Origin of the sequence: Kitasatospora sp. NPDC057692, from assembly GCF_042799475.1 — a bacterium.
In the GTDB taxonomy this organism is placed as follows: domain Bacteria; phylum Actinomycetota; class Actinomycetes; order Streptomycetales; family Streptomycetaceae; genus Kitasatospora.
Map to the genome: position 1 here is coordinate 1 of NZ_JBHVIV010000004.1, position 191,826 is coordinate 191,826.

At 75.2% G+C, this 191,826-nt stretch carries 174 protein-coding genes and 3 pseudogenes; 89 read left to right on the forward strand and 88 right to left on the reverse strand.

All coding sequences use genetic code 11. The features are described from left to right. Positions 1-487 precede the first annotated feature (487 nt). The 4 genes from ACFVFS_RS03160 to ACFVFS_RS03175 all read left to right on the forward strand — a co-directional run bounded on the left by ACFVFS_RS03160 (position 488) and on the right by ACFVFS_RS03175 (position 3,845). The gene (locus ACFVFS_RS03160; RefSeq protein WP_380619457.1) at positions 488-1,315 is read left to right on the forward strand and encodes an alpha/beta fold hydrolase; all 828 of its coding nucleotides are present in this window, start codon (positions 488-490) and stop codon (positions 1,313-1,315) included. A gap of 63 nt (positions 1,316-1,378) precedes the next feature. Then, on the forward strand, positions 1,379-1,753 hold the full coding sequence (locus ACFVFS_RS03165; protein ID WP_380619459.1) for a MerR family transcriptional regulator: 375 nt from the start codon (positions 1,379-1,381) through the stop codon (positions 1,751-1,753). Positions 1,754-1,897: 144 nt separating this feature from the next. Then, a complete protein-coding gene (locus ACFVFS_RS03170; protein WP_380619461.1) occupies positions 1,898-3,541 on the forward strand; it encodes a BCCT family transporter in 1,644 nt (547 codons plus the stop codon). Between the two features lie 118 nt (positions 3,542-3,659). Beyond that, positions 3,660-3,845, forward strand: coding sequence for a hypothetical protein (locus tag ACFVFS_RS03175; protein ID WP_380619463.1), 186 nt, complete (start codon positions 3,660-3,662; stop codon positions 3,843-3,845). 194 nt (positions 3,846-4,039) lie between these two features. Here ACFVFS_RS03175 and ACFVFS_RS03180 read toward each other — a convergent pair whose 3' ends face one another. After that, positions 4,040-5,869 carry a DUF2398 family protein gene (locus tag ACFVFS_RS03180; RefSeq protein WP_380619465.1) on the reverse strand — a complete coding sequence of 610 codons (1,830 nt, stop codon included), beginning with the start codon at positions 5,867-5,869 and terminating at the stop codon, positions 4,040-4,042. A gap of 272 nt (positions 5,870-6,141) precedes the next feature. On the opposite strand from ACFVFS_RS03180, the gene ACFVFS_RS03185 reads away from it, so the two are divergent. Then, a complete protein-coding gene (locus ACFVFS_RS03185; protein ID WP_380619467.1) occupies positions 6,142-6,924 on the forward strand; it encodes a lysoplasmalogenase in 783 nt (260 codons plus the stop codon). Between the two features lie 87 nt (positions 6,925-7,011). Here ACFVFS_RS03185 and ACFVFS_RS03190 read toward each other — a convergent pair whose 3' ends face one another. From ACFVFS_RS03190 to ACFVFS_RS03220, 7 genes are all read right to left on the reverse strand, one after another. Beyond that, positions 7,012-7,626 (reverse strand): hypothetical protein, encoded by a 615-nt coding sequence (locus ACFVFS_RS03190; RefSeq protein WP_380619469.1) that lies wholly within the window; start codon positions 7,624-7,626, stop codon positions 7,012-7,014. A 180-nt stretch (positions 7,627-7,806) separates the two neighbouring features. Next, positions 7,807-8,610, reverse strand: coding sequence for an exodeoxyribonuclease III (locus ACFVFS_RS03195; RefSeq protein ID WP_380619471.1), 804 nt, complete (start codon positions 8,608-8,610; stop codon positions 7,807-7,809). A 101-nt stretch (positions 8,611-8,711) separates the two neighbouring features. Then, positions 8,712-10,499, reverse strand: a complete 1,788-nt coding sequence (ggt, locus tag ACFVFS_RS03200; protein WP_380619473.1) for a gamma-glutamyltransferase — start codon at positions 10,497-10,499, stop codon at positions 8,712-8,714. A 124-nt stretch (positions 10,500-10,623) separates the two neighbouring features. Further along, positions 10,624-11,730 carry an ROK family glucokinase gene (locus ACFVFS_RS03205; protein WP_380619475.1) on the reverse strand — a complete coding sequence of 369 codons (1,107 nt, stop codon included), beginning with the start codon at positions 11,728-11,730 and terminating at the stop codon, positions 10,624-10,626. Continuing rightward, a complete protein-coding gene (locus ACFVFS_RS03210) occupies positions 11,727-12,578 on the reverse strand; it encodes an ATP-binding cassette domain-containing protein (RefSeq protein ID WP_380619477.1) in 852 nt (283 codons plus the stop codon). The genes ACFVFS_RS03205 and ACFVFS_RS03210 overlap by 4 nt, the downstream gene beginning before the upstream one ends. Next, positions 12,575-13,627, reverse strand: coding sequence for an ABC transporter permease (locus tag ACFVFS_RS03215; protein ID WP_380619479.1), 1,053 nt, complete (start codon positions 13,625-13,627; stop codon positions 12,575-12,577). The genes ACFVFS_RS03210 and ACFVFS_RS03215 overlap by 4 nt, the downstream gene beginning before the upstream one ends. Further along, positions 13,624-14,637: a substrate-binding domain-containing protein gene (locus tag ACFVFS_RS03220; RefSeq protein WP_380619791.1), complete on the reverse strand. Its 1,014-nt coding sequence runs from the start codon at positions 14,635-14,637 to the stop codon at positions 13,624-13,626. The genes ACFVFS_RS03215 and ACFVFS_RS03220 overlap by 4 nt, the downstream gene beginning before the upstream one ends. 327 nt (positions 14,638-14,964) lie before the next feature. On the opposite strand from ACFVFS_RS03220, the gene ACFVFS_RS03225 reads away from it, so the two are divergent. Next, complete coding sequence (locus tag ACFVFS_RS03225; RefSeq protein WP_380619481.1) at positions 14,965-16,128, forward strand: alpha/beta hydrolase; 1,164 nt, start codon at positions 14,965-14,967, stop codon at positions 16,126-16,128. A 233-nt stretch (positions 16,129-16,361) separates the two neighbouring features. Here the strand turns inward: ACFVFS_RS03225 and ACFVFS_RS03230 are convergent, their stop codons facing one another. Continuing rightward, complete coding sequence (locus ACFVFS_RS03230; protein ID WP_380619483.1) at positions 16,362-17,954, reverse strand: PucR family transcriptional regulator; 1,593 nt, start codon at positions 17,952-17,954, stop codon at positions 16,362-16,364. Between the two features lie 347 nt (positions 17,955-18,301). Here ACFVFS_RS03230 and ACFVFS_RS03235 point away from each other — a divergent pair, with 347 nt between their 5' ends. From ACFVFS_RS03235 to ACFVFS_RS03250, 4 genes are all read left to right on the forward strand, one after another. After that, positions 18,302-19,189, forward strand: a complete 888-nt coding sequence (locus ACFVFS_RS03235; RefSeq protein ID WP_380619485.1) for an FAD binding domain-containing protein — start codon at positions 18,302-18,304, stop codon at positions 19,187-19,189. After that, positions 19,186-19,686, forward strand: coding sequence for a (2Fe-2S)-binding protein (locus ACFVFS_RS03240; protein WP_380619487.1), 501 nt, complete (start codon positions 19,186-19,188; stop codon positions 19,684-19,686). Before ACFVFS_RS03235 ends, ACFVFS_RS03240 begins: the two co-directional genes overlap by 4 nt. A 56-nt stretch (positions 19,687-19,742) precedes the next feature. Continuing rightward, positions 19,743-22,109, forward strand: coding sequence for a xanthine dehydrogenase subunit D (gene pucD / locus ACFVFS_RS03245; protein ID WP_380619793.1), 2,367 nt, complete (start codon positions 19,743-19,745; stop codon positions 22,107-22,109). A gap of 205 nt (positions 22,110-22,314) precedes the next feature. Next, a complete protein-coding gene (locus tag ACFVFS_RS03250) occupies positions 22,315-23,589 on the forward strand; it encodes an XdhC family protein (RefSeq protein WP_380619489.1) in 1,275 nt (424 codons plus the stop codon). A gap of 10 nt (positions 23,590-23,599) precedes the next feature. Here the strand turns inward: ACFVFS_RS03250 and ACFVFS_RS03255 are convergent, their stop codons facing one another. Next, entirely contained in the window at positions 23,600-23,896 is a 297-nt protein-coding gene (locus tag ACFVFS_RS03255) for a hypothetical protein (RefSeq protein ID WP_380619491.1), read from the reverse strand. A gap of 174 nt (positions 23,897-24,070) precedes the next feature. Between ACFVFS_RS03255 and ACFVFS_RS03260 the strand changes: the two genes are divergently transcribed. Beyond that, positions 24,071-24,364: a hypothetical protein gene (locus ACFVFS_RS03260; protein WP_380619493.1), complete on the forward strand. Its 294-nt coding sequence runs from the start codon at positions 24,071-24,073 to the stop codon at positions 24,362-24,364. A 112-nt stretch (positions 24,365-24,476) separates the two neighbouring features. Here ACFVFS_RS03260 and ACFVFS_RS03265 read toward each other — a convergent pair whose 3' ends face one another. Continuing rightward, a complete protein-coding gene (locus ACFVFS_RS03265; RefSeq protein WP_380619495.1) occupies positions 24,477-25,115 on the reverse strand; it encodes a LysE family translocator in 639 nt (212 codons plus the stop codon). 110 nt (positions 25,116-25,225) lie between these two features. Next, a complete protein-coding gene (locus tag ACFVFS_RS03270) occupies positions 25,226-25,441 on the reverse strand; it encodes a cold-shock protein (protein WP_380619497.1) in 216 nt (71 codons plus the stop codon). 119 nt (positions 25,442-25,560) lie between these two features. On the opposite strand from ACFVFS_RS03270, the gene ACFVFS_RS03275 reads away from it, so the two are divergent. Next, on the forward strand, positions 25,561-26,622 hold the full coding sequence (locus tag ACFVFS_RS03275; RefSeq protein WP_380619499.1) for a helix-turn-helix transcriptional regulator: 1,062 nt from the start codon (positions 25,561-25,563) through the stop codon (positions 26,620-26,622). On the opposite strand, the gene ACFVFS_RS03280 is transcribed toward ACFVFS_RS03275, so the two are convergent. The 11 genes and pseudogenes from ACFVFS_RS03280 to ACFVFS_RS03330 all read right to left on the reverse strand — a co-directional run bounded on the left by ACFVFS_RS03280 (position 26,613) and on the right by ACFVFS_RS03330 (position 39,593). Next, the gene (locus ACFVFS_RS03280; protein WP_380619501.1) at positions 26,613-27,530 is read right to left on the reverse strand and encodes an SDR family oxidoreductase; all 918 of its coding nucleotides are present in this window, start codon (positions 27,528-27,530) and stop codon (positions 26,613-26,615) included. The genes ACFVFS_RS03275 and ACFVFS_RS03280 overlap by 10 nt on opposite strands. Positions 27,531-27,742: 212 nt before the next feature. Continuing rightward, positions 27,743-29,479 (reverse strand): SDR family oxidoreductase, encoded by a 1,737-nt coding sequence (locus ACFVFS_RS03285; RefSeq protein ID WP_380619503.1) that lies wholly within the window; start codon positions 29,477-29,479, stop codon positions 27,743-27,745. Then, positions 29,476-30,396 carry a M24 family metallopeptidase gene (locus ACFVFS_RS03290; RefSeq protein ID WP_380619505.1) on the reverse strand — a complete coding sequence of 307 codons (921 nt, stop codon included), beginning with the start codon at positions 30,394-30,396 and terminating at the stop codon, positions 29,476-29,478. The genes ACFVFS_RS03285 and ACFVFS_RS03290 overlap by 4 nt, the downstream gene beginning before the upstream one ends. A 107-nt stretch (positions 30,397-30,503) precedes the next feature. After that, positions 30,504-31,592 carry a PDR/VanB family oxidoreductase gene (locus ACFVFS_RS03295; RefSeq protein ID WP_380619507.1) on the reverse strand — a complete coding sequence of 363 codons (1,089 nt, stop codon included), beginning with the start codon at positions 31,590-31,592 and terminating at the stop codon, positions 30,504-30,506. 204 nt (positions 31,593-31,796) lie between these two features. Next, positions 31,797-32,711 carry a metal-dependent hydrolase gene (locus ACFVFS_RS03300; RefSeq protein WP_380619509.1) on the reverse strand — a complete coding sequence of 305 codons (915 nt, stop codon included), beginning with the start codon at positions 32,709-32,711 and terminating at the stop codon, positions 31,797-31,799. 220 nt (positions 32,712-32,931) lie between these two features. Beyond that, the gene (locus ACFVFS_RS03305; protein WP_380619511.1) at positions 32,932-33,711 is read right to left on the reverse strand and encodes an IclR family transcriptional regulator; all 780 of its coding nucleotides are present in this window, start codon (positions 33,709-33,711) and stop codon (positions 32,932-32,934) included. Between the two features lie 218 nt (positions 33,712-33,929). Continuing rightward, positions 33,930-34,642: pseudogene (locus tag ACFVFS_RS03310) on the reverse strand (catalase); the annotation flags it as partial. 273 nt (positions 34,643-34,915) lie between these two features. After that, on the reverse strand, positions 34,916-36,289 hold the full coding sequence (gene allB, locus ACFVFS_RS03315) for an allantoinase AllB (protein WP_380619513.1): 1,374 nt from the start codon (positions 36,287-36,289) through the stop codon (positions 34,916-34,918). A gap of 132 nt (positions 36,290-36,421) precedes the next feature. After that, positions 36,422-37,564: a glycerate kinase gene (locus ACFVFS_RS03320; RefSeq protein WP_380619515.1), complete on the reverse strand. Its 1,143-nt coding sequence runs from the start codon at positions 37,562-37,564 to the stop codon at positions 36,422-36,424. A gap of 240 nt (positions 37,565-37,804) precedes the next feature. Beyond that, positions 37,805-38,692: a 2-hydroxy-3-oxopropionate reductase gene (locus tag ACFVFS_RS03325; protein ID WP_380619517.1), complete on the reverse strand. Its 888-nt coding sequence runs from the start codon at positions 38,690-38,692 to the stop codon at positions 37,805-37,807. 43 nt (positions 38,693-38,735) lie between these two features. Continuing rightward, on the reverse strand, positions 38,736-39,593 hold the full coding sequence (locus ACFVFS_RS03330) for a TIM barrel protein (protein WP_380619519.1): 858 nt from the start codon (positions 39,591-39,593) through the stop codon (positions 38,736-38,738). 170 nt (positions 39,594-39,763) lie between these two features. Here ACFVFS_RS03330 and ACFVFS_RS03335 point away from each other — a divergent pair, with 170 nt between their 5' ends. From ACFVFS_RS03335 to ACFVFS_RS03365, 7 genes are all read left to right on the forward strand, one after another. Further along, complete coding sequence (locus ACFVFS_RS03335) at positions 39,764-40,015, forward strand: thiamine-binding protein (RefSeq protein ID WP_380619796.1); 252 nt, start codon at positions 39,764-39,766, stop codon at positions 40,013-40,015. Next, positions 40,012-40,401, forward strand: coding sequence for a helix-turn-helix domain-containing protein (locus ACFVFS_RS03340; protein ID WP_380619521.1), 390 nt, complete (start codon positions 40,012-40,014; stop codon positions 40,399-40,401). The genes ACFVFS_RS03335 and ACFVFS_RS03340 overlap by 4 nt, the downstream gene beginning before the upstream one ends. Before the next feature lie 373 nt (positions 40,402-40,774). Continuing rightward, a complete protein-coding gene (locus tag ACFVFS_RS03345; protein WP_380619523.1) occupies positions 40,775-41,842 on the forward strand; it encodes a hypothetical protein in 1,068 nt (355 codons plus the stop codon). Positions 41,843-42,279: 437 nt separating this feature from the next. After that, positions 42,280-42,783, forward strand: coding sequence for a 2-oxo-4-hydroxy-4-carboxy-5-ureidoimidazoline decarboxylase (gene uraD, locus ACFVFS_RS03350; RefSeq protein ID WP_380619525.1), 504 nt, complete (start codon positions 42,280-42,282; stop codon positions 42,781-42,783). A gap of 78 nt (positions 42,784-42,861) precedes the next feature. Beyond that, positions 42,862-43,197 carry a hydroxyisourate hydrolase gene (gene uraH / locus ACFVFS_RS03355; RefSeq protein WP_380619527.1) on the forward strand — a complete coding sequence of 112 codons (336 nt, stop codon included), beginning with the start codon at positions 42,862-42,864 and terminating at the stop codon, positions 43,195-43,197. A gap of 28 nt (positions 43,198-43,225) precedes the next feature. Continuing rightward, positions 43,226-44,146, forward strand: a complete 921-nt coding sequence (gene pucL, locus ACFVFS_RS03360) for a factor-independent urate hydroxylase (RefSeq protein ID WP_380619529.1) — start codon at positions 43,226-43,228, stop codon at positions 44,144-44,146. 410 nt (positions 44,147-44,556) lie between these two features. Beyond that, the gene (locus tag ACFVFS_RS03365; protein WP_380619531.1) at positions 44,557-45,942 is read left to right on the forward strand and encodes an 8-oxoguanine deaminase; all 1,386 of its coding nucleotides are present in this window, start codon (positions 44,557-44,559) and stop codon (positions 45,940-45,942) included. Between the two features lie 66 nt (positions 45,943-46,008). On the opposite strand, the gene ACFVFS_RS03370 is transcribed toward ACFVFS_RS03365, so the two are convergent. Then, entirely contained in the window at positions 46,009-47,340 is a 1,332-nt protein-coding gene (locus ACFVFS_RS03370; RefSeq protein ID WP_380619533.1) for an MFS transporter, read from the reverse strand. A gap of 55 nt (positions 47,341-47,395) precedes the next feature. Here ACFVFS_RS03370 and ACFVFS_RS03375 point away from each other — a divergent pair, with 55 nt between their 5' ends. Continuing rightward, positions 47,396-48,445 (forward strand): helix-turn-helix domain-containing protein, encoded by a 1,050-nt coding sequence (locus ACFVFS_RS03375; RefSeq protein ID WP_380619534.1) that lies wholly within the window; start codon positions 47,396-47,398, stop codon positions 48,443-48,445. 61 nt (positions 48,446-48,506) lie between these two features. Here ACFVFS_RS03375 and aceB read toward each other — a convergent pair whose 3' ends face one another. Next, on the reverse strand, positions 48,507-50,156 hold the full coding sequence (aceB, locus tag ACFVFS_RS03380; RefSeq protein WP_380619535.1) for a malate synthase A: 1,650 nt from the start codon (positions 50,154-50,156) through the stop codon (positions 48,507-48,509). An 84-nt stretch (positions 50,157-50,240) separates the two neighbouring features. On the opposite strand from aceB, the gene ACFVFS_RS03385 reads away from it, so the two are divergent. The 3 genes from ACFVFS_RS03385 (at position 50,241) to ACFVFS_RS03395 (ending at position 52,550) form a co-directional block, all read left to right on the forward strand. Further along, entirely contained in the window at positions 50,241-51,086 is an 846-nt protein-coding gene (locus ACFVFS_RS03385) for an IclR family transcriptional regulator (protein WP_380619536.1), read from the forward strand. Positions 51,087-51,391: 305 nt separating this feature from the next. Then, complete coding sequence (locus ACFVFS_RS03390; protein ID WP_380619537.1) at positions 51,392-52,012, forward strand: hypothetical protein; 621 nt, start codon at positions 51,392-51,394, stop codon at positions 52,010-52,012. Positions 52,013-52,220: 208 nt separating this feature from the next. Next, the gene (locus ACFVFS_RS03395; RefSeq protein WP_380297982.1) at positions 52,221-52,550 is read left to right on the forward strand and encodes a hypothetical protein; all 330 of its coding nucleotides are present in this window, start codon (positions 52,221-52,223) and stop codon (positions 52,548-52,550) included. A 43-nt stretch (positions 52,551-52,593) separates the two neighbouring features. Here the strand turns inward: ACFVFS_RS03395 and ACFVFS_RS03400 are convergent, their stop codons facing one another. Further along, complete coding sequence (locus tag ACFVFS_RS03400) at positions 52,594-53,742, reverse strand: alpha/beta hydrolase (RefSeq protein WP_380619539.1); 1,149 nt, start codon at positions 53,740-53,742, stop codon at positions 52,594-52,596. Between the two features lie 263 nt (positions 53,743-54,005). Then, positions 54,006-54,626 carry a TetR/AcrR family transcriptional regulator gene (locus tag ACFVFS_RS03405; RefSeq protein WP_380619540.1) on the reverse strand — a complete coding sequence of 207 codons (621 nt, stop codon included), beginning with the start codon at positions 54,624-54,626 and terminating at the stop codon, positions 54,006-54,008. A 108-nt stretch (positions 54,627-54,734) separates the two neighbouring features. On the opposite strand from ACFVFS_RS03405, the gene ACFVFS_RS03410 reads away from it, so the two are divergent. Further along, positions 54,735-55,499 carry an SDR family NAD(P)-dependent oxidoreductase gene (locus tag ACFVFS_RS03410; protein ID WP_380619542.1) on the forward strand — a complete coding sequence of 255 codons (765 nt, stop codon included), beginning with the start codon at positions 54,735-54,737 and terminating at the stop codon, positions 55,497-55,499. A 150-nt stretch (positions 55,500-55,649) separates the two neighbouring features. Here the strand turns inward: ACFVFS_RS03410 and ACFVFS_RS03415 are convergent, their stop codons facing one another. The 4 genes from ACFVFS_RS03415 to ACFVFS_RS03430 are packed head-to-tail and all read right to left on the reverse strand — an operon-like array spanning position 55,650 to position 58,278. Beyond that, a complete protein-coding gene (locus ACFVFS_RS03415) occupies positions 55,650-56,603 on the reverse strand; it encodes a phosphotriesterase (protein ID WP_380619544.1) in 954 nt (317 codons plus the stop codon). Beyond that, a complete protein-coding gene (locus ACFVFS_RS03420; RefSeq protein WP_380619546.1) occupies positions 56,600-57,061 on the reverse strand; it encodes a carboxymuconolactone decarboxylase family protein in 462 nt (153 codons plus the stop codon). The genes ACFVFS_RS03415 and ACFVFS_RS03420 overlap by 4 nt, the downstream gene beginning before the upstream one ends. Before the next feature lie 16 nt (positions 57,062-57,077). Beyond that, positions 57,078-57,656 (reverse strand): DUF4865 family protein, encoded by a 579-nt coding sequence (locus ACFVFS_RS03425; protein WP_380619548.1) that lies wholly within the window; start codon positions 57,654-57,656, stop codon positions 57,078-57,080. A 55-nt stretch (positions 57,657-57,711) separates the two neighbouring features. Further along, positions 57,712-58,278, reverse strand: a complete 567-nt coding sequence (locus ACFVFS_RS03430) for a TetR/AcrR family transcriptional regulator (protein WP_380619550.1) — start codon at positions 58,276-58,278, stop codon at positions 57,712-57,714. Between the two features lie 208 nt (positions 58,279-58,486). On the opposite strand from ACFVFS_RS03430, the gene ACFVFS_RS03435 reads away from it, so the two are divergent. Next, positions 58,487-59,479, forward strand: coding sequence for an aldo/keto reductase (locus tag ACFVFS_RS03435; protein ID WP_380619552.1), 993 nt, complete (start codon positions 58,487-58,489; stop codon positions 59,477-59,479). Between the two features lie 202 nt (positions 59,480-59,681). On the opposite strand, the gene ACFVFS_RS03440 is transcribed toward ACFVFS_RS03435, so the two are convergent. The 6 genes from ACFVFS_RS03440 to ACFVFS_RS03465 form a co-directional block, all read right to left on the reverse strand. After that, positions 59,682-60,758: an LLM class flavin-dependent oxidoreductase gene (locus tag ACFVFS_RS03440; protein ID WP_380619554.1), complete on the reverse strand. Its 1,077-nt coding sequence runs from the start codon at positions 60,756-60,758 to the stop codon at positions 59,682-59,684. Positions 60,759-60,761: 3 nt separating this feature from the next. After that, entirely contained in the window at positions 60,762-61,667 is a 906-nt protein-coding gene (locus ACFVFS_RS03445; protein ID WP_380619556.1) for an ABC transporter substrate-binding protein, read from the reverse strand. Positions 61,668-61,739: 72 nt separating this feature from the next. Then, positions 61,740-62,486: an ABC transporter ATP-binding protein gene (locus tag ACFVFS_RS03450; RefSeq protein ID WP_380619558.1), complete on the reverse strand. Its 747-nt coding sequence runs from the start codon at positions 62,484-62,486 to the stop codon at positions 61,740-61,742. Next, positions 62,483-63,289 carry an ABC transporter permease gene (locus ACFVFS_RS03455; protein ID WP_380619799.1) on the reverse strand — a complete coding sequence of 269 codons (807 nt, stop codon included), beginning with the start codon at positions 63,287-63,289 and terminating at the stop codon, positions 62,483-62,485. Before ACFVFS_RS03455 ends, ACFVFS_RS03450 begins: the two co-directional genes overlap by 4 nt. Positions 63,290-63,405: 116 nt before the next feature. Continuing rightward, entirely contained in the window at positions 63,406-64,425 is a 1,020-nt protein-coding gene (locus ACFVFS_RS03460; protein WP_380619560.1) for an NrtA/SsuA/CpmA family ABC transporter substrate-binding protein, read from the reverse strand. A gap of 148 nt (positions 64,426-64,573) precedes the next feature. Continuing rightward, positions 64,574-65,581 (reverse strand): ABC transporter substrate-binding protein, encoded by a 1,008-nt coding sequence (locus tag ACFVFS_RS03465; RefSeq protein WP_380619803.1) that lies wholly within the window; start codon positions 65,579-65,581, stop codon positions 64,574-64,576. Between the two features lie 499 nt (positions 65,582-66,080). On the opposite strand from ACFVFS_RS03465, the gene ACFVFS_RS03470 reads away from it, so the two are divergent. Continuing rightward, positions 66,081-66,863, forward strand: coding sequence for an IclR family transcriptional regulator (locus ACFVFS_RS03470; protein WP_380619562.1), 783 nt, complete (start codon positions 66,081-66,083; stop codon positions 66,861-66,863). 64 nt (positions 66,864-66,927) lie between these two features. On the opposite strand, the gene ACFVFS_RS03475 is transcribed toward ACFVFS_RS03470, so the two are convergent. From ACFVFS_RS03475 to ACFVFS_RS03500, 6 genes are all read right to left on the reverse strand, one after another. Next, positions 66,928-67,614 carry a winged helix-turn-helix domain-containing protein gene (locus ACFVFS_RS03475; RefSeq protein WP_380619806.1) on the reverse strand — a complete coding sequence of 229 codons (687 nt, stop codon included), beginning with the start codon at positions 67,612-67,614 and terminating at the stop codon, positions 66,928-66,930. Positions 67,615-67,873: 259 nt separating this feature from the next. Then, complete coding sequence (locus tag ACFVFS_RS03480; RefSeq protein ID WP_380619564.1) at positions 67,874-68,143, reverse strand: hypothetical protein; 270 nt, start codon at positions 68,141-68,143, stop codon at positions 67,874-67,876. A 655-nt stretch (positions 68,144-68,798) separates the two neighbouring features. Further along, complete coding sequence (locus tag ACFVFS_RS03485; RefSeq protein ID WP_380619566.1) at positions 68,799-69,476, reverse strand: ATP/GTP-binding protein; 678 nt, start codon at positions 69,474-69,476, stop codon at positions 68,799-68,801. Further along, positions 69,457-69,786, reverse strand: coding sequence for a DUF742 domain-containing protein (locus ACFVFS_RS03490; RefSeq protein WP_380619809.1), 330 nt, complete (start codon positions 69,784-69,786; stop codon positions 69,457-69,459). Before ACFVFS_RS03490 ends, ACFVFS_RS03485 begins: the two co-directional genes overlap by 20 nt. A gap of 206 nt (positions 69,787-69,992) precedes the next feature. After that, a complete protein-coding gene (locus tag ACFVFS_RS03495; RefSeq protein WP_350542745.1) occupies positions 69,993-70,412 on the reverse strand; it encodes a roadblock/LC7 domain-containing protein in 420 nt (139 codons plus the stop codon). 148 nt (positions 70,413-70,560) lie between these two features. After that, the gene (locus ACFVFS_RS03500; protein WP_380619568.1) at positions 70,561-73,515 is read right to left on the reverse strand and encodes a nitrate- and nitrite sensing domain-containing protein; all 2,955 of its coding nucleotides are present in this window, start codon (positions 73,513-73,515) and stop codon (positions 70,561-70,563) included. Between the two features lie 459 nt (positions 73,516-73,974). Here ACFVFS_RS03500 and ACFVFS_RS03505 point away from each other — a divergent pair, with 459 nt between their 5' ends. From ACFVFS_RS03505 to ACFVFS_RS03525, 5 genes and pseudogenes are all read left to right on the forward strand, one after another. Beyond that, complete coding sequence (locus ACFVFS_RS03505) at positions 73,975-75,897, forward strand: AMP-dependent synthetase/ligase (RefSeq protein ID WP_380619570.1); 1,923 nt, start codon at positions 73,975-73,977, stop codon at positions 75,895-75,897. Between the two features lie 238 nt (positions 75,898-76,135). Next, complete coding sequence (locus ACFVFS_RS03510; RefSeq protein WP_380619572.1) at positions 76,136-77,278, forward strand: polysaccharide deacetylase family protein; 1,143 nt, start codon at positions 76,136-76,138, stop codon at positions 77,276-77,278. A 153-nt stretch (positions 77,279-77,431) separates the two neighbouring features. Continuing rightward, positions 77,432-77,713: a hypothetical protein gene (locus ACFVFS_RS03515; RefSeq protein WP_380619574.1), complete on the forward strand. Its 282-nt coding sequence runs from the start codon at positions 77,432-77,434 to the stop codon at positions 77,711-77,713. Then, a complete protein-coding gene (locus ACFVFS_RS03520) occupies positions 77,707-78,549 on the forward strand; it encodes a protein phosphatase 2C domain-containing protein (protein WP_380619576.1) in 843 nt (280 codons plus the stop codon). Before ACFVFS_RS03515 ends, ACFVFS_RS03520 begins: the two co-directional genes overlap by 7 nt. A 323-nt stretch (positions 78,550-78,872) precedes the next feature. Continuing rightward, a pseudogene (locus tag ACFVFS_RS03525) lies at positions 78,873-79,268 on the forward strand (nitroreductase family deazaflavin-dependent oxidoreductase); the annotation flags it as partial. Between the two features lie 136 nt (positions 79,269-79,404). Here ACFVFS_RS03525 and ACFVFS_RS03530 read toward each other — a convergent pair. From ACFVFS_RS03530 to ACFVFS_RS03545, 4 genes are all read right to left on the reverse strand, one after another. After that, the gene (locus ACFVFS_RS03530; protein WP_380619578.1) at positions 79,405-80,205 is read right to left on the reverse strand and encodes an SGNH/GDSL hydrolase family protein; all 801 of its coding nucleotides are present in this window, start codon (positions 80,203-80,205) and stop codon (positions 79,405-79,407) included. A 192-nt stretch (positions 80,206-80,397) separates the two neighbouring features. Next, on the reverse strand, positions 80,398-80,784 hold the full coding sequence (locus tag ACFVFS_RS03535; RefSeq protein ID WP_380619580.1) for a glyoxalase: 387 nt from the start codon (positions 80,782-80,784) through the stop codon (positions 80,398-80,400). Continuing rightward, entirely contained in the window at positions 80,781-81,506 is a 726-nt protein-coding gene (locus ACFVFS_RS03540; protein WP_380619582.1) for a hypothetical protein, read from the reverse strand. Before ACFVFS_RS03540 ends, ACFVFS_RS03535 begins: the two co-directional genes overlap by 4 nt. A 292-nt stretch (positions 81,507-81,798) precedes the next feature. Then, complete coding sequence (locus tag ACFVFS_RS03545; RefSeq protein WP_380619584.1) at positions 81,799-82,698, reverse strand: hypothetical protein; 900 nt, start codon at positions 82,696-82,698, stop codon at positions 81,799-81,801. 376 nt (positions 82,699-83,074) lie between these two features. Here ACFVFS_RS03545 and ACFVFS_RS03550 point away from each other — a divergent pair, with 376 nt between their 5' ends. Together ACFVFS_RS03550 and ACFVFS_RS03555 are read left to right on the forward strand one after the other, a co-directional pair. Continuing rightward, complete coding sequence (locus ACFVFS_RS03550; protein WP_380619586.1) at positions 83,075-84,244, forward strand: exonuclease SbcCD subunit D; 1,170 nt, start codon at positions 83,075-83,077, stop codon at positions 84,242-84,244. Continuing rightward, positions 84,241-87,369: an AAA family ATPase gene (locus tag ACFVFS_RS03555; protein WP_380619588.1), complete on the forward strand. Its 3,129-nt coding sequence runs from the start codon at positions 84,241-84,243 to the stop codon at positions 87,367-87,369. The genes ACFVFS_RS03550 and ACFVFS_RS03555 overlap by 4 nt, the downstream gene beginning before the upstream one ends. 93 nt (positions 87,370-87,462) lie before the next feature. Here the strand turns inward: ACFVFS_RS03555 and ACFVFS_RS03560 are convergent, their stop codons facing one another. Continuing rightward, positions 87,463-87,726 (reverse strand): hypothetical protein, encoded by a 264-nt coding sequence (locus ACFVFS_RS03560; protein ID WP_380619590.1) that lies wholly within the window; start codon positions 87,724-87,726, stop codon positions 87,463-87,465. A gap of 69 nt (positions 87,727-87,795) precedes the next feature. Here ACFVFS_RS03560 and ACFVFS_RS03565 point away from each other — a divergent pair, with 69 nt between their 5' ends. Further along, on the forward strand, positions 87,796-88,509 hold the full coding sequence (locus tag ACFVFS_RS03565; protein ID WP_380619592.1) for a DUF1990 family protein: 714 nt from the start codon (positions 87,796-87,798) through the stop codon (positions 88,507-88,509). Positions 88,510-88,558: 49 nt separating this feature from the next. On the opposite strand, the gene ACFVFS_RS03570 is transcribed toward ACFVFS_RS03565, so the two are convergent. Together ACFVFS_RS03570 and ACFVFS_RS03575 are read right to left on the reverse strand one after the other, a co-directional pair. Beyond that, the gene (locus ACFVFS_RS03570; protein WP_380619594.1) at positions 88,559-89,014 is read right to left on the reverse strand and encodes a YjbQ family protein; all 456 of its coding nucleotides are present in this window, start codon (positions 89,012-89,014) and stop codon (positions 88,559-88,561) included. 288 nt (positions 89,015-89,302) lie between these two features. Next, positions 89,303-89,578, reverse strand: a complete 276-nt coding sequence (locus ACFVFS_RS03575; protein WP_350542760.1) for a hypothetical protein — start codon at positions 89,576-89,578, stop codon at positions 89,303-89,305. Positions 89,579-90,223: 645 nt separating this feature from the next. Here ACFVFS_RS03575 and ACFVFS_RS03580 point away from each other — a divergent pair. Further along, a complete protein-coding gene (locus tag ACFVFS_RS03580; protein WP_380619596.1) occupies positions 90,224-92,434 on the forward strand; it encodes a CDP-glycerol glycerophosphotransferase family protein in 2,211 nt (736 codons plus the stop codon). Between the two features lie 122 nt (positions 92,435-92,556). Here ACFVFS_RS03580 and ACFVFS_RS03585 read toward each other — a convergent pair whose 3' ends face one another. Then, complete coding sequence (locus ACFVFS_RS03585; protein ID WP_380619598.1) at positions 92,557-92,769, reverse strand: EF-hand domain-containing protein; 213 nt, start codon at positions 92,767-92,769, stop codon at positions 92,557-92,559. Between the two features lie 216 nt (positions 92,770-92,985). Between ACFVFS_RS03585 and ACFVFS_RS03590 the strand changes: the two genes are divergently transcribed. Beyond that, complete coding sequence (locus tag ACFVFS_RS03590) at positions 92,986-93,654, forward strand: lysophospholipid acyltransferase family protein (protein ID WP_380619600.1); 669 nt, start codon at positions 92,986-92,988, stop codon at positions 93,652-93,654. 36 nt (positions 93,655-93,690) lie between these two features. Here the strand turns inward: ACFVFS_RS03590 and ACFVFS_RS03595 are convergent, their stop codons facing one another. Beyond that, positions 93,691-95,505: an ABC transporter ATP-binding protein gene (locus tag ACFVFS_RS03595; protein WP_380619602.1), complete on the reverse strand. Its 1,815-nt coding sequence runs from the start codon at positions 95,503-95,505 to the stop codon at positions 93,691-93,693. 229 nt (positions 95,506-95,734) lie between these two features. Beyond that, positions 95,735-96,508 (reverse strand): SDR family NAD(P)-dependent oxidoreductase, encoded by a 774-nt coding sequence (locus tag ACFVFS_RS03600; RefSeq protein ID WP_380619604.1) that lies wholly within the window; start codon positions 96,506-96,508, stop codon positions 95,735-95,737. A 187-nt stretch (positions 96,509-96,695) separates the two neighbouring features. On the opposite strand from ACFVFS_RS03600, the gene ACFVFS_RS03605 reads away from it, so the two are divergent. From ACFVFS_RS03605 to ACFVFS_RS03620, 4 genes are all read left to right on the forward strand, one after another. Next, entirely contained in the window at positions 96,696-96,896 is a 201-nt protein-coding gene (locus tag ACFVFS_RS03605; protein ID WP_380619606.1) for a hypothetical protein, read from the forward strand. 116 nt (positions 96,897-97,012) lie between these two features. Further along, the gene (locus ACFVFS_RS03610) at positions 97,013-97,909 is read left to right on the forward strand and encodes a hypothetical protein (RefSeq protein WP_380619608.1); all 897 of its coding nucleotides are present in this window, start codon (positions 97,013-97,015) and stop codon (positions 97,907-97,909) included. After that, positions 97,906-98,883, forward strand: a complete 978-nt coding sequence (locus ACFVFS_RS03615) for a DUF6895 family protein (RefSeq protein WP_380619610.1) — start codon at positions 97,906-97,908, stop codon at positions 98,881-98,883. Before ACFVFS_RS03610 ends, ACFVFS_RS03615 begins: the two co-directional genes overlap by 4 nt. Next, the gene (locus ACFVFS_RS03620; RefSeq protein ID WP_380619612.1) at positions 98,884-99,978 is read left to right on the forward strand and encodes a serine hydrolase domain-containing protein; all 1,095 of its coding nucleotides are present in this window, start codon (positions 98,884-98,886) and stop codon (positions 99,976-99,978) included. 102 nt (positions 99,979-100,080) lie between these two features. On the opposite strand, the gene ACFVFS_RS03625 is transcribed toward ACFVFS_RS03620, so the two are convergent. Genes ACFVFS_RS03625 through ACFVFS_RS03635 form a run of 3 tightly spaced genes read right to left on the reverse strand, consistent with a single transcriptional unit; the run spans position 100,081 to position 103,645 of the window. Then, positions 100,081-100,974, reverse strand: a complete 894-nt coding sequence (locus tag ACFVFS_RS03625) for an SDR family oxidoreductase (RefSeq protein ID WP_380619614.1) — start codon at positions 100,972-100,974, stop codon at positions 100,081-100,083. Then, positions 100,971-101,999, reverse strand: coding sequence for an alpha/beta fold hydrolase (locus tag ACFVFS_RS03630; protein WP_380619616.1), 1,029 nt, complete (start codon positions 101,997-101,999; stop codon positions 100,971-100,973). Before ACFVFS_RS03630 ends, ACFVFS_RS03625 begins: the two co-directional genes overlap by 4 nt. Further along, positions 101,996-103,645: a flavin-containing monooxygenase gene (locus ACFVFS_RS03635; protein ID WP_380619618.1), complete on the reverse strand. Its 1,650-nt coding sequence runs from the start codon at positions 103,643-103,645 to the stop codon at positions 101,996-101,998. Before ACFVFS_RS03635 ends, ACFVFS_RS03630 begins: the two co-directional genes overlap by 4 nt. Positions 103,646-103,813: 168 nt before the next feature. On the opposite strand from ACFVFS_RS03635, the gene ACFVFS_RS03640 reads away from it, so the two are divergent. From ACFVFS_RS03640 to ACFVFS_RS03650, 3 genes and pseudogenes are all read left to right on the forward strand, one after another. Continuing rightward, on the forward strand, positions 103,814-104,602 hold the full coding sequence (locus ACFVFS_RS03640; protein WP_380619620.1) for a MerR family transcriptional regulator: 789 nt from the start codon (positions 103,814-103,816) through the stop codon (positions 104,600-104,602). 167 nt (positions 104,603-104,769) lie between these two features. Continuing rightward, the gene (locus ACFVFS_RS03645) at positions 104,770-105,759 is read left to right on the forward strand and encodes an ABC transporter substrate-binding protein (protein ID WP_380619622.1); all 990 of its coding nucleotides are present in this window, start codon (positions 104,770-104,772) and stop codon (positions 105,757-105,759) included. Between the two features lie 28 nt (positions 105,760-105,787). Beyond that, positions 105,788-106,279 (forward strand): annotated as a pseudogene (locus ACFVFS_RS03650) (GNAT family N-acetyltransferase); the annotation flags it as partial. Positions 106,280-106,350: 71 nt separating this feature from the next. On the opposite strand, the gene ACFVFS_RS03655 reads toward ACFVFS_RS03650, so the two are convergent. Beyond that, the gene (locus tag ACFVFS_RS03655) at positions 106,351-108,393 is read right to left on the reverse strand and encodes an SMI1/KNR4 family protein (protein ID WP_380619624.1); all 2,043 of its coding nucleotides are present in this window, start codon (positions 108,391-108,393) and stop codon (positions 106,351-106,353) included. A 178-nt stretch (positions 108,394-108,571) separates the two neighbouring features. Here ACFVFS_RS03655 and ACFVFS_RS03660 point away from each other — a divergent pair, with 178 nt between their 5' ends. From ACFVFS_RS03660 to ACFVFS_RS03675, 4 genes are all read left to right on the forward strand, one after another. Beyond that, positions 108,572-108,985, forward strand: coding sequence for a hypothetical protein (locus ACFVFS_RS03660; protein ID WP_380619626.1), 414 nt, complete (start codon positions 108,572-108,574; stop codon positions 108,983-108,985). Continuing rightward, positions 108,982-109,836: a hypothetical protein gene (locus ACFVFS_RS03665; protein ID WP_380619628.1), complete on the forward strand. Its 855-nt coding sequence runs from the start codon at positions 108,982-108,984 to the stop codon at positions 109,834-109,836. The genes ACFVFS_RS03660 and ACFVFS_RS03665 overlap by 4 nt, the downstream gene beginning before the upstream one ends. Before the next feature lie 114 nt (positions 109,837-109,950). Then, positions 109,951-110,421 (forward strand): NUDIX domain-containing protein, encoded by a 471-nt coding sequence (locus ACFVFS_RS03670; protein WP_380619630.1) that lies wholly within the window; start codon positions 109,951-109,953, stop codon positions 110,419-110,421. Beyond that, positions 110,418-110,975: a GNAT family N-acetyltransferase gene (locus tag ACFVFS_RS03675; RefSeq protein ID WP_380619632.1), complete on the forward strand. Its 558-nt coding sequence runs from the start codon at positions 110,418-110,420 to the stop codon at positions 110,973-110,975. The genes ACFVFS_RS03670 and ACFVFS_RS03675 overlap by 4 nt, the downstream gene beginning before the upstream one ends. Here ACFVFS_RS03675 and ACFVFS_RS03680 read toward each other — a convergent pair. Next, positions 110,965-111,894 (reverse strand): LysR family transcriptional regulator, encoded by a 930-nt coding sequence (locus ACFVFS_RS03680; RefSeq protein WP_380619634.1) that lies wholly within the window; start codon positions 111,892-111,894, stop codon positions 110,965-110,967. The genes ACFVFS_RS03675 and ACFVFS_RS03680 overlap by 11 nt on opposite strands. 72 nt (positions 111,895-111,966) lie before the next feature. On the opposite strand from ACFVFS_RS03680, the gene ACFVFS_RS03685 reads away from it, so the two are divergent. Then, on the forward strand, positions 111,967-112,581 hold the full coding sequence (locus tag ACFVFS_RS03685; RefSeq protein ID WP_380619636.1) for a maleylpyruvate isomerase family mycothiol-dependent enzyme: 615 nt from the start codon (positions 111,967-111,969) through the stop codon (positions 112,579-112,581). 46 nt (positions 112,582-112,627) lie between these two features. Beyond that, the gene (locus ACFVFS_RS03690; RefSeq protein WP_380619638.1) at positions 112,628-113,335 is read left to right on the forward strand and encodes a bleomycin resistance protein; all 708 of its coding nucleotides are present in this window, start codon (positions 112,628-112,630) and stop codon (positions 113,333-113,335) included. 216 nt (positions 113,336-113,551) lie between these two features. On the opposite strand, the gene ACFVFS_RS03695 is transcribed toward ACFVFS_RS03690, so the two are convergent. After that, positions 113,552-113,953, reverse strand: a complete 402-nt coding sequence (locus ACFVFS_RS03695; protein ID WP_380619640.1) for a VOC family protein — start codon at positions 113,951-113,953, stop codon at positions 113,552-113,554. A 38-nt stretch (positions 113,954-113,991) separates the two neighbouring features. Continuing rightward, positions 113,992-114,801: a (2Fe-2S)-binding protein gene (locus ACFVFS_RS03700; protein WP_380619642.1), complete on the reverse strand. Its 810-nt coding sequence runs from the start codon at positions 114,799-114,801 to the stop codon at positions 113,992-113,994. A 296-nt stretch (positions 114,802-115,097) separates the two neighbouring features. Between ACFVFS_RS03700 and ACFVFS_RS03705 the strand changes: the two genes are divergently transcribed. The 11 genes from ACFVFS_RS03705 to ACFVFS_RS03755 all read left to right on the forward strand — a co-directional run bounded on the left by ACFVFS_RS03705 (position 115,098) and on the right by ACFVFS_RS03755 (position 128,433). Continuing rightward, a complete protein-coding gene (locus ACFVFS_RS03705) occupies positions 115,098-116,063 on the forward strand; it encodes a FecCD family ABC transporter permease (RefSeq protein ID WP_380619812.1) in 966 nt (321 codons plus the stop codon). After that, on the forward strand, positions 116,060-117,118 hold the full coding sequence (locus ACFVFS_RS03710; protein ID WP_380619644.1) for a FecCD family ABC transporter permease: 1,059 nt from the start codon (positions 116,060-116,062) through the stop codon (positions 117,116-117,118). Before ACFVFS_RS03705 ends, ACFVFS_RS03710 begins: the two co-directional genes overlap by 4 nt. Further along, the gene (locus tag ACFVFS_RS03715) at positions 117,118-118,044 is read left to right on the forward strand and encodes an ABC transporter ATP-binding protein (protein WP_380619646.1); all 927 of its coding nucleotides are present in this window, start codon (positions 117,118-117,120) and stop codon (positions 118,042-118,044) included. Before ACFVFS_RS03710 ends, ACFVFS_RS03715 begins: the two co-directional genes overlap by 1 nt. Before the next feature lie 136 nt (positions 118,045-118,180). Beyond that, positions 118,181-119,182, forward strand: a complete 1,002-nt coding sequence (locus tag ACFVFS_RS03720) for an ABC transporter substrate-binding protein (RefSeq protein WP_380619648.1) — start codon at positions 118,181-118,183, stop codon at positions 119,180-119,182. Between the two features lie 115 nt (positions 119,183-119,297). Continuing rightward, positions 119,298-120,545: an acetyl-CoA carboxylase biotin carboxylase subunit family protein gene (locus ACFVFS_RS03725; protein ID WP_380619650.1), complete on the forward strand. Its 1,248-nt coding sequence runs from the start codon at positions 119,298-119,300 to the stop codon at positions 120,543-120,545. Beyond that, complete coding sequence (locus tag ACFVFS_RS03730) at positions 120,542-122,323, forward strand: IucA/IucC family protein (protein ID WP_380619652.1); 1,782 nt, start codon at positions 120,542-120,544, stop codon at positions 122,321-122,323. The genes ACFVFS_RS03725 and ACFVFS_RS03730 overlap by 4 nt, the downstream gene beginning before the upstream one ends. Continuing rightward, positions 122,320-123,666, forward strand: coding sequence for an MFS transporter (locus tag ACFVFS_RS03735; RefSeq protein WP_380619654.1), 1,347 nt, complete (start codon positions 122,320-122,322; stop codon positions 123,664-123,666). The genes ACFVFS_RS03730 and ACFVFS_RS03735 overlap by 4 nt, the downstream gene beginning before the upstream one ends. Continuing rightward, entirely contained in the window at positions 123,663-125,423 is a 1,761-nt protein-coding gene (locus ACFVFS_RS03740; RefSeq protein WP_380619656.1) for an IucA/IucC family protein, read from the forward strand. The genes ACFVFS_RS03735 and ACFVFS_RS03740 overlap by 4 nt, the downstream gene beginning before the upstream one ends. Next, entirely contained in the window at positions 125,420-126,736 is a 1,317-nt protein-coding gene (locus ACFVFS_RS03745) for a type III PLP-dependent enzyme (RefSeq protein ID WP_380619658.1), read from the forward strand. The genes ACFVFS_RS03740 and ACFVFS_RS03745 overlap by 4 nt, the downstream gene beginning before the upstream one ends. 177 nt (positions 126,737-126,913) lie before the next feature. Next, positions 126,914-127,711 carry an inositol monophosphatase family protein gene (locus tag ACFVFS_RS03750; protein WP_380619815.1) on the forward strand — a complete coding sequence of 266 codons (798 nt, stop codon included), beginning with the start codon at positions 126,914-126,916 and terminating at the stop codon, positions 127,709-127,711. Between the two features lie 47 nt (positions 127,712-127,758). After that, positions 127,759-128,433 (forward strand): signal protein, encoded by a 675-nt coding sequence (locus ACFVFS_RS03755; protein ID WP_380619660.1) that lies wholly within the window; start codon positions 127,759-127,761, stop codon positions 128,431-128,433. A gap of 1 nt (position 128,434) precedes the next feature. Here ACFVFS_RS03755 and ACFVFS_RS03760 read toward each other — a convergent pair whose 3' ends face one another. Both ACFVFS_RS03760 and ACFVFS_RS03765 read right to left on the reverse strand, forming a co-directional pair. After that, positions 128,435-130,003, reverse strand: a complete 1,569-nt coding sequence (locus ACFVFS_RS03760; protein ID WP_380619662.1) for a pyridoxal phosphate-dependent decarboxylase family protein — start codon at positions 130,001-130,003, stop codon at positions 128,435-128,437. Then, the gene (locus ACFVFS_RS03765; protein ID WP_380619818.1) at positions 130,000-131,382 is read right to left on the reverse strand and encodes a diaminobutyrate--2-oxoglutarate transaminase family protein; all 1,383 of its coding nucleotides are present in this window, start codon (positions 131,380-131,382) and stop codon (positions 130,000-130,002) included. Before ACFVFS_RS03765 ends, ACFVFS_RS03760 begins: the two co-directional genes overlap by 4 nt. A gap of 216 nt (positions 131,383-131,598) precedes the next feature. Between ACFVFS_RS03765 and ACFVFS_RS03770 the strand changes: the two genes are divergently transcribed. Both ACFVFS_RS03770 and ACFVFS_RS03775 read left to right on the forward strand, forming a co-directional pair. Next, positions 131,599-132,336, forward strand: a complete 738-nt coding sequence (locus ACFVFS_RS03770; protein ID WP_380619664.1) for a class I SAM-dependent methyltransferase — start codon at positions 131,599-131,601, stop codon at positions 132,334-132,336. 64 nt (positions 132,337-132,400) lie between these two features. Then, entirely contained in the window at positions 132,401-132,766 is a 366-nt protein-coding gene (locus ACFVFS_RS03775; RefSeq protein ID WP_380619666.1) for a PH domain-containing protein, read from the forward strand. Positions 132,767-132,837: 71 nt separating this feature from the next. Here the strand turns inward: ACFVFS_RS03775 and ACFVFS_RS03780 are convergent, their stop codons facing one another. The 4 genes from ACFVFS_RS03780 to ACFVFS_RS03795 all read right to left on the reverse strand — a co-directional run bounded on the left by ACFVFS_RS03780 (position 132,838) and on the right by ACFVFS_RS03795 (position 137,441). Next, positions 132,838-133,743 carry an NADP-dependent oxidoreductase gene (locus ACFVFS_RS03780; RefSeq protein WP_380619668.1) on the reverse strand — a complete coding sequence of 302 codons (906 nt, stop codon included), beginning with the start codon at positions 133,741-133,743 and terminating at the stop codon, positions 132,838-132,840. An 88-nt stretch (positions 133,744-133,831) separates the two neighbouring features. After that, positions 133,832-134,809, reverse strand: coding sequence for a trypsin-like serine peptidase (locus tag ACFVFS_RS03785; protein ID WP_380619670.1), 978 nt, complete (start codon positions 134,807-134,809; stop codon positions 133,832-133,834). 146 nt (positions 134,810-134,955) lie between these two features. Next, positions 134,956-135,714: a response regulator gene (locus ACFVFS_RS03790; RefSeq protein ID WP_380619672.1), complete on the reverse strand. Its 759-nt coding sequence runs from the start codon at positions 135,712-135,714 to the stop codon at positions 134,956-134,958. After that, complete coding sequence (locus ACFVFS_RS03795) at positions 135,711-137,441, reverse strand: ATP-binding protein (RefSeq protein ID WP_380619674.1); 1,731 nt, start codon at positions 137,439-137,441, stop codon at positions 135,711-135,713. The genes ACFVFS_RS03790 and ACFVFS_RS03795 overlap by 4 nt, the downstream gene beginning before the upstream one ends. Before the next feature lie 254 nt (positions 137,442-137,695). Between ACFVFS_RS03795 and ACFVFS_RS03800 the strand changes: the two genes are divergently transcribed. Beyond that, a complete protein-coding gene (locus tag ACFVFS_RS03800; protein WP_380619676.1) occupies positions 137,696-139,168 on the forward strand; it encodes a cation:dicarboxylate symporter family transporter in 1,473 nt (490 codons plus the stop codon). A gap of 144 nt (positions 139,169-139,312) precedes the next feature. Here the strand turns inward: ACFVFS_RS03800 and ACFVFS_RS03805 are convergent, their stop codons facing one another. The 4 genes from ACFVFS_RS03805 to ACFVFS_RS03820 all read right to left on the reverse strand — a co-directional run bounded on the left by ACFVFS_RS03805 (position 139,313) and on the right by ACFVFS_RS03820 (position 144,034). Then, entirely contained in the window at positions 139,313-140,386 is a 1,074-nt protein-coding gene (locus ACFVFS_RS03805; protein WP_380619678.1) for a hypothetical protein, read from the reverse strand. A gap of 44 nt (positions 140,387-140,430) precedes the next feature. After that, positions 140,431-140,973: an RNA polymerase sigma factor gene (locus ACFVFS_RS03810; protein WP_380619680.1), complete on the reverse strand. Its 543-nt coding sequence runs from the start codon at positions 140,971-140,973 to the stop codon at positions 140,431-140,433. 356 nt (positions 140,974-141,329) lie between these two features. Next, entirely contained in the window at positions 141,330-142,844 is a 1,515-nt protein-coding gene (locus tag ACFVFS_RS03815) for a cytochrome P450 (RefSeq protein WP_380619682.1), read from the reverse strand. A gap of 122 nt (positions 142,845-142,966) precedes the next feature. Further along, positions 142,967-144,034, reverse strand: coding sequence for an RNA ligase (ATP) (locus tag ACFVFS_RS03820; protein WP_380619684.1), 1,068 nt, complete (start codon positions 144,032-144,034; stop codon positions 142,967-142,969). A gap of 394 nt (positions 144,035-144,428) precedes the next feature. On the opposite strand from ACFVFS_RS03820, the gene modA reads away from it, so the two are divergent. The 3 genes from modA to ACFVFS_RS03835 all read left to right on the forward strand — a co-directional run bounded on the left by modA (position 144,429) and on the right by ACFVFS_RS03835 (position 147,419). Beyond that, positions 144,429-145,301, forward strand: a complete 873-nt coding sequence (gene modA / locus ACFVFS_RS03825; RefSeq protein ID WP_380619686.1) for a molybdate ABC transporter substrate-binding protein — start codon at positions 144,429-144,431, stop codon at positions 145,299-145,301. Further along, positions 145,301-146,173 (forward strand): ABC transporter permease, encoded by an 873-nt coding sequence (locus ACFVFS_RS03830; protein WP_380619820.1) that lies wholly within the window; start codon positions 145,301-145,303, stop codon positions 146,171-146,173. Before modA ends, ACFVFS_RS03830 begins: the two co-directional genes overlap by 1 nt. Before the next feature lie 133 nt (positions 146,174-146,306). Beyond that, a complete protein-coding gene (locus ACFVFS_RS03835; RefSeq protein WP_380619688.1) occupies positions 146,307-147,419 on the forward strand; it encodes an ABC transporter ATP-binding protein in 1,113 nt (370 codons plus the stop codon). 107 nt (positions 147,420-147,526) lie between these two features. On the opposite strand, the gene ACFVFS_RS03840 is transcribed toward ACFVFS_RS03835, so the two are convergent. Together ACFVFS_RS03840 and ACFVFS_RS03845 are read right to left on the reverse strand one after the other, a co-directional pair. Beyond that, positions 147,527-148,189: a response regulator gene (locus ACFVFS_RS03840; RefSeq protein WP_380619823.1), complete on the reverse strand. Its 663-nt coding sequence runs from the start codon at positions 148,187-148,189 to the stop codon at positions 147,527-147,529. Continuing rightward, complete coding sequence (locus tag ACFVFS_RS03845; RefSeq protein ID WP_380619690.1) at positions 148,189-149,451, reverse strand: sensor histidine kinase; 1,263 nt, start codon at positions 149,449-149,451, stop codon at positions 148,189-148,191. The genes ACFVFS_RS03840 and ACFVFS_RS03845 overlap by 1 nt, the downstream gene beginning before the upstream one ends. A gap of 141 nt (positions 149,452-149,592) precedes the next feature. On the opposite strand from ACFVFS_RS03845, the gene ACFVFS_RS03850 reads away from it, so the two are divergent. From ACFVFS_RS03850 to ACFVFS_RS03860, 3 genes are all read left to right on the forward strand, one after another. Continuing rightward, on the forward strand, positions 149,593-150,501 hold the full coding sequence (locus ACFVFS_RS03850) for an ABC transporter ATP-binding protein (RefSeq protein ID WP_380619692.1): 909 nt from the start codon (positions 149,593-149,595) through the stop codon (positions 150,499-150,501). Continuing rightward, positions 150,498-151,283, forward strand: a complete 786-nt coding sequence (locus tag ACFVFS_RS03855) for a hypothetical protein (RefSeq protein ID WP_380619694.1) — start codon at positions 150,498-150,500, stop codon at positions 151,281-151,283. The genes ACFVFS_RS03850 and ACFVFS_RS03855 overlap by 4 nt, the downstream gene beginning before the upstream one ends. Before the next feature lie 108 nt (positions 151,284-151,391). Further along, the gene (locus ACFVFS_RS03860; RefSeq protein ID WP_380619696.1) at positions 151,392-151,868 is read left to right on the forward strand and encodes an SRPBCC domain-containing protein; all 477 of its coding nucleotides are present in this window, start codon (positions 151,392-151,394) and stop codon (positions 151,866-151,868) included. A 100-nt stretch (positions 151,869-151,968) separates the two neighbouring features. Here ACFVFS_RS03860 and ACFVFS_RS03865 read toward each other — a convergent pair whose 3' ends face one another. Beyond that, complete coding sequence (locus tag ACFVFS_RS03865) at positions 151,969-152,682, reverse strand: aminoacyl-tRNA hydrolase (protein WP_380619698.1); 714 nt, start codon at positions 152,680-152,682, stop codon at positions 151,969-151,971. 67 nt (positions 152,683-152,749) lie between these two features. After that, positions 152,750-153,682 (reverse strand): hypothetical protein, encoded by a 933-nt coding sequence (locus tag ACFVFS_RS03870; protein ID WP_376085687.1) that lies wholly within the window; start codon positions 153,680-153,682, stop codon positions 152,750-152,752. 147 nt (positions 153,683-153,829) lie between these two features. Here ACFVFS_RS03870 and ACFVFS_RS03875 point away from each other — a divergent pair, with 147 nt between their 5' ends. Together ACFVFS_RS03875 and ACFVFS_RS03880 are read left to right on the forward strand one after the other, a co-directional pair. Continuing rightward, on the forward strand, positions 153,830-154,204 hold the full coding sequence (locus ACFVFS_RS03875; RefSeq protein ID WP_045938048.1) for a YbjQ family protein: 375 nt from the start codon (positions 153,830-153,832) through the stop codon (positions 154,202-154,204). A 187-nt stretch (positions 154,205-154,391) separates the two neighbouring features. Continuing rightward, positions 154,392-155,495, forward strand: a complete 1,104-nt coding sequence (locus tag ACFVFS_RS03880) for a flavin-containing monooxygenase (protein ID WP_380619826.1) — start codon at positions 154,392-154,394, stop codon at positions 155,493-155,495. A gap of 24 nt (positions 155,496-155,519) precedes the next feature. Here the strand turns inward: ACFVFS_RS03880 and ACFVFS_RS03885 are convergent, their stop codons facing one another. Beyond that, positions 155,520-155,960: a winged helix-turn-helix transcriptional regulator gene (locus tag ACFVFS_RS03885; RefSeq protein ID WP_380619700.1), complete on the reverse strand. Its 441-nt coding sequence runs from the start codon at positions 155,958-155,960 to the stop codon at positions 155,520-155,522. A 76-nt stretch (positions 155,961-156,036) separates the two neighbouring features. Here ACFVFS_RS03885 and ACFVFS_RS03890 point away from each other — a divergent pair, with 76 nt between their 5' ends. Beyond that, positions 156,037-156,978 carry an NAD(P)H-binding protein gene (locus ACFVFS_RS03890; protein WP_380619702.1) on the forward strand — a complete coding sequence of 314 codons (942 nt, stop codon included), beginning with the start codon at positions 156,037-156,039 and terminating at the stop codon, positions 156,976-156,978. 40 nt (positions 156,979-157,018) lie between these two features. Here the strand turns inward: ACFVFS_RS03890 and paaE are convergent, their stop codons facing one another. The 5 genes from paaE to paaA form a co-directional block, all read right to left on the reverse strand. Beyond that, a complete protein-coding gene (paaE, locus tag ACFVFS_RS03895; protein WP_380619703.1) occupies positions 157,019-158,200 on the reverse strand; it encodes a 1,2-phenylacetyl-CoA epoxidase subunit PaaE in 1,182 nt (393 codons plus the stop codon). Next, complete coding sequence (paaD, locus tag ACFVFS_RS03900) at positions 158,201-158,737, reverse strand: 1,2-phenylacetyl-CoA epoxidase subunit PaaD (protein WP_380619829.1); 537 nt, start codon at positions 158,735-158,737, stop codon at positions 158,201-158,203. Between the two features lie 107 nt (positions 158,738-158,844). After that, the gene (paaC, locus tag ACFVFS_RS03905) at positions 158,845-159,726 is read right to left on the reverse strand and encodes a 1,2-phenylacetyl-CoA epoxidase subunit PaaC (RefSeq protein WP_380619831.1); all 882 of its coding nucleotides are present in this window, start codon (positions 159,724-159,726) and stop codon (positions 158,845-158,847) included. A 47-nt stretch (positions 159,727-159,773) separates the two neighbouring features. Further along, positions 159,774-160,067 (reverse strand): 1,2-phenylacetyl-CoA epoxidase subunit PaaB, encoded by a 294-nt coding sequence (gene paaB / locus ACFVFS_RS03910; RefSeq protein WP_030391930.1) that lies wholly within the window; start codon positions 160,065-160,067, stop codon positions 159,774-159,776. Then, positions 160,064-161,101, reverse strand: a complete 1,038-nt coding sequence (paaA, locus tag ACFVFS_RS03915) for a 1,2-phenylacetyl-CoA epoxidase subunit PaaA (protein ID WP_380619705.1) — start codon at positions 161,099-161,101, stop codon at positions 160,064-160,066. Before paaA ends, paaB begins: the two co-directional genes overlap by 4 nt. Before the next feature lie 271 nt (positions 161,102-161,372). Here paaA and ACFVFS_RS03920 point away from each other — a divergent pair, with 271 nt between their 5' ends. After that, entirely contained in the window at positions 161,373-162,371 is a 999-nt protein-coding gene (locus ACFVFS_RS03920; protein WP_380619706.1) for an aminoglycoside phosphotransferase family protein, read from the forward strand. Here the strand turns inward: ACFVFS_RS03920 and ACFVFS_RS03925 are convergent. The 4 genes from ACFVFS_RS03925 to ACFVFS_RS03940 form a co-directional block, all read right to left on the reverse strand. Next, positions 162,358-164,346 carry a LamG-like jellyroll fold domain-containing protein gene (locus tag ACFVFS_RS03925; protein ID WP_380619707.1) on the reverse strand — a complete coding sequence of 663 codons (1,989 nt, stop codon included), beginning with the start codon at positions 164,344-164,346 and terminating at the stop codon, positions 162,358-162,360. The two genes, ACFVFS_RS03920 and ACFVFS_RS03925, sit on opposite strands and share 14 nt — an antisense overlap. A gap of 353 nt (positions 164,347-164,699) precedes the next feature. Continuing rightward, positions 164,700-166,235 (reverse strand): M20 family metallopeptidase, encoded by a 1,536-nt coding sequence (locus tag ACFVFS_RS03930; RefSeq protein WP_380619708.1) that lies wholly within the window; start codon positions 166,233-166,235, stop codon positions 164,700-164,702. A 755-nt stretch (positions 166,236-166,990) separates the two neighbouring features. Next, on the reverse strand, positions 166,991-167,650 hold the full coding sequence (locus ACFVFS_RS03935) for a response regulator (protein ID WP_380619709.1): 660 nt from the start codon (positions 167,648-167,650) through the stop codon (positions 166,991-166,993). Further along, positions 167,647-169,257, reverse strand: a complete 1,611-nt coding sequence (locus tag ACFVFS_RS03940) for a sensor histidine kinase (protein WP_380619710.1) — start codon at positions 169,255-169,257, stop codon at positions 167,647-167,649. Before ACFVFS_RS03940 ends, ACFVFS_RS03935 begins: the two co-directional genes overlap by 4 nt. A 161-nt stretch (positions 169,258-169,418) precedes the next feature. Between ACFVFS_RS03940 and ACFVFS_RS03945 the strand changes: the two genes are divergently transcribed. The 4 genes from ACFVFS_RS03945 to ACFVFS_RS03960 all read left to right on the forward strand — a co-directional run bounded on the left by ACFVFS_RS03945 (position 169,419) and on the right by ACFVFS_RS03960 (position 172,613). Then, complete coding sequence (locus ACFVFS_RS03945) at positions 169,419-170,339, forward strand: phospholipid methyltransferase (RefSeq protein ID WP_380619712.1); 921 nt, start codon at positions 169,419-169,421, stop codon at positions 170,337-170,339. Positions 170,340-170,390: 51 nt separating this feature from the next. After that, positions 170,391-170,693 (forward strand): GNAT family N-acetyltransferase, encoded by a 303-nt coding sequence (locus tag ACFVFS_RS03950; protein ID WP_376085723.1) that lies wholly within the window; start codon positions 170,391-170,393, stop codon positions 170,691-170,693. A 162-nt stretch (positions 170,694-170,855) separates the two neighbouring features. Then, positions 170,856-171,878 carry an aldo/keto reductase gene (locus ACFVFS_RS03955; RefSeq protein WP_380619714.1) on the forward strand — a complete coding sequence of 341 codons (1,023 nt, stop codon included), beginning with the start codon at positions 170,856-170,858 and terminating at the stop codon, positions 171,876-171,878. A 144-nt stretch (positions 171,879-172,022) separates the two neighbouring features. Next, the gene (locus ACFVFS_RS03960) at positions 172,023-172,613 is read left to right on the forward strand and encodes a TetR family transcriptional regulator (protein ID WP_380619716.1); all 591 of its coding nucleotides are present in this window, start codon (positions 172,023-172,025) and stop codon (positions 172,611-172,613) included. Between the two features lie 76 nt (positions 172,614-172,689). On the opposite strand, the gene ACFVFS_RS03965 is transcribed toward ACFVFS_RS03960, so the two are convergent. Next, entirely contained in the window at positions 172,690-172,956 is a 267-nt protein-coding gene (locus tag ACFVFS_RS03965) for a GlsB/YeaQ/YmgE family stress response membrane protein (RefSeq protein ID WP_380619718.1), read from the reverse strand. Between the two features lie 165 nt (positions 172,957-173,121). Between ACFVFS_RS03965 and ACFVFS_RS03970 the strand changes: the two genes are divergently transcribed. Further along, on the forward strand, positions 173,122-174,363 hold the full coding sequence (locus ACFVFS_RS03970; protein ID WP_380619720.1) for a glycosyltransferase: 1,242 nt from the start codon (positions 173,122-173,124) through the stop codon (positions 174,361-174,363). Between the two features lie 30 nt (positions 174,364-174,393). Next, on the forward strand, positions 174,394-175,314 hold the full coding sequence (bla, locus tag ACFVFS_RS03975; RefSeq protein ID WP_380619722.1) for a class A beta-lactamase: 921 nt from the start codon (positions 174,394-174,396) through the stop codon (positions 175,312-175,314). Between the two features lie 28 nt (positions 175,315-175,342). Here the strand turns inward: bla and ACFVFS_RS03980 are convergent, their stop codons facing one another. The 3 genes from ACFVFS_RS03980 to ACFVFS_RS03990 are packed head-to-tail and all read right to left on the reverse strand — an operon-like array spanning position 175,343 to position 178,739. Next, on the reverse strand, positions 175,343-176,371 hold the full coding sequence (locus tag ACFVFS_RS03980) for a TIGR03842 family LLM class F420-dependent oxidoreductase (protein ID WP_380619725.1): 1,029 nt from the start codon (positions 176,369-176,371) through the stop codon (positions 175,343-175,345). A 44-nt stretch (positions 176,372-176,415) separates the two neighbouring features. Further along, on the reverse strand, positions 176,416-177,882 hold the full coding sequence (gene hydA / locus ACFVFS_RS03985; protein WP_380619728.1) for a dihydropyrimidinase: 1,467 nt from the start codon (positions 177,880-177,882) through the stop codon (positions 176,416-176,418). Between the two features lie 14 nt (positions 177,883-177,896). Further along, the gene (locus ACFVFS_RS03990; protein ID WP_380619731.1) at positions 177,897-178,739 is read right to left on the reverse strand and encodes a nitrilase-related carbon-nitrogen hydrolase; all 843 of its coding nucleotides are present in this window, start codon (positions 178,737-178,739) and stop codon (positions 177,897-177,899) included. Positions 178,740-179,235: 496 nt separating this feature from the next. Between ACFVFS_RS03990 and ACFVFS_RS03995 the strand changes: the two genes are divergently transcribed. The 10 genes from ACFVFS_RS03995 (at position 179,236) to ACFVFS_RS04040 (ending at position 191,559) form a co-directional block, all read left to right on the forward strand. Next, positions 179,236-182,472 carry a hypothetical protein gene (locus ACFVFS_RS03995; protein WP_380619733.1) on the forward strand — a complete coding sequence of 1,079 codons (3,237 nt, stop codon included), beginning with the start codon at positions 179,236-179,238 and terminating at the stop codon, positions 182,470-182,472. Positions 182,473-182,519: 47 nt separating this feature from the next. Further along, on the forward strand, positions 182,520-182,600 hold the full coding sequence (locus ACFVFS_RS04000; RefSeq protein ID WP_344330530.1) for a putative leader peptide: 81 nt from the start codon (positions 182,520-182,522) through the stop codon (positions 182,598-182,600). 178 nt (positions 182,601-182,778) lie between these two features. Then, positions 182,779-183,351 (forward strand): cysteine dioxygenase, encoded by a 573-nt coding sequence (locus ACFVFS_RS04005; RefSeq protein ID WP_380619736.1) that lies wholly within the window; start codon positions 182,779-182,781, stop codon positions 183,349-183,351. Next, positions 183,345-183,731, forward strand: coding sequence for a rhodanese-like domain-containing protein (locus ACFVFS_RS04010; protein WP_380619739.1), 387 nt, complete (start codon positions 183,345-183,347; stop codon positions 183,729-183,731). The genes ACFVFS_RS04005 and ACFVFS_RS04010 overlap by 7 nt, the downstream gene beginning before the upstream one ends. A 240-nt stretch (positions 183,732-183,971) precedes the next feature. Further along, positions 183,972-185,267, forward strand: a complete 1,296-nt coding sequence (locus ACFVFS_RS04015; RefSeq protein WP_380619742.1) for an ABC transporter ATP-binding protein — start codon at positions 183,972-183,974, stop codon at positions 185,265-185,267. Continuing rightward, positions 185,257-185,925 (forward strand): ABC transporter permease, encoded by a 669-nt coding sequence (locus ACFVFS_RS04020; RefSeq protein WP_380619745.1) that lies wholly within the window; start codon positions 185,257-185,259, stop codon positions 185,923-185,925. The genes ACFVFS_RS04015 and ACFVFS_RS04020 overlap by 11 nt, the downstream gene beginning before the upstream one ends. Then, positions 185,922-186,614 carry an ABC transporter permease gene (locus ACFVFS_RS04025; protein WP_380619748.1) on the forward strand — a complete coding sequence of 231 codons (693 nt, stop codon included), beginning with the start codon at positions 185,922-185,924 and terminating at the stop codon, positions 186,612-186,614. The genes ACFVFS_RS04020 and ACFVFS_RS04025 overlap by 4 nt, the downstream gene beginning before the upstream one ends. 89 nt (positions 186,615-186,703) lie before the next feature. After that, positions 186,704-187,687, forward strand: coding sequence for an ABC transporter substrate-binding protein (locus tag ACFVFS_RS04030; protein ID WP_380619750.1), 984 nt, complete (start codon positions 186,704-186,706; stop codon positions 187,685-187,687). Positions 187,688-187,810: 123 nt separating this feature from the next. Continuing rightward, positions 187,811-188,452 carry a hypothetical protein gene (locus ACFVFS_RS04035; RefSeq protein ID WP_380619753.1) on the forward strand — a complete coding sequence of 214 codons (642 nt, stop codon included), beginning with the start codon at positions 187,811-187,813 and terminating at the stop codon, positions 188,450-188,452. Between the two features lie 992 nt (positions 188,453-189,444). Continuing rightward, the gene (locus ACFVFS_RS04040; RefSeq protein ID WP_380619756.1) at positions 189,445-191,559 is read left to right on the forward strand and encodes a glycosyl hydrolase family 18 protein; all 2,115 of its coding nucleotides are present in this window, start codon (positions 189,445-189,447) and stop codon (positions 191,557-191,559) included. Positions 191,560-191,826: the final 267 nt, after the last annotated feature.

A 191,826-nucleotide genomic window follows, 5' to 3' on the forward strand; every position in this document is an offset into this window, starting at 1 on the left:
GCGCACCCGCGACCGGGGTGACGACTCCGGCGGCGGCGAGCAGGCGCAGCAGGTCACGGCGCTCGACGCCGTCGGCACGGGCCTCGCCGACCAGCCACTGACGGCGGCGGAGCCGGTCGTAGGCGGATTCCGAGGGGGTTGGGGCGGACATGGGCACACTCCCGTTCGGTGAGGGATCACGGTCATGGCGGGCGAGCGGCCGCGAGCAGGCGGTACGGGCTCAGCGCGAGTGACGGCAACAGCGACAGCGGCCACGGAGCGGCGGGACACGGCGGGTCCGGGCGGCGCCCGTCACAGCCGCGGGCCGCCCGGCGGGCGTCACGGCGCGGAGTCCCCCGGTCACGTGGGGATCATAGGCCCACCACCGGCGCCGCGTCAGGCGATCGCGGGGCTCCGGGGGCTTGACCTTCTCATCGGTGTCACCTCCTACCGTGCGCAAACGGGCCGACCCGCCCGACCTCCGCAGCGCCCGAACAGGAGCACCGCCATGACCGCGTCCCCCGCCCCCTTCACCCCTCTCCCCCCTCTCGCCCGGACCGTCCGGGGCAGCGGCCCGGGGCTGCTGCTCGCCCACGGCGCGGGCGGCAGCGTCCACGACAACTGGGGCCCCCTGCTCGACGACCTCGCCGCCCACCGCACCGTCGTCGCCCCCGACTACCCGGGCTCCGGCGACAGCCCCGACGAGCCCGGCGCGGCGCACTCGCTCGACGAACTGGCCGACCGCCTGCTCGCCGCCGCCGACGCGGAAGGCCTCGCCGACTTCGACCTCGTCGGCTACTCGCTCGGCGCCGCCGTCGCCGTCCGGATCGCCACCCGCCACCCCGGCCGGGTCCGCTCGCTGCTGCTGCTCGCCGGGGTGGCCGGCGGCTCGCGGCGACTGCGGCTGCTCGCCGACCAGACCATCGCCCTCGCGGCCCACCCCGCGCTGCTGGCCGGCCACTCGCTGGCCGTCGGCTTCGGCCCCAGCTGGGTGGAGGCACTGTCCGAGGAGGAGTTCGCCGGGCTGCGCGCCGCCATGGCCGCCGCACCGGTGCCGGCCGGCCTCCGCTGGCAGTTCGACCTGGCCGGCCGCGCCGACGTCCGCGCCGAGCTGGCCCGCGTCGCCGTGCCGACCCTGGTCGTCTCCGCCACCGAGGACGGCCTGGTGCCGCCGGAGCAGCACCGCGCGCTGGCGCGGGGCATCCCCGGCGCCCGGCTGGCCGAGCTGACGGCCGGCCATCTGCCGGTGGTGGAGCGGCTGCCGGAGCTGCGGGACCTGCTGCTGGGCTTCCTGGCGGACCCCGCCGCCGAACCGGCCACCACCGGCCGGATCTGACGGTCCGCCAGCCGGGCGGCCCCGGGGAGGGAACACCCCGCCGGGCGGGGACGTTGCCCGATCATGCGCATCGGAGAACTATCCCGCCTGACCGGGGTGTCCACCCGCCTGCTGCGGTACTACGAGGAGCAGAGCCTGCTCGAACCCACCCGCTCGGCCGGCGGCTACCGCGAGTACGGCGAGGGCGACACCGTCCGGGTCCGCCAGATCCGCAGCCTGCTCGCGGCGGGCCTGTCCACCCGGGTGATCGCGCAGATCCTCCCCTGCGCGAGCGGGCCGATCCCCGCTCTGATGGCCTGCCCGGACCTGGTCGGCACCCTCCAGGACGAACTGGCCGAGCTCGACGGGCGCATCGCCGAGCTGACCCGCAGCCGGCGGGCCCTGGCCGGGTACCTGGACGCCGCCGTGCCGCCGTCCTGCCCGTACGTGGCCGCCTGACGCCGCCCCAGGTCGCGCCTCCCCGGCGTGCCCTGCCGCCTCTCCCGGCGGGAACTGGACATAGTACGACATGTATCCCTATTCCGATCATGTCGTCGACGCCTGCACGCCGCCGGCCCGCCAGTTCGCCGCGAGAGGTAGCCCATGACCAGTCAGCCGACCGAGCCGCCGGACGAACCCGCGGCCACCCTCCCCGCCGACCGGATCGTGTTCGGGGTCGGCGCCGTCGCGGTGCTCGGGGTCGTCGCCTGGGGCGTCTTCGCCGAGGACTCCCTCGGCCGGACCTCCAGCACCGCCCTCGGCTGGGTCCTGCACAACTTCGGCTGGCTCTTCGTCGTCGCCGCCGACGTCTTCCTCGTCCTCACCGTGCTGCTCGCCTTCAGCCGGTTCGGCCGGATCCGGCTCGGGCGCGACGACGACGAACCGGAGTTCTCCACCACCGCCTGGGTCGCCATGATGTTCAGCGCGGGCATGGGCATCGGCCTGATGTTCTACGGCGTCGGCGAGCCGCTCCAGCTGTTCGCCGCCCCGCAGCCCGGCTCCGGCCTCGAACCCGAGTCCGCGGCCGCCGCCCAGCAGGCCCTGGAGTTCTCGCTCTTCCACTGGACCCTGCACCCCTGGGCGATCTACGCCGTCGGCGGCCTCGCGCTCGCCTACACCACCTTCCGCAAGGGCCGGGGCAACCGGATCTCCGCCGCGTTCGTCCCGCTGATCGGCGAACGCGGCGCCAACGGCTGGAAGGGCCAGGCGATCGACCTGCTCGCCGTGTTCGCGACCGTCTTCGGCTCCGCCACCAGCCTCGGCCTCGGGGCGCTCCAGGTGGCCGACGGCCTCGGCTACGTCACCGACATCAGCAACAGCGAGCGCACCCAGCTGGTGATCATCGGCGCGCTGACCGCCGCCTTCGTGCTCTCCGCCTTCTCCGGCGTGCACCGGGGCGTCAAGTGGCTCTCCACCGCGAACGTCGTCCTGGCCTCGCTGATCATGGTCTTCGTCTTCCTCGTCGGCCCGACCGTGTTCGCGCTGGACACCATCCCCTCGACCGTCGGCGGCTACTTCTCCAACCTGCTCACCATGTCCAGCCAGACCGGCGCCTTCACCGACGAGAACTGGCTCGGCACCTGGACCATCTTCTACTGGGCCTGGTGGCTCTCCTGGGCCCCGTTCGTCGGCACCTTCATCGCCCGGATCTCGCGCGGCCGCACCGTGCGGCAGTTCCTGCTCGGCGTGCTGCTGGTACCCAGCGGGGCCACCGTCATCTGGTTCTGCGTGATGGGCGGCACCGCGATCCGGCTGGACACCACCGGCGACGCCGACCTCGTGGCGACCATCCCGCAGGGCGCCGAGGCCTCGCTCTTCGAGATGCTGCGCGCGCTCCCCGGTGGCGCGGTGACCAGCGTGATCGCGGTGCTGCTGGTGATGACCTTCTTCATCACCAGCGCCGACTCCGCCTCGCTCGTCCTCGGCTCGCTCTCCAGCCGCGGCTCGCTGCACCCGCGCACCTGGCTGGTGGTGGTCTGGGGCGTGCTGATGGGCGGCGTCGCGGCCGCGCTGCTGCTGGCCGGCGGGCTCACCGCGCTGCAGAACGCCACCATCCTGGTCGCGCTGCCGTTCGTCGCGGTGATGCTGCTGCTGTGCGTCGCCCTGGTGAAGGAACTGCGCGCCGACCCGTCCGCCGGGCCGTCCCGCTTCCAGCCCACCCACGGCCTGCGGGACGCCGTCCGGGTCGCCGTCGGCGAGGCCATGGCCGACGTCCGCCGGGGCACCCGGCGTCCCCCGACCGAGTGAACCCCCTGACGGGTCCGACCTGCGGCGTTGCACATATCGCCCAAACCGACGCCCGTCCCCCATCCGGACTTCACCCGCACGTAGCGATCGTTCACACCGGACTGGAACCCTCCGTGCCATGAACGCCAACCTCTCGGCGACCCTCCAGGAACCGCGCTTCCCCATGCCCCAGCGCCACCGCCGTTTCCTCGCCAGCGCCGCCGTCCTCGCCTCCATCGCCCTGGGCACCCTCGGCGTCGCCGCCACCGTGGAGACCGTCCAGCACGGCACCATCGCCACCGCCACGGCCACCGTGCAGAAGTAGCCCCCGGCGCCCGGACGCCGGCGCCGCTCCCCGCCCGGCCGGACCCGCTGCGCCGCCTCAGCCGACGAGGCGCCCGCCGAGCGGCCGGCGGAGGAGCGGAGGAACGGGGTGTCCGGGGCACGACCCGCACGGCCGCGCGACCACGGGCCCACCGCGAAGCAGCAGCCGGGACACGACTCCGGCCGATGGGCGGGTCAGGCGGGCTGGCCGGCTCGGGGGGTGGGGACGGTGATGTCCGGGCTGGGGCGGGAGTGGCGGCCGGTGCCGGGGGTGGGGAGGAGGTCGGGGGCCGGGGCGTAGCGGGCGGCGGGGGCGCGGAGGAGCCAGCCCGAGGGGCGGGTGGTGATCAGGCCCATGCTGCGGAGCAGGTCGAGGGCGTCTCGGCGCAAGGCGGTGCGGTCGGCGAGGTAGTCGCGGTGCCAGCCGGCCGGGAGGCCGTACTCGTCGGCGATGTCGCCGAGCACGCCGTCTATCAGCGCGTCCGGGACGGGCACGTCGGCGCCGGTGGTCTCGCCCGGCAGCGGGCGGACCTCCTCGACCAGGCGCTCGACCAGCAGCAGGGCCGCCTGGGCGGCCGTCCCGGCGCCGGACAGGGCGAGGTCGGTGAGCTCCTCCGCCGGGTCGAGGAGGGCGACGCCCTCGGCCCGCTGCTCCGCCTCCAGGCCGAGGAAGTCGGCGAGCGCGGCGGGGCCGGAATGCCGGTGTTCGCGCAGCCAGGCGCGCTGGTCCTCGGGGAGGTCGGCGGCCAGGACGGCCGGGGTCTCGGCGAGGCGGCGGCGGACGGCGGTGCCGGGCTCGGCCTCGGCGGCGCGGCGGACGAGGTCGGCGGCGTCGTCGGCGAGAGCGGGCGGGCCGACCGGGACGGCGCGGGCGAGTTCCCGGTCGACCGTCAGGACGGCGGACGCCTCGGCGAGGTCGACCGCGGCACCGGCCGGGAGGTCGGCGAGCACCTGCCAGTCGACGAGCACGGCGAGCGCCATGGCGAGGTCGGACGGATCGGCCGGGTCGGACGGTCCGGCGGGCGCGGGCTCGGCGGCGTCCATCGCGGTCAGCAGGCGCCCGAGCGGGAGCTGTTCGGGCGCGTCGACCAGCAGGGCCAGGGCGAGGGCGAGCCGGGCGTAGCCGCCGGGGGTGAACGGGGCGCCGGTGGCGGGGTGTTCGAGGCGGCGGACGGCGCCGGGGCCGGGGCCGGCCTTGTGCAGGCGGGCGTGCCAGGGGCCGACCACCAGGGGGTAGCCGAGCAGGGTGTCGAAGCGCTCCGCGAGCCAGTCGCGGTGACGGCGGATCAGCGGGAAGCCGTCGGCGTGCGGTCCGGAGGCGGTGACCAGCGGGTGGGCCAGGAGCAGCCGGGCGGCGATCCGGCGTTCGGCGGCGGTGGCGGCGGCGGAACGGTCCTGCGGCACCACGGCGGCGGCACCCCGGGCGCGTTCGGGCCTGCGGTGCCGCCCGGGGCGGCCCGGCTTGGCGCCCGAGAGGACGACGGGCAGCGCGGCGGCGTCGCGGCGGGCCCGGCGCAGGCCCGGGGCGGTGCGCGGTTCGCGGGTGCGCAGCGGCGCGGGGGTGTGCGCGGTGGGGCCGTGCCACCAGCTGACCTCGGTGCCGGGCGGCCCGCCGACGGCGGGGTCGGCGGCGGACGGTTCGGCGGGGGCGCCGAAGTGACGGGCCGGGTAGAGGCCGAAGGAGGCGGCGCAGAGGTCGTCGGCGGTCGCGGCGTCGGCCTCGGCGAACCAGCGCGCGAGCCGGAGCAGCCCGGGGTCGGGCGAGAGCTCCTCGGACGGCGCGCCCGCGGCGTCGGCGGGCGGCGAGGCGCCCGGCGAGGCGGGCGGCGGGGCGTCCTGCGAGGCGTCCGACGGGGCGTCCTGCGGGGCGTCAGCTCCGGCCCTGCCGCCGGGTACGGGGCCGCGGGCGGGTTCGCGTACGGCGACGACGGCGACGGTGGCGCTCCGCCCCGCCCCGCCCGTGCGCCCGTCCGCCGTGCCACCGGCCGTCCGTGCGGCGCCGGTCGCGTACTCCTGCTGCTCCATGTCGGGGACCAGACTAGACGCTGGGCGCGGCCCCCGCTGGCAGCCGCCCGGCGCGCGGCGACATCCGGCCGGACGGCGAACCGGCGCGGAACACACCCGACCGAACCGCCGCCGGGGCCGCCCGGTCCGGCGGCACGTCACCCCGGTGGCCCCACCGGGTCTACGCACCGGTAACAATCTCTTCCACGCCCCGCCGCGGTTCCCCTATCGTGCCCGGCACGGGCCGTCCGCCCCGCCAGCCGCTCCCCCACCCACCCGGAGGACACCGCCGTATGAGCATCCGTACGACCACTCGCGCCGTTCTCGGCGGCCGCCTGCGCTCGGCCTCCGGCCTGCTCGCCGGGTTCGCCACCACCTCGGCGGTCCACCTGGGGGCGCTGCTGAGCGACACGCCCGCGCTGCGGCACGCCACCAAGCCGGCGCTGATGCCCCTGCTGGCCGCGCACAGCGTCGCGAGTGCGGCCGCGGCCGGCCGGCGGGCGCCGAAGCTGCTGGCCCCGGCGCTGCTGGCGAGCGCGGGCGGGGACGTCCTGCTCCAGTTCGACCAGGACGCGGCGTTCCTGGCCGGAATGGGCTCGTTCGCGGCGGCGCACGTCTGCTACGTGACGATGTTCGCCGGCCAGGGCGCGCTGACCGACCGGCGCCGGACGCTGGTGGTCGCGGCGGCGTACGCGACGGCCTGGGCGTCGATGATGGCCCTGCTCTGGCCGGATCTCGGGGACCTGCGGGTCCCGGTGGCCGGGTACAGCCTGCTGCTCGCCTCGACGGCGGTGACCTCGGCCGGGCTGGGTGTGCGGGCGGGGCTGGGCGGGGCGCTGTTCCTGCTCTCGGACACCCTGATCGCCACCAGGCTGGCCAAGTGGCGGGAGCTGCCGGGACACGAGTTCTGGATCATGGCCACGTACGTCCTGGCGCAGTACCTGCTGGCGACCGGCGCGCTGCGGGCCGCCGGGGCCGAGGAGGCCCGGGCGGGCGAGGCGGCCCGGGCCGACCGGCCGGACCGGGCGGAAGAGCCGCGGGACGCCTCGACGGTCCCTGCCCACGACACGCCCTGACCGCGCGAAGGTGCCGCCGGACACACCGTCCGGCGGCACCCGCCCGCGGGGCGCGCTCCGCAGGTCGCACCCGCGGGGCGCGTTCGCTCAGGCGGACCCGGCGCCCGCACGCCGCCGCAGCAGCCAGAATCCGCCGACGGCCCCCGTGACCAGCAGCGCGCCGCCCGCCAGCTCCACCGGGTCGGTCGCGATCGAGCCGCCCAGACCGGTGTCCGCCGGGCCGTGCGGGCCGGCCTGCTGGCCGCCCGCGCCGGACTGCCCGAGCGAGCCCGCCCACTCGCCGGCCGCCTGGCTCCACCCGCCGATGCCCGAGGGCGCGGAGCCGCCGGAGCCGGCGGCGACCGAGACCGTGGTCACCGTGACGCTGGTGGTGAACGCCGCGCCGTCCGGGCAGGTCCCGTCGACCTTGTTGTCGCCGCCGTACTTGTCCGCCAGCCGGGCGGAGCCGGTGTGCCTGCCGTCCGAGCCGAGCGTGAGGGTGGCCGGGCCGCCCTCGAAGGCCGGCGAGCTGGCGGTGATCGTCTTGGCGGTGGGCTTGTCGGACTTCTCACAGGCGACCGTGACCGTCACGGTCTGGCCCGGTGCGGCCTGGGACGGGCTGACCGAGGCGGCGCCGTCCTTGGCCAGCGCGAGGGGGGCCGTCAGGCCGGTCAGCAGCGTCGCGCCGATCAGGGCGGCGGCGGCCGTACGCGTGGGGCGCATACCGGAACCTCCGGGATTCTCTCGGGCGCGGCCGGGGACTCCGACGTCCACGTGATCGAACAACCGCACCCGGTCACTCACCGACGGTAGGCACCCGCTCCACGCCCGGCCACCGCTCTGGCCCGTTCGGGCGAGCGGCCGCGACCCTGCGTCACCCGCGAACCGGTCGGAGGTCGGAGGTCAGAGGTCCAGGTCGACCACGACCGGGGCGTGGTCCGAGGTGCCCTTGCCCTTGCGCGCCTCGCGGTCGACGTAGCTGTCGGTGACGGCGTCGACGAAGGGCTTGTTGGCGTAGGTGAGGTCGATCCGCATGCCCCGGTTCTTCGGGAAGGCCAGCTGGCGGTAGTCCCAGTAGGTGTAGGGGCGGTCGTACTTCAGCGGGCGCGGCACCACGTCGTGCAGCCCGGCCGCGTCGAGGGCGGCGAGGGCGGCCCGCTCGGCGGGGGTGACGTGGGTGAGGCCCTCGAAGGCGGCCACGTCGAAGACGTCCTCGTCGCTCGGCGCGATGTTGAAGTCGCCGAGGACGGCGAACGGGCGCTCGCCGGCCGCGTCCTCCAGCGAGGCGCGGCGCAGCGCCTCCAGCCACTCCAGCTTGTAGCGGTAGTGGGCGTGGTCGACCTCGCGGCCGTTGGGCACGTACACCGACCAGACCCGGACCGGGCCGCAGGTGGCGGCGACGGCGCGCGGCTCGACGTCGGGCAGCAGGGCGTCGTCGGCGAGGTAGCCGGGCTGCTCGGGCAGGTCGCGCACGACGTCGTCGAGGCCGATCCGGGAGACGATCGCCACGCCGTTCCAGCGGCCGTTGCCGTGCGCGGCGGTCTCGTAGCCGAGCTCGCGCACCGGCTCGTACGGGAAGGCGTCGGCGGCGCACTTGAGCTCCTGGAGGCAGAGCACGTCGGGCTTGGCGCTCTCCAGCCATTCGAGGAGCTTGGGCAGCCGCGCGGTGACGGAGTTGATGTTCCAGGTGGCGATGCGGACGGTCACGGCGGGCGGCCTTCCCGGTGGCGGTTCGGTTCGGTGGGGCGGGCGCCCGTCAGGACGCCCACCCCGAATCTACCGAACGGCACCGACAGTCCCGCCCGGCCTCACGGCGCGGGCCGGACCACCGCCGCCGAGCCGCCGCCGCGGCGCACCGGTTCGGCGGCCGCGGCCCAGCGCCCGTCCGGCAGCCGCTCGACGCCGGTCGCGGCGCCGATCTCCGGCGTGCTCGCGAACACGTGGCCGAGCGCCTCCAGCCGGGCCCGTTCGGGCAGCGCCAGGAAGGCCGGCTCGGCCTGGGTGGCGGCGGTGTTGCGCTGGCTGGCGCGCGGCGCGGCGATCGCCTGCGCCAGGCTCAGCCCGCGGTCGAGGCGGCCGAGCAGGACCTGCAGGGTGGTGGTGATGATGGTCGCGCCGCCGGGCGAGCCGGCCGCCAGCACGGGCTCGCCGTCGCGCAGCACGATGGTCGGCGAGAGCGAGGAGCGCGGACGCTTGCCGGGGCCGGGCAGGTTGGGGTCGGGCACCCCGGGGAAGAGCGGGGTGAAGTTGAAGTCGGTCAGCTCGTTGTTGAGCAGGAAGCCGCGGCCGGGGACGGTGATGCCGCTGCCGCCGGTCTGCTCCAGGGTCAGGGTGTAGGAGACGACGTTGCCCCAGCGGTCGGCGACCGTGAGGTGGCTGGTGCTCAGGCCCTCGTACGGCTCGGCGGCGGGCGCCGGGGCGGCGTCCGGGCAGCCGGCCGGGTGGCGCGGGTCGCCGGGGGCGACCGGGCTGGTGAGCGCGCGGTCGGGGCTGATCAGGCAGGCCCGGGAGGCCGCGTACCGCGCGGACAGCAGTTCCTTGACCGGCACGTCGTTGAAGGCCGGGTCGCCGACCCAGCGGTTGCGGTCGGCGAAGGAGAGCCGCGAGGCCTCCAGGAAGTGGTGGTAGTACTGCGTGGCGTCGTAGCCGGCGACCTCGCCGTCCTCCAGGATGCCGAGCGCCTCGCCGACGGTGGTGCCGCCGGAGCTGGAGGGGGCGATCGAGTAGAGGTCGTAGTCCCGGTAGGCGACGTGGGTGGGCTGCTGGCGGCGGACCCGGTAGCCGGCCAGGTCGGCGGCGTCCACCTGGCCCGGGCGGGCGGTCCGGCCGGAGGCGGGGTCGACCGGCGGGCGCTGGACGGTGCGGACGATGTCCTCGCCGATCGCGCCGCGGTAGAGCGCCCCGGTGCCCTCCTTGCCGAGCTGGCGGTAGGTGGCGGCGAGATCGGGGTTGCGGAAGGTGGAGCCGACGGCCGGGAGCGCGCCGCCGGGCAGGAAGAGCTTCGCGGTGTCGGGGAAGTCCTTGAACCGGGCCTGGTTGAGCGCGGTCTGGTCCTGGAAGGTCTGGTCGACGGTGAAGCCCTGCTCGGCGATCCGCTGGGCGGGCTTGAGCGCCTCGGCGAAGCCGCGCCGCCCCCAGAGGTCGACGGCGGTCTCCCAGGTGGCCGGGGAGCCGGGCACGCCGACCGACAGGCCGCTGGTGACCGCGTCGGCGAACGGCAGCGGTTTGCCGTCCTCCAGGAAGAGCGAGGTGTCGGCCTTGCGGGAGGCGGTCTCCCGGCCGTCGATGGTGTGCACCCGGCCGGTGGCGTGGTCGTAGTAGACGAAGTAGCCTCCGCCGCCGATGCCCGCCGAGTACGGCTCGGTGACCCCGAGCGCCGCGGCGACCGCGACCGCGGCGTCCACGGCGTTGCCGCCCTTGCGCAGCACCTCGATGCCGGCCGCCGTGGCGTCCGCGTCCACGCTGGCCACCGCCCCGCCCCAGCCGACCGCCTCGGGCACCTTGGCCGGCGGCGCCGCCCCGGCGGGTCCGACGGTGGACCACACCAGGGCGGTGGCGAGCAGGAGCGGCGGCGCGATGCGGGCCAGTGCTCTCATCCGATACTCCTCTGAGTCGACGTCAACTCCGTTGTTTCACAGGAGTCGTGACCCCGACAACAGTGCCGCGTGGCTACCAACGGGTAGTTGACGGCGGGCAACCGTTCGGCCGACGGCCGGGCGGTCACGGCACGGCGCGCTCCACCCGGCGGCGCTTGATGGTGCGGAAGCGCCGGGCGACCTGGCGGGCCAGGTCCGCGGCGCCGACCAGGCCGGCCTCGTTGCCGAGCGCGGCGTGCACGATGGCCGCCTCGGGGCGGAAGCCGCGGCCGGTGAGGGTGCGGCGGAAGGTGTCGCGGGCCGGGCCGAGCAGCAGGTCGCCGGCCTCGGAGACGCCGCCGCCGATGACGAAGCGGCCCGGGTCGAGGGCGGCGGCCAGGTTGGCGATGCCGACCCCGAGCCAGGTGCCGACCTCGTAGAGCAGCTCGGTGGCGGTCGGGTCGCCGTCCCGGGCGGCCTCGGTGACCAGCGGGCCGGTGATGCCCTCGACGGTGCCGCCGGCCCGGGCCAGCAGCGGCTGGACCACCGGGGACTCCTCGGCGACCAGTTCACGGGCGTCGCGCACCAGCGCGTTGCCGGAGGAGTACTGCTCCCAGCAGCCGCGGTTGCCGCACGGGCAGCGGTGGCCGCCGGGCACCACCTGCATGTGCCCGAACTCGCCGGCCAGCCCGTAGGTGCCCCGGTCCACGAAGCCGTCGCGGACCACGGCGCCGCCGATGCCGGTGCCGAGGGTGAGCATCACCATGTGGTCCTCGCCCCGGCCGGCGCCGAAGCGCCACTCGGCCCAGGCGGCGGCGTTGGCGTCGTTCTCGACGATCACCGGGAACCGCAGCCGGGCGCTGAGCGCCTCCCGCAGCGGCTCGCCGCGCCAGTTGAGGTGCGGGGCGAAGAGCACGGTGGAGCGCTCGGCGTCGACCCAGCCGGCCGCGCCGATGCCGACCGCGTGGACGTCGTGCCGGTCGGCCAGCTCCAGCACCAGCTCGACGATGACGTCCTCGACGACCTTGGGGCTCTTGGACTTGTGGGGCGTGTCGGTGCGCAGCTTCTCCAGCACCTTGCCCTCGCCGTCGACCACGCCGGCGACGACCTTGGTGCCGCCGATGTCGACGCCGATGGTCGGCAGCCGCAGCAGGCCGGCGGGCAGCGCCCGGCGGCGGCGCTCGGCGCGCGGCCCGAGGCCGAGCAGGGTGGGCAGGACCGGCGGCCGGTTGCCGGCGTGGGGGCTGGTCACGGCTGCGGACGCTCCTCGGTGGGATCGGCGGTCGGGTCGGCGGGGCTGCCCTGGGGGCCGGGAGGGCCGGTCCTGGACAGCTCGTGGGAGAGCTCGGCGAGGTCGGAGCCGCCGGCCATCTCGGTGGTGAGCTGTTCGAGCCCGATCTCCGCCCGGGGGTGGCTGCCGGCCATCCGGCCCCGCTTGAGCAGGGTGAAGTGGTCCCCGACCAGGTACGCGTGGTGCGGGTTGTGGGTGATCAGCACGACGCCGAGCCCGGCGTCCCGCGCGGCCGTGACGTACTTGAGGACCACCCCGGACTGCTTGACGCCGAGCGCGGCGGTCGGCTCGTCCAGGACCAGCACCTTGGCGCCGAAGTGCACCGCGCGGGCGATCGCCACGCACTGACGCTGGCCGCCGGACAGGGTGCCGATCGGGCGGTCGACGTCGGGCAGGTCGATGCCCATGTCGGCGAGCGCCCGGCGGGTGGTGGCGCGCATGCCGTCGGCGTCGATCCGCAGCCCGCCCCAGCGCTTGTGCCCCTGCTCGGAGCCGAGGAAGAAGTTCCGCCAGACGGGCATCAGCGGCACCACGGCGAGGTCCTGGTAGACGGTGGCGATGCCGCGGTCCAGGGCCTGGCGCGGGGAGTCGAAGCGGACCTCCTCGCCGCCCACCGCGAAGGTGCCCTCGTCGTGCCGGTGCAGCCCGGCGATGATCTTGATCAGGGTGGACTTGCCGGCGCCGTTGTCGCCGAGCACGCAGCTGATCTCGCCGGCCCGCAGGGTCAGCGAGACGTCCTCCAGGGCGCGCACGGTGCCGTAGGTCTTGCCGACGCCGCTCAGCGCGAGCAGTTCGGTGGGCGAGGTCATCGGGGCCCCCGTTCGGCGCGGCGCTTGACCAGGGAGTTCAGCAGCGCGGCCAGCAGCAGCATCGCACCCAGGAAGAACTTGAACCAGTCGGGGTTCCACTGGGCGTAGATGATGCCCTTGCTAACCATGCCGAAGATCAGCGCGCCCAGCGCGGAGCCCACCACCGAGCCGTAGCCGCCGGTGATCAGGCAGCCGCCGATGACGGCGGCGACGATGTAGATCAGCTCGTTGCCGACGCCCTCGCCGGACTGCACGGTGTCGAAGGAGAACAGCAGGTGCTGGCCGAGCACCCAGGCGCCGAAGCCGACGAACAGGTAGAGCACGGTCTTCGTCCGGGCGACCGGGACGCCCACCGCGCGGGCCGCGGCCGCGTCCCCGCCGACCGCGAAGATCCAGTTGCCGAAGCGGGTGCGCAGCAGCACCCAGCTGCCGGCCAGCAGCAGGCCCAGCCACCACCAGACGGTGGCCTTGATCGTCAGCCCCCCGACGGTCACCTCGGAGGCGAACAGCCAGCGGCAGGTGGCGAAGCCCTCCATGTCGGAGATCGGCTTGGTGGAGACGGTGCCGGAGACCGCCTTGGTGACGCCGAGATTGGCGCCGGTCAGCATCAGGAAGGTGCCGAGCGTGACGATGAAGCTCGGCAGCCGGGTGCGGGACAGCATCCAGCCGTTGAACAGGCCGACCGCCAGCGTGACGGCCAGCGAGACCAGCACGCCCACCCAGGTCACCGCGGTGAGCTGGTAGGAGACCATCGAGGAGGTCAGCGCGGCGGTGGTGACCAGGACGCCGGCCGAGAGGTCGAACTCGCCGCCGATCATCAGCAGCGCCACCGGCACAGCCATGATCCCGATGGTGGAGGCCGCGTACAGCACGGTGCCCAGCGAGGAGACCCGCAGGAAGGGCTCGGCGACGGCGGAGAAGACCAGGAAGACCGCGACGGCCGCGATCAGCGCGCCCAGCTCGGGCCGGCCGGCCAGCCGGCGCAGCGCGGACGGGCGCTCCCGGTGGTCGGCGGCCAGGACGTCGGTGGTGCTCAGCGGGGTGCTCACCTGGTCCCCCTCGCGACGTACTCGGCGAGGGCGTCCGCGTTCTCCCTGGTCAGGATCTGCGGGCCGGTGGCCACCGGCTTGCCGCCGCCGAGCATGTTGAGGTTGAAGCGGTAGAGCCAGATCAGGTCGACGCCCTCGTAGCCCTGGAGGTAGGGCTGCTGGTCGACGGCGAAGCCGACGGTGCCCGCCTTGAGGCCGGCCACCACCTGGGTGCCCAGGTCGAAGGTGTCGAGCTCGACCGGTCGGCGGGCGTCCTGGATCGCCTGCAGACCGGTGGCGGCCATCGGGCCGGAGAGGGTGAGCACGGTGTCGATCGCCTGGTCGGCCTGGAGCTTGGCGGAGATCGCCGCCCGGGCGTCGGGCATGTTGACGCCGTCGACGTACAGCACCTGGAAGGCCCCGCCGGCGCCGCCCTGGGCGCCGGAGCAGCGCTGCTCCTGGCCGACGTTGCCCTGCTCGTGGATCACGCACAGGACGTTCTTGCGGCCGCGCTTCGCCAGCTCGGCGCCGGCGGCCTGGCCGGCGGTGGCCTCGTCCTGGCCGATGTGGGTGAGCGCGCCGAACTTCGTGGAGAACTCCTGGCCGGAGTTGATGGTGATGACCGGGATGCCCGCGGCCTTGGCCTTGCCGAGCACGTCGGCCATCGCGTCGCCCTTGGCGAGGGTGACCAGCAGGCCGTCGACCTTCTGGTCGATGGCGGCCTGGACGAGCTGGACCTGGTTCTGGGTCTGCGCGTCGTTGGAGTACAGGAAGGTGATGTTGTCCTTGGCGGCGGCCTGCTCGGCGCCCTTGCGCACGGTGTCCCAGAAGGCGTCGCCGGCGCCCGCGTGGGTCACCATGGCGACCTTCCAGCGCGGGGTGGTGACGGCGCCTCCGGCGGCGGCCGCGGCCTTGGCGCGGGCCTCCTCGGCGCGTCTGCCTCCGGTGCTGCTGCAGCCGGCGACGGCGACCGTGAGGGCCAGGACGGCCAGCGCGGCGGCGGCGGGCCTCAGCCGGCGGACGGGACTCATGCGGGTTGTGCTCATGCCCATAGTCTCACCTCCCGGCGGACGGGCGTTCGCACCGCCTCGCCCGGCGGCGCGATCCGTCCGGACGGTATCGTGCCCCGCGGGCCGATTCCTGGGAGTTCGCTGGGTGCGACGTCCGGACCCAGCCCGCCAGGATGGCAGACTGGGGCGGACCCGAAAAGGGGAGCCTCGCGTGAACGTGATGTTCCTCTCAGGTTCCGCACAGATTTGGACGGCAACCGATCCCCGTTCCCGGCCGTCTGATGCCATTGAGGTGGCGGTCCGGGCGAGTGGGGCCCGGGCGGCTTCGAACCCGGATACGAGAACTTCATGCAACTGACAGGTACGCCATTCTTCATCTGCACGGTCATCCTCGTGCCGGTCTCCATCGCGGTGGCGATGTGGTTCTGGGGCCGGGTGAAGGGCCCCAAGCCGGTGCGCGTCCTGTCGAGGCTCGCCATGCTCGTGTTCTGCCAGGTCACCGCGGTGATCATGGTATTCGTCATGGTCAACAACGCCAATCTGATCTACGGCAACTGGGACGACCTGCTCGGCACCGGCAACCACGTGCGGGCGGTGCCCGTCGTCCCGCCGCAGGACGCGGCCGCGGGCGGCCAGGGCCCGGCGGCGGGAGGCGGGGGCGCCGCGCCGGCGGGCGACGCGGCCCACCCGCCGGCCAACAAGGTCCAGCAGGCCTTCCGCGGCGTGGACGACCCGAAGGTGCCGAACGACGTCCAGAAGACCGACCTCAAGGGCCAGCTGTCCGGCGTCGACGGCGAGGTGCTGGTCTGGCTGCCGCCGCAGTACAACGACCCGGCGTTCAAGGACAAGAAGTTCCCGGTGGTCGAGCTGATCCCCGGCTACCCGGGCTCCTCCTCCACCTGGTACGGCACCCTCAAGGTCTCCGAGCAGCTGAAGCCGCTGATGCAGCAGGGCAAGGTGACGCCGTTCATCCTGGTCTCGCCGCGCACCCTGCTGCTGGGCAACCACACCGACGCCGGCTGCACCGACGTACCGGGCAAGGTCAACGCGGACACCTGGCTGACCCGGGACGTGCCGCAGATGATCCTGGACAACTTCCGGGCCGACCCGTCCGCCGACCGCTGGGCGATCGCGGGCTACTCGGCAGGCGCCCACTGCGCCGCCAAGCTCTCGCTGGCCCACCCGAACCGCTACCGGGCCGGTGTCAGCCTCTCCGGCTACAACGACCCGGCGACCGAGAAGGACTCGCTGGTCGGCAAGGACCCGAAGCTGCGCGAGGCCAACAACCCGGTCGCCATCGTGAAGGGCGCCGCCCAGCCGCCGAAGGTCGCGCTGTACGTCTCCGGCAACAAGGGCGACGGCTACGAGGACGGCCAGGCGATCGCCGGCGCCGCCAAGGCGCCCACCACGGTGCAGGTGGTGGAGACCACCGGCCCGCACTCCAGCGACGTGTGGAAGGACATGGTGCCGGGCGTCTTCGAGTGGCTGACCGGCGTCATCCCGGCACACTGACGGGCGGTCGGCCGGGCCCTGACCGGCCGGGCCCTGACCGGCCGACCCGACCGTACAGCGGCGGGCCCCGCGCCCACCCCCCCCGGGGCGCCCCCCGTGCCCCCGGCCCCCCCCGTCCCCCCCCCCCCCCGCGCACGGGGGGTAGGGGGCCCCGGGGAAGTCGACCCCCGGAGCACTCCGCTCCGGGGCCGCCGCCGTTCCCGCGGCCGCCGCCGTTCCCGCCGCCGCCCGGCTCAGGCGAGTTCGAGGGCCAGGTAGAAGTCGACCCGGTCCTCCAGGCGGGAGAGGTCCCGGCCCGTCAACTCCTCGATGCGGCCGATCCGGTAGCGCAGCGTGTTGACGTGGACGTGCAGCTGCGCGGCGCACCTGGTCCACGAGCCGTCCGACCGCAGGAACGTCTCCAGGGTGCGGACCAGGTCCGCCTGGTGTTCGAGGTCGTAGGCGATCACGGTGTCCAGCAGCCGGCTGCGGAAGGCCCGGCGGACCTCGTCCGGGACGGCCGCCAGCAGCAGCACGTGCGAGGCCAGCTCCTCCGGCCCGGCCACGCGGACCCGGCCGACCCGGGCGGCGGCGATCCGCCGGGCGTGCCGGGCCTCCTCCAGCGCGCCGCGCAGGCCGACCGCCTCGCGGGCGGGGGCGGAGACGCCGAGGGTGATCCGGCCCTCGGAGCCGAGCCCGGCCTCCAGCGGGGCGAGCAGTTCGCGCAGCGCCTCGGCGGACAGCGGACCGTCCGTGGCCGGCGTCACCACCACCGCGCCGGTCCCGTCCCCGGCGACCAGCGCCCGGTCTGCGCCGCCGCCCAGGGCCTCCTCCAGCACCGCCCGCACCACGCCCTCGGCCAGGCCGGCGCCCTCGGCGCTGAGCACCAGCCAGGAGTCGTCCGCCGGCCGGGCCCCGGCTTCGGGGCCCTCGTAGCGGGCGGCCATCGCCGAGGACGCGTACAGGGTGCGGCTGATCTCGGCGGGGTCGGCGTCACGCCGCAGCAGGGCCAGCACCTCGTCGGCCAGGCGGCGGCGCAGCCGGCGGCCCTCGTCGCGGCGGTGGCGCTCGGCGGCGACCAGCCGGGCGAGGTTCTCGGCGAGCTGCTGGCGCTTGGCGGTCCACTCGGTGACGTCGCCGGCCACCGCGAGCACCCAGTCGGCGAGCGGGGAGGGGGCCTGCGGGTCGGCGGGCGCGGGCAGCAGCGAGTAGGCGCCGGCCGCCAGCCGGGCCCGGTGCGGGGGGCGGCGGCGCTGGCGCTGGGCGGCGAGGTGGGCGCGGACCAGCTGGTCGCGGTCCTCGGCGGGCAGCCGGTCGACGGGGCCGGCGATCACCGCGCCGGTCGGGGTGAGCACCCAGCAGTCGAGGTCGAGGTCGCCGCCGAGCAGGTCGAGGACGGCGTCCAGGCCCCCGCCGCCGGCCGCCGAGACCAGCATCCGGTGCCGGTCGACGAGGGCGGCGAGGTCGGCGGCCCGGTCGGCGGAGACCTGGCGGCCGACGAACTCGGTGACGGTGCCGAAGGCGATGTCGTCGGGCACCGCGAGCAGCGGCATCCGGTGCCGGCGGCAGGCCTCGACGAGGTCCTCGGGGACCGGGCCGACCTCGGCCTCGCCGGCCGCCAGGGCGACCGCGCCGCCGGCCGCGAGGGTGCGCACGAAGCGCTCGGAGTCGGCCGGGGAGGAGCGCCAGAGCATGCCGGTGAGGACCAGCTCGCCGCCGTGCAGGTACCGCCCCGGGTCGTGCAGGTCGGTCGTCATCACCCCGCTGACCTGCCGGTCCAGCTCCTCCTCGGCCGCGAGCAGGCGCAGGCGCGGGGCGCCGGGGGCGAGCAGGTCACGGACACGCATCCGCGGGCTCCTTCGGGGGGCTGGGGGGCGGGGGGGTGAGGGCTGGGAGCTGGTGGCTGGGGCCGGGGACCGGGGGTCGGGGCGGTCCGGCGGCCGACCGGATCGCGGGGCCGTGACGCGGGAAGGACGGCCGGACTACGGTCGTAGGTGGGACCGTCGGCCCGGCCGGCCGGCGGCGCCGTCCTCGGCACGCGCCCCTTGGAGGAACGTACAGGATGCCGGGCGGCGGCGCGGCCGGGGCTTCATGCCATCGGTGACTGCCGGCCGCCCCGTCACGGCGCTTCACTGTCCCTACGCGGCCGGCCACGCCCCGTGACCGGAAGCGGCGACGACGTGAGGAGGCCCGCATGGAGTTCCTTCGCCCCGCCACCTGGGACGAGGCGCTCGCCGCGAAGGCCGGGCGCCCGGCCGCGCTGCCCCTCGCCGGCGGGACGGACGTCATGGTCGAGCTGAACTTCGACGTACGCAGGCCGCCCGCGCTGCTCGACCTGAACCGCGTCACCGAGCTGGCCGAGTGGTCGTGGGACGGCGCGGTGGTCCGGCTCGGCGCCGCCGTCCCCTACAGCCGGATCATCGCCGAGCTGGCCGGACCGCTGCCCGGCCTCGCGCTCGCCGCCCGCACCGTCGGCTCCCCGCAGATCCGCAACCGGGGCGGCGTCGGCGGCAACCTCGGCGCCGCCTCGCCCGCCGGCGACGCGCACCCGGCACTGCTGGCCGCCGGACCGGACGTCCTCGTCGAGGCGGCCTCGGTGCGCGGCACCCGGCTGATCCCCATCGACGACTTCTACACCGGGGTGAAGCGCAACAGCCTGGCCGCCGACGAGCTGATCCGCGCCGTGCGGATCCCGGTCGCCGACGGCCCGCAGCAGTTCTCCAAGATCGGCACCCGCAACGCGATGGTGATCGCGGTCTGCGCGTTCGGCTTCGCCCTGCACCCGCGCACCCGCACCGTCGGCACCGGCATCGGCTCGGCCGCCCCCACCCCGCGCCGCGCCGCCGAGGCGGAGGAGTACCTGCGCGAGGTGCTCGCCGAGCGCGGCCTGTGGGAGAGCGGCGAGCTGCTGGACGCCGAGGTCGTCCAGCGGTTCGGCGAGCTGGTCAAGGCCGCCGCCGCCCCGATCGACGACGTCCGGGGCACCGCCGACTACCGGCGGCACGCGCTCGCCGTGATGGCGCGGCGCACGCTCACCTGGACCTGGAACGACTTCCGCCGGCAGATCGGGAGCGCGGCATGAGGATCACGTTCACCGCCAACGGCAGGCCGGTCGAGGCCGACGACGTGTGGGAGGGCGAGAGCCTGCTCCACGTGCTGCGCGAACGCCTCGGCCTGCCCGGCTCCAAGAACGCCTGCGAGCAGGGCGAGTGCGGCTCCTGCACCGTCTACCTGGACGGCGTGCCGGTCTGCGCCTGCCTGGTCGCGGCCGGCCAGGCGCAGGACCGCGAGGTGCGCACCGTCGAGGGCCTGGGCGGGGAGGACGGCGCCCTCGGCCCGGTCCAGCAGGCGTTCGTCGACGCCGGCGCCGTCCAGTGCGGCTTCTGCACGCCGGGCCTGCTGGTGCAGACCGACGCGCTGCTGGCCCGGGACCCGCAGCCCTCCGACGCGGACATCCGCGAGGCCCTGGCGGGCAACCTGTGCCGGTGCACCGGCTACGAGAAGATCATGGACGCGGTGCGGCTGGCCTCCGCCCGCACCGGCGCGGGCCGCCCGGCCGGCGGGGCGGTGACCGGGTGAACGCGCGGGCGCGGACCGGACGGCGGACCGTCCGGGGCGAGAAGAACCTCCAGCAGATCCGGCAGAGCGGCACGGACGGCATCGGCGGCTCGCCGCCCCGCCCGGACGGCGCGCTGAAGGCACGCGGCGAGTTCGCGTACTCCTCCGACCTGTGGCACGAGGACATGCTCTGGGGCACGACGCTGCGCTCACCCCACGCCCGGGCGAACATCCTGTCCGTCGACGTCTCCGAGGCGCTCGCCGTGCCCGGCGTCCACGCGGTGCTCACCCACGAGGACATCCCCGGCAGCACGCACTACGGGCTGGAGATCGCCGACCAGCCGGCCCTGGCGATCGACCGGGTCCGCCACCACGGCGAGGCGATCGCGCTGGTGGCCGCCGACCACCCGGAGACCGCCCGGCGCGCGGCGCGGAGGATCAAGGTCGCGTACGAGGTGCTGACCCCGATCGTCACCGAGGAGCAGTGCCTCGACCCGCAGACCCACGGCTACGTCCACGAGCCGCGGGAGTACCGGGCGCGCGCCCACGGCAACATCTGCCACGAGCAGCGGCTGGTCTCCGGCCTCGGCGTCACCGACGAGGTGCGGGCCATGGCGGACGTCGTGGTCCGCGGCAGCTACGAGGTCGGCATGCAGGACCAGGCCTTCCTCGGCCCGGAGTCCGGGCTGGCGGTGCCCGCCGAGGACGGCGGCGTCGACCTCTACATCGCCACCCAGTGGCTGCACGTGGACCGGCGGCAGATGGCGCCGGTGCTCGGACTGCCGGAGGAGAAGGTCCGGCTCACCCTGGCCGGCGTCGGCGGGGCGTTCGGCGGCCGCGAGGACCTCTCGATGCAGATCCACGCCTGCCTGCTGGCGCTGCGCACCGGCAGACCGGTCAAGATCGTCTACTCCCGGGACGAGTCGTTCTTCGGCCACGTCCACCGCCACCCGGCGCGGATGACCTACGAGCACGGCGCCACCCGGGACGGCAGGCTGGTGTACTCCGACGCCCGGATCGTGCTGGACGGCGGCGCGTACGCCTCCTCCTCACCCGCCGTGGTCGGCAACGCGGCCTCGCTGGGCAACGGCCCCTACGTGATCCCCCACGTGCGGATGCACGCCCTCGCGCTGTACAGCAACAACCCGCCCTGCGGGGCGATGCGCGGCTTCGGCGCGGTGCAGGCCGCGTTCGGCTACGAGAGCCAGATGGACCGGCTGGCCGCCGCGCTGGGCATGGACCCGGTCGCGTTCCGGCAGCTCAACGCCGTGCGGCAGGGCGACCGGATGCCCACCGGCCAGGAGATCGACGCGCCCGCGCCGGTCGCCGAACTGCTGCAGCGGGTCAAGGACATGCCGCTTCCGCCGCCGCTCGACCCGGGCCGGACGGACGGGCCGCGCGACCCGCACACGCCGGGCGGGCCGGACCTGCGGCAGCTGCCCGGGGCGCTGTCCAACACCACGCACGGCGAGGGCGTCGTACGCGGCGTCGGCTACTCGGTCGGCATCAAGAACGTCGGCTACTCCGAGGGCTTCGACGACCACTCCACCGCGCGGGTGCGGCTGGAGGTGATCGGCGGCGAGCCGGTCGCCCTGGTGCACACCGCGATGGCCGAGGTCGGCCAGGGCGGCGTCACCGTGCACGCCCAGATCGCCCGCACCGAGCTGGGCGTCGAACAGGTGACCATCCATCCGGCCACCACCGAGGTCGGCTCGGCCGGTTCGACCTCCGCCTCCCGGCAGACCTACATGACGGGCGGCGCGGTCAAGCTGGCCGCCGAGGCGGTCGCGCGGCAGCTGATCGAGCGGGGCCGGCGCCGCTACGGCTGGACCCTGAACGACCTCACGCTCGCCGGCGGCAGGGTCGTCTCCGCCTCGGCCGGGCCGCTGGTCCCCATCGCCGACCTGCTCGGCGACGAGCCGATCGACCTGACCCGCGAACACCACCACCGCCCCACGGCCCCGTTCGACCCGGAGACCGGGCAGGGCTTCGGCCACGTCCAGTACACCTTCTGCGCCAACCGCGCGGTGGTCGACGTGGACGTCGACCTGGGCCTGGTGAAGGTGGTCGAGCTGTCCGCCGTCCAGGACGTCGGCAGGGCGCTCAACCCGTCGGCGGTGGTCGGCCAGATCCAGGGCGGCTGCACCCAGGCGCTCGGGCTCGCGGTGATGGAGGAGATCGTCGTCCGGGACGGCGAGGTGCGCAACGCGTCCTTCACCGACTACCTGATCCCGACCATCCTGGACACCCCGCCGATCCCGGTGGAGATCCTCGAACTGCCCGACCCGAACGCCCCGTACGGGCTGCGCGGGGTCGGCGAGGCGTCGACCGTCTCGGCCACGCCGTCCATCGTGGCGGCCATCCGCGAGGCCACCGGGCTGGCGCTGAACCGGATCCCGGTCCGGCCGGAGCACCTGACCACCGAGCGGCCCGGGGTGGCGTAGGCCCGGGGCGGGCGCCGCAGGCCCGTGCCGGGGTGGTGCCGGGGTGGTGCCGGGGTGCCGCCGGGGTCGCGTCCGGGCCCACGGAGGCCCGCCCGACCGGGGACCGCCGCCGTGCGGGATCGTTCTCCCGTACGGCGGCGGGTTCCGGCGGGTGCCCCCCGGCGCCCGGCCGGCCTACCCTCGAAAGCACGAAGGAGCTCCCGTCATGCAGGACATCGCCGAGCAGCTGCTGGCCTGGCACGCGTCCGGCCGCCCCTTCGCCGTGGCCACGGTCGTCGGCGTCACCGGCAGCGCCCCGCGCGACCCGGGCGCGGCGCTCGCGGTCGACGCGGACGGCGAGGCCGTCGGCAGCGTCTCCGGCGGCTGCGTCGAGGGGGCCGTCTACGAGCTGTGCCGGGCCGCGATCGCCTCCGGCAGGCCGGTGCTGGAACGGTTCGGCTACAGCGACGAGGAGGCCTTCGCCGTCGGCCTGACCTGCGGCGGCGTCCTGGACGTCCTCGTCCAGCCGGTCGTCCCCGGCGCCGATCCGGCGCTCGACGCGGGCATCGCGCTCGCCGCCGCCGGCACCCCCGTGGCGCTCGCCCGGGTCGTCGCCGGACCGGCCGGGCTGCTCGGCGCCGCCCTCGCCGTCACCGCCGACACCCACCACGGCGCCCTCTCCCCCGCCCCCGCCGTGTCGACCGTGCTGGAGCGGGCCGCCGTCGCCGAGGCGCGCGCCATGCTCGACGCCGGGCGCACCGGCCGGCTCGTCCTCGGCCTCGACGGGCGCCCCTGCGACGAGCACGGCCGGGGCACCGTCACCCTGTTCGTCGAGTCGTACGTGCCGCCGCCCCGGATGCTGGTGTTCGGCGCGATCGACTTCGCCGCGGCGGTCGTGCGGATCGGCGCGTTCCTCGGCTACGACGTCACCGTCTGCGACGCCCGGCCCGTCTTCGCCACCGAACGGCGCTTCCCCGGGGCCGACCGGGTCGTCGTCGACTGGCCGCACCGCTACCTGGACTCCCAGCTGGACCAGCTGGACGGCCGCACGGTGCTCTGCGTGCTCACCCACGACGCCAGGTTCGACGTCCCGCTGCTGGAGCGCGCGCTGCGGCTGCCGCTCGGCTACGTCGGCGCGATGGGCTCGCGCCGCACCCACCGCGAGCGCGAGGCCGAACTGCGCGCGGCAGGTCTGACCGACGCCGAACTCGCCCGGCTGCACTCCCCCATCGGCCTCGACCTCGGCGCCCGCACCCCCGAGGAGACGGCGGTCTCGGTGGCCGCCGAGATCGTCGCCCACCGGCGCGGCGGCGGCTGTCTGCCGCTCAGCGCCGGGGACGGGCCGATCCACCGCGACCTCGCGGACCTGCCGGAGGACCCGCCGGAGGGCCTGCCGGAGGACCCGCCGGAGAACCTGCCGGGGGACCTGCCGACGTCCCGGCCGGCGGGCGGCGCGGGCGAGCGGCGGCCCGGCCCGGCGCGCGAGCCGCACGCCGCCTGAGCGGGCCGGCTCAGCTCACCACGTTGTAGGCCTCGCAGATCATCGGCGGCGCGGTCGCCATGCCCACCTCGCGGAGGATCGGCAGCAGGACCGCCGCGAAGTGCTCGAAGGCCTCCCGGGACTCCCAGACGTCGGTGACGTGCCAGCCCCCGTCGTCCGGCAGCGGACCGGCCGCGTGCAGCAGCAGACCGCGCACCGGCCAGTCCTCGGGCCTGCGCAGCCCCGTGCCGCCGGTCAGCCGGTCCACCGACTCCTCGTACTGCTCCCGGGTGACCCCGGGGAGGTCGAACACCACGATGATCGCCATGGGGCGGCTCCTGTTCCTGCCGACGGTCCGTAGCCGCTCGGTCGCCTCCCAGTGCAGCCCGCATCCGGCCGGGTCGGCCAACCCGGTACCGCCGAACGGGTGAAATTGCGGGCCCCGGGCGGCGGCGGGAGGCTGGAGGCGAGGACTCGCCCGAGCCCGGAGAGGGGCACCGCCATGCGCGCGTTGCTGGAGATCGAACTCGACACCGAGACGGCCAACCGGGCGGTGGCGGACGGCGCCGTCGCGGAGAGGTTCAACAAGATCATGGCCGACCTCAAGCCGGAGGCCGCCTATGCCTTCCCCCGCAACGGCCGGCGCTGCCAGATCATCGTGGTCGACGTCCCCGACGAGGCCGCCGTGGTCGCGATCTGCGAACCCTTCTGGCTGGAGTTCAACGCCCACGTCGACCTGCACATCTGCATGGACCCGGAGCAACTGGGCGAGGGCCTGCAGCGGCTGGGCCGCTGAGCCGGGCAGCTGAGCCGGCCTTGGGCCGGCCGCCGGACCGGGCCGCCGATCCGGCGCGCCGCCCCCGGCCGGGCGGGCCTCACCGCCGGCCGGGGACCACCGTCGGCCGGTGCTAGTCGGAGACCGCCAGCTTCACGCCGAACCCGACCACCACCGCACCGGTCACCCGGTCCATCGCCCGGCGCGCCGCCGGGCGACGCAGCCAGCCGCGCAGTGCCCGGGCGAAGCCCACCAGCACCACCGACCAGAGCAGCCCCTCCACCACGTGCACGCCGGTCAGCGCCACCCCGGTGGCGAAGTGCGGCGCCCCCGCCGGGATGAACTGCGGCAGCACCGCCACGTAGAAGACGCCCACCTTGGGGTTGAGCAGGTTGGTCAGCAGGCCGCGCCGCAACCCGGACGCCAGACCGCCCACCGGCGCGGTGTCCTCGTCCGCCGCGGGCTCCTGCTCCCCGCCGTCCTTGGCGCGGGCGCGGAGCATGCCGATCCCCATCCACACCAGGTAGGCGGCGCCCGCCCAGCGCAGCACCTCGTAGCCGACCCGCGAGGCGGTGAGCAGCGCCGTCACACCGGCCGAGGTGAGCGTCCCCCAGAGCAGCGTGCCGGCCTGGATGCCGAGCACCACGCCCCAGGCCTGCCGCCGATGGCCGAGCGCCGAGGTCCGCAGGATCAGGGCGGTGTCCAGCCCCGGGGTGAGCGTCAGCAGCCCTACGACAAGGGCGAAGGACCAGAGGGCAGTCGTCATCTCCATGGCTCTTCATCGTACAAGGGCACCGATCGTCGGCCGGACCGGTTTTCGACCTGCGATTCCTCCTGGAGGGGTCGAGGTATGGCCTGGTCAGACGGCCAGGTGCGGCCTGGTCAGGCGGCCAGCCGCCGCACCCGCTCGGCGACCCGGCGGCCCTCCTGCTCGGTCGGGTCGTACGCCACCCGCTGCCCCTCGGTCAGCGTCCGGTCACCGCCGCCGGCCGTCAGGATCGAGTCGAAGTACACGTACAGCGGCGGGCCGTCGTCGTCGGGGGCGATCAGGCCGTACCCGTGGTCGGCGTGGTAGGACTGCACGGTGCCGGTGGCCATCGGGTCTCCTCGGGTCCGGTGCTGGGCGCGCGGGCCCCAGCTTTCCCCCCGGCCCTCCATGATCGGTGCTGGACCGGCCGGCCGCGCGTTCCGGCCCCGGACGGAAGGACGGTCGGCCGATGCGCACGGCCCGGGCGATCTCGCTGCTCCTGCTGCTCCAGGCCCGCCGCAGCATGACCGGCGCCGAACTCGCCGCCGAACTGGAGGTCTCCGAGCGCACCGTGCAGCGCGACGTGCTGGCGCTGGCCGAGGCCGGCGTGCCGGTGTACGCCGACCGGGGGCGGGCCGGCGGCTACCGGCTGCTCGACGGCTACCGCACCCGGCTGACCGGCCTCGACCGGGCCGAGGCGGAGGTGCTGCTGCTGGCCGGCCTGCCCGGGCCGCTCGGCGACATGGGCCTCGCCGACCCGGCCCTGGCCGCCCGGCTCAAGGTGGCCGGCGAACTCGGCGAGGCCCCCGCCGCCGGGGCCCGGCGGTTCCACCTGGACGCGCCCGGGTGGTTCCGCGACGCGCCCGCGCCGCCGCTGCTGGCCGAGGTCGCGCGGGCGGTGTGGGGCGGGCGGCTGCTGCGGGTGCGGTACCGGCGGCGCCCCGGCGCGGCCGAAGCGCCGGCTTCGGGGTCCGCCGCGGGGTCCGCCGCGGGGTCCGTTGCGGGGCCCGTCGCGGCCCCGGAGCCGGTGGAGCGGGTGCTGCGGCCGTACGGGCTGGTGCTGAAGGCGGGCGCCTGGTACCTGGTCGCCCGGCCGGACGGTGATGCCGGTGCCGACGCCCACCGGGTGTACCGGGTCGACCGGCTGGCCGCCGCCGAGCCGCTGGCCGACCGGCCGTTCGAGCGCGACGAGGCCTTCGACCTCGCCGCGTTCTGGGACGCCAAGGCCGCCGGGTTCGCCCGCTCACTGCTGCGGGAGCGGGTGACCGTCCGGCTCAGCCCGCACGGCCTCGACCGGCTGCCGCACCTGCTCGACCCGGTCGCCGTCCAGGAGGCGCTGGCCACCGCCGCCCGGCCGGACGAGCACGGCCGGGTGACCGTCCGACTGCCCGTGGAGTCCCTGGACGTCGGCTACGAGGACCTGCTGCGGCTCGGACCGGAGGCCGAGGTGCTCGAACCGCCGGCGCTGCGGCGGCGGCTGGCCGAGGCGGCGGCCCGCGCCGCCGCCCTCTACGCCCCGCCTCAGCGGTAGCCGGCCGGATCGACCGGACCGTCCGCCGCCTCCACGTCCACCAGGTAGCGGAAGGCGTCCGGCCGGCTCCCGTCCAGATCGGTGAAGCCGTACTCCAGGGCCAGCCCGCCGCTGGACAGCGAGGCGCCGTTGAACCGCGCCAGCTCCGGGTCGGCCGCCAGCGCCACCACCGCCCGCCCCACGTACGCCGGGGACTCCGAGATGCCGAACTGCGGCTCGGCCGCCGTCGCCTCGCGCCAGGTCGCCTCGGTGACGCCGAAGTGCTCCAGCATCATCTCCGAACGCATCCACCCCGGCGTCAGCGCCAGCGCCGTCGCCCCGCGCGGGCCCAGCTCGTGTGCCAGCGCGAAGGCCATCCGCAGCACGGCCGCCTTGGCGACGTCGTAGAAGAAGGAGTTCCGGTAGCGGGTGGCGTTGTACTCGGCGGTACCGTCCGTCATCTCCACCACCAGCCCGCCCGGACGGCGCAGCAGCAGGGGCAGCAGGTGGTGGCTGGTGATCGCGTGGGTCTCGACCGCCAGGCGCAGCAGCCGCAGCCCCTTGTCGAGGTCGTGCTCCCAGACCGGGCTGTCCCAGGCGAACAGCTGCTCGCCGCCCCAGATGTCGTTCACCAGGATGTCCAGCCCGCCCTGCTCCGCCTCGACCCGGGCCGCCACCGCCGCCACCTCGGCCGGCACCAGGTGGTCGGCGCGCACCGCGATCCCGTGCCCGCCGGCCGCCGTCACCAGCTCCGCCGTCTCCTCCAGGGTCTCCGGGCGCCCGTACTCGCCCCGGTGCCCCTCGGCGCTGCGCCCCGTCCCGTACACCGTCGCCCCGGCGGCCCCCAGCGCCACCGCGATTCCCCGCCCGGCCCCGCGGGTGGCTCCCGCCACCAGTGCGACCCTGCCCTTCAGCGGCTGCTCCGTCATTCCTCGCCCTTCCTCACGGCCCATGGTGTCTCCATCCGTCACCACCGATGCTCCCCCGGAATCCCGACACCTCCTGTCGGGATTCCGGCCGAACCGGTGACCGGCACCGTCGCGGTGGCGGTGGCGGTGACGGTGGTGGTCCAGGGCGTCGCGGTGGCGGTCGGGGCGTCGCGGTGGCGGCGCTCGGCCGGCGGGCGGTGCGGGCCGTCCGCTCAGGTGACGTCGAGGCGGGCGGCGAGGCGCAGGAGGCCGGGCGCGAGGCGGCTGAGGAGGCGGGCGGCCTTGGCCTCGGGGGTGACGGGGACGACGGGCCTGCCGGTGCGGACGGCGGCGAGGATCGCGGTGGCGACCTTCTCGGGCGGGAAGCCCCGGCGGGCGTAGAGGCGGGCGGCGCGGGCCTGCTTGGCGGCCTGTTCGTCGGCGGTGGTGGCGGAGAAGGTGGAGGTGCGGGTGATGTTGGTGTTGACGATGCCGGGGCAGATGGTGGAGACGCCGATGCCGTGCTCGGCGAGTTCGGCGCGCAGGCAGTCGGAGAGCATGAAGACCGCGGCCTTGCTGGTGGCGTAGGCGGTCAGCGCCTTGGACGGCAGGTAGGCGGCGGCGGAGGAGAGGTTGACGATGTGTCCGCCCCCGCCGCGCTCGGCCATCAGGGCCCCGAAGGCGCGGCAGCCGTGGATGACGCCCCAGAGGTTGACGTCCAGGACCCGCCGCCACTCCTTCTCGGTGGTCTCCAGGAAGGTGCCGGAGTGGCCGATGCCGGCGTTGTTGACGACCACGTCCGGCACGCCGTGCTCGGCGGCCACCTGCTGGGCGAAGGCGTCGACGGCGGCGCCGTCGCTGACGTCGACCCAGTAGGCGTGCGCGGGCGGGCCGATCAGGCCGGCGAGCTCGGCGGTGCGGCGGGCCGCGTCGAGGTCGAGGTCGCAGACCACCACCCGGGCGCCCTCCTCGGCGAAGGCCAGCGCGGTGGCCCGGCCGATGCCGCTGCCGCCGCCGGTGACGACGACCAGTCGGCCGTCGTCGGGCCGGGCCGCGCCGGCGGGCGCCGTCTCCCCGGCCTCGGTGCGGGCGACGTGTGCGCGGACCAGTGCGGCCACGGTGGTTCCCTTCTCCAGCAGCGCGGACCAGTGGGTGGCGCGCAGGGTGCGGCGGGTCAGCCTGGGCACCCAGCGCTCCAGGCCCTCGGAGAGGAAGCCGCCGACGTAGTGGTCCTCGGTGAGGGTGATCAGCTGGACCGGCACCTCGGTGGGCCGTTCGCGCGGGTGGCGCAGGGCGGGGCGCATGTTGGCGCGGTAGAGCTCGATGCCGCGCACCGCGTCGCGCCGCAGGGTCGGCTGCGGGTGGCCGGGGCGCGGGGTGACGCCCTCCAGGTCGCGCAGCACCCGGGGCCAGGCGCGGGCGAGGCCCAGCCGCCAGACGCCGGGAGCGAGGAAGGGCAGGTGGAAGGCGGTGATGTACCAGGAGTGGGCGCCCTGGGCGAGCAGCTGCCTCAGGTGGCGCGGGGTGGGGCGGCGCAGGCGCTCGCGCAGCCAGAAGCCGGTGTGGTCGAGGCAGGGCCCGGACATCGTGGTGTAGGAGGCGAGGCGGAGTTCCGCACCGGGGGCGGTGACGGCCTCCCAGGACTGCAGCGAGCCCCAGTCGTGGGCGACGACGTGCACCGGGCGGTCGGGGCTGACGGCGTCGGCGACGGCGAACAGGTCGGCGGCGAGCTGCTCCAGGCGGTAGCCGGAGCGGTCGGCGGGGACGCCGGAGGCGCCGGCGCCGCGCACGTCGTAGCGGACCACGTGGTGGTCGCGGGCGAGGTCGGCGGCGACGTCGTCCCAGACGGCGTGGGTGTCGGGGTAGCCGTGGACCAGCAGGACGGTGGGCGCGGACGGGTCGCCCTGCTCGAAGACGGCGAGCGGCAGGCCCCCGGAGTGGACCGTGCGGCGGCGGGTGGGGGTGCTCATCGGGCGGCTCCCTCGGGGGCGGTGGCGGCGGGCGGTGTGGTGGCGTCCGGCGTGGCGGGGGGCGGCGTGGCGGCGTCCGCCATGGTGGCGGCAGTATCCCAGCGGCGGACGTGCGGAAGGTCGTCGTCCAGCCAGTAGGCGTCGTCCTCCGTCACCACCAGCAGCTCCTCGAACTTGATGCCGGTCTCGCGGAACCCGATGTGCGGCTCCACCGCCCACAGGCCCGGCGTGGGCGCGTGCCGGGAGGAGCGGCCGTCCGCCCAGAGCGGGGAGCGGCCGTGCAGGCGCTCGCTGATGAGTTCGCGCCCGAGCGTCTGGAGGGTGCGCACGCCGAAGCCGAAGAGGTTCACCCCGGCCGGGCCGCGGGCCGTCGTCCGGGTGACCTGATGGCCGATCACCCGGCCCGGGTAGACCCGGTGGCGGTTGTCGTAGCCGTGCGCCTCGATCTGCGCGTCGACGGCCGCGTACACCTCGGCGAGCGGCTTGCGGGCGCGGACCTCGGCGAGGATCAGCTCGCGGTAGACCCGGAGGTCGGCGGCGAGGCGGTCCCAGACGCGGTTCTCACCGACCTTGCCGCCGTAGCCGATGTCGGCGGTGTAGCCGTCGACGACGGGCGCGCAGTCCAGCACGTAGGGCATGCCCTCCTCCAGGCGGCGGTTTCCGGCGAAGAACTGCAGCGGGGTGTGGAAGTGGCGGAAGGCCGTCCGGTCGCCGAACCAGGCGAAGGGGACGTGGAAGAAGTCCTGCACGCCGGCGGCGACCAGGCGGCGGCGCAGCTCGGCGGTGGCCTGGCGTTCGGTGACCCCGGGTTCGATCCAGGCGGCGACCTGCTCGGCGCAGTCGTAGGCGAGCCGCTGGGTCTCCCGGAAGCGGGCGAGGTCGCGCTCGGTGAACGGGAAGGCGGGGGTGCGCGGCACGGCGAGGCTCCTTCTGGGGGGTGGGGGTCCGGGCGCTGGGGGCTGCGGTCCGGCGTCCGGCGTCCGGCGTCCGGCGTCCTGCGTCCTGCGTCCTGCGACTGTGGGCGCTACAGGTCGAGGACGAGGGTCTCGCCCCCGGCGGCGCGGGAGACGCAGGGCAGCAGGGCTCCGGCGGCGCGCTGGTCGGGGGTGAGGCGGCGGTCGCGGTGGTCGGGGGCGCCGGCCAGCAGGCGGACCTCGCAGGTGCCGCAGAAGCCCTGCTTGCAGGAGTAGGCGAGATCGGGGCGGGCCTCGCGGAGCACGTCCAGGGCGGAGCGGTCGGCGGGGACCGCCAGGTCGGGGCCGTCGGCACCGAGGCGGACGGTGAACGGCTCGCCGTCGGTGACCGGGGCGGCGCCGAAGCGTTCGAAGTGCAGGGCGGAGGCGGGCGAGGCGTCGAGGGCCCGCTGCACGGCGGCGAGCATCGGGGCCGGGCCGCAGCAGTAGACGGCGGCACCGCGCGGGGCGTGGGCGAGCAGTTCGGCGCCGGTGGGCGGGCCGCCGTGCTCGTCGTCGGTGCGCGACCGGACCCGGCGCGGGTCGAGGGCGCTCAGCTCGGCGGCGAAGGGAAGGGTGTCGGCGCTGCGGCCGGTGTGGACCAACTGCCAGTCCAGGCCGAGTCGCTGGGCCTCGCGGGCCATCGGGAGCAGCGGGGTCACCCCGATGCCGCCGGCCAGCAGCAGGACGGCCGGTTCGGCGCAGAAGGCGAAGCCGTTGCGCGGGCGGCGGGCGGTGAGCCGGGTCCCGGGGTGGAGGGTGTCGTGCACCTCGACCGAGCCGCCGCCCCCGTCGGAGAGGCGGCGCACGGCGATCCGGTAGCCGGACCGGTCGGCGGGGTCGCCGCAGAGGGAGTAGTGGCGTTCGCGGCCGGAGGGGAGGGTGAGGCGCAGGTGGGCGCCGGGCTGCCAGCCCGGGAGGAGGCCGCCGGAGGGGTCGGCGAGGGTCAGTTCGACGGCGTCGGCGGCGACGTCGCGGCGCCCGGTGACGACCAGTTGGAGCACCGGGGTGGGGCGGCCGGGCGGACGCCGGGGGTTGCGGCGCAGCAGCGGACCGCCGAGGGCCGGGCTGTAGCGGTCGCCGAACGCGGTGAGGAAGCGGAGGAAGGTGTCGGCGCGCGGTCGGCCGTAGAGGTCGGGGGGCGGGGTGCGCAGGTCCATCCGGCGGGGTCCTTGGGGGCTCGGGTCCTGGTGGGGAGGGCGGCTGACAATTGACAGCTGACAGATTTCAGATGACGGATAACAGATGACAGATAACGTCAGCTGTCATCTGTCAGCCGTTCTCCGCGGGCTGCCGGCCGTCGGGTGTCCGGCTCCGGCGGCTGGCGGTCGACAGTCGGCGGTCAGCGGCCGGCGGCCAGCCGGTCAGCGGCCCGCCGCGGCGCGGGCGGCCGGGGAGGTCGCGAGGTAGCCGAGGGCCTGGCTGGAGGAACCCTCCTGGGTGGGGTGGTAGCCGGGGCGCAGGTAGCGCAGCCCGGAGCGGAGCGACCCGACCGGGTCGGGCAGCAGTCCGCGCCGGGCGATCCGGCCGGCCTCGCGCCAGGTGGGCTTGAGCCGGCCGTCGAGGGTGGGGTCGGCGGCGAGCATGAAGCGGGCACCGCGTACCCAGAGGTGGACCAGCAGGGGTCCGGAGACCAGCATCCCGCGGATCCGGCGCGCGTAGCCGGGGTCGAGGTGCACCATCAGGTCGAAGGCGACGCTGCGGTGCTCCACCTCCTCGGCGCCGTGCCAGCGCAGCAGGTCGAGCATGGTCGGGTCGGCCTTGGCGCGGTCCAGGCCCGGGGAGTTGAGCGCCCAGTTGCCGAGGAAGGCGGTGAAGTGCTCGATCGCCGCGACGAAGGCCACCCGCTCGATGACGTTCTCGCGCCGGCGGGCGGCGGACAGGCCGGGCTTGTCGCCGAGGACGCGCTGGAACAGCCAGGCGATCTGGCGCACGTAGGGGCGCGGGTCGAGGCCCTGGCCGAGCAGGTGGTCGAGGACCTCCTGGTGCGCCTCGGCGTGGATGGCCTCCTGGCCGATGAACCCCATGACCTCCTCGCGGAGTTGCTCGTCACGGACCATCGGCAGGGCCTCCTTGAAGACCTTGACGAACCAGCGCTCGCCCTCGGGCAGGAGCAGGTGCAGGACGTTGATGATGTGGGTGGCCACCGGCTCGTCGGGGATCCAGTGCAGCGGCAGCCCGGCCCAGTCGAAGCGGACGTCGCGGGGTTCCAGGACGAGGCCCTCGTGCACCCGGGCGGCGGGCTCGGCGAGGGCGGGAACGGGGGTGGGGCTGGGCATGGGAGGGCCCTCCTGACCTGCGGGTGGCGGCTCGACCCGGCACAACGTACTCGCGAGTAGGACTTGCCACAAGGGTTTCGACAGCCCTTATCGACATCGAGTCTAATAAGTGATGCGCGGCACGGGGCCCCGTCGGCGGCCCGGGCAGCAAGCCCCGGAACCGCCCCAGGAAACGCGAAGACCCCGCCGGAGCGGGGTCCCTGGGCGTACGCGGTCCGGGTCAGACCGCCATCGCGAGCATCAGCGGCGCGGCCCGGGCTGCGAGCAGTTCGGCCGCCGCCTTCAGCCGGTGCACGTTGTCGACCGGCATCGAGGTGGCCAGGCAGCCGACCGTGCTGCCGGCGGTCACCGGCACGGCCGCGCAGACCGTGCCGAGGGCGTACTCCTGGATGTCCAGCACCGGCACGGTGGCGGGCTGGCGCTCCAGGCGGTGCATCAGCTGGTCGGCGTCGGTGACCGTCCGCGAGGTGAGCCGGGCCACCGGGTGGCGGGACAGGTGGTCCCGGCGGGCGTCGTGGTCGAGCTGGCTGAGCAGGCACTTGCCGATCGCGCTGGCGTGCGCGGTGGCCCGGAAGTCCACCCACTCCTGCACCGCCGGCGCGCCCTCCGACGACGAGACCGCCTCGACCGACAGCTCGCCGTCCTGGTACCGGCTGAAGTACACCGCGGCACCCAACTCGTCGCGCAGCTCAGCGAGTTTGCTGTCCAGCCGGGCGCGGACCAGCTGCTCGCGGTTGTGCTGGCCGAGCAGCGCGAAGGTGCCGCCGAGCACCCAACCGCCGTCCTGACAGGACAGGTAGCCCTCGATCTCCAGGATCTCCGCCAGTCGGCGAACCGTCGGCAGCCCCAGGGAGGTCTCCCTCGCCAGGGTGACCAGGGTGGCACCGCCGGGGTGCCGGTCGACCGCCTCCAGCAGTCTGAGGGCGTGCTGCAGGGAGGTGAACGAACCGGGCACGCCCTGCTCCGGTACGGCGTGACGGCCCGGGGCTGGTGTCGACATGTCGTCCCCTTCCGATGTCCCCCCGCGGCGTGACCGGCGGGTAGGGTCCAGCCTATCGACCGCCGGACGCCGCCATCGCCTCCTCCCGGGATATTCGGGCCGACCCGGTGGAACACTTGACTGGCATATGCCTCACCGCGCCCCCTCGTACCCCCTTGCGACCGGGTGGCCGTTCGGCCGGGTACCGGCTCCCGGCCGCAGCGGGCGGTGACGCCCGGTCAGCGCCCGTCGGCCTCCCGGAGTTCGGCGACGGCGGCCGCCAGGCGGGCACCGCACTCCTCGTCGGCGGCACGGAAGTGGGCGAGGTTCGGCTCGACGACGTCGTCCCGGCCCACCTGGGCCAGTGAAGCCGCCAGGTTGGCGATCAGCCGGTCCCGCTCGGCCCGCGACATCAGCCGGTCGAGCTCGCCGGCCTGGAAGAAGTCGTCGTCCTTGGCGTGCGCCGGGGTGGCGTGGGTCCCCGTCCAGCCGGTCAGTCCGGTCGGGGCGGCGAGCGCCGCGTCCGTCTGGACCGGGCCGTCGTAGGAGTTGGGCTCGTAGTTCCTCGCGCGCCCGGCGGCGTTGCGCGCGCTGTACCCGTCCCGGCCGTAGTTGGCCGCGAGGTGGCGCGCGGGGCGTTGACCGGCAGCTGGGTGTGGTTGACGCCGAGGCGGTAGCGCTGGGCGTCCGCGTAGGCGAACAGGCGGCCCTGGAGCATCTTGTCGGGGGACGGGCCGATGCCGGGCACGAAGTTGTTCGGGGAGAACGCCGCCTGCTCGACCTCGGCGAAGACGTTCTCCGGGTTGCGGTTGAGCACCAGGCGGCCGACCTTGACCAGCGGGTAGTCGGCATGCGGCCACACCTTGGTGAGGCCGAAGGGGTTGAAGCGGTAGTCGGCGGCCTCGGCGACCGGCATCAGCTGCACGTGGAGCGTCCAGGGCGCGTACGGCCCGCCGCTTCCGCCTCGCCGGCCGGGCCCTCGCCGCCCCCGGCCGGGCGATCCGCACCCGGTCGCCGGGCTGGCCGCGCCGGCGCCGGGGCTCGCGGCCCTCGCCCATGTCGGGGGCGCGACCGGGAGCGTCCAGGCGGTTCAAGTGGGGCGAGTGGTGCGAGCGGTATGCGTGGTTCGGGCCGTCCGGGCCGTCCGGGCCCTCCAGGTCATCCGGGCCGTACAGGCCACCGGGGCTATGCGGGCCGCCCGGGTCGCACTGGTCGTGCGGGCGGCTCAGGGAGCGAAGGCGGCCGAACCCGGCCGGACGAGCTGGACGCCGAAGGGCTCGCCGGCGACGTCCACCACCCGGCCGCGCAGCCAGGTGGTGCGCACGACACCGGTGAGCGTGCGGCCCGCGTACGGGGTGACCGGGTTGCGGTGGTTCAACTCGGCTGCCTGGACAGCGAATTCGCTGTCCGGGTCGAAGGCGACCAGGTCGGCGTCCCGGCCGACCGCGATGGCGCCCTTCCGCCCGTCCAGGCCGGCCAGCCAGGCCGGCCCCTCGGACATCCAGCCGACCACGTCGGCGAGGGTGTGGCCGCGCCGCCGGGCCTCGGTCCAGACCGCCGGCAGGCCCAGTTGGAGGGAGGCGATGCCGCCCCAGGCCGCCGCGAAGTCGCCGCTGCCACCGTGCCCGGGCAGCAGTTTGAGATCGGGGGTGGACGGCGAGTGGTCGGAGACCACGGCCGCGAACTCCCCCGCCGCCAGGGCCGCCCAGAGCGCGTCGCGGTTGTCCTCGTCGCGGATCGGCGGGCAGCACTTGAAGGCGGTGTCGCCGTCCGGTATCCGCTCGGCGGCCAGGGTCAGGTAGTGCGGGCAGGTCTCGGCGGTCACCTCGACGCCCTCCTCGCGGGCCCGGCGCAGCAGCGGCAGCACCGTCGCCGAGGAGACGTGCAGGACGTGCGTCCGGGCACCGGTGCGGCGGGCCGCCTCCAGCAGCCGGGCGACGGCGGCGGTCTCCGCAGCGGCGGGGCGGGAGGCGAGGAAGTCCCGGTAGCGGACGCCGGGTTGCTGCGGTGCGGCGGCCAGCACCGCCGGGTCCTCGGCGTGGACGATGGCCAGCGCGCCGAGCCGGGCCTGCTCGGCGAGCGCGGCCTCCAGTCCGTCCGCCTCCAGGTGCGGGAACTCGTCGACGCCGCTCGGCGCGAGGAAGGACTTGAAGCCGAACACGCCGGCGCGGTGCAGGGATTCGAGGTCGGCGAGGTTGTCGGGGACGGCGCCGCCCCAGAAGCCGACGTCCACCCAGGCCTGACCCTCGGCGGCCTTGCGCTTGGCCTCCAGTCCGGCGGGCGTCGTGGTGGGGGGCACCGAGTTGAGCGGCATGTCGACCACGGTGGTGACGCCGCCCGCCGCGGCGGCCCTCGTGGCGGTCGCGAAGCCCTCCCAGGCGGTGCGGCCGGGCTCGTTGACGTGCACGTGGGTGTCGACCAGGCCGGGCAGCAGGGCGGTGGCACCGAGGTCGGTCACCCGGGTGCCGTCGACCGGGAGGGAGCCGTGCGCGGCGATGCGCGTGATCCTCCCGTCCTGGACCAGCACGTCCGCGGGGCGCTCGCCGTCCGGCAGGACCACCCGGCGGGAGCGGATCACCGCGGTCTCGCCGAAGGGCATGGGGGACCTCCGAAGCCTGGTCGAGGGTGGGGTGGGTCGAAGGACGGCCCGGAGCCTAGGCCCGCCTTCAACAAAACGTCAATGGAGCTTCCGGAGAGGGTCCGCCGGGCCGGCCGGCACGGCCCTGGGTCGTCAGCGGCGCAGGAAGGCCGCCGCCAGCCGCTCCCCCGCGACCTCGGCCAGCTCTCCGGCCCTGGTCAGGCCCTCGGCGGGACTCTCGCCCAACTCGCTGAGCGCATAGGCGGCGACGAAGCCGGCCGCCCGCCACTCGCGCTCGGATAGCTCCACCCGTCCCGCGACGGCCGCCACCCGGACCCCCGCCCTGGCGGCCGCTGCGGCAACGCCGGCGGGGGCCTTGCCGTGGAGCGTCTGGGCGTCCAGGCAGCCCTCGCCGGTGACGACGAGGCTCGCCCCGCGCACCGCCTCGTCGAAGCCCAGCAGGTCGAGCAGGAGTTCGATGCCCGGTCGCATGGCGGCCCCCAGCAGGGCCAGCGCGGCGAAGCCGACCCCGCCGGCCGCCCCGGCGCCGGGGGCGTCGCGGACGTCCCGGCCCACGGTGGAGCCGACCAGGTCGGCGAACCGGGCCAGGCCCTCCTCCAGCACCACCAGGTCGTCTCCGCTCGCGCCCTTCTGCGGGCCGTAGACGGCGGCGGCGCCGCGCGGGCCGAGCAGCGGGTTGTCGACATCGCAGGCCACGACCACCTCGACGCCCTCCAGAGTGCGGGCCAGCGGGCCGGGATCGATCCGCGCCAGGCGGCGCAACGCGGCACCTCCGGAGGCCAGTTCGGCGCCGTCTGCGTCGAGCAGGGACACCCCCAGCGCCTGGAGAAGGCCGGCCCCGCCGTCGGTGCCGGCGCTGCCGCCGAGGCCGAGCACGATCCGCCGGGCGCCCTGGCCGACCGCCCGGCCGATCAGCTGGCCGACCCCGTAGGAGCCGGCCGTCAGCGGGGCGACCCGGCCGCCGGGGAGTCGGGCCAGCCCGGCGGCCTGGGCGAGTTCGACCACGGCGGTGCCGCCGCGGACGGCGAACGCCGCGTCCACCGGCAGGCCGGTGGGGCCGGCCACCTTGGCGGGGACCCTGGCGAAGCCGGCCGCGAGGGCGGCGGCCAGGGTGCCCTCACCGCCGTCGGCGACGGGCAGTTCGCGCACCTCGGTGCCCGGCGCGGCACGGCGGATGCCCGCGGCGATCCGGGCGGCAGCCTCGGCGCCCTCCAGGGCGCCCTTGAACTTGTCGGGAGCTACGACCACATGGCCCTGGCGGGGGGTGGCGGGCATGGCGTGGGCCTCACTTCCGGGCTGGGCTGGCGATGGTTCGTCAAGCATGGGGCCCGGCGGTTCCGGCAGCCCCGGCGGTCGGCTCCCGACGGCCGACGAATGACAACTGACAGCTGACAGATTTCAGCTGACAGATAGCAGATGACAGATTTTGTCAGCTGTCATTCCACCCGCCTCCCGGTGGCGCGGGCACGACCGGACAGGTACACGCCACCGGGAGGAGCTCTGGGGCCGGAACGGCTACTTCACCTCGCGGCCGGAGAGCCGCTCGACGCCGCGCAGCAGCGCCGAGTGGTCGAGCGAGCCGTCCCCGTTGGCCCGGGCCGAGGCGACCAGCTGCGCGACGACCGCGCCGACCGGCAGCGCGGCACCGACGGCCCGGGCCGCGTCGGTGACGATGCCCATGTCCTTGTGGTGCAGATCGATCCGGAAGCCGGGGGCGAACGCGCGGTCCAGCATGTTGGCCTTCTTGCGGTTCAGCACCGTCGACCCGGCCAGGCCGCCGCCGAGCACGTCCAGCGCGGCGCCGAGGTCGACGCCGGCGTTCTCCAGGAACACCACGGCCTCGGCGAGCACCTGGATGTTGGTCGCCACGATCAGCTGGTTGGCGGCCTTGACGGTCTGTCCGGCGCCGGTCGGACCGACGTGGACGACCGTGGTGCCGAGCGCGTCGAACAGCGGCCTGGCCTCGGCGAAGTCCGCCACCGAGCCGCCGACCATGATGGACAGTACGGCCTCGACCGCGCCCGCCTCGCCACCGGAGACCGGGGCGTCGAGGGTGCGGACGCCCTTCGCCCGAGCGGCCTCCTCGACCCTGATCGAGGTCTGCGGGGTGATGCTCGACATGTCGATGACGAGCGCGCCGGGCCGGACGTTCTCCAGGACGCCCCCCTCGCCCAGGATCACCTGTTCGACCTGCGGGTCGGCCGGAACCATGGTGATCACGACCTCGGCCTCCCGCACCGCCTCGGCGATGTCCGCGGCACCGTGGCCGCCGACCGCGACCAGGGCGTCGATCGGCGACCGGGTGCGGTTGTACCCGGTGACGTGGTGACCGGCCTTGACCAGGTTGGCGGCCATCGGGCCGCCCATGATGCCGAGGCCGATGAAGGCGATCTTGCGGCTCATCGCGTCGTTCCTTCTGTCCGTGTCCGTGCGTGCGGGGGTGGGATCACCGGGCGGCCGCGCGGTACTCGCGCGGGAGCCACCCGAAGCTGTCGGCACTGACGCCCGTGGACGGCCGGTACTCCAGGCCGATCCGGCCGGTGTAGCCGGCGGCGGCGAGGCGGGCGAAGAGGTCGCCGAAGTCCAGCCCGCCGGTACCCGGCTCGCCCCGCCCGGGGGTGTCGGCGATCTGTACGTGGCCGATCCGGTCGGCGTGGGCGTCGATGACCGCCGCGAGGTCCTCGCCGTTGCGGGCCAGGTGGTAGAGGTCGCACAGGAACCTGGCGTTGCCGAGGCCGGTCGCGGCGTTGACCTTGTCCACCACGTCGACCGCGGCGGCCGCGGAGACCAGCGGGTAGTCCGGGGACTCCGGCCGGTTCAGCGCCTCGATCAGCAGGATCGCGCCGATCCCGTGGGCGGCCCGGGCAGCCAGCGCGAGGTTCTCCAGCGCGAGGGCGTCCTGCTCGGCCGGGTCGACGCCCTCGACCCGGTTGCCGTACAGCGCGTTGAGCGCGGGGGTGCCGAGCGAGGCGGCGAGCGCGGTGGCGACCGGCACATTGGTCCGGAAGCGCTCCCGCTCGGACGGCACCGAGACCGTGCCGCGGGCACCGCGACCCAGGTCGTCGAGGAGGTTGAGGCCGGTGAGGCGCACGCCGGCGTCGGCGAAGGCCCGGCGCAGCGCGTCCAGTTCGGACGCCGGCGGGTCGGGTTCCCCCCCGAAGGGCCACCACAGCTCGGCGGCGGTGAAGCCCGCGGCGGCCGCGGCGGCCGGGCGCTCCAGCAGCGGGAGTTCGCCGAACAGGATCGACAGGTTGACCGTGAAGCTGTGCCGGGCGGCGGCGCTCGGGTCGGCGGCCACGTCCATCACCTCGCATCTCTCTTCCGACTGCAACCAAACTTCCGCGATACGGAAGAATGATTCTGTCTTGTGGAAGCATGTCCGGACCGCCGAGCGACTGTCAAGGCATCTACAACAGATTGTTGAAGCGGAACGCCGCCACAACCGCCGATCGCTAGAGTGAGCGGGTGCGATTGATGGTGGAGTTCACAACAGAACCGTTCGAACTGGACACGTTCCCGCCGCACGCCGCGGCGGCCCGCCGGGCGGTCGACGAGGCCGGACTGGCCGTGGCGGTCGGCCCGTTCGGCACCGGCGCCGAGGGTGAGGCGGAGCAGGTCCTGGCCGCCGTCACCACACTGCTCCGGGAGAGCCTCGACGCCGGCGCGACCCGGATATCGGTCCAGGTCAGCGTCCTCGACGAGACCGAGGATGGCGGTAGCCCGTGACCGAGCAGCCGCAACACCCGCTCGCCGCGGCACTCAAGCCGCTACTGGACGCGATCGGCGCAACGCCCGTCCCGGTGGACGAGGCGAAGCCCGAGGACGTCGTCCTGGAGTGGGAGGGCGAACGCGCACTGGCCGTCCGCCTGCCGCACCTCAGCAGCGCCCTGGACCGCTTGCTGGCCGAGATGACCCGCCAGTTCGACGGCCGCCCCCTGGCCGAGCTGGACCGCTCCGAGAAGCAGCGCGTGGTCGCACTCCTTGAGGAGCGCGGCGCCTTCACCGTCCGCCACGGCGTGGAAACCGTCGCCACAGCACTCGGCGTCAGCCGCTTCACCGTGTACAACTACCTCAACCGCCAGGACGGCTCACCTGGCACAACCTCCAAATAGGCCAGAGCACTTATGAAGGCCGGTGCGTCCGCACGCACCGGCCTTTCCGCATCTTCACACGCGCCCCAGGTCACCAGGAGCCCCGTAAGCACTATGGCCGGCCGGGCCTGTTCCTTGATCATTGAGGCACACGCCCGCCCGCATACAAGCTCGTTATACCCCTCAGCAGCCCAAGTGGAGCGCGAGTCCGAGCAAGTGGGCGAGTCCCGGGGAGCGCCCGCGTCCACGGATCGACCCAGCCTTCCGTAACGATGAGTTCACACCTGACCCTGCGGTGGCTACAGACAGCGACCGCAGGTCTTTCGCGTCGCGCAACGGAGAGTCCTCGGTGAGACGCTGGAAGCGTGGGACGAGTAGCGCCGGGAGGTAGTTCATGTGGACTCCTAAATGGTTGAAAAAGCGCCGATCCGGCAAGCAAGCACAGAAACAGGGCCGGGACGCAACCAGGGAAATCGGACTTGACAGGATAGTCGTCAGGTTTCCGCAGTTAAACTCCCGGAAGCAGTGGTATCTCTTCGGGATCTTCGTTTTTACGGATGCCGTCATCGTCCTGCTGCTCTTCATATGGTGGAGCGCCATCAATCAGAACACAACCAGTGCTTGGCCCACCATTGTGATCGGCCTCGCAACCGGCCTCATAGCCGCAGCCCTCTTCGGCCTTGGCGATGCGATCATTGCCCGACGGGCTCACGACCAATACACGGAGGAGCTCGGGGATGCCACGCTGACAGTTCTCAACGAGCAGGTGCGGAGCGTTCGCGAAACACTTTACGCGTCCATCCAGGACATGGAAAATAAGTTCGAGCGAATGAGGAGCGACCTGGAGGAACTGAAGCTGGAGTCCAACCCTACCGTCGAGGCCCAAGAGATCGGACTCGTGAAGATCCTTCCTCAGAGTTCCGGTTCGACATACCACGACGTACTGAATCGCCTCATCCGGGGAACTCCCGAGCTGATACTAATCCTAAACTTCGACCCCAAGTGGATAATAGAGCACGCCAGTGCCTTCAGGAGCAGGCTTGCGGATCCCGCGAAAACTACAATCGTCTGCATCCCCGACCTGAGGGATTCCTCCGTCCTGCGAATCCTCAACGCGAAGCACGACATTCCCGCGGAGGAGCTCAATCGAAGGCAGATTTCAATCTTTACACGACTGGAGAACCTTAGGCCAGCAAAAGAATCGAACCGCCCCTTCACGATGCTGGGGCACATCCACCTCCACACATGCCAGGTCGCCCTGGGCACGACCCAGGCAATTGTAGAGCCATACTTCACCGTCCCGTCCGACGACCGATCCGCTCCAGCATTCTGGTATCGGGGGTCGACGGCGACAAAATATGTGAGGCGATTGCATGGCGACGCCCTAGACCTTATTGGCGCTTCTCAGAACATGAGCCAATGGTTCGAGCGGCAACTCCCGACGCCAAGTAAAACATCATAGAATTCACCATTCAAAGCTGCCGGTTTGAAGCACATGAGAGCCCTCCCCCTGCTTGAGCTTCGACAGCATCCCAGGCATCGAAATCCTCGCCCTCTACCCACGACTGTCACGATCAACCCCGAGCACCTGCACGGGATGGCAACTGACCGTAGCCGGGCGCCCCGGAGCGAGGGCCGACGCCTCACAGACCGCTCGTGCGCCTCGGCGCTCCAGGCCGTCGGACCGGACGCTTGCAGGACTCTTCTCCCGGAGGTGAACGCCAGGGAGGCGGGTCGGTACGCGGATCGGCGGGGGGCACTTGCGGCCCGGCGCCCGGGAACCGGTCGGCGGGCGGGGTCGAGCGGGAACGTCACCACCGGCAGTTCAACAAAGTGTTGACGACCCGGTCCCGCCGATCTAGCTTGTGCGGGTGGCACCACTCTCCAGGAGGTCCACTCGTGACCAACCGCCCCCACGCCCTTGAGGCCCTGGCGGCCGCCGACGCCGCCGGGCTGAGGGAGATCCTGCTGGACGTCTGCGCCAGCCCCGCCTGGGCCGATGCCGTCGCGGCGAGCCGTCCGTGGCGGGACCGCCGGGCCCTGCTCGACGCCAACGCCGAGGCCGTGGCGGCACTGTCCGCCGCCGACCTGCGCGACGCGATGGCCGGCCACCCCCCGATCGGCGCCCCCAAGGAGGGCGACCCCGCCTCCGAGCGGGAGCAGGCCGGAGTCCGCGGGGCCGACGAGGCCCTGCTCGACGAACTGCACCGGGCGAACGCGGCCTACGAGGCCAGGTTCGGTCATGTGTTCCTGATCTGCGCCACCGGGCGCAGCGCGGCCGGCATGCTCGCCGCGCTGCGCGAACGCCACCCCAACGACCCCGCCACCGAGGCGGAGGTCGTCCGGGGCGAACTGCGGAAGATCAACGACATCCGCATCACCCGTCTGCTCGACGGTGCCTGACTGCCCGTCACATCGGTGCACCGCCGGCTCACGCCAACCATCCGCACCACCTCTGCCATCAGTAAGGTCACCCCACTCATGACCGGCATCTCCACCCACGTGCTCGACACCAGCCTCGGCCGCCCGGCCGAGGGCGTCCCCGTCGAGCTCGCACTGCACACCGAGGGTGGCTGGCAGGTGCTCGGCACCTCCGCCACGGACTCCGACGGCCGCGTCAAGGACCTGCCGGCCGCGGAGGCGGGCTCGGTCGTCCGGCTGGTCTTCGACACCGCCGCGTACTTCGCGCGCACCGCCGAGGACCCGCCGTTCTTCCCCGAGGTCTCGATCGTCTTCACGGTCGCGCCCGAGCAGCACCACTACCACGTGCCGCTGCTGCTGAACCCGTTCGGCTACTCGGTCTACCGTGGAAGCTAGACCGATCGATTGACATGGGAGACACGTCATGGCCCACGTACTCGGTCAGAACCAGTACGGCAAGGCGGAGAACCGCATCGTCCGCGTCCGCCGCGACTCCACCCGCCACGAGATCAAGGACCTGAACGTCTCGGTCTCCCTCTCCGGTGACCTGGAGGACGTCCACCTCACCGGGTCCAACGCCAACTGCCTGCCCACCGACACCACCAAGAACACCGTGTTCGCCTTCGCCAAGGAGCACGGCATCGAGTCCGCCGAGGCCTTCGGCGTCCTGCTGGCCCGGCACTTCGTGGACGACACCGAGCGCGGCGTCATCCACCGGGCCCGGATCCGGATCGAGGAGTACGCCTGGGAGCGGATCCGCACGCCCGACAGCGGCGCCCGCTTCATCGGCTCCGAGGAGGTCGGCCACTCCTTCGTCCGCAGCGGCCAGGAGGTCCGCACCAGCGAGATCGTCTACGACGGCGAGTCCGTCCAGGTGGTGTCCGGCCTCAAGGACCTGGTCGTGCTGAACTCCACCAACTCGGAGTTCTGGGGCTACATCAAGGACAGGTACACCACCCTCCAGGAGGCCTACGACCGGATCCTCGCGACCCAGGTCACCGCCCGCTGGAAGTACGGCTACACCGGCCGCGGCGACGAGGCCCAGCCCCACTGGAACCGCTGCTGGACCCAGGTCAGGCGGCACCTGCTGGAGGCCTTCGCCGAGACCTACTCCTACTCGCTGCAGCAGACCCTGCACGCGATGGGCACCCGCGTCCTCAACCACCGCGCCGAGGTCGACGAGGTCCGCCTCGAACTCCCCAACAAGCACCACTTCCTGGTCGACCTGGAGCCGTTCGGGCTCACGAACGACAACGAGGTCTACTACGCCGCCGACCGGATGTACGGACTCATCGAGGGCACCGTGCACCGCGAGGGCGTCGTCCCGGTCATCCCGGTCGCCTGACCCGGGGACCCCCCGCCCCCGCACCGCCTGCTTCCGCACCTCGCACCACCTGCTTCTCCGCCCCCGCCCATCGGAGACCGTGCCCACCTCGCGGCGGCCGGCCCGGGGAGCCGGAGAACCCGCCCCGAGGGACCCCTGCACCGCCGTCCCGCCCTCGGGGGTCTCCAGCGTCACGGGCACGCCGGGAGCCGGGCACAAGAGGGGCTCGACCGCCGTCCTGCTCAACCTGCTCTTCCACCACCTCGGTGCCGCCCGCCGGACCGCCGCCGAGGCGCCGCCCGAGCCGACGGCGCCGACGGCGACAGCGACGGCGACGGCGACGGCGACAGCGACGGCGACGGCGACCCCGTCCTGACCCACCGGGCGGGCATGCGCCGCGTGCCCGCCCGGCCTCCCCCCTTGGAGTCACCATGGCAGTCCAGCCCCCGCCCGCCGACCGGCGGACCGTCGTCGAGAACGCGGCGATCGCCACCGTGGACGCCCACGACAACGAGTACGCCCGCGGCCATGTGGTCCTGCTCGGCAACCGGATCGAATCGGTCGGCGACGGCCCCGCCCCGACACGGCTGGACAACGTGGTACGCCGGATCGACGCCGAGGGCCACCTCGTCACCCCCGGCCTGGTCAACACCCACCACCACTTCTACCAGTGGATCACCCGCGGCCTCGCCCAGGACGACATCCTCTTCGACTGGCTGGTCGCCCTCTACCCGACCTGGGCGAGGATCGACGACCGGCTCGTGCACGCCGCCGCCCAGGGCTCCGCCGCCGCGCTGCTCAAGTCCGGCTGCACCACCGCCGCCGACCACCACTACGTCTTCCCCCGGCACGGCGGCGACATCCTCGGCGCCGAGATCGAGGCCGTGCGCGAACTCGGCCTGCGGTTCACCGCGCTGCGCGGCTCCATGGACCGCGGCGAGAAGGACGGCGGCCTGCCCCCGGACCACGCCGTCGAGCAGCTCGACGCCATCCTCACCGCCTCCGAGGAGGCCGTCGACCGCCACCACGACGCCTCCCCCGGCTCCATGCTGCAGATCGCCCTCGCGCCCTGCTCCCCGTTCTCCGTCTCCACCCGGCTGATGCGGGAGTCCGCCGAACTCGCCCGCCGCAAGGGCGTTCGGCTGCACACCCACGGCTCCGAGACGGCCGAGGAGGAGGCGTTCTGCCGGGAGCTGTTCGGCATGGGCCCCACCGACTACTTCGACTCGGTCGGCTGGCTCGGCGAGGACGTCTGGATGGCGCACTGCGTCCACATGAACGACTCCGACATCGCCAAGTTCGCCGAGACGGGCACCGGCGTCGCGCACTGCCCGTCCTCCAACGCCCGCCTGGCCGCCGGGATCGCGCGGGTGCCCGCCATGCTGGCGGCCGGCGTCCCGGTCGGCCTCGGCGTCGACGGCAGCGCCTCCAACGAGTCCGGCGAGCTCGGCACCGAACTGCGCACCGCCCTGCTGATCAACCGCCTGCACGGCTCGCCGCGCGCGCTCACCGCCCGCCGGGCACTGCGGCTGGGCACCATGGGCGGCGCCCGGGTGCTCGGACGGCAGGACGAGATCGGGTCGATCGAGGCCGGCAAGCTCGCCGACCTGGCGCTGTGGAAGGTCGACGGCCTGCTGCACTCCTCGATCGCCGACCCGGTCGCCGCGCTCACCTTCGGCGCGCTGCCGCCGCTGACCGTGCTGTTCGTCAACGGCAACGCCGTCGTCGAGGAGGGGCGGCTGACCACCGTGTCCGAGGACCGGATCGCGCTGGCCTGCGCCCGTGCCGCCAAGGACCTCGCCGCGAGGTCGATCTGACGCCCCGCCGCACGATTCGGGCCGGTGGCGGCGCCCACCCCCGTGGGGCGCCGCCACCGGCCCGGCTCACGGGGCCCCCGGCGCGGGCGGGCCCACCGGCCCCCGAACGGCCGGCCCCTGCACGGCCGCCGCCTGCACGACCGGCCCCCGGACGGCCGATCCCCGGACGGCGGGCAGCAGCGCAGGCCCGGCCAGGGCGAACAGGCCCGCCAGCACCACCCAGCCGACCGCCCCGTGGTCCACCGCCGTCAGGGTGACCACCAGCGGACCGATCACATGCGCGCCCGCCTGCCCGCTCAGGAACACCCCCTGGTACTCGCCGTGCGCCCGCGCGTCCGCCAGGTCCAGGCTGAGCGTCCAACCGCCCGCCGAGGTCAGCAGCTCGCCCAGACTGTGCACCAGCGCACCGGCCAGCAACGCCCCGGCCGCCGCCCACGCCGGGCCGAACTGCGCCGCCGCATAGCCCAGGCAGCCCGCCGCCAGCAGCAGCGCCCCGCGCGCACAGGCCCGCGCCGCCGAGGGGACGTCCGTCACGCCCCGGCTCGCCCGCACCTGGAACAGCACCACCAGCAGACAGTTGACGACGTTCACCGCCGCGACCGTGGCGGCCGGCGCCTCGGTGCCGAGCACCACCCAGAGCGGCAACCCCACGGTCAGTACCGCGAGTTGCAGCTCCAGGACGGCGTGCAGCGCGGTCACCAGCAGATAGCGGCGGTCGCGCAGTGCCGTCCGCCGGCCGACCTCGTCGACGGAATCGCGAACCCCCTTACCGGGCAGAGGGGTTGCGGGTTCGCGAAGCCCGGCCAGGAGCGCCGTCACGCCCATGAAGCTCGCCGCGTCCAGCACCAGCATCGTCACGTACCCGGCGTAGGAGTCCGCCTGCAGGGCGAGCGCCGCACCGAGCGAGCCGACCACCAGGCCCGCGTTCGCCACCGAGCGCAGCAGCGCCCGTGACCGCACCTGCCCCTCGGCCGGCAGCGCCCGCGCGATCAGCGCGCTGCGCACCGCCCCCGCCCCGCGCGACAGCACCGTCGCGGCGCAGGCCAGCGCCACGAACGCGGCGAAGGAGTGCGCGAAGGCGTAGCCGAGCAGCGCCACCGCCTCCAGCGGCCCGAGCAGGAGCAGCAGCCGCCTGCTCCCGACCCGGTCGGCGAGCCGCCCCATCGGCACCCCGGCGAACACCCCGCACACCCCGGCCACGGTGAGGCCGAGCGCCACCGAACCGGGCGTCAGACCGAGCGAGCGGGTGAAGAACAGCACGTTGACCGTGACGAAGAGCCCGTCGCCGACGGCATTCACCAGGCTCATCAGCACGAGCCGCCGCAGCAGCGGCTCGGCGGGCAGCAGGCGGCTGCCGGGGGCGCGCGCGGGCGCCCCCGCGGAGGTGGAGGAGGTCATGGCAGAAGCACACCGGGGTTCCCGGCCGGGGGGAATTCTTTTACCGTTACGGTCAATGTTCGAGTTCCGTCTCGGGGTCGACGACCTCGCCGCCACCTGGTTCGCCTACTCCCCGCTGCAGGAGGCGGTGTTGGGCCTGCGCGCCCGCCGCCGGCCGTCGTACTACCCGGAGCAGCAGCCGTGGATCGCCGGCTGGCGGGACCGCTACACCGCCCTGGACACGGCGCTGTTGGACGTGCTGATCGCCCCGAGCGGCTTCGTGCCTGACTTCCTGACGCCCCGCCCGCCGGTGCCCCGGCCGGACTTCGCCGACGAGCTCGCCGAGATGGCGCGCACCCCGCCGGAGGTGGTGCGGGCGGACCTGCTGGCCGCCTATCCGGGCGGCGGCTGCCCGCTGCCCCCGGTGCTGGCGGAGCCGATCGACGACCCGGCGGCGCTGGTCGCGCTGACCGCCCGGACGGCGGAGGCGCTGGAGGCGTACTGGACGCGCTGCCTGGCCCCCGCGTGGTGGCCGCGGGCGCGGTCGGTGCTGGAGGCGGACCTCGCGTACCGGGCCCGGGTGCTGTCCGAGCGCGGCGCGGAGGGGCTGTTCGCGGACCTGGACGGCCGGATCTCCTGGCACGACGGGGTGCTGCGGCTGACCGACGACACGCCGGTGGTCCAGGCGCTGGGCGACTCGGTGGTGGAGGTGGCCGGGCGGGGCCTGGTGCTGATCCCGACGCTGGCCGGGCGCGGCGCGCAGACCGACATCACCCAGGACGATCCGCCGCTGATCACCTATCCGGCGCGCGGCAAGGCCACCATGGCGGAGGGCCTGACGGGGCCCGGCGGGCCGGACGGTCCGTCCGCGGTGCCCGCCGGGCAGGCCGGCCCGGCCGGGCTGGTGGGGCTGATCGGCCCGGCCCGGACGCGGCTGCTGATGCTGCTGGCGACCCCAGCCAGCACGACGGAGCTCGCCCACCGGCTGGGGGTGACGCCGGGCGCGGTCAGCCGGCACCTCGGCGCGCTGGCCGCCGCCGGCCTGCTGGAGCGCACCCGGCACGGCCGCCGGGTGCTCTACCGGCGCAGCGGCCTCGGCGACGCGCTCGCCGGCGGCCGCCCCTGAGGCGGGGCCCCAGGGGTCGGCGGGACGGCGGGACGGCGGGTCGGCAGACGCGACCGGGGGATCAGCCCAGCAGGGGCAGCGCGGGCAGGGTCAGGAAGTCCGGGAACTCCTCGGCCAGGGCGACCTGTTCGAGGAGCCGGGCGGCCTCGTCCCAGCGGCCGGCGCTGTACGCTTCCTCGCCGAGTTCGGCCCGGAGGTGCGCGAGTTCCTCGCTGACGAGGGTGCGGACCAGTTCGGCGGTGGCCTTCTCACCGGTGTCGGCGAGGACGACGTCGTTGTGGATCCACTGCCAGATCTGCGAGCGGGAGATCTCGGCGGTGGCGGCGTCCTCCATCATGTGGAAGATGGCGACCGCGCCCAGGCCGCGCAGCCAGGCCTCGATGTAGCGGATGCCGACCTGGACGGCGTTGTGCAGGCCGGTGCGGGTGCAGGTGCCGCCGGCGGCGGCGATGTCGAGGAGGTCGGCGGCGGTGACGGGCTCGGCCGGTCCGGGGTTGTCCTTCTGGTGCGGGCGCTCACCCAGGACGGCGTCGAAGCAGGCGCGGGCGACCGGGACGAGGTCGGGATGGGCCACCCACGACCCGTCGAAGCCGTTGCCCGCCTCGCGGTCCTTGTCGGCCCTGACCTTCTTCAGCGCGGCCGCGTTGACCTCGGGGTCCTTGCGGCTGGGGATGAACGCGGCCATGCCGCCGATCGCGTGGGCGCCGCGCCGGTGGCACGTGCGCACCAGCAGCCGGGTGTAGGCGGCCATGAACGGCGAGGCCATGGTGACCGTGTTGCGGTCCGGCAGGACGAAGCGCCCGCCGGCGTCGCGGAAGTTCTTCACGATCGAGAACAGGTAGTCCCAGCGCCCGGCGTTGAGACCGGCGGCGTGGTCGCGCAGCTCGTAGAGGATCTCGTCCATCTCGAACGCGGCGGTGATCGTCTCGATCAGCACCGTCGCACGGACCGTGCCGTACGGGATGCCGAGGGCGGCCTGGGCGTGGGTGAACACCTCGTTCCAGAGCCGCGCCTCCAGGTGGCCCTCGGTCTTCGGGAGGTAGAAGTACGGACCGGAGTTCGGGTCCTCGGCGCCGCGGGCGAGCAGCCGGGCCGCGTTGTGGAAGAAGTACAGGCCGAAGTCGACGAACGCCCCGGCCACGGGCTCCCCGTCGACCAGCAGGTGCCGCTCGTCGAGGTGCCAGCCGCGCGGACGGACCACCACGGTGGCGAGCTCCGCGGCCGGCCGCAGGGTGTAGGCCTTGCCGGCGGGCGTGGTGAAGTCGATCCGGCCCGCGAACGCGTCGATCAGGTTGACCTGGCCGCCCACGACGTTCGCCCAGGTCGGGGAGCTGGCGTCCTCGAAGTCGGCGAGCCAGACCTCGGCCCCGGAGTTCAGCGCGTTGACCACCATCTTGCGGTCGGTCGGGCCGGTGATCTCCACCCGGCGGTCCTGAAGGGCGCGCGGCGCCCCGGCCACCGTCCAGTCGGCGGCCCGCACGGCCGCCGTCCCGGGGAGGAAGTCCAGGGTGCCGGTACGGGCGATCTCGGCCCGACGCTCCCGGCGGAGGGCGAGCAGCTCACGCCGACGCCCCTCGAAGGCTCGGTGCAGACCGGCCACGAACGCCAGCGCCTCCGCGGTGAGCACCTCCTCCGCCCGGTCGACGTGCGGACCCGCGACCGTGACGACCGGAGCGGCGGCGGAGGCTCCGGGTCCCTGATCTTCAACCATGAGCAGGACACTCCTAGGTGGAGGGCTTGTTTCTGTAAGGTGGAGACTAGTTTCCGCGATACAGAATTTCAACGGTTTGTTGAGATGATCGCCAGGACTTGTCCCACTCCCCCGACAGTGAAGGGAACGCCGGTGGCAGCGACCTCCGACAGCACCGAGAGAACACCCCCGGAGCGCGCGAGCGGCGGGGTCCAGTCCGTCGAGCGCGCCTTCCAGCTGCTGGAGGCACTCGCCGACTCCGGCGGCGTGGCGACGCTCAGCGAGCTCTCCGCCTCCTCGGGCCTGCCGATGCCGACCATCCACCGCCTGGTTCGTACCCTCGTCCAGCAGGGCTATGTCCGCCAGGACACCACCCGCCGCTACACCCTCGGCCCGCGGCTGATCAGGCTCGGGGAGACCGCCGGCCGGCTGCTCGGCAGCTGGGCCCGGCCCTACCTGGCGGAGCTGATGGAGGCCACCGGCGAGACCGCCAACCTGGCGGTGCTGGAGGGCGGCGAGGTGGTCTACGTCGGCCAGGTGCAGTCGCGGCGCTCGATGCGGATGTTCACCGAGGTCGGCCGCCGGGTGCAGCCGCACTGCACGGGCGTGGGCAAGGCGCTGCTGGCGCAGCTGCCGGAGGAGGAGGCGCGCGCCGTCCTCGGCCCCAATCCGCTGCCCGCGCACACCCCGCACACGGTGACGGACCCGCAGGAGCTGATGCGCCAGCTGGCCGAGGCGCGCGAGCGCGGCTACGTCGTCGACGACCAGGAGCAGGAGATCGGGGTGCGCTGCATCGCACTCGCCGTCCCGGGCGCACCGACCCCGACGGCGCTGTCGGTCTCCGGCCCGGAGGCCCGGATCCGGGCCCTGGAGGAGCCGTCCGGCACGGCGTCCCTGGTGCCGGTGATGCAGGGGATCGCGACCCGGCTCGGGCAGGTCCTGGCTCCCTGACGGCCGGCGGCGCCACGGGGGCGTCACAGCGGCGCCTCGGAGGCAGGTCGGGGGCAGCTCTGGGGCAGGTCGGGGGCAGCTCATATGACGGGCATTCGTATGACAATCATTCGCCCGTTCGAGCCACCCGAGCGCGGGTTGCTCCCGGTTTGTCCCGGTCCGTCCAGACCCGTCGGCGACGCTGGTCCGGACGCGGCCCGCGACGGCGCGGGGCGCCGGACACGGAGGGCAGGGTGAGCGGGATGGCCCGCAGCGGATCCGTTCGAGGTCTCCTCGGCAGGTCCTTGGCAGTGGGGTGCACGGTGGTGGCACTGGCCGCCGGGCAGGCGTGGGCGGACGTGTGCACGCCGGACGACCAGGCGCTCGCGCCGGGGGCGAGCGCACCGGGGGCGAGCGCACCGGCCGCGGAGCCGGCGGCCGATCCGGGTGGGGCGAGCCCGGAGGCCGCGGCCCCCGGCACGGCTGGCTCGGACGCGGCGTCCTCGGGTGCGGCCGCCGACCAGGCGTCGGCGGCCCGGACGTCGGACTCCGACCTCTACGTGGTCCGGATGGACCCCGACGCCGCCCCGCCCGGCGGCACCACCACGGTGCACGCCTTCATCGGCAACCTCGGCCCGGACACGACGGCCTCGCCGTTCACCGTCGTGGTCACCCTCCCCGAGGGGGTCACCGCCGAGGGCCCGTACTTCCCGGACAACTGCTACGCCTTCCAGGAGGGCCACCGGGTGCGCTGCACCTTCCCGGCCGGCCTGCCGCAGTTCGAAACCGCGACGGCGCTCGTCCCGGTCCGGCTGGCGACCACCGTCCCGGCCCCCGGCACGCTGACCGGGGGCTGGGTGGCGGTGCGCAGCGACGACGACTGCAACGAGGAGAACAACCGGCAGCCGTTCGAGATCGCGGTCGTCGAGACGACCGGTCGGGAGTAGGAACGACGGCGGTCCGCGGCGGCCGCGATCGGCGCGGCGCCCCCGGGCGCGGGGCGGTGGCGCCCCGCGCCCGGGAGGGGCCGGGGAGCGGGCGCGGGCCGGTCTGGCGGGTCCGGCGGGGAAAGTGCGCCGCGGAGGCGGAGCGGTCGGATAAGTTGGAGTTCCGTCCGCGCCGTCCGCACCGCCCGACAAGGAGACCCGTCCCACCATGACCGCGCCCCTGCCCGCCTTCGCCGGCCGCACCTACCTGTTCCGGGTCGACAACGGCGCGGCCTTCCGCAACGCCTACTCTGCCGACGGCAAGCGGCTGCGCTGGGAGGGCCTCGGCGAGTCGGCGGGCCAGTGGGAGGACGTCACCCTGCACGTCGCCGAGGTCGGCCCGCAGGTGTACTTCGTGAGCTGGACCGAGGTGAGCGGCATCACCGTCAGCCACGTCATGGACCTGGCCCGGATGACGGTCCGCGCGTTCTGGACGTACGAGGGCGAGGGCGGCCGGGTCGGCGAGCTGCACACCGGCACGCTGGAGCAGGTGGCCTGAGCCCCGGCCCCCGCGCCGGGGCCGCCCGCCGCGTCGGGTCCGGTCAGACCGACTGGCCGGCGGCCGGGACCACCAGGTGCTGGGAGACCCACTCCAACGAGGACGGGAGCAGTCGGCTCCAGGTCTCGAAGTTGTGCCCGCCGGTCTCCATCATGCTGTAGGAGACCTTCATCGGGGCGTGCGCGGCGGCCACGAACGCCTCGGTCTCGCGCCGGTAGTTGCCGTCCCCCTGCCGGGTGCCGGCCAGCAGCACCGCGACCTTGGGCTGCGGCAGGTTCTTGAGCCGCCACATCAGGTCGGCCTCGTTGCGCCGCTGGTCGCTGCCCTTGAAGAGGTCGCCGGTGCTCGGGTCCTCGGCGGCCTGGTAGTAGCCGGAGAGCGAGACGGCGGTCGGGAAGACCTCCGGGTGGCGCATCGCCAGCTTGAGGGCGCAGTAGCCACCGGTCGAGTTGCCCATGAAGGCCCACGCCTGGGGGTCGGCGGAGACCCGGTAGGTCGCCTGGATCGCCGAGGGGACGTCCTTGGTGAAGTAGCTCTCGGACTGCGCGCCGCCCGGGACGTCCTCGCACTCGGTGTCCTGCGGCAGCGCCGGCGAGGGGCGCACCAGCACCATGACGGTCGGCTGCATGCGGCCGTCCTGGAGCAGCTTGAGCGCCGCGCCCGGGTAGTTGAGCCGGGTGACGAGGTTCTTGGCGATCCCCGGGAAGCCGGTGCTGACGATCAGGACCGGGAACTGCTTCTGCGCGTACTCCGGCTGGAAGTACTGCGGCGGCAGGTACACGTACCCCTCGGTGGAGAGGCGGGTGGTGGCGCCGTCGATGCGGACCTCGCGGATCTCGCCGGACTTCCCGGGGTCGCGGCCGAGCGCGCCGCCGCCCTGCACCTCTGCGTGGCCGATGGTCTCGACGCGCAGCCGGCCCGAGGCGTCCACCTTGTTCTGGATGACCACCGGACCGTTGTCGCCGGTTCCCAGCAGGTCGTCCCAACTGCTGTAGAACGCGAAGTAGTTGTTCGCCACCAGGCCGAGCGCGGCGAGCACGGCCAGCTGGGTGCCGAGCAGGGCGCCGATCCGGCCGAGGACGGCCTGCCAGCTCCGCTTGGACAGTCTCGGCCACAGCCAGACCGTTCCGGCCATCGCCGCGACGGCGACCAGCACGGTCAACGCCAGCACCTTGTGGCTCGTCAGACCCATGTCGTGTTTGCTCCCACGCCTCGTACTCCCCCGCCCCGGGGAAGGACACCCGGGAGGGCCGCCCCGGTTCCCCCGACCGCAGCGAGTTCGTCGCCCGGGCGCGACCCCTCAGCCTAGCGTCCGCGCGGACCGCTCCGCCCCCGCCGACCAGCGGTGACGCCCTCGGCCCGGAGGAGGAGCCGTGGTCGGACCGTCGCGGCGCGTGGTGTCTCGTCGCGTCGTTTCGCGGTAGGCCCCTTGAGAGGGGGGTGGCGCGGGCGCCGTCAGGTGACGCGACTCCAGAGGCCGAGGCCGCCGGTGAGTTCGCGTACGCAGCGGGCGCCCAGCTCGCGGGGCGATCCGGGGCCGGCGGCCGGGGCGCCGGAGAGCGCCCACTGCTCCAGGGCGACCCGGATGGCGGCGGTGGCGGCGGCCGCGGCGAGCCGGATCTCCAGGGCGTCGGTCTCGGGCGGGCAGCGGTCGGCGATCGCGGCCCGCAGCCGCTCCTCGGAGTCGGCGTGCACGCGCTGCCAGACCGAGGCGAGGCGGGGGTCGCGCAGCAGTTCGCGGGTCCAGCGCATGGCCTCGCCGGCCTCGGCGTCGGCCGGGCTCAGCGACGCGGCCGCCGAGCGCTCCAGCGCCTCGCGGAGCGGCAGGTCGGCGGCGCTCTCGGTGAACAGCCGCACCCAGCGCTCGCCGCCGGCCGCGAGCAGCGGGGCGACGGCGTCCTCCTTCTCCGAGAAGTAGCGGTAGAAGGTGCGCAGCGAGATGCCCGAGGCCTGGGCGATCTCCTCGGCGGTGACGGCCTCGGCCCCGCGCGCGGCGAACAGCTCGGCTGCGGCCCGGGCGATCTCCAGCCGGGTGCTCTCGCGGCGGCGCTGGGTCAGGGTGGGGCGTCCGGTCACGGGCTCAGCGTACGCGAGCCGGCACGTCGAGCCTTTTTGGCACACCGTGCCATGTAGGCGTACCGTGCCAGTGAGGTCGCGAGACCACGAACCGAACGGAGTACCACCATGGAGCGCTTCACCGGACGGAACGTCCTGATCACCGGCGGCGGCTCGGGCATCGGCCAGGCCACCGTGCACCGGATCCTCGCCGAGGGCGGGCGCGTCGTCGCCGTCGACGTCAACGAGGACGGCCTGAAGGCCACCCTGGACCGCGCCACCGCCGAGGGCACCGCCGACCGCCTCACCACGACGGTGCTGGACGTGTCCGACGAGGCCGCCGTCCGGGCCGGCGTCGCCGAGGCCGTGGCCCTGCTGGGCGGCCTGGACGCGCTGGTCAACGCGGCCGGCATCCTGCGCTCCGCGCACACCCACGAGACCAGCCTGGAGTTCTGGAACAGGATCGTCGCGGTCAACCTGACCGGCACGTTCCTGATGACCCGCGAGGCACTGCCGGCGCTGCTCGCGGGCGGCAAGGGCGTGGTAGTGAACTTCAGCTCCACCTCCGCGACCTTCGCCCACCCCTACATGGCCGCGTACGCGGCGACCAAGGGCGGCATCCAGTCCTTCACCCACGCGATCGCCGCCGAGTACGCCAAGCAGGGCCTGCGCGCGGTCTGCGTCGCGCCCGGCAGCATCGACAGCGGCATGACCCACGACCCGGGCCTGCCGGCGGACGCCGACTTCAGCCTGCTCGCCAAGCTCTCCCCCGCGATCGGGCAGGGCTTCGCCAGGCCGGAGACCGTGGCCGGGGTGATCGCCATGCTCGCCTCGGACGACGGCGCGTTCGTCACCGGCACCGAGCTGCGGATCGACGGCGGCACCCACATGTGAGGCCTGCGGGGGCGGCGGGGCGGCCGGCCCGCGGCGCCCGGGCGGGGGCGGCGGCTCGGGCGGCCGAGGCCGGGCCGGGCGCTGACAATTGACAGCTGACAGATATCAGATAACAGATGACGGATAACAGATTTCAGATTCTGTCAGCTGTCAATTGTCAGCCGCCTCCCCGCCGGGCTCCGCCCGCCACTCGGCCGCGAAGGCCCGGGCGGGGTTTGCGGTGAGGAGGCGGTGCGGGAGGTCGGGGCCGAACTCGCGGGCCAGGCGGGGGCCGAGGGCGGTGAGCAGATGGGTCGGGCCGGGGGCGTGGCGGGCGGTGCGGGTGGTGGTGTCGCCGCCGAGGAGCAGTTGGTCGGCGCGACCGGCCTCGACGAGGGCGGCCACCGTGTCGAACAGGTGGTGGTCCGTCGCGTGGTGCGCGCGGGAGGGGCCGTCCAGGGCCAGGAAGGCTCCGGAGCCGGCGAGTTCGCGCTGCAGCCGCAGATCCGGGTGCCGGTTGAGGTGGCCGAGGATCACCCGGCCGGGCGGGACGCCGTGGCGTTCGCAGAGCAGGTCGAGGACGTCCGGCGCGCCGGTGCCGAGTTCGTGGTGGACGGCGATCGGCGCACCGGTGGCATGGTGCGCCTCGGCGGCGGCCGCCATCACCCGCCGGGTGTGGGCGTCCAGGCCGTGGAAGTCCCCGGCCACCTTGATCAGCCCGGCGCGGACGCCCCCGGGCGCGCCGCGCAGTCCGCTGGTGAGCTCCGCGACGAAGAACCCGGCGAGTCCGGCGTAGCGCCGTTCGAGGTCCGCCGGATCGTAGTGGACGGCCTGATGGAGCCCGGTGGCGGCGATCAGGTGGACACCGGCCGCGCGGGAGAGTTCCGGCAGCAGGTCGGCGCGCCGCCCCATCCCGGCGGGCGTCCACTGGACGAGCGCCCGGCCGCCGGCCGCGGCGAAGGCACGCAGCACCTCCGCGGCGGCGGCCGGGTCGTCGAGTTCCTCGCCGGGCAGCCGGGGGCTGCGCAGGAAGAGGTGGTCATGGGCGTCGCAGACGCCGAGTTCGGCGGGGTCGAGGTCGCCGAGGACGGTCCGGACGGCGCTCGCGGCGGTGCGGGCGCTCATGGCGTCTCCGCGAAGGTCGCGGCGGCGACCCGCAGTCCGGCGAGCGCCTTGGGCACGCCGACGTAGGGCGCGAGGTGGACCAGGACCTCGGTGACCTCCTCCCTGGTCAGCCCGATCCGCAGACTGTTGCGGACGTGGTCGGCGAGCTGCGGCTCCACGCCGCCGAGTGCGGTGAGCGCGGCGAGGTTGGCCACCTGGCGGTCGCGCAGGGCGAGTCCGGGGCGCTGGTAGGTGCCGCCGAAGAGCGTGGTGACGATCCAGTCGGCGAATCCCGGGACGAGGTCGTCGAGCGGGCCCAGGGTGTCGGCCCGGGTCCCGGGGCCGGCGAGTTCGGCGAGCAGGGCGTAGCCGGCGGCCCGGTCGAGCGGGGCGGGGACGAGGCCGGTGGCAACGGGGTCGGCGGCGCCGGGGCCCTTCTCGGTGCGCTCGCCGGTCGCGGGAGGTGCTGCCTCGTTCATCGGGCGGGGGTTCCTTTCACCAGTGCCGGCCGGCGGGCAGCCGGTCGAGTTCGGGGCTGGAGAGGTGGTGCACGCGGTACCGGGTGCCGGACACGCCGTCCGGGGCGGTGGTGCGCCAGAGGGCGAAGCGCAGCAGTTCCCAGCGGTCGGGGTCGACGGCGACGGCGGCGGTGTGCAGGTCGGGGTGGTCGGGCAGTTCGGCGAGGGCGCGTTCGACGGCCTCGGCCGGATCGGCGTCCTCGGCGAGCCGCTCGGCGCGCCGGGTGGCGGCGGCGGGGGCGCCCTCGACGGCCGGGCCCCGGCGCAGGCCCGCGCCGAGCCAGTGCCGGACGGCGGGGCGGCCGAAGTCGGCGGCGAGGCCGCGGAATCCGGAGCCCCAGAGGAAGCTGTTCATGCCCTCGGCGGTGCGCCAGAGGTAGAACGGCGCGTACTGGTTGACGGGCGAGCCGTCGCGGCCGCGTTCGCGCACCAGGTAGGCCTTGAGGCCGAGGCCGGGGTGGTCGTCGAGCAGGTGGCCCCGGGTGGCGATCCGCCGGTGGACGATCCGCATGTCGTAGTCGGCGGGGAGGGTGATCTCGTACTGCATGACGTGCACGGCGGGCTCCGGAAGGGGGTCGGAGGGATCGGCCGGGGGCGGCGGGCCCGGCGGATCAGTCGGTGCGGTGGGCGGCGAGCAGGGCCAGCGCGCCGCGGACGGCCCGCTCGAACGGTTCGGCGCTGTCGGCGGCGCGGGCGAGCACGTAGCCGCCCTGCACGACGGCGACCACGGCGGCGGCGAGGTCGGCGGGGTCGGCGCCCGGCCGCAGTTCGCCGGCCGCCTGGCCCTCGGCGATCACCTCGGCGATCCGGCCGCGCAGCCAGTCGAAGGTCTCCTCGACGGGCGCGCGCAGCCGCGGGTCGGCGACCACCTCCGGATCCTGGGCCATCCGCCCGATCCGGCAGCCGCGCAGGACGTCGCGCTCGCGCCGCAGATAGGCGGCGACCCGGTCGTGGGCGGTGCCGGGGCCGGCGAGGTCGGCCCCGGCGACGGCGCGCATCTGCTCGGCGCTGCGGCGCAGGGCGGCGGCCGCGAGGTCCGGCTTCCCGTCGAAGTGGTGGTACATGCTGCCCTGGCCGACGCCGGCCCGCTGCTGGATGGCCTTGGGGCTGGTGCCGACGTAGCCGCGCTCCCAGAGGAGTTCCTGGGTGCTCTCGATGAGGCGGTCCTGGGTTGCCATGCCGGTCACTGTACCTACAGGTACAGAGATCTGTACATACCAGTAGGTACAGAGAGCTCGCGGGCCCGAAGAACCAGGAGGCCGTGGGCCGCCCCCCGGCGGTCCACGGCCCTGTGTGATCGTCGTCCCCGCGCGCCCCGCCCGGCATTCCTCGACGGACGGTGGCGCAGATCACCTCGCGCGGCCGGGGCCTGGCAGGATGTCCGGCATGACCTACCTCGCCGCGGATGACCGCTACGCCTCGATGACCTACCGCCGGGCCGGCCGCAGCGGCGTGCTGCTCCCCGCCGTCTCGCTGGGCCTGTGGCACAACTTCGGTGACGCCCAGCCGCTCGACGTCCAGCGGGCGGTGCTGCGCCGCGCCTTCGACCGGGGTGTCACCCACTTCGACCTCGCCAACAACTACGGGCCGCCGTACGGCAGCGCGGAGCGCAACTTCGGGTACCTCTTCGCGCAGGACTTCCGCCCGTACCGGGACGAGCTGTTCATCGCCTCCAAGGCCGGCTACGACATGTGGCCCGGCCCCTACGGCGACGGCGGCAGCCGCAAGTACCTGCTGGCCAGCCTGGACCAGTCGCTGGGCCGGATGGGCCTCGACTACGTCGACGTCTTCTACTCGCACCGCTACGACCCGAACACCCCGCTCGAGGAGACCATGGGCGCGCTGGACTCGGCGGTCCGGGCGGGCAAGGCGCTGTACGCGGGCATCTCCAACTACCCGGCGGAGCAGCACCGCGAGGCGGTGGCGATCCTGCGCGAGCTGGGCACGCCGATCCTGATGAACCAGTGCGCGTACTCCGTCCTCAACCGCTACGTCGAGGACGAGGGCGTGCTGGACGCGGTCGCCGACACGCAGACCAGCCTGATCGCCTACTCGCCGCTGGCGCAGGGCCTGTTGACCGACCGCTACCTCTCCGGCAAGGTGCCGGCCGGGTCGCGGATGTCGATCGGCAGGTTCCTCCGCGAGGAGGCGCTCACCGGGGCGAAGCTGGAGCAGCTGCGGGCGCTCGCCAAGGTGGCGGAGCGGCGCGGGCAGACCCTGGCGCAGCTGGCGCTCAGCTGGGTGCTGCGGGACCCGCGGGTGGTGTCGGTGATCATCGGGGCCAGCAGCGTGGCGCAGCTGGACCAGAACCTCGACGCGCTCGCGGGCGCCCCGCTGACCGCCGAGGAGCTGGCCGAGATCGACGTGCTGAGCCGCTGACGCAGCGGTACGCCCGGCCGGTCGATGCTGCGTGACCGGCCGGGCACCGCGCTCGTTGGACCGTTCGTACGGGACCGTCCGTACGCGTCCTTCGAGACCTCGGGAGCCCGCCGTGCGGACGTACCTCCTCCGGGCCGTCGCCCGCTTCGCCCGGCAGCTGGCGCTGACCTCGCCGCTGCCGTTCCCCCTCCTGCCCGGCGCCCTACCGGCGGCGGATCCCCAGCGCTGGTAGCACCGTCTCGGCGACCCGGTGGGCCTCCTCCAGCAGCGGGTTGCCGGAGAGGATGAAGGTGTCCACCCCGAGCGACTCGAACTCCTGGAGCCGCTCGACCACCCGGGCCGTCGAGCCGACCACGGCGGTGCCCGGGCCGGGGCGGAACAGGCTCATCCCGGGCCAGAGGTTGGGGTGGCCCTCCAACTCCCGGGCCCGCGCCGGGACCTTGCCGCCGTGCTGGCGGAACTGCCGCTGCCAGCCGACCCCGTCCTCCCCGCGCACCCCGCCGAGCTGGCGGGCGTAGGTGGCCTCGCTGGTGACGTCGAGCAGCCGGTCGGCGGCGGCCCAGGCCTCGTCCTCGGTGTCGCGGACGATCAGGTGCAGCCGCAGGCCGATCCGCAGGCTGCGGCCGTGCGCGGCGGCCCGCTCGCGGACCAGGTCGAGCTTCTCCTTGAGCTGCTGCGGCGGCTCGCCCCAGGTGAGGTAGACGTCCACGTGCTCGGCGGCCATCTCGATGCCGGCCGGCGAGCTGCCGCCGAACCAGAGCGGGATGCCGCCGGGCTGGACCGGGGTGAGTTCGCGCAGGCCCGCCCCGGCGTTGCGCAGGTCGTAGAACTCGCCCTTGTGGTCGAAGACCTCACCGGCGGTGAGGCGCTTGACGATCGACCAGTACTCGGCGCTGAGCCGGTAGCGGTCGTCGTGCTCGACGTGCAGCCCGTACTCGCGCAGCTGCGCGGTGGAGCCGTTGACCACGTTGAAGCGCAGCCGTCCGCCGTGCAGGTGGTCGAAGCTGAGCGCCATCTTCGCCAGCAGGGTGGGCGCGATCAGCCCGGGGTGGACGGCCAGCAGCGGCTTGAACGCCGGGGTGGTGGCGGCGGCCAGGGCGTTGCCGAGGTCCCACACGTCGTAGAGGTCGGTCGCCAGCAGCGCGCCGGTGTAGCCCAGGCGCTCGACGCTGCCGGCGAGTTGCTGGAGGTAGCGGAGGTCGACCGGTCGGCGGCCGGCCGGCTCCCAGGGGTAGTGGCCCTCGCGCGGGATGATGTACCAGAGGACTTCGGAGGCCATCGGTCAGACCGCCTCGGCGACGGCGGCGGCCACCGGGGCCTCCAGCGCGGGCAGGTGGGCGTCGGCGACCGTCACCGCGCGGCCGATGAAGCCGACCCGGTGGAAGATGTCGGCCGCCTCCTGCTGCTCGGCGACGAACGCGGCGGTCGCCGGCTCCAGCCGCCAGGGCAGCCCGGCCAGCGCCGCCTGCCAGTCCTCGGCGCTGCCGCCGAGGTCCTCGGCGGCGATGGCGGCGGCCTGCGGCAGATGTGCCGCCACCCAGGCGTCCGCGCGGCGCAGGGCGGTGGCGATCGCGGCGACCACCTCGGGGCGGTCGGCCGCGAACCCGCGGCGGGTGAAGAACACCGAACGGTCGGTGATCACGTCACCGGTGCGGATCAGCTCGCGGAACTCGCCGCCGCGCCGGGCGGCGGCCAACTCGGCGCCCTGGGCGATCCAGCCGGCGATCCCGCCCTCGCGCAGCCGCCGCGCCGGGTCCTCGCCGGCGGCCGGGCGGACGGCGGTGATGTCGTCGGCGTAGGAGAGCCCTTCGGCGTGCAGGGCCTTGGCGAGCAGGTGGGTCTGCCAGGACCCGATGGCGAGGACGACGGTGCCGCCCTTGAGGTCGGCGACCGTCCGCACCGGGCCGTCGGCGCGCACCAGCAGCGCGCCGTGGTCGGGGCGGGGAGCGGAGACCGCCGCGTAGACCAGGTCGTGGCCGGCGGCCTGGGCGGTGACCGGCGGGGTGGAGCCGGTGCCGCCGAAGTCGATGGTTCCGTCGGCGAGCAGCTCGCCGGTGCGGGTGCCGTCGGCGTAGTGGTGGAAGGCGCCGCTCTCCCCGAGCGGGGCCAGTTCCTCGTCGAGGTAGTCCAGCCGGGAGAGGTAGTAGAGCGAAGGGTTGCTGGCGTGGACGCCGAGGGTGATGGCCATGGGAATCAACTCCTGTGGTGCGGAGGGGGGTCGGAGGGGTTTCAGGCGGCAGGGGCGGTGGCGGTACGGGGGTCAGTGGACGCCGAGGTCGGCGAGCAGACGGCGGCGCAGGTCGGCGAAGGCCGGATCGGCCGGGTCACGCGGGCGCTCGACGGTGACGCGCTCGTCGCGCACCAGTCCGCCGTCGCGCAGCACGGCGACCCGGTCGGCGAGCCGCACGGCCTCGTCCACGTCATGGGTGACCAGCAGCACCGCGGGGCGGTGACGGCGGACGAGGTCGCCCACGAGGTCCTGCATGCGCAGCCGGGTGAGTGCGTCCAGGGCGGCGAACGGCTCGTCCAGCAGCAGCAGTTGGGGCTCACGGACGAGCGCCCGGGCGAGCGCGGCGCGCTGCGCCTCGCCGCCGGAGAGAGTGGCGGGCCAGGCGTCGGCGTGCCGTTCGAGGCCGACCTCGGCGAGCGCCTTGAGACCCGTCTCCCGGGTGGCGGCGCCGCGCGGCAGGCCGACGGTGACGTTGGCGAGCACCCGCTTCGAGGGGACCAGCCGGGGCTCCTGGAAGACCACCGTGCGCACCGGCGGGACCAGGACGGTGCCGGCGTCGGCCCGGTCTAGGGCGCCGAGGATCCGCAGCAGGGTGGTCTTGCCGGTGCCGCTGGCGCCGAGCAGGGCGACGAACTCGCCGCGGTCGATGGAGAGGTCGACGCCGTCGAGGACGGCCCGGGTGCCGAACACCCGGCGCAGGCCGCGCAGGTGGACGGCGGGGGCCGCGGGGGCAGCGGCGGAGGCGACGGGGGCGGGGGCGGAGGCGGGGGTGCTCATCGGGTGGCTCCCTGGGTGGCCTTGCGCCAGGGCATCAGGACGCGCTCCAGGAGGCGGACGACGCCGTCGGCGGTGAGTCCCAGCAGTCCGTAGATCAGGATGCAGACGGCGAGGATGTCGGTACGGGAGTAGTTCTGCGCCTGGGCCATCAGGTAGCCGATGCCCTCGGTGGAGTTGATCTCCTCGGCGGCGATCAGCGCGATCACGCTGAGCGTCATGGACAGCCGCAGTCCGGAGAGCAGTGCCGGCAGGGCGCCGGGCAGGACGACGGTGCGCACGATCGCCCAGCGGCCGAGGCCGAAGCTGCGCATGGCCTCGATGAGCTTGCGGTCGGTGTTCCGGACGCCGCCGGAGGTCGACACGTACATCGGGAAGGTGGTGGCGACGCCGATCAGCGCGACCTTGGCGGTCTCGGTGATGCCGAACCAGACCATGAACAGCGGGACGAGGGCGAGGAAGGGGACAGTGCGCAGCACCTGCACGGCCGAGTCCAGCAGTTCCTCGCCGAGACGGAAGAAGCCGGTCACGACGCCGAGCACCAGGCCGGCGCTGGCGCCGATCAGCAGGCCGAGGCCGGCCCGGGTGAGCGAGACGGTGAGGGCGTCGGCGAGTTGGCCGTTGCCCCACAGCTCGCCGACCGCCTCGGCGACCTGGGCGGGCGAGGCCAGGACGTCCTGGGTGAGGGCGCCGGTGGCGGAGGCGAGGGCCCAGCCGCCGAGCAGGGCGAGCGGGCCGAGGGTGCGCAGGGTGAAGGCGAGCGCCCGGGGGCGCGGGGCCCGGAGGCGGGTGCGGGGCTCGACCAGGCCGGCCGCGCGGGCGGCGGCGGTGCCGCGGTCGGCGTCCTCCCCGGCCGGGGGCGCGGCGGTGGGCACGGGCGCGGAATCCGCTTCCGGCCTGCTCAACGGATCGGTGGTGATGCTCACTTGGCACCGGTCCCGAGCTTCTCGGCGTCGATCAGGTAGGGCTTGACGTCGACCAGCTGCTTGGTGACCTTCTGGTCGGCGAAGAACGCGGCGACGGTGCCGAACCGGGTGACGTCGGCCTCGCCGATGACGCCGGCGGCGGAGCCCTGTCGGACGACCTCGATGGCAACGCCCTTCTCGGCCGGGGTGACGGCGGTCGGTCCGGAGTCGGTGAAGACGTTGAGGTAGGCGGCCGGGTCGGCCTTCTCCTTGAGGCCGTTCTCGCGCAGGTAGTCGTAGAAGGCCCGGACCACCTCGGGGTGCTTGTCGGCGAAGCCGTTGCGGACGGCCCAGACCGCGTAGTTGTCGGAGCCGACTTCCTTGCCGTTGACCAGGAAGTGGGCGCCGGAGTTGGCGATCGTCGGGGTGGAGAACGTGTTCCAGGTGGCCCAGGCGTCGACCTGGCCGGAGTTGAAGACGCCCGAGGTCTGGTCGGCGCGCAGGTAGACCCGCTCGACCTTGTCGGCCGGGACGCCGTTCTTCTCCAGTGCCTTGAGCAGCAGGTACTCGCTGGTGCCGCCCTGGCTGACGGCGACCTTGCGGCCGACGAGGTCCTGCACGCTCTTGATCGGCGAGTCGTTCTTCACCAGGATTCCCTCGCCGACGCCGTCGGGGGCGGTCTGGGCGAACAGCTTGAAGCCTGGCTTCTGGGCGAGCGCGGCGACGGCGGAGGTGATCGAGCCCTGGGCGACGTCGAGCTGGTCGGCGGAGAGCGCCTGGGCGGCGGGGGCGAACGGGCCGGCGCTGCCGGTCCAGGCGACCTTGGCGTGGACGGCGGCCAGCGCCCGGTCCAGCGAACCGTCCTTCTTCCCGAGGGCGAGGAAGCCGTTGTTGCCGGGGTCCGGCACCCGGAGCACGACCTCGGCCTTGCCGCCGTCGGCGGAGGCCTTGGCCCCGTCGGCAGAGGAGCCGCAGGCGGCCAGGGCGGTGGTGGCGAGCAGTGCGGTGGCGGCGAGGGCGAGGCGGGAGGGGTTCACGGGGTCGACTCCTGAGGAGGGGGTGTGACGGGGGCGCGGGGCGGGCGGACGGAGGGCGGCAGCAGTCGGCGGCTGACAACTGACAACTGACAGATTTCAGATGACAGATAACAGATGACGGATTCTGAAATCTGTCATCCGATCACTGTCAGCCGCCGTGTGTGCGTCCTTCGGCGCGGCGGGCGGCGAGCAGGGCGCGGGCGGCGTGGAGCGGCTCGGGGTCGGTCCAGGCGTGGATGTCGACCGGACCGGCCAGGAATCCGTGCTGCTCAAGGAAACGTTTCTGCTGCTCAAGGAGGGCGAGGCGCTCCTCGGACAGGTCGAGGTGCAGGGTGCGGTGGCCGCCCCGCGCATACGCGCCGGCGACGCCCTCCTCCCCCGCTCCGGTCTCGGCGCTCAGGATGCGCGCGACCTCCGCCGGACGCTCGGCGGCCCAGTCGGCGGCCTCCAGCAGCACGGCGAGGAAGCGGGCCACCAGCTCCGGGTGGCCGTCCAGCAGCTCCTGGTGGACGGTGATCGGCCGGGGCGTGCCGTTGTTCACCCGGGCGCGGCGGTCCGGTGCCGCGTCCAGGTCCACGGCGACCTCCGCACCGATCCGGCGGGCCGCCTCGACGGCGAGCGCGCCCTTGACGTAGACCGCGTCCACGACGCCGTCGCGCAGCGCCGCCAGCTCCGCGGCCCACTGCCCGCCATCCGGCGCGGCCGGCACGTCCACCAGCTCGGCGTCGTCCAGGGTGAGTCCGGCGAGCGAGAGCGCCCCGTGCAGGCCGGCCAGGGCCATCGCCCGCCAGAAGTCGATCGCGATCCCATGTCGTGGGACGGCTAGCCGGCGGCCGCGCAGCTGTCCGGGCCCGGTGATACCGCTGTCGGCCCGGACCAGGACGACCTGGCGCTCCTCGATCCAGGTGAGCCCGATCAGCCTGGTCCGCTCGCCGCGCGAACGGGCCCAGAGCGCCGGCACGTTGCCGCCCTCGCGGAACAGCCCGGTCAGGGCGTGGGTGTAGTGGTGGTCGGCGGCCACCTCCGGCGGCACGTCCTGGAGCGATCGGACGGCGATGCCGTCGGCGGCGAACTCCCGCCCGAGCCAGCCCTGGTCGGCCGCGACTCCGGTCGCGGTGGGGACGGGGCAGCGGGTGAACCAGAGGGTGTCGGGCACCTCGGCGGCGGACGCCGCCGACGCGGTGGCGGTCGGATCGGCGATGGCCGGATCGGCGGCGGTCGGGGCGGCAGCGGTGGGGCTGTCGGGGCTGGGCACGGTGGGCTGGTCCTCTGCGGCAGGGTGCGCGCGGACGCGGCGGTGCGCGGCGCGGCACGGGTCACCAGGTGTGACGGGGCGGGGAGTCCGTAGGGTGGTCGGCGCGGACGGAGGCGGCGCGTCAGCGACAACAGGCGCAGGAGGCGGGGCACCGGTGGTTCGTCACGGCACTGCTCCTTCCTGCGGTCGGGTACGCGGTGGACGGGGCTCGTCCGGTGCGCTGTGACGAGCGTTCCACGGCCTGCGGCCACCGGACAAGGGTTTGCCACATCATGGGATCGGTTGTTCATGAACGGCATCCTTTTGCAACGCCGTTGACACATTCCCGCAGCACGCGCTGCCATAGTCTGGGAGCGACTCCGGTGAACCGGCCGGAGCCAAGGACAGAACGAGAGGTGCCATGGCCGAGGCCGTCACCGCCGTCCAGAGCCCGCCGGCCGGCGCCCAGGCCGTCCAGCGGGCCCTCGGGTTGCTGCACTGCTTCCACGACAACGGCCCCGATCTGAGCGCCTCGGACCTGGCCCGGCGGATGGACCTGTCGGTCTCCACCGCGCACCGCCTGGCCCGCACCCTGGTCAGCGCCGGGTTCCTGGAGCAGGACGAGCAGACGGCCCGCTACCGACTCGGCCCGGCCGTCGCCGAGCTGGGCCAACTCACCTTCCACCAGCGCGGACTGCACCTGGCGGCGCCCGAGCTCGACCTGCTGTCGCGCCGCACCGGCGCCGCCGCCGACCTGGCGATCCGCAGCGGTCCGCACGCGGTGATCCTGGTCGGCGCCTCCGTCCGCCCCGACACCGGGCTGGGGCTGCGCCGCCCGCTGCACTCCACGGCGCTCGGCAAGGTGCTGCTGGCCTGGCCGCGTCCCGGGGACGCGGGGGTCTCGACACTGGGCCCGCTGCCGCCCTTCACCGACCGGACCATCACCGAACCGGAGCGCCTGGACGAGGAGTTGGAGAAGGTCAGGACAGCCGGCTACGCGCTCAACGACGGCGAGTCGGCGGCCGGCGTGCGCACGGTGGCCGTCCCGGTGCTGGACGGCGCCGGACAGGCCCGCTTCGCGCTCGCCGTGCGCTCGACGCCCGCCCACCTCACCGACGGGCGCCTGGACTGGTTCCTCGGCCACGCGCGGTCCTGCGCCGGCGCGCTCGCCGTCCTGCTGCTGCCGCCGGACCAGCGGATATGACGTCTCGTCACATCAATGCCGAGGGCCGGGCGTTCGGAGGAACGCCCGGCCCGGTGAACGGCTGTCAGGCGACCGGGGTGTACTTGTAGCCGACCCGGCGGACCGTCACGATGCTGTCCCGGTAGGCCACGCCCAGCTTGCGGCGCAGCCGGGCCACGTGCACGTCCACCGTGCGGCCGTCGCCGACGTGGCCGTAGCCCCAGACGGCGGAGACCAGGTGGTCGCGGGTGTGCACCCGCTGCGGGTGCTCGGTCAGGTGGGCGAGCAGCTCGAACTCCAGGTAGGTGAGGTCGAGCAGCCGCCCGTCCACGTAGGCGTTGCGGCGCTCCACGTCGACGGTGATGCCCCGGCCGGCGGGCCGCACCGGGCGGACGGGGGCACCGACGGCGGACGGACCGGCAGCGGCCGGACCGGCGACGGGCTGGCCGACGACGGACGGACCGGAGCCGAAGGGCACGGCGGCGGGCGGGCCGGCGGGCGCCGGGGCCGGGGCCGGGGCCTGCGCCGGGGCCGCGATCGAGGCGACCGGGAAGCCGGTCGGCGCGGCGCCGCCCTCGGCCGGGACCAGCACCAGGTAGCCGACCATCGGCTGCCCCGCCGAGGCGCCGAACTGCGCCCCGTACTGGGCGAGCAGCGCCTGCGGCAGCGAGCCCTGGGGCAGCGCCGCGACCACCGCCGCGCCCTCCGGCAGCGCCGCGAGCAGCGCCTGCGGCGGGAGCGACGGGAGGATCGGGCCCTGGCCGGGCGACACCGGGGAGACGGAGGGGACCGCCCCGACGGGCGGGACGGAGCCGGGCTGGCCGACCGCCGGGCGCTGGGGGACGGTCCCGCCGTGCCGGCGTTCGGGGTTCGAGGAGACGGAGCGGACCGCGCGCAGGTGCGGGGTCGCGGAGGGAACGGAGAGGATGGCGGTGGAGGGGGTGGACATGATGCCGCTCATTTCGCGCGTGACGGACGGGGTGGAGTCGTCTGCGCGTCGACCGGGCGTACTGCCGAGGACTGACCCGGAGTCAGCGGAGCAGGTGCCGGGACGCGCTGGGCGATCCCGGACACGTCTGGTCGAACAGGTGCGGCTGCCGGGACGGCCAGAACGGCTCGAGGTCGAGGTGCCGACCCCTGCTTCCGTCCTCGGCGTGGTTCCCGCGCCCATCCGGCCGGGTGGCCCCCGCGCGGCGCCGCATCCCTCCGGCAGCCCCGGCCGTCCCGGCGGCGACGCGGGCGGCGGCGCGGGCGGTGACGGTGGTGGCGGCCGGGTGGAGGGTGGTGCTGACGAGGTTCACTGGTGCTCTCCGCGAAGCGGGCAGGGACGACGGCGGCCCACCGGACGGCTGTCCGGTACTGCCGGGTCGACGGTGTGAGGGGCCGTCGGCTTCCGTCGGGCCCGGTCGGTCGACCGGATCGGGCGACAGGGGCGGGCGGGCCGGCCGGGAGGGCTCCCGGGGCGGCGGACGACGGCGACGGTGACGTGGACGGCGAAGGGTGGCGACGTCAGCGACAGCAGGCGCTGCAGATGAGCGCGTGGTCGATGTACCGCCGGACCGTCAGCGCCGGAGTGACCGGGATGGGGAGAGCCAGGGAGGCGAACACGGCCGCGGCACGTCGCTGTTCGACGTTCACGGTACGGTCCTCCCCCCTCTGGTCTCGATGCGCCGACACGTCCCTGTGCCGCGCTGCGGCGCGCGTGCCGGACGCACTCGGTGCGCGACACGTTCGAGGCACCCGGGCAACCGGCCGGGCGGCCTCTGTCCACAGAGCCTTCCACGCCCGGCCCGTCAAGGCAACCTGCCTGCCTCCGATCGTCCGGCATGTGAACACGGAAATGAGACGCTGACGCGGCACCACCCGCCGCGACCGGGACGGCAGCCCGGTCACGGTCGGTCCCCGGACGGGCCCGGGACGGTCCCCGCGCGGGCCCGGCGCGGGCCCGGCGCGGGCTCAGACCGCGGCCGGCGCGCTCCGCCGACGGGCGGCCGCGTGCTCGACCAGCGCCACCAGCAGTTCCTTGCCGTCCTCGCGCAGGCGGGCGTCGCAGAGCACCACGGGGATGCCCGGGTCGAGGTCGAGCGCGTCCCGGACCTCCTCGGGGGCGAAGACCTCGCTGCCCTCGAAGCAGTTCACGGCCACCAGGAAGGGGATGCCCCGCTGCTCGAAGAAGTCCACCGAGGGGAAGCAGTCCGCAAGGCGCCGGGTGTCGGCCAGCACCACCGCGCCGAGCGCGCCCCGGGCCAGTTCGTCCCAGACGAACCAGAACCGGTCCTGGCCGGGCGTGCCGAACAGGTAGAGGGCGAGCCCCGGCCGCAGGTCGATCCGGCCGAAGTCCATCGCCACCGTGGTGGTGCGCTTGGCCTCCACGCCCGCGGTGTCGTCCACCGGGCGGCCCAGCTCGCTGAGTTCCTCCTCGGTGCGCAGCGGGCGGATCTCGCTGACCGAGCCGACCAGGGTGGTCTTGCCCGCGCCGAAGCCGCCGGCGACCAGGATCTTCACCGCGGCCGCCGGGCCGCCCCGCCAGCGCGGGTCGTTGGCCCGGTCGCCACCCGTGCCGCCGGCCCGGTGGTGGGCGGTCGGCGGCTGGGCGGCGGCGGTCGCGGGCAGGTCAGAGCGCACGGAGTCCATTGATCACGTCTCGCAGCAGGCGCTCGTCCGGCAGCTCGGCGAGCGGAACGGGTCGGGTGACGCTGATCAGCTCGGCGTCGTAGAGATCGCCGAGCAGGACGCGCACGACGCTGACCGGCAGGTCGGTGTAGGAGCCGAGCTCGGCCACGGAGATCGGCTCCCGGCGGCACCAGTCCAGGATGGTCTGGTGCTCCGGGTCGAGCACGTGCGCGGGTACGGCCCCCGTGGCCGGCGCGGGGTCCTTGGCGGTGATCAGCGAGATCAGGTCGAACAGGCCGTCCTCGACCGGCCGGGTCCGGCCGCGGGTCATCGAGTACAGCCGCACCACCGGGCCGGCGTCGTCGTCGAACCAGCGGTCGTCGACCGGGGTCCGCGCCCGGAACAGGTCGACGCCGGGCTCGGCCCCGTCCGGACCCTCCGAGCCCTCCGGCTCCGGGCCGTCCGGGGCCGGGCCCCGGTCGTCCGGCCCCGGGTCCGGAGGCACCGGCGTCGGTTCCTCGTCCGCCATCGGACCGCTCATCTCCCGGGCGGGGCCACGTCGGCGCGCGGTTCGGCGGCCAGGTGCTCGCCGACCCGCTTGACCAGCAGGGCCATCTCATAGGCGATCTGGCCGATGTCCGCCTCGGCCTCGCTCAGCACCGCGAGGCAGCTGCCGTCGCCGGCCGCGGTGATGAACAGGAAGGCCTCGTCCAGCTCGACCATGGTCTGGCGCACGCCGCCGACCTTGAAGTGCCCGCCGGCGCCCTTCGCCAGACTGTGGAACCCGGCCGCGACGGCGGCCAGGTGCTCGGCGTCCTCCCGGTCGAGGTCGCGGGAGGCGCCGGTGGCCAGGCCGTCGCTGGAGAGGATCACCGCATGTCGGAGCGCGGCGACGCGTCCCACCAGGTCGTCCAGGAGCCAGTTGAGGTCTCCGGGCGACTGCGTCGAAGTGGTCATGATTCTGTTCCTTCCGCTGGAGCGGGTGGTGCGGTGATGCGGTGATGCGGGTCGTGCGGTCGTGCGGGTCGTGCGGGTCGTGCGGTGATACGGGCCTTACGGATCGAACGGATCGAACGGGACAAGCGGATCGAGCGGGTCGAACGCGTCATACCGGTGGTGCGGGTGGTGCCGTGCTCTCGGACGGCCCGTCGGACAACGGACCGGCGGGTGCGCCCGGTTCCGCCGCGGCACGCGGAGCCCGGGCGAACCTGGCCGGCGGCGGGACCGGAGCGCGACGGGCCAGCGGTGCCGGTTCGCCTCCGGCGGGGCCGGGCAGCGCCGCCGGGGCGGGCGCCGGGCTGATCGCGCGGCGCCCCGGGTCCGGCGGCTGCCAGCCGGGGACGGGCCCGGGCGCCGGTGCCGGCCGGGGATCGGGCGCGGCACCGGTGGCGCCCCGGCCCCGGGTGAAGCCGCGTTGGAACGAGGCGAAGGTGGCCCGGGCCTCCTCGGGCGAACGCTCGCGCGCCGCCTCCGCTCCGCCGTCCGGCCGCTCGCCGCCCGGGGTGGCGGCCGCGGTCTCCACCGCCCGCTCGCGCAACTGCGGGGCGAGGCTCGCCTGCCGGACGCGGCGCGGCAGGGCACCCGGCGCGGCGCCGTCACGCGGTGCGCCGACCCGCGGTGCGCCGTTGCGCGGCGGGGCGGTGTCCTGGGGGGCGGCCACCACGGCGTCCACCACGGCCTCCGCCGCCGTGTCCGTCACGGTGTCCGCCACGGGCGCGCCCTCGGCCTCGGCGCGCCGGTGCCGACCGGTACCGGGACCGGCCTCGCCGCCGGGCGCCGGGACGAGCACCGGCCCACCGGTGCCCCGCGACCGGCGCGGCAGTCCGCCGGGCGTGCGCGCGGGTTCGGGCGCCGACGGGCGCGGCCCTCCGCTGATCCGGTGCCGCCCGCCCTCGCCGTTCGAGCCGTGCGAGCCGTGCGAGCCGTGCGACCCGTTCGAGCCGTACGATCCATTGGCCCCATTGACCCCGTTGGCCCCGTGCGACCCGTTGGATCCCCCGGCGCCGTTCACCGCACCCGGGCCGCCGAGGGTGCCCGCCGCCTCGTCCGCGCCGAGCGCCGGCACCGCGACGAGGTCGCGCCGACCGGCCACCCGCCGCCCCCCGCCCGCACCGGCACCGGCGCCCGCGCCCGCGCCCGCGGCGGGCGGCTCCGGCCGCCCGTCCGGCGCCTCCGCCAGCAGCTCGCGGGGTATCAGCACCACCGCCGTGGTCCCCCCGTACGGCGAGGGCCGCAGGTGCACTCGGATGCCGTGCCGCCGGGCCAGCCGGCTGACCACGAACAGGCCCAGCCGGTCGGTGTCGGCGAGGTCGAACTCCTGCTCCACGGCGAGGCGTTCGTTGATCCCGGCGAGGGCCTGCTCGCTCAGCCCGAGCCCCCGGTCGTCGATCTCCAGCGCGAAGCCGTGCGCGACCACCTCGCCCTGGACGGTGACCTGGGTGGCGGGCGGGGAGTAGACCGCAGCGTTCTCGACCAGCTCGGCGACCAGGTGGGTGACGTCCGCGACCGCGCTGCCGAGCAGCCCGGTGCCGGGGAACGGCCGGACGATCACCCGGGCGTAGTCCTCGACCTCGCCGACCGCCGCGCGGACCACGTCGACCATCCGCACCGGCTTGCGCCAGGCCCGGCCCGGCGAGCCGCCGGCCAGGATGATCAGGCCCTCGGCGTGCCGGCGCATGCGGGTGGTGAGGTGGTCGACCTTGAAGAGGTCCTCCAGCTCCGCCGGGTCCTCGGTGCGCCGCTCCATGGTGTCCAGCAGGGTCAGCTGGCGGTGCAGCAGCACCTGGCTGCGCCGGGCCAGGTTGACGAAGACCGCGGAGACCCCGCGCCGCAGTTCGGCCTGCTCGACGGCGGCCTCGACGGCGGCCCGCTGGACGGCGTTGATCGCCTGTCCGACCTGGCCGATCTCGGCCGCGCCGAACTCCAGCTCGGGGGCCTCGGCGGCGACGTCGACCGCCTCGCCCTTGCGCAGCCGCAGCATCACCGAGGGCAGCCGGGTGCCGGCCAGCTCGTTCGCGGCGTTGCGCAGGCCGATCAGCTCGCGGACCAGGCCGCGGCCGATCCGGTAGGAGATGAGCACCGAGAGCACCACGGCGACCAGGCCGATCACACCGGCGATGCCGCCGCGCCAGAGCAGTCCGATCGCGTAGGAGTGGTCGCGGTCGTCGATGGTGCCGGCGAGCCGGGAGTTGATCGCGGCGAGGTCGCCGAGCGCGTGGTCGGCGGTCTGCCGCCAGTTGCCGCCGTTGATCGCCTGGACCACCCGCTCGGGGCCGCCCGCGCCGACGAAGTCCGCCTCGGCCCGGGACAGCGCGGCCCAGGCCTCGCCGCCGCGAAGGGCGATGTAGTCGGCCTGGTCGACCGGGTCCAGCTCGGCGATGTAGACGGTGAACAGGGCCTGCTGGTTGTGCAGGGCGTCGAGCGCGACCTGGTACTGCTCGGGCGTCGGCCGGGCGACCGCGGTGCGCAGCCCCTCCATCGCCGCGTCCTCCTGGGAGAGGTACTCGCGGGCGCGCACCAGCTCGGTCAGGATGGTGCCCTGGCGCGGGAGCTGGCCGCTCTGGCGGGCGACGAAGGCCGACCGGAAGGCGAAGGTGGGCTTGACCAGGTCGCTGTACTGCGCGAGCGCGAACTCCCAGTTGAGCGCGGCCCGGCCGACCTGGGCGCGCAGCGGGGCGAGCTGGTCGGCGGCGGCGAGGATCTGCAGCAGGCGGCCGCGCTGGGCCTCGTCGAGCCGGCCGCTGCGGGTGTCCTTCTTCTGCCGCAGCACGGCGAGGTCCCGGTCGGTGACGGCCTGGGCCTGTTCGAGGGCGTCCCGGGCGGCGCGCGAGGCCGGGTCGGCCAGCCGGCTGACGGCGGCCCGGCGCTCGTTCTGCAGATCGTGCGCGTACTGGTCGACCGGGGTGCCGAACTCGCTGTACGTCCGGCTGAGGTCCAGCCGGCTCCAGACGTCCCCGGCGGTGGTGAGCGTCGCGTACGCCCAGAGGGCGGCGAGGGCGACGATGGGCACCAGGAGCAGCGCGATGATCTTCGCGCGGATCGAGCTGCTGCGCAGACGCATGGAGTCCTCGGTCGGGAAGTGCCAGGCGCGGACGGGGTGCGGGCGGTGGGGTCGGCGGGGGCGTGGATCGGCGCGGACGGACGGCGGGTTGGTACGGACCAGGTGCCGGTCCGGGGGTGCTTTTCAGGACAGGCCGGGAGCCCCGGCCGCAGGTCTGCGAGACTCTACTACGCCCTGACCACTCGTTCGAGGGTCGAACCCGGCCTCTCTTCGCCCCGGGCCGGATCGTGTCCGGATCGGCACCAAGATCACCGGTTTCGCACCGCCGCCGCACCTCCCCCGCACGGCTCTCACCCCGTCGTCACGCCGCTGACCGGCGGCGCGAGGACGGCGGACGACCGTTCCGCGGCACTCTCCGCACGACCCGGTGCCGATCTCGTCGCGTCACGGTCACAACCCTGGGCAGTCGGCACGCTATCCGATAGTTTCGCTCCACCTGCAGGACTGATCGGGGGGATCGTGCGCGAGTTCACCACCCCCGCCCCGGCCGGACCGCCGGCCACCGGCGGGCTGGCCGACTCGCTCTACGACACCGCCGAAAGATCCCCGGCCCTGCCCCAGTTGGCCCGCCCCGTCGAGAGCACCCGGCGCCCCGGGAGCCCGCGGTACGCCGACGGGAGCCCGCGGTCCGCCGAGAGCCCGCGCTCCGCCGACGGCGGCCCCCGGCCCGCCGGGGACGGCGGCTGGCAGGACGTCACCGCCGCCGGCTTCCGCGACGAGGTGCTCGCCCTCGCCAAGGGCCTGCTCACCCGCGGCGTGCGCTACGGCGACCGGGTCGCGCTGATGTCCCGCACCCGCTACGAGTGGACGCTGTTCGACTACGCGCTCTGGTCGATCGGCGCGATCCCCGTCCCCGTCTACCCCACCGCCGCCGCCGAGCAGGTCCGCTGGATCCTCGCCGAGACCCAGGCGGTGGCCTGCCTGGTCGAGGACGAGGACCACGCGATGACCGTCGGCGCGGTCTGCGACGCGTTACCCGACCTCACCGGCATCTGGCAGCTGGACCGGGGCTGCGTCGCCTCGATCGTCGAGGACGGTCGCGAGGTCCCCGACTCGCTGGTGCACCGCCAGCGCCTCGGCGTCACCGCCGGCACCGTCGCCACCGTCGTCTACACCTCCGGCACCACCGGCCGCCCCAAGGGCTGTCTGATCACCCACGGCGCCCTGGCCGACGCGGCCGACGCGCTGCTCGCCTGCTGGGACGAGGCACTGCGCGACACCGGCGGCCACCAGCCCTCCACCGTGCTCTTCCTGCCACTGGCGCACGTCTACGGCCGGATGGTGCAGATCGCGGCGTTGCGCGGCGGCTTCCGGCTCGGCCACGTCCCCGAACTGTCCACCGACGCGCTGCTGCCCGCCCTCGCCGCGCTGCGCCCGACCTTCCTGCTCGTCGTGCCGTACGTGCTCGACAAGGTGTTCCAGCAGACCCGGCGCACCGCCGAGGAGGCCGGGCGCGGCGAACTCTTCGAGCAGGCCCGGCAGGTGGCCGTCGACTGGGCCGCCGGCCGCGAGCAGCGCGCCTTCGGCCACGGCCCCGGACCCGGACCCGCGCTGCGGCTGCGCCACCTGGCCTACGAGCGGACCGTCCACCCGCGACTGCGCGCGGTGTTCGGCGGCCGGCTGCGGACCCTGATGTGCGGCGGCTCGACGCTGGAGCGCGAACTCGGCCTGTTCTACGCCGGGATCGGCTTCCAGCTCTACGAGGGCTACGGGCTCACCGAGACCTCCGCCGCGATCACCGGCAACCCGCCCGGGCGCTCGAAGATCGGCACGGTCGGGCGGCCGGTGCCCGGTGCCACCGTGGCGATCGCCGACGACGGCGAGATCTGGGTCCGCGGCCCCGGCGTCTTCGGCGGCTACCTCAACCACCCGGGCTGCACCGCCGAGTCGCTGATCGACGGCTGGTTCGGCACCGGCGACCTCGGCATCCTGGACGAGGACGGCTACCTCACCGTCACCGGCCGCAAGAAGGACCTCATCGTCACCAGCAGCGGCAAGAACCTCGCCCCCGCCGCCCTGGAACTCCGGGTCGAGACCCACCCGCTGGTCTCGCAGTGCCTGGTGGTGGGCGACGACCGCCCCTATGTGACCGCGCTGATCACCCTCGACCCGACGGCGCTGGCGCACTGGCTGAAACGGCGCGGCCGCGGGCAGGCGGACCCGTGGGCGGTGCTCGGTGACGAGGAGCTGCACGCCGAGATCCAGCGCGCCGTCGCGGCGGCCAACACCGCCGTCTCGCGCGCCGAGTCGATCCGCGCGTTCCGTCTGCTGCCCCGGGAGTTCGGCGTGGAGCAGGGACTGATGACCCCCTCGCTGAAGCTGCGGCGGACGGCGATCACCGCGCACTACTCCGCGGACATCGAGGAGCTGTACGCCCCCTGACGGTGCGTCTTGTCCTTTTTGCCGCAGGACCGGTGAGCCGGAGACCGTCCGCCACTCCTTGACGATCGGAGTGGTCCAGTCCATTGTTTTGCTCCGGTCAGAGTGCGGCACGCCGACGGCTCCCGCCCCCTCCGGGAGCACCCCCCATCCCCACCTCCCCCATCCCCATGCCCGCGCGCCCGCCCCAACGGGCGCGCGCCCCCACGCAGGGAGTCCCCACGTGTCCATGTCCTCGCGCATGTCCGCACGCCTGTCGGCGCTGGGCGCCTGCGCCGCGCTGCTGGCGGCCGGCCTCGCCGGACCCGCCGCGGCCGCCGCGCCCGGGTCCACCGCCGCGGCCGACGCCGCCGCGCCCACCGTCAACCTGGCCACCAACCCCGGGTTCGAGATCCCCGCCTCCTCACTCGCCGACTGGGGCAGCGTGCCCGGCTGGCGCTGCTCCGGCGGGCCCGCCGAGGCCTCCGTCACCACCACCGCCCCGCACACCGGCGGCTCCGCCCTGGCCGTCACCCCGGCGGGCGACGAGTCCACCGGCGAATGCGTGCAGACCGTCTCGGTCCGGCCCAACACCACCTACACCGCCTCCGCCTGGGTCCGCGGGACGTTCGTCTTCCTCGGCGCCACCGACGGCACCGACCGCCCGACGCCCCCCGCCTGGACCGACAGCACCAACGGCGGCTGGCAGAAGCTGACCACCCGGTTCACCAGCGGCCCCACCGCCACCACCGTCCGGCTCGCCGTCCACGGCTGGTACCAGCAGGGCCCGTTCGCGGTCGACGACGTCCGGGTCGACGGCCCCGCGCCCGCCCCCGCGACCGCCGCCGCCTCGGTGCCGACCAGCGACAAGGTGGTCTTCTTCACCATCGACGACGGCTGGCAGACCACCCCGGAGGCGGAGAGGTTCATCGCCGACCACCAGCTGCCGATCACAGCCTTCCCTCTGCCGATGGCCGCCGCCGCCAACCCCGGCTACTTCCAGCGGGTCACCGCCGTGCCCGGCTCCTCCGTGCAGAACCACAGCGTCTCCCACCCGGACCTCACCAAGCTCTCCCCGGCCGAGCAGCAGGTGGAGATCTGCGACGCCCGGGACTCGCTGACCCGCCAGTTCGGCACCGCGCCCACCGTGTTCCGCCCGCCGTACTTCGCCTGGAACGCCGACACCCTGCAGGCGGCCGCCAACTGCGGCATGCGCACCGTGCTCACCGCCGACGCGGACTTCAGCTGGGGCGCCTCGAACGTCTGGCACGAGGGCACCCTGTCGCCCGGGGACGTCGTCCTCATGCACTGGACGGACACCCTCGCCGGCGACCTCCAGCGCGCCCTGGCCGCCGCCGAGACCGCCGGCCTCAAGCCCGCCGGGCTGGCCTCCTACCTGCGCTGACGCCGCCTCGGCCCCGGGCGAGGGAGCGGGCCCGCGCCCGACAGCGCCAGGCACCACCTCGCACCGCCGGTCCCCGTACGGGGGCCGGCGGTGCGTCCGTTCCGCGCCCTGCCCGTGGCCGGGACGAGACCCTCCGCCGTCAGACTCGTCCCCATGGGGAGACCAGGGACACAGACCTTCCAGGGGCCGCGCTCCTTCCCGCCGAACCGCCCGCCCACGGACCAGACCTGCGACAGCGGCCGGCTCCCGGTACCCGGCGACGGTCCGCGCCGCTACGGTGTCGACGTGCGCGGCACCGAACCCGCCGCCGCCTCCCGGGTCTCCTTCGACACCGGGGACCGGGACCTCTCCCGCCCCTCCCCCGGCCAGGTCCGGGCGCACGCCCGGATCCGGACTCCGGAGGAGTTCGAACCCCACCCCCGCAGCGCATGCTGACCGCGCTGCACGCCTCGGTCGCGTCGTGGGCCCGCCCCGGCGCGCGCAACGAGGACTTCGCCCTGGCCGCCGCCGACGTGGTGGTCGTCCTGGACGGCGCGGGCCTGCCCGCCGGCCTTGAGACCGGGTGCGCGCACGGCGTGCCGTGGTTCGTGGGAACGCTGGGAGCCGCGCTCCACCGCCGGGCCGCCGACCGGCGCACCGGTCTCGCGGACTGCCTGGCCGGGGCGATCCGGCAGACCGCGCGGGCCCACGCGGCCGACTGCGACCTGGCGAACCCGCTCACCCCATCGGCGGCGGTCGCCGTCGCCCGGACCCGCGCCGACCGGTGGGAGTGGCTGGTCCTCGCCGACTGCACGGTCGCGCTGCGGCTGGACGAGGAGGGCGTGCGCACCGTCTCGGACCACCGCGTCTCGGACGTCACCACCGCGCAGCGCGCGGCCCTGGCCGCCGAGGTGGACCGGCTCGGGCCCGCCGAGCGGGCCGCCGTCCTCGCCCGCGCCCAGCGCCGGGTGATGAACACGCCCCGGGGCTACTGGGCGGCCGCCGCCGACCCGGCCGCGGCGGCGCAGGCGCTGACCGGCTCGGTGCCGCTCGCCCGGCTGCGGGCCGCGGCGCTCCTCACCGACGGAGCGGCCCGCCCGGTCGACGACTTCGCCGTCTGCGACTGGCCCGACCTGCTGGCCGAACTGGAGGACCACGGCCCCCGCCGGATCATCGCCCGCACCCGGGAGCTGGAGCGCTCCGACCCCGACGGCCTCCGCTGGCCGCGCACCAAGTGCCACGACGACGCGACGGCCGTCCTGCTCCTGCCCCGCCGCTCGGCCGACGGCTGACGCCCGTCTCCGGGCGGCCGCTCATTGACAGTGGCCGCTCGTTGACAGTGGCCGAAGGGGGTGCTCTGATGGGGCGCGTGCAGCGTGGCGCCGGCCAAAGAGACTTGGGCCGGCCGGCGACCGGGCCGGCACCTGACACCGAGGGACATCGCGCGATGAGTTCGTACTCCGCTGCCCTTTCCTGACCTTTCCGCACGGCCGCGGCCAAGGTCCGCGGTCGTCCGCTCCCCCTGTTCGGAGATCAGTCCAGACCCATGCCCATGCCCTCTTCTTCTTCCTCTGCTTCCTCTTCCTCTCCTTCTCCTTCCTCCTTCCGATCCGCCCTGTCGTTCAACCAGTCCGTCATCGAGGAGTTCCGCGCCAACGGCGGGCGCGTCGGCGGGCCCTTCGAAGGCGGGGACCTGCTGCTGTTGACCACGGCGGGCACGCGGACCGGGCAGGCGCACACCGTGCCGCTCGGCTTCCTGCGGGCCGAGGGCCTCCTGCTGGTCGTCGCCTCGGCGGCCGGGGCGGCCGAGCACCCGCAGTGGTACCGCAATCTGGTCGCCTGCCCGGCGGTGCGGGTGGAACTCGGCGAGGAGGCGTTCGACGCGGTCGCCGTCCCGGCCGAGGGCGCGCGGCGGGACCGGCTCTTCGCGGACGTGGTCCGGGCCGCGCCCGGGTACGGGGACTACCAACGGCACACCCGGCGGGTGCTGCCGGTGGTCGCCCTGGAGCGCCGCTGAGCGAACGGGCCCGCCGGCCCCTCCCCCTGTGAGGGACCGGCGGGCTCGCGCCCGGTCCGGGCCTGCGCATCCGCGCTCCGATCCGGGCGGACGCTCAGACCCGGGCGGGCGCTCAGACTTGAACGGACACTCAGACCTGGGCGGAGAACACCGGGAGGTAGCCGCCCGACTGGCCGACGGCCTTGGGGTGGTAGCTCTCGTCGACCGGCAGCGTGGTGCTGTTCAGCCAGGTGGTGCTGGAGCCGCAGATCTCGTGCTCGCGGAAGATCGAGCGGACGTCGCCGAAGGCGAAGCCCGCGTTGGCCGCGCGCTTGGCGATGACGTCGTCGAGCGTGTCGGCGGCGCCGTTGATGGCGGCCCGCTTGGTGTCGCCGATGCCGAAGATGCAGCTGCCGCCGACCTTGTACATGTGCGGGTAGCCGAGCACGACGACCCGGGCGTTCGGCGCCTTGGCGCGGATCGTCGAGTAGACCCGGTCGAGCTGGGCGGGCAGCGTGCTGGTGGCGTAGTTCTTCGCGGTGGCGACGGCGTTGAGGCAGGCGCTCTCGGAGTCCAGGACGCACGTCTGCATCGTGTCCGCGAAGCCCGCGTCGTTGCCGCCGATGCTGATGCTGACCAGGGTGGTGGTCGAACTCAGCGAGGCCACCTGGGTGTTGAGCACATCACCGGTTCTGGCTCCGGAACAGGCGACGAACTTGAACGACGTCGGCGCGTGCGCGTTCTTCCACAGGTACGCGTACGCGTTGGTGCTGCGCTTGCAGCTGCCGCTCTCGCTCGTGTAGCTGCCGGCACCGACGCCGGCGGAGTACGAGTCGCCCAGAGCGACGTAGTTGACACCGGCGGCGTGGGCCGTGCCGGCCGCGGCCAGCGTGGTGAGGGACAGGAGGGCCGCGGTGACGGCGGCGGACATGACTCGGGCAGGGCGTGGCATGATCGTCTCCCGGTAGTGACGTGTGTCACGCAATTTGATACCAGGCGGTAGCTTTGATGTGAAGCTGTCATGCCAAGTCAATTGACGAACAGTCTGACAACCGCCGGGTGAACGCGCCCCTTCCTCACTACGGGCGACCGGGCGCGCGCCCTTGGTGACCGGACGGGGCGTCACCCGTCCGAGGGACGACGGCTACGCGGGCCCGCCGGCGTGGAGGACGATCTCCAACTCGAATCCCTGGCGGTCGATCAGGTGGACCGCCTCACCGGTGTCCACCCGGACCGTCCAGCCGGCGGCGAGCGCGGCGGCCACCGCCGGGCGGCCGCCGTGCACGGCGAGGTGGTTGAGGCCGGCCCGCAGCCGCTGGTGGCCGCCCGGCAGCAGCGCGGGCGACTGCTCGATCACCAGATAGGCGTCACCGAGGCGCCAGCTGCGACCGCTCGGCCAGTGCTGGAACGGCTCGCACCCGAGCGCGAGCAGCACCGGACCCCACTGCTCCGCCGCGACCGCCAGGTCGTCCGTCCACAGCTCCACGTGGTGGAACAGGCCCCGGGCACGGGGCGGCCGCGATGTGCTCACCGGCCACCGCGTCGACCCGGCGGGTGATCCGACAGGTGATCCGACGGACGGTCCGTCGGACGGTCCGTCGGGCGGTACGGCATGGCGGGTGCCACGTTGGATGCGGCGGGGGCGGGGGCGATGCCGGGGAACACCTCGCAGCCCTCGGCCGGCAGTTCCTCGATCGTCTCGTTGGCCGCCGCGGGCACGCCGAGCCACCGGACGGCGGTCGTCACCGCCGCACGGGCCTGGCGCAGGCCGGGCGTGCCCCAGCCGAGCAGCTCGACGGCGAGGCCCGGCGCCACCAGCAGCCGCCGGTAGTGCCGCCCCGAGGCCGGGTCCGGCGCGCTCGGACCGACCGCCCGCAGCGCGGCGGTCATCCGGACCCGGGCGCACTCGTTCCCGCCGTTGGCCGAGCCGACCCGGTCGTAGAGGTACCCGAGGTAGTACGCCGTGCCGATCAGCGCCTGCGCCTCCTCGCCCGCCTCCCGGGCCAGCGCGGAGCCGGGATCGCCGGCGTCCTCCGGCTCCAGCGAGCCGCCGGGCAGCGAGACGATGCCGTCCTTGGGGTTGACCAGCGTCAGCACCCGGCCGTCGGGCGCGAACAGCCACCCCCACGACTGCTTGACCGCGAGCCCCGGGGGCACCCGTTCGCCCGGTCGCCACGGCCACCCCGCGGTGGGACGCCGGCGCACCCGGCCGAGCAGCTCGGCGATCTCCTCGCTGTACTCGATCCGGCTCATGCGTCCCCCTTTCGGTGTCGGGCTCGCCGGACCGAGGGGGCGCGGGACGTTCACGGTGCACGGGGACGTTCGCGGTGCCAGGTTCGGGGCCGGTCGGGCGGAAGCGGCGGTATGGGGCACCGGCCGTTCCCACTGTTGATCTTTCCCGAAATCTTCCCCGAACAGGCGGTCGATGAACAGTCCCCAGCGCCGCTTGGTGGACACCGGGGGCCGAACGCCTTGGTCGGCCCGGCCTTCCCTGCTCGGCCCCGATCGCCCCCGATCGGCTCCGGTCAGCCCTGATCGGCTCCGGTCAGCCCAGGGGCCCACCCCCGTCCTCCGCCGCGGGCGGCGCCGGGAGAGGGAAGCCCGGCAGTGGGACGGCCGCAGGCGGGAAGGGCAGGCCGCGGCCGACGTCGTCGGCCAGCTCGTCCAGCACCTCCCGGACCGTCATCGGCCACAGTCTCCCGCCGCGCAGCGCCCAGCCCCGCACCGTCTGCCCGCCGGGCACCGCCGGATCCCCGTGCAGCACCATCGCCCCCGCGCCACCGGCGGCCAGCCCCGCCGCCAGCGTCACGCAGAACGCCTCCCCGTCCCGCCCCGCCGTGGCGAACCGGCCCCGCTCCACCAGGAGGTCGCTCGCCGAGGTCAGCTCCTCGCCGTCCTCGGGGCCGTGGCAGCGCAGGGTCAGCAGGTGGAGGCCGTCACCGGCACCGGCCGCCACCGCCGACCCGACCTCGACCGCGTGCCGCATCACCGCCACCAGCCGCCGCTCCGCCGGCGGCCCCTCGCCGACCGCCGCCAGCAGCGCCGCCGTCGCGATGGTGATCCGCACCCTCGCCCGGTGGTCGTCGGCCAGCTCCGGGAGCAGCACGGCCAGCCGCTGCCCGGCGTGGACGAACGGCTCCCCGGCCAGCTCGGGATCGGCCGCGTACGCGACCCGGGCCGCCGCGTCCCCGGGGTCGAAGCCGAGCGCCTCGCAGTACTCCTCGTAGTCCGCCGGGTCCAGTACCCGCAGGTGGACCTCGAAGCCGTGCCCGCCCAGCGCCCTGAGCTGGAGCGCCAGCCTCCGCAGGTAGGCCCGGAACGACAGCCCGTCGAACAGGCCGTGCCCCGCGAGGTCGGCGAAGTCGGCCGCGCGGACCACCACCGCGAGCGCCACCGGCTGCGGCGGCGGCGCCCCGCGCGGCCTCCCCCACCGCCGTCCCCGCACGCCCGGACCGCCCGGACCGCCGCCCGGAGGCCGCCCGCCGAAGCCCCGCGGCCCCGGACCGCCCGGCCCGGACCCGCGCCGCCCCGCGCACCCGCCCCGGGCCCCGTCCCGCATCCCGTCCCGCACGACCATCTCCCCGTCCTCCCGCCGTCCAGACCTGCCGACCTGTCGACCTGCCGCGCACCTGGCGCGCACCTGGCGCGCCCGTCGCACCGGCCCCGCGAGCCCCTCGGCTCCCGACGACCGCGACCATACACACGGTCACTGACAATCGACCCAGCGCGACCGCCGCCGGAGGGCCGGGAGCACCGACGGGGCGGACGGGGAATTCCGTTCCGTGCCGGGTTGTCGGTGCCGCCCGTTATGGTCGGGGACCATGCGACTGCTGCATACCTCCGACTGGCACCTGGGGCGATCGTTCCACCGGGAGAGCCTGCACGACGCCCAGCGCGCGTTCCTGGACCACCTGGTGGCGGTGGTCCGGGACGAAGGCGTGGACGCCGTGCTGGTCGCCGGTGACGTGTACGACCGCGCGCTGCCGGGGCTGGAGGCGGTGGCGCTCTTCGACGACGTGCTGCACCGGCTGGCAGACCTCGGCGTGCCGACGGTGTTCATCAGCGGCAACCACGACTCCGCCCGCCGCCTCGGCGTGGGCGCGGGCCTCATCGGCCGGGCCGGCGTCCACCTGCGGACCGATCCGGGCGAGTGCGCCGAGCCGGTGCTGCTCGCCGACGAGCACGGGCCGGTCGCCGTCTACGGGCTGCCGTACCTGGAACCGACGCTGGTCCGGGAGCGGTTCGGGCTGGCCCGGGGCGGCCACGCGGCCGTGCTCGGCGCGGCGATGGAGCAGGTCCGGTCCGACCTCGCGGCCCGGCCGCCCGGCACTCGCGCGGTGGTCCTGGCGCACGCCTTCGTCACCGGCGGCGAGCCCAGCGACAGCGAGCGCGACATCGCGGTGGGCGGGGTCGCGGCCGTCCCCGCCTCCGTGTTCGACGGCGTGCACTACGCCGCGCTCGGCCATCTGCACGGCTGCCAGACGCTCGCCCCGCACCTGCGCTACAGCGGCTCCCCACTCGCCTACTCCTTCTCCGAGCACGAGCACCGCAAGAGCATGTGGCTGGTCGACCTGGCGGCGGACGGCGCGGTCACCGCCGAGCGGGTGCCCTGCCCGGTGCCCCGCCCGCTGGCCCGGCTGCGCGGTCGGCTCGACGAGCTGCTCACCGACGAGCGCCACACCGCCGCCGAACAGTCCTGGGTGCAGGCCACCCTCACCGACCCGAGCCGCCCGAGCGAGCCGATGGAGCGGCTGCGCCGCCGCTTCCCGCACACCCTCCAGCTGCTCTTCGAACCGGAGGAGACCACCGCCGCCTCCTCGGCGTCCTACGCGGCCCGGGTCGGTGGGCGGACCGACCTGGAGATCGCCGAGGGCTTCCTGCGGCACGTGCGCCCCGGCGCCGCGCCGGACGCCGAGGAGCTGGACTGGCTGCGCGAGGGCTTCGAGCGCGTCCGGGAGACCACCGACCGGAAGGCGGAGCTGCCCCGATGAGACTCCACCGGCTGACGGTGACCGCGTTCGGCCCCTTCGCGGGCACCGAGGCGGTCGACTTCGACGCGCTGGCCGCCGGCGGGCTGTTCCTGCTGCGCGGCGCGACCGGCGCGGGCAAGAGCAGTGTGCTGGACGCGGTCTGCTACGCCCTCTACGGCGAGGTGCCCGGTGCCCGGCGGGCCAACCGGCTGCGCAGCGACCACGCCGAGCCGGACCGGCTGACCACCGTCCGGCTGGAGCTGACGCTGGGCGGGCGGCGGCTGGAGATCACCCGCGTCCCGGAGCAGCCCCGGCCGAAGAAGGTCGGCCGCGGCATGACGCTCGAACGCGCCCAGACACTGCTGCGCGAGTGGTCCGCCGACGGTGCGGGCACCGGCGACGGCGCACCGGGCTGGCGGGCCGTCAGCAAGTCGCACCAGGAGGCCGGGGAGGAGATCCACCGGCTGATCGGGATGAGCCGGGACCAGTTCTGCCAGGTGGTGCTGCTGCCGCAGGGCGACTTCGCGCGTTTTCTGCGGGCGGACTCGGAGGAGCGCGGCAAGCTGTTGCGCCGGCTGTTCGACACCGAGCGGTTCCAGTCCGTCGAGGCCTGGCTGGCCGAGCAGCGCCGGGGCCACGAGGCCGCCGTCCAGGCGGGTCGCCGACAGCTGCGCGACCTGGCGAGCAAGGCGGAGCAGGCGGCCGGCCCGGGCGCCGAGCCGGCCGCGGGCCCGGTGCCCGGTGCGGAGGAGTCCGGCCCCGCGGGTGCCGCGGCGGACACCGAGCTCACCGCCGGCGTGCTGGGCTGGGCGGCCGTGCTGCGCGGCGGCGCGGCCGAGCAGCTGACCGTCGCCGGGGCCGCGCTGGCGGGCGCCGAGGAGGTGCACCGGGCGGCGCAGCGGGCCCGGGAGACCGCCGAGCAGCTGGCCGACCGGCAGGACCGGCACCGGCAGGCGGCGCGGGAGGCGGCCCGGCTCGCCGAGGACGAGCCCGCCCGGGCGGCGGACCGGCAGCGGCTGGCGGCCGCACAGGCGGCGGTCGGCGTCGAGTCGGTGCTGCACCTGCGCGAGCGGGCGGCCGAGGCGTACCGGCGGGCCCGGGAGGAGGAGCACCGGCACCGCGCGGTGCTGGCCGAGGCGGCCGACGGCCCGGCGGGGCGGGGCGTCCTGGCGGACGGCGACCGGACGGACCGCGGCCCGGCGGGCGGCGGCCCGGCGCTGGCGCACGCCGAGGCCGAGGAGCTGGCCGAGGCCGAGCGGCGGCTGCGCGCGGAGGTCGTGCGGCTGGAGGCGGCCCGGGAGGACGAGCGGCAGTGTGCCGAGCTGTCCGGCGCGCGGGCGGCGCTGGCGGCCGACCTACGGCGCGCCGAGGACCTCGCCGAGGAGGCGGGCGACTGGCTGTCCGACTTCGAGCCCCGGCTGGCCGCCCTCCAGGCGGAGGAGTCCGCCGCCCGGGACGCCGCCGGGCGGGTCGAACGGCTGGACGCCCGGCGCGCGGAGCTCGCCGCCCGGCTGGCCGCCGCCCGTGACCGGGACGGCCTCGACCTGGAGATCGACCACGCCCGGCCGCGCACGCTGGCGCTGCGCGCGGAGGCGCTGGACGCCCGGCAGTACGGGCTGGACCTCCGGGAACGCCGGCTGGCCGGAATGGCCGCCGAGCTGGCCGCGCAGCTGGATGCCGGGGAGCCGTGCCGGGTCTGCGGCTCGACGGAGCACCCCGCCCCCGCCCGCCCGGTCGGCGAGCCGGTCCGGGCCGAGGACGAGGAGCGCGCCCGGCGGGCCCAGACGGCCGCCGAGCAGGCCGCCGAGGCGGCGGAGCGGAAGCTGTCCGGCCTCCAGGTGCGCCGGGCGGCGGCCGCCGGCGCGGCTGGTGAGGAGCCCGCCGACGCCCTCGCCGAGGCGCTCGCCGGGCTGGAGCGCGAGCACCGCGAGGCGCTCGGGGCCGCGGAGGGGCTCGGCCCGGCGGGCCGGGCGATCGAGCGGCTCACCGCCGAGCAGGCGGTCCGGCGCACCGCGCTGGCCGACGCCCGTGAGCGGAGCGCCGAGCTGGCCGCCCAGGCGCGGACCCTGCACGCCGAGCAGGAGAAGCGGGGTGCCCGGGTGGCGGCGGCCCGGGGCGACGCACCGTCGGTGGCGGCCCGCGCGGCCGCCCTCGACCGTCTTGCCTCGGCCGTCGCGGCGCTGGCGGGCGCGGCCCGGGCCGCCGCCGAGGCGGCCGACCGGCTCAAGCGGGCCGACGACGAACTGGCCGGCGCCGCGGTGGCGGCCGGGTTCGCGAGCGCGCAGGACGCCGCCGCCGTCCTGCTGCCCCGGCCGGAGCGCGAGCGGCTGGAGCAGCGGCTGGACCGGCACCGGGCGGAGCTGGCGGCGGCCGAGCGGCGGCTCGCCGAGCCGGAGCTGGCCGGCGCCGCCGCCCTGCCGCCCGCCGACCTGCCGGGCACCCGCGCCGCGCTCGGCGCCGCCACCGACCGGCTGCGGACGGCCCACGCGACCCGGGACGCCGCCCGGGCGCGGTGCGAGGCGCTCGCCGCGATCGGGCGGCAGCTGGCCGAGCTGGCCCGCTCGCTCGCCCCTGAGCTGGACCGGTACGCGCGGATCAGCCGGCTGGCGGCGCTGGCGGCCGGCACCTCGGCCGACAACCGGCTCCGGATGCGCCTGGAGTCGTACGTCCTGGCGGCGCGGCTGGAGCAGGTCGCGGCGGCGGCCAGCGACCGGCTGGTCCGGATGTCCGGCGGCCGCTACACCCTCGTCCACAGCGACGACCGGGGCACGGGCAACAAGCGCTCGGGGCTGGCGCTGCGGGTGGTGGACGCCTGGACCGGCACGGAGCGCGACACCGCGACACTCTCCGGCGGCGAGAGCTTCTTCGCCTCGCTGGCCCTGGCGCTCGGCCTGGCCGACGTGGTCACCGACGAGGCCGGGGGCATGCCGCTGGACACCCTGTTCATCGACGAGGGCTTCGGCAGCCTCGACGAGCACACCCTGGAGGAGGTGATGGACGTGCTCGACGGTCTGCGCGAGCGGGACCGCGCGGTCGGCATCGTCAGCCACGTCGCCGATCTGCGCAGCCGGATCCCGGCCCAGCTGCTGGTCCGCAAGGGGCGGCACGGCTCGACCCTGGCCCTGGCGGGACGGGAGGACGCCTGACCGGCGCCCCCACCGAGACCGGAGCCGGGGCCTGGGCCGACACCGAGACCAGCGCCGGGGCCGAGACCAGCGCCGGGGCCGGACCGGTCGCGGTCAGCCGGAGCAGGCGATCCGCTGGGCCTGCTGCCACGTGCAGACGGGGCAGAGGGTGCTGCCCGGGTGGTCGGCGGGCAGTTCGGTCGGCTCGCCGCACAGCACGCAGTCCGCGCGCGGACCGGTGAGGTCCGGGTCGGGCAGCAGGGCCGCCACGACGTCCCCGGCGGCCGGGGCGAGGACGCAGACCTGGTCGGCCGCCGCGGGACCGTCGGTGCCCGGGGCGCCGGTGAGGACACTGTCGTTCACGGCTGTTTCGCTCATGGGGCCTTCTTTACTCCTCGGCCTGGCCCGGTGCAAGGCGCTCTCCGGGGCGGGCGCTACGGTGGCCGCATGCCCGACTCGCCCGGTACCGCACGACCGTTGTCCGCCCTGCAGCGCCGGCTGCTGGCCGCCCGGGCCGCCTCGCCCAGCTACCGCGAGGTGGGCGCCACCCGGGGCACCCGGCTGCCGGAGGGCTACGCGCACCTGCGGCGGCGGGTCCACCTCGGGCACGGCCCGGAGGTGCTGGCGCACGCCGGGCGCTTCGTCCTCGGCTGGGGCTGCCAGCTGGGCACCGGCTTCGCCGTGTACCCGTACGCGCCCGCCGAGACGGGGGCGACCGTGCTGCTGCGCCTCGCCCTGCCCGGCAGCCGGTGGCCCCGGCTGGTGATCCCGTGCCGGGTGGTGTGGACGGTGGACGAGCCGGACCGGATCGGCTTCGCCTACGGAACGCTGCCCGGGCACCCGGAGTGCGGCGAGGAGGCGTTCACGGTGTCCATGGACGCGGCGGGCGAGGTGTGGTTCGAGGTGAGCGCCTTCGCCCGGCTCGCCTCCTGGTACGCCCGGCTCGGCCGCCCCGTCGCCGTGCTCTGCCAGTACCTGGCGATCGAGCGGTACCTCGCCTCGGTCGTCGAGGCCGCCGGGGCTGTCGGGGCCACCGGGACCGTCGCGCCTGTCACGGCTGTCACGGCTGTCACGGCTGTCGGGACTGCCGAAGCCGCTGCGACCGCCGCGGCCGGAGCCCTCGTCGAGCCCGCCGGGGACGGGCCGACGCCGGGCCGGTAGCCCTGCCGTGCCCGCCCCCGGCCGATCGGTCGGGGCCGCGCGTGCCCGCTCAGCCCAGGAAGGAGAGCCGGACCGTCCGCCGCGGGTTGTCGCCGTTGGTGTCGACGAGGACGACCGACTGCCAGACGCCCAGCGCGAGCCGCCCGCCGATCACCGGCAGGGTGGCGTGCGGGGCGACCAGTCCGGGGACGACGTGGTCGCGGCCGTGGCCCGGGCTGCCGTGCCGGTGCCGCCAGCGGTCGTCGGCGGGCAGCAGCTCGCGCAGGGTGGTCAACAGGTCGTCGTCGCTGCCGGAGCCGGTCTCCAGGACGGCGATCCCGGCCGTCGCGTGCGGGACGAAGACGTTGAGCAGGCCGTCCCGGCCGACGGCGTGCCCGTCCAGGAACGCGGCACAGCGGTCGGTGATGTCGAGCGCGACCTCGCGGCTGCCGGTGGTGATCTCGAAGGTCTCGGTCCGGAAGGACGTGGAGTGGGGGGCGTGGGGGGTGTGGGTGTGGTCCGCCATGGCGCCATCCTCGCCCACGTCCGGGGGCCGTCCGGCCAGCCTCGCCGACTCCCGGCGCCGGTGGGGCGGCTCGGCGTAGGCTGAGAGGTTCAGACCAATCCCGGCAGCATCCCCGTCGCATCCCGGCGGTACCGAGCCTGTATCCCGGCGACACCGGATCGGCGCGGCGCCGTCCCCGGGCCCGGCCCGGTTCCGGGAACGCCGAAGACCCGACGGTCCCCGGGGATCCGTCGGGTCGGTGCAGGTGCGTGCGGAGGGCCGGGCCGCGCCCGGAGGCCGAGCGGCCTCTCAGCCGCGTCCGCGCCCGCCGAAGAGTCCGCGCCGCAGCCGGCGCAGCGGTGCCAGCAGCCTGACCCGCGCGTGGCGGCGCGGCGGCGCGGTCGGGGCACCGACGCCGCGCGGCGTCAGCTCCCTTATCAACCCGAGCGCCTCGGCGGTGTCCACCGCCGGGAGTGCGGGCGCGCCGAGCACAGCCAGGTGCCGGTCGATCCGGCGGCCGGTCGTGCCGACACCGCACTGGATCGCCGGCACACGGGGCCGAGTCCGCACTTGCATGTGTTCCATCTGATTTCCCACCCCTACGAGGCGCCAGGGCCGTGAGGCGAAGACTATCCGCGACAGACGGTCTTCGCGCAACCGTCCCGGTGTTCTGCCACCGTACCGTGCGGCGTCAACTGACACCGCACCAGGGGCCGCCGGGCCGGTCACGACTAGGCATCAATGATGGTGCACGACCCGCCGTCCGTCAGCGGGTTCACCGGGGCACGCACCCGGCGCCCGCCGCGATGGCGTGCGCCCGGCGCACGACGTCACCGGCCCCGCACGTCCCGTGTCCGCCGGGGGGCCGTAGGGAACCGTGGTCGCATCCCCGGATCGATAGGGTAATCCGTTTAGGAAGTGAACACAGCCGAGGGATTGACGCGGGCCCTGGCTCCAAGCAATATCTGTAGCGATCACGCGGGCGCGAGCCGCGCCCATCGTCGTGTTCGACTGATGAAGACTCCGGCTCCCCCGTGCCTACTGCCAGGCCGCCTCGACGCTGCGGCGGCCAGGTTTCGGGCGGTGCCCGGACCGGCGGCCGGCCGTAGAGGGTCGGCCGGGCCGCCACCCGGCTGCCGGTGCCGCCCCGCACGGGGTCCGGCACCGGCGGTTCCGGCCGTGCGGACCTGCGGATTCCGCCCTTGCGCCGCCTCGGTAGACTCGGCCAGCGTGCCAGTCCTCCTCAGCATCGTGCTCCCGGTCCACGGGGTGGAGCGCTTCCTTCCGCGCTGCCTCGACTCCCTCCTGGCGGACACGCCCGCCGGCGAGTCCCGCTTCGAGGTGATCGCGGTCGACGACCGCTCCCCCGACCGCTGCGGCGCGATCCTGGACGGGTACGCGGCCCGCGATCCGCGCCTGCGCGTCCTCCACCTCGCCGAGAACCAGGGCCTCGGCGGCGCCCGCACCGCCGCCCTCCCGGAGACCCGGGGCGCGTACGTCTGGTTCGTCGACAGCGACGACTGGGTGCCCGAGGGCACCGTGACCGCCCTGCTCGACGAGCTGGCCGCCGAGGCCGGGCGCGAGGGCCGCGGCGAGCCGCCGGTCGACGTGCTGCTGACCGACTTCACCCACGTCTACCCCGACGGCGGCACCGAGCCCAACCCCTGGCGGCACGTGCTGGCCGGCTCCCCGCTCGTCGCGGGCTGCACCCTGGCCGAGCACCCCGCGCTGTTCAAGACCGTGATGTCGGTGTGGAACAAGGTGTTCCGGCGGGAGTTCCTGCTCGGGCTCGGCGTCTCCTTCGGCCGCGGCTACTACGAGGACATCTCCGTCACCTACCCCGCGCTGCTCGCCGCCGAGCGGCTGCGCTACCTCGACCGCCCCTGCTACTTCTACCGGCGCGGCCGGGCCGGGGCGATCACCAGCACCGCCTCCGCCAAGCACGCCGACGCCTTCGCCCAGTACGACGCGATCTTCGCCTTCCTGGACCGGCCCGACCGCCCCGGCCGGCCCGTCCCGGAGGCGCTGCGCACCCTGGTCTTCGAGCGGACCGTGCAGCAGGCGCTCACCGTCTACGACACCCCCGGGCTGGTCCCGGTCGGGCTGCGGCCCGGGTTCTTCCGCCGGATCGCCGAGCACTTCGCCCGGCACCGCCCGGCGGGCTACCGCTTCCCCGGGGGCGTGCGCGGCGTGCAGTACCGGCTCGCGGCGCGCGGCGCCCGGCGCGCGTACACGGAGCTGCGCCGCACGGGGCGGCTGCCGCGCGAGCTCAAGCGCGGGGCCAGGGCGGTGGCGCCGGCCCTGAAGAAGGGGGTGCGCGGCAGCGCCCGGTTCACCGCCTACAACGCCTTCCGCCGGATGCCGCTCGACCCCGGGCTGGCGGTGTACGCCGCGTACTGGCACCGCGGTTACGCGTGCAGCCCGGCCGCGATCTACGAGAAGGCGAAGGAGCTGGCGCCCGGGATCCGCGGCGTCTGGGTGGTGGAGAACCGGGCCCAGGCGGCGACACTGCCGGACGGCGTGCCGTACGTGATCGTCAACACCCCGGCCTACCTGAAGACGATGGCCACGGCCAAGTACTTCGTGAACAACGTCAACTTCCCGCGCACCATGGTGAAGCGGCCCGGCACGGTGCACGTCCAGACGCAGCACGGCACGCCGCTCAAGGCGATGGGCATGGACCTCAGGGACCACCCGGTGGCCGCGGACGGGATGGACTTCGACCGGCTCCAGGAGGCGGTCGACCGCTGGGACTTCCTGGTCTCCTCCAATCCGCACACCAGCGAGCACTTCGCCCGCGCCTTCCCCGGCCGCTACGAGATGCTGGACACCGGCTACCCGCGCAACGACCGGTTGGCGAACGCGACGCCGGCCGAGTCGGCGGCGATGCGCGAGCGGTTCGGGCTGGCGCCCGGCAGCACCGCCGTGCTGTACGCGCCCACCCACCGGGAGGCGCGCGGCGGGTACGTGCCGCTGCTGGACGTGCGGGAGCTGGCGCGGCAGCTGGGGCCGGGGTTCACGCTGCTGGTGCGCACCCACTACTTCCACACCGGCGGCCCGGGCGACCTGACGGAGCAGGAGGGCGCCGCGCGGATCGTGGACGTGTCGGCGCACCCGACCGTGGAGGACCTCTACCTGGCGGCGGACGTGCTGGTCACGGACTACTCGTCGATGATGTTCGACTACGCCGTGCTGGACCGGCCGGTCGTGATCTTCGCGCCGGACTGGGAGGAGTACAAGCGGGACCGGGGCGTCTACTTCGACCTGTTCGAGCAGCCGCCGGGCGCGCTGACGACGGATCCGCAGGGGCTGGCGGCGGCGCTGCTGGCCGGGGACCCGGAGCCGGAGGCGCGGGCGGAGTTCCGCGAGCGGTTCTGTCCCTGGGACGACGGCGGGGCGGCGGAGCGGGTGGTCCGCCGGGTGTTCCCGACCACCGGCTGAGCCCGGGGCGCCGGGGCCGCGGCGCCTCCGGCGGCTCCGGCCGGCCGAGGAGGTCGGGCGCCTGGACGCGACGACGGGGCCCCGGGATACCTCCCCGGGGCCCCGTCCGGGCCGCGTCCGCGTCAGCCCTGGCGTGCGGCCAGGAACTCGTCGAAGGTCAGCTCGCCGTCGTGGTTGGTGTCCATCGTCTTGATGACGGCCTCGGCCACGGCGATCGAGGTGGTGAGGTCGCCGAGCTCGCGGGCGACCAGCGCGTACTCGGTGGCGGTGATCCGGCCGTCGCCGTTCACGTCGTACTTGTCGAACGCCGCGCGGATGTCGTTGACGTCTGCCATGGGTCCCTCCCTGGGGTGATCAGCAGCTGATGTGTATTTCCGACGGCCGTACCCTACCCGGCCGTGGTGAGCGCCACGGTCGGCGGGAGTGGACGGCCTCCGGGGTGGGTGTCGTAGTCTGCGGGTCTGATCCCGGCCCGGCCGGGCCCATCGAACGCCGCTCGTCGTAACCCCAGGCCCGGGCACCTCTCGGGCGTGCTCGTCCAGGGAGGGACCATGCTCGATCTCGTCACCAGGCTGGTGCTGAAACCGCTCGCCCGGGGGATCTGGCGGCCCTCCATCGAGGGCCTCGGGAACGTGCCGCGCAAGGGCGGCGTCATCCTGGCCAGCAATCACCTCTCGTTCATCGACAGCGTGGTGATCCCGCTGACCGCGCCGCGCCGGGTGCACTTCCTGGCCAAGGCCGAGTACTTCACCGGCACCGGCCTCAAGGGCGCGCTGTCCCGCGGCTTCTTCCAGGGCATCGGCGCGGTGCCGGTCGAGCGCGGCACCTACCGCTCCGCGCAGGCCTCGCTGGAACGGGCGCTGGAGATCCTGGAGGACGGCAAGGCCTTCGGCATCTACCCGGAGGGCACCCGCTCGCTGGACGGCCGGCTCTACCGCGGCAAGACCGGCGTGGCCTGGCTGGCCCTCACCGCCGGCGTCCCGGTGGTGCCGGTGGCACTGGAGGGGCCGGAGGGGATCCTGCCGGTCGGCAAGCGGGTGCCGCGGCTCAAGAAGGTGACGGTCCGTTTCGGCGAGCCGCTGCACTTCGACGAGCTGCACGGGCAGGCCCGGTCGCTCAAGGCCCGCCGCCAGGTCACCGACGAGGTGATGGCGGCGATCCAGCGGCTCTCCGGCCAGGAGGTCGTGGAGACGTACAACGAGGTCCCCAAGGCCGCCTGAGCGGCCGACCCGAGCGGCCGACCCGAGCGATCGGCGTCAGCGGGCGGCGGCCGCCACCGGCGACTCCCGGCGCAGCAGCGCGGCGTAGCGGCCGTCCGCCGCCAGCAGTTCCTCGTGGGTGCCGAGTTCGGCCACCTCGCCGCGGTCCAGGACGGCGATCTGGTCGGCCGCGCGCACGGTGGAGAGCCGGTGCGCGATGGTGATGGTGGTGCGGCCCGCGGCGAGGGTGTCGATGGCCTCCTGGACGGCGCGTTCGGTGCTGTTGTCCAGCGCGCTGGTGGCCTCGTCGAGGATCAGCACCGGCGGGTTGCGCAGGATGGTGCGGGCGAGCGCCAGGCGCTGCTTCTCCCCTCCCGAGAAGCGGTAGCCGCGCTCGCCGACCAGGGTGTCGTAGCCGTCCGGCAGGGCGGCGACGGTGTCGTGGATCCGTGCGGCCCGGGCGGCGGCGGCGAGTTCCTCGTCGGTGGCGTCCGGCTTGGCGAAGCGCAGGTTGTCGGCGACCGAGGCGTGGAAGAGGTAGGTCTCCTGGGAGACCACGCCCACCGCGCGGGCGAGGGTGTCGAAGGACAGCTCGCGCACGTCGACCCCGTCGAGGGTGACCCGGCCGCCGGTGACGTCGTAGAGCCGGGGCACCAGGTAGCTGAGCGTGGTCTTCCCGGAGCCGGTGGCGCCGACCACCGCGAGCGAGCCGCCGGCCGGGATCCGCAGGTCCACCCCCGCGAGGGTGGGCCGCTCCTGCTGCGGGTCGTAGCGGAAGTCGACGCCCTCGAAGCGGACCTCGCCGCGGACGGTGTCCAGGGCGACGGGCTGCTCGGGCTCGTCGATCTCCACCGTCAGGTCGAGGTACTCGAAGATCCGCTGGAAGAGCGCCAGCGAGGTCTGCACCTGCACGCCGGTGGCCAGCAGGCTGACGGTCGGGCGGAACAGGCCCTGCTGGAGCGAGACGAAGGCGACCAGGGTGCCGACCGAGACGATCGGGGCGCCGCCGGCGGCGGCCATGCCGGCCGCCCAGTAGATCACCGCGGGCATCGCGGCCATCACGATCTGGATGGTGTTCATCCGCCAGCGGCCCGCCATCGAGGCGCGTACCTCCAGTTCGGCCAGCCGGTCGGACTGGCCGGTGAACTCGCGGGCAAGCGAGTCGGCGCGGCCCATGGTGCGGCCGAGCAGGATGCCGCTGACCGAGAGCGACTCCTGCACCGCCGAGCTCATCGCGGCGAGCTGCTTCTGGCGCTCGCCGGTGATCTTCTTGCGCTCGTTGCCGACCCGGCGGCTGATCCAGACGAACACCGGCAGGAGCAGCAGCGAGACGACGGTCAGCCGCCAGTCCAGCGCCACCATGGCGACCACCGAGGCGATCACCGCGGTGAAGTTGGAGACCAGGGAGGTGGCGGTGGAGGTCACCGTGGACTGCATGCCGCCGATGTCGTTGGCGATCCTGGACTGCACCTCGCCGGTGCGGGTGCGGGTGAAGAACGCCAGCGACATCCGCTGGAGGTGGCCGTAGACGGCGGTGCGCAGGTCGTGCATGACCCGCTGGCCGACGGTGGTGGAGATCAGCGTCTGCAGCACGCTGAAGATGCTGTTGACCACGGCGGCGGCGACCATGCCCAGGACCAGGGCGGTCAGCAGTCCGGTGCGGCTCTGCGGGATCGCGGTGTCCAGGACGGCGCGCAGCAGGAACGGCGTGGTCACCGACACCACGGCGGAGGCGGCGACCAGCAGGCCGACGACGGCGAGGCGGCCGGAGTAGGGGCGGAAGAGCGCGAGGATGCGGCGCCACTGGGTCGGCGGGCGCGGGTCGTCCTCGGCGCGGGCGGGCGGGGTCCACTGGATGCCTTCGGGGCGCACGGCGGGCAGCCTCCCTCGGACGGCCGGGCGGGCGCGGCGCCCGGGGGCGCGCGCCGACGGCGGGTGGGCGGTCGGGCGCCCGCCAGCATAACGAGAGAGGCTCATAGTTAGCAAAGCTAATAGTGAGATTTCCTCCGCGATGCCGGTCCGGACGCCCGGACGCGCCGCCCGCCGCACGCCGCCCGCCACCGGCCTTCGAGGCGCCGACTCGGCGGGTCCGCGGCGGGCCTCAGGTGGTGCGGTAGGTGCGGGCCGCCTTGGAGGAGACGCCGCCGAGCCTCCCGGACGGCAGCACCCGGGCGATCGCCACCGCCAGCTTGTACCGCTTGCTCGGCACCGAGAGCGAACGCCCCCGGGCCAGGTCGCGCATCGCCTCGTCGACCACGCGCTCGGCGGACAGCCAGCCCCAGGCCGGGATGTTGTCGGTGCCCATGCCGGCCCGCTCGTGGAACTCGGTACGGGTGAAGCCCGGGCAGAGCGCCATCAGCCGCACCCCGGTGCCGCCGAGGTCGCGCATCACGCCCTGGGTGAAGCTCACCACCCAGGCCTTGCTCGCCCCGTACGTGCCGCGCGGCAGGAACGCCGCCACCGAGGCCACGTTGACGACGGCGCCGCGCCGGCGCTCGCGCATCCCCGGCAGGGCGGCCGTGGTCAGCCGCAGCACCGCCTCGATGTGCACCTTCAGCATGTCCAGCTCGTCCTGCAGCGGCACGGTGGAGAACGCGCCCCGGTTGCCGAAGCCGGCGTTGTTCACCAGCAGGTCCACCGGGCGGGCGCCGTCGGACAGCCGGGCCTCCACGGCCGCGATGCCCTCGTCGGTGGCCAGGTCGGCGCCGAGCACCTCGACCTCCACGCCGAACCTCCCCCGCAGTTCCGCGGCGGAGCGCTCCAGCCGCTCGGTGTCGCGGGCCACCAGGACGAGCCGGTAGCCGCTCCGCGCGAGCCGGCGGGCGAAGGCGGCTCCGATGCCGGCGGTCGCGCCGGTGATCAAGGCAGTGGTCATGCAGCGACCGTACCTACTCCCGAGTACCCGCGACACCCCGGTGGCGCCGCTGCGCCCTGGCGCGGCGCCTCTCCGTGACCGCGGTGACGGAGCGTGCAGGGGTGGCGCCGGTCGGTTCGTGCTCGTATCGTCGATCGAGGGGGCATCGCCGGACCAGGCGGTGGAACTTCGATGAGGAGGCACTCAGATGCTTGCTCAGACCACCCGTACCACGCGGGCGCCGCTCGGCACCCAGGCCGAGATCGACACGCTCGGTACGTTGATCACGGAGGACGAGGCGGCCGTCAGCGACGCGCCCACGTACCAGCCCGAAGCTGCCGGCCTGCTCCTGCTCCTGGGGCTCCTCCTGCTGTCGCCGCAGAAGCAGCCCAAGGAGAAGACCCGGTAGAACCCCGGATCCGGTCGACCCGGACGAGACCCCGGCCGGGCCGGGGTCTCGAACGACCGGGCCGCCGGCCGGACCCGAAGATCCCGAGCACGCTCCAGACAGGAGAATCCCACTCCATGCCGTTCGCCGACACCACACTCCGCGACGAGTACGCGGCAGCCGTCGAGCGAGTGGCGGGCCAGGTCCTCGGCGCCCTCCGGGACGCCGGGGATCCGGCCGCGCCCACCCGCCGGCCCGACCCGGGAGCCGCCCGGCCCGCCGGCTCGACGCCCGGGGGCCCCCTCCCCGCCGGAGGCCCCCCGTCCAGAGCCGAGCTGGCCGCGGTGCGGGTCCTGGGGCCCGACCTCTTCGCGCCCCACCTGCTCGCCGGCCTGCCCCTCGACGGGCCGACCGCCGACGCCGCAGCCGAGGCCCTCGACACCTTCCCGATGCACGAGGCCTCCCCCGCGCCCGGCAGCACCGCGGCACGCCCGGAACCGACGGGCGCCGCGCTCGCCAACGCCTGGCGGGACCGGGCCACCGCCCAACTCGTCGAACTGGCGAACCGCCCCCTCCCGGCACCGGGCCCCGACCCGGTCGGCCCCCCTGCTCCGACGGCGGGCGACTGGCCGCAGTGGACCGTGACCATGGCCCGGCTCTCCGCCCTCGCCCTCCCCCGGCTCGACGGCCCCGTGCACGAACTGGCCCACCGCCACTCGCTGACGCTGGCACGCGGCGCCACCCGCTCCATGCTCCGCCGCGACTACCGCACCGCCGCCCGGCTCGCCCGCTGGCTGGCCTGGAACGAGGCGAACGGCGGGCCCGCGCACCTGGAACTCGGGCCCGTACTGGACCGGATCCGGGCGGTCGGCGACGGCAGCACCCGGATGTGGCTCGAACTCGCCATCGCCGAGCTGCTGCCGGGCGCGGGCACTGCGGCCACGGGCACGACGGCCACCGGAACGCCCGCGCGACCCGGGAGCCGGCCGGAGCGCGGAGACCTCGGCGACTCCCCGGACGGAGCTGCGGCATGACGGACAGTCAGATCATCGGCATCGCCCAGCAGGTCGGATCGAGATCGCTGCGCTGGCTGCACTCCTTCTACGACAGCGGTCTCGGCGGCTTCCAGGAGGACGTCACCACCGACCTCGCCAACCCCAACGAGATCTACAAACCACTCGGCGAGGTCGCCCTGGCCACCGGCCTGCTGCTGCGCGAGGGCGTCGCCGGGGCCGACGACACGCGGATCGCCCGGCAGGTCATCGACCTCGCCTGGGCCGAACTGCGCGAGGGCGACCTGCTGTACGACCGGCAGCTGCGCTACCCCCTGATGACCGACCCGCTGGAGGTCTACGTCCACTTCGCGCGGGCCGGCTTCCGCCACCGGGCCCTTGAGGAACAGCTGGCGACGCTGAACCGGCTGCGCTCCGTCCGGGCGGCCGAGCAGCTCCCCAGCCGCCGCCTGGCCTCGGCCAACGCCCGGCGCGTGATCGGCCTGGACCAGCTGGAGGACTGGAACGAGCTGGCCGCCGCCACCTGGCTGGGCGCCACACCCGAGCCGTGGATCATCGACTGGCTCACCGCCTACTACGTCACGCACTCCGTCTTCCACCTCACCGACTGGGGCGCCCGCCCCGAGTGCCTGCCCCCGCACATCCGCGACTACCTGAGCGACTGGCTGCCGGCCTGGATCGACGTGTGGCAGGAGGTCGGCCACTGGGACCTCGTGGGCGAACTCCTCATCGTCGCCGCCTGCATCGGCGAGCTCGACCACGGCGCGACGGGCTGGGCCGCGCTCGCGTCCGCCCAGCGGCCCGACGGACTCCTGCCCAAGGACGCCAACACGGCGACGGAGGGCGATCCCGCCCAACTGCTCACCGACCACGGTCACACCGCCGTGGTCGCCGTGGTCGCCGCCACCACCACACTGGCCCGCGCACTCGGCGGCACGACCGGGGCGTCCGCGGACCCGGCGGCGATGGCGGCCGGAGCGCCGCCGGAGAAGTAGGTGCCGCCCTTCGACGGACCCGGGCGGGGGGCCGACGCCCCGTGGGGCGAAGCCGAGTTGGCGGAACTGGTCCGCTCCGCCGGGCAGGGTGCCAGCGCCGTGACACTCGCCGTGGCACGGGGCGAACGGCAGGCCGTACGGTGCGCCGGACGGGTGGACCGCGGCGCCGGCGAGCCCTGCACGCCCGACACAGTCTTCGAACTCGGCTCCATCACCAAGACGTTCACCGCCCTGCTGCTCGCCGATCTGGCCGCCCGGGGCGAACTCGCACTCGACGACCCGGTGGAGCGGCACCTGCCGGCCGGGTGGCGGCCCGCCGAGGTCCGGCGCGGCGGGCCGATCCGCCTGCTCCACCTGGCCACCCACACCTCCGGCCTGCCGAGGCTGCCGCCGGGGCTGCTGACCAGCGCCGTCGCGGCCTGGAACAGCAATCCGTACGCCGCGTACGACGAACCGCGGCTGCGGGCGGGACTGGCCCGGACCGTCGTGCGGCACCGGCCCGGCGAACGGTTCGGGTACTCCAACTTCGGGGTCGGGCTGCTCGGGCGGCTGGTCACCGAGGCGGGTCGCGGCAGCGGCTACGCGGAACTGCTCGCCGAGCGGATCTGCCGTCCGCTCGGGATGCGGGCCACCACCTGCTCGCCCGACTCGCCGCACCGCGCGGTCGGCCACCGGCGCGGGCGTCCGCTGCCGCCGTGGCACATTCCCGGTCTCCCGGGCGCGGGCGCCGTCCGGGCCAGCGGCGCCGACCTGCTCCGGTACCTGTGCGCGCATCTGCGGCCGGGCGAGGGCGGATCGGCCTACGGGAAGGCTCTGGGGGACGCCCTGCGGGAGGTGCAGCGACCGCGGCTGAGGCTGCCGCACTCCGGGGACCAGCTCTGCCTGGCCTGGAACCACCGACGCACTGCGGACGGCCGCGACCTCCTCTTCCACTCCGGCGGCACTCGCGGCTGCACCACGCTCATCGCGTTCTGCCCGCAGACCGCCACCGCCGTCGCCGCCCTCTGCAACGCCGGCCCGAGCCGACGGGACAACTTCGCGCAGGCGGCCTACGACGTCTTCAAGCGGTTCGCCCGGGCGCCGGACGGGGAGTGAGGCGGGACGACTGACAGCTGACAGATGACAGATTTCAATATCTGTCATCTGTCAGCTGTCATTTGTCAGTCGTCGTTCGCGCCGCCGTCCGACCGCCGCCCGTCAGGGCCGCTCGGAGCGGGCGGCGGTGTCGGCCGCTCCACCGGCGCCGACGGCGCGCAGGCGGGTGGCGGCGGTGGCGGCGAGCTGGGGCGCGAGGCGGGCCACGTCACGGGAGCCGACCAGCGCGATCAGCGACGGCAGGGCCCAGCGGACCGGCTGCATGCCGCGCAGCCAGGCCTGCGCGTAGACGTGGGCGGAGCGCCGCGCGATGCCGGCAACCAGGCGGTCCACCGCCGGCTCCAGCGGGTACGTCTTGTTCGCCGGCCACGGCAGCCGGGAGCGCATCTGCTTCAGCACGGTGTCCTCGTCGGCCCCGCGCACCATGTCGGTGTCGGTCCAACTCAGGTAGCCGACACCGACCTTGACACCCTCGTGGGCGACCTCGGCGCGGATCGCGTGGGCGAAGGCCTCCACCCCGGACTTGCTCGCGCAGTACGCGCTCATCAGCGGCGCCGGAGTGAGCGCGGCCAGCGAGGCGATCTGCAGCAGGTAGCCGCGGCTCTCGGCGAGCACCGGGAGGAAGGCCCGGGCGGTGGCCACGCTGCCGAGCAGGTTGACCTCGATCACCCGGCTGAACGCCCGGTGGTCGTTCTGCAGCAGCGGGCCGCCGATCGCGATGCCGGCGTTGGCGACGACGGTGTCGATCCGGCCGTAGTGCTCCTTGATCCGCGCGGCGAGCGCGGTGAGCGCCTCGGCGTCGGTGACGTCCGCCTCCCACGCGGTGGCGTCCGGGCCGCACTGCGCGGCGACGGCCTTGAGCTCCTCCGGCTCCAGGCCGACCAGCGCGACCTTGGCGCCGCGGCGGGCGAGGGCGCGGGCCAGGGAGGCGCCGACGCCGCGCGCGGCTCCGGTGACGACGGCGACCTGGGTGGAGAGCGGCGGGGTGGCGGTCATGCGACGGCGGTCCTCTCGGGGTCGGTGGTGGCCTCGGGGTCGATGGTGCTCTCGGAGCCGGAGCCGGGACCGGCGCCGGAGTCGGCGGCGCTCTCGCCCCCGCCCGGGCGGGCGCCCGGCAGATGGGCGGTCGCCATCCGGTCGATCTCGGCAGCCGTCTCGGCCGGCCGCTCGATCGGCGCCATGTGGCCGACCCCGGGCAGCAGGAGCAGCCCCTGCGGGTCGGCCAGCGCCGCGACCATCCGGTGCGCGTGCACCGGCGGGGTCAGCCGGTCCTCGGAGCCGACCACGACGGACGTCGGCGCGACGAGCCGGGCCAGCCCGGCGCGGACGTCCAAACGTTCCAGCACCCGGGCCCAGTTGGCCCGGACACCGGCCGGGCAGGCGTGCACCATCCGGACCGCCACGTCGACACGGGCGGCGGGCGCGCCCGCCCCCATGATCCCGTACCCGAGCCCGGCCCGGGTGACCGGACCGACCGGACCGAGCGGCAGCCGGGAGCGCAGGATCTGCCGGTGCAGGAAGCGCCGCACCCCCGGGGAGCGCACCGCCCCCGGGACCACGCGCAGTTCGTCGACCAGGTCGGACGGCCCGGTGGAGACCAGGACGGCGGCCGCCGTGCGCTCGGCGACCTCGGGCCGGGCGGATCCCGCCATGACGGTCATGCCGCCCATGCTGTGGCCCACCAGCACCGCCCGCTCGCCCTGCGGAACGACCCGGGTGAGCACCGCCGAGAGGTCCTCGGCCAGGGCGCGGGTGGAGTAGCGCACGCGGCTCGGCGGGATCTCGCTGCGGCCGTGGCCGCGCTGGTCGTAGGCCACCAACCGGTACCGGTCGGAGAGCCGGTGGATCACCGGCGCCCAGAAGTCGGTCGAGCAGGTCCAGCCGTGCGCGAGCACCACCGTCGGGGCGCCGGGCTGCCCGTGGACCTCGACGTGCAGCCTGGTCCCGTCGGCCGAGACCACGGCCAACTCCTCGGTGGGGACGGGCTGGAGGCAGTCGGCGGGGATCGAAGGGCGGCTCATACCAGGACCTCCCCGGCCTCGGCGGTGCTCCCGGACCGGCCCGGGCGATCCTCCCGACGGAGGATCAGTTCGTATTCGGTGAGGTCGACCTTCCGGGTGGCTCGACGGAACGAGGTGGTCGATCCCGGCCAGAGCACGGTGTTCTTGCCGCTCTTGTCCAGGTACCAGCTGCGGCAGCCACCGGTGGTCCAGACGGTGCGGTCCATCCGGTGCTGGAGTTCGAGGTTCCAGCGGCGCTGCGCCCGGGCGGTGGGCTGCATGGCGGTCGCGCCGATCCCTTCGAGCTTCTTCAACGCGTCGATCATGTAGTTGAGCTGGGACTCGATCATCAGGATCATCGAGCTGTTGCCGAGGCCGGTGTTGGGGCCGATGACGAAGAAGAAGTTCGGGAAGCCGTGCACGGTGGAGCCGCGCAGCGCCTCCATCCCCTCCTTCCACTCCTCGGCGAAGCTGGTGCCGTTGACCCCGAACACCTTGGAGCCCATGGGCATGTCGGTGACGTGGAAGCCGGTGCCGAAGACGATCGCGTCCACCTCCCGCTCGCTTCCGTCGGCCCCGACGAGCGTCGAGCCCCGCACCTCGCGCAGACCGCCGGACACCACCTCGGTGTTGGCGGCGGCGAGCGCCGGGTAGTAGGTGTTGCTGAGCAGGATGCGCTTGCAGCCGATCCGGTAGTCGGGGGTGAGCCGGGCGCGCAGGGCCGGGTCGGCGACGCCGTCCGCGATGTGCCGTTCGGCGAGCCGCTGGACCATCTTCAACAGGCCGGGCCGCCGCACGAAGGCGTCCACCTGGATCTCGCGCAGTGCGAACAGGGCGCCGCGGCGGACCTTGGCGGTGAGCGGGAACCGGCCGTGCAGCCGCTTCTCCAGCTCGGTGATCGTCCGGTCGCGGCGCGGCAGGACCCAGGCCGGGGTGCGCTGGAACACCGTCAGCCTCCCCACCTTCGGCTGGATCGCCGGGATGATCTGGGCGGCGGAGGCCCCGGTGCCGACCATCGCGACGCGCTGTCCGGCGAGTTCGGCGTCGTGGTCCCAGCGGGAGGAGTGGAAGACCTTGCCCGGGAAGGAGTCCAGGCCCGGCAGGTCGGGGATCTGCGGGTCGGCGAGCGGTCCGGCGGCGGAGACGATGGCGTCGGCGGTCCACCGGCCGGCCGTGGTGGCGATCCGCCAGCGGGTCCGCTCGACGTCCCAACGGGCTTCGACGACCTCGGTGTTGAGCCGCAGGTGGGGGCGGATGCCGAAGACGTCGGTGACCTTCTCCAGGTAGGCGCGGATGTCCGGCTGGCCGGAGAAGCTGCGCGGCCAGTCCGGGTTGGGGGCGAAGGAGAAGGAGTAGAGGTGCGAGGGGACGTCGCAGGCGCAGCCGGGGTAGCTGTTGTCGCGCCAGGTGCCGCCCACCGAGTCGGCGCGCTCCAGGATGACGAAGTCCGTGATGCCGGCGCGGCGCAGCCGGACGCCCGCGCCGAGGCCGCCGAAGCCGGAGCCGATGACGGCGACCCGGACGTGCGGGACGGGCCGCTCGTCGGCGGGCTGCTCGTCGGCGGGCCGGTCCTCGGTGGGCAGGTCCTCGGGGGAAGCGGTCTGGCCGGGGACGGCCGCGTCGGCGTCGGACACAGGGGGGCGGGGGCGCTTGCTGCTGGATGCCATGCGGCGTCCTCCTGGAGGGTGGGGGCGGTGGGGCGCGCATCGCCGTTTCCCGGCGGGGCGCGGGTCACGCCAACCGTGCCAGCAATCACTGGCACGGTTGGCAGGGTAGCCCTTGTTGACAGTTGATGGAAGAAGCCCGACCGACCCGATCGGACGATCGCCGGTCCTATGCTGAGCGCCGTGGACAAGGTCGAAGCTGCTGCCGAGGACAGACAACACGAGTTCCGGGTGGAGGAGCTGGCCGAAGCGGCCGGGATCACCACCCGCACTCTGCGTTTCTACCGCGAGCGGAAGCTGCTCCAGCCGCCCCGCCGGGAGGGGCGGATCGCCTGGTACGGCGAGCACCACCTGGCCCGGCTGCGGATGATCACCGAACTCCTGGACCGCGGGCACACTTTGGGGGGCATCGCCGAGCTCATCGGCGCCGGCGAGAGCGGGCGGGACGTCGCCCAGCTGATCGGCCTGGAGGCGGCGATCGTCGCGCCGTGGTCCGACGAGACGCCGGTCCACCTCGACTGGGACGAACTGAAGGCGGCCCTCGGCGACCAGCTCACCGAGGAGAACACCGCCGAGTCCATCGACCAGGGCTTCATCACGGTCGAGGAGGACGGGATCACCCACGTCAGCCGCCGGTTGATGGACGCCACCACGGCGCTCGTCGCGGAGGGCGTGCCGCTCTCGGCAGTGCTGGAGGCGAGTCGGCGGACCCAGGAGCACGTGACGGCGATCGCCGAGATCTTCACCTCCGTGGTGCGCGAGCACCTGCTCGGCGCGCTGGCCGCCGACACCCCGCTGCCGCCCGGCGAGGCCGCCCGGCTGACCGAGCAGGTCCTGCGCGTCCGGCCCCTCGCCCGGACGGTCACCGACGCCCAGTTCGCGCTGGCGATGGACCGCCGCGTGCACGCCGAGTACGACGAACTGCTCCGCCGACGCATGGATCAGCGGGAGGACGAATGACCACTGACAGATGACAGAGTCTGTCATCTGTTATCCGTCATCTGTTATCTGTCAGCTGTCAGCTGTCAGCTGTCAGCCGCCACTGCGCCCGCCCGCACGCGTAACGATCCACGCCCCCGGGCAGGGATGGGACGCCTCGCCGTCTGCCTCCGGAACGGAGTCGCCCGATGCCCGACGCCCCCGCCCGCGCCCTCCCCTCGACCGTGAGCCGCCGCCGGCTGCTCGCGCTGACCGCCGGGCTCGCCTCCGGGCTCGGGCTCGCCGCCTGCGGGTCCGGCGGCCCGGCGACGGCGGGCGGATCGAGCGCCCCGGAGGGCCGCGTCGTGCGGCACGCGCGCGGCGAGAGCATCGTCCCCGCGCGGGCCGAGCGGGTCGTCGTCCTGGACACCGACGCCCTGGACTCGGCCGTCACCCTGGGCATCACCCCGGTCGGCGCCACCGCCGTCACCGCCGGCGCACCGCTCTCCGCCTACCTTCCCGCCGACCGCCTCGTCGGCATCAAGGCCGTCGGCACCATCGGCTCCCCCGATCTGGAGGCCGTCGCCGCCCTCCGCCCGGACGTCATCCTCAGCAACCAGGTCCGCGACGACAAGCGCTACGACGAGCTCTCCAAGATCGCGCCGACCGTGCTGAGCGGAACCACCGGCCCCGCCTGGAAGGAGAACGTCCGGCTGCACGCCGAGGCCCTCGGCCGTCAGACCGAGGCGGCCGCGGCCGACCAGGCGTACCGGGCGAAGCTCGCCGCCCTGGTCACGGCGCTCGGCGGTCCGGAGAAGGCGGCCGCCCTCAAGGTCGAGATGGCCCGCTTCCTCGCCGGTGCGCCCACCCGCCTGTACCTCAACGACACCTTCATCGGCTCGATCCTCACCGACCTCGGCGTCGGCCGCCCCGCCAACCAGAACAAGCCCGGCTTCTCGATCGAGATCAGTCCCGAGCAGGTCGACCAGGCCGCCGCCGACGTCATCTTCTACTCGGTCTACGGCGATGCGACCAAGTCCGACCAGGAGAGGATCACCGGCGGCACGCTGTGGAAGGGCCTCGACGCCGTCCGCACCGGCCGGGTCCACCAGGTCGACGACAACCTCTGGATGCTCGGCATCGGCTACACCGGCGCCGGCCTGATCCTCGACCAGATCCGCCACCACCTCACCGGCTGACGCCGGCCCGGCCTACCATCCGATCATGATGGAAGGTACGAGAGTACGACTGCGCGCCCTGCGCGCCGAGGACGCGGAGCACCACCTGCGGTGGCGCAACGACCCCGAGCTGATCCGGCAGGCGGCGGCCGGGGATCCGCGCTTCGGCCCGACCACCGCCGAGGCACTGGCGGACCGGTTCGACCGGATCCTGCGGCTCGATCCGCGCGAGGCCGGCATGCTGACCGTCGAGGAGGCGGCCGGCGGCCGCCCGATCGGCCTGGTCGACTACCGGGGCCTCGACCTCTACGAGGGCGTCGGCGAGGTCGGGATCGCCATCGGCGAGCGGGAGTTCTGGGACCGCGGCTACGGCTCCGAGGCCCTCGGCCTGCTGGTGGACCACCTGTTCGGCGCCTTTCCGCTGCACCGGCTGGAGCTGGACACCTGGAGCGGCAACGCCCGCGCCGCCCGCGCGTTCACCCGGCTCGGCTTCCGCGAGGAGGGCCGCCGCCGGGCCGCCGTGCTGGTGGGCGGGGTCCGGTACGACCGACTGCTGTTCGGCATGCTCCGCCAGGAGTGGGAGGAGCGGCGCCGAACCGGACCCGGCGCTCCTCAGGACACCTCCGGCGGCCTCCTCATCGGCTCCCCCGGCGAGGTCGACGCATCGGGTGCGCCCGGGCCCCGCAGCGCCTCCAGTGCTCCCGGCAACGGGGAGAACCCCCCGGGGACCGACGTCACCGACAGGTAGACGTCGCCCGGCAACCGGGGCGGCGTCCACGACGGGTCGGCGAAGGCGTGCAGCCGCCCCTCGGTGAGCGCGAACCGGGGCAGCGCCACCCCGAACTCGGCGGCGAGCGCGGTCAGCAGGCCGTGCTCGCCCTGGCGGCCGTGGGCGTGCGGACCGAAGTGGCGGTCCGGGTCGAGGGCGGGCGGGACCTCCCCCGCTCCACCGCGGCCGATCTCCGGTCCGCGCACGGTGAACCCGTACCGCTCCTCCCCGCCCTCCGCCACGGACAGGTGGAAGAAGCCCTCCTCCGGCACGGCGAACACGGCCACTGCGCGCCCGCCCGTCCGGCCGGAGGCGGTGACGGCCGGGGTCCCGAGGCGCGGCCCCGGTGACCCCGGCCAGGTCCGCGCCTCGAAGGCGAAGCTCCAGCCGGATCCGCCGTCGCTGCCGCCCGCATGACCGACGACAGCGGGCTCCGGATCCTCGGAGCGGAGGACCGGTCCGTCCCGGAGCCGGTCCCTCCAAGCCTCCCAGCGGGTCGCGGGCGGGTCCAGCACCGTCCCCTCCCCTCCGAGGACGGCCGGCAGCCCGTCCGGGGCCACCCCCTCCACCAGCACGAAGCGGTACGGCTCGGGCCGACCGGACCGCGGCTCCAGGGCGAGCCAGGCTAGTCCGTCGCCCACGGCCCCCGGCTCCTCCCGCGCGAACTCCCCCGCCGACTCCCCCGCCGACTCCCTTGCCGCCGCCTCCTCCGGCTCCCTCCCCGGCTCGCCCACCGCCGCGCCGGACAGGCCGCGCGGCACCGCCAGCAGCTCCCGCCCGCGCTCCGCCGTGAGCAGCGGCCCGAGCAGCGGGTCCGCGAGCAGCCCGACGGGCGCGAGGTGGTCCGGTCCCGCCGGCGTCCACCGCGGCAGCGCGGCGCGCAGCGTCCGCCAGGCGGCGTCCGTGCCGCCCCAGCGCGCCTGCTCCCGCGCCCGTTCGACGGCCTCGCCGAACGGACCGGCCGCGGTGTAGCGGTACGCGCGCTCGCGCACCTGCCGGAGCACCTCGTCGGCCGCGTCCCGCAGACCGCCGGCGTCCACCCGCAGCGTGAACCCCCACACGGTGCTGTCGTGCCCGTTCCGCACGTGGTGGGCCGCGAGCACCGGCACCACCTCGCCGAGGTAGGCGGGATCGCGCGGCAGCTCCCCGAAGGTCGGCTCGGGCCCCTGCCCCCCGAACCGGCGCAGCTGGTCGAGCAGGCCGGCGGCGCGCGGCCGTCCGTAGGCGACGGCCTCGGCCAGCGCCTCCTGCGCCCGTTCGTGCGCCCCGGCCAGGGCGTCCAGCCGGGCCGCCTCGACGCGGGCGTCCTGTTCGCGGGTGGTGGCGTTGACGAACGGCTCGTCGTACCGGTGGGCGGCCAGGCGGTGGAACTCCTGGTGCATGGCCAGCATGAACGACCGGAACGACGGGTACCGCTCGGGCGGCGCGGCCCGCCACGAGGCGTAGCAGTACACCGCCCACTCCCCGTCGGCGTCGACGTCGCCCGGGTCGAGCAGGACGAGCGTCAGGTCCGACTCGACGTCGAGCTGCAGCGCCCGGTGCCACACGTCCGCCGACTCGTCGTCCTCGAAGTACTCGCTGGTCCCGTCGGCGTCCCGGTGCCATCGCGCGCCGTCCGCCCCGGCCAGCCGGAACACGAAGCCGCCCGCGTGCCGCCATCCGTCGCTGACCGCGAGGAACTCCCGGTACGACGGCGGAAGGGCGCACCCCAGCGCCGCCTCCGCCGCCGCGAGCCGTTCGGCCGGGGCGCCCTCGAACCCCAGCCAGCGCGCCCGCCACGCCTCCTCGTCGCCGTCCCGGAGCCCCGCCGGGTCGGTACACGCCCCGGCCCACTCCTCGCTCCACCGTACGAGGAAGGACCGCCAGTCGAACGCCTGCTCCGTCATGGCGGCGATCCTTGCACGCACCACCGACACCGTCCCCACCGGAGCGTCAGGTTCCCCGTCGCGAACCGGCATCGATCGCGCGACGCGGTCCCGCGCGGAGCCCCGCGGTTCCTATGCTGGCCGTGGCAGGGCCCGGTACCGCACACCGGACCCGCACACCGAGGGGGGAACCTCGCACATGGACCAGGTCCTGGAACTCGCGCGGACGGCGGGTCCGGCGGTCACCGGCCTGCTGCTGGGCGCGTCGTGGCGGCGGGTCCGCGACGGCGTCGTCGAGCTGTGGCACGAGGTCGCGCCGGAGCAGGGCGAGGCGGTCGGCGCCGCGCTCGACACGGCCCGCGAGGTGCTCGCCGCGGCGCGGGAGCGGGGGGACGGGAGCACGGCGGCGCGCACCGGGCAGGAGTGGGAGCAGCGCTTCACCTGGCTGCTGCTCAGGAACCCGGAGCTGGCGGACCGGCTCCGCGCCCTGCTGGCGGTCGACGGGCCCGCGTCCTCGACGGGACCCGTCGTCAGCGGGGAGGCCCAGTTCGGGCAGGCGATCGGAGGCGGGAGCGTGTACAACGCGCGCGGCGACATCTCGATCACGACGTGAGCACCGGAGACACCGGGCACCCCGTGCGCCCCGCCAACGGCCAGGCGGGCCACGTGGCGGGCGGCGGCCATTCGCTGAACGCCGGCGGCAGCATCACCATCACCCAGGCGGCGCCGCCCCCGCCGCCGCGCCGGCCCCGGGTGGGGGCCGTCCTCCTGTGTGCCGCCCTGGTCGGTGCCGCGGTGCTGGGCGCACTGGTCGAGCGGAAGCTGGCGGAGCGCGACTCCGCCGGCCCCGCCGCCGAGGTCGGCGCCGCCGCGAGCCCGTCGGCCGTGGGAAGCGCCTCCGCCCGGACGCCGTCACCGGAGCCCCCGCCCGCCGCGCCGCCGGTGACGACCGCTTCCCCGGAAGCCGCGACGGGCTTCACCACCCCGCCCGCGGCCGGCGGCCCGTCCTCCCCGTCGGTCGGCGCACCGCCCCCGGCGGCCGGGCCGGCGCACTCCTCCCCGCCGGCCGGGACCGCGGAGACCGTCCGCTTCGAGGGGACGGTCCGCCTCACCGCCTCGGTGGACCTCGACGAGAATCCGCCGAGGGTGCTGAGCGAGGACGAGCCCCCGCTGATCAAGGGCTTCGGCGTGCACTACATCCTGGACGCCGGCGGGCAGGGGGCGAGCGCCGCCAACAGCGGAGGCCTCGCCCCGCTCACCGGATCGACCGCCCCGACCCGCCGGCAGTGTTCCGACCTCCTCAGCACGCAGGCGTCGTACTCCCTGCCGATCGAGCGGACGACGAGGTTCTGCGCCCGGACGGTCTTCGGGCGGATCGCCCTGGTCACCGTGGAGGAGTTCAGGCCCTCCGGGTTCAGGGGGGCCTTCAACGCGACGGTGCTCGTCTGGAACGGCACCGACTAGGAACCCGTCCCCGGGCCGTGCCGGACCGGACGACGGCGTCGGGAAGCGTGCGTCACGGAGCCGCGGCGGGGGCAGGCACCCGTCGAAGGTTTCGCGTGCGGGAAAGGGGCCTGGATGGCCAGGCGTGACTACGAGGACGACCCCGGCGCTCCGGCGGCCAACAGTCTGGTGCCGGCGGCTTCGGTGGTCGTCGTCGACGAGGCGACCGGGCGGGTGCTGCTGCAGCGGCGCACGGACAACGGGATGTGGGCGCTGCCCGGGGGGACGATGGAGCTGGGCGAGTCGATCGGCGGGTGCGCGGTGCGCGAGACCTTGGAGGAGACCGGAATCGAGGTCGTCGTGACCGGGATCGTCGGCACGTACACGAATCCGCGGCACGTCATGGCGTACGACGACGGCGAGGTGCGGCAGGAGTTCTCGATCTGCCTGCTCGGGCGGCCGGTCGGGGGCGCGCTGCGGACGTCCGACGAGTCGTACGAGGTCGGCTGGTTCGCGCCGGAGGAGACGGACCGGCTTCCGATGGTGGCGAGCGTGCGCAAGCGTCTGACGGACTGGCGCGCCGGCGGCGGGCCGGTGGTCCGATGAACGGGGGGTTCGTGCTCCGGGTCCTGACGCCCGCCGATCCCGTCGACTGGCCGCTGTGGCGGGACGCCCGGCTGGCGGCGTTCGCCGAGGCGCCGGACGCGTTCCGGGTGCGGCTGGCGGACTGGCCGGCGGGCGGTGAGGAGCAGTGGCGGGCCCGGTTCGCGCGGGCGGACGCCCTGCACGTAGTCGCGGTGGCGGCGGACGGGCGGCCGGTCGGACTGGCGGGCGGGCTGCCCGGGCGGGGCGGGGTGAGCGAGCTGCGGTCGGTGTGGGTCGGGCCGTCGGCGAGGGGGCACGGGGTCGGGGACGGGCTGCTCGCCGCCGTCGAGGCGTGGGCGCGGCGCCGGGGCAGCAGCGCGTTGCGGCTCGCCGTGCTGCTGGACAACGCGGCCGCCGTCGCGCTGTACCGGCGGCACGGGTTCGTCGACACAGGCACGGACCGCGCGGACGGGGAGGACGGGGCGGACCGCGCAAACGGGGCGGACCGCGCAAACGGGACGGGCGCCGCGAACGGCGCGGCGGAGCGGGTGATGGTCAAGCGGCTCACGGCGTGACCGGCCCGGCCGCGGCGAACGCCCCCCGCAGGCGGGCGAGCAGGGCGCGGGCGGCGGGCCGGGCCGGGCCGGCGGCGGGCCAGGCGAGGGCGACCCGGCCGCGCGGTTCGGGCGCGACCAGGCGGCGGACGTGCAGGCCGAGGGCCTCGGCGGCGCCGGGCGCCGGCTGCGGCAGGACGGCGACGCCGAGGCCGCGGGCGGCGAGGTGGGCCAGCAGCGGCGGGGTGGACGCCTCGAAGGCGACGCGCGGGCGGACGCCGGCCTCGGTGCAGGCCCGTTCGAGCGCCCCGCGCACACCGGTCCCGGGCGGCAGGCCGATCAGCGGGTGGCCGGCGAGGTCCGCGACCGGGAGCGGGCCGGGGTCGGCGGCGAACGGGTGGCCGGGGGCCGTCGCGGCGACCAGCGGCAGGTCGACGACCAGCTGGAGGTCGAGTCCTGGCGGCGGTTCGGCGCTCTCCAGGCCGACCACGGCGAGGTCGAGTTCGCCGCGCCGCAGGGCGGTGAGCATCCACTCCGAGGTCGCCTCGCGCAGCGAGATCTCCACCCCGGGGTGCTCGGTGTGGAAGGCGGCGAGGACCGCCGCGAGGTCGGAGCCCCGTTCGTCGGACCCGCCGGGGACGCCCGCCACCATCCCGACCGCGACCTGCCCGGTCAGCAGTCCGGCGTGGGCCTGCGCCGTCTGCCGCACGCCCTCGACGGCGGCGAGCGCCGCCCGCGCGTACGGCAGGACGGCCGCGCCCGCCTCCGTCGGGGTGACCGAGCGGCCGGTGCGGTCGAGCAACCGCTGGCCCAGTTCGCGCTCCAGCCGCCGGATCTGCGCGCTGATCCCGGGTTGCGCGAGGTGCAGGCGCTCGGCCGCCCGGGTGAATCCGCCCTCCTCGACCACCGCCACCAGGTACTGCAACTGCCGGAGCTCCATAACCGCTGATTCTAGGGACCAGAACAACCCGCTCTTGGACTTCTGGCGGCTCCGTCCCGCAGCCTGGTGACCATGCAGCACTCCCCCTCGTACAGCACCGCCGGCCTGCGCTCCGAGATCGCCGCCGAGCGGCGCGAACTCGCCGACGTCCTGCACGGTTTGTCCCCATCACAGTGGAACTCGCCCTCGCTCTGCACCGGTTGGCGGGTGCGCGAGGTGGCGGCGCACATGAGCCTGGGCTTCCGCCACCGGATCCCGCGGATCGCCGCCGAGCTGGTCCGCTCGCGCGGCAGCCTGGACCGGATGACCGACCGCTTCGCCCGCCGCGACGCCGGCGCCCTCACCGGGGCCCAACTCGCCGCCGCCCTGCGGGACAACGCCGACCACCCGTGGACGCCGCCGGTCGGCGGACCCGCCGCCGCGCTGGGGCACGACGTCGTGCACGGCCTGGACATCACCGTCGCACTGGGCCTCGCCCGCCGGGTGCCCGCCGAGCGGCTGCTTCCCCTGCTGGCGGAGGTCACCCCGCGCACCCTGCGGTTCTTCGGCGCCCGCCTGGAGAACGTCCGACTGCGCGCCACGGACCTCGACTGGTCGTACGGAAGCGGTAGTCGGACGGTCGCCCGACCGGCCGAGGAGTTGCTGCTCCTCGCTTACGGACGACGCGTCCCCGGGGTCGACATCTGACCGGAAGCGTCCGGTTCGCGGTCAACCAGGGGTAAAGTCAGCGGGCATGGTCGATTCGACGGTTCCGATCCTCCCCTGTCAGACCCTCCCGCCAGTGCTCGAGTTCTACACCGCGCTCGGCTTCGAGGTGACCCTCCATCAGAAGAGCCCCAACCCGTACGCCGTTGTTCAGCGCGGCGCCATCCAACTGCACTTCTTCGGCATGAAGACGTACGATCCGGGCGCCTCCTACAGCACCTGCCTGGTCCGTACGGACGACGTGGACGCGCTGCACGCCGCGTTCCGGGAAGGCCTGCGCTCCGCCTACGGGCGGGTGCCGACCAGCGGCCTGCCCCGGATCGGCCCGGTCGGCGACACCTCGCACGGTGTACGGCAGTTCCTGGTGACCGACCCCGGCGGCAACTGCCTGCGGATCGGCCAGCCGATCCGCGCCGACCAGCGGCACCGGCCGTCCCCCGAGGAGCCGTTCGCGAAGGCGCTGCACCACGCGGCACTGTTCGCCGACTCCAAGGAGGACCCGGCCGCGGCCGCCCGGGTGCTGGACCGCGCGCTGGCCCGGACGGACGGGCCGCCCGCGCCGGTGCTGCTGTTCCGGATCCTCGCGCTGCGCGCCGACCTGGCCCACCGCCTCGCGGACGGCGCGAGCGCCGAGGCGTTCACCCGGCGGGCCGAGCGGATCGCCACCGAACTGACCGAGGAGGAGCGGGAGTCCGTCCTCGACGACCTCAAGCGGCTGGCGGACGTCCTGCTCTGATCGGCCATCAGGCTGCTCCCGACCGTCCGGAGGTCCTTGAGCGGCGCGAGCGGCGCCGGCGGCGCGAACGGCGCACCCGGCCGGGGCAACCGACACCGGCCGGTGCGACCGGCGCGGCCGGGGCCACCGGTGCGCGCCGCTCAAGCGCCCCGCGCGCGGCCAGCAGCTCCGGGTGCGGCCAGCAGCTCCCGGTGCGGTCAGGATCTCCCGGTGCGCTCAGGAGCTCCAGGTCCGGCTGCAGAGCACCAGGCGGTAGCCGTCCGGGTCGGCCACGGTGACGCCGTACTCGTCCCAGTACGGGTTGTGGGCGGGCACCCGCGTGCCGCCGGCGTCCTCCAGGCGCCGCACCAACGCGTCGTCGACGGGGGCGCCGAGGTAGACGACGAAGAGGTCGTCGACGGTGGGCGCCGGCTCGACCGGGCGCTCGGGGTCGCGGGTCAGCTCGAAGTGCCAGCCGCCGCCGGACGGGCCGACCATCAGGAGGTCGTGCTCGCCGGGGACGCGTTCGGTGCTGCGCCACAGGACGGCGAGGCCGAGACCGTCGACGTAGAAGCGCTCGGCCGCGGCGAGGTCCCGGGAGGGGCGCGCGACCCGGATGCGGGTGGTGGAGTCGATCACGGGCGCCGAGCCTACCCGGGTGCGCGCCGGACGCCCCCTCAGAGTCGGCGCAGCCGCTCCTCGTCGTCGGTGCGCGGGCAGGTGAGGCAGGCCCGGGCCGGCTCGACGGCGTAGTAGAGGCAGCAGCCGAGGCGGGTCCGGGTGTGGTGGCCCCGGCCGTCCCCGCCGCGCAGCAGCCGGAAGTCGGCGGCGCCGGGGAGCGGGTCGGTACCCCCGGGCAGGACCGCTCCGGCGGCGGCGACCGCGGTGTCCTCCCCGGTGGCGCCGGGGCCCGGGGCGCACGCGTCGAGCCGCTTGCCGAGGTACCAGATCGCCGAGGCGAGGTCGTCGGTGACCATCCCCCACAGCGCGCGGGTGCCGCGCCGGGTGGGGGCGGCGAAGGCGGCGAGCAGCGGTTCGGCGTGGGCGACCACGGCGGCGCGCAGTTCGGCCCGCAGTTCGTCCTCGCCGGGGACCGCGACGTAGGCGCGCGGGCGGAGCGCGAGATCACCGGTTGGGGCGTGCAGCCATACGTCCGCGCCGTCGATCGAGGGGACGCGCCGGGCCAGGTGCCAGGGTCCGGCGATCAGCACGCAGAGGGACCAGAGGTAGTGGTGGAGCAGTCGGGAGGCGGCCACGTGCGGACGCGGAGCGGTGCCGTGCTCGGCGGCGACGGGGGCGATCCGGGCGGCCTCCCCGGCCAGCGCCCGCGCCAACACCTCCGGATCGCCCGCCAGTTCGGACACGGAGTACCAGCCCTGCGCCCGGCCGGGGGCAGGTTCGTCCGCCGCCAGCAGTCGCACCCTGAGCACCGGACAGAGGTCCAGCAGCAGCCGGTAGTCGGCGTCCAGCAGGTTCGCGGGAGGCACCGCGGCGGGCGGGGCGGCGGGCGGGGCGGCAGGCGGGGCGGCAGGCGGAGGTGACCCCGAGAAGATCATCGGCACTCCCGAGATCGCATTAGGTGAGGCTCACCTTACAGGCGCTCGACGACCGGTTCGCGCCGCCCTCGGCCAACCGGCCCCCCAAGGTCCCCAGTACGGACCAATCCACCGGGGACTTGACGATATTAGGCTTGCCTAACCTAATATCTCGCCCCGTGCTGACCACCGATCCGCCGGCCCCCGAGGCCCCGGCCACGACCCGCCGCTCCCCGGCCAGGCTCCCCCTGGTGTTCGCCGCCGGCCTCGGCCTGCTCGCGCTGTGCGCGGCGCTGAGCCTCGCACTCGGCTCCCGCACCGTCCCGCTCGGCACCGTCGTCGGCGCGCTGACCGGCGGCGCGCACGGCGGCGACGCCGACGTGGTGACGGGGCTCCGGGTCCCGCGCACGCTCATCGGCCTGGCCGTCGGGGCCGCGCTGGGCGTCGCCGGGGCCGTCGCCCAGGGGGTCACCCGCAACCCGCTCGCCTCGCCGGTCACCCTCGGCATCAACGCCGGCGCGAGCTTCGCCGTGGTCGCCGCGATCTACGCGTTCGAACTGACCCGGGCGATCGAGTACGTCTGGTTCGCCTTCGCCGGGGCCGCGCTCGCCGCCGTCGCCGCGTACGCGATGTCGCGCCGCGGCGGGGACCTCGACCCGGTGCGCCTCGCGCTCGGCGGGACCGTGCTCACCGTGGTGCTCACCTCGTGGACGTCCGCGCTGATGCTGGCCAGCCACCGCACCCTGGACGAGGCCCGGTTCTGGCTGGCCGGCTCGATCGCCGGACGCCAGCTGGACACCCTGCTGCCGGTGCTGCCCTTCCTGGCGCTCGGCCTGGTCGGCGCGTTCGCCGTCGCGCCGCCGCTGAACGCGCTGGCGCTCGGCGACGAGACCGCCCAGTCGCTGGGCGTGCCGGTGGCCCGGATCCGGGTGCTCGGCGGGACGGCCGTCGTACTGCTCGCCGGCTCCGCGGTCGCCGTCGCCGGGCCGATCGCGTTCATCGGCCTGGCCGCCCCGCACCTGGTCCGCCCGCTGCTCGGCAGCGACCACCGCGCGCTGCTGCCCGGGTGCCTGATCGCCGGTCCGGTGCTGCTGCTCGCCGCCGACGTGCTCGGCCGCCTGGTGGCCCGCCCCTCCGAGCTGGAGGTCGGCATCGTGACCGCATTCCTCGGCGCGCCGCTGCTCGCCGTGCTGGCCCGGAAGGCGGCCCGATGAGCGCGCCGACCCTCGACCGGACCGGCGGCGGCCGGCGCACGGGCACCTCCCCCGCCCGCCGCCGCGCCCGCACGGCCGCCTGGTCCGCGGCCGCGGCCGCGCTGCTCGTCCTGCTCACCGGGATCGCACTCGGCACCGGACAGGTCGAGATGACCGCCTGGGAGGCGCTGCGCGCGCTGGCCGGGCTCGGCGACCCCGGCAACGTCCTGGTGGTCCAGGAGTTCCGCGCCCCGCGGGTGGTCTCCGCGCTGATCGCGGGCGCCGGGCTGGCGATGGCCGGCTCGATGCTCCAGCGGCTGTTCCGCAACCCGCTCGCCTCGCCCGACACCATCGGCGTCACCGGCGGCGCGTCCTTCGGCGCGGTGCTGATGCTCGCCGTCGGCGCCTCGCAGGAGTTCATCCCGCTGGCGGCGCTGGGCGGCGGGCTGCTCGCCGCGCTGCTGCTCGGCGGCTTCGCCTGGCGCTCCCGGATGGCCGTCACCCGGCTGGTCCTGGTCGGCCTGGCGGTCCAGCAGGGCCTCGCCGCCGCCGTCAATCTGATGATCGTCCGCTTCCCCGCCGAGCTGGCCTCCTCCGCGATGCAGTGGACCACCGGCTCGCTCTACGGCCGCAACTGGACCGAGGTCTGGATCGGCGGCACCGCCATCGCGGCCGGCGCCGCCGCCGTGGTGCTCTGCCGGCGGCGGGTCGCCGTCCTCGACCTGGGCGACGACTCGGCCGGCGGCCTGGGCCTGCGCCCGCAGCGCGACCGCGTCCTGCTGCTCCTGCTCACCATCGCGCTGGCCTCGCTCGCCGCCGCGCTCACCGGGCCGGTCGCGTTCGTCGCGCTCGCCGTGCCGCACCTGGTCCGACTGCTCGCCGGACCGCCCACCCTCGGCACGCTCGGCCTCACCGCGCTCACCGGCGCCCTGCTGCTGCTCGCCTCCGACCTCCTCGTGCTCCATGTGATCCCCGTCCACGGCCTGCCGGTCGGTGCCGTCACCGCCACGCTCGGCGCGCCCTGGCTCCTGGTGCTGATGATCCGCCAGGGCCGGCTTCCCCAGAGGAGCAGCTGATGACCCCCGACCCCGCCGACCCCACCGCCACCGCCACCGCCACCGGCACCGCCGCGAGCACCGGCACCGCCACCGCCACAAGCCCCGCCACCGGCGTCGACTCGCCCGCCGGAGCGGCGGCCAACCGGCTCGCCGCCCACGGCCTCGGGCTGCGCTACGGCAGCCGGACCGTCGTCGACGGCCTCGACCTCGACCTGCCCGGCAACGCCGTCACCGCCATCGTCGGCCCCAACGCCTGCGGCAAGTCCACCCTGCTGCGCGGCCTCGTCCGCCTGCTCGACCCCGCCGCCGGCACCGTCACCCTCGACGGCTCCGACATCCACCGGATGCCCTCCCGGACGCTCGCCCGGCGGATGGGCCTGCTGCCCCAGCAGCCCGTCACCCCCGAGGCGGTCACCGTCGAGGCACTGGTCCGGCTCGGCCGCTTCCCGCACCAGCGGATGCTCACCCCCTGGTCCAAGGCCGACCAGGCCGCCGTCGAGGAGGCGCTGGAGCGCACCGGCATGTCCGGGCTGCGCGACCAGCAGGTCGACCGGCTCTCCGGCGGCCAGCGCCAGCGGGCCTGGATCGCCCTCGCGCTGGCCCAGGACACCGACCTGCTGCTGCTCGACGAGCCCACCACCTTCCTCGACCTGCGCCACCAGCTCGACGTCCTCGACCTGGTCGCCGACCTGCACGCCGAGGCCGGGCGCACGGTCGTCATGGTGCTGCACGACCTCGGCCAGGCCGCCCGGTACGCGGACCACCTGGTGGTCCTCCAGGACGGCCGGCTCGCCGCGGCCGGTCCGCCTGGCGACGTGCTCACCGCCGAGCTGGTGGAGCGCGTCTTCCAGGTCCCCTGCCAGGTGGTGCCCGACCCGGAGACCGGCACACCGCTGGTCGTGCCCCGGGCCCGGCCGAGACGGGCCGCCGCCGCCCGCGGCTGACCCCGGCCGGCTCCCCACCCACTCCCCCCAGTGCACATCGCCTTCCGGCCGCCCGCCCGCGTGCCGTGCCGTGCCGTGCCGACGCCCTGGTCCGACTCGCCCTGCCCTGCCCCCGCACGAGACAAGGAACCCCCGTATGAACCGCTCCGCCCGCGCCCGCAGACTCCCCGCCGCCGCCCTGGCCGCCGCGCTCTCCACCGCCCTGCTCGCTGCCTGCGGCAGCGGCGGCGACGGCGAGCCCGCCGGGAACACCGCCGCCGCCTCCGGCCCGGCCGCCGCCTTCCCGCGCACCGTCGCCCACGCGGCCGGCAGCGCCGAGATCAAGGCCCAGCCCAAGCGCGTGGTCGTGCTGGACAGCGGCGAGCTGGACGACGTCACCCTGCTCGGCATCACCCCGGTCGGCGCCGTCTCGCCGCACATGAAGACCGAGGGCGGCTTCCCCGGCTACCTCAAGGACAAGATCAAGGACACCAAGGACGTCGGCCCGATGAACGAGCCGAACCTGGAGCTGATCGCCTCCCTCAAGCCCGACCTGATCCTCTCCTCGAAGGTCCGCCACGCCAAGGTCTACGACAAGCTCAACGCGATCGCCCCGACCGTGCTCGCCGAGACCACCGGCTTCCCGTGGAAGGAGAACCTCGCCCTCTACGCGCAGGCCCTCGGCAAGGAGGCGGAGGCGAAGCAGGCGCTCACCGACTACGAGGCCCGCGCCGCCAAGCTCGGCGAGGCGATCAAGGCGAAGAACGGCGGCACCGCGCCGACCGCCTCCGTGGTCCGCTTCGTGGCCGGGCCCACCCGCCTCTACCAGAAGCAGTCGTTCAGCGGTGTCGTGCTGAAGGACGCCGGACTGGGCCGCCCGGCCTCCCAGGACGTCGACAAGTCGATGCTGGAGGTGAGCGCCGAGCAGATCGACCAGGCCGACGCCGACCTGGTCTTCGTCACCGTCGCCGACGACCCGACCAAGACCAAGCAGAGCGAGGTCCAGAACACGCCCGTCTGGCAGGGCCTGAACGCCGTCAAGAACAACAAGGTGTTCAACGTGCCGGACGAGACCTGGATGTCGGGCATCGGCGTCCAGGCCGCCGACGCCATGCTCGCCGACATCGCCAAGGCCGCGGGCGTCGACGCGCCCCGGTAGGCCCCGCCGCCCCGCACCGGGGCCCGGCGCCCCCGGAGGTCCCGAGGGGCGGGCCGTACGGAGCCCGCCCCTCGCCCCCTCCCCCCACCGCCCCACGGAGAGGACCCGCCCTGCCATGCGCCTCTACCTGCTCGCCCTCAACCCCACCGAATCGGTGACCGAGGGCTTCCTCCCGGCCGCCGCCCGGCTCGGCCTCGACGTCACCGTGCTCACCGACCAGGTCGAGGCCCACCGCCGCGCCTACGCCGGCCTGCCCGCCGCGCCCGAGGTGGCGGCCTGCGAGGTGCGCGACTTCCGCGAGGTGGTCGGACTGCTCTCGCAACGCGCCCCGCGGGACCCCGACTTCGCCGTCTTCAGCAACAGCGACCACCTGCAGACCCAGACCGCGCTCGCCGCCGCGTACTTCGGTCTTCCGGCCAAGGACTGGAAGGCCACCCTGCGGGCCAAGAACAAGGGCGAGCTGCGCCGCCGGCTGGCCGCCGCCGGCCTGGACACGGTGCGCTCCGCCGAACTCGCCGCCGGGCAGGACCCGTCCGAGCTGGCCGCCCTGCTGCGGGCGGCGGACGTCCCCTTCCCCGTCGTGGTCAAGCCGCGCGAGGGCGTCGCCAGCGAGGACGTCTCGCTGGCCGCCGACCTCGCGGACCTGGTGCGGCGCGCCGGGGAGATCCAGGACCGGCGCCCCGGCGCCGCACTGGTCGTCGAGGAGTTCCTGGACGGCCAGTTGTGCACGCTGGAGACACTCGGCGACGGACGCCGCCGGCACGTCCTCGGCGGGTTCCGCACCCGGCTCTCCCCGCCGCCGGACTTCGTCGAGGACATGCTGGAGTTCGTCCCCGCGCACCCGCCGGCCGCGGTCGCGCAGGTGCTCGCCCAACTGGACGCGATCGGCGTCGGACTCGGCGCCTGCCACACCGAGTTCGTCCTTCAGCCGGACGGCCGGGCCCGGATCATCGAGGTCAACTACCGCGCCATCGGCGACCAGTGCGACCTCATGCTCGCCGCCGTCCTCGACCTCCCGCTGTTCGAGCTCGTCCTCGCCGCCCACCTCGGCCGCGAACTCCCCGCCGACCTCGGCGAACGCTGCGCCGCCACCCCGCTGCGCGCCCGCAACGAGGCGGTCTGCGCCGACCGGGCCGGGACCCTCACCGCCGCGCCCGGGCCGCACGACGAACGGGCCGAGGAGCGCGCCGACGGAGTGCGGCTCGTCCACCGGCCGCAGCGCGCGATCGGCGAACGGCACGCGCACTACCGCACCAACCGGGACTACCTGAGCGTCATCTGGGCGGTCGGCCCCGACCAGGCCGCCGCCGACGCCGCCGTGGCCGGGTTCATCGCGGCCAACCGCTGGGAGATCACCCCGTGAGCGCGCCGCCCGCCGACGCGCTCGCCCTGCGCGTGCTGTCCGCCCTGCTGCGCGAGGACGTGCTCGGGCTGCGCACCCGCGGCGCGGTCGAACAGCGGGCCGACGGCCCCTGGGCGGTGGCCCGCGACCACGCGCTCACCGTCCCCGTCGCCCCCGAGGGCTTCCAGAGCGAGTACGCCGCCCGGCTCCCGCTCGTCGAACTGGACGGCCGCCCGGTCGAAGGCCTGGACGCCGTGCTCGCCGCGCTCGCCGGCCTGGCCGACGCCGAGGACCGGCCCGGCTGGACGGCGTTCGCCGAGGAGTGCCGCCAGACCCTCGCCACCATGGAACTGCACGAACGGGTCCGCGGCGAGGTCCACACCGCGCTCACCGACCTCTACGGCGCCGACCCGGCCCGCTGGACCGGCCCCGCCGCCGCCCTCGCCCACGACACCCTGGCCGCCTACCTCGACCACCCGGTCTATCCCACCGCGCGCGGCCGCTCCGGCCTGGACGAGCACCACCTGCGCTCGTACGCGCCCGAGTTCCACCCGGCCTTCGAACTGCGCTGGCTCGCCCTGCCGACCGGCACGCTCACCCGGCACGGCGACCGGCCGCTGCCGCGCTGGTGGCCCACCCCGGGCTGGCTCGGCCTCGACCTGCCCGGCGGCGACGCGGCCTGGGAGACCCTGCCGGTCCACCCGCTCACCGTCGGCCCGGCCCTCGACGAGGCCCTGCGCGCCGCCGGGCTGGACGACCGCGCCGTCCTCGCCGAACGCCCGTACCTCACCGTCGTCCCCACCCTCTCGATGCGCACCGTCGCCGTCGCCGAGGACCCCGTCCACCACCTGAAGCTGCCGCTCGCCACCGCCACCCTCGGCCGGCTCAACCGCCGCACCGTCAAGCCCGGCACCCTGCGCGACGGCGCCGCCGGACAGCGGCTGTTCGAGGCCGTGCTGGCGCGCGAACCGCGCTTCGCCGGACGGATCCTGCACGCCGACGAGCAGACCTGGGCGCACGCCGGGCACGAACTGCTGGCCGTGCTGCTGCGCCGCTACCCGGCCGGGCTGGAGCGGTCGGCGACCGTCCCGCTCGCCGCCCTGCTCGCCCCGGCGCCGGGCGGACGTCTGGTCGTCGACCACCTCGCCGACCGCTTCTCGTCCGGCGACCCGGTCGCCCTCTACGACGCCCTGCTGGAACTGCTGCTCGACTGGCAGACCACCCTCTTCGGCTACGGCGTCGCCCTGGAGGCCCACCAGCAGAACACCTCGCTCGTGCTCGACGACGACGGCGGCCTCCGTCTGCTCCACAAGGACGACGACGGACCGCGCGTCCACACCGGCCGCCTCGCCGCCGCACTCGGCGAAGACGCCCCCGCCCCCGGGGAGTTCGACGACGCCCGGATCCTCACCGACGACGACCGGCCGCTGACCGACCTGTTCACCACCATCACCGGGCACCTGTGCACCGGCTCCCTGGCGTTCGGCCTCGCCGCCCACGGACGGGCCGGACTCGACGACCTGCTCGCCCTGCTGCGCAAGCGGCTCGCGCAGGCCATCGACCGGGCCGGTCCGGCCGCCGAGCCGCTGCGCGCCGCCCTGCTCGACGCCGAACGGCTGCCTGTGAAGGCGATGGTCACCGCCGGAACCCTGCTCAGCAAGCAGCGCTCGGGCGCCGCCGACATCAACAAGCACTACACCGACGGACCGAACTACCTGCTGCCGCACGCCGGTTCCGCACCCGGTTTCCCAACCGGATCCGCACCCGGTTCCGCAGCCGGAGCGGAGGCCGGCCCGTGACGGTCGACGCACCGACCCGGCGGCCCGGACCGGAGTCCGCCCGCCCGGGTGGGCTCGGCCGCCGCCAGGTGCACGCCGTCGCCGCCTGCTACTTCGTCGCCTCCTTCGCCGCCCTCGGCCTGCCGCCGTACCTGACGGCGATCCTGCCCGCCCTCGGCGACCGCGACGGCCGCTGGGCGGGTCTGCTCTACATCGTGCCGACCGTCTTCAGCGCCCTCGGCGCCCCGTTCTGGGGCCGGCTCGCCGACCGGTTCGGCCGCAAGCGGCTGCTGCTGCGCGCCCAACTCGGCCTCGCCGTCTCCTTCCTGCTGGCCGGCGCCGCCGAATCGCTGACCGGGTTCACTCTCGCCCTCGTCCTCCAGGGCCTCCTCGGCGGCACCTTCGCCGCCACCACCGGCTACCTGGCCGCCGCCCTCGACGGCGCGCGGCTGTCCGCGGCGCTCACCCTGATGCAGGGCAGCGCGCGGGCCGCGCTGGTGGCGGCGCCGATCCTGGTCGGCGCGCTCTCGCCGTGGATCGACCCGCACCGGCAGTACCTGCTGATGGCCGCGCTGCCGCTGGCCGCCGCAGGCCTCCTCGCGCTGCTGCCGGAGCCCGGCCGGCGGCCGGGGTGTCGGCAGGAGCGGCGGCAGGAACGGCCGCCGGGGCGTCGGCCGGGGCCCGAGGACGCCGGGGCCTTTGCCGACGGGGCCGCGACCGGCGGGGGCCTCGTCGGCGGAGCCCTCGCCTGCGGGGCCGAGGCCACCGCGGGCGCCGCACCCGCCGCAGCCCCTCGCCCGGGGCCGCTGCGCGTCCTCTACGCCTTCGAGTTCGCCTTCGTCTTCGCCACGATCGTCTCCTTCCCCTACCTGATATCGCTGGCCGAGCAGCGCCTCCCGGGGATCTCCGGCACCACGGCCGGCGTGCTGTTCGCCCTGCCGCACCTGTGCTACCTGGTGTTCGCCGCGCGCACCCACACCGCCTTCCTGCACCGCCCGCACACCGGCCTCGCCCTCGGCTTCGCCTTCGTCGCGCTCGGCCTCGCCGGACACGCCGCGGCCCGCTCAATGCCCGCCTTCGCCGCCGCCCGGCTGCTGCTCGGCGCCGGACTCACCCTCGGCCTGGTGTGCCTCGCGGTGCTGGCCGCCGAGGCCGCCCACGGCCGGGCGCCCGGGCGGATGTTCGGCACCCTCGAATTCGTCTCCAAGGGCGGCGCCGTGGCCGCCGGCGCCGTCGCGGCGCTGGCCAACAGCCGGTTCGACGCCACCGCGCCCGTGCTGGCCGGCACCGCCGCCGCACTCCTGGCCGCCCTCGCGGCCACCGCGTTCATCTCCCCCGTCCGCCAGCGTCGGAGTCACCCATGACGAACCAGACGAACCAGACGAACCAACTGCCCACCGCCGACCACGCGGTGGCCCACACCCTGCTCAACTGCCTGCTGCGCGAGGTGTCCGCGCCCGAGCACCAGACCGCCGTCAGCGACCACCGACTACTGCTCTGCCTGCCCCGGCGCGGCGTCCTGCTCCGGGTCGCCCTGCGCCGCACCTCGCTGCTCGGCGCGCACCGCTTCACCGGCCCCATCGAAGAGGAACACGAAAACGGCTGGCGGGAGTTGGGCTGGCGCGAGCTCGCCCGGCACGTCCAGGGGGAACTGGAGCTGCGCACCGGCACCACCAACGAGGAGTTCCTCGGCCAACTGGCCGCCAGCCACACCGCGGTCGCCGCCGCCCTGGCCGGACGCCCGGCGCCCGGCCCCGACCGCTACCTGGAGTCCGAGCAGGCGCTGCTGTTCGGACACCGCTTCCACCCCGCGCCCAAATCCCGCTCCGCCGAACGCGGCGACTGGCGCCACTACGCGCCCGAGTCCCGCGCCGCCTTCCCGCTGCGCCACCTCGCCGTCCGGCCGGAGCTGATCGCCGAGTCCGCCGCCGACCCGGCCGCGACCGCGCTGCTCGACGGGCTCGGCCCCGCGCCGGACGGCTACCGGCTGCTGCCAGCCCACCCCTGGCAGTACCAACTCATCGGCGACCAGCCGCTGTTGAGGGGCGCCCTGGAGCGCGGTGACGTCCTCGACCTCGGCCCCGGCGGCGCCCCGTTCACCGCCACCGCCTCCGTCCGCACCCTGTACGGCGCGGGCGCGTTCCTCAAGTTCAGCCTGAACGTCCGGATCACCAACTGCCTGCGCAAGAACGCCGCGTACGAGCTGACCGGCGCCGTCGCCCTCACCCGGCTGCTCGCCCCGGTGCTCGCCGACCTCGCCGAGCGCTTCCCCGACGCCACCGTGCTGCGCGAACCCGCCTTCCGCACCCTCGCCCTGCCCGGCGCCGACGGCCGCCCCGACCGGGCGCTGTACGAGGGGTTCGGGCTGATCGTCCGCGAGGGCCTCGGCGGCGCGCTGCGCCCGGGCGTCACCCCGCTGCTGGCCGCCGCCGTCGCCGACGAGTACCCGACCAGCTCCGCGCACGTCTCCCGGCTGCTGTCCGGTACCCCGGACCCGGCGCGGGCCCTCGACTGGTGGACGGCCTACCTTCGGCTGCTGCTCCCGCCGGTGCTGGCCGCCTACTTCGACCACGGCGTGGTCCTGGAGCCGCACCTGCAGAACGTGCTGATCGGCGTGGACGCCGCCGGACGGCCCGTCCAGGTGCTCTTCCGCGACCTGGAGGGCACCAAGCTCCTCCCCGAACGGCACGCGGCGCTGCTCGGCGCGCTGCCGCCCGAGGTGGCGGGGCCGATGGCGTACGACGCCGAGCGGGGCTGGGACCGGGTGGTCTACTGCCTGCTGGTCAACCACGTCGCCGAGCTGCTCGCCGCCCTCGCCGACCTGCACCCGGCGGCGGAGGGCGCGCTCTGGGAGGCGGTTCGCCGGGTCCTGGCCGAGTACGCCGCCGCGCACGGGTGCCCGCCCCGGCTGCGCGCGCTGCTGGCGGGCGTGCCGCTGCCGGGCAAGGCCAACCTGCTCACCCGCTGGGAGCGCCGGGCCGACCGCGCGGCCGGCTACGTCCGCCTCGCCTCGCCGCTGGCCCGCAGCGTCCTCGCGGAGGCGGTGCGCGCCCCGCACCCGGTCCACGCCCCGCACGCCGTCCAGGCCCCGCCGCCCGTCTCCGCCGGAAGGACCCGATGACCGCCGTCCCTGCCCCCGCCAGCGTGCCCGCCCCCGCGACCGCGCCCGACACCGGAGCCGTCACCGAAGCCGTCCGCCGCCACGTCGCGGGCCTGGCGCCCGGGCAACTGCCCGCCTACGTCTACGACCTGGCGGCCCTGCGCGCGCACGCCGCGGCCGTCCGGGCCGCCCTGCCGGAGCGGGTCGAGCTCCACTACGCCGCCAAGGCCAACCCGGAGGCGCCGGTACTGGCCGCGCTGCGCGGCGTCGTGGACGGCTACGAGGTCTCCAGCGGCGGCGAGTTGGCCCACGTCCTGGCCGCGGCCCCGGGGTCGCCACTGGCCTTCGGCGGTCCGGGCAAGACGCCCGCCGAGATCACCGCCGCGGTCGACGCGGGCGTGCACCGCTGGCACGTCGAGAGCGAGCAGGAGCTTCACCGGCTCGCCGCCGTCCTGGCCGAGCGGCCGGACGCCGCGGTGGACGTGCTGATCCGGGTCAACCTGCCGGTCGAGGCGGGCGCGCTGGACTCGGTGGCGCTGGCGATGGGCGGGCGGCCGACGCCGTTCGGCCTCGACCCGGGCCGGGCCGAGGCCGCCGTCCGGCTGCTCACCGAGCCGGTCGGCCCGCTGGGCCCGGTCCGGCGGCGCCTGCGGCTGCGCGGCGTGCACGCCCACCTGGCGAGCGGCCTCGCGGCCGCCGAGCAGCTGGCGCTCGCCGAGCAGATCGTCGGCTGGTCCGTCCGGCTCGCGGAGAGGCACGCTTTCGCGCTGGACGAGGTCAACGTGGGCGGCGGCATGGCCGTCGACTACGGAGACCCGGGTGCCCGCTTCGACTGGGCGGCGTTCGGCGAGGGCCTCGGCAGGCTGCTGGACCGGCACCCGGGGCTGACGCTGCGGATCGAACCAGGCCGGGCGCTGACCGCCTACTGCGGCTGGTACGCCACGGAGGTGCTGGACGTGAAGCACAGCCACGGCGAGGACTTCGCGATCGTCCGCGGCGGCACCCACCACCTGCGCACCCCGGCCACCCGGGGGCACAGCCAGCCGTTCACCACCCTGCCGGTCGCCGCCTGGCCGCACCCCTGGCCGCGCCCGGCCGTGACCACCGGCCGCGCCACGCTGGCGGGCCAGCTCTGCACCCCGAAGGACGTCCTCGCCCACGCCGCCCCGGCGGCGGCCGGCCTGCGCGCGGGCGACCGCGTGCTGTTCGGCATGGCGGGGGCGTACGCGTTCAACATCTCGCACCACGACTTCCTCATGCATCCCCGCCCGGGGTTCGCCTACCTGGACGGGGAGGACGGGGAGGGCTTGGACGACGGGGCGGTGGACGGCTGACAAATGACAGCTGACAGATTTCGTCATCTGTTATCTGTTATCTGTCAGCTGTCATCTGATATCTGTCAGCTGTCATTTGTCAGCCGCCGCCCGGCGGCGGCCACCCCGCCCCGCCGCACGCCGACTCCGCACTGACGTGCGAAAGTGGTAGCCGGCGAAGGGAGCGCGCGCGTGCTGATGGAAAAGGTGGCGGAGATCATCGCCGAGGCCTCGGCCGAGGCGGTGGAGCCCCGGTTCCGGGCGCTGGCGGCCGGCGAGGTGATGGAGAAGGCCCCCGGCGAGGTGGTCACCGTCGCCGACCGGGAGGCCGAGGTGATCATCGCCCGGCGGCTGCGCGAGCTGCTGCCCGTCCCGGTGGTGGGCGAGGAGGCCGTCGCCGCCGACCCGGCCCTCAGCCGGGCGCTGCACGCGGAGCCCGCCGTCTGGCTCGTCGACCCCGTCGACGGCACCGCCAACTTCGTCGCCGGCCGGCCCGAGTACGCCGTCATGGTCTCGCTGGTGCGCGACGGCCGGACGGTCGCCTCCTGGATCCGGCACCCCGTCACCGCCACCACCTACACCGCCGAGCTCGGCTCCGGCGCCTGGCGCGACGGCCACCGCCTGACCCGCACGCCCGCCCCCGCCGACCCGGCCAAGTGGCGCGGCTCGGTGAAGAGCCGCTTCCTCGACCCCGAGCGCCGCCGCCTGATCGAGGCCAACAGCGCCGCCTTCGGCGAGCTGGGCCCGGGCCGCCACGCCGCCGGCATCGAGTACCCGGACCTCGTCGAGGGCGCCTCGGACTTCGCCCTCTACTGGCGCACCCTCCCCTGGGACCACGCACCCGGCTCCCTCCTCCTCACCGAGGCCGGCGGCCGCGCCGCCCGGTTCGACGGCACCCCGTACGCCCCCGAGCCCCCCGGCGGCGAGGACGGACTGCTGGTCGCCGCCGACCCGGCCACCTGGGAGCGCTGCCGCGCGCTCCTGCTCGCCCCGTAGGCACCCGGCCGCGCGATCACGCACCCCGGCTCCTACACTTCGCGATCATGACTTCACGGCGACTGGTCGCGCTGCTCCTCGGCGCCCTCCTCCTGACCCCGGCCTGCGCCTCCGCAACCGACCACGATTCCTCCGCCCCCTCCGCCCGGACACCGGCCGAGGAGCCCGCGGAGTCGCCGAAGCCGCCGGTGGCGGTGCACTCGCTGACCGCCGCGGAGGTACAGCAGGGCTGGTGGGGCTGGGCGGTGTCGGCCGAGGAGGAGCGCAGCCCGGTGCTCGACACCACCGGCCGGTGGTGCGCCGAGCTCCAGCGGGAGAACCTCTGGTACCTGGCCGGGACGACCGGCGGGAAGGTCGTCGAGCGGAAGTGCACCGTGCCCGTCGGCGTCCCGGTGCTGTTCCCGGTGGTGACGAGGTTCGGCGAGGCCACCGAGTGCATGGACTTCATGGACACGGCCAAGGGCTCCGCCACGCTGGACGATGCCCCGCTGACCGCCGAGCCGATCGGCACGACCCCGATCGGGCTGGTGGGCGTCCCCGGCAATGCCTTCGGCGAGGACATCGGCAACACCTGGGCCTGCGGCCTGTGGGTGCGGCTGGACCCGCCGGCGCCCGGGAGCCACGAACTGACGATCCGGGGCGAGTCCGGCGCGATGGGCTTCGCCACCGGGGTGGACTACCACCTGCTGGTCGCCGCCCCCACCCCCACCGGCGCCGTCTGAGCTAGCGCGCCGCGCTCCACGCCGCCCGGCCCGCCCGGACGACCTCGGCGAGGAGCGCGGCGACCTCCTCCGCGGTGGTGTGCGGATTGAGCAGGGTCAGCTTGAGCCGGACCCGCCCGGGGCCCTCGCCGGGCAGTTCGGTGCGGCCGACCACGGCCCGGCCGGTGCGCAGCAGCTCACGGCGGAGTTCGGCGTTGACCCGGTCGAGCACCGCCGGCGCGGCGGCACCGCCCTCCGCCGGCCGGTAGCGGAACAGCAGCGCGGTCAGCACGGGTTCGGCGTGCAGTTCGAGCTCCGGATCCGCCCGGACGGTGTCGGCGGCGGCGCGGGCGAGGTCGTGGCAGGCGTCGACGAGCCGGCCGAGTCCGGCGCGGCCGAGGGTGCGCAGGGTGACGGCGAGTTTGAAGGCGTCCGGCCGCCTGGTGGTGCGCAGCGAGAGGCCCAGCAGGCTGGGGTAGCCGGCCTGTTCGTCGTCGGCCGGGTTGAGGTAGGCGGCCCGGCGGGCGAGCGAGACGTACGTCTCGGCGCGGCGGACCAGGAAGACCCCGGCGGCGGCCGGCTGCCAGCCCAGCTTGTGCCAGTCCAGCGAGACGGAGTCGGCCCGCTCGATGCCCGCCAGCAGCGGTGCGAGCCGGTCGGAGAGCAGTGCGCCGCCCCCGTACGCGGCGTCGACGTGCAGCCAGGCGCCGTAGCGGGCGGCGAGGTCGGCGGCGGCGGACAGCGGGTCGACGGCGCCGGTGTCGGTGGTGCCTGCGGTGGCGACGACGGCGACCGGGGTGGCTCCGGCCCAGTCGGCCTCCGCCAGGGCGCGTTCGAGCGCGGCCGGGTCCATCCGCAGCTCGCGGTCGACGTCGACGGGGACGACGGCCCGTTCGCCGAGGCCGAGCAGGGCGGCCGCCCGCTGGACGGAGAAGTGCGCGGCCCGGGAGGCGAAGATCCGGGGACGGGTGCCGGCGGGCAGGGCGAGCAGGCCGTCGAGTTCGACGATGCCGTCGAGCCTCTGGTCGCGGGCGAGCATGAGGCCCATGAGGTTGGACTCGGTGCCGCCGGAGGTGAGCACGCCGGCGGCGTGGGCGGGGTCGTAGCCGACCAGGGCGGCGAGTTCGGCGAGCAGCGCCGTTTCGAGCGCGGTCGCGGCGGGGGCCTGGTCCCAGGAGTCCTGGGAGGGGTTGAGGGCGCTGACGGCGAGGTCGGCGGCGGTGGCGACGGCGAGCGGCGGGCAGTGCAGGTGGGCGGCGCAGGAGGGGTCGGCGGGGTCGGCGGCGCCGTGGGCGAGGAGTTCGGTGAGGCGGGCGAGGGCGTCGCGGCCGCTCGCGCGGGTCAGCGCCTCGGCGGTCCGGGCGGCGAGGTCGGCGGGGCGGCCGGTGGGCAGCGGGCCGCCCCGCCGGACGGCACCGGTCTCCAGTGCGTCGAGGACGGTGGCGAGCAGCGGGCCGAGCGCGGCGGGCCCGCCGACGCCGCCGGACAGCGCGTCGAGCGGCCCCCCGGTGTCGAACGGCGCGCCGTCGGCCGGTCCGCCCGGCCCGCCCGGCGCACCGGATCCCGGCCCGTCCGCCCCGTCCGCGCTCACGCGGACACCACCGGTCCGGAGGCCGCCGCGAGGGCGTCGGCGAGCCGGTCCAGCACCGCGGCCGCCTGCTCGTCCGTGACGGTGAGCGGGGGCAGCAGCCGCAGCACGGCGTCGTGCCGCCCGCCGAGTTCGACGATCAGCCCGCGCTCCAGGCACGCCTCCCGCACCCGGACGGCGATCTCGGGTGCGGCCGGCCGCGCGCCGCAGGAGTCCGGCTCGGCCTCCGGGTCGACGAGCTCCACGCCGATCATCAGCCCGCGTCCGCGCACGTCGCCGATCACCGGCAGCTCCCCGGCCAGGGCTCGCAGCCGTTCGGTCATCCGCGCGCCGACCGCCGCCGCCCGTTCGGCGAGCCCGTTCGCGGCGACGTACCGCAGGGTCGCGGCGCCGGCCGCCATGGCCAGCGTGTTGCCGCGGAAGGTGCCGGTGTGCGCGCCGGGGCGCCAGCCGTCGTACTCCTCGCGGTAGACGACGACGGCGAGCGGCAGGCTGCCGCCGATCGCCTTGGAAAGCACCATGGCGTCCGGCACGATCCCGCTGTGCTCGACCGCCCACATCGCGCCGGTGCGGCCCACGCCGGTCTGCACCTCGTCGACGACGAGCGGGATGCGGCGCTCGGCGGTGATCCGGCGCATCGCGCGCAGCCAGTCGTCGGGCGCGGGGACGACGCCGCCCTCGCCCTGGACGGCCTCCAGGATCATCGCGGCGGGCGGGACGACACCGCCGGACGGGTCGTCGAGCAGCCGCTGGACGTAGGTGGCGGACAGGTCGGCGCCGGCCTCCCCGCCGACCCCGAACGGGCAGCGGTAGCCGTAGGGGTAGGGCAGCCGGACCACCTCGCCGCCGCCGGGCAGCGGTTCCTTGACGGCGACGTTGCCGGTGAGCGCGAGGGCCCCGGCGGTCATCCCGTGGTAGGCGCCGGTGAAGGCGAGGGCGCCGGAGCGGCCGGTGGCGGTCTGCATCAGCTTCAGCGCGGCCTCGACGGCGTCCGTCCCGGCGGGACCGCAGAAGTGCACGCGCGCGCCGGCGGCGAAGGCGGGCGGGAGGCTCTCGAACAGGGCGGTGGTGAAGTCGTCCTTCTCGGCGGTGGCGAGGTCGAGCAGGTGGAGCGGGGCGCCGCTGTCGAGGGTGCGGCGGATCGCCTCCAGGACCACGGGGTGGTTGTGGCCGAGCGCGAGGGTGCCGGCGCCGGAGAGGCAGTCCAGGTAGCGGCGGCCGTCGGCGCCCTCGACGGTCATGCCGTGGGCGCGGACCGGGACGATCGGGAACGAGCGCGCATAGGTGCGGGCGGCGGACTCGCGGACGCGCTGGCGCCGCAGCACGGCGGCGGCCTGGGCCGAGGCCTGGGCCTGGATCGGGGACGGCGACGGGGGTGGCACGGGGACGGTCGGACCGGTGGCGGGCTCAGCGGCGAGCGTCAAGGCGGACTCCCAAGAATTTAGGTGAGCCTAACCTTACTTCTCCGGTTCGCCCGGATCCTCCCCGGGGCCGCCAGAACCACCCGCGCGGGTGACAGCGGACCCGTTTCCCCAACGAGCGGACCGCCCGGAGGTCACGGCCCCGGACGACCGCACCGCGCGCGCTACCCTCACCGCATGCCGACCCCGCCCGCCTCGCCCACCTCCCCCACCCCGCCGCCCCCGCCGCCCGCCCACACCGACACCGACACCGACACCGACGAGTACGCCGCCGAACTCGCCCGAACCCGCGCGTTCTTCGCCGTCCGCGCCGCCGACTGGGACGCCAAGTTCCCCGACGACGGCCCGCGCTACGCCGCCGCCGTCGCCGAACTCGCCCTGCGCCCGGGCGAGTCGGTGCTCGACGCCGGCTGCGGCACCGGCCGCGCCCTGCCCCCGCTGCGCGCGGCGGTCGGACCGGCGGGCCGGGTGCTCGGCGCCGACGTGACCCCGGAGATGCTGCACGAGGCCGCCGCCCGCCACCCCGGCGCCGCCGAACTTCTGCTCGCCGACTGCGCCCGACTCCCCCTGCCCGAGGCCGCGTTGGACGCCGTCTTCGCCGCCGGACTGATCTCCCACCTCCCCGACCCGGCCCGCGCCCTCGCCGAACTCGCCCGGGTCGCACGCCCCGGCGCCCGGCTGGCGCTGTTCCACCCCGTCGGCCGCGCCGCCCTCGCCGCCCGCCACGGCCGCGCCCTCACCCCGGACGACCTGCGGGCCGAGCCCAACCTCCGCCCGCTGCTCGCCGCCGCCGGCTGGCGCCTGACCTCCTACACGGACGCCGACGACCGCTACCTCGCCCTCGCCGAGCGGACGCCGGAGCGGACACCGGACCGGACACCGGACCGGACGCCCGGGGGCGCCGCCCGGCCGTGACGCCCGGCGTGCCAGACTCGGAACCCTCCGCACCCGAACCGGGTGCCCGACGAGAGGCAGCGGCATGGCGCTCTTCGGCAACGCCCACCGGGTCGACAACGACGAGGCCCACAAGGAGTTCGCCCGACTGCTCGGCGAGGGCGAGCAGCTCCGGGCCGCCTACCAACTGCTGCGCGACTCCTTCCTGTTCACCGATCGCCGGCTGATCCTCGTCGACAAGCAGGGCATCACCGGCAAGAAGACCGAGTACCACTCGATCCCCTACCGGTCCATCACCCACTTCGCCGTGGAGACCGCCGGCAGCTTCGACCTGGACGCCGAGCTGAAGATCTGGGTGTCGGGCGCGGCGATGCCGATCTCCAAGAACTTCACCAAGGGCGTGGACATCTACGAGGTGCAGGCCCTGCTCAGCGAGTTCGTCACCCGCTGAGCAAGGCCCGTACCTGCCCGCCGCCCGCAGCGGCGCCGCTCACAGCACCGGCCGCTCACAGCGCCGGCCGCTCAGAACACCAGGGCGAGCTTGCCGCTCAACCCGCCCCGCCGGAACCGCTCGTGCGCCTCGCGGACCCCGTCCAGGCCGAACGCGGCGTGCACCCGCAGCCGCAGCGCGCCGCGGTCGACCAGCGCGGCCAGCTCGCCGAGCGCCGCGCCGTCCTCGCGCACCTGGTGGACGGTGGTGCGCACGCCCCGGGCGGACAGGTCGGGGACGGGGCCCGCCTGGGTGGCGATCGACGCGTAGCGGCCGCCGTCGGCGACCGCCCGCGTCACGAACGCCCCGAAGGTGTCGAGGACGGCGTCGTAGCCGCCGTCGCCGAGGTCGCGCGGGTCGGTGACGGCCAGGCCCGCGCCGTGCTCGCGGGCGAAGGCGGCCTGCCCGTCCCGGGAGACCAGGGCGTCGACCTCGACGCCGCGTGCCCGGGCGATCTGCAGGGCCAGTCCGCCGACCGCCCCGGCGGCGCCGGCCACGAGCAGCCGCTCGCCGGGCCGCACCGCCAGCCAGTCGAGGGTCTGCCAGGCCGTCAGCCCCGCCAGCGGCAGCGTGGCCGCCTCGACCGGCCCGACCGTCCGGGGCGCGCGGGCCACCGCCGCGGCCGGCAGCGCGACCAGCTCGGCCCAGGTCCCGCGCCCGGAGCCGAGCTGGTGCGACATCGCCACGACGGCCTCCCCGGCACGCATCCCGCTGTCTCCGCCGTCGACCACGGTGCCGGCGAGGTCCCAGCCGAGCGTCATCGGCAGCGGCGGCGTGCCCGGGCCGATGGCGCCCTCCCGGGTCTTGTCGTCGACGGGGTTGACGCTGGTCGCGGCGGCCCGGATCAGGACCTCCCCGGCGGCCGGGGCGGGCTCGGGGGCGTCGACGACGCGCAGGACGTCGGGGGTGCCGAAGCGGTCGATCCGGATGGCGCGCACGGGAGGCCCTTCTCGCACGGGGACTGCGGTCACCGGGTCAACCTCCCCGATGATCACGGGAATTCCCGCGCCGGCCGCGGCCAGGGGGTCAGGTCACCGACCCCTGTTCGTTGTACATGCTCACGACGCGGTCGTCGAAGTAGGGGGTGTCGATCTCGACGCCGTCGTGCGACCGGGTGACCCCGTTGACCGAGGTGCGCAGCGTCTGCGGATCCGTCCACAGCCAGGGCCCGCCGCTCGCTCCGTGGCCGAGCAGCCGGCAGGGCATCTCCAGCAGGATGGGGTAGAGGATCAGCCGCTCCAGGGTGCCGGTGCACTCCACCTGGTAGGCGCCGTTGTCGAGGTTCCCGGGGTACCCGACGGCGGTGACCGTCACCTCGTCACGCTGGTTCACCACCAGGCCGTTCGCGCCGGTGGCGTCGACGAGCCGCTTCCCTTCGGCGTTGGGATTGACGGTGATCATGGCGACGTCCGAGTCGAAGGCGTTCGCGGTGTCCAGCCAGTCGTTGAACACCCGGCCCAGCTTCCAGGTGAACTTCCCGTAGGGGTAGGGGTCACCGCCGTTGACCGCCGGCACGTAGACCCAGGTCCTCTTGAACCACTTCGCCTCGCCCCCGTTCATCCGGCTGCCGCCCACCGCGGCGCAGTGCGCCGAGGTGATCACCATCATGCGCGAGGGGCTGTTGAGGGCGCTGGCCGAGCAGGCCTCGGGCAACTGCGTCTCGGTGTTGACGTAGAACACGCGTCCCACCGTCTTGTCCACCGACGACCTCAGCGACCGGTCGGCCGCGAAGCGGGCGGTGGCCGCCTCGACGGCGGCGTCCTGCTTGGCGGCCGCCCCGGCTCCGCGCCCGGCCCCTTCCCGGCCCTCCTGGGCCGCCCAGGTGGCCTCCATCCGCTCGGGCGTCCAGTACGCCAGGGTCGCCGCCTCGTCCGCCGCGCTCGCCGAGGCGGCGGACGTGCCGGCGGCCGGGTCGGTCCGGGGCGCCGCGCCCGCGGCCCCGACCGGCCCCAGCCCCAGGGCCATCGCCATCACGGCCCCGCAGAGCACCCTCAGCCATTTCATCCGCGTCATCCCCACTTCCGAGTCCGTCGGCCGGCCCGGTGGCCGTCCCACCGGCAGGGTGACATCGAGCCCGGGCGCGCCGCCTGAGTACGGGTACTCAGAACGCCGTACTCGAACGGACCGGTAGCGCACGGGAGTTCACCCGTTCAGCCGCCACGGCGCCCGCCGTCGCCGTCGCCCTCGCCACCGGTCCAGCGGTAGCACAGCTCCGGGCGGCCGACGGTGCCGTACTGGGGCTCGCGGGCGGCGAGACCGCTCTCCACCAGGTGCTCCAGGTAGCGGCGAGCGGTGATCCGCGAGACCCCGGCCGCCGTACCCGCGGCGGCGGCGGACAGGCCGGTGCGGGCCGCGCGCAGCACACCGGCGACGGTGTCCAGCGTCGGCGCGCTCAACCCCTTGGGCAGGGCGGTGCGTTCGGGTGCGCGGAGCAGCGCGAACGCCTGGTCGACCTCGGCCTGCCCGGTGGCCGGACCGGTGCGGGCGAGGGTGTCCCGGTAGCGGGCGTAGCGCTCCAGGCGGTCGTGCAGCGCGGCGGCGGCGAAGGGCTTCAGCAGGTACTGGACGACTCCGGCGGAGACGGCCTGGCGGACCATCGCGAGGTCGCGGGCGGAGGTGACGGCGATGACGTCGGTGGTGTGCCCGGCGGCGCGCAGCGTGCCGCAGAGCCGGAGGCCGTGCCCGTCGGGCAGGTAGAGGTCGAGCAGCAGCAGGTCGACGGGGCTCCCGGCGGCGCGGGCCCGTTCCAGGAAGCGCAGCGCCTGTGCGCAGCCGTGCACGGTGCCGACGGCCCGGAAGCCCGGTTCGCGTCCGACATAGAGGGCGTGGGCGGCGGCGGCCACCGGGTCGTCCTCGACGACCAGCACGGAGATCCCGGGGCGCTCCGGGGCGCGCGGTGCGCCGGTCACGGGGCCACCGCCAGGCGCCCGCGGTCCCCGGCGCCCCCGGCCCCGACCTCGACCTCGACCCCGCCGCCGCGCACCGAGGCCGCCCGGTCGAGCGGCAGGCGGACGGTGAGGACGGCGCCGCGTTCCCGGCCGACCTCGACGGTGCCGCCGTTGCGCCGGGCGGCCTGCGCGACGAGCGCGAGGCCGAGTCCGCGGCCGTGACCCTGGCCGTAGCCGCCCCCACCCCCGTCCCCGCCCCCGGCCCGCTTGGTGCTCCAGCCGCGCCGGAACACGTCGTCCACCGCGCCCGGGGCGATGCCTTCACCGGTGTCGGCGACCCGTAGCAGCAGGTGCTCGCCGTCGATCTGGGCGGTGACGGTGACCTCCGGCGGTTCGGGGCTCGCGGCCGCGCCCGCGATGGCGGCGTCCACGGCGTTGTCGATCAGGTTGCCGAGGACGGTGATGAGGTCGCGTGCGCTCAGGTGGTCCGGCAGCACCCCGTCGTCGATCGAGCTGTCGGGGGTGAGCGTCAACTCCACGCCCCGCTCGGCCGCCTGGGCGGCCTTGCCGAGCAGCAGGGCGGCCAGCACGGGTTCGCCGACAGCCGCCACCACCCGGTCGGTGAGCCGCTGGGCGAGGGCGAGTTCGGCGGTGGCGAACTCCACCGCCTCGCGGTGGCGGCCGAGTTCGATCAGCGAGACGACGGCGTGCAGCCGGTTGGCCGCCTCGTGCGCCTGCGCGCCGAGCGCCTCGGTGAAGCCGCGCACCGAGTCCAGCTCCCCGCTGAGCGACTGGAGTTCGGTGTGGTCGCGGAGGGTGAGGACGCGGCCGAGCCCGGTGCCGATGGTCGAGGTGTTGAGCACCACCACCCGCTCGGCCGTCAGGTGCACCTCGTCGCGGACCGGGGCCGCCCCCGAGACGGCGGCCACCAGCGTCGTCGGCAGGCCCAGCCCGGCGACCGGCCGGCCCTCCACCGGCCCTTCCAGGCCGAGGAGTTCACGCGCGGCGTCGTTGCAGAGCACCACCCGGTGGTCGCGGTCGAGCAGCACCAGCCCCTCCCGCACGGCGTGCAGGGTGGCCTGGTGGTACTCGTAGAGGTGGCTGAGCTCGGCCGGCCCCATGCCGTGGGTGTGCCGCCGCAGCCGGGAGTTGGCGAGGTAGGTGCCGATCCCGCCGACCGCCAGCGCGCCCGCCGCGACGCCCGCCAGGGCCAGCAGCGGGCCGCGCAGCTGGGCCGAAATGGACTGCACCGTGAGGCCCGCGCTGACCAGGGCGACCACCCGGTTCCGCTCGTCCAGCACCGGGGTGACCACCCGCACCGACGGGCCGAGCGTGCCGGTGTACGTCTCGCTGCGGGTCTGCCCGTCGAGTGCCCAGTCGATGTGGCCGAGGAAGGTGCGGCCGATCTGCTCGGGCAGCGGGTGGGTCCAGCGGACGCCTTCGGTGTTCATCACGGTGACGAAGGAGACCCCGGTGTCGACCCTCACCCGCTCCGCGTACGGCTGGAGCACGGCCGTCGGGTCGGGCGCGGAGACGGCGGCGAGGACGGCCGGGGAGTCGGCGACGGAGCGGGCGACGGCGGTGACCTGGCGGCGGGCGGCGGCGTCGGTGCGGTCGGCGGTGAACAGGTACGCGAGCACCGCCCCGCCGGCCACCACCGCGGCGACGATGACCACTTGGACGACGAAGAGCTGTCCGGCCAGGCTGCGCACCAGCCGGCGCGGCGGAGGGAGGATTCGCGCGGACATGCCTGTCAGTGTGCACCACGGCCGCGGCCGCCCGGTGCGGGCGCGGTGTTCCGGTCTCCGCGTGAACTCTATGAACGCAAGCGTGACCCGCGTCACGCCCGGCCGCATGCTCGGAACGGCCCACCACCCGGGGCCGCCAGGACCGCACGGCCGCGCACCCTCACGAGCGCACCCCCTCGCACGCACCGGCGCGGCAGCGCACCGGGCGCGCGGGCGCTCGCGCGCCGGGCCCAGCAGTGGCGAAGGAGCCGCAGATGTCGATCACCGGACCAGGAGCAGGGTCCAGAGCCGCGGACGCCCCGGCCGCGGGCACCGCGGCGAAGGATCCGAAGGCCCCGAAGGACCGGAAGGCTCCGAAGGACCGCACCCACTACCTCTACCTCGCCGTGATCGCGGCGGTCGTCGCGGGTGTCGTGGTGGGCCTGGCGGCGCCGGGCTTCGCGGTGGAGCTGAAGCCGATCGGCACCGGCTTCGTCAACCTCATCAAGATGATGATCAGCCCGGTCATCTTCTGCACCATCGTGCTCGGCATCGGCTCGGTGACCAAGGCCGCCAAGGTCGGCCGGGTCGGCGGCCTGGCGCTCGGCTACTTCCTCGCCATGTCGACCGTCGCACTCGCGATCGGGCTGCTGGTCGGCAACCTGCTGGAGCCCGGCGGCGGCCTCCACCTGACCGCCGCGCTCGCCAAGTCCGGCCACGCCCAGGCCGCCGCCGGCGGCGCGCAGTCCACCACCGACTTCCTGCTCGGCATGATCCCGACCTCCCTGCTCTCCGCCCTCACCGAGGGCAAGGTCCTGCAGACCCTGCTGGTCGCCCTGCTGGCCGGCTTCGCCCTGCAGGCGATGGGCCGGGCCGGCGCGCCCGTGCTGCGCGGCATCGAGCACGTGCAGCGGCTGGTCTTCCGGGTAATGGCGATGATCATGTGGGTGGCGCCGGTCGGCGCCTTCGGGGCGATGGCGGCGGTGGTCGGCGCCACCGGGACCGCCGCGCTGAAGAGCCTCGCCGTCATCATGGTCGGCTTCTACCTGACCTGCGCGCTGTTCGTGGTCGTGGTCCTCGGCACGCTACTGCGCCTGGTGGCGGGCGTGAACATCCTCGCCCTGCTGCGCTACCTGGGCCGCGAGTTCCTGCTGATCCTCTCCACGTCCTCCTCGGAGAGCGCGCTGCCCCGGCTGATCGCCAAGATGGAGCACCTGGGCGTCAGCCGCCCGGTGGTCGGCATCACCGTCCCGACCGGCTACAGCTTCAACCTGGACGGGACCGCGATCTACCTCACCATGGCCTCGATCTTCATCTCGGAGGCGCTGGACAAGCCGATGTCGGTGGGCGAGCAGCTGTCGCTGCTGGTCTTCATGGTGATCGCCAGCAAGGGCGCGGCCGGGGTCACCGGCGCCGGGCTGGCCACCCTGGCGGGCGGACTGCAGTCGCACAAGCCCGCACTGGTGGACGGGGTCGGGCTGATCGTCGGCATCGACCGGTTCATGTCCGAGGCCCGGGCGATGACCAACTTCGCCGGCAACGCCGTCGCCACCGTGCTGATCGGGCAGTGGACCGGGGAGCTGGACCGCGAGCGGGCCCGGCAGGTGCTGGCGGGCGCGGTGCCGTTCGACGAGCGGACACTGCTGGACGCGGACGCCCACGGCGCGCCGGCCGCCGGACCTGCACCCGCGGCTGCGCCCGCCCCCTCGCCCGCCGCCCCCGGCCCGGTACCGGTGGCCGCCGCCTGAGCCACCCCGGCCGTCCCACCCCCTGACTCCCCCGGTCCGGCGCCCCGCCCAACCCCCCGGAAATGGCGCCGGACCGGGGGTTCCGCCTTGCCCGCGCTCCCCCGGGACCCGCCTCCCCCCGCCCGCAGACCTCCTCTTCCGCCCTCAGACCTCCTCGGAGCCGCTGACCGCCCAGCTCAGGCCGGTCGCGGGGTCCTCCAGCGCGAGGTGCAGGTGCCGCAGCCGGTCCGCCGGGTCCTCCCAGGTGAAGCAGCGCATCCGCGCGACCAGCGCGCCCACCTCCACCCGGTCCGCCCCGTCCGCCCCGTCCACCCCGTCCACCCGGTCCGCCCTGTCCGCCCGCCGGTCCGCCCCGGCCCCGGCCATCGCCGCCAGCACCCGCCACAGCGCCAGCCGCCCGTGCGCCGCGCCGTGCGCCCGGTCCGCGACGCCCGCCTGCACCAGCGCCGGCCAGGCGAGCGCGAACGGCAGGTACCCGCCGGTGACCAGCCGCCCGGGCGCGAGCTGCGCGGCGGCCTGCGGCGCCGGCCCCCGCACGCAGACGGCCCGCGCCCACCCCGCCAGCTCGGCGAGCGCCCGGGTGGCCGGCCGTCCGGGCAGCCGGGCCCCCGGTCCGGGCAGCTCCACCGGGGCCAGGCCCTCCCGGCTGGCCGGCAGCGTCAGCAGGGCGCTGCGCGACCCGCCGTCGCGCAGGTACTCCCGCACCGGCGCGCCCTCGCCCCGGCCCGCCGCCTCCCACGGCTCCAGCAGCAGGGGGACGCCCTCCCGGTCCGGCTCGGCGTCCCGGGAGAGGTCCTCGCCGAGCAGCACCCGGGTCTGCGCGACCAGCCGCCGCACCGGGGGCGGGCCGAGCAGCGGGGCGAGCCGCCGCCAGCAGTGCCGGGTCGCCAGCACCTCCCAGAGCGGCCCGGCGTCGTGGTCGGTGACGGCGGCGGCGGTGCCCGGACCGCCGTCCGGGTCGAACAGCCGGGCGGCCACCTCGGGCGGCGCGGCGTAGGCGATCAGGTGGCCCAGCGGGGCGGTGGCGATGGCGGCCCGGCCCTGCGCGGCACCGCCCGACCCACTACCACCCGGCCCGCTACCACCCGACCCGGGCCCGCCCTCCCCCGGACAGAACGCGACGGCGGCGGCGCGGGCCTGCCGGTAGGCGCCCAGCAGTTCGATCCAACGGCCCTCGTCCGCCAGGGAGCGGAGCCGATGCTCCTCGTACGTGATCACGATTTTCAGCGTACGGGCGAGACCGGGCGCACGCTGACAGACCGTCAGTTCGGCGCGCCGGAACCGGTCCCGAAGCCGCCCGCGGTCCCGCCGCCGGGCCCGCCACCGTCGGCCGCCCCGCGCTCCCGTTCGAGCACGGTCCGCAGCCGCTCCAGCCCCCGCCGCCGGGTGAGGGCCAGCGTGGAGCGGTGCACGCCGAGCAGGGCCGCGGCCTCCTCCAGTCCGTACCCGTCGAGGTCGACCAGCAGGACGGCGCGGGCCTGCTTGGCCGTCAGACAGCCCAGCAGCCGGACGACCTCCCAGTGCGCCTGAAGCTCCACCTGCCCGCCGGCCTCCGCACCGAGCGCCTCGACGTCCCCCAGCGCCTCGAACGGCACCAGCCGGCGGCGGTCGCGGCGCCACTCGTCGCGCACGACGTTGACCATCGCGGTGAACGCGTAGGCATAGGGCCGCGGATGGCCGAGGAAGCGGGCGGGCCGCCGGGCGATCCGCACATACGCCTCGTGGACGACGTCCCCCGCACCGAACGGATTTCCGACCAGTCGGGTGGCCGCCCGGTGTAGCCGGGGCAGCAATTCCGTGAACACCCGGTCGAATTCCGCGGATTCGGCCCCGGAACAGCCGTCCGATTCCTCTTCGCCCCGACAACCCGGCGCGCTCCCCATGCCGCCCCCTCGGAAATCGGCACCCGAAGCCCGGTTGGCCGCCACCGACCGGAACACCCGCGACGCACCGCGCGTCACGGTTCGCCGTCCTCCTGCCCGCTCCGGGTCCCGGTAATGCGTCATCGCCGCCGAAGGGACGAGGAAAGGACGAGGAAGTGACGGGGCAGGGGCGAGGAAGAGTCGAGGAGGAACGGGGGAATTCCGCAAAGGACGGCGCGGCACACCCCGCCGCCCTCCGGAATTCCCCCACCCTCCGATTCACCCCTGCGCGAATTCGCTCATTCGCGCGGTGTCAGCCGGACCCGCATCGGGCTCTTCACCTGGAGCGTGATCGCCTGGCCGAGCCGCACCCCGCGGTCGATCGCCTCCAGGTCGAACTCCCGCAGCAGCGCGCCCAGGGCCAGCACCGACTCCAGCATCGAGAAGTGCTGCCCGATGCAGGCCCGCGGGCCTCCCCCGAACGGGTACCAGGCGTACCGGTGCCGCTCCTTCTCGCGCTCGGGCAGGAAGCGGTCCGGGTCGAAGCGGTCGGGCTCCTCCCAGTGGCCGGGGTGCCGGTGGGTCACCCAGGGCGCCAGGATCACCTGGGCCCCGGCCGGGATGACGTGCCCGTCGATGACCGACTCCTCCACCGAGCGGCGCCCCATCTGGGAGGCGGCCGGGTAGAGCCGCATGGCCTCCTTCAGCACCCGGGTCAGGTAGGGCAGCGCCTCCAGGTCGGCGGCCCCCGGCTCGCGACCGGCGAGCACCGCGTCCGCCTCCGCCCGGGCCAGCCGGCGCTGTTCGGGGTGCTTGGCCAGCAGGAACAGCGCGAAGGCGAGCGAGGTCGCGGTGGTCTCGTGCCCGGCGAGCAGGAAGATCAGCACCTGGTCCCGCAGCTCGTCCGGGTCGAGCCGCTCGCCGTCCTCGCCGCGGGCGAGGGCCAGCAGCTCCAGCAGGTCCGCCGAACCGGCCGGCGAGTCCACCGCGTTGAAGCCGGTGTCCGCCTCGACGCCGGCCCCGACAGCGGCACCGGTCCCGACAGCGGCACCGGTCCCGACAGCGGCGCCGGCGCCGACGCCGGCGCCGGACCGTTCCGCCCGGCGGGCCCGCTCGGCGATGATCCGGTCGCAGACCGCGTACAGCTCGCGGCGCGCCTCGGCGCCGCGCCGGTTGGCCGGCGTCGGCCAGGAGCGGGGCAGCCGGACCGGCGCGAACCCGCGTTCGAGGACGAACTCGCCTATCACCGGGAAGCTGCGGTGCACCACCTGCACCGCCGCCTCCACGTCCGCCCCGAACAGGATCCGGGAGACCGTGCGCAGCGCGAAGCGCGACATCTCCTCGGCCAGGTCGACCACGCCGCCGGGCGCCGCCCGCCACCGGTCGGCGAGCACCCGGCACTCCAGCCCGACGGCCTGCGCGTAGCCGTCCACCCGGCGGCGGGTGAACAGCGGCTGGATCAGCCGGCGCTGGCGCTGGTAGTCGCCGTCCTGGCTGGTCAGCAGGCCGTTGCCGAGGCTGGTCCGCAGTTCGTCGTAGAAGCTGTTGTCCTTGCGGAAGTTGGCGGCCTGGCTGCCGAGCACCTGGTGCGCGCCCTCCGGGGAGAACACCGCGTAGAACTCCGCGCGCAGCCCGGGCGGGCCGGCCGCGAAGCGGACGACGTCGCCGTAGTCGCGGCGGGCGTCGAGGTAGGTCCGCAGCGGGCGCCGCGTCAGGTCGAACAGTGAGCCCACCAGGGGAAGTCCCAGCGGTCCCGGTATCCGCTTCGTGGCGGCGGCGGCAGCAGCGGTGGCGGCAGCGGCGGTCTCTGTCATGTCCCCTCCTCGGTCGTGCTCCTCGTCACCGACCCAACGTAACTGAGCGGTAATCAGAGCAGAAGGAGCGCACGGGGCGGCCCGGCGGGCGCCGGACGGCGCCCGCCGAATCGTTCACGCCCCTACTCGTACTCCGTGGCGCCCTTGCGGGTGAGGTAGGCGTCCCCGACCGCCTTGGCGATGGCGCGTCCGCCCACCACCGGGCTGTGGCGCTCGACCAGCGGCCGGACCACCACGCCCTCGCGGATGTGCAGCTCGCGCCCGGAGACCGTCTCGCGCCCCTGCGCGAGCGCCAGCACCGTGTCCGCCGCGAACGGCCCGCGCCACAGCTCGGGCACCAGCGGCAGCTCCCCGTCCAGCAGCTCGGCCGCGGGCAGCCAGCGCAGCTGCCCGTCGACCACCGCCGAGACGTCGAACGCCCCGTAGCCGGGCACCTCGCCGCGTCCGGACCCGCCGTAGGTGAGGTCCTGCACGCCCGCGCCGTAGACCTCGCCGAAGACGCCGACCCGCTCCGCGCCGAGCCGCTCGGCCAGCCGTGCCGCGACCCGCGCGACGCCGTGCGCCCGCACCGCCCGCCAGTACAGGTTGCGGCCGTCCTCGACGAGCGCCAGCCCCCGCGCGCCGACCCCCTTGGAGGAGACCTGCACCTCGCCGGTCGCGGCGTGGTAGGTGACCAGGCAGCAGCTGCCGTGCAGCTTCTCGGTCACCACGACGGGCTCACCGGGCGCGAAGACGTCCGGGAACCGCTTGAGGTTCTCGATGTCCACCCAGGGCAGCAGGTCCGGGGCGGGGACGGCGTCGCCGCTCATCGTGGTGGGCACCGGCGGCTGCCACTTGGTGATGCCCAGCAGCGCCGCGAAGTCGTCGCCCCGCACGGCGGCCGCCGCCAGGTCGGTGTCCGCCAGGGCGCCGGGGCGGCAGACGATGCCCTGGGAGAGCTCGCCGCGCAGCCGCACCGCCTTGACCCGGTCGGCGCCGCTCCCGGCGAGCCGGCCGGTCAGGCCCAGCTCGGCGATCAGCGGCGCGGGCAGCACGGCCTGCTCCGGGATGTACACGGCGTGGTCGCCGGTGCGATAGGCCCCCTTGGCGACCACCGCGCGGTACAGGCCGACCTGGGCGAGTTCGAGGGCGTCGGCGTTCGGGTGCTCCAGGATGGTCAGCCGCTCGGCGGTGACCCGCAGCGTGGACATGGGCGTACTCCTCCCCCTGGCTCGGCCGTCGGCCGGCGTGTACGCGGACCGAGGGGACCGATGGGATGACTGGGACAGCTGGAATGGACGGGGTGTCGCGCCCCGACTGGATCGACGGGACCAACAGGATGGACGGAATCCACGGGACCGAAGCGACCGATGGACCGAGGGGGCCACTCTCCCGCCCCGGCGCGTCCGGGCGCGAAGGGTTTTCGGCGGCCGTGCGGAGCGCCTGTGCCTTCCGACGGCCGGGACACCGCCCGGACCACCCCTCGCCACTGCGAGGAGACGGGCAGGGATCAGCCCGCATATGCAGCACTATGATCGGGATAAAGGCCGCAGCTGCGGCCATGGCCCGCGCCGTTCCGGCGCGCCCAGGAGGGGAAGCGTAGGAATGACCGGAACGACCGTCCGCAGAGTCACCGCCGCCGGCGCCGCGGCCCTCGTCCTCGCCCTCGGCGCCACCGCCTGCGGCAGCGACGGCGGCTCCGACGCCAAGAACGGCTCGGCCACGAGCACCGCCACCGACTCGGCCACCGGCCCGGCCGCGGCGGGCACCTCCGCTGGCGCCTCCGCGGGCGTGCCGAAGGCGTCCGGCTCGATCACCGTGTTCGCGGCCGCCTCGCTCAAGGAGACCTTCACGGACCTCGGCAAGAGGTTCGAGGCCGCCAACCCCGGCGCCAAGGTCGCCTTCAACTTCGGCGGCAGCTCCGCCCTCGCCACCAGCATCAACGCCGGTGCCCCCGCCGACGTCTTCGCCGCCGCCAGTGCGGCCACCATGAAGACCGTCGCCGACGCGGGCGGCGCCGCGGGCGCGCCGCAGACCTTCGTGCGCAACACCCTCGCCATCGCCGTCCCCAAGGGCAACCCCAAGCACCTCGCCGGCCTCGCCGACCTGGCCGCCCCCGGGGTGAAGGTCGCCCTCTGCGCCAAGGAGGTGCCCTGCGGCGCCGCCGCGCTGACCGCGCTCAAGGCCGCGAACGTCACCCTCACGCCCGTCACCCTGGAACAGGACGTCAAGGGCGCGCTGACCAAGGTCGAACTGGGCGAGGTCGACGCCTCCCTGGTGTACCGCACCGATGTGCGGGCCGATTCCGGGAAGATCGACGGCGTGGACTTCCCCGAGGCCGCCCAGGCCGTCAACGACTACCCGATCGCCGCGCTGGCCAAGGCGCCGAACAAGGACGGCGCCGCCGCCTTCGTCGCCTACGTCCAGTCGCCCGAGGCGCAGCAGGTGCTGACCGCGGCGGGCTTCCAGGCCCCGTGATCCCCCGCACCGGCCACCGTCGCGGCCACCCCGACGGCGGCCGCGCATCGCAGGGCCCCGACGGCCCGGCCCGCCGCCGCGGCCGGCGGCGGTCCCGGCGGGTGCCGGTCACCCTGCTGCTCCCGGCGCTGCTCGGGCTGGCGTTCCTCGTCCTCCCACTGGTCGGGCTGCTGGTCCGGGCGCCGTGGAGTTCGCTGTCGGAGCAGCTCACCAGCCCGCAGGTGTGGGAGGCGCTGCGCCTGTCGCTGGTCTGCGCGACGGCGGCCACCGGTGTGTCGCTGGTGCTGGGGGTGCCGCTGGCCTGGCTGCTGGCCCGGACCGAGCTGCCCGGCCGGCGGCTGGTCCGGGCCCTGGTGACGCTGCCGCTGGTGCTGCCGCCGGTGGTCGGCGGCGTGGCGCTGCTGCTGGTGCTGGGCCGGCGCGGCATCGTCGGCTCCTGGCTGGACTCCGCGTTCGGCCTGACCCTGCCGTTCACCACTACGGGCGTGGTGATCGCCGAGGCGTTCGTGGCGATGCCGTTCCTGGTGATCAGCGTCGAGGGCGCGCTGCGCGCCGCCGACCCGCGCTACGAGGAGGCCGCCGCCACGCTGGGCGCCTCCCGGCTGACCGCCTTCCGGCGGGTGACGCTGCCGCTGATCGCCCCGGGGATCGGGGCCGGCGCGGTGCTGGCCTGGGCGCGGGCGCTCGGCGAGTTCGGCGCGACGATCACGTTCGCGGGCAACTTCCCCGGCCGCACCCAGACCATGCCGCTCGCCGTCTACCTCGCGATGGAGTCGGATCCGGAGGCGGCGATCGCGCTGTCGCTGGTGCTGCTGGTGGTGTCGATCGCGGTCCTGGCCGGGCTGCGCGAGCGCTGGATGTCCGCGCCGTGACGGGGGCCGCCGTGGCGCGCGCCGCCCTGACGCACCCTGCGGTGTCGTGCCCCGCCGCGGCGGGCTCCGTCGTGCCGCGCTCCGCCCTCCCGTCGGCCCGCCGCCCGGGCCCCGCCTCCGGAAGCCGCCGCCGATGACCCCGCCCAGCGCGCCCCCCACTGAGCCCGCCGCCGCTCCCGCCGCTCCCGCCGCCTCCGGCCTGGACGCCCGGCTGCGGGTCGAGCGCGCCGCGTTCACCCTGGACCTCGCGCTCACCGCCTCCCCCGGCGAGGTGGTCGCGCTGCTCGGCCCCAACGGCGCCGGCAAGTCCACCGCCCTGCGCGCCCTGGCCGGCCTGCTGCCGCTCGGCGAGGGCCACCTGCGGCTGGACGGCCGCGTCCTGGAGGACCCGGCCCGGCGGCTGCACACCCCCGCCGAGGAGCGCCCGGTCGCCGTGGTGTTCCAGGACTACCTGCTGTTCCCGCACCTGAGCGCGCTGGACAACGTGGCGTTCGGCCCGCGCTGCCGGGGCCGCTCCAAGCGCGAGGCGCGCGCCGAGGCGGCCGGCTGGCTGGAGCGGATGGGCCTGGCCGAGCACGCGGACGCCCGCCCGGGCCGGCTCTCCGGCGGACAGGCGCAGCGGGTCGCGCTGGCCCGGGCGCTGGCCGTCCGGCCGCGGCTCCTGCTCCTGGACGAGCCGCTGGCCGCCCTGGACGCGCGGACCAGGCTCGACGTCCGGGCCCAGCTGCGCCGCCACCTCACCGAGTTCGAGGCGGTCGCGGTGCTGGTGACGCACGACCCGCTGGACGCGATGGTGCTGGCCGACCGGCTGGTGGTGATCGAGGAGGGGCGCGAGGTGCAGTCCGGTGCCCCGGCGGAGATCGCGCGCCGCCCGCGCACCGACTACATCGCGCGCCTGGTCGGGCTCAACCTGTACCGGGGCACGGCGGACGGGCACCGGGTCACCCTGCCCCAGGGCGCCGTGCTGACGACGGACGAGGAGCTGTCCGGACCGGCGTTCGTCGCGTTCCCGCCGTCCGCCGTGACCCTGCACCGGACGCGGCCGGAAGGCAGTGCGCGCAACGTCTGGGAGCTGACGGTGGCCGGCCTGGACCTGCACGGGGACCAGGTGCGGGCCGACCTCGCGGGCCCGGTCCCGATGGCCGCCGACCTGACGCCCGCGGCGGCGGCGGAGCTCGGGCTCGCGCCCGGCGCGGCGGTCTGGGCCGCCGTCAAGGCCACCCAGACGCACGCCTACCCGGCCTGAGGCGCCGGGCACCGGGCGCGCGCCGCCCGCCGTCGCGCGTCACCGCGCGTCACCGCACGCCGTCGGGTCACCGCGTCACCGCGTCACGGCGGCACCGCGTCAGCGCGTCAATCGGCCGGGGTCACGAAGCCCGACTCGTAGGCGAGGACGACCGCCTGGGTGCGGTCGCGCGCCCCGAGCTTCGCGAGCACGCTGCTGACGTGCGTCTTCACCGTCTGCACGCCGAGGAAGAGCTGCTCGGCGATCTCGCCGTTGGTCAGCCCGCGCGCCACCTGCCGCAGCACCTCGGCCTCGCGCTCCGTCAGGGACGCCCGCGCCATCGTCTCTCGCGCCGCCGCGCTGCCCCGGCCGGCCGCGAGCCGGCGGATCTGGGCGGGGAAGAGCAGCGACTCGCCGGCCGCCACCAGCCGCACCGCCTGGACGATCTCGGCGGGCCGGGTGCGCTTGAGCAGGAACCCGTCGGCCCCGGCGCGCAGCGCCTGGTAGACGTAGTCGTCGACCTCGAAGGTGGTGACGACGAGGATCTTCGGCGCGCCGCCGCCGGGCGCGGCGCCGTCGCGGACCAGCTCGCGGGTGGCGGCGAGGCCGTCCAGCCCGGGCATCCGGACGTCCATCAGGACCACGTGCGGGCGCAGCCGGCGGGCCAGTGCGACGGCCTCCGCGCCGTCGGACGCCTCCCCGACCACCCGCAGGTCGCCCTGGGCCTCCAGCACGGCCCGCAGGCCGGCCCGGACGAGCTCCTCGTCGTCGGCGAGCAGAATGTCGATCATCACGCGCCCAAGCGTAGGGGGACCCGCACCGCCAGCACCCACGCACCGGACTCGGCGCCCGCGGCGGCCTCGCCGCCGAGCAGCACGGCCCGCTCGCGGATGCCGCGAAGTCCCTTGCCGCCGCGGCGCGGTGAACCGGCGGCTCGGCCGGGTGACACGCCGTGCGGGGGCAGGTTGTTGACGCAGCGCAGCTCCAACCGGCCGTCACGGACGGCGATCCGGACGCTGATCGGCTCGCCGGGTGCGTACTTGAGGGCGTTGGTGACGCCTTCCTGGACGATCCGGTAGCCCTCGCGGGAGAGCACGCCGGGTACGCCCCCGGACGGGACGTCGACACTGGCCTCGACGGGGCTGCCGGCCGCCCGCGCGTGCTCGAAGAGGGCGGGGAGGCGGTCGAGGCCCGGCCGTTCGCGGACCTCCTCGCCGCCCGGACCTCCCGAATCTCCCGGCTCACCCGGGTCGCCCGGGTCGCCCGGGTCGCGGAGCAGGGCAAGGGTGCATTCGAGGTCGTCCATCGCCTGCCGCCCGGTCTCCTCGATGACTTCGAGCGCCCTCGCCGAGAACGCCGGGTCGCCGACCTCGCGGGCCGCGCCCGCCTGAAGGACCGTCACCGTCAGCGCGTGGCCGATCGAGTCGTGCAGCTCGCGCGCCAACAGGTTGCGTTCCAGCAGCCGTTCGGCGCGCAGCTCGGCCGCGGCCAGCAGTTCGGCCGGTGACGGCCCCAGCAGCCTCACCGCCATGGCGAGTTGGAGGCGCCCGGCCCAGACGACCAGCCAGCCGAGCCCGAACAGCAGCAGCGGCGCCGCCGGCAGCCCCCAGGGCAGGACGTCCCCACCGGGCACCCGGACGCCGAAGACGACCGGCTTCGACCGCACGACCAGGTCGAAGGCGGCGGCGGGCCCGAGGATCGAGGCGATGCCGACGACCCCTCCGAGGACGAACCGCCCGATCAGCCAGGCCGCCGTCCGCCGCCGGTCGGCCCAGCCGTGGGAAGGTTCGACGGCGATGTCCCGCTCGCGCTCGGGGACGAGCAGCAGCCGCGCCTGGACGCCCTCCGCGCGGCGCATCGCGGGCACCAGCGCGGACAGCGCCAGCACCGCGACGTCCACGGGCACCGCCCGCACCAGCACCTCGCCGAGGCCGCGCCCCTCGACGCCCGGATAGATCATCAGCATGACGCCGGTGAAGATCCAGCCGAGCAGCAGGTGCAGCCAGCGCGCGTAGGTGACGGCGCTCAGCAGGGGCGCGAATATCCGGGGCATCGCGCCATCCTGCCAGGTCGGCGCGGTGCGCGGCCTCCCTCCCGGGAGGGAGGCGGAGACCCTCCCGGGCGGGATCCGCCGGGCCGCCCCGCCGGGGTCCCATGGAGTCGTCGGAGCACGGCGGAGCGAGGGAGGACGGTCGTGATCAAGGTGGAGGGCCTCACCAAGGAGTACGACGGGGCGCGGGTGGTGGACGGCCTCGACTTCGAGGTCCGCCCGGGGGTGGTGACGGGCTTCCTCGGGCCCAACGGTGCGGGGAAGAGCACCACGATGCGGCTGATCCTCGGCCTCGACCGCCCGACCGCCGGCCGGGCCCTGGTCGACGGCCGCCCGTACGGCGAACTGGCCTCTCCGCTGCGGCGGGTCGGCGCGCTGCTGGACGCGGACGCCCTGCACGGCGGCCGCACGGCGCGCGGACACCTGCGCTGGCTGGCCGCGAGCAACGGCCTGCCGGAGCGACGGGTCGAGGAGGTGCTCGACCAGGTCGGGCTGACCGGCGCGGCCGGTCGGCGGATCCGCGGCTTCTCGCTCGGCATGCGCCAACGCCTGGGCGTGGCAGCCGCATTGATCGGCGACCCGCCGGTGCTGCTGCTCGACGAGCCCGTGAACGGCCTCGACCCGGAGGGCATCCGCTGGATCCGCGCCCTGCTGCGCGGCCTGGCCGCCGAGGGGCGCGCGGTGCTGGTCTCCTCGCACCTGATGACGGAAATGGCGCTGACCGCCGACCACTTGGTGGTGATCGGCCGCGGCCGACTGCTGGCGGACGCGGCGGCCCCGGAGTTCATCGACCGCCACGGCCGCACCAGGGTCCGGGTGCGGGCCGCCGACCCGGAGAAGTGGGCTTCCCTGGTGGACCGTTCGGGCATGGAGGCGCAGCGCACGGACGACGGCGCCTGGGAGGTCACGGGTGCGGCACCCGAGGAGGTCGCGGCCCTGGCGGCCGCCGAGGGCGTGGTGCTGCATGAACTCGCCGTCCGGCAGGACTCCTTGGAGGAGGCCTTCCTGCGGATGACCGCCGACAGCGTCGAGTACCGGGCGGTGGCCGCATGACCACCGCGACCACCACCGCGACCCGTGCCGCGACCGCCACCACCGCGACCGTCCGGAACGCGCTGCGCGCGGAGCGGATCAAGCTCACCACGCTGCGCTCGCTCTGGATCACACCGCTCACCGCCCTGCTGCTCACCGTCGGCTTCACCACCGCCGTCGCCGCCGCCGTCGGCACGGCGGACGAGACCCTCACCGCCGACCCGGGCCTCGGCATCCACTACGGCCTCAACTTCGGCCAGGCGGCGCTGGTCTGCTTCGCCGTCCTGCTGCTCGGGCAGGAGTTCAGCACCCGCATGATCGGCGCCTCGCTGACCGCCGTCCCGCGCCGCGGCCGGCTCTACGGCGCGAAGCTCGCCCTCGGGGCGGCCTTCGCCCTCGCCGTCGGCCTGCTCGGGACCGCCGGTTCGTTCGCCGGCTACACCGCCTTCGTGCCGGACGCCGGGGACCACCCCGCCGTGGTGCGCAGCGTCACCGCGGGAGTGCTCTACCCGGTGCTGCTGGTGGTGCTCTGCCTCGGGCTGACCGCCGCCCTGCGCAATCTCACCGCGGCCATGGGCCTGCTGCTCCCGGGCGTCTTCCTGCTCTCCCCGCTGCTGTCCGGCGTCCCGGGCGTGCGCCGTGCGGCGCAGTTCCTCCCGGACCGGGCGGGCCAGTACGCGCTGCGCTACACCGACGATCCGCAGGTGGCGTACGGCCACTGGACCGGCCTGCTGATCATGGCCGTGTGGGCGGGCGCCGCCGCCTACGGCGGTCTGCTCAGGCTGCGCCGCCAAGCGATCTGACGCATCGTCATTCCGAACCCGAACGGCCGGCCGCCATGCGCAACCCAGGAGTTGCACATGGCGGCCGGAACATGCGACCCTCAGGCAACGGATCGAGGAGGTCACGGCATGGTCGCCGACAGCATCGAGCGGGAGATCACCATCGCGGCGCCGCGCGAGCAGGTCTGGGAGGTGCTCACCCAGGCGGAGTTCCTGGGCGTCTGGTTCGGCACGGGCACTCCCGTACGGATCGACCTGCGCCCCGGCGGCCGAATGCCCCTGGACCACGATGACCGGGGGACACCGGCGGCACGGATCGAGCGGGTGGAGCCGCCCGCCGTCCTCGCCCTCCGCCGGCCACAGGGCGGCACGGGCGCGGAGCCGGGCGAGGGCAGTGCCACCCTGGTCACCTTCACCCTGGTCACCTTCACCCTGGCCACCGAACCGGGCGGCCACACCCGGCTGCGGATGACGGAGAGCGGCTTCGCCTCCCTCGCCCATCCGCACGCGACGGTCCGAACGCACTCCCGGCCGAACGGCACGGGCTGGACCCGCAAGCTCACCGACTTCGCCTGCCACACCGAGCGCCTCACGCTCCGCCGGTGACGGCCGACGACTGACAGCCGACAGCTGACAACTGACAGATTTCAGCTGACAGATAACAGATGACAGAATCTGAAATCTGTTATCTGTCAGCTGTCAGTCGTCAGCCGCGCAGGGCCGGGTGGTCCGCCACCACCGTGCAGCTGCCCGGCGCGATCTCGGTGAAGCCCGCGTCCTGCACCAGTGGCAGCCCGCTCGCCACCAGCTCCGCCCACGCCTGCGGGGTCGCCGTGCGGACGGCGAGCGTGAAGCCGCTCTCCGCCCAGTCCTTACGCTGCGCCTCGTCCAGCCGCCACCAGGCGAGCTGGGCGGCGTGGCCGGTCTGTGCCATGGTCTTGCCCGCGCTCATCTCCAGCTCCGGGTTCAGCCAGAGCACCGGCACGCCCGGCGCAGGGGCGTCCAGGGGACCGCCCTCCTCCAGGTCGGTGCCCGACACCTGGAGCTTGGCGAGCTCCTTCGGCCAGCCGTCCAGCGGCACCGGCGGGAACACCCGCACCTCCGCCTCCCGGCCGGTCACCGTGATCCCGGGCAGCTCCCCGGCCCGGCGCCACTCGCCGCCGCGTGCCCGCCGGACCACCTTGCGGATCCGCGCGTCCTCCCAGGCCGCGACCCGCTCCGCCCACTCGCCCTCCGCCCCGGTGACCCGCGGGTCGTCGAGCAGGGTCAGCACCGCGCGCGCCGAGGTCTCCAGCGCGTCGGTCCGCCCGGGCGGTGTCGCGCGCTCCAGCCGCACCACCAGCGGCAGCACGTACTGCGGCCGGGCGTCGCGGTCCTCGGGCGTCGGGTCGGGAACGGGGGCGTCGAACGGAGAAGTCACCCGTCCAGCATGCCAGCCTCCGCACCCCCGCGATCACCGCGGCCCCGGCGGCCCCGGGGGCCGCCGCTCAGCGGCGGTAGCCGCGCTGCGCGTCGCGCTCCTCCGCGTCGTCGTAGGTCAGGAACCAGCCCTCCGGGTGGGTGGCCGTCAGCAGCAGCTCGGCGCGCTGCTCCGCGGTCAGCTCCGGATCGCCGTCGTCCGGCCCGTAGACGCCGAACAGCTCGTCGTGGCACCCGTCCCAGTCGTAGTCGTACAGGTCCGCCGGCAGGTCGCCCATCATGTCGGCGACCGACTCGGGCTGCGCACCGAGCAGCGCCCGGGCGTCGACCAGCGCCATCCGCAGCGCGATCTCCTCCGCCAGGCAGCGCGGCAGCGGCCACTCGCCGAGCGCGAGGTCGTCGGCGAGGTCGTCGAAGGTGCGGGCCATGGCGCGGCGCCAGCCCCGGTGCAGCCGCCAGGTGCGCTGCGGCAGCCGCCCGAACACCGTCCAGTCGGCCTCCTCGCCGTCCGTGACCGGCTCGTCCTCGTGCTCGTCGAGGTCGTCGTAGGCTGCGTCGGCCAGCCCGAGCAGCTGGGCGTGCAGCAGACAGGCGGTGCGCGGGGTGAGCGTCCAGTCGCCGGCCGCGCCGCCGCCCTCCTCCTCGTCGCCGTCCAGCGGGAACAGCTCCGCGAAGTCGGGCGCGAAGTCCTCGGTGACGCTGATCTCCAGCGTGCCGCCGACCGCCTCGACCCCCGGGATCGCCGCCACCAGCCGGTCCGGGTGGAGCAGCGCGCCGAGCGCCGCGTTGGCGTCCTCGGCCACCTCGCGCAGCAGCTCACGGCGCTGCCCGGCCGGATCGATGCCCTCGAAGTCCAGTTCCTCGACGGCCGCGATGGCCGCGGCGCGCAACGCCGGCCAGTTCGTGATCCGCAGGCCCAGGACCACCGTCGCCTCGATCTCCTGCGCGCCGGAGTCCTCCGCCGCGCCCGGCCCCTGTGGATGATCGCTTCGCTCGCCCATGGGGCTACGGTACGGCTTTTCGGCCCTCCGATCACCGGCCTGTTCCGGCTACCCTACGCGTTCTCGCCGTTACCGCCCCGCGCGTTCCCGCGCGCGCCCCGCGTGCCACTGTTCGACGGCGTCCGAACTCCCGGCAGGATGGGCCCCATGGCAAACATCGACGAGTACGGCGGCGGGCAGCGCCCGGACGCCCAGGTGCTGGTAGTGACCACCAACGACATCCCCGGATACCGGGTCGACCACGTGATCGGCGAGGTCTTCGGCCTGACCGTCCGCAGCCGGCACATCGGCAGCCAGATCGGCGCCTCGCTGAAGTCGCTGGTCGGCGGTGAGCTGCGCGGCCTGACGAAGACCCTGGTGGAGAGCCGGAACGAGGCCATGGAGCGACTGGTCGAGCAGACCAAGGCGCGCGGCGGGAACGCGGTGCTGATGTTCCGGTTCGACGTCACGGAGGCGGCGGACGTCGGCACGGAGGTCTGCGCCTACGGCACGGCGGTGGTGATCTCCCCGGCCACGGCCTGACCCCGGCCGTTCGCGGCCACCGGCGGGCGGGGGGCGCTCCCCGGGGCGGGATCCCGGGCACGGGGCCCCGGAGACGGGGCCTCGGGAACACCGCCCGCCCGCCGGATGTTTCACGGGCGTGACTGTTTACGGTGCAACCACCTCCGGTCCGGCGGCCGACGGCTCGCCGGACGACGCGGGACGCCGGGTGGACGTCCTGGTGATCGGCGCGGGCCAGGCGGGCCTGTCCGCCGCCTACCACCTGCGCCGCCGCGGCTTCGCGCCGCACCGGGCGGACACCGACGGCGGGTTCGTCGTCCTCGACGCCGACGACGCCCCCGGCGGCGCCTGGGCGCACCGCTCGCCGTCCCTGCGGATGGCCACCGTGCACGGCTTCCACGACCTGCCCGACGTCGTACTGCCCGAGCCCGACCCGAACGCACCCGCGCGTGAGGTCGTACCGGGGTACTTCGCGGCGTACGAGGCGCAGCACGCGCTCCCCGTCGTACGCCCCGTCAAGGTGCTGGCGGTGCGCTCCGCGTCCGCCCGCCCGGACGCCCGGCTGCTGGTCGAGACCGACGCAGGCACCTGGTCCACCCGGGCGCTGATCAACGCCACCGGCACCTGGACCCGGCCCTTCCTCCCCCACTACCCGGGCCGCTTCGCCGGGCGCCAACTGCACTACGCCGCCTACCGGGGCCCGGAGGAGTTCGCCGGCAAGCGGGTGCTGGTGGTCGGCGGCGGGGCGTCGGCGATCCAGGTGCTGTCGGAGGTCGCGGCGGTCGGCGAGACGGTCTGGGTCACCCGCACCCCGCCCGTCTACCACGACGGCCCGTTCACCCCCGAGTACGGGCGCGCGGTGGTCGCCAAGGTCGAGGAGCGGGTCCGCCAGGGGCTGCCGGTGCGCAGCGTGGTGAGCGTGACCGGGCTCGGCCCGTCGGTCGCCTACCGCCGGGCGGAGGAGCTTGGCGCGCTGCACCGCCGCCCGATGTTCGACCGCCTCACCGAGCACGGGGTCGCCTGGGGCGACGAGGAGCTGGCCGTCGACGCGATCGTCTGGGCCACCGGGTTCCGTCCCGAGGTCGGGCACCTCGCGCCGCTCGGCCTGCGCGCGCCCGGCGGCGGGATCGCCCTCACCGGCACCCGCGCCACCGCCGACCCGCGGGTCCACCTGGTCGGCTTCGGCCCGTCGGCCAGCACCGTCGGCGCCAACCGGGCCGGTCGGGCGGCGGTCAACGGGATCGTCGCGCTGCTCGGCGCCCCGGCTCAGGACGGGGCCGGGGCAGCGGTGCCGGTGCCGGTCGGCGGCTGACGGGACGGCGGTGCCGGCCGGGTCTCACCGCGCCCGCGGGGGTCCGTCGTGCGCGGCGGCCCAGGCGCCCAGCTCCCGCACCGCCGCGTGCAGCGACGCGCCGAGGCCGGTCAGCGCGTACTCGACCCGGTAGGGGGACTCGGCGCGGGCGGTGCGGCTCACGTACCCCTCGGCCTCCAGGGTGCGCAGCGCGCGGGTCAGCATCCGCCGGCTCAGGTCGGCGACCGCGCGGTCCAACTCGTTGTAGCCGTGCGGCCGTTCGGCGAGCAGGCAGATCAGCAGGACGCTCCAGCGGTCCCCGATCCGGTGCAGTACGGCCGTCGCCGGGCACGTCGCACGGTCCTGCGCGGTGACCGGCGCGGTGACGGGCGCGGTCACCGGTACGGCGACCGGCGCGGTGACCGGCGCGGGGACGGTGACCGGCACCGGTACGGGGACCGGGGTCCGGGTCCTGCCAGTGGACATGGATGTTCCTTCTTTCGACGACCCGCCCGGCCCGCCCATGATCGCTCCAGGACATCGTCGCCGTCGAGGAGTTCACATGTTCGCAGTCACCGGGTCCGCCGGGCGGTTCGGCCGGCTGGCGCTCGCCGCCGTACTCGACCTGACCGCCGACCGGACCGGCACCGCCACCGCCACCGCCACCGCCACCGCCACGGTCGCCCTCACCCGCGATCCGGTCCGCGCCGGCGCGGACCCGGGCAGGCCCGGCCTGTCCGTCCGGCAGGCCGACTTCGCCCGTCCCGCCACCCTGCCGCCGGCACTCGCCGGGGTCCGGCGGCTGCTGCTCGTCAGCACCGAGCGCTCGCCCCGGCGGCTCCGGCTGCACGAGGCGGCCGTCGAGGCGGCCGTCGCCGCCGGGGTGGAGCACGTCGTCTACACCTCGGTGGTCCGCGCCGCCGACCCGGCCAACCCCGTGCCCGAGGCCGCCGACCACGGGCGGACCGAGCGGCTGCTCGCCGGATCCGGCCTGGCGCACACCGTCCTGCGGTTCAACGTCTGGCCGCAGATGCTGCTGCTCACCGGCCTGGCCCGGCTCGCGGTCGCCCACGGGGAGCTGCCCAGCAGCGCCGCGCACGGCCGGGTCGGCTACATCACCCGCGAGGACACCGCCTGGGCCGCCGCCCGCGTGCTCACCGGCGCCGTCGACGCCGTCCCCGCGCCGGGCACCACGGGCACGGTCCTGGACGTGACCGGCCCGGGTCTGACGGACGCCGAGGTCGCCGCCGCGCTCGGTGCGGCCACCGGACGGCCGGTGCGGCACCGCCCGGTGGCCGACGCGGACGTGCCCGGCGCGCTGACCGCCCTCGGCGTGCCCCCGGCGCTCGCGGCCGGCTGGGGCGGGAACGACCCGTTCCGGCGCCAGGGCTGGTTCGACGTCCCCGACGACGGCACCACGCGGCGGCTGCTCGGGCGCGACCCGGTCACGCTCGGCGCGTTCTTCGCCGCCCACCGCCCGGAACTGCTGGCGGGAACGCCCTGACGGACCGGCCGACCCGGTGCCCACCGGGCCGACCGCGCGGTCAGCGGTCGTAGTCGACGGTCACCCTGTCCGTGACCGGGCGGGCCTGGCAGGTCAGGACGTAGCCGGCCGCCAGCTCCTTCTCCTCCAGCGCGAAGTTGCGCCGCATCTCCACCTCGCCCTCCGTGACCAGCGCCCGGCAGGTGCCGCAGACCCCGCCCTTGCAGGCGAACGGCAGATCGGGGCGGGAGCGCTGGGCGCCGTCCAGGATGGAGCGGTCGCACGGCAGCGACAGGGTGCTGCCGCGCCCGTCCAGGACGACGGTGACCTCGCTGCGCCCGGCCGACCCTTCGGTCGCGCCCGGGGCGTCCTCCGGGCGCTCGGCGACCGGCTCGTCCTCGGCGTGGAACAGCTCCTGGTGCACCCGCTCCGCCGGGACGCCCAGCGAGGCCAGCAGCTCCTTGGCCCCGGCGACCATCCCGAACGGCCCGCAGAGCCACCAGTGTCCGACCGCCGCCGTGTCCACCAGCGCCGCCAGCAGCGCCCGGACCCGCTCCGGGTCCAGCCGGCCGCTGAGCAGCTCGGCGTCCCGGGTCTCCCGGGAGAGCACGTGGACCAGCTGGAGGCGGCCCAGGTAGCGGTCCTTCAGGTCGGCCAGCTCGTCCGCGAACATCACGGTGTCGCTGCGCCGGTTGCCGTAGAGCAGGGTCACCGTGGAGGTGCGGTCGGCGGCCAGGACGGAGGCCGCGATGGACACCATCGGCGTGACGCCGGAGCCGGCCGCCAGCAGCACGTGGTCGGCGGGCTCGGCGAGGTCCGGGGTGAACAGTCCGGACGGCGTCAGCACCTCCACCTCCTCCCCCGGCCGGGCGTCGCGCACCAGCCAGCGGGAGAACAGCCCGCCCGGCACCTCGCGCACGGCGATGCGCAGCGGACCGCCGACGGGGGCGCAGATCGAGTACGAGCGGCGCTCGTCGACGCCGTCCACCACCCGGCGCAGGGTCAGCGTCTGCCCCGGCCGGAACGCGAACGCCTCCGCGAGCCCGTCCGGCACGGCGAAGGTCACCGCGACGGCGTCCTCGCAGAGCCGCTCCAGCCCGGCGATCCGCAGCACGTGGAAGGTCGGGCGGCGGGCGGGCCGTACGGCGGACGGCTCCGCGGCGGCGGTCGGCCCCGCGGCCGGGACCGTGGTCGGCTCCGCGGCCGGGGCGGCGGGCAGTTCCGCGGACGGGACGGCGGCCATTCAGATCTCCTTGACGCGTTCGAAGGGCTCGCGGCAGTCCCGGCAGCGCCACAGCGCCTTGCAGGCGGTGGAGCCGAAGCGGGACAGCTCCTCGGTGTCGGTGCCGCCGCAGAGCGGGCAGCTGACGGGCTCGGCACCGGCGGCGGCACTCCCACCAGCGGCGGCGCCGACGGCGGCCGCGAGCCGGGTCGGGCCGAGGCTCAGCGGCGTGCTCCCGCCGGCGCTCCCCGCGGCGGCCGCGGCGCCGGGGCGGGGCGGGGCGATGCCGGCCTCGGCCAGCTTGCGCCGGCCCTCGGGGGTGATCAGGTCGGTCGACCAGGGCGGGTCCAGCCGCAGCCGGACCCGGACGTCCGCGAACCCGGCCGCGCGCAGCCGCCGGTCCACGTCGGCGGCCATCTCGGCGACCGCCGGGCAGCCCGAGTACGTCGGGGTGAGCCACGCGGTCACCGCGCCGCCGTCCTCCGCGACCTCGGCCAGCACGCCCAGGTCGGCCAGGGTCAGCATCGGCAGCTCGGGGTCCGGCACGGCCGCCGCCACCGCCCAGGCGGCCCCACCCGTCCGGTCCGTCCCGTCCGTCCCGTCCGTCCGGCCCGTCCGGCCCGTCCCGTCCGGCCCGCCCGGCGCGCGCGTCCCGGCCACGGCCGTCACCACGTCGCGCCCGGGTGCGCGCGGGCCACCACCTGCAGCTCGGCGAGCAGGGGGCCCAGCGCCTCGGTGTGCACCCCGTCGCGCCCGGCCCGGCCGCCGACGGCCGCCAGCCCCGGCACGTCCGGCACCGCCAGCCCGGCCTCCGCGCACACCGCCGCCACCGAGCGCAGCACCGGCTCGCGCAGCTCCGCCGGGTCCACCCCGACCCGCAGCTCCACCGGGTGCGCGGTGAACAGCTCCGCCACCAGCGGCCACACCGCGTCGAGCCCGGCCTGCATCCGCGCCGCCGAGTACGGCGTGCCGTCGCCCAGCCGCAGCGTCCACGCCGTGGCGTACTCGCGGTGGTACGCCAGCTCCTTCGCCCCGCGCGCCGCGACCGCCGCCAGCACCGGATCGGCGTGGCCGGCCAGCGCCTCGTAGAGCGCGCCGCGGGCCGTGGCGAACAGCAGCAGGCGGGCGATCGAGAACGCGAAGTCCCCGTTCGGCGCCTCGACCAGGCGCACGTTGCGGAACTCGTGGTCCTCGCGCCAGTACGCCAGGTCGTCCTCGGTGCGCCCGGAGCCGTCCGCCTTCCCGGCCCGGGTGAGCAGCTGACGGGCCTGGCCGAGCAGGTCGAGGCCCAGGTTGGCGAGCGCGACCTCCTCCTCCAGCTCCGGCGCGCGGGTGCACCACTCGATCAGCCGCTGGGAGAGGACGAGCGCGTCGTCGCCCAGCATCAGGCAGTACGCCGCGAGGTCGGCGCCGTCCAGGCCGGGCGGCACGGCGGTGTCCACGCCGAGCAGCGGGTCGGCGAAGCCCGTCCCGTACGCCCAGCGGCCCTCGCCCTCGGGCCCGGGGGACGCCTCGGCGAGGCTCAGGTACACGTGGTCGTCGGTCACGTGGTCGTCGCTCACGTGGTCGTCGGTCATGGTTCGACTGCTCCCGGTCAGATGTGCGGGACATCCTCGGGGATGTCGTAGAAGGTCGGGTGGCGGTAGACCTTGTCGCCGCTGGGCGCGAAGAAGGGGTCGCGCTCGTCCGGGGTGGAGGCGGTGATCGCGTCGGAGCGGACCACCCAGAGGCTGACGCCCTCGTTGCGGCGGGTGTAGAGGTCGCGGGCGGCGAGCAGCGCCATCCGGTCGTCGGCCGCGTGCAGCGAGCCGACGTGCACGTGGTTCAGGCCGCGCCGGGGGCGCACGAACACCTCGTAGAGCGGCCAGCCGGCCTTGGACTCGGTCACTTCCCGTTCTCCTGTTCCGCGTGCCCCGCCGTGTTCCGTGGCGCTTCCGTGGTCCCGCCGGTGGCCCCGCCCGCAGGTCCGCCGGCCTCGGCGCGGCGCTTCGCCGCGTACGCCGTGGCCGCCTCGCGCACCCAGGCGCCGTCCTCGTGCGCGGCGCGCCGCCGCTCCACCCGCTGCGCGTTGCACGGGCCCTCGCCGTGGATGACCCGGTTCAGCTCGGACCAGTCCGGCTCGCCGAAGTCCCAGCCGCCGCGCTCCTCGTTCCGGCGCAACTCGGGATCGGGCAGGGTGACGCCGAGGAGCTCGGCCTGCGGGACCGTCATGTCGACGAAGCGCTGCCGCAGCTCGTCGTTGGTGTGCCGCTTGATCCGCCACGCCATCGACCGGGCGGTGTTCGGCGAGGCGGCGTCCGAGGGGCCGAACATCATCAGCGACGGCCACCACCAGCGGTCCACCGCGTCCTGGACCATCCGGCGCTGGGCCTCGGTACCGCGCATCAGCGTCATCAGCAGCTCGTAGCCCTGGCGCTGGTGGAACGACTCCTCCTTGCAGATCCTGACCATCGCGCGGGCGTACGGGCCGTAGCTGCAGCGGCAGAGCGGGACCTGGTTGCAGATCGCGGCGCCGTCGACCAGCCAGCCGATCACGCCGACGTCCGCGAAGGTGAGCGTCGGGTAGTTGAAGATCGACGAGTACTTCTGGCGGCCGGCGATCAGCTTCTCGGTGAGTTCGGCGCGGTCCACCCCGAGGGTCTCGGCGGCGGCGTACAGGTACAGGCCGTGGCCGGCCTCGTCCTGCGCCTTGGCGAGCAGGATCGCCTTGCGGCGCAGCGAGGGGGCGCGGGTCAGCCAGTTGCCCTCGGGCTGCATGCCGATGATCTCGGAGTGCGCGTGCTGGGCGATCTGCCGGACGAGGGTGGCCCGGTAGGCGTCGGGCATCCAGTCGCGGGGCTCGATGCGCTGCTCCGCGGCGATGACGGCCTCGAACGCCTCCTCGGGCGACGCCCCGGGCCGCTCGGCCACCTCTGCTGTCACCACGGTCCCCTTTCGCTGACTGTGTCCCCGCGGCTGTGTCCCCGCGGCTGCGTCCCCGCGGCTGCGTCTCCGCCCGGCGCGGGGCCGGCGCCGCCCGCCGGCAGCCACCGACCAACCGTTCGGTCGGTTCCATTGTGCGCGGCGAGGGGGCGGCTGACAAGGGAGCACCGCCGGTGGCGGCCGGGCCGGTGCGGGCCCGGCACCGGGACCCGCCCGCCACCGGGCGGAAAACCGGTGGCCCGACCCCGGTCGGCGGGGCGAGACTCCCGGCATGACCCTGCACACGGACGAGATCCCGGCCGACGAGGACCTGGTCCGGTCCCTGCTCAAGGCCCAGCGGCCGGAGTGGGCCGGCCTCCCCCTGGCCCCGGCCGGCGCGGGCACCGACAACACCATGTACCGGCTCGGCGACGACCTGCTCGTCCGGCTGCCGCGCACCCCGGACGGCGCCCGGTCCCTGCGCAAGGAGCAGCAGTGGCTTCCCCGGCTGGCCCCGCTGCTCCACCGCGCGGTCCCCGAACCCGTCCACCGCGGGGCGCCCGCCGCGGCGTTCCCGCTCGCCTGGTCGGTCCTCCGCTGGATCGACGGCGCGGAGGCCGGGCCGTCGAGCGTCCGGGACTGGGCCGCCTTCGGCGGCGACCTCGCGGCGTTCGTACGGGAGCTGCACGGCCTCGGTCTGATGGGCGCCACCCGCGCGGGCGACCTCAGCTGGTACCGGGGCGGCTCGCTGCGGGACGGCGAGGAGTGGATCGGCCGCTGCCTCGCCGACTGCCGCGCGCTCGCGGGGGCCGGCGGGAGCGGGGAGCTCGACGTCGACGCGCTGGAGCGGCTCTGGCGGGCCGGGCTCGCGCTGCCGGAGCCGTCCGGGCCGCCCGTGTGGCTCCACGGCGACCTCAAGCCCACCAACCTCCTGGTCCGGGACGGCGGGCTGCACGCGGTCATCGACTTCGGCTGCCTGTCGGTCGGCCACCCTGACGCCGAGCACGCCACCGTCTGGGACCTGCCGGCCGCGGCGCGCCGGACCTACCGGGAGGCGCTGGACCTCGACGAGGCCACCTGGGTGCGCGCCCGTGCCTGGGCGATCGCGGTCGGCGCCAGCGGGATCTCCTACTACTGGCACACCTATCCGGCCTTCGTCGCCGAGTGCCTGGCGCGCCTGCGGGCGGTCCTCGCCGAGGATTCCGGCACCGCCCCCACCGGCACCGGCACCGCCGGCCCCTCGGTCGAGGACCCGGCGGCGCCGCGCGGCGGAGGCGTCACGCCGTCATGAAGTCCCGCACCCGCAGGGCCCGCCGCACGATCCGGACGTCGCCGATGTACCCGTGGAACACCTTGTCCAGCACGCCCGCGTACGCGTAGCCGCCCAGCATCCACGGGCGCCCCAGCGTGGCCAGTCCCACGGCCGGGGTCGCCGGGTTGCGGGCCACCTCGCAGCCGTCGACGTACATCCGGCTGAGCTTTCCGTCGTTGACGACCGCGACGTGCCACCAGCGGTCCAGCGGCAGCTGGTGGCCCCAGCAGGTCGAGCCCCCGGTCTGGTTGACCGGGTAGACGCACCACTGCAGGGCGGGCGCCTCGGAGAGGCTGAGCGTCACGACGGGCTCGTCCGCGTCCGTCCCCGGGCCGCTCCTGCCCGCCTCCCCCGCCGTCCCCCACCGGCTGAGCAGGGCGGACCAGCGGCTCTGCCCGGAGTCCCAGGCGGCGGGCAGCTTGCAGAAGGCCTCGACGGTGAACCCGCGCTCGAAGGTCTCCCGGTTCAGCGGGGCGGTGGGCGCGGTCTCCAGGTAGGCGCCGCGCACCGGCGAGCGGGTGCCCTTGAACAGCAGGCTGCCGTGGGCCGGCTGGTCCGGGTGGTGCTCGGCGGACCAGGTGAGCGCGCCGTCGGGGGTGCCCGGGGCGCTCTGCCACAGGAGGTCGTTGCCCTGCCCCGACAGGTCCTTGACGACCTGCTGCGCGGAGACCGCCGCGCCGTCGCCGCCGCCGTCGAAGCGCCAGTACGCCGCGGTGTCCCGGACCAGCAGGTCGGCCGCCCGGCGCGCCGGGCGCCGCGGGACGGGCGCGAAGCCCGCGAAGCGCCGGTCGAAGTCGATCGCGAGGGAGAAGCGGTCCACGTCGGAGGTCAGCTCGACCTGCTGCGCCGCCAGCGGGTTGCGCTCCTCGGCGGCGATCTCCTGGATCCACGGCGAGAAGGTCGTCGCGTCGACGGTGTTCCGGTCGAGGTCGAAGCGGTACGCCCGGATCATCGCGGCGCCGCCGTAGTAGCGGTCCTGGTAGTTGGTGATGTGGACGTGGACGTCGTGGCCGGCCCTGTTCTTCAGCACGGTGCGGCCGGGCGGCCAGTAGTGCCCGTTGACGGTGAGGAAGATCTGGTCGTTGCCGCTGATCAGCCGGTCCCAGAGCTTCCTGCCGTAGTCGGACAGCTCGGCCCGGCCGGCGTCGTCGGCGAAGGCGAGGTCGTGGGTGGTCAGGATCACCGGGACCTTCGGGTTGGCGGCGATCACCGCGTTCGCCCAGTCGAAGCCCGCGTCCGAGAGCCGCCAGTCCAGCGAGAGCAGCATCCAGGGGCGGCCGCCCGCCCGGAAGATGTGGCAGGTGTTGTAGCCGTCCGGGCTGGAGCCGTGGTAGCCGGAGGTGCGCGCGGCCCGGGCCTTGCTGAAGGTCTCCAGGTACGGGGTGCTGCCGCGCCGGTCGTCGGTCGAGGAGCGGACGTCGTGGTTGCCGGCGAGCACGCCGTAGGCCGCGCCGGCGTCGTCCAGCAGGCCGAACACCTTGGTGACGGCGGCGTACTCGACGGCCAGCCCGTTCTCGGTGACGTCGCCGAGGTGAGCCAGGAAGACGATGTTGTCGTCCGTCCCGTCCTCGCGGTTGACGCCGCCGTCGAGCACGTAGCGGATCGAGGCCTCCACCGGCGCCGGGTGGATCCGGTCCTGGTCGAACAGGTACTGGGTGTCCGGCATGACGACGACGGTGAACCGCCGGGCGTCCGGGTCCGGCTGCCAGCGGCCCTTCCCCTTCGCCTTCTTCGCCTTCCCCGGTTCCGCCCCGGACCCGTCGGCCGGCTCGGAACCGGCCGCCCGGGCGGGCGCCGCGCCGAGCAGGCCGAGCCCCGCCGTCCCGACCCCGGCGCCCAGGAGGCCCGCCCCGCGCAGGAACCTGCGCCGGCCGGCCGCGGCCGGTCCGTCCCCGTCGAGGTCGGCGGTCCGCGGGCACTCGCACTCGTGCCCGGACTCGTGGATGTCGTGCATGTTCGCTCCCGAAGTGGTCCGGGCCACGACGGTAGGCAGCGGGTCTGGTCGGAGATCATCGGCCGAGCCACGTGCCGCTGAACAGCGGCCGAACCCGGCGGGCGGCGCTCCGGGCGGGATCGGGGGCGGGGAGGGGCGAGGAGGGCGCGGGGCAGGCGCGGGCGCCGGCCGGCGCTGCGGAGAGGGCGGGGACTGCGGAGGAGGCGGGCGCTGACGGACGGCGGTCGGCGGATCCAGGGATCTGCCGACCGCCGTCCGGGCCGGATGCCCACCGAGCCGTCGGCCCACCGGCCTCCGGTCGTCAGCCTCCGGTCACCGGCGGCCGCGGGCGACCGTCCCGCCTAGCCGCGCGCTCACCCCTCCGAGCGGTCGCGCAGCCGCGGGAGCGGGACGGCCAGGAGCGCCGCCAGCAGGGCGATCCGCGGCGCCAGCTGGTCGATCCGGATGTGCTCGTGCCGGGCGTGCGCGCCCCCGCCGACGGCGCCGAAGCCGTCGAGCGTGGGCAGTCCGCGCGAACCCGGCAGGTTGGTGTCGCCGGCTCCGCCCGCCGGACCGCCGTCCAGTTGCTGCCCGAGTGCCGCCGCGAGGGAGCGGACGTGGCGCAGCAACGGGTTGGCGGAGCGCTCCGGCCAGGCCGGACGGCTGGACAGCACCTCGGTCCGCACCCGGGCGCCGGGCCTGAGCGCGGTCAGCCGGGCGAGGTTGTCGAGGGTGCGGCGCTGCGCCTCGGTGGTGGAGAAGCGCAGGCCGAGTTCGGCCTCGGCCCGGCCGGCGACCACGTTGGCGCGGCTGCCGCCGCTGATCCGGCCGGCGTTGAGCTCGGTGCCGGGCAGGCTGACCAGGCCGCGGACGGCGACCAGCTGGTCGACGAGCTCGTCGACCGCCGACACCCCCTCGACGGCGTCGTTGCCCGCGTGCGCCTCGCGTCCGGTGACGGTGAGCCGCACGCGGGTGGAGCCGCGCCGGGCGGTCTTGAGCCGACCGTCCGGGTGCGGGGGTTCGAGGCCCAGCACGGCGGCGGCGCCGCGCAGTTGGCGTTCGACGAGGCGACGGCCGTCCGGGCTGCCGACCTCCTCGTCGGAGACCACGACCAGGCGGACGGTGCGGTGCGGGCGTTGGCCGAGGTCGGCGAGGAGCGCGAAGGCGCCTTCGAGGATGGCCAGGCCGCCCTTCATGTCGACCACGCCTGGCCCGCTGAGGGTGCCGTCCTGTTCGGTGACCGGCCAGTCGGCGAGGGTTCCGGCGGGCCAGACGGTGTCGTGGTGGCCGACCACGAGCAGGTGCGGCAGGCTCTCGTCCCGGCCGTCCCACTGGAGGACCAGGTGGTCGCCGGCCGGACCGGGCTCGCGCTGGACGGTCGCCCCGGTGGCACGGAATCCGGCTGCCAACTCCTCCGCGAGGGCGTCGAGTCGGGGCGCGTCTCCGCTGGGGGATTCGATCCTTGCCAGGTCCGCGCAGCGTCTCCGGACGGCTCCGGCGAGGGTGCGGGCGCGGGTGGTGAGGGCCCGGGGCAGACCGGGAAGCGCGGCGGTGGGGCCGGGTTGGCCCTCGCTGTCGGGGACGGCCGGAGCGTGGGGGGCCGCTGCGACGGGTGGTGCGGCGGCGGGTGCGGGGGCGGCCGGGGCGAGGGTGGTCCGGGCGGTGCCGGTTCTGGTCGTGCCGGGCACGGCCGCGCCGGGTGCGGCGTCGGCGGTCCTGGTCGGGTAAGCGGTCCTGGTCGGGTCGGCCGTGGTGACGGCGGAGGCCGTGACGGTCGGGGTGGTGACGGTCGCGGTCGCGGCGGTCGCGGTGCTGGAGACGTCGGCGGGGGTTTCGCCGGTTCCGGTGATCGTGCCGATGGTGCCCTGGGTGGTGGCGGCGGCAATGGCGGTGGGAGCGACGGCGGTCATGGGGTCCGCCGTCGTGGTGGACGGGCCGGCGGCTTGAGGACTCAACGCTTGCCTCCCCGGCCGCCGCCGGTATACAGCGGCCGGTCGGGTCGGCCGGACAGGGGCGCCGGGCGGACGGGCCCGGCGGCGACGGCGGGACAGCGGAAGAAGGGGCCCTCCGGTCCAAGTGCGCTGGAACGGCTGGGCGGCGTGTGTGGCATGTGCGTCCTCCTCGCTCGATCCGGTGGCCCCGAGCGTCCCGGGGCCTCCGTGGACGGCGGCTTCCCTTACGGCGGGCGCAGAACGACGCACCACCGCAGGGAAGCCGAGATGTGAGCCTAGAAGAACCGTTCGGTTTCCTGCGAGGTGGCCCTGCTCCCAGCGTGCCGGGACGGGGATCCGCCCCGGTACGCGGCCGCGCGACGCGGTCGGCGCACGGCGTGCGAATCCGGCCCGGCGCGCGGGCGCGGTCGCCGGATCGCGCCCACCTCCACCATGGACCCGGGGCGGTCGTTCGGCAGCGCGGGACGCCAAGGCGCGCGTTTTCCAAGCCAGATGGGTGATGGCGGACCGGTGGCGAGTACCGCGTGGCGCTGATCGGACGTGGTCGGGACGGGATGATTCGCCCGGAACGGGGTGGATGCGAAGGAGTCGGGACGAAGCGGGCCTCCGACGGTCATGATGAGACGTGGTCGTGACGGGAAGGGGCCGCGACGGAGGAACGGCCGCGACGGCAACGGTGATGACAGGAGCCCGTCATGGCGGGCGACGGTCGGTCAGGCCGAGTCGTCGACCACCCCCGCGTCCCGCGCGAGCAACGCCGCCTGGACCCGGTTGCCGACGCCGAGTCCGGTGAGGATCCGGCTGACGTGCGCCTTGACGGTGCTCTCGCGCATGCCGAGCGCGAGCGCGATCTCGGCGTTGGAGCGGCCGACGGCGAGTTCGCGCAGTACGTCGGTCTCGCGCGGGGTGAGCGCGGCCAGTCGGCCCCGGGCGGCGACGGCGCGCGGCTCGCCGGTGCGGTGGTAGCGGTCGATGAGCCGGCGGGCGGCGGCCGGGTGGAGCATGCCCTGTCCGCCGGCGACCACGTGGACGGCGCGGGCGATCTCGGCGGGCGGGGTGTCCTTGAGCAGGAAGCCGTCGGCGCCGGCGGCGAGGGCCCGGTAGACGTACTCGTCGAGGTCGAAGGTGGTGAGCGCGATGACGCGGGGGCCGCCGGGCAACGCGCGCAGCCGGCGGGTCGCGGCGATGCCGTCGAGCCTGGGCATCCGGATGTCCATGAGGGCGACGTCGATGCGGTGCCGGGCGGCGAGTTCGACCGCCTCCAGGCCGTCGGCGGCCTCGGCGACGACGGTGAGCTCTGGATCCTGGGCGAGCAGGTCGACGAGCCCGAGCCGGACCAGCGCGTCGTCGTCGACGACCATCGTGTGGATCACAGCGCCTCATTCGGTGGGTTCGGGCCCGGTGTCGACCCCGGCCCCAGGGGCGGATCCGAGGTCCGGTGCGGGGCTGGATCCGGGGCCGGATCCGGGCGGGACGGCGTCGGGGCGGACGGCCGCGCGGGCGGGCGGACCGGTGGCCGCTGCGGGGCGGGGAGGCGGGCGGCCAGGCGGAAGCCGCCGCTGCCGTCGGGGCCCGCGTCGAAGTGCCCGCCGAGTGCGCCGACCCGTTCACCGAGCCCGACCAGGCCGTAGCCGCCGCCCGTGCAGGCCCCGGAGGGTGCCGGATCGCCCGCACCGTTGTGCACCTCGACGGTCGTCGCGGGCGCCCCGTACTGGACGCGGACGGTGACCGGCGCGGTGTGCGCGTACTTGCGGGCGTTGGTCAGCGCCTCCTGGACGACGCGGTGGACGGCCAGCCGGTGGGTGGTGGGGATGCTCTCCGGGTCTCCGGCGAGGACGAGTTCGACGCTCTGGCCCGCCTCGATGGCCTCGTCGACGAGTTCGGCGAGGTCGCGCAGGGCCGGTGCGGCGACCGGCCTGGAGCCGGGGCGGTGCCGGAAGCGCGGCACGTCGTCGGCGACCGCGGTGCGGGCGGCGTCCGGCGGGGCCGTTGCGGGGCCCGCGCCGGCGGCCGCCGCACCGGCGGTGGCGCGCTCGGACGGCGGTGGGGACTGGGCAGCCGGGGCGGGCGGGGCGGGTGACATCGGTGGAGCTGGCGGTTCGGCCACGTCGGGCGGGTCGGCGCGCAGGGCCCCGAGGACGTCCCGCAGGTCGTCGAGGGACCGGGCGGCCGTCGCCCGGAGCAGTTCGAGGCGGTGGGCGAGGCGCTCGGGGTCGTCGGCCACGGTGCCGGCGCGGGCCTGGTCGCGCAGCACACCGGCGTGCAGTACGAGGAGGCTGAGCCGGTGGGCGAGGACGTCGTGCATCTCGCGGGAGATCCGGGCGCGTTCGGCGGCGCGGGCCTGCTCGGCGCGGAGTTCGCGTTCGCGGCGCAGCGCGTCGACCTTGGCGTGCAGGGTGCCGATCAGGACGCGGCGGCCGTGCAGCCACAGGCCGAGGGAGACGGCGGCGGCCTCGACGAGGAGTTGGGATCCGGTGATGCCGGCCCAGTCGAGGACGGAGTGGGCGCGGACCACGCTGAGCGCCGCGGTGACGACCCCGGCGAGGAGGGCCGGTCCGGTGCGGCCGGTCCAGGCCAGGTGGAAGGCGCTGAACAGGCTGGGGAAGGCCCGGTTGAGCAGCCCGCCGAACAGGACGGGCAGCACCGCGGCGGCGACCGGGTGGCGGCGGGCGAGGAGCAGGGAGAGCGGGGCGAGGACCGCGCCGGTGATCCGCAGCGGCCGCAGGGGCAGGTCCTGGGTGAGCCACTGAAAGACCGCCTCCTCGACGACGAGCACGAGGACGGTCGCGAGCAGGAGCGTGTCGACCAGCCGGTTCCGGCCGGGGGCGTACCAGCCGAGCAGTCCGGGATGCGCGGGGTACCCGGTGCGGCCGGGGCGCGGCACCTGCGGCGGTCGGGAGCCGCGGAGCGGGTGGGGCAGCCAGGACGGAAGGCGCGGACGGGTCGGTCGGGGCGTGCGTGTCAGGTGATCGGCGGTCATCCGGTCCTCCCTCCCTCTCGCGGTTCAGGGCCTCGATGCTATGGCGTTGGGGCGGGCCGTGACCCCTGACGATCGGCCAGTGGCACCCTCGACTTTCGTCGGGGGTGCGGGCGGTCGGTCGGCCGATTCGGGGAGGTCGGGGCGTCCCTACCGTCGGTGTCATGACGACCGATCAGCTCCGTCCCGATCCCGTCCCCGTGCCCGGCCTCGGCCCCGACGGCCCCGACGCCGCCGACGCCGGCCCGAACGCCCTGCCCGTCCCCGTCCCGTCCCGGCCAGCTGTCGGCGAGGGCTGGTTCTTCCTGTCCGAGGCGCTGCGCACCTTCCGGCTGACGGGTGCGGTCGCGCCGAGCGGGGCGGACCTGGTGAACGCCCTGGTGGTCCCGGCGACGAGCCGCCCGGACCGGCCGATCTCGGTGCTGGAGGTGGGGGCCGGGACGGGGGCGGTGACGCGTCGGCTGGTGCGGGTGCTGCGGCCTGGCGACCGGCTGCACGTGGTGGAGTCCAACCCCCGGTTCGTCCAACGGCTTCTGGCGGATCCGGAGTTGGTGCGGCGCGGGCCGGAGCTGGGGCTGCGGGTGTCGGAGTGCCGGGTGCAGGACCTCCCGGAGGCCCGCGCGGCGGAGGCGGCCGGGCGCCCCGGGGCCGGCGGCGACGACCCGGCCGGAGGCGGCGGGTCCGGGTGCGAGGCGCCCGGGTGCGGGCAGGCGGGGGCGGCGGCCGGGCGCTACGACGTGATCGTGTCGGGCCTGCCGTTCACCAACTTCGAGCCGGTGGCGGTCCAGCGCGTCCTCGACCTCTATCTGCGGCTGCTGGTTCCCGGCGGCGAGCTGACGTACTTCGCCTATCTCGGGACGTCGGCGGCGCGGCTGCTGACCTCCCGGCCCCGCCGGGGTGCGCAGCACCGGGCGGTGGTGCGGTTGCTGCGGCAGTTCGAGAAGGAGTACGGGCTGGGGAGCCGGACGGCGTGGCGGAACGTTCCGCCGGCCCGGGCGCACCTGCTGCGCACCCCGGGCGGTCACCGGGCGAGGGCGGCGGGCCGCATCCCTCCGGCGGGCGGGCCGGACGAAGCCGCTCGATGATGGACCGGGGCCGCCGGCCGCGGCTCCGTGGCGAGCAGTGAGGAGTCCGCGATGACGGTCACGATCCGTGATGCCGAGGGTGCCGGCCGGTTCGAGGCGTGGGTGGGCGACGACCTGGCCGGGTTCGCGGAGTACCTGCGCAGCGAGGGGCTGGTGGTGTACCCGCACACGGTGGTCGAGCCGGCGTACGAGGGGCAGGGCATCGGGGGGACGCTGGCACGGGCGGCGCTGGACGACGCGCGGGCCCGGGGGCTGGCGGTGCTGGCGACGTGCCCGTTCATCAAGGCGTGGATGCTGCGGCACCCCGAGTACGTGGACCTGGCGTACGAGAACCGCAGCCGGGTGACCGACTGACGGGCGGCGGGGCGCCCACGGGCGCCCCGTCGGCGCCCGGGTGCCGCAGGGGCCGGCGGGCGCGTCCGCCGGCGGCTGACAAATGACAGCTGACAGATTTCAGATGACAGATAACAGCTGACAGATTTTGTCATCTGTCAGCGCCGGGTGCACCCTGGACCCATGCCCACCACCTCACCCTCCCCCCGCATCCCCCGGCGCGCGCTCGGCGCCGCCGGCCCGGCCGCCTCCGCCCTCGGCCTCGGCTGCATGGGCATGTCAGACCTCTACGGCCCCGCCGACGAGGCCGAGAGCACCGCCACCATCCGCGCCGCCCTCGACGCGGGCATCACCCTGCTCGACACCGGCGACTTCTACGGCATGGGCCACAACGAGCTGCTGATCCACGACGCCCTGCGCGGCCGCGACCGCGACGACGTGCTCATCAGCGTGAAGTTCGGCGCCCAGCGCGGCCCCGACGGCGAGTGGCTCGGCTACGACGCCCGCCCGGCCGCCGTGAAGACCGCGCTCGCCTACACCCTGCGCCGCCTGCGCACCGACCACGTCGACATCTACCGCCCGGCCCGGCTGGACCCGGCCGTTCCGGTCGAGGAGACCGTCGGCGCGATCGCCGAGCTGGTGCAGGCCGGCCACGTCCGCCACATCGGCCTCTCCGAGGTGGGCGCCGACACGCTGCGGCGCGCCGCCGCCGTCCACCCGATCAGCGACCTCCAGATCGAGTACTCGCTGCTCTCCCGCTCCGCCGAGGCCGAGATCCTGCCGACCGCCCGCGAGCTGGGCATCGGCGTCACCGCGTACGGGGTGCTCTCGCGCGGCCTGCTCAGCGGCCACTGGCAGGGCGCCCGCGAGCTGTCCGGCACCGACTTCCGCGGCCACAGCCCACGCTTCCAGGGCGACAACCTCGCCCACAACCTGCGGCTCGTCGAGGCCCTGCGCGCGGTCGCCGCCGAACGGAACGCCACCGTCGCCCAGATCGCGATCGCCTGGGTCGCCTCACGCGGCGAGGACGTCGTCCCGCTGATCGGCGCCCGCCGCCGCGACCGGCTCGCCGAGGCGCTCGGCGCGCTGGACGTCACCCTCATGGAGGCCGACCTCGCGGCCGTCGAGGCGGCGGTCCCCGCCGGGTCCGCGGCCGGGGACCGGTACGCTGCCGCCCAGATGGCCCATCTCGACAGCGAGCGCTGAGCCGCGGCCCCGCCCGCGGCGCCGCGCCCGCCGCAGGGCGGGGCCGTCCGCACCCGCACCGCCCGCCGACGGCCGCCACCCGGCCGGCCGCCCGTCCGCCGCACCCGGCGGACGGACGCCTCACCCGTAAGGACGAACCTCCCCGTGGCCACCGACAGCGCACTCACCGCCGAACAGATCATGAGCGCGACGGAGGACGCCCTGCGGCGGTTCGGCCCCACCAAGGCCACCGTCGTCGACGTCGCCCGCACCCTCGGCGTCAGCCACGGCAGCGTCTACCGCTTCTTCCCGAGCAAGGCGGCGCTGCGCGAGGCCGTCACCGAGCGCTGGCTCGCCCTGGCCCACGACGACCTGCGCTTCATCGCCATCGAGCCCGGTCCGGCGTCCGAGCGGCTGCACCGCTGGCTGGCCACGCTGTTCGCCGCCAAGCGCAGGAAGGCCCTGGACGACCCTCAGCTCTTCGCGACCTACATGACGCTGGTCGGCGAGGCCAGCCACACCGTCGACGCCCACCTGCGGACGCTGGTCGACCAGATCGCCCAGATCCTCCAGGACGGCATCGACAAGGGCGAGTTCCGGCACGCCCCGGTCAGCGCGACCGCCCTCGCGGTGTTCGAGGCGACCGCCCACTTCCACGACCCCGCCCATGCGTCCGGCTGGTCCGACCCGGCGGCCGAGGACCGGTTCGAGGCCGTCTGGAAGCTCGTCCTGCGCGGCCTGGCCGCCGACGTCTGAGGGGCGCCGTTCGCCTCCGGACGCGGACGGGCCGGCCGCGCATCCCGCGCGGCCGGCCCGTCCCCGTTCCCGTCCCTCAGCTCCGGGAGTGGCCGAACACGAGCCGGTAGAGGATCAGCAGCACGAGGGCGCCGCCGATCGCGGACGCCCAGGTCGCCAGGTCGAAGAACTGGGTCGTCACCTCGCGGTGCAGGAACCTCGACGAGATCCAGCCGCCGACGAACGAGCCGGCGATGCCGATCAGGGTGGTCACCACCAGGCCGCCCGGGTCCCGGCCCGGCAGCAGCAGCTTGGCCAGGGCCCCGGCCACCAGCCCCAGCACGATCCATGCGACGAAGCTCATCCGTGTCCTCCCGCCCTTCGAGCCGTACGGCGGCCCCGTGCACGCCGTACCTGCCTGCGAGGACGCCACCCGGCCCTCCGGCGGTTCCCACCCCGCCGTCCCCGCTGTGGGAGCGGCCGGCACGGCGCCCTTCTCGGATCACGGCTACCCCGCGATACTGCGGCCATGCGCATCCTGATCGCCACCGTCGGCTCCCGGGGCGACGTCACCCCCTTCACCGGGCTCGGAGCCCGCCTCGCCGCAGCCGGCCATCAGGTGGCACTCGCCACCCACACCACCTTCGCCGATTCGGTGCGCGCCGCCGGACTGGAGTTCCACCCGCTGCCGGTCGACCCGCGCGCCGAACTCGCCTCCGCCGGCGGCCAGCGCCTTCTGCGCAGCGGGTCCAGCCCCTTCGGATTCCTCCAGCTGTCGCGCCTCGCCCGCCTGTTCATGCCTGCCGTCGGCGCGGGCATCGCCGCTGCGGCCGAACCGGGCGCCGACCTCCTGCTGACCTCCAGCTCCACCGCCGACCTCGGCCAGGTCGTCGCCGAGGCCGCGGGCGTCCCGAACATCGCCCTGCACCTCCAACCGCTCACCCCCACCCGCGCGTTCGCCCCGGCCATCACCGGCAGCCGCTCGCTCGGCGGTCCCGGGAACCTGCTCGCCGGCCACGCCGTCCAGGCCGCCGTCGACCGCCTCTTCGCCCCGGCCGCGCGCGACCTGCGCCGCCGACTCGGCCTGCCGCAACGCTCCGTGGCACGCGCCCGCCGCAACCGCACCGTGCTGCACGGCTTCTCCCCGCGCGTCGTCCCGCGCCCCGCCGACTGGCGCCCCTCCCACCAGATCGCCGGCTACTGGTGGCCGCCGACCGACCCCGCCTGGCAACCCCCGGACCGCCTCCTGGACTTCCTCGCAGCCGGACCGCCGCCCGTCTACATCGGCTTCGGCAGCCTCGTCGTCCCCGACCCCGAACGCCTGACCGCCACCGTCCTCGCCGCCGTCCGCGCCGCCCGCGTCCGCGCCGTCCTGCAGTCCGGCTGGAGCGGCCTCACCGCGCCCGACGGCGACGACGACGTCCTCACCATCGGCGACACCCCGCACGACTGGCTCCTCCCCCGCATGGCCGCCACCGTCCACCACGCGGGCGCGGGCACCACCGCCGCCACCCTGCGCGCCGGCACCCCCACCGTCCCCGTCCCCGCCCAACTCGACGCCCCCTTCTGGTCCGCCCGCCTCACCCGCCTCGGCACCTCCCCCGGCCCCGTCCCGCTCCCCGACCTCACCCCCGCCCGCCTCGCCGACGCCATCCGCCGCACCCTCGACACCCCCCACCACCGCACCCGCGCCCAGTCCGTCGCCGCCGCCCTCGCGGCGGAGGACGGCGCCGCCCAGGTCCTCACGACGATCGCCCGCCTCGCCGGATAGCCTGTCCCCACACGACCGCAGGAGACATCGGTGGAACCGCGACCAGCTCGACGGCGGGTGCTCGCCGGAGCCGCCGCGACCGCCCTGGCGGTCGCGCTCCCCGCCCCCGGACGGGCCTTCGCGCAGGGCGGGGGCGCCGGCGGCACCGGGGCAGGAACCGCCCACCGGCTGCGCGCACTTGAGCGCGCACACGGGGCACGGTTGGGGGTCTTCGCCCAGGACGCGGCCACCGGTCGGACGGTGGCGTACCGCGCGGACGAGCCGTTCCCGATGTGCTCGACGTTCAAGACGATCGCGGTGGCCGCGGTGCTGCGGGACCTCGACCGGGACGGCGCGTTCCTGGCGCGGCGCATCCGCTACACGCGGGCCGACGTCACGGAGGCGGGCCACGCACCGATCACGGGGCTGCCCGCCCATCTCGAAGACGGTTTGACCGTCGGCGAGTTGTGCGCGGCGGCCATCACGTACAGTGACAACGCCGCCGCCAACCTCCTGCTGCGCGAGCTCGGCGGCCCCACGGCGGTCACCCGCTTCTGCCGCTCCCTCGGCGACCGCACCACCCGCCTCGACCGCTGGGAGCCGGCGCTCAACTCCGCGGAGCCCGGCCGGAGCACCGACACCACCACCCCGCGCGCCATCGGCCGCACCTACGCCCGCCTCACCACCGGAAGCGCCCTCGACGCGCCCGACCGCCACCGCCTGACCGCCTGGCTGCTGGCCAACACCACGGGCGGCAACCGCCTGCGCGCCGGCCTCCCCGACGACTGGACCCTCGCCGAGAAGACCGGCACCGGAGGCTACGGCACCACCAACGACGTCGGCCTCGCCTGGCCGCCCGGCCTCGGCCCGATCACGCTCGCGGTCCTCTCCACCGGGCCCGACCCGGCCGCACCCGCCGACGAGCCGCTGCTCGCCGAGGCGGCCGCCCTGCTCGCGGCCGCCCTGGCCTGACCCCGCCGCCCCGCGCCCGCGCCCGCGCTCAGGCGGTCGCCGTGCGCAGGCGGGGGATGACGTCGGTGCCGTAGGCGTCGATGGTGGGTTCGACGGCGTCGTGCATGGCGTAGATGGCGAACTGGTCGACGCCCAGGGCGCGGAGGTGGTCGAGGCGGGCGAGGTGGGTGGCGGTGGGGCCGATGATGCAGAAGCGGTCGACGATCTCGTCGGGGACGAAGGCGGTGTCGGGGTTCCCGGCGCGGCCGTGGTGGCTGTAGTCGTAGCCCTGGCGGCCCTTGATGTAGGCGGTGAGGGCCTCGGGGACGAGGTCGGAGTGCTCGCCGTAGTGCCGGACGAGGTCGGCGACGTGGTTGCCGACCATGCCGCCGAACCAGCGGCACTGCTCGCGGGCGTGGGCGAGGGCCTGCGGGGAGTCGTCGGCGGTGACGTAGGCGGGCGCGGCGACGCAGATGGTGACCGCGTCGGGGTCGCGGCCGGCCTCGGCGGCGGCGCGGCGGACGGCCTTCACCATGTACTCGGTGAGGAACGGGTCGGCGAGCTGGAGGATGAAGCCGTCGGCCTGACGCCCCGTCAGGTCGAGGGCCTTGGGGCCGTAGGCGCCCATCCAGACGGGCAGGGCGGCGCCCTCGCCGACCCAGGGCAGGTGCAGTTCGGTGCCGTCGACCTCGGCGGTGCGGCCCTCGGCCAGTTCCTTGATGGCGTGCATGGCCCGGGAGAGCAGGTCCAGGGTGGCGGGCTTGCGGCCGGCGACGCGCATCGCGGAGTCGCCGCGGCCGATGCCGCAGACGGTGCGGTTGCCGTACATGTCGTTGAGGGTGGCGAACAGGGAGGCGGTGACCTCCCAGGTGCGGGTGGAGGGGTTGGTGACCATCGGGCCGACGGTGAGGGTGCCGGTCTCGGCCAGGATGCGGCTGTAGATGACGAAGGGCTCCTGCCACAGGACGCAGGAGTCGAAGGTCCAGCCGTGGCTGAAGCCGGCCCGCTCGGCGCGGATCATCCGGTCGACGAGCAGGCGGGCGGGCGGGTCGGTCTGCAGGACGAGGCCGATGTCCATGGAGGCTCCGGGAGTTGGGTTGGCGAGTCGGCGGCGGGACGCGGTCAGCCGAGGTACTGGCAGGTGTCCCGGCGCAGGAAGGTGCCGTGGCCGGCCCGGCCGAGCCAGGTGCCCCGGTCGAGGACGACGGTGCCCCGGGAGAGGACGGTGCGGGCGCGGCCGGTGAGGGTGCGGCCCTCGTACGCCGAGTAGTCGACGTTCATGTGGTGGGTGGCCGCGGAGACGGTCTGCACGGCGGTGGGGTCGTAGACGACCAGGTCGGCGTCGGCGCCGGGGGCGAGGGTGCCCTTGCGCGGGTGCAGGCCGAACATCCGGGCCGGGGTGGTGCAGGCGAGTTCGATCCAGCGGCGGCGGCTGAGGTGCCCGTCGACCACGGCCTGGTGGAGGAGGTCCATCCGGTTCTCCACGCCGGGAAGGCCGTTGGGGATCCGGGAGAAGTCGCCGCGGCCGAGCTCCTTCTGGCCGATGAAGCAGAACGGGCAGTGGTCGGTGGAGACCACCTGGAGGTCGTTGGTGCGCAGGCCGCGCCAGAGCGCCGTCTGGTGCTCGCGGGGCCGCAGCGGGGTGCTGCACACGTATTTGGCGCCCTCGAAGCCGTCCTCGCCCTCCTCGGCGAGGTTGTCGGTGGAGAGGAAGAGGTACTGCGGACAGGTCTCGCCGAAGACGGGCAGGCCCTCGTCGCGGGCGCGGGCGAGTTCGGCGAGCGCGGAGGCGGCGGAGACGTGGACGACGTAGAGCGGGCTGCCGGCGACCTGGGCGAGCCTGATGGCCCGGTGGGTGGCCTCGGCCTCCAGCAGCTCGCGGCGGACCTCGCCGTGGACGCGGGGTGCGGTGCGGCCGGCGGCGAGGGCCTGTTCGACGAGGACGTCGATGGCGATGCCGTTCTCGGCGTGCATCATGATCAGCCCGCCGTTGGCGGCGCCGCGCTGCATGGCGCGCAGGATGCGCCCGTCGTCGCTGTAGAAGACGCCGGGGTAGGCCATGAACAGCTTGAAGGAGGTGGACTCGCCGGAGTCGACGAGGGCGTCCATCTCCTTGAGGACGGCGTCGGTGACGTCGGAGACGATGGTGTGGAAGGCGTAGTCGATCGCGCAGTTGCCCTCGGCCTTGGCGTGCCAGGCGTCCAGGCCCTCGCGCAGGCTGCCGCCGACGGGCTGGACGGCGAAGTCGACGATGGTGGTGGTGCCGCCCCAGGCGGCGGCGCGGGTACCGGTCTCGAAGGTGTCGGAGGCGTGGGTGCCGCCGAACGGCAGCTCCATGTGGGTGTGGACGTCGACGCCGCCCGGGACGACGTAGTGACCGGCCGCGTCGATGACGGTGTCGGCGGTCCAGGAGAGGGCGGTCTCGCTGCCGGTGGCGGCGAGGGCGGCGATCCGCTCGCCCTCGATGAGGACGTCGGCGCGCAGCTCCTCGGTGGCGGTGATCACGAGGCCGCCGCGGACGGCGGTGCGGCGCGGGGCGGCGGCGGACGCGGCGGCGGCACGGGGGGCGCTGTCGGGGGTGGTGGTCACGGGGTTCGCCTCCGTCACGCCTCGGTCAGCGGGCCGTAGGCGTCGGGGCGGCGGTCGCGGTAGAAGGCCCACTGCTGCCGGACCTCCTCGATGAGCCCGAGGTCGAGGTCGCGGACGACGAGCTCCTCCTCCTTGTCGGAGGCGACGTCGCCGACGAACCGCCCGCGCGGGTCGACGAAGTACGAGCTGCCGTAGAAGTCGTTGTCGCCGTACTCCTCGGTGCCGACGCGGTTGATGGCGGCCACGTAGTAGGCGTTGGCGACGGCGGCGGCCGGCTGTTCGAGCTGCCAGAGGTAGGCGGAGAGGCTGCGGCTGGTCGCGGAGGGGTTGTAGACGATCTGGGCGCCGCCCAGGCCCAGGGCGCGCCAGCCCTCGGGGAAGTGCCGGTCGTAGCAGATGTAGACGCCGACCTTGCCGACGGCGGTGTCGAAGACCGGCCAGCCGAGGTTGCCGGGCTTGAAGTAGTACTTCTCCCAGAAGCCCTTGACCTGCGGGATGTGGTGCTTGCGGTACTTGCCGAGGTAGCCGCCGTCGGCGTCGATCACGGCGGCGGTGTTGTAGTAGACGCCGGGCTGCTCCTCCTCGTAGACGGGGACGACGAGGACGATGCCGAGCTCACGGGCGAGGTCGCGCATCCGGCGCACCGTGGGGCCGTCGGGGACGGACTCGGCCCAGCGGTAGTGCTCGGGCTCCTGGACCTGGCAGAAGTACGGGGCGTTGAAGACCTCCTGGAAGCCGAGGATCCTCGCGCCCCGGGCGGCGGCCTCGCGGGCGTACCGCTCGTGGAGGGCGATCATGCTCTCCTGGTCGCCGGTCCAGCGGGTCTGGACGAGGGCGGCACGGACGATCTGCGACATGGGTACCTCCGCAACTCCGCGGCCCGTCCCGGGGGCGGGCCCGCGGTTCGAGGGTTGGCGGGCGGTGCTGCCTGCGGTGGATGTCTTCGCGCGTTCTTCGGGCGTGCGTTCTGCGGATGTGCGTTCCACGGGCGTTCCGCGGCCGTTCCGCCGGGGTGCGTCCTGTCGGCGTTCGGTCGGCGGACTGTGTGCCGCACCCGCGGTCTACGTGCGTAGAGGGCGGGTGCCTCGACCGTAGGCCCGTTCTCGGTCGTCTGACAATACGTCGGACGCCGGGCGGCCGACGCGATCGTGGTGCGCGGACACGCGGGGTCGCGTAGGTGGGATGAAAAGCTCATCTACCCCGGGAGCGCACTCCTTACTCATTTGAGTGAATCCAGGAGCGGAACCGCGTGGTGCGGGGCAGGAAGCGGGTGACGCTCCTCCGGTCCGCCGCCGGAGGAGCCCGTCGACGGGCGGCGGTGCCGCCGAGCGGCCGGAAGGGGGTGGTGGACGGATGGTGACGGCCGACAGGACGCGGGGCCCGGCGCGGGTGCCCGCCTGGGGCGGGGCGCTGCTGGCGCTCGGGGTACCGGTGCCGGCGGTGCTCGGCTGGCTGCTGTTCGTCCGCCGGACGCCCGCCGGCCAGGGCGCGCTGGACGTCCGGCTCCAGCTGGCCGGCTCGCGGGCCGCCGCCGAGGCGGTGCTCGCCGGGCGGGCCCCAGCCTTCCGCGCCTCGCTGGACGCCGACCTCTGGCTGATCGGCGGACTGGCGGTGACGCTGGCGGCGGCCGGGATGCTCGGCGGGTACGTGTTCACCCGGGCGCACTGGCGGCTGACGGCGCTCGTCGCCGGAACGGCCGGGGTGCTGGCCGGCGGCTGCGACCTGGCCGAGGACGTCCTGCTGGCCGCCGGTCTCGGCCGCACCGGCCCCGGGCCGACCGGCGGGGACGCGCCGTTCGCCGCGGCGGCCGCGTTCGCCACCGTGAAGTGGCTGCTGCTGCCGCCCGCGGGTGCGGTGGCGGTCGTCGTCTGCGCCGCCACCGCGCACCGGGCGGTGCGCGCGCTGCTGCCCCGGGCGCCGGAGGAGCGGACGGACGGGCCCGGAGCCGGGGAGCCCGAAAGTGGGGAGGCCGGGAGCGGCGGGCCCGGAAGCGGGGAGTCCGGAGCCGGGGAGTCCGGGGGCGGGCCGGCGCTGATCCCGCCGTGGCCGGTGGCGACACCGCGCGGCGGGCGGTGGCCGCCCGGCCCCCGGGTCCACGGGCCGCTCGCCCGGCACGCCCGTTGGCGCAACGCCGCCCGGGTGCCGCCCGGCCGCGAGCACGCCCGGCTCGGCTTCTGCGTCTCCGGCGGTGGCATCCGCGCGGCCTGCGTCACCCTCGGCGCGCTGCAGGCGCTGCGCCCCTGGCTGAAACAGGCCCGCTACCTGGTCGCCGTCTCCGGCGGCGGGTACACCGTCGGCGCGATGCAGCTGGCGCTGAGCGACTCAGCGCCCGGCGGCCCGGTCCGGGCCCGCTCCGGGCTGGACGCCGACACCGTGCTCGAACCGGGCTCGCCCGAGGAGGACCACCTGCGCCGCCACTCCAAGTACCTGGCGGACGGCGCGGGCGAGTGGCTGATCGCGCTCGGCACCCTGCTGCGCGGCCTGGTCGCGGCGCTCTCCCTGCTGCTCGCCGCCGTCCTGGTGCTGGGCCTGGGACTGAGCCGCTTCTACCACCTCGTGCCGCTCGCCGACCTGGACCGCCCGCCGCCGCTGCGCTCCCCCGCCGTGTTCGCCCTGGTCGGGCTGCTGGCGACCGCCGCCACCGGGTGGCTGCTGTGGCTGCTCGCCTTCTCCTGGCTCGGCTGGAACACCCTGCCGCCGCGCGCGCTGCGCCGCTTCTCGCACGCCGCGCTCGCCCTGGCCGGGCTGACCGGCGTGGGCGTGCTGGCCGTCCCCGGCCTGGCGTGGGGCGCGGTCGCGCTGCAGCGCGCGCTCGCGGTCGGCGTCCGGCAGACCGGGGCCGGCATCAGCCTGACCGTGCTGCTCAGCTACCTGGCGCTGCTGCTGGGCATCCTCTGGCACGGCCGGCACGCGATCGAGCAGGGCGCGGCGGTGCTCGGCGGTGTGCTGCGCGGGGTGCGGCGCGGCGCCGGGGTGCGGCGTCCCGGCGGCCTCACCGGGCGGATCACCGAGTACCTGGTGCTCTGGTCGGCGCTGACCGCGCTCACCTCGGGCACCCTGCTCACCTTCGGCTGGGCGGTGGCCACCGCCCACGCCTGGCCGGGCGCGGTCCAGGTGCTGCTGCCGCTGGTCCTGCTCACGGTGGGGCTCAACCTCGACCAGACCTGGATGGGCCTGCATCCCTTCTACCGGCGCCGGCTCGCCTCGGCCTTCGCCGTCCGCCGGGTGGTCGAGGGCACCGGAGGAGGCGTCGGAGGGGGCGTCGGCCCGGGCTCGGTACCGGCCGGGGAGGCGGACGGGACGGGCCGGTCCGGGGAGGTGCTGGCCCGGCCGTACCACTTCTTCCGCGAGCAGACCCGGCTCAGCCACTACGGCGCCCGGCGGCCGGACTTCCCCCAGGTGATCTTCGCGGCGGCGGCGAACCTCTCCGGCAGCGCGCGGACGCCGCCCGGCCGGCGGGCGGTGTCGTTCACCTTCTCCCACGACTACGTCGGCGGGCCGGACGTCGGCTACGCGCGCACCGACCTGCTGGAGCGGCGCACCCGGCGGCACATCGCCCGCGACCTCACCGTGCAGTCCGCGATGGCCGTCTCCGGCGCGGCGTTCTCCTCCGCGATGGGCCGCCGCTCCCGCGCCTACCAGGGGCTGTTCGCGGTGACCAACGCGCGGTTGGGCACCTGGCTGCCCAACCCCGCGGCGCTCGCCCCGCTCTGGGCCGCCGACCGGGACTGGCGGTACGCGCCGCAGCCCGCCGTCCGGCGCCTCTCCTACCAGCTGCGGGAGGCCTGCGGGCGGTACCCGATGGACGCGCGGTTCCTGCTCACCACCGACGGCGGGCACTACGAGTGCCTCGGCCTGGTCGAGCTGCTGCGGCACGGCGTGCGGACGGCGGTGTGCGTCGACGCGAGCGGCGACTCCGCCTTCGCGGGCGCGCTGGCGGCGGCGATCACCCTGGCCAAGGAGGAGTTGGGCATCACGATCACGCTGCGCGAACCGGAGCTGCTGGTCCCGGGCAGCGCCGGGGGCGGCCAGCCGCCCCTGCGCGGGCTGGCGGCGCGGCTGGCCGACCGGCTCTCCGCCCGGGCGGTGGTGGTCGGGGACATCGCGTACCCGTGGCCGCTGGAGCTCGGGGAGGGCGACGGTCCGCCGGGCGCGGCGGCCCGGCACGGCACGCTGATCGTCGCCCAGGCCGTGCTCACCCCCGGCATGCCGTACGAGCTGCACGCCTACGCGGCGGCCGACCCGGCCTTCCCGAACGACGGCGCCGGCGACCAGTGGTTCGACCACCGGCAGTTCGACGCCTATCAGACGCTCGGCCGGTACCTGGGCGAGCAGGCCGCACCGGCGGTCGCGGCAGCGCTGGCGGAGGCGGAGGCTCGGGCTCGGGCGGAGCCGGCGGCCCCGGAGGCAGGAACCGGGGCGGCGGCGACGGGCACCGCAGCAACGACGGGGACCGCAGCACCGGCGCCGGACGGCAAGGCCGACGGCCGGGGACCCGGCCGACCGGGGACCGTACCGGGGCCGGGCCGGGCGCCCGGGGCCGAGCGCGGCGCCACCACGCCCGACCAGGGCCGCAACGGGCAGCTGTGACGGTGCTCGCTTGACTCGTACCGCGTCCGTCGGGAAGGATCCGGCTCATGGACTCCGGCACCACTCTGGTCTGCCGTCTGCACGTCGACCTCCGACGCCAGGCGAGTTCCATCTGTGCCTGTTGTTGATCCCGGCCTTCCCCTTCGGCCCCGCCCTGTGACGTTCCCCAGGGTTCGCGCCGTACCGCCGCACCCGTCTTCCTGACGCGCCTTCGCCCTGCGTGAGCGTGCCGACCGGCACGGTGCGGTCCGGCGCGTGCGCCACCACGCTTCCGCTCCCCCTCCCGCCTTCTCCGAGGACACCCACATGAGCCTGGACCTCGCCCCCGACACGCCCGCCCCCGCCCCGGCCGCCGCACCCACCGCGACCGCCGAGCGCCCGGGCGTCACCGCGACCGCCACCGCGGCGGCCGGGGACACCCGCGCGCCGCTCACCCCGAGCACGCTGCGCACGATCGTCCGCGAGCTGGCCGAACAGCCCGAGCAGTGGATCCACCACGTACGGCTCTCCACCGAGGAGCGCTGGTACCGGCGGCTGGCCGCCGACGAGGACCACGAGGTCTGGCTGATCAGCTGGCTGCCCGGCCAGTCCACCGGATTCCACGACCACGGCGGCTCGCGCGGCGCGTTCACCGTCGCGCTGGGCGAGTTGGAGGAGCTGTCGCTGGGCGGCCCGGAGCAGGGCCTGCTGATCCGGCGGGTCCAGTCCGGCACCGTCCGGGCGTTCGGCCCCGAGTACGTGCACGACGTCCGCAACACCGCGTCCGGCCCGGCCGTGACGCTGCACGCCTATTCGCCGCCGCTCCACTCGATGGCGCACTACGAACTGCGGGCCGGTGGCCTGGTCCGCACCTCCGAGGAAGGACCCGACCAGTGGTGACCACGATCGACGACCTGCTCGCCCGCTCCCGCGAGGGAGTCCACCGGCCCGGCGCCGAAGAGGCGCACCGCGCGCAGCGCGACGGCGCCCTGCTGGTCGACATCCGTCCGGCGGCGCAGCGCGCGGCCGAGGGGGAGATCCCCGACGCGCTGATCATCGAGCGCAACGTCCTGGAGTGGCGGCTGGATCCGACGGGCGGTCACCGGATCCCGGAGGCCACCGGGTACGACCTGGAGGTGATCCTGGTCTGCTCGGAGGGGTACGCGTCGAGCCTGGCGGCGGCGTCGCTGCGCGAGCTGGGCCTGCACCGGGCGACCGACCTGGACGGCGGGTTCGTCGGCTGGGCGGCGGCCGGGCTGCCGACCCGTCAGGGCGGGTGAGTGGGCCGGGATCGAGACCGGCCGGTGGTCGGATCCGCGGGGCCCGCGAGGCCCGGCGAATCCGACCACCGCCGGGAAATCAGGGACAGCGGGGTCGTCAGGTCATAGGCTGATCAGAGTTTCCACCGCCACCAGGGCGGGCATCCGCGCGACCGACAGGCACACCGACCGAGACCGACAGACCGCCAGACGACACCATCGGCGCCGCCGCCGGGGACCGCCGAGACGAGGACAACCCCCGTGATCAGATTCGACGGCGCGGGCAAGCGCCACCCCGACGGCACGGTCGCCGTCGAAGGCCTCGACCTCGACGTCCCCACCGGTCGTACGACCGTGCTGGTCGGACCGTCCGGCTGCGGGAAGACCACCCTGCTGCGGATGGTCAACCGCATGGTCGAGCCGACCTCGGGCCGGGTCCTGCTGGACGGCACCGACGTGGCGGCGATGGACCCGGCCAGACTGCGGCGCGGCATCGGGTACGTGATCCAGCAGGCCGGACTGTTCCCGCACCGCCGGGTGATCGACAACGTCGCGACCGTCCCCTATCTGCTCGGCTGGGACCGGAGGAAGGCCCGCGCGCGGGCGGCCGAGCTCCTCGACCTGGTCGGACTCGCCCCGGAGACCGCCCGGCGGTACCCGTTCCAGCTCTCCGGCGGCCAGCAGCAGCGCGTCGGCGTGGCGCGGGCGCTGGCGGCCGATCCGCCGGTGCTGCTGATGGACGAGCCGTTCAGCGCCGTCGACCCGGTGGTGCGGGCCGGTCTCCAGGAGGAGTTGCTGCGCCTCCAGTCCGAGCTGCACAAGACGGTGCTGTTCGTGACCCACGACATCGAGGAGGCCGTCCGGCTCGGCGACCAGGTCGTGGTGCTGCGCGAGCGGGGCCGGATCGCCCAGCTCGCCGACCCGCACACGCTGCTGACGGCGCCCGCGGACGCGGACGTCGCCGCCTTCCTCGGCCGTGACCGGGGCCTGCGCGGGCTCGGGCTGCGGCCCGCCGCGACCGTGGCCGTCCGGCCGATACCCCTCGCGCCGGCCGGCTCGGCGAAGGGCACGGTGCGCTTCGGCGGGTGGGAGCTCGTGCTGGACGACGAGCGCCGGCCGATCGGGTGGACCGACCGGGACGCGGCGGGGGCCGCCCCGCAGCCGGCGCCCGGGTTCCACCCCGAGGCCGACACGCTGCGCGCGGCGCTGGACGCCGCCGTGCTCTCCCCCGCGGGCGTCGCCGTCGCCCTGGACGCCGACGGCCGGGTGACGGGGACCGCCGACCGCGAGGCCGTGCTGGCGGCGCTCGCGGCCGCTCCGGTCCCGACCGGTGTGACGGGTGCCCTCGGTGTCCCCGCGTTCGCCGAGGTCTCCGGTGCCGGCGGGATCTCCGGTGCCGGCGGGATCTCCGAGGTCGGCGGGATCTCCGAGGTCGCCGCGCCGCACCGGGCCGACGCCGCCGAGGCCGGAGCCGACGGCGCCGGGACCGAGGCCGGAGCCGGCACGGCCGATGCCGGGGCCGAACCCGAGAAGGACGGAGCCGCCGGTGGACGGTGAACCGATCGTCCGCTGGTACTGGATCGGCGACCACCTCGGCTACCTCGGCGACCTGCTCGCCGACCACGCCGTGATCGCGCTGCTCCCGGTGCTGATCGGCCTGCTGCTGGCGGTCCCGCTCGGGCTGGCCTGCACCCGCTACCCGCGCCTCTACCAGCCGCTCGCCGCCGTCTTCAACATCGTCTACGCGCTGCCCTCGCTGGCCGTGTTCGTCGTGCTGATCCCCTACACGGGGCTGGCCACCCAGGCCACCGTGATGATCCCGCTCACCTTCTACGCGCTCGCCGTGCTGCTGCCCACCACGGTGGACGGGCTGCGCGCCGTGCCCGACCCGGTTCGGCAGGCCGCCTCCGCGATGGGGTACGGGCCGTGGCACCGGCTGGCCGCCGTCGAACTGCCCGCCGCCGTCCCCTATCTGGTGGCCGGTCTGCGGGTGGCGGCCGTCTCCAGCATCTCGCTGGCCTCGGTGGGCGCGCTGGTCGGGCGAGGCGGGCTCGGCTACCTGTTCGTCGACGGGTTCCAGCGCACCTTCCCGACCCCGATCGTGGCCGGGATCGTACTGATCGCCGCGCTCGCCCTGGCCGTGGACCTGCTGCTGGTCGGCGCCCGCCGGCTGCTGGCGCCCTGGGCCGTGCGGGAGAAGGGAGCGGGCCGGTGAACTGGCTCACCTGGTTGGGGGACTTCTTCTCCGACCCGGACCGCCGCAGCGGCCCGAACTCGATCGCGAACCGGATCGCCGAGCACCTGCTGTTCTCCGGCGAGGCCCTGCTCTTCGCCGCGCTGCTGGCCGTCCCGCTCGGACTGCTGATCGGCTACACCGGGCGCGGCGTCACCGCGGTGACCGCGCTGGCCGGCGCCGCCCGCGCGCTGCCCACGCTCGGGCTGGTGACGCTGGCGGTGCTGCTCGCCGGGGTCGGCGACACCGCCGTCCTGGTGCCGCTGGTCGCGCTGGCCGCGCCGCCGCTGCTGGTCGCCGCCGTCGAAGGGGTGCGCGGCACCGACCCGGACGTGCGGGACGCGGCGCGCGGCGTCGGGCTGACGCACCCGCAGGTGCTGTGGCAGGTCTGCGTGCCGTCGGCGCTGCCGACCCTGCTGGCCGGTTTCCGGACCGCGACCGTGCAGGTCGTCGCGACGGCGACGGTGGCCGCGTACGTCGGGCTCGGCGGTCTCGGCCGGTACGTCGTCGACGGGCTGGCCACCCGCGACTACGCGATGACGGTCGGCGGGGCGCTGCTGGTCGTCCTGCTCGCCGTCGGGGCGCAGGCGTTCTTCGCGCTGCTGGCCCGTTACGCGCTCCCGCCCGGGCTGCGCGCGCAGCAGCTGGCCGCGGCCCGGCAGCCCTCGTGATCGCTCCGGCCCGGCGGCGCACCGCCGCCCCGGCCGTCCCGCTTCCTTCGACCGACCGTGACGTCCACCCCGAAAGGACACCTATCACCATGTCGACATCCGCATCCGCGCCGCTGAGAGCGGCGACGGCCGGCCGCCGGGCCGGCGTCCTGGCCGCGCTCGCCGCGCTCGCCCTGACCGCGACGGCCTGCTCCTCCTCCGGCGGCGACCCGCTGGGCGGCAAGGACTCGGCCGCCCCGGCGCCCGGCAGCGCCTCCGGGAGCGCCGCGACGGGTGCCCCGGCCGGCGGGACGGTCGTGGTCGGCTCGGCCAACTTCCCGGAGAACGTGCTGCTCGGCTCGATCTACGCGCAGGCGCTCAAGGCCAAGGGCGTGAAGGTCGAGGAGAAGTTCAACATCGGCAGCCGCGAGGTGCTCTACGGGCAGCTGCAGAGCGGCAGCCTGTCCGTGCTGCCGGAGTACAACGGCTCGCTGCTCGCCTACCTGGGCGGCAAGTCGGCGGATCCGGGCACCGCCGCCGTCAACGCCGAGCTGGCCAAGACGCTGCCCGCCTCGCTCGCGGTCCTGGACTCCTCGCCCGCCGAGGACAAGGACACCCTGAGCGTCAGCCAGGAGACCGCCGACAAGTTCGGGCTGAAGTCGATCGCCGACCTGGCCGGCAAGGCGGGCGAGCTCACCATCGGCGGCCCGCCGGAGTTCAAGTCGCGCCAGGAGCAGCCGCTCAAGGACGTCTACGGCGTGACGTTCAAGGAGTGGAAGTCGACCGGCGAGACCACGGCCAACGCGGTCAAGGACGGTTCGGTGCAGGTCGGCAACGTCTTCTCGACCGACCCGAAGATCTCGCAGCTGAAGCTCGTCCCGCTCGCCGACCCGAAGAACCTGTTCGCGGCCCAGAACGTGACGCCGCTGGTCAACAAGGCCAAGGTGGACGCGACGGCGACCGGCGCGCTCAACGCGGTGTCGGCGAAGCTCGACACGGCGGGGCTGCTGGCGCTGATGAAGAAGGTCGCGGTCGACAAGGAGGACCCGTCGGCGGTGGCCAAGGACTGGCTGAAGAGCAACGGGCTGTCCTGACCACGCGGAAGCCACGAAACCGCGGGGACGTCGCGCGGGGCGACGCGGAACGCCGGGCCCGGGAGCCGATCCCGGGCCCGGCGGATCTTCCCTTGGGCGGCGCGAACATGACAGGGTGACGGCATGCGCACTCGTCTCCTCGCCGCCACCCTCACGGCCTGCGCCGCGGTGAGCCTCGCCGCGTGCTCCAGCTCCGGCTCGGGCTCCGGCAGCACCGCCGCCGGCACCACCCCACCGGGTACCGCCGCGCCCGCGGCGTCCGGTACGGACGCGGCGACGGCCGCCGCGTCCCCCGCAGCGACCGCCCCCGCCCCGGCCCCGGGCTCCCCCGAGGCACCCGGTCCGGACGGCACGGCCGGCGCCTCCGCCGGCGCGCCGCCGGCCGGGACCGCGACGCGGCCCGCCACCGGGAACCCACCCGCCCCGGGGGCCACGGGCTCCCCCGCCGACCCCCCGGCGGCGTCGAAGCCGGCACCGCCCCCGGACGCCGGGCTGCCGGCCGCGCCGGCCGCGGACCTCACCGCGCGGCTCGTCGCCGCGCTGGAGGCGATCGACCCGGCGCTCGTCGGCGGACAGCCCGACCAGGCCGTCGACCGGGCCCGCGCCCAGTGCCAGGCGATGTACCAGTTCCCGAAGGACCGCGCGAAGTTGATCGACCTGGCGGACCAACGCTTCACGGATCCCACCCACCCCCAGGGTTTCGGGCCCGAGAAGGCGGAAAAAATCCTGGACGCGCTGCGCACCACCCTCTGCCCGCCGGCCTGACCGCTCTCACGGCCAGCCCCTCGAACGGCCCGGTGTCCTGAGCTCCGGGCCACCGTGGCCGCGCGCGACGACCACCGCGCGGCCACGGCACACACCCCCGGCTCAGACGAGGCTCCAGGCGGTGTCCTTGTCATCGGACGAGATGAAGTCCACGGGTTCCTCCTTTCCGGGGGTCGACATACGTAAGACGCGCGAGCACGGGGCGCGTGTCACGCGGCAAGCGGGTTTCGCGGTGGGCGGGTTCCGCGCGCACGGGTCCAGCGGTGCATGAGTTCAGCGGTGCACGGGCGCAGCGGTCCACGGGCGGCGCCCGGCGTACGGGCGCGTCCGGATGAAGGGCGTTCCGCGCGGGACGCGCGCCCGGGAGAGCGGGCGGGCGGCAGCGCGGGGAGAAGGACGGAACGGCAGGACGGTAGGACGGCACGACGCGCGAACGGGCGCGGGAGCGAACGGACGTGGCCCGGCCGTCGGCCGCCGGTGGCGGCGGGCCGGGACCCGGGGGCCGGGGGCTCACCCGTGCGGGCGGCAGCCGCCCTCTCTGTCGAGCTTCCAGTCGAGGTCTCGCATGCCCTGATGATGTCGGAGCGAGGGACGCGCCACAACCGGATTTGTTGACGGTTGACCATTCCCCGGCCAACCTCGGCGCCATACCCTTCGCTGACGAACTGTAAGGACTCTTGACAGACGAGTGGTCTAGTCCAACCATAGGCATGTCGATCCGACCGGGATGCACTGTGGGGGTGTGACCACCGGCGGCTGAGGCAATGCCCTGCCCTGCTCCGCTCCGCCCCCAGGCCCCGCCACGGCGTCCGCGCGTCCGCGCACGCCGTCCGTCCGTGCCGCGTGCCTGCGGGATCCGCACACCCCCGCGCCACCCGTCCCGCCGCACGGCCCTCTCCCCCTACGAGGGTCCCGTACGCCCCCGCAAGGTCCGCAGCGCCGTTCCGCACGCTTCACCAACGTCCTGCCCCACCACGCCTGTTGGAGAACCCATGCGTCTACGCAGAACAGTCCAGTCCGCCCTGACGGCCTGTGTCACGCTCGTCGCCTCGGCCGGTCTGGTCGCCGGCGCGGCGGTCGCCGACGCCGCACCCGCCGGCCCGGCCGCCGTCTCCGCCGGCGCCTCGGCCGCGGCGGCCCCGCTGCCCACCCGGGTGTTCGCCCCCTACTTCGAGGCCTGGACCGGCGAGAGCCCCGCCACGCTGGCCGCCCAGTCCGGCGCGAAGCACCTGACGATGGCGTTCCTGCAGACGGCCACCAAGGGCTCCTGCACCCCGTACTGGAACGGCGACACCTCGCTGCCGGTCGCGCAGTCCTCCTTCGGCGCCGACTTCGCCAAGATCAAGGCCGCCGGCGGAGACGTGATCCCGTCGCTCGGCGGCTACACCGCGGACACCACCGGCACCGAACTGGCCGACAGCTGCACCGACGTCAACCAGATCTCCGCCGCCTTCCAGAAGCTCATCACCACCTACGACATCAGCCGGATCGACCTCGACATCGAGGCCGACTCGCTGAACAACTCCGCGGGCATCGACCGCCGCAACAAGGCGATCAAGCTGACGCAGGACTGGGCCGCCGCCAACGGCCGGCAGATCCAGTTCTCCTACACGCTGCCGACCACCACCAGCGGACTCGCCGACAGCGGCCTCGCGGTGCTGCGCAACGCCGTCACCAACAACGCCCGGATCGACGTCGTCAACCTGATGACGTTCGACTACTACGACAACGCCGCGCACGACATGGCGGCCGACACCCAGTCCGCGGCCACCGGCCTGTACAACCAGATGTCCCGGCTGTGGCCGACCAAGACCCCGACCCAGCTGTGGGGTTCGATCGGCGTCACCGAGATGCCCGGCGTCGACGACTTCGGTGCGGCCGAGACCTTCACGCTCGCCAACGCGACCACCGTCTACAACTGGGCCGTGGCGCGGGGCATCAACACCCTGTCGTTCTGGGCGCTGCAGCGCGACAACGGCAAGTGCCCGGGCGGCGGCGCGCGCGACGACTGCTCCGGGATCCAGCAGAACACCTGGGACTTCACCAAGATCTTCGCGCCGTTCACCAGCAACACCCCGCCCACCAGCGGCTTCCTGCTCAACCTGAACCCCGCCTCGGGCACCGTGGCGGCCGGTTCCTCCACCACCGCCACCGTCAACACCGTCGAGATCACCCCGCCCGGCGCCCCCTCCGGCACCGCGCAGAGCATCACCCTCAGCGTCAGCGGCGCGCCCGCCGGCGTCACCGCCACGGTCAACCCCGGTACGGTCCTGGCCGGTTCGCCCGCGACGCTCACCGTCACCACCACGGCGAACGCCGCCGCCGGCACCTACCCGCTCACCGTCACCGGCGTCGGCACCTCCGGCAGCCAGACCGCCACCTACACGCTGAAGGTGACGAGCACCCAGCCGGGCAACGACTTCTCGGTCGCCGTCAGCCCGGGCGCCGGCTCGGTGACGGCGGGCTCGTCCGCCAGCGCCACCGTCAACACCGGTGTCGTCGCGGGCTCCGCGCAGAGCGTCGCCCTCACCGTGAGCGGCGCGCCCGCCGGCGTCACCGCCACGGTCAACCCGGGCAGCGTCACCGCGGGTTCGCCCGCGACGCTCACCGTCGCCACCGCGGCCACCACCACCCCCGGCACCTACCCGCTGACCGTCACCGGCACCGCCGCCTCCGGCAGCCACACCGCCACCTACACGCTGACCGTCACCGGGGTCACCCCGCCCGGCGGCCTGGCCAACGGCGGTCTGGAGACCGGCAGCCTGGGCCCGTGGACCTGCCAGGCCGGCGGCTCCGTGGTGAGCACCCCGGTGCACTCCGGCTCGTACGCCCTGCAGTCCGCGGCCACCGCCTCGCAGACCGGTGAGTGCACCCAGACCGTCACCCTGACGCCCAACAAGGCCTACACGCTGACCGGCTGGGTCCAGGGCAGCTACTCCTACCTCGGCGTGAGCGGCGGCGCCACCGGCTCCGCGTGGACCAGCGGCTCCGGCTGGACCAAGCTCAGCGTCCCGTTCACCACCGGCGCCTCCGGCACCGTGACGGTGTACCTGCACGGCTGGTACGGCCAGGGCAGCGTCTACGGCGACGACTTCTCGATCGCCTGACGGACACCGGCCCGCGGGCAACGGCTGACAGGTGACAACTGACAACTGACAGATAACAGCTGACAGATATTGTCAACTGTCAGCCGTCAGCCCCCGCCCCTCGTTCCACTCCCCCGCCGGGGGGGGGGGGGCCCCCGAGGGGGGGCGCCCCCCCGGGGGGGGGGCCCCCCCCCGGCGGGACGGTGGCGGGGTCCGTACCCCCCGGCCGGCGCGGCGCGGGCGGAGTCCGCCAGCCGGGCGACACCCGCCGCGGAACGCGCGGGCGGC

Excerpts from the sequence above, each read along its gene's own strand:
- ACFVFS_RS03270 (WP_380619497.1), bottom strand. The coding sequence starts at position 25,441 with ATGGCCACCGGCACCGTGCAGTCCTACCACGCCGACCACGGGTACGGC.
- ACFVFS_RS03605 (WP_380619606.1), top strand. The coding sequence starts at position 96,696 with ATGCTTGCTCAGACCACCCGTACCACGCGGGCGCCGCTCGGCACCCAG.
- ACFVFS_RS03260 (WP_380619493.1), top strand. The coding sequence starts at position 24,071 with ATGCGCGCGTTGCTGGAGATCGAACTCGACACCGAGACGGCCAACCGG.
- ACFVFS_RS03885 (WP_380619700.1), bottom strand. The coding sequence starts at position 155,960 with ATGTCCACTGGCAGGACCCGGACCCCGGTCCCCGTACCGGTGCCGGTC.
- ACFVFS_RS03520 (WP_380619576.1), top strand. The coding sequence starts at position 77,707 with ATGCTGACCGCGCTGCACGCCTCGGTCGCGTCGTGGGCCCGCCCCGGC.
- ACFVFS_RS03320 (WP_380619515.1), bottom strand. The coding sequence starts at position 37,564 with ATGCCCGCCACCCCCCGCCAGGGCCATGTGGTCGTAGCTCCCGACAAG.
- ACFVFS_RS03710 (WP_380619644.1), top strand. The coding sequence starts at position 116,060 with ATGAGCGCGCCGACCCTCGACCGGACCGGCGGCGGCCGGCGCACGGGC.
- ACFVFS_RS03330 (WP_380619519.1), bottom strand. The coding sequence starts at position 39,593 with ATGGACGTGGCCGCCGACCCGAGCGCCGCCGCCCGGCACAGCTTCACG.
- uraH (WP_380619527.1), top strand. The coding sequence starts at position 42,862 with ATGACCGGCATCTCCACCCACGTGCTCGACACCAGCCTCGGCCGCCCG.
- ACFVFS_RS03240 (WP_380619487.1), top strand. The coding sequence starts at position 19,186 with ATGAGGATCACGTTCACCGCCAACGGCAGGCCGGTCGAGGCCGACGAC.
- ACFVFS_RS03230 (WP_380619483.1), bottom strand. The coding sequence starts at position 17,954 with ATGCGTGTCCGTGACCTGCTCGCCCCCGGCGCCCCGCGCCTGCGCCTG.
- ACFVFS_RS03990 (WP_380619731.1), bottom strand. The coding sequence starts at position 178,739 with ATGTCGCAGATCGTCCGTGCCGCCCTCGTCCAGACCCGCTGGACCGGC.
- ACFVFS_RS04035 (WP_380619753.1), top strand. The coding sequence starts at position 187,811 with ATGCGCACTCGTCTCCTCGCCGCCACCCTCACGGCCTGCGCCGCGGTG.
- ACFVFS_RS03265 (WP_380619495.1), bottom strand. The coding sequence starts at position 25,115 with ATGGAGATGACGACTGCCCTCTGGTCCTTCGCCCTTGTCGTAGGGCTG.
- ACFVFS_RS03980 (WP_380619725.1), bottom strand. The coding sequence starts at position 176,371 with ATGGACATCGGCCTCGTCCTGCAGACCGACCCGCCCGCCCGCCTGCTC.
- ACFVFS_RS03635 (WP_380619618.1), bottom strand. The coding sequence starts at position 103,645 with ATGGCATCCAGCAGCAAGCGCCCCCGCCCCCCTGTGTCCGACGCCGAC.
- ACFVFS_RS03295 (WP_380619507.1), bottom strand. The coding sequence starts at position 31,592 with ATGGACCTGCGCACCCCGCCCCCCGACCTCTACGGCCGACCGCGCGCC.
- ACFVFS_RS03560 (WP_380619590.1), bottom strand. The coding sequence starts at position 87,726 with ATGAGCGAAACAGCCGTGAACGACAGTGTCCTCACCGGCGCCCCGGGC.
- ACFVFS_RS03395 (WP_380297982.1), top strand. The coding sequence starts at position 52,221 with ATGACCGCGCCCCTGCCCGCCTTCGCCGGCCGCACCTACCTGTTCCGG.
- ACFVFS_RS03565 (WP_380619592.1), top strand. The coding sequence starts at position 87,796 with ATGCCCGACTCGCCCGGTACCGCACGACCGTTGTCCGCCCTGCAGCGC.
- ACFVFS_RS03375 (WP_380619534.1), top strand. The coding sequence starts at position 47,396 with ATGTTCGAGTTCCGTCTCGGGGTCGACGACCTCGCCGCCACCTGGTTC.
- ggt (WP_380619473.1), bottom strand. The coding sequence starts at position 10,499 with ATGAGAGCACTGGCCCGCATCGCGCCGCCGCTCCTGCTCGCCACCGCC.
- ACFVFS_RS03250 (WP_380619489.1), top strand. The coding sequence starts at position 22,315 with ATGCAGGACATCGCCGAGCAGCTGCTGGCCTGGCACGCGTCCGGCCGC.
- ACFVFS_RS03210 (WP_380619477.1), bottom strand. The coding sequence starts at position 12,578 with ATGACCTCGCCCACCGAACTGCTCGCGCTGAGCGGCGTCGGCAAGACC.
- ACFVFS_RS03415 (WP_380619544.1), bottom strand. The coding sequence starts at position 56,603 with ATGAGCGCCCGCACCGCCGCGAGCGCCGTCCGGACCGTCCTCGGCGAC.
- ACFVFS_RS03725 (WP_380619650.1), top strand. The coding sequence starts at position 119,298 with ATGCGCCTCTACCTGCTCGCCCTCAACCCCACCGAATCGGTGACCGAG.
- ACFVFS_RS03685 (WP_380619636.1), top strand. The coding sequence starts at position 111,967 with ATGCAGCACTCCCCCTCGTACAGCACCGCCGGCCTGCGCTCCGAGATC.
- ACFVFS_RS03890 (WP_380619702.1), top strand. The coding sequence starts at position 156,037 with ATGTTCGCAGTCACCGGGTCCGCCGGGCGGTTCGGCCGGCTGGCGCTC.
- ACFVFS_RS03275 (WP_380619499.1), top strand. The coding sequence starts at position 25,561 with ATGCGCACGGCCCGGGCGATCTCGCTGCTCCTGCTGCTCCAGGCCCGC.
- ACFVFS_RS03940 (WP_380619710.1), bottom strand. The coding sequence starts at position 169,257 with ATGACCGCCGATCACCTGACACGCACGCCCCGACCGACCCGTCCGCGC.
- ACFVFS_RS03255 (WP_380619491.1), bottom strand. The coding sequence starts at position 23,896 with ATGGCGATCATCGTGGTGTTCGACCTCCCCGGGGTCACCCGGGAGCAG.
- ACFVFS_RS03495 (WP_350542745.1), bottom strand. The coding sequence starts at position 70,412 with ATGACCACTTCGACGCAGTCGCCCGGAGACCTCAACTGGCTCCTGGAC.
- ACFVFS_RS03820 (WP_380619684.1), bottom strand. The coding sequence starts at position 144,034 with ATGTCCACGCTGCGGGTCACCGCCGAGCGGCTGACCATCCTGGAGCAC.
- ACFVFS_RS03770 (WP_380619664.1), top strand. The coding sequence starts at position 131,599 with ATGCCGACCCCGCCCGCCTCGCCCACCTCCCCCACCCCGCCGCCCCCG.
- ACFVFS_RS03575 (WP_350542760.1), bottom strand. The coding sequence starts at position 89,578 with ATGGAACACATGCAAGTGCGGACTCGGCCCCGTGTGCCGGCGATCCAG.
- ACFVFS_RS03430 (WP_380619550.1), bottom strand. The coding sequence starts at position 58,278 with ATGGCAACCCAGGACCGCCTCATCGAGAGCACCCAGGAACTCCTCTGG.
- ACFVFS_RS03420 (WP_380619546.1), bottom strand. The coding sequence starts at position 57,061 with ATGAACGAGGCAGCACCTCCCGCGACCGGCGAGCGCACCGAGAAGGGC.
- ACFVFS_RS03470 (WP_380619562.1), top strand. The coding sequence starts at position 66,081 with ATGGCCGAGGCCGTCACCGCCGTCCAGAGCCCGCCGGCCGGCGCCCAG.
- ACFVFS_RS03160 (WP_380619457.1), top strand. The coding sequence starts at position 488 with ATGACCGCGTCCCCCGCCCCCTTCACCCCTCTCCCCCCTCTCGCCCGG.
- ACFVFS_RS03815 (WP_380619682.1), bottom strand. The coding sequence starts at position 142,844 with ATGACAGAGACCGCCGCTGCCGCCACCGCTGCTGCCGCCGCCGCCACG.
- modA (WP_380619686.1), top strand. The coding sequence starts at position 144,429 with ATGACCGGAACGACCGTCCGCAGAGTCACCGCCGCCGGCGCCGCGGCC.
- ACFVFS_RS03450 (WP_380619558.1), bottom strand. The coding sequence starts at position 62,486 with ATGAGCACCCCCGCCTCCGCCCCCGCCCCCGTCGCCTCCGCCGCTGCC.
- ACFVFS_RS03660 (WP_380619626.1), top strand. The coding sequence starts at position 108,572 with ATGGACCAGGTCCTGGAACTCGCGCGGACGGCGGGTCCGGCGGTCACC.
- ACFVFS_RS03925 (WP_380619707.1), bottom strand. The coding sequence starts at position 164,346 with ATGCACGACATCCACGAGTCCGGGCACGAGTGCGAGTGCCCGCGGACC.
- ACFVFS_RS03920 (WP_380619706.1), top strand. The coding sequence starts at position 161,373 with ATGACCCTGCACACGGACGAGATCCCGGCCGACGAGGACCTGGTCCGG.
- ACFVFS_RS04000 (WP_344330530.1), top strand. The coding sequence starts at position 182,520 with ATGGACTCCGGCACCACTCTGGTCTGCCGTCTGCACGTCGACCTCCGA.
- ACFVFS_RS03490 (WP_380619809.1), bottom strand. The coding sequence starts at position 69,786 with ATGACCCGCGGCCGGACCCGGCCGGTCGAGGACGGCCTGTTCGACCTG.
- ACFVFS_RS03225 (WP_380619481.1), top strand. The coding sequence starts at position 14,965 with ATGCAACTGACAGGTACGCCATTCTTCATCTGCACGGTCATCCTCGTG.
- ACFVFS_RS03755 (WP_380619660.1), top strand. The coding sequence starts at position 127,759 with ATGACTTCACGGCGACTGGTCGCGCTGCTCCTCGGCGCCCTCCTCCTG.
- ACFVFS_RS03410 (WP_380619542.1), top strand. The coding sequence starts at position 54,735 with ATGGAGCGCTTCACCGGACGGAACGTCCTGATCACCGGCGGCGGCTCG.
- ACFVFS_RS03300 (WP_380619509.1), bottom strand. The coding sequence starts at position 32,711 with ATGCCCAGCCCCACCCCCGTTCCCGCCCTCGCCGAGCCCGCCGCCCGG.
- ACFVFS_RS03970 (WP_380619720.1), top strand. The coding sequence starts at position 173,122 with ATGCGCATCCTGATCGCCACCGTCGGCTCCCGGGGCGACGTCACCCCC.
- ACFVFS_RS03305 (WP_380619511.1), bottom strand. The coding sequence starts at position 33,711 with ATGTCGACACCAGCCCCGGGCCGTCACGCCGTACCGGAGCAGGGCGTG.
- ACFVFS_RS03440 (WP_380619554.1), bottom strand. The coding sequence starts at position 60,758 with ATGGCCTCCGAAGTCCTCTGGTACATCATCCCGCGCGAGGGCCACTAC.
- ACFVFS_RS03715 (WP_380619646.1), top strand. The coding sequence starts at position 117,118 with ATGACCCCCGACCCCGCCGACCCCACCGCCACCGCCACCGCCACCGGC.
- ACFVFS_RS03855 (WP_380619694.1), top strand. The coding sequence starts at position 150,498 with ATGACCACCGCGACCACCACCGCGACCCGTGCCGCGACCGCCACCACC.
- aceB (WP_380619535.1), bottom strand. The coding sequence starts at position 50,156 with ATGGTTGAAGATCAGGGACCCGGAGCCTCCGCCGCCGCTCCGGTCGTC.
- ACFVFS_RS03185 (WP_380619467.1), top strand. The coding sequence starts at position 6,142 with ATGAGCATCCGTACGACCACTCGCGCCGTTCTCGGCGGCCGCCTGCGC.
- ACFVFS_RS03945 (WP_380619712.1), top strand. The coding sequence starts at position 169,419 with ATGACGACCGATCAGCTCCGTCCCGATCCCGTCCCCGTGCCCGGCCTC.
- ACFVFS_RS03955 (WP_380619714.1), top strand. The coding sequence starts at position 170,856 with ATGCCCACCACCTCACCCTCCCCCCGCATCCCCCGGCGCGCGCTCGGC.
- ACFVFS_RS03875 (WP_045938048.1), top strand. The coding sequence starts at position 153,830 with ATGGCAAACATCGACGAGTACGGCGGCGGGCAGCGCCCGGACGCCCAG.
- ACFVFS_RS03675 (WP_380619632.1), top strand. The coding sequence starts at position 110,418 with ATGAACGGGGGGTTCGTGCTCCGGGTCCTGACGCCCGCCGATCCCGTC.
- ACFVFS_RS03845 (WP_380619690.1), bottom strand. The coding sequence starts at position 149,451 with ATGCCCCGGATATTCGCGCCCCTGCTGAGCGCCGTCACCTACGCGCGC.
- ACFVFS_RS03615 (WP_380619610.1), top strand. The coding sequence starts at position 97,906 with ATGACGGACAGTCAGATCATCGGCATCGCCCAGCAGGTCGGATCGAGA.
- ACFVFS_RS03630 (WP_380619616.1), bottom strand. The coding sequence starts at position 101,999 with ATGAGCCGCCCTTCGATCCCCGCCGACTGCCTCCAGCCCGTCCCCACC.
- ACFVFS_RS03870 (WP_376085687.1), bottom strand. The coding sequence starts at position 153,682 with ATGGGCGAGCGAAGCGATCATCCACAGGGGCCGGGCGCGGCGGAGGAC.
- ACFVFS_RS04030 (WP_380619750.1), top strand. The coding sequence starts at position 186,704 with ATGTCGACATCCGCATCCGCGCCGCTGAGAGCGGCGACGGCCGGCCGC.
- allB (WP_380619513.1), bottom strand. The coding sequence starts at position 36,289 with ATGCCCTTCGGCGAGACCGCGGTGATCCGCTCCCGCCGGGTGGTCCTG.
- ACFVFS_RS03385 (WP_380619536.1), top strand. The coding sequence starts at position 50,241 with ATGATCGCCAGGACTTGTCCCACTCCCCCGACAGTGAAGGGAACGCCG.
- ACFVFS_RS03995 (WP_380619733.1), top strand. The coding sequence starts at position 179,236 with ATGGTGACGGCCGACAGGACGCGGGGCCCGGCGCGGGTGCCCGCCTGG.
- ACFVFS_RS03555 (WP_380619588.1), top strand. The coding sequence starts at position 84,241 with ATGAGACTCCACCGGCTGACGGTGACCGCGTTCGGCCCCTTCGCGGGC.
- ACFVFS_RS03785 (WP_380619670.1), bottom strand. The coding sequence starts at position 134,809 with ATGAAATGGCTGAGGGTGCTCTGCGGGGCCGTGATGGCGATGGCCCTG.
- ACFVFS_RS03400 (WP_380619539.1), bottom strand. The coding sequence starts at position 53,742 with ATGGGTCTGACGAGCCACAAGGTGCTGGCGTTGACCGTGCTGGTCGCC.
- ACFVFS_RS03745 (WP_380619658.1), top strand. The coding sequence starts at position 125,420 with ATGACCGCCGTCCCTGCCCCCGCCAGCGTGCCCGCCCCCGCGACCGCG.
- ACFVFS_RS03965 (WP_380619718.1), bottom strand. The coding sequence starts at position 172,956 with ATGAGCTTCGTCGCATGGATCGTGCTGGGGCTGGTGGCCGGGGCCCTG.
- ACFVFS_RS03740 (WP_380619656.1), top strand. The coding sequence starts at position 123,663 with ATGACGAACCAGACGAACCAGACGAACCAACTGCCCACCGCCGACCAC.
- ACFVFS_RS03485 (WP_380619566.1), bottom strand. The coding sequence starts at position 69,476 with ATGGACTCCGTGCGCTCTGACCTGCCCGCGACCGCCGCCGCCCAGCCG.
- ACFVFS_RS03570 (WP_380619594.1), bottom strand. The coding sequence starts at position 89,014 with ATGGCGGACCACACCCACACCCCCCACGCCCCCCACTCCACGTCCTTC.
- ACFVFS_RS03930 (WP_380619708.1), bottom strand. The coding sequence starts at position 166,235 with ATGACCGCCGTCGCTCCCACCGCCATTGCCGCCGCCACCACCCAGGGC.
- ACFVFS_RS03950 (WP_376085723.1), top strand. The coding sequence starts at position 170,391 with ATGACGGTCACGATCCGTGATGCCGAGGGTGCCGGCCGGTTCGAGGCG.
- ACFVFS_RS03750 (WP_380619815.1), top strand. The coding sequence starts at position 126,914 with ATGGAAAAGGTGGCGGAGATCATCGCCGAGGCCTCGGCCGAGGCGGTG.
- ACFVFS_RS03325 (WP_380619517.1), bottom strand. The coding sequence starts at position 38,692 with ATGAGCCGCAAGATCGCCTTCATCGGCCTCGGCATCATGGGCGGCCCG.
- pucL (WP_380619529.1), top strand. The coding sequence starts at position 43,226 with ATGGCCCACGTACTCGGTCAGAACCAGTACGGCAAGGCGGAGAACCGC.
- ACFVFS_RS03220 (WP_380619791.1), bottom strand. The coding sequence starts at position 14,637 with ATGAGTCCCGTCCGCCGGCTGAGGCCCGCCGCCGCCGCGCTGGCCGTC.
- ACFVFS_RS03285 (WP_380619503.1), bottom strand. The coding sequence starts at position 29,479 with ATGAGCACCCCCACCCGCCGCCGCACGGTCCACTCCGGGGGCCTGCCG.
- ACFVFS_RS03540 (WP_380619582.1), bottom strand. The coding sequence starts at position 81,506 with ATGAGCCGGATCGAGTACAGCGAGGAGATCGCCGAGCTGCTCGGCCGG.
- ACFVFS_RS03435 (WP_380619552.1), top strand. The coding sequence starts at position 58,487 with ATGACCTACCTCGCCGCGGATGACCGCTACGCCTCGATGACCTACCGC.
- ACFVFS_RS03445 (WP_380619556.1), bottom strand. The coding sequence starts at position 61,667 with ATGGCCATCACCCTCGGCGTCCACGCCAGCAACCCTTCGCTCTACTAC.
- ACFVFS_RS03860 (WP_380619696.1), top strand. The coding sequence starts at position 151,392 with ATGGTCGCCGACAGCATCGAGCGGGAGATCACCATCGCGGCGCCGCGC.
- ACFVFS_RS03585 (WP_380619598.1), bottom strand. The coding sequence starts at position 92,769 with ATGGCAGACGTCAACGACATCCGCGCGGCGTTCGACAAGTACGACGTG.
- ACFVFS_RS03510 (WP_380619572.1), top strand. The coding sequence starts at position 76,136 with ATGTCCGCACGCCTGTCGGCGCTGGGCGCCTGCGCCGCGCTGCTGGCG.
- ACFVFS_RS03165 (WP_380619459.1), top strand. The coding sequence starts at position 1,379 with ATGCGCATCGGAGAACTATCCCGCCTGACCGGGGTGTCCACCCGCCTG.
- ACFVFS_RS03600 (WP_380619604.1), bottom strand. The coding sequence starts at position 96,508 with ATGACCACTGCCTTGATCACCGGCGCGACCGCCGGCATCGGAGCCGCC.
- ACFVFS_RS03640 (WP_380619620.1), top strand. The coding sequence starts at position 103,814 with ATGCTGAGCGCCGTGGACAAGGTCGAAGCTGCTGCCGAGGACAGACAA.
- ACFVFS_RS03170 (WP_380619461.1), top strand. The coding sequence starts at position 1,898 with ATGACCAGTCAGCCGACCGAGCCGCCGGACGAACCCGCGGCCACCCTC.
- ACFVFS_RS03680 (WP_380619634.1), bottom strand. The coding sequence starts at position 111,894 with ATGGAGCTCCGGCAGTTGCAGTACCTGGTGGCGGTGGTCGAGGAGGGC.
- ACFVFS_RS03775 (WP_380619666.1), top strand. The coding sequence starts at position 132,401 with ATGGCGCTCTTCGGCAACGCCCACCGGGTCGACAACGACGAGGCCCAC.
- ACFVFS_RS03645 (WP_380619622.1), top strand. The coding sequence starts at position 104,770 with ATGCCCGACGCCCCCGCCCGCGCCCTCCCCTCGACCGTGAGCCGCCGC.
- ACFVFS_RS03590 (WP_380619600.1), top strand. The coding sequence starts at position 92,986 with ATGCTCGATCTCGTCACCAGGCTGGTGCTGAAACCGCTCGCCCGGGGG.
- ACFVFS_RS03625 (WP_380619614.1), bottom strand. The coding sequence starts at position 100,974 with ATGACCGCCACCCCGCCGCTCTCCACCCAGGTCGCCGTCGTCACCGGA.
- ACFVFS_RS03235 (WP_380619485.1), top strand. The coding sequence starts at position 18,302 with ATGGAGTTCCTTCGCCCCGCCACCTGGGACGAGGCGCTCGCCGCGAAG.
- ACFVFS_RS04040 (WP_380619756.1), top strand. The coding sequence starts at position 189,445 with ATGCGTCTACGCAGAACAGTCCAGTCCGCCCTGACGGCCTGTGTCACG.
- ACFVFS_RS03835 (WP_380619688.1), top strand. The coding sequence starts at position 146,307 with ATGACCCCGCCCAGCGCGCCCCCCACTGAGCCCGCCGCCGCTCCCGCC.
- ACFVFS_RS03175 (WP_380619463.1), top strand. The coding sequence starts at position 3,660 with ATGAACGCCAACCTCTCGGCGACCCTCCAGGAACCGCGCTTCCCCATG.
- ACFVFS_RS03690 (WP_380619638.1), top strand. The coding sequence starts at position 112,628 with ATGGTCGATTCGACGGTTCCGATCCTCCCCTGTCAGACCCTCCCGCCA.
- ACFVFS_RS03800 (WP_380619676.1), top strand. The coding sequence starts at position 137,696 with ATGTCGATCACCGGACCAGGAGCAGGGTCCAGAGCCGCGGACGCCCCG.
- ACFVFS_RS03670 (WP_380619630.1), top strand. The coding sequence starts at position 109,951 with ATGGCCAGGCGTGACTACGAGGACGACCCCGGCGCTCCGGCGGCCAAC.
- ACFVFS_RS03610 (WP_380619608.1), top strand. The coding sequence starts at position 97,013 with ATGCCGTTCGCCGACACCACACTCCGCGACGAGTACGCGGCAGCCGTC.
- ACFVFS_RS03365 (WP_380619531.1), top strand. The coding sequence starts at position 44,557 with ATGGCAGTCCAGCCCCCGCCCGCCGACCGGCGGACCGTCGTCGAGAAC.
- ACFVFS_RS03795 (WP_380619674.1), bottom strand. The coding sequence starts at position 137,441 with ATGTCCGCGCGAATCCTCCCTCCGCCGCGCCGGCTGGTGCGCAGCCTG.
- ACFVFS_RS03655 (WP_380619624.1), bottom strand. The coding sequence starts at position 108,393 with ATGACGGAGCAGGCGTTCGACTGGCGGTCCTTCCTCGTACGGTGGAGC.
- ACFVFS_RS03550 (WP_380619586.1), top strand. The coding sequence starts at position 83,075 with ATGCGACTGCTGCATACCTCCGACTGGCACCTGGGGCGATCGTTCCAC.
- ACFVFS_RS04005 (WP_380619736.1), top strand. The coding sequence starts at position 182,779 with ATGAGCCTGGACCTCGCCCCCGACACGCCCGCCCCCGCCCCGGCCGCC.
- ACFVFS_RS03345 (WP_380619523.1), top strand. The coding sequence starts at position 40,775 with ATGTGGACTCCTAAATGGTTGAAAAAGCGCCGATCCGGCAAGCAAGCA.
- ACFVFS_RS03840 (WP_380619823.1), bottom strand. The coding sequence starts at position 148,189 with ATGATCGACATTCTGCTCGCCGACGACGAGGAGCTCGTCCGGGCCGGC.
- ACFVFS_RS03280 (WP_380619501.1), bottom strand. The coding sequence starts at position 27,530 with ATGACGGAGCAGCCGCTGAAGGGCAGGGTCGCACTGGTGGCGGGAGCC.
- ACFVFS_RS03370 (WP_380619533.1), bottom strand. The coding sequence starts at position 47,340 with ATGACCTCCTCCACCTCCGCGGGGGCGCCCGCGCGCGCCCCCGGCAGC.
- ACFVFS_RS03515 (WP_380619574.1), top strand. The coding sequence starts at position 77,432 with ATGGGGAGACCAGGGACACAGACCTTCCAGGGGCCGCGCTCCTTCCCG.
- ACFVFS_RS03180 (WP_380619465.1), bottom strand. The coding sequence starts at position 5,869 with ATGGAGCAGCAGGAGTACGCGACCGGCGCCGCACGGACGGCCGGTGGC.
- paaE (WP_380619703.1), bottom strand. The coding sequence starts at position 158,200 with ATGGCCGCCGTCCCGTCCGCGGAACTGCCCGCCGCCCCGGCCGCGGAG.
- ACFVFS_RS03190 (WP_380619469.1), bottom strand. The coding sequence starts at position 7,626 with ATGCGCCCCACGCGTACGGCCGCCGCCGCCCTGATCGGCGCGACGCTG.
- ACFVFS_RS03720 (WP_380619648.1), top strand. The coding sequence starts at position 118,181 with ATGAACCGCTCCGCCCGCGCCCGCAGACTCCCCGCCGCCGCCCTGGCC.
- ACFVFS_RS03500 (WP_380619568.1), bottom strand. The coding sequence starts at position 73,515 with ATGCGTCTGCGCAGCAGCTCGATCCGCGCGAAGATCATCGCGCTGCTC.
- ACFVFS_RS03335 (WP_380619796.1), top strand. The coding sequence starts at position 39,764 with ATGGTGGAGTTCACAACAGAACCGTTCGAACTGGACACGTTCCCGCCG.
- ACFVFS_RS03530 (WP_380619578.1), bottom strand. The coding sequence starts at position 80,205 with ATGCCACGCCCTGCCCGAGTCATGTCCGCCGCCGTCACCGCGGCCCTC.